The following is a 228,023-nucleotide window of genomic DNA, read 5'->3' as shown; positions in this document are numbered from 1 at the left end:
GCCTGGCCAAGGCTCTCGGCAAGCCGGTCGACGAGCTCGTCGTCTCGGTGCTGAACCGCCCCCGTCACGAGAAGCTCATCGCAGAGATCCGGGAGGCCGGAGCCGGCACCCGACTGATGAGCGACGGTGACGTCGCAGGCGGCATCAACGCCGCTCGTCACGACGCACGCACCGACATGTGCGTCGGCATCGGCGGCAGCCCCGAGGGCATCGTCACCGCGTGCGCGATCAAGGCACTGGGCGGTCACATCCAGGGCGTGCTGTGGCCCCGGGACGACGACGAGCGCCAGCGCGGCGTCGACGCAGGGCTCGAGTTCGACAAGGTGTACGAGGCCGACGACCTCGTGCAGGGCAACAACACGATCTTCGTCGCCACCGGCGTCACCGACGGTCAGCTGGTGCGGGGTGTGCGCCGCGAGGGCAACTACCTCTACACCGAGAGCGTGGTGCTGCGCGGAGCGTCCGGCACACTGCGCCGCATCGTGTCGGATCACCTCGTCTCGAAGTGGCTCTGAATCGAGCATCAGACCGCGCGTCCCGGCATTCCCAGCGGAGGCTGGCAGAATAAGGGGGCACGGTGTGATCAGCACGCCGGCATGGTCATGAAGAAGGAGTGCTCGGGATGCCGTTGAACGAGACGTCTGCGAGTCCCAGGCGCGCCGCGCACATCACCACCCCGACCGGTCGCATCCTTCGGGTCACCGAGGAGCAGATCATGGCCGCTCAGCAGGCGAAGGCCACCGTGCAGCCCGGGTTCGATCCCGCCCGCCGTGCCGACGTGCTCTTCCGCGTGCGCCGCGAAGAGGGGCACGAGCTGAGCTCGTGGTGGTTCATCGGGGCGTTCCTGGCAACGTCCGTCGTGGTCATCGCACTGCTGTCGTGGGTGCCGGGCGGCGCCTGAGCCCGCGGAGCCCTGCTGAGCCTTCTCAGTAGGAGTCGAGCACGGCGCGCATGTCGCCGAGGCCGAACTGGTCGGCGATCTGCTTAGCGCTGTGACCGCCGGCATCCTGATCGGCGCCGGCGTCGAGCAGCATCCGCAGCAGCGTCTCGTTGCGCCGGAACACGGCGCACGAGACCGCGGTCTGGCCGTTGGCATTCACGGCATCCAGGTCGGCGCTTCGCGCGATCAAGTCCGCGACGGTCTCGAGGTGCTCCGCGTATGCCGCGACGATCAGCAGCGTGTCCTGACGCGGATTGCGCACGTCGACCGGCACTCCGGCATCGATCATCTCGCCGAGGGGTGCGGTGCGGCCCTGCCGGGCCAGGTCGAAGGTGCCCTCGATCACCTCGAGGCTCAGTCCGCTCAGTCCGCTCTGTTCGCCTTGTCCGCTCGTCACCTGACCATTGTGTCCGATGTCGACAAGTCAGGCCACAGCGGGCTCGAGCTCGCAGACGAGCGGCGCCGACAGCGACACGCCCAGAGCGGCGCCGAGAGCAGGCACATCGTCTGCGGCGGCTCGTCGGGCCGCGTCGATCACGATCTGGGCGCATGCGCGGGCGTCGGCCAGCGCATCGTGGTGCGCGAACTCACCGAAGCCGGCCGCCGCGGCGGCCAGGGGAAGACGGTACGAGTCGAGTGTGTAGGTCTTCCGCGCCACAGCGAGCGAGCACAGCGAGCGGTACGGGGGAGCGACGAGGCCGGTGACCTCGCAGGCGCGGCGCAGAACGTTCAGATCGAACCCGGCGTTGTGCGCGACGAGCACGTCGTCTGCGGCGAAATCGCACAGGCGGTCGAGCTGCTCTGCCCAGGTCGCGGCGCCGATGACGTCGTGCGGGTGGATGCCGTGGATCCGGATGTTCCACTCGTTGAACTGGTCGTGGCCCATCGGCGGGCGGATCAGCCATCCCGTCTGTGCGACGACCTGGCCGTCTCGGACTCGTACGAGGCCGACCGAGCAGGCCGAGGCGGGGCTGGAGTTCGCCGTCTCGAAGTCGATCGCAGTGAAATCCAGGGGCACGGATCCACCATCCCGCGACATCCGGATGCCGGCCCGCAGACTCGCCGCAGCCCGCCGAACACCGGTGATTCGCGCACCTGAGCAGTGCACGCCGGCGGGAGGCGTCCCCGCCGGTAGACTCGTATCCCGTGGCTCTTACTATCGGAATCGTCGGCCTGCCCAACGTCGGCAAGTCCACCCTCTTCAACGCGCTGACCAAGAACGACGTGCTCGCAGCGAACTACCCGTTCGCGACGATCGAGCCGAACATCGGCGTGGTGAACCTGCCCGATCCGCGCCTGCAGGTGCTGGCCGGAATCTTCGGCAGCGAGCGCATCCTGCCCGCCACCGTGTCGTTCGTCGACATCGCCGGCATCGTGCGCGGAGCCAGCGAAGGGGAGGGGCTCGGCAACCAGTTCCTCGCCAACATCCGCGAGGCCGACGCGATCGCGCAGGTCGTGCGCGGCTTCGTCGACGATGACGTCGTGCATGTCGAGGGAACCGTCGACCCCAAGGGCGACATGGAGACCATCAACGCCGAGCTCATGCTCGCCGATCTGCAGACGATCGAGAAGGCGCTGCCGCGCTTCGAGAAGGAAGTGAAGCAGAAGAAGACTGACCCGTCGGTTCTGGATGCCGCGAACGCGGCGAAGGATGCGCTGGAGCGCGGTCAGCTGCTCTCGACGGCGGGCATCGACCTGTCGCCGATCAAGGAGCTCGGTCTGCTGACGGCGAAGCCGTACATCTACGTGTTCAACGTCGACGAATCGGTGCTCACCGACGAGGAGCGGAAGGCAGAGCTGCAGGCTCTTGTCGCGCCCGCGCAGGCCGTGTTCCTCGACGCGAAGATCGAGTCGGAGCTGATCGGGCTGGACCCGGAGGACGCGCAGGAGCTGCTGGAGGCCACCGGTCAGACCGAATCGGGTCTCGACCAGCTCGCCCGCATCGGCTTCGCGACGCTCGGTCTGCAGACCTATCTCACCGCCGGTCCCAAGGAGTCGCGCGCCTGGACCATCCCGCAGGGCGCGAAGGCGCCGCAGGCGGCGGGCGTGATCCACACCGACTTCGAGAAGGGCTTCATCAAGGCCGAGGTCATCTCGTTCGACGATCTCGTCGCGACCGGATCCGTCGCCGAGGCCCGCGCGAAGGGCAAGGCGCGGCTCGAGGGCAAGGACTACGTCATGCAGGACGGCGACGTGGTTGAATTCAGGTTCAATGTCTAAAACAGGCTTCTGACCAGGGATTTTATCTTCCCAGCCTCCGAACTGGCTCGTCAGTCAAGTTCCGATCCACCATTAGTTGCTCAGCTTTTGCCTCGCTGACCTGGAATTTTGGTCGGCCTCTGCGGAACTTCCGCAGGGGCCGATTCTGCTTTCTGCGGTGCAGGAGTGTCTCTGGGACGCAGCCTCGGCTGGCCAGTGCTGCGGAGGGTTCACCGCGTTCGACGCGCGATCTCTCGGCAGGTGCGCTGACTCAATAAGCAGTCTGACTCAAAAGTCGGTCGCCGCAACGACGCCGCGGTTCACTGGGGCAGGTCTCGTTCCGCCAGAGTGCGAGTGATCTCGTCCCACTGGGAGTTCGCCACCAGTTGGTTGTGCCGGCGCAAGGCGGTCTGCCATGACCCGAACTCTGCGGGGAGCTCGCGCCACGTGATGCCGGTGCGGGTCTTGTAGAGAGCGGCGTCGACGATCGTGCGTATGTCAGTGCGTGGCCGCCCGCGGCGAGGGTGATCTTCTGTGTGAACGATGTGCTTGATCCAGCTCCATTGCTCATCTGTGAGTCGTTGATAGTCGGGCAGGAGGCCCTCGGTGACGCTGCTGTCGTCGCCATCCGTCGCCTGGTCATCGATTCGCACTGCTTTGACCACGCCACGGATGACGGCGCATTCGGTGCATTGGACGGTCGGTTCCACGTAGCGAGGGGAATGCCCGGCCAAGGTCTCGACGTGCTGGCAGGTCAGTTCCACTTGCCAGGTGGTGCTGCGGTCGATGTGGAAGGAGGGTGGGTATAGGAGCTGCCGGAGCTCATCGCGCTGAGCTGGCGAAAGTGGCGGGAACGGGCAGCACAGGTGGCAGTGCTCCACCCGGTTGTTCTCGAGACGCCAAACGCCCATGTTGCATGACGTGTGCGCGGCTCGGAACTCGGCATTGTCGGCGTCGATCCGCGCAAGGCCCTCTTCGTCCGTGCCCGGGGCCGGCTCGCCGAGAAGGGCGCGCCCACAGGCGCGGCAGGGCTCGCCCGCTGCATAGGCTTCATAGGGAAGCTGGAGGTCATCGCCTGCCCGCTCCCTCCGCTTTGCCTCCTCTGCTTGAGCCCACGATTCCGAGAGCAGTGCCCTGCTGCGCGGTGTGTGCAGGACGCGGGGGAGAACTGTCGAGCTCCCGTCGGGGATCTGCTGCGAATCGGGCAAGGGCATGCTCTCCTTCGAGGTCTGATGCGGCCCAGTTCGAGTCGCGAGCGACCCTGCCGTGACCGTAACTGGAAGCGATAACTTCCTGGAAGTTATGACTACCAGACCTGAGGCTGGTTGTGTGACAGATCCGCTGAAAAAGGTGCTCGGAGCGCAGGTGCGCGATCTGCGCTTTGCGCGGCATCTGTCGCAGGAAGGTCTCGCCGAGGAGCTCGGTGTCTCGACTCGGTACCTTGCCGGCATCGAGCGTGGGGAGCGCAACCTCACCCTGGACTCGGTCGACGCCTTAGCGGAGCAACTCGGCGTCGAGGCGCACGCACTGATCGTTCGCCGGTGATGTCCGCTGCGTGTGCTGGTCCTGCATGGCGAACGGGGTGAGCATCGTGGATGCCTGACCGGGCAGGCAAGACTTCACGCGAGCTGAGAGAATGTCCGTGGTGCCGTCTACCTTCAGTGGTGGTTGGGCGGCGTCACTAGTACCAGTCTCGTCGCCCCGCCGCTTGGCAGGTTGTCTAGTCACAAGTGAAGGATCCCCGTGCCACACAGCTCCATCAACCACGCACGAATCGCGGCGCTCATCTGGAATATCGCTGATGATGTCCTCCGCGACCTCTACGTTCGAGGCAAGTATCGGGACGTGATCCTTCCCTTCACGGTCCTGCGTCGCCTGGACAGCGTCCTTGGCCCGACGCGTGATGCAGTGATGGCGATGAAGAAGATGCTGGACGAGGCGGGCGTCGCTGACCAGGACGCACCGCTGCGCGATGCGGCCAAGCAGGACTTCTACAACACGTCTGGTTTCTCGCTGCAGGATCTGCGGCACGTGTCGAACTCGACGCGCCTGCGGCAGAACTTCGAGGCCTACTTGGACGGGTTCTCGCCAAACGTGCAGGAGATCATCGACAACTTCGAGTTCCGTAACCAGCTACCTCGGCTTACGAAGGCTGACGCGCTCGGTGCGTTGATCGAGAAGTTCCTCGCTCCAGACCTTGATCTCTCCCCAGCGGGGCTGGACAACCACGGGATGGGCACCGTCTTCGAAGAGCTGGTGCGTCGCTTCAATGAGGAGAACAACGAAGAGGCCGGAGAGCACTGGACGCCGCGTGACGCTGTGCGCCTGATGACCCGGCTGATGTTCGAACCCATCGCAGACACGATCCCGTCGGGTACATACCGGCTCTACGACGGTGCGATGGGCACCGGTGGCATGCTGACCGTCGCCGAGGAGACCCTGAAGCATCTGACGGAGCTGTCCGGCAAGAAGGTCTCCACGCACCTCTACGGGCAGGAGATTAACGCCGAGACTTACGCGATCGCGAAGGCCGACCTGATCCTCAAGGGCGACGGCAAAGCGGCCGACAACATTGTCGGCGGACCGGAGTACTCCACCCTGTCGAACGACGCCTTCGCAGGGCAGGAGTTCGACTTCATGCTCTCCAACCCGCCGTATGGCAAGAGCTGGAAGACAGACCAGGATCGCCTCGGCGGCGCGAAGAAGATCATCGACCCAAGGTTTGTCGTCAACCATGACAATGACAGCGAGTTCTCGCTGGTGACGCGTAGCAGCGACGGCCAGCTTATGTTCCTCGCGAACCTGATCTCGAAGATGAAGCAGGGCACCGAGCTCGGCTCCCGGGTCGCATCGGTGCACAACGGCTCCTCGCTGTTCACCGGTGACGCTGGCCAGGGCGAGAGCAACATCCGACGATGGATCATCGAGAACGACTGGCTCGAAGCGATCGTCGCGCTGCCGCTGAAGATGTTCTACAACACCGGTATCGCCACGTACGTGTGGGTGCTCTCCAACCGCAAGGAAGATCGCCGCAAGGGCAAGGTCCAGCTCATCAACGCCACCGACTGGTTCACGCCGCTGCGCAAGAACCTGGGCGAGAAGAGCGTAGAGGTCAGCTCGACTGACGCCGACAAGGTCCTCGAGGCGTTCACGGCTTTTGACGAGTACGAAGACACCGATCACTCGAAGGTGTTCGACGGCGTGGACTTCGGGTACCACAAGATCACCGTCGAGCGGCCGTTGCGCATCGCCGGTGTCGACCCGCACCGTGTCTACACGGCGAAGGAGATCAAGCAGCTGAAGGAGGACGGCGTGCGCGACGAGAGCGCTCCGCCTCTCATCCGCAAGGCACTGCCGTACGCTGCAACGCCGGATCCGCTGCACGGGAGGTACGAAGCCGTCATCGACGGCCGTGCCCGCGTCGTCGAGTACGAGCCCGACATCGAGCTGCGCGACACCGAACAGGTACCGCTCAACGAGCCCGCGGGTGATTATGCTGACGGCGTCGAAGCATTCTTCCGTCGCGAAGTCGAGCGATACGCCCCTGATGCCTGGATCGACGACTCGAAGACGAAGATCGGCTACGAGATCTCCTTTACTCGTCATTTCTACAAGCCCGCGCCGATGCGCACCCTGGCTGAGATTCAGGCCGACATCCGTGTACTGGAGGCAGAGACTGAAGACCTGATCGCTGAGATCGCAGGTGAGGACTGATGGCAGTGTCAATGTTTTCTCCTCCGCGGGTGGATAGATCGGCGGATGCGTGGGAAACCCGATCTCTTCGATCGCTCCTGACTCCCCGCAGCGAAAGGGACAGGCCTGATCTTCCACTCCTGACCGTCGCCCGTGAACGCGGCGTATTCGTCCGTTCAGATGAAGATGCAAATCACAATGCGATTCCTGACGATCTTGGTAACTACAAGGTTGCACGGTCGGGAGACTTAGTCATAAACAAGATGAAGGCCTGGCAGGGCTCATTGGGACTCGCCCCGGTAGACGGTATAGTTAGTCCCGCTTACTTCGTGTTCGAAGCCGACTTCGATGTACCGCGTTTCGGCGAGTATCTTTTGCGAAGCAAGCCCTATGTGGCAAAATTCGGCGCAGCATCGGACGGCGTGCGGATCGGGCAGTGGGATCTCGACATTTCTCGCATGCGAAACATCGAAGTGTCGCTACCGCAGGCGGATGAACAGGCAGCGATCGCGAAGTACCTAGCCCACGCGAACGCCCGAATCAACAAGGCCATCGCCGCCAAACGCCGCCTCATCGCCCTGCTCGAAGAGCAGAAACGTGTCGAAGTGAGTACCCTGATTTCGAGCGGCGACGTCAACACGGGGGATCGATGGTTCCCGGTGGTGAGGAATGGGTGGAGCGTGGTTCCTCTTGGGCGGGTGCTTCACCGCGCAGTCGACGGTCCTCACTTCTCGCCCACGTATTCGGACTCAGGCGTTCCATTCTTGTCGGCCCGCAACATTCGACCGGGGGCGTGGTCGTTCGACGACTTGAAGTATGTCGATGAGGGGCTCGCGGCTGAGTTCGACAGACGAGTGCGTCCTGAGAAAGGTGATGTTCTATACACCAAGGGTGGGACAACAGGGGTGGCAAAGGCGGTCGATCTCGAAGAGCGGTTTCAGGTGTGGGTGCACATCGCCGTTCTGAAGCTCATCAGGGACTTAGTTTCCCCGGAGTTCCTCGAGATTGTATTGAACTCCCCAGCGTGTTATGAGCAGTCACAACTCGAGACTCGAGGTGCGACCAACCAGGACCTTGGTCTTGGCCGAATGAAGAGAATCAGTATCCCGCTGGCTCCGCCAGAGGCCCAAGCGTCTTTCGTGCGCCAAGCACGCATCGCCGCGCAGAAGATCAACAGTGTGACGCAGAAAACTCGGCGTGAGATTGAGTTACTTCAGGAGTTTCGCACACGCTTGGTGGCTGATGTCGTGACGGGCCAGGTCGACGTTCGTGCCATCGCAGTGACGTTGCCGGACGCACCCGAGTCGTTCGACAACACGGTCTCAGCGATCGATGATGTTCTTGAGGAAGCACTGAGCGAAGGCGAGGACTGAGCATGCGGCGTCTCAATGAAGAGAGCTTGGAGGCGCTCATCGTTGACCAGATGGTCGACGGTGGTTGGGCGGAGGGCGCGGCTGCCGAATACGTTGCGTCCTACGCGCTCGATCTTGGCCAATTCACTGAGTTCGTCGAGGCGACCCAGCCCGACCTCGTTGAGTCGCTTGGACTGACATCGGACACGCCCACAGGTCACAAGTTCCTTGCGCGGCTCCAGGGGGAGATCACGCGCCGTGGCGTCGTGCACATGCTGCGCAACGGCATCGACCACCTCGGTCTGCATGTAGATCTCTACTATCCAACGCCCGACGCCGCGAACCCCAAAGCAGCAGTTCTCTTCCACGCGAACCGGTTCGTGATAACTCGGCAGGTCCATCACAGTGTCAGCAACACTGGCGACGCTGTCGACCTCGTCGCGTTCGTCAACGGGCTGCCGGTGTTCACGTTCGAGCTGAAGAACAACATCACGAACCAGACGGTCGAGGACGCGGTTCAGCAATATCAACGCGACCGGGACCCCCGCGAGCCGCTGTTCGCGTTCGGCCGGACCATCGCTCACTTCGCCCTCGACGACCAGCGAGCCCGATTCTGCACCCAGCTCAAAGGTGCTTCCTCCTGGTTCCTACCCTTCGACCGGGGCTTCAAGGACGGGGCCGGCAACCCGCCGAACCCTGACGGCGTGATGACCGATTACCTCTGGCGGGAGGTGCTTGCTCCGCTCAGCCTCGCGGGGATCATCGAGAACTACGCACAGATCGTCGTCGAGAAGAACCAGAAGACCGGCAAGAAGGTCTCAAAGGCGATCTTTCCTCGTTACCACCAGCTCGACGTCGTCCGAAAGCTGCTCGCCGATGTCGAGGCGAACGGCGCGGGCCGCCGGTACCTGATCCAGCACTCTGCAGGTAGTGGCAAGTCGAACTCGATCGCCTGGTTGACCCATCAGCTGACCGAGACGACCTATGACGGTCGCATCGCTTTTGACTCGATCATCGTCGTCACGGACCGCATCATCCTCGACAACCAGCTCACACAGACCATCAAGTCGTTCCTCCAGGTGGGCTCGACTGTCGTGCACGCGGATCGGTCGGGGGACCTGCGCCGCGCGATTTCAGCCGGCAAGAAGATCATCGTCACGACAGTGCAGAAGTTCCCATACATCCTGGATGACATCGGAGCGGACCATCGGGACCGCACGTTCGCCATCGTGATCGACGAGGCGCACTCGTCGCAGGGGTCAAAGACGTCTGCAGCGGTCTCCCGAGCTCTCGCCGGTGTTGATGACATCGAAGACGACACCGTTGAGGACCAGATTAACCGGATCATCGAGGGTAAGAAGCTGCTGCCGAACGCGAGCTACTTCGCGTTCACGGCGACTCCAAAGAACAAGACGCTCGAGATGTTCGGCGAGCCCGTACCGAACGCCGAGGGTGGCACGGGATTCCGTCCCTTCCACTCGTACACGATGAAGCAGGCGATCCAGGAGGGCTTCATCGTCGATGTCCTCGCGAACTACACCCCCGTCGGCAGCTACTACAAGCTGATGAAGACCGTCGAGGACGACCCCGAGTTCGACGCGAAGCGTGCATCGAAGAAGCTCCGCGCGTACGTCGAGGGCAACGAGCACGCCATTGCGCAGAAGTCCGCCATCATGGTCGAGCACTTCCTCGCGCAGGTGGTGGCGAAGCGCAAGATCGCTGGGCAGGCCCGCGCCATGGTGGTGACATCGTCGATTGCACGATGCATCGAGTACTTCCACGCGATCCGTGAGGTACTCGCCGCTCGCAAGAGCCCGTATCGAGCAGTCGTCGCCTTCTCCGGCGAGCACGAGTACAAGGGCATGAAGGTGACCGAGGCCAGCCTTAACGGCTTCCCCTCCAACGCCATCGCTGAGCAGGTGAAGACCGATCCATACCGGATCTTGGTCGTCGCCAACAAGTTCCAGACGGGATACGACGAACCGCTGCTGCACACGATGTACGTCGACAAGGCACTTTCCGGAGTGCTGGCGGTGCAGACGCTGTCGCGCCTCAATCGTGCCCACCCTGCCAAGCACGATACGTTCGTGCTCGACTTCGCCAACGATGCCGACGAGATCCAGCGTGCGTTCGAGCCGTACTACCGGACGACTGTGCTGGCAGAGGAGACCGACGCCAACAAGCTTCATGACCTGGTCAACGATCTCGACGCCTTCGCCGTGTACACGCTCGAGCAGATCGACGAGTTCGTGAGTCGCTACCTGGCTGGCGAGAGCCGAGACCAGCTCGACCCGCTGCTCGACGTGAGTGTCGCGGAGTACATCGAGATGCCCGACGAGGACGATCAGGTGGCGTTCAAGGGCGGTGCGAAGGCGTTCTTGCGCACCTACAACTTTCTCTCGACTGTGCTGCCGTACGGGAGCAGCGAGTGGGAGAAGCATTCAATCTTCCTCGATCACCTGGTGCCTAAGCTGCCCGCGCCGAAGGAGGAGGACCTCTCGGCCGGCATCCTGGAGAATATCGATCTGGAGTCGTACCGGGCCGAGAAGCTCAGCGCCATGAAGATCGTCCTTGACGATGAGGATGGCACTCTCGATCCGGTGCCAGCCGCCGGTGGTGGGCACCGCTCAGACCCAGAGCTCGAGAGGCTCTCAGCGATTGTGCGGAGCTTCAACGATCACTTCGGCAACATCGAGTGGAACGATGCTGATCGTGTGCAACGGTTCATCACCGAAGAGATCCCGCGGCTGGTGTCCGAGGACGAGGCCTACAAGAACGCGCAGGCCAACGACGATCCAGTTAACGCCCGCGTCGAGAGCGACCGTGCACTCAACCAGGTCATGCTACGCCTCATCTCCGACGACACTCAGCTCTTCAAGGAGTTCCAGGACAACAGCAGCTTCAAGCAGTGGCTCGCGAGCGCGGTATTTAACGCGACTTACAGAAAGAGTGCTTGAGCACTTCTGTGCTGCAGGCCTTTCTCTCGGTACCACCGGGCAGCAAACGTGGCCTGTTAAAGCTTGGTCTCGACACTCGGACTACTCCGTTGCAAACCTGCAGCGGGCGGCTGCAGGCTTGCATAGCGGCTAGAAGGACCAGCCTTGCGCCTTGACGAATCCGAAGAACTTCATGGTCGCTACCCCGTGTTCCAATGCAACATTGGGGATCTTCTGGTTCCGGTCCGGGGTATTGGGTCCCTTTAGGTTCTCCTCGGTAACCACCACCCGTTGCTCTTGAAGTCCATGGGCAATGACCCAGGGGTCGGCATCATTCTGTGTCCCGCTCACCCACTCGGGGTGGGCCTGAGTGATGGCGGCCACTGTCAACACCTCATCTTGATGCGTTGCGCATAGGAACCCGTGAAGATTCTTTGCCCAGGTGTGGAGGTCGTCGTCACCTCGCTCCAACTCGCGGAGGACTGCTTCGCAGATGCAGGCCTCTCCTTGGCTCACGAGGCCTTCGATTGAAGCCCATAGGGTCGGGAAGATGTCGCGGGGGTAGAGCCGCTCCATGTTAATGAGAATGTTTGAATCGAGGGTGTAGCTCACTGGTTACTCCCCTCAGTCCGGTAATACTCCTCAAACATCTGTCTGACCATGGGAATGCGCGCGTTCAGGAGGTAACTGGCGTCCATCCAGTCAACTCGGGAGTCCTCCACGGCACGCGCCACGGTGCCGATATATGTGCTGCCAAGGTCTCGGTAACGCACGCGCCAGGGGGCAGGCCCGCCGGTCTTTGCCTTCTGGTCCGCTCGGCTCTTGGCCCAGACTGCGTCACTCTCCCGCCAGATGAATTCCAAATCGTCGTCGTCAATTACATTCAATGTCCGGAGGCGGATGCCGGCGGCCAGAAAGCTGACCTTGAAGCGCGCCGCTACCTTGGATGCTAGGTCGCTGGGCTCTCCATCCAAGGTCTGTACCAACGCCGTGACCTGCTTGTAGGGCATGAGGAAGTTCGCTGCGAACGCATTAGCGATGGCCTCTTCATTCACGTCCTCATCCAAATCGCACAGCCCGCTGGTTTTGTTGGCAAGGTGTGCCACCTCATGGAAGAGGGTGAACACCTTGCCGTTGTTGGAATCGGATCCGTTAAGGATGATAACGGGCAAGGAATCGTGCTGGATGGACAGGCCTCGGAATGTGCTGAGAGGCACCTTGGTCGTCTGGAACACTAGGTAGCCATGGTGCTCCAGCAGTCCTCGCCAAAAGTTCAGTACCTGGTTCTGGCCATTCTCGGGGGGGACGAACTCTTCGCGGAGACCGAGATGGGTACGGAGCTCGCTGGCACGCTTGCGGTACGTGTCCCAATTAATGGAACCCACTCGGGCTGTCTGCTCCGGCGCTCCCTGGAGGTCCAACACTGTGTCGCGGTGCTGCTCCGCGCGACGCATTTCGCGCGCCAGAAGGGGTGGGAGGGGTTCCGCTCCACGCCCACGAAAGTCTGGGGTCTGTGGAACGTCCGTGGACGTTGGCGGAGGAGCGAAGAAGAAGGCCATTGTCCGGTCCAACTTCTTAGCAATCTTCTCTAGCTGCTTCAGGGTCGGCTGCTCGTCGCCAGACTCAAACGCAAGTGTCCGTTCGAGGGTCGTGCCAGCGGCGCTGGCCACGTCCTGGGCATCCAGGTGCATGACGGAGCGCGCCCAAGTCAGTGTGGCCCCGTTGATGGGTGCGCGTGCCATGGCGTTGCTCCTCCCTGAGTGACGGCCGGCGGCGGCAGGCCGGGTGCGAGTAACCTTGTCCCAATCATATGTTTAGGCACTGACCCTCCAGCGCTATCAGTCCGGCGCTCCCGTCGTATCAGCGCTAGCGTTGCTGATCGCTGTCGTTGCGGAGCCTGGGGGCGCTCCTGCGCCGGCGGTTTCGGCGATGCGGCGTGGGATCATGGACCCATGGCTACTGATGACGCCGAGCGCGCGCCGAAGGTCATCCGCTGTGAGCACTGGTCCGAAGACGCTGGTCGATACTTCGGCTGGCACCACCATGAGGGTCCCCACGCGTGCGACTGGCGGAACCACGACGGAGAGTGCCCGTACCAGGCGAGCGTTGGCGGTAGGGCGAACCTGTAGTTCCAGCTTGCAGAGCTGCGTAGGCGTGCGTGACGGTCAGCCTGTACAACAGCCTGCGCCAGCCAGTTCTCCATCGGCCCGCCAGTCACCTCGGGTGCTATCGTGGTCGGCAGCCGTCGATGGAGTGCCTGCGAGGCGGCGACACCCCTGAACCCCCAGGTCAGAGGCTTAGAAGCCCGCTCCCCGGCAGCCATGGGGCAGCCTTAGCGCCAAAGGTTCCGCAATCACCGGAATGCGGTGGAGTTCCGCTTCAACAACTGAACGGCGCTTGGAAGTGGCCTGGGCTCAGGCCATCCGCGGGTAGTCGATAGTCAGCAGACTGTCGTCGCGGATGTCGCGGAGCACGTCCTCGGTGAGATCTGCTACTCGGACACCTCGATCGTGGGAGGGCACGACATCGTCGTCCTCAGGGCTCCACGCGCGGAGTACTGCGATGCGCGAGACGTTCGTGACGTGGTCCGGCATCTCGCGCAACCACCCGAGCCACGCGTCGGCGTCGATCTCACCGTGGACCGGCGCGTCGTTGCGACGCCCGATGAGACTGTCGCAGTCGCACATCCGGCGGGTCAGTGTGAATACCGCCGACGAGCCCCGCACTCGACCAGAGGCTATGCGCATGGTGGTTCGCAGGGGAGGCACGCCCAGCTTATCCTCGGTGAATCGTTGGAATTCCGAAGTGAAGGCTGCAGCGTTGATCGCCCACAGATTGGTGGCGCACATGCTCTCCATCTTTCCGCGTTCGACCGCCACCGTGCACACCGCTAACGGTGACGTAACCCGGTGGAGTTCGGCTTCAACGTCTGAGCCAACCCGGTCGTCGAGCGACACTTCGTCTCGCTTCGCTCGCTCAGTGCGGGTCTCCGCGAGACGAAACGCATCATCGTAGACTGGACTGCAGCCACGGCCCGGAGGTGAAGATTGCCGACGATCACAGACAATGCCGGATTGCGGATCGCGTGAGTGGTCATCTTGTCGTGATCTCTGGTCTTCCGGGGGTCGGAAAGACCAGCGTCGCTGAGATCGCTGCTGCACTCGGGGGCTCCATTCACCTGTCCATCGACGCGGTGGAGGAGTCGATGCTCTCTTGCGGACTGCCCGCGAGCTGGCAAGTCGGCGTAGCCGCGTACGAGGCGACTCGCGCGATGGCGGAATTGAATCTGCAACTCGGTCGCAGCGTCGTGGTCGATGCGGTGAACGATAGTGAAGAGGCTCGGCAGACCTGGCGGACTGCGGCATTGCGGACGGGCGCGCGGCTCGACTTCGTGCACCTCGTGATCACCGACGCAAGAACGCACGTGCAGCGGCTTCGCAACAGGGATCGTGGTCTCGCCCATGTCGGCGAGCCGACGTGGGCGGACGTTCAGCGGCGTCGTGCCGATTACGCGGTGTGGTCAGATGAGGTCTTGGAGTTAGATACGACAGCACGAACGGCGGATGAGGTCGCACGCGGGCTCGTGTCCCGCCTCAGCGCGAAGCAGTGAGCGCACGAGTCAGCCGGTGAAATGCCTACCACTAACGTGATGTGGTGGACTTCCGCTTCTACATCTGACAGCCGCTCCATTCCGCTCAGAACGTGATGTCGGTCGATGTCTCCGTCTTCGGGCGGCGACCGAACCGTGCCTCATATGCCAGGGTGAGGTCGTCTTCGGTGAGGTTCTCACCCGCGGCAAGTCGGGCCAGGTGCGGCACGAGCCATCGTGCCTCGCAGGCGTCGAACTCCTCGGCGAAGGTCTCGTTCAGCTCGCCGTCGTGGATCACGCGCGTGATCGGCACCTGTCCGCCGACATTCGCGATGTGCGGACCCATCGAGAAGTTGATCAGGGTCGTCTCGCCGCGCGGGTGCACGGTGATCGTCGCTGGATGCGGCCAACCGGTCGCACCATCAGGCGAGTGTCCCAGCATGAGGAAGTTCAGCCGCCTGCGCGTGTGCTCTGTCATCAAGCCATTGTCGTCGGACTCGAGTCAGACGCTCGATCGCTGCGAGATGTGGTGGATGGCGCAGGGACGTTCTGCGAGCATGCCGTGCGGAGGGTGTGGAACGGCACGTTGAGGCCCATGTTCTCGAACCAGACGACCATCGACGCCGTGCAGAAGGTCGTCGACGCCGGAGACCCGGACGCGCTGCGTCAGCTCTTCTCGTGAGCCGGCTCTCGCGCGCGAGCAGTCGCGACCCGGTCGTGGGGCAGTGCAGAGCTTCGACGGATGCACCGGCGGTGATTGCGTATCCGACCGCACGGCGCGAGCATGGGCTATGGGAACTCTGAGCTACGCCGCGACCATCTCGATCGACGGGTACGCGGCCGGCCCCGACGGCGACTTCCAATTCGGTGCGCCGAGCGAGCAGGTGTTCCGTTTCCACGTCGAGCGGATGGCCGCGATCTCCACCGAGATCCTCGGGCGGCGCACGTACGAGCTGATGCATTACTGGGAGGCGGAGCCCGAGGGGGAGGTCTGGGGCGACGACGAACGTGAGTTCGCGAGGCTGTGGCAGGGACTCGACGTCGTCGCGGCGTCATCGTCGCTGACCTCAGACGAGGTCACGCGCGAGAACCACAGGCTCGTCACGCAGCTCACGCTCGACGAGATCCGCCGTATCACGCAGCATGCGTCGGGGGAGGTGGAGATCTTCGGGCCGACGACGGCCGCGCCGGCCATCCGTGCAGGCCTCGTACGGGACTTCCGTTTCTTCATCGTCCCGGTGATCCTCGGTGGCGGACTGCGGGCGCTGCCCGAGGATGCGCGTCTGGATCTGCGTCTGATCGAGAGTCGCGTCTTCGAGAACGGTTTCACAATGCTGCACTACCAAGCCGCGCGGGTGGATCCTGCCGGTGCCGAATGAAGGAGAGACGATGTCCGAACCGATTCACGAGTCTCCCCTCGGAGACGACCGACACGAGCCAATCGTTCCCGAGATCGAGGCGGACGAGACCATCGCGCCGCGGCCGGAGGAGGAGATCGCCGACATCCTGCGAGCCGAGCCCGACGTCGCCGATCATTCCGCCCACCGCTCCGGCAGCTGACACCAGCCCTTCGCGGAGACTCGACGCCCCGTCGCGCAGCGCGGCCGTCTCGCTACGGCGCGGATGACGGTGCGCTCGCCGCCCACACCTTCCGCCACCATTCCCCGAGACTCTCGACCGTCTCGTGCGCGTTCGGCCCACTCGGGTTGGGTACCGCCCACAGCGGGATATCCTTCGGCCATCCGCTGAGCGCGCCCACCTCTTGCGCGCCCATGCGGGCTCGCGGCACGGAGAACGCGGTGCGGAACGCGGTGACGCCGACGACGGCGACAGAACGGGGGCGCAGCACGCCCACCCGCTCGAGCAGACGGCGCCCACCCAGGTGCAGCTCGTGCGCCTCGAGTTCGTCAGCGCGCGCCGTGGGGCGGGCGACGAGGTTCGTCATGCCGATGCCGTGCGCGGCCAGCATCCGCTCGTCCGCGGACGACAGGCCGCGCGAGGCGTCCACGACCTCGTCGGTGAGACCCGCGACGGCCAGCGACGACCAGAACCGGTTTCCCAGACGCGCGAACGGCGCGTTGACGGCGATCGTCCACGGCCTGGGATTGATGCCGACCATCAGCAGCCGCACGCGGCCGGCGGACTCGGCGTCGGTCGGATAGGGCAGCACGTCATCGCGCCGGAGCCACGCGGCAGCCGCGTGGGCGAGATCGACGGGGCTCGGGCGCCGTCCGTCGAGCGGCGACGGCGCACGCCAGGGCGACCAGTCGGCCGGGAGTGCGTCGGCCGCGGAGCCGGAAGCGCTCACGGGGCCAGCAGCTCCGTCGTCCAGCCAGACTCGCCGCGGCTGTAGACGAGTCGCTCGTGCAGGCGCGATCGACGTCCCTGCCAGAACTCCAGCCGCTCGGGCGCGATCCGGAACCCACCCCAGTGCGGCGGTGCGGGCACCTCGGCGTCAGCGAACCGCTCCGCCGCCCGCGCCACGGCGTCCTCCAGCTCCGCCCGATCGCTGATGGGGCGACTCTGCCGCGACGCCCAGGCACCCAGCTGCGACCCGCGCGGGCGGGTGGCGTGATACGCCTCCACCTCGGAGCGGCTGACGGGCGCCGCCACCCCCTCCACCCGGATTTGCCGCTCGAGCTCGGGCCAGTGGAACACCAGCGATGCGTACGGATGCGCGGCGAGCTCTCGGCCCTTATCGGAGTCGGTGTGCGTGAAGAACACGAAACCCCGCTCGTCCCAGTCCTTCAGCAGCACCATGCGCGAACGCGGCCGCCACTGGTCTTCGACCTGCGCGACAGTGGAGAGCGTCATCGCCGTGGCCGAGAACGGACGGTCGGATGCTTCGGCGCTGCGCGCCTCGGCGAACCACTCGTCGAAGAGCGGGAACGGGGTGGGCGGCAGCGCAGCAGAGGGCATGCACCCATGGTGCCCGATCCGCGTCAACTCGGTGACCATGACCGCCTCCCGGTACGCTGGGAGAGGCCATCGACGCGCCACCGACCGACCGGAAGCGAGCACACATCGTGACCCAGCCCCTCATCTTCGAGCCCGAAGGCCGCGCCGTCCCCTTCCTCGATGAGGGTGAAGGTCCCGTCACGCTCGTGCTGGTCACCAACCGCAGCCTCGAGGCCGACGGACTCGGCGTCATCTCGCACTACCTCGCCGAAGAGGCCGGATTCCGCGTCGTGCGCATCGGATCCCGGGCGGACGTCGAGGGCATCACCATCGCAGACCGCGCGGCCGACGCTGCGGCCGTGATCGAGGGTCTCGGCATCGACGACACCTGGATCGGCGGCCACGGTCACGGCAGCACCATCGCCCGCACCTTCGCGATCGACCACCCCGAGCGCGTCAACGGACTGCTCATGCTGGGCGTCGAAGACGAGCAGATCCCCCTCGCCCCCGGCATCCCGGTGCTCATCATCCAGGCGGAGAACGATGACGTCACGCCCGCCGCGAACGCCGAGGCGCTGCAGGCCACGGCTCCCGAGCGGGCAACCATCACCCGCATCCCCGAGGCCGACCACTACTTCGTCGCGACGCACCCGATCGAGACCGCCGTCGTGATCGAGGAGTACCTCGACTGGGACTGACCCTCCCGCTGAAGAGCCGACGATGAACAGGGTGCGCGAAGCGATCGCCGACCTGGCGCCCGGGTACTTCGCCGCCGTGATGGGCACCGGGATCGTCTCGATCGGACTGCACGACCTCGGCATCCACTCCTTCTCGGTCGTTCTGATGTGGCTCGCCGGCGCGCTGTACGTCGTGCTCTGGGCCCTGTACCTCTGGCGGGCGATCGCATTCGGGCAGAACGTCGTGGCAGACCTGCGCGACCCCGAGAAGGCCTTCGCCTTCTTCACCGTGGTCGCGGCCTCCGGTGTGCTCGGCGTGCGCTTCGCCCGGGAAGAGCTCATGGCGCTCGCCGTCCCGCTGTTCCTGCTCGCCGGCGTCATCTGGGTCGTGTTCGGGTACCTCCTTCCGTGGCAGGTGCTGATGACACGCGACGGCAGGCCGATCCTGGCACGCGCCAACGGCACCTGGTTCATCTGGGCCGTCGCCAGCCAGTCGCTCGCGATCAGCATGACCCAGCTGCACCCGCCGGCCGGCAGTGAGATGGCGATCTGGATCGGCGTGCTCGCCGTTCTCGCGTGGTCGGTGGGCGTGGTGCTGTACGCCGCGATCGCGATGCTCGTGCTGCTGCGGGTGGTGCACTACGGCGTCACGCCGCAGCAGTTCGATCCCGCCTACTGGGTGGCGATGGGAGCACTCGCGATCGCCGTGGTCGCCGGGGCGAGCATCGTCGGGATGCCGCAGACGCCGATCGTCGACGCGGTGCGCCCGCTGATCGCCGCGACGGTCGTGATCTTCTGGGTCTTCTGCCTCTGGCTGATCCCCCTGCTCGTGGGGGCGGGGGTGTGGCGTCACGGTGTGCACCGCGTGCCGCTGCGCTACGTGCCGACGCTGTGGTCAATGGTGTTCCCCATCGGGATGTTCGCCGTCGCATCCGAATCGCTCGCGCGGGCCGACCGGTTGCCTGCCGCGGGCGCGGTCGGCCGTGTGGGGCTGGTGATCGCCGTGATCGTGTGGGCGGTCGTCTTCGTCGCGATGCTGCACCACGCCGGCCGGACGGTCTGGCCGTCGCGGCGAGCACCCTCCCTCAGCCGCGCAGATCCTTCCGCATGAAGATCTGCTCGGTGCCGTCGCCCTGCGGCACGCGTTCGCTGACGCGGTAGCCGCACGTCTCGTACAGGCGGATGTTCGCTTCGCTCAGGCTGCCGGTGAACAGCTCCGCCTGTGCGGCGCCGCTCTCGCGCTCGGCCACATCCAGCAGTCCGCGGCCGATGCCCTCACCCTGCATGTCGGGAGCGATCGCGATCCTGCCGACCAGCAGCAGGTCGCCGTCGATGCGTCCGCGCAGCGCGCCGACGATTCTGGCGCCGACGCGCGCCGTCCAGCCGTAGCAGTCGGCGAGCTCGGCCTGAACCGCCTCGAGGGTCTGCGTGAGCGGGGGCATGTCGACGCTGCCGTAGATCTGGGCCTCCGACACGAAGGCCGCCCGCTGCAGGGTCAGCACCTCTCCGGCGTCGTCGGTCGAGATGGGGGCGTACGTCACGTCGAGAGCGGCCATGCCTCCATCATCCCTCTTCGCGCAGGCGCGGCTCGACGCGGTGCTCCGGGCGCAGACCCGCCTTGTCGGCGTAGAACGCCCGGATGCGATCCATGTCCGCCCGGGTGTCGCCGGTGAGCTCGATGGTCGGGCCGAGGCCGGATGTCATGGTCGTGCGGTCGACATAGCCGAGGGTCACCGGCATCCCGGTCTCACGTGCGATCCGGTAGAAGCCCGACTTCCAGTGCGTGTGGCCCCGGCGAGTGCCGTCAGGGGTGACCACGAGACCGAACACCTCGCCGCGTCGCGCCATCGCGACCACGTCGGCGACGACGCGGCCGGGATCGTCGCGATCGACGGGGATGCCACCCAGCGCGCGCATCAGCGGACCGCGCCAGCCGCGGAACAGGCTCTTCTTGCCCAGCCACCGCACGTCGATCCCCAGACGCCAGGAGATCGCGAGCATCAGCACGAAATCCCAGTTCGACGTGTGCGGAGCGCCGATGAGGATGCTCGGTCGCTGCGGTGCGGGCTCGGAGCGCAGAGTCCAGCGGCTGCACAGCCAGAAGATCCGTGCGGTCAGACGTCGAAGCATCCGTCCACGCTACGACAGCCGCCATGCGGACAGCGGTATGGCGCGTGAGACCGTGGCGTGTCGGCGCGGGGAAATCAACCCCCTCAGCGGGCCAGGCGGCCGATGTTAGCTTCGGGCGGAACACACAACCGACCGTGCGACGCCCAGCGCCGCGCAGAAGACAGAGGTGGTTTTCATGGCAGCCAAGAGCACCGCGACCCAGAAGTCGAAGAACTCCGGCACCAAGACGAAGGACTCGGCGAAGGCGAAGGATGCCGCCGAGACCACGCCGCTGGAGAACGCCGAGAAGGGGTTCCAGGCCTCACCCGAGCTGATCCGCGACCTGCAGGCCGTGCTGGTCGACCTCATCGAGCTGTCCGTGCAGGGCAAGCAGGCGCACTGGAACGTGGTCGGGCGCAACTTCCGCGACACGCATCTGCAGCTCGACGAGATCATCGACGCGGCGCGCGGCTTCGGCGACACCGTGGCCGAGCGCATGCGCGCGCTGCACGCAGCCCCGGACGGGCGCAGTGCGACCGTCGCCAAAGCGACCACGCTGCCGGAGTTCCCGACGGGCGAGGTCTCCACGACCGACACGATCGACCTGATCACGGTGCGGCTGGAGGCGACCGTGGCGACCATCCGCCGCGTGCACGACCAGGTCGACGACGAGGACCCCACCTCGGCGGACGTGCTGCACGCGATCATCGAGAAGCTCGAGCAGTACGCCTGGATGGTCAGCGCGGAGAACCGCACGCCCGCGTCGTGACCCTGAGACGTCGTGAGCCTGAGACGTCGTGACCCTGAGACAGAGTGAGGACCGTCACCCGATCGGGTGACGGTCCTCACTCTGTGCGGCACTCAGGCCGGTTGCGGCATGAGGCTGAAGGACACCGCGCCCTGCTCGTCGACCGAGGCGTCGAGCACCTTGTCGTCGAGGGCCTCTGCGGCGGCCTTCTCGAGGAACACGCGGATGTCCTCGTCGCCGATGATCGAGTCGCCCGGTTCGGGCGTGGAGGCGACCGTCACCGCGAAGCGGGGCTCGGTCTCGGTGCCCGACGAGTGGATGCGGAGTCCGGCATCCGACGTCGTGCTCTGCTGGGCGACGATGGTCGCCGCGATCGTGTTTGCGTTCTCGGTCAGGGTGAGCATGGCTCTCCTTCCGGTTGCGGACACCACACCGTACGGCGCGATGTGCGTGCCACGATTCCGCACCTGCGCACCCGGTTCAAGCTCAGCGCCCGACTCTGAGGGGTTTCACACCTGACGCCTGTGCGCGCTCAGCCCACGCGCTGTCACCGTCGGCGATGCAGCACCAGGGGCAGCCCGATCCACAGCAGCAGGATCGCGAGCAGTCCGATTCCGCCGGCGATCAGCGCCAGCACGTGGTCGAAGGTGAAGTCGATGATCAGCACGGTCACACCGACCGTCAGCACGCCGCCGACGAAGATGTTCGCCTTGACCAGCCGATGCGCCATGCGCACGAGCTCGGGCTTGCGGCCCTTGGCGAACAGCACCCGGTGCATCCCGACGGGCGCGAGCGAGAGAATGCTCGCGGTCGCCGCCAGTAGCACGAGCACGATGTAGAGGATGCGCTGCTGGTCGGTGAGCTCTCGGAACAGCGGCTGGAATGCGACGGCGAGAAGGAAGCCGGTGAGGATCTGCGTGCCTGTCTGCATGACGCGGAGCTCTTGCATGAGCTCCTCCCAGTTGCGGTCGGCGCGCTCAGCGGCGGTCTCGTCGCGGCCGTCGGTCTGGGCATCGGCGTGCGGGTCGTTCATGACATCGGACGCTACACGCCCGCTCGCGTGTGGGACGAGAGGCTTGCGCGGGCGCGATCCGGTCGTTTCGACCCCGCGGTTCGGCAGAGGCGTACCATCGAGGGATGCCAGAGAACCAGGCACCCGAGATCCCGTCGCGACCGCTCGCCGCGCCGCCGGGACTGCGAATGGTCGGCACGGATGCTGTCGGCGTGTGCGCCGACGGGCACTGCACGCTGCCGACCGCATCGACGAGCACCGACGAAGCGGCCGGCGCTCAGGACACCGTCGACGCCGTCGACGCCGAGGCATCCGGTTCTGACTCGGATTGATCCCGTCTACTGCGCCCGGCGTTCTGCTCGACGGCGGAGTGCAGCGGCGAGCTCCGGTGCGATCAGGGGATCGTCATCCAGCGGCACCGTGAGCGCCATCAGCGAGCGGCTGAAGTGGTTGCGCAGTCCGGCGGCGAGCGTGATGTCGACGATCTGCCGGTCGGTGAGGCCGTGTTCGCGCAGCGCCGCGGCATCGGCATCCGTCATGTCCTGCGGCGACGACGAGAGCCGCTCCGCGTAGCGGATCACCGCCCGCTCGGCATCGGTGAACGCCGAGTCGTCGTCGGCGGCGAAGGCGCGCAGGCCCGCCTCGTCGACGACGCCGGCCGTCATGCTCTTGCGTCCGTGCGCGATCAGGCAGTGCGCTGAGCCGATGGCTCGTGCGGCGCCGAGGGTGGCAGCCTCGTAGATGCGAACGCCGATCGAGGGCACCACGGCTCTGACCAGCGCGACGAACGCATCGTGCGCCTCGGGATTCACCGCCATCGCGGCGGTGTAGGCATGCACGAAGCCGTCGGCGGCGATGTCTTCCTCGTACATCTGCGCGACGGCGTCGCTGGCGCTCTCGGGTGCCGGGGTGGTGATGATCATGAAGCGGACGGTACTCCGCAGCCCGCACCGGCGGTAGGGGTGTCAGTGCGCGGCGTGCGGGGGTGCGCCCTCGTCGTCGTCCTCAGGCTTGCGGATGAGGAACGCGCCGATGATCGTCACCGTCGCGATGACCGCGCCGATCGTGACCGACGTGCGCGTACCCGCGGCCACGGCCTCGGGCACCTCGGTGCCGCCCCCGGCGTTCACGATCCCCGTGAAGACGGCCACCATCACGGCGATGCCCGCGGCGCCGGCGACCTGCTGGACTGTGCCGATCACCGCGCTGCCGTACGAGTAGAACTTCGGCTTCAGAGACGCGAGCGACGCGGTGAACAGCGGGGTGAACGACAGGGCGAGACCCACCGAGAGCAGCGTCTGCGCTGCGAGCACCAGCCAGATCGAGCTGTCGACCGTCACGGTCGTGAACAGCCACAGCATCGATGCGGCGAGGATCGACCCGGGGATGAGCAGGATGCGGGTGCCGTGGCTGTCGTAGATGCGACCGATCACCGGTCCGAGCAGCCCCATCGCGAGCGCACCGGGGAGCACGATCAGGCCCGCCTCCAGCGCCTTCAGCTCAAGGGCATCCTGCAGGAAGAGCGGGATCACCGTGATGCTGCCGAAGAACGCCAGCGACAGCAGGAACATCTGGATCATCGACAGCGAGAAATCCTTCGAGCCGAACACCCGCAGGTCGAGCAGCGCGGCGTCGCGCCGCTGCAGCAGCACCTGACGCCAGAGGAAGAGAACGAGCCCGACCACGCCGACGGCGAGCGCCACCATCATCGGCGCCCAACCGGCGCCGGTGCCCAGGCTGCCGATCTGGCTCAGGCCGAACACGAGCCCGCCGAAGCCGAAGGCCGACAGCACGACCGAGAGCACGTCGATCGGGGCGCGCATGGTCTCGCCGACGTTCGTCAGCCAGCGCCACCCGATGAACATCGCGATCAGGGCGATGGGCAGCACGACGACGAAGATGGCCCGCCACCCGAAGTGATCGAGCAGGAACCCCGACATGGTCGGCCCGATCGCCGGCGCGAGCGACATCACGATGCTCACCCGGCCCATCATCCGGCCACGCGACGACGCGGGCACGAGGTTCATGATGGTCGTCATCAGCAGCGGCATCATGACGGCCGTTCCGGACGCCTGCACGACGCGGCCGACCAGCAGCACGAGGAAACCCGGCGCGAGGGCGGCGACGAGGGTTCCCACGGAGAACAGCGTGATGGCACCGAGGAACATCTGCCTCGTCGTGAAGCGACGCAGCAGGAATCCGGTGATCGGGATGACGACCGCCATGGTCAGCATGAATGCGCTCGTGACCCACTGCGCAGCCAGGGGAGTGATCCCGAGATCGGTGATCAGATGGGGGATCGCGATGCCCATGGTCGTCTCGTTGAGGATGGCGACGAAGGCGGCCGCGAGCAGCACCCAGATCACGGCCATGTCCCTGGCGGGGATGAGGCCCGCGGAAGGACGAGCGACGGGAGTCGACCCGGTGCGAACGGCAGACATGGGTCTCCTCGAAGGTGGTGGTGAGTCAGAAGGCACCCGACGGAGCGGGCAGCGGCCGAGCGGCGAGTGTGAGCGGACGCAGCCGTCCATCCTAACCCGCGCCTCCGCTGCGGTATTCCCTCGTCTGCTGCGGACTAGCCTGAAGGGATGAGCATGGGTGGTGGAGGAGGACGCGGCGCCGTCTTCCGCGGCGTCGACGAGGCCGCGCAACGACGCATGAACGCCGCCGCCCCCAAAGTGCCGGGTCTCGGTCGACGCGTCGCCGCGCTGTTCACCCCCTACCGGGGTCGCCTCGCCCTGACCGCGATGCTGGTCGTCGTCGGGGCCGGCATCGCCGTCATACCGCCGCTGCTGGTGCAGCGCATCTTCGACGACGCGCTCTTCCCCCTCGACGGCGGCGGCCCGCGCATCCCGCTGCTCACGATGCTGGTGAGCATCACGATCGGGCTGTTCCTGCTGTCGGCCGTGCTGGGCGTGACGCAGACCTGGCTCACCTCCACCGTGGGCAACGAGGTGACCGGCGACCTGCGGGTGCGGCTGTTCGAACATCTGCAGGCGATGGAGCTGGGCTTCTTCACCCGCACGAAGACCGGAGTGATCCAGTCGCGGCTGCAGAACGACGTCGGCGGTGTGTCCGGCGTGCTCACCAACACCGTCACCAGCGTGCTGGGCAACACCGTGACGGTGATCGCGTCACTCGTCGCGATGCTGCTGATCGACTGGCGTCTGACGCTCATCGCGGTGATCCTCATGCCGATCCTGGTGCTCGTGCAGCGACGGGTGGGGCAGGTGCGCGCACGCATCGCCGGAGAGACCCAGGAGTCGCTGTCAGAGCTCAGCAGCATCACGCAGGAGACGCTGAGCGTGTCGGGCATCCTGCTGTCGAAGTCGTTCAACCGCCAGCGCACCGAGTCGGTGCGCTACCAGGCGGAGAACCGCAACCAGGTCCGACTGCAGGTGCGACGGGCGATGAGCGGTCAGGGGTTCTTCGCGGTCGTGCAGGTGATCATGGCCAGCGTGCCGGCGATCGTCTACCTGGTGGCCGGCTTCTTCCTCACCGGCGGCGCACCCGAGATCACCGCCGGGGCGATCGTCGCGTTCACCACCGTGCAGGCCAGGCTGCTCATGCCGCTGATGGGCCTGATGCGCGTGGCCCTCGATCTGCAGACCTCTGCGGCGCTGTTCGCGCGCATCTTCGAGTACCTCGACATGGTGCCGCAGATCCAGGACGCACCCGACGCGATCGACGTCGCCGACGCACCCGGACCGCGCGGCCGCATCGAGTTCAAGGATGTCGTGTTCCGCTACCCGGATGCCACGCCCGACGCGCGCCCCACTCTGGACGGCGTCTCGTTCGTCGCCGAGCCCGGCACGCACGTCGCATTCGTCGGGCCGTCCGGAGCCGGCAAGACCACGATCCTCTACCTCGCGCCGCGCCTGTACGAGGCCTCCGGCGGCACCGTCGAGTTCTCGGGCGCTGACGTGACGTCGCTCACGCAGGAGTCGATCATCGATCAGATCGGCATCGTCTCGCAGGAGACCTACCTGTTCCACGCGACGATCCGCGAGAACCTGCGCTACGCGAAGCCGGATGCCACAGACGAGCAGCTCGAGCGCGCGTGCCGCGCGGCGAACATCCATCACGTGATCATGTCGTTCGACCAGGGATACGACACCGTGGTCGGCGAGCGGGGCTACCGGCTGTCGGGAGGGGAGAAGCAGCGCATCGCCATCGCCCGCGTGCTGCTGAAGGATCCGCCCGTGCTGCTGCTCGACGAGGCCACCTCGGCTCTCGACACCGTCTCGGAGCGCGTCGTGCAGGAAGCGCTGGATGCCGCGGCCCGGGGCCGCACGACGCTGTCGATCGCGCACCGCCTGTCGACCGTGATCGACGCCGACGCCATCCACGTCGTCGAGGCCGGCCGCATCGTCGAGTCGGGCACCCACACGCAGCTGCTCAGCAGGGGAGGGCTCTACTCGACCCTGGCGGCCCAGCAGATGGCCTCGGCCCGCATGGACGCCAGCCCGACGGACTGAGAGCTCCGACCACGGTCACCACGCCAGCGCCGTGCTGAACTCCGCGTTCGGGCGGGCGGCGTCGTATTCGGGCAGGGCGCGCAGCGACGCCTCGAAGGCCTCGACGGCCGCTCGGTAGGCGGGATCCGGATGCTCGGCCGCGATCGTGCGCAGCGACGGCAGGTCCATCGCGAGGATCAGCGCGATGCGCGAACGCACCGCATCGCTCTGACCCGCCGCGGTGAGCACGTCGATGCCGCCGAGGAGCGCGGCGAGGTAGTCGTGCAGCACCGGCAGCTGGGCTTTGCCCTGGGTGATCGAGGTGCCGTCGGCGCGCACGCGCCAGTGCACGGCGACATCGGGCACGACGTCGAACGCCCGCGCCTCGGTGTACATCCGCTGCGCGACGACCTGATCCTCGTAGGCGACGTTCTCGGGGAAGCGCAGCCGCTCCCAGAGGGTCGCGCGGCTGAGCTTCGACCACGCGACGATGTTGGCCGAGGCGTCGGGATGCTCGGCGAGCGTCACGCCGAGGCGCCGGGGCGCGGTGGCGGCGGCGATCCACGGCTGCACGCGGCCGGGACGGTACGCGCCGTCGATGAGCCGGGAGCGCACGTACGCAGCGGCCACGAAGTCGCTGCCGGATTCATCCAGCGTGGCGAGCCAGGTCTCGATCGCGCGCGGCGTCAGCTCGTCGTCGGCGTCGAGGAATCCGACGAACGGCGTGTCGACGAGGTCGAGAGCGACGTTGCGGGCGGCGCCGAGCCCGCGGGACTCATCGTGCCTGAGCACCTGGAATCGAGCGTCGCGGGCTGCGGCAGCGGCGAACACGGCGGCGGTGTCGTCGTGCGAGCCGTCGTCGACGAGCAGCGCCTGCCAGCGGCTCTCGGTCTGCGCCTGCAGCGAGGCGAGGGCTGCGGGCGCGAAATCGGCGATGTCGCGTCCGGGCACGATCATCGTCACACGCGGGGTCACGACGCCGAGTCTACGGTTCGGTGCGCACCCTGGCGTCCGCCCGCGGATCAGGCCGAGACCGCCGCGACGGCGTCGGCGACGAGAGCCGCGAGCTGCTGCGCCGATCCCTGGGGCAGGGGCGTGCGGCCGAAGGTGAAGCGCACTGCGGTCTGCGCGACCTCCGCCGGGATGCCGATCGCCAGCAGCACGGGGGAGGGCTCGTCGCTGCCGGCGGCGCAGGCCGACCCGCTCGACGAGACGACGCCGCGCCGCTCCAGCTCCAGCAGCACGGCCTCGCCGCTGATGCCCGCGAACGTGAAGCTCGCGAGGTTCGGCAGCCTGTGCTCCGGCGACCCGGTGAGAGCAGCCCGGGGCACGGCATCCATGACCGCGGCGATGAAGGCCGAGGTCTGCGCCTGCACCGCCGCGACGCTCTGCGAACGCTCCGCCTCGACCAGCTCGAGGGCGGTCGCGAGGCCGACGGCGCCGGCGACGTTCTCGGTTCCGCTACGGCGTCCGCGCTCCTGGCCGCCGCCGTGCAGCAGCGGCTCCAGGGGCACCCGGGAGCGCACGCCGACGGCGCCGATGCCCTTGGGCGCGCCGAGCTTGTGCCCGGCGATGGAGACCGCGTCGGCGCCGAGCGCGCGCAGATCGAGCCATCCCGCCGACTGCACCGCGTCGATGTGGACGGGCACGCGGTGCTCACGCGCGATCGCGACGAGTCCCGCGATGTCCTGCACGGTGCCGATCTCGTTGTTGGCGTGCCCCACGCTCACCAGGGCGGCGTCGGCGGCGTCGACGGCACCGTCGGCATGCAGCGCGGCGCGCAGGCCGTCGACCGCCACCGCGCCGTGCCCGTCGACGGGCAGCATCCTCACCGCGACCCCGTGCAGGCGCTGCAGATACTCCGCGGAGCGCAGGATCGACTCATGCTCGATCGGGGTGGTGATCAGTCCGCGCCGCTGCGGGGCCTCCTGCCGCGCGCCGAGCACGATGCCCTTCACCGCGAGGTTGTTCGCCTCGGTTCCTCCGGAGGTGAAGATCACCTCCGACGACCGCATGCCCAGGGCCTCGGCGACCCGCGCTCGTGCCCATTCCAGGGCGTCGGACGCCGCCTCGCCGACCGTGTGGTGACTCGACGGGTTGCCGTACACACCGGTCAGGTAGGGGTGCATCGCCTCGAGAACCTCCGGCCGTGCCGGGGACGTGGCCGCGTGATCGAGATACAGCACGTCAGTCGATCCGCAGATCGAGCCCGAGGTCGACGGCCCGGGCCGAGTGCGTGAGCGCGCCCACGGAGATCACCTGCACACCCGTCTCGGCGATGGGGCGGACGGTCTCGGGGGTCACGCCGCCCGAGGCCTCGACCACGGCGCGGCCCGCGATGAGGGCGACGCCCGCGCGCAGATCGTCGAGCGAGAAGTTGTCGAGCAGAACCGTATCGGCGCCCCCGTCGAGCACGGCCGGGATCTGATCGAGCCGGTCGACCTCCACGACGACGTGCGTGGTGTGCGGCAGTCGGCTGAGCGCCTCGCGCAGCGCGGTGGCGAGATCCCGCCCGCTCTGGCGCAGCACGGCGAGGTGGTTGTCCTTCGCCATCACGGCGTCGGAGAGGGACCGCCGGTGATTGCTGCCGCCACCCGAGACCACCGCGTGTCGTTCGAATTCGCGCAGTCCCGGGGTGGTCTTGCGTGTGTCGGCGATCCGCACGCCTGTCCCGTCGACGGCGTCGACGAACGTCGCGGTGAGGGTCGCGATGCCGCTCATGCGCTGGGTGAAGTTCAGGGCCACGCGCTCGGCGGTCAGCAGGCTGCGCGCGCGGCCGCTGACCGATGCGAGCGCGTCGCCCGCCGCGAAGCGGTCCCCGTCGGCGACGTGCAGGTCGACCCGCACGTCGGCGTCGGTGAGGGTGAAGGCGGCTGCGAACACCTCGCCGCCGCTGAACACACCCGATTCGCGAGCGACGAGATCGGCGGTCGCGTGCGCCGACGCGGGCAGCAGCGCGGTGCTGGTCACATCCCCCCACGGTGCGTCCTCCTCGAGCGCGGCGGACACCGCGCGTCGCAGGGTGGCTGGTGTGATCATGCGGCTCCCATCAGGGCGGGCGAGAGGAGGGAATGGGCGCCGAGCGAGTCGGTGCGGGACAGGGCGGCGGATGCCAGGGCGCGTCCCACCGCGAGCAGATTCGCGTCCTCGTGAGCCGTCGGCGAGGTCGGTGACGGGGCCGTCCACGCGTGCAGCTGGGCGACGGCATCCCGCATCCCGTGATCGGTGCGGATCAGGCCCAGCTGGTTCCACATCAGCCGCTGCAGTGCCGAGCGCGAGAACGACGGATCGGTCGGCGCTGCCGACGTCGCGCCCGGACGGTCGCGACCCCCGTCCCGCCGATGCGGAGGCGACGCCTCGGGCCACCTGAACGACGGCGTGGCGGACGAGGTGAGCGACTCGGCCGCGCGAGCGCCGAACACGGCGCCCTCGAGCAGCGAGTTCGAAGCCAGCCGGTTCGCGCCGTGCACTCCGGTGCGCGCCGTCTCGCCGACCGCCCACAGCCCCGGCACCGAGGTGCGCCCGTCGATGTCGGTGGCGATGCCGCCCATCAGGTAGTGCGCGGCAGGCGTGACCGGCACGGGATGCCGGGACCAGTCGATTCCGCGGCGTCGCAGCTCCGCGTCGATGGTGGGGAAGCGATCGGCCAGCACCGTCGCACCGAGCCCGGTGGCATCCAGCGCAACGGGGGCGGCCTGTGCGGCGGCGCGACGGGCGACGGCTCTCGCGACGACATCGCGCGGGGCGAGTTCGGCGTCTGGATGCTCGTCGAGCATGAAGCGTCGCCCCGTGGCATCCCGCAGCACGGCGCCCGCCCCGCGGACAGCCTCCGAGATCAGGAAGGGCTTCGCGCCCGCCAGGACGGTCGGGTGGAACTGCACGAACTCGAGGTCCGCGATCGCCGCGCCCGCGCGCACGGCGATCGCGATGCCGTCGCCGGTGGTGCCGGCCGGGTTGGTCGTGTGGGTGTACAGCTGCCCCGCGCCGCCGGTGGCGAGCACCACGGCATCCGCCCGCACCTCCGCCCCGTCGATCGAGCGGATGCCGATCACCCGGTCTGCGCAGGTCAGCGCGTCGGCTACGAAGACGTGCTCCCGCACCCGCACCGTCGAGGTGCGCAGACGGGACAGGAGAGCGGTCGAGATCGCCGCGCCGGTGGCGTCGCCCCCGGCGTGCGCGATGCGCGGTCGGCTGTGCGCGGCCTCGAGTCCACGCGCGATGTCCCCGTCGGCGGTGCGATCGAACGCCACGCCCGCGTCGACGAGTGCCGCGATCGCGGCGTGCGCACCGTCGACGAGCGCGGTGATCGCGAGGGGGTCGCCGTGGCCGTCGCCGGCCTGCAGGGTGTCGAGGGCGTGCAGCGCGGGGGAGTCGCCGGGCCCGTACGCTCCGGCGACACCGCCCTGTGCGTGGGCGGTGCAGCCGTCACCCAGCGCGCCCTTGACGAGCAGAGTGACCCGGTGACCGAGGGCGTCGGCGCGCAGGGCGGCCGTGAGGCCGGCGATGCCCCCGCCGACGATGATCACGTTCATCGCGGTCGCGCCGCCAGCATCTGCTCGAGCGCGACCCTGGCGGGCAGCGCGACGTCGTCGGCGACGCGGATGCGGTTCTGCACCCTGCCGTCGACGAGCTCCTCCAGCACCCAGGCGAGGTAGCCGGGGTGGATGCGGTACATGGTCGAGCACGGGCAGACGACCGGGTCGAGGCAGAAGATCTCGTGCTGCGGATGCTGGGCCGCGAGGCGCCGCACGAGGTTGATCTCGGTGCCGATCGCGAAGGTGGTGGGCTCGGTCGCGGCGGCGATCGCCTTGCGGATGTAGTCGGTGGATCCCGCCTCGTCGGCCGCGTCGACGACCTCGACCGGGCATTCCGGATGCACGATGACGCGCACACCGGGATGCTCGGCGCGCGCCTGCGCGATCTGGTCGACGGTGAATCGGCGATGCACCGAGCAGAAGCCGTGCCAGAGAATCACCCCGGCGTCGCGCAGCTCGTCGGCACTCGATCCGCCCAGCGGCCGGCGCGGGTTCCACATCGGCATCCGCTCCAGCGGCACCCCCATCGCCTTCGCGGTGTTGCGACCGAGGTGCTGGTCGGGGAAGAAGAGCACCCGACGGCCGCGAGCGAACGCCCACTCCAGCACCGTCGCGGCGTTCGACGACGTGCACACGATGCCGCCGTGCCGGCCGACGAAGCCCTTGATGGCCGCCGACGAGTTCATGTACGTCACCGGCACGACGGGCAGCAGACCCTCGGCATCCGGCGTGTCGAGCGGGCCGAGCACGTCGGCGAGCTGCTCCCAGCAGTCCTCGACCTGATCGATGTCGGCCATGTCGGCCATCGAGCAGCCCGCCGCGAGGTTCGGCAGGATGACCGCCTGGTCAGGGCCGGAGAGCAGATCGGCGGTCTCCGCCATGAAGTGCACGCCGCAGAAGACGATCGCCTCCGCGTCGGGGTGCTCGAGCGCGGCGTTCGCGAGCTGGAACGAGTCGCCGACGTAGTCGGCGTGGCGGACGACCTCCTCGCGCTGGTAGAAGTGGCCGAGCACGACGGCGCGGTCGCCGAGGGCCTGCTTGGCGGCGCGGATGCGCGCGTCGAGCTCGTCCTCGTCCGCCTCGCGGTAGGCGGCCGGCAGCTCGCCCTGGCGTGGGGCGCCCACCGGGATGACGTCGCCCATCGACGACCCGGGGCCGTACCCGGGACGCACGTCGAAGTCCCAGGGCCCGGCCGCGAGGTCGGTGCTGCATGTCGGGTCGAGCGAGGCGCCGGCGACGATCGCCTGCAGGGCGTGATCGACGGAGGGATCGATGGTGCGGAGGAGGGTCAAGAGAGGACCGCCTTCTGGTCGCTATGACATTTACTGCCAGCGAACAGATTAGGTCGATATGACCAGAAGTGCAATCACGCGTGGGCCGCGCATCGACGGGCGCGCGTTCAGGCGTGCGCGACGTAGCGATACAGGCGCGCGGGGCGGTGCTTGCCGGTGCGGAACGACTCGGTGGGCACGAGTTCGTCCGAGCCCTCCAGCAGGCGACGGAAGTTCGACGGATCGAGGCGCTGCCCGAGCACGGCCTCGTAGACCTCGCGCAGCTCGGTGAGGGTGAACTCGTCCGGCAGCAGACCCGCAGCGATGCGGCTGTACGCGACCTTGTTGCGCAGGCGCCACAGCGCATACTCCGCGATGCGGTTGTGATCGAAGGCGAGCGGCGGCAGAGCGTCGACGTCGAACCACTCGACGTTCTCCGGCGCCCCCGCCTGCGCGCGCTGCGCGTCGACGAGATCGGAGCGCAGCAGCGCCCAGTAGACGATCGAGATGGTGCGGGAGGGGGAGCGGTCGACGTCGCCGAAAGTGTACAGCTGCTCGAGGTAGCTCGGCTGCAGGGCGGTCGTCTCGGCGAGGGTGCGGGATGCCGCGGCATCCAGGTCCTCCGCCGGATCGAGCCACCCGCCGGGCAGCGCCCACGATCCGAGGTGCGGGTCGCGGGTGCGGCGCACGAGCGGCAGCATGAGACGCTCGCCCTCGTCGGCGCTGCGCAGCGAGAAGATGACCGTCGACACCGCGACGCCGATCGCGTCCCTGTCGCCGGTCGTGCCTCTCACATCGACGAGCCTAGACGGTATGCTGAGAGGCCTAATCGAACACAGGCCGCATGATCCGTGCGGGAGAGCCCGATGAACACGGTCGGGCACCGAAGGAGCAAGCCTCCCCGCCAATCTCTCAGGTACCCCTACCGCCCCGGTCCGGCCGCTCTGAAAAGCGATGCTCACGCATCCGCCGACGGTGAAAGCCCTCGTTCATCAGCTCCTCGAGCCGGTGGCGATGGCGAAGCTCTCAGGCCCGATGACAGAGGGGGAGTTCCGAGGATGCCGACGACGTCGTCCTACCCGATCCTGACCGGGAGAACTCCGTGACCGAACCCCGCTATACCCCGCTGCGCGAACGCCATGAGGCGCTCGGTGCGTCCTTCACCGACTTCGGCGGCTGGCAGATGCCCGTCCGCTACACGTCCGATCTCGCCGAGCATCGCGCCGTCCGCGAGGCCGCCGGGGTCTTCGACATCTCGCACATGGCCGAGTTCCTGGTCGACGGTCCCGCGGCCGGCGACTACCTCGACTACTGCCTGGCCGGCCGGCTCTCGGCCATGACCATCGGCAAGGCGAAGTACTCGTTGCTGCTCGCCGAGGACGGCGGCATCATCGACGACGTCATCGTCTACCGGATGGGCGAGCAGCGCTTCCTCATCATCTCCAACGCCGGCAACCGGGATGTCGTGCGCGAGGCGCTCGCGGCACGCGTCGAGTCCGCCGCCGGAGCGCACGCTGTGACGGTGGAGGACGTCTCGGACGACTACGCGCTGATCGCCGTGCAGGGGCCGGCGTCCGAGCAGATCCTCACCGAGGTCGCCGGCATCGATGAGATCAGCGTCCCCTGGGCGGAGCAGAAGTACTACTCCTGGGCGAGTGCGACCTTCGCGGGCAAGCCGCTGCTGCTGGCCCGCACCGGGTACACCGGCGAGGACGGCTTCGAGCTGCTCGTCGCAGCCGCAGACGCCGCAGAACTCTGGGACGCCGTGCTCGCCGCCGGCGAATCGCACGGCCTGGTGCCGGCCGGTCTCGCCGCTCGGGACACGCTGCGCCTGGAGGCGGGCATGCCGCTGTACGGCCACGAGCTCTCCCGCGAGATCAGGCCCGCGCAGGCGGGCCTCGGCCGCGTCGTCGTCGCCGACAAGGAGAGCTTCGTCGGCAAGGACGCGGTGGCTGCGCCCGCCGACGCCCGCGTGCTCGTCGGACTCACCGCCGAAGGTCGTCGTGCGGGCCGGGCGGGCTATCCCGTTGTGCTCGAGGACGGCACGGTCGTCGGCGAGATCACCAGCGGCGCTCTCAGCCCCACGCTCGGCCACCCGATCGCGATGGCCTACGTCGACCCGGCGCACGCCGAAGACGGAGCCGAGCTGTTCCTCGACGTCCGGGGGACGAAGATCCCCGCCACCCGCACCACCCTGCCTTTCTACCGGAGGAAGAAATGACCGATCTCACCACCCTCAAGTACAGCGAAGAGCACGAGTGGGTCGCCCTCGACGGCGCCACCGCGACGATCGGCATCACCGACTTCGCCGCTGACGCGCTCGGCGACATCGTGTTCGTCGAGCTGCCCGAGGTCGGCGCCGAGCTGACCCGCGGCGACGTGTTCGGCGAGGCCGAGTCGACCAAGTCGGTCTCCGAGCTCTACGCCCCGGTCACCGGGACGGTCGTCGAGATCAACGACGCCGTCGTCGACGACCCCGCTCTGCTGAACTCCGCGCCCTTCGGCGACGCGTGGCTGATCAAGGTCGAGGTCGCCGACGGCGCCCTCGACGGACTGCTCGACCGCGACGCATACGTCGCGCACACGGAGGCGTGAGAGTGACCTCATTCGCTGATCGCCACATCGGCATCACCACCGAGGCGCGCGAGCGGATGCTCGCCGCCCTCGGGCTCTCCCCGGTCGGATCCGCGGAGGACCCGACCGCGGAGGAGCCCATCGAGGCGCTCATGCGCCAGGCGGTGCCGGCATCCATCTTCACCGGCCCTGCGACGAGCGCGGGAGCCCCGCAGAGCAGCATCCCGGCCGCAGCCAGCGAGGCCGAGGCGCTCGCCGAGCTGCGCGCCCTCGCGCACCGCAACACGGTCAACCGCCCGATGATCGGCCTGGGCTACTACGGCACGCTCACCCCCTCGGTCATCCAGCGCAACGTGCTCGAGAACCCTTCCTGGTACACCGCGTACACGCCCTACCAGCCCGAGATCTCGCAGGGGCGGCTCGAAGCGCTGATCAACTTCCAGACGATCGTCGCCGATCTGACCGGGCTCTCGACCGCGAACGCGTCGATGCTCGACGAGTCGACCGCCGTCGCCGAGGGCATGCTGCTGGCGCGGCGCGCGTCGAAGTCGAAGTCGAACGTCTTCGTCGTCGACGCCGACGCCCTTCCGCAGACGAAGGCGCTGCTGCGCACGCGGGCGGATGCCGTGGGCATCGAGCTCGTCGAACGCGATCTCGCCGGCGGCGAGCAGCTTCCCGACGAGCTCTTCGGTGTGCTCGTGCAGTACCCCGGCGCCTCGGGTCGCGTGTGGGACCCCCGCGCGGTGATCGACGCCGCGCACCTGGCCAAGGGCATCGTGGTCACCGCGGCCGATCTGCTGGCTCTCACGCTGCTGCGCTCGCCGGGGTCGCTCGGCGCAGACGTGAGCGTGGGCACTACGCAGCGCTTCGGCGTGCCGATGGGCTTCGGCGGCCCGCACGCCGGGTACATGGCCGTGCGCGCCGGTCTGGAGCGCCAGCTGCCCGGCCGTCTCGTCGGCGTCTCGGTCGACGCGGTCGGCTACCCGGCCTACCGCCTCTCCCTGCAGACGCGCGAGCAGCACATCCGCCGCGAGAAGGCCACCTCGAACATCTGCACCGCTCAGGTGCTGCTGGCCGTGATGGCCTCGATGTACGCGGTCTACCACGGCCCCGACGGCCTGCGGGCGATCGCGGCAGAGGTCGCGGGGAAGGCTGCCGTGCTGCGTGACTGGCTCGTCGAGGCCGGCGCCGAGGTCGTGCACGACGCGTTCTTCGACACGATCACCGTGCGGGTTCCCGGCGCTGCCGAGACCGTGGTGACGAACGCGCACGCCGACGGCATCCTGCTGCGGCTGGTGGATGCCGACACCGTCGGCATCTCGGTCGACGAGACCACGACGTTCACCGATCTGCACCGCGTCGCCGTGCTGTTCGGCGGCAAGCAGGAGCGGGTCTTCGGCTTCTTCGGATCCGGGTCGGCGGGCGCTCTGCCCGAGGCGCTGCTGCGCGAGGACGAGTACCTCACGCACCCGGTCTTCCACGCGCACCGCTCCGAGACGGCCATGATGCGCTACCTCAAGCAGCTCGCCGACCGCGACTACGCGCTGGACCGCGGCATGATCCCGCTCGGCTCGTGCACGATGAAGCTCAACGCGGCGACCGAGATGGCGGCCATCACCTGGCCGGAGTTCGCCCAGCTGCACCCCTTCGCCCCGGCCGAGGACGTCGAGGGGTCGCTCGCGATGATCGACCAGCTCGAGGCGTGGCTCGCCGAGGTCACCGGGTACGACGCGGTGTCGCTGCAGCCGAACGCCGGCTCGCAGGGTGAGCTCGCGGGCCTGCTGGCGATCCGCGGCTACCACCTCGCGAACGGCGACACGCACCGCGATGTGTGCCTCATCCCCAGCTCGGCGCACGGCACGAACGCCGCATCCGCCGTGCTCGCGGGCATGAAGGTCGTCGTCGTGGCGACCGACGAGCTCGGCAACGTCGACCTCGACGACCTGCGCGCGAAGATCGCCCAGCACTCCGACGCGCTGTCCGCGCTGATGATCACCTACCCGTCCACGCACGGCGTGTACGAGCAGCAGGTGGTCGACATCACCTCCGCGGTGCACGATGCGGGGGGCCAGGTGTACGTCGACGGCGCCAACCTGAATGCGCTGCTCGGCTACGCGCGCTTCGGCGACCTCGGCGGCGACGTGTCGCACCTCAACCTGCACAAGACCTTCGCGATCCCGCACGGCGGCGGCGGGCCCGGCATCGGCCCGGTGGCGGCCAAGGCGCACCTCGCCCCGTACCTGCCCGGCCACCCGCAGGCGCAGAAGAGCGAGCACGCCGGCGGTTACGTGTTCGACGGCGGTCCGGTCTCGGGTGCTCCGTACGGATCGGCCGGCGTCCTGCCGATCTCGTGGGCGTACGTGCGGATGATGGGTGCCGAGGGTCTGCGCAGCGCGACCGCAGCGGCCGTGCTGTCGGCGAACTACATCGCTCACCGGCTGCGCGATCACTACCCGGTGCTGTACACGGGCGAGAACGACCGGGTCGCGCACGAATGCATCCTCGACCTGCGACCGCTGAAGGAGGCGACCGGCATCACGGTCGACGACGTCGCGAAGCGCCTGATCGACTACGGCTTCCACGCGCCCACGATGTCGTTCCCCGTCGCCGGCACGCTGATGGTCGAGCCGACCGAGTCGGAGGACCTCGCCGAGGTCGATCGCTTCATCGACGCGATGATCCGGATCAAGGCCGAGGCGGATGCCGTGGCCGCGGGCACCTGGCCCGCCGACGACAACCCGCTGGTGAACGCTCCGCACACCGCCGCATCCCTCATCGCGGGGGAGTGGCAGCACGCATACTCGCGTGAGGTGGCCGCGTACCCGGTGCACGCGCTGGTCGCGGCGAAGTACTGGCCGCCGGTGCGGCGCATCGATCAGGCGTACGGCGACCGCAACCTCGTGTGCGCCTGCCCGCCGATCGAGGCATTCGCCTGAATCATCCGGGCATCCGGGCCACCCCTCGTCGCGACAGCGATGAGGGGTGGTTTCGGTTAAGGCTGGATAACAGTTGCCCGGGCGTGCTGGTGGCCTCGTCGGCGGGACCTAGGATCGGAGGTGAGCGCGTTCGAGGCCGAGCGCGCGCTTGTCCCGGTCCACAGGAGGACACTGTGAAGCACAACAAGATCACCCTCGCGGGCATTGCGCTGCTCGCGGCGAGTGCCATGGCACTCTCCGGCTGCGCAAGCAGCGGCGATTCGCCCGACGCAGACAAGGGCTCGTCGAGCGCTGATGCGTCCGCGATCATCAAGGTCAACGGCTCTGAACCTCAGAACCCGCTGATCCCGACCAACACCAACGAGACCGGTGGTGGCAAGATCCTCGACGCCATCTTCGCCGGACTCATCGGCTACGCGGCCGACGGCGCGGTGTTCAACGACGTCGCCGAGGAGATCACGGTCGACGACCCGCAGAACCTCACCGTGAAGATCCGCGAGGGTCTGAAGTTCACCGACGGTGAAGAGGTCACCGCCGACAACTTCATCAAGGCGTGGAACTACGGCGCGCTGGCGTCGAACGAGCAGCTCTCCAGCTACTTCTTCGAGGACATCGAGGGCTTCAGCTACGACGAGGACTCCGAGCTGACCGGTCTGAAGCAGGTCGACGACCACACCTTCACGATCAAGCTCAACAAGCCTGCGTCGGACTTCGCGCAGCGCCTCGGCTACTCGGCCTACTTCCCGCTCCCCGACGTCGCGTTCGAGGACATGGAGGCGTTCGGCGAGAACCCGATCGGCAACGGCCCGTACATGCTCGACGGTGAGGGAGCCTGGCAGCACGATGTGGGCATCGACCTCGTCGTCAACCCCGACTACGACGGCCCGCGCAAGGCGGCCAACGGCGGTCTGAACATCGTGTTCTACGCCTCGCAGGACAGCGCGTACGCCGATCTGCTGGGTGACCAGCTCGACGTGCTCGACGCGATCCCCGACTCGGCCTTCGGCAACTACGAGTCCGACCTGGGCGACCGTGCGGTCAACCAGCCGGCTGCCATCTTCCAGTCGTTCACCATCCCGGAGCGCCTCGAGCACTTCAGCGGCGAAGAGGGCAACCTGCGTCGCCAGGCCATCTCGATGGCGATCAACCGCAAGGAGATCACCGACGTGATCTTCCAGGGCACCCGCACCCCGGCCAGCGACTTCACCTCGCCGGTCATCGACGGCTGGACCGACTCGCTCGAGGGCTCCGAGGTCCTCGACTTCAACGAGGAGAAGGCCAAGGAGCTGTGGGCCGAGGCTGACAAGATCAGCCCGTGGAGCGGCACGTTCCAGATCGCGTACAACGCCGACGGCGGCCACCAGGCCTGGGTCGACGCGACCACCAACTCGATCAAGAACACGCTGGGCATCGACGCGTCGGGTGCTCCGTACCCCACGTTCGCAGAGCTGCGCGGCAAGGTCACCGACCGCACCATCGAGACCGCGTTCCGCACCGGATGGCAGGCCGACTACCCCGGTCTGTACAACTTCCTCGGACCGCTGTACGCCACCAACGCCGGATCCAACGACGGTGACTACTCGAGCGCCGAGTTCGACAAGCTGCTGTCCGAGGGCATCTCGGAGACCGACCCCAAGGCGGCGAACGAGCTGTACCAGCAGGCGCAGGAGGTCCTTCTGAAGGACCTGCCCGTCGTGCCCCTGTGGTACTCGAACGTCGTCGGCGGCTACGGCAAGAACGTCGACAACGTGAAGTTCGGCTGGAACTCCGTGCCGCTCTTCTCGGAAATCGAGAAGAAGGCGGAGTAACCCTTCGCGACGAGGCGGTGGTGCACCACACCACCGCCTCGTTCTCTTTGCCCTCGAGGCGCGTGATCCGCGCCTCGCACCCGAAGGGAGGTAGAGGATGGCCGTTTACATCCTCAAGCGGATCCTGCAGGCGATTCCGGTGTTCTTCGGAGCGACTCTGCTGATCTATTTCATGGTCTTCGCCATGCCGGGCGACCCGATCGCCGGTCTGTTCGGAGACAAGCAGCCGAACCCTGCTCTGCTCGAGCGTCTTCGCGCCGAGTACCACCTCGACGAGCCGTTCCTCGTGCAGTACGGCTACTACATCGCGGGGATCTTCCGGCTCGACTTCGGCACGAGCTTCTCCGGCCAGCCGGTCGCAGACGTCCTCGCCCGCACGTTCCCCGTCACGCTGCGTCTCGCCGTGATGGCCGTGGGCATCGCCTTCGTGCTGGCCATCATCATCGGCCTGTTCTCGGCGCTCGGCAAGGGCGGCATCTTCGACAACTCGATGCTCGTGCTCGCGCTGATCTTCATCGCCGTGCCGATCTTCGTGCTCTCGTTCCTGGCGCAGTACTTCCTCGCCATCCAACTCGGGTGGTTCAGACCCACCGTCGGAGCGAACAACGACTGGGGCGATCTCTGGCTGCCGGCCTGGGTGCTCGGCTTCAGCGTCTACGCGACCAGCATGCGGCTCACGCGCGCGTCCACGATCGACACGCTCGGCCAGGACTGGGTGCGCACGGCGTACAGCAAGGGACTGTCGCGAGGACGCGTCATCCCCGTGCACGTGCTGCGCAACTCGCTCATCCCGATGGTCACGGACCTCGGCACCGTGTTCGGTGTGCTGATGGTCGGTGCGACCGTCACGGAGGGCATCTTCAACGTCCCCGGCGTCGGCAACACCCTGTATCAGGCGATCATCCGAGGGGAGAACCCCACGGTCGTGTCGTTCGTGACGGTGTTCGTCGTCGTGTACGTGCTCATCAACCTCGTCGTGGATCTCATCTACGGCCTGCTCGACCCGAGGATCCGCTATGTCACGACCTGACCTCGACCGCGGCCACTTCGTCGCACCGGCCGACACCACGTCGGTGCCCGTCGACGTCGTGCGCATCGACGCCAAGCCCAGCAACCTGTGGCTGGACGCCTGGCGCGACCTGCGTCGGCGTCCGCTGTTCTGGATCTCCGCGGCGTTCGTCCTGCTGGTGATCATCGTCGCCCTCGCGCCGACCCTGTTCACCCAGGTCGCCCCGAACTCGGGATGCCAGCTCGCGGACAGCAACAAGGGCCCCGCCGACGGGCATCCGCTCGGCTTCACCCGTCAGGGATGCGACATCTACGCGCGCACGATCTGGGGAACCCGCACCTCGCTCATCGTCGGCGTGCTGGCCACCCTGATCAGCACCATCGTCGGCGTCGTCATGGGCGCGCTGGCCGGCTTCTACGGCGGCTGGCTGGACTCGGTGCTCTCGCGCATCGGCGACATCTTCTTCACGATCCCCTACATCATCGCGGGCATCGTCGTCATGTCGGTGCTGCCGGATCGCAACGAGCTCGTGCTGGCATTCGCGATCGGCGGTTTCGCCTGGGCATCGACCGCGCGCATCATGCGCGCCGAGGTGCTGCGCGTGAAGCAGGCCGACTTCGTGATGGGGGCCGAGTCGATCGGCATGTCGAGGTTCAAGACGCTGCTGGTGCACGTGCTGCCCAACGCGATGGCTCCCGTCATCGTCGTCGCCACGCTGTCGCTCGCCGGCGCGATCGTCGCCGAGGCCACCCTGTCGTTCCTGGGCGTCGGTCTGGGCAGCGGCACCATGTCGTGGGGTCTGGACATCAGCCAGGCTCAGACCAACATCCGCACGGCGCCGATGGCGCTGTTCTGGCCGTCGCTCGCCCTGACCCTCACCGTGCTGGCGTTCGTCACGCTCGGTGAGCTGCTGCGCGACGCCGTCGACCCGAAGGCGAGGGCTCAGCGATGACCGAACCTCTGCTCAGAGTGCGCGACCTGCGCGTCGCGTTCCGCAGCGGCAAGAAGACCCGCGAAGTGCTGCACGGTGTGAGCTTCGACATGATGGCCGGCGAGACGCTGGCGATCGTGGGGGAGTCCGGGTCGGGCAAGTCGACGACGGCATCCGCGATCATCGGCCTGCTGCCCGGCACCGGGCACGTCACCGCCGGCAGCATCACTCTCGACGGACGCGAGCTGACCACCGCGAAGCGGGCCGAGCTCGAGCACATCCGCGGACGTGACATCGGATATGTGCCGCAGGACCCGATGTCGAACCTCAACCCGGTGTGGTCGGTCGGCTTCCAGGTCAAGGAGGCCGTGCGCGCCAACGGGCTGGCGCAAGGACGCCAGGAGGTGCACGACCGCGCCGTCGAGGTGCTGCAGCAGGCGGGCCTCAGCGACGCCGCACGTCGGATGCACCAGTTCCCCCACCAGTTCTCGGGCGGGATGCGACAGCGCGCGCTGATCGGGATCGGCCTGGCGGCCGACCCGCAGCTGCTGATCGCCGACGAGCCGACCAGCGCGCTGGACGTGACGGTGCAGCGGGTGATCCTCGATCACCTGGCGAGCCTGACCAGCGAGCGCGGCACGTCGGTGCTGCTGATCACCCATGACCTCGGTCTGGCCGGTGAGCGCGCCGACCGCATCATCGTGATGAACCAGGGTGAGATCGTCGAGGCCGGCCCCAGCGTCGAGATCCTCTCGCGGCCGCAGCACCCGTACACGCAGCGGCTGGTGGCCGCCGCGCCCAGCCTCGCCTCGAAGCGGATCGGCGTGGTCACCACCCGCGAGGAGCCGAAGGCGCAGACGGCTCCGGCCGTGGTGGAGGTGCGCGACCTCGTCAAGCAGTACTCCATCCGCAGCGGCGGACTGCGCAGCGAGAAGTTCCTCGCCGTCGACGGCGTCTCGTTCTCGATCCCCCGGGGCAAGACGCTCGCGCTCGTGGGCGAGTCGGGGTCGGGCAAGTCGACGGTGGCGAAGATGCTGCTGCAGCTCGAGAAGCCCACCGACGGCGAGATCCTCATCGACGGCGAGGCGACCAGCGCCATGTCGCGCGCAGACGTGTTCAGACTGCGTCGGCGCATGCAGCCGGTGTTCCAGGATCCGTACGGATCCCTCGACCCGCTGCGCAGCATCGGCAGCCTCATCAGCGAGCCGCTGCACGTGCACGGCATCGGCACGCGCGACGAGCAGCACAAGCGCTCTCTCGAGCTGCTCGACCAGGTCTCGCTGCCCCGCGAGCTGGCGGAGCGGTACCCGAACGAGCTGTCCGGTGGTCAGCGTCAGCGCGTCGCGATCGCTCGCGCGCTGGCTCTCAAACCCGACATCGTCGTGCTCGACGAGGCCGTCTCGGCGCTCGACGTGCTCGTGCAGGACCAGATCCTGCACCTGCTCTCGGATCTGCAGAACGAGCTCGGTCTGACCTACCTGTTCATCACGCACGACCTCGCGGTCGTGCGGGTGGCAGCCGATCTCGTCTGCGTCATGGAGAAGGGCAGGATCGTCGAGCAGGGCACGGTGGACTCCATCTTCACCGACCCGCAGGAGGAGTACACGCGTCGTCTGCTCGACGCGATCCCCGGCGCCTCGCTGCCGCTCGGCGGCGGTCTGTGACGCCCGAGCAATCCGCGACACCAGCCGGCGCCGCCTCTCTCCGCAACAGGGGAGGGGTGGCGCTGCTGGTGATCTGCGCGGCGCTCTCGGCGGTGCTGCTCGTCGACGCCGCGGTCCGAGCCGACATCGGCACCGCGCTGCTGCTCGCCCCGTGGCCGCTGCTGGTGCTGTGGAGCATCTACGTCATCGGCGTCGCCTCGCGCGTGCGCCCACAGCGCGACGGCGTGTTCGTGCAGAACCTGCTGCGCACGATCTTCGTGCCCTGGGCGCGGGTGCAGCAGATCCGGATGCGCTGGCAGATCGAGATCGCCCTCGACGACGGCTCGCAGATCACCTGCTTCGGCGGTCCCGCCACGCGCCGACCGCAGCGGCTCGGACCCGGGCGCACCAAAGAGGATGCGAACGAGCGCGCCGATGACGCTGTCGCGGCGCTGCGCAAGGCGAAGGCGGGCGCGACGCCGGTCACCCCGGTGCCGCCCGTGCGGCGCGGCTGGGACATCCCGTCCCTCGCCGCGTTGCTCGTGATCGTCGCCTGGGCCGTGGCCGCTGTGCTGATCACCCGCGGCTGAGGCGCGGCCTGCGGAACGTCAGGCGGACAGTCCGAACAGAGCCGGCCAGGTCGAGGCGGCCCACGGGTAGCCGACGAAGACGATCGCGTCGATCGCGAAGTGCGCGACGAGGAACGGCACCAGACGTCGGGTGCGGGCGAACAGCCAGCCGAAGAGCAGGCCCATCGCGAGGTTGCCGATGAAGGCGCCGGGGCCCTGGTACAGGTGATAGCTCGCGCGCAGCACGCTGGTCGCGACGATGATCGGCCAGACGCCCCAGCCGAGCTGTCTGAGCCTGGCGAACAGGTAGCCGAGCACGACGACCTCCTCCTGGATGGATGCCCGGGCCGCCGACAGCAGCAGGATGGGCACCGTCCACCAGTGGGCGTCGAGCCCGGCAGGATCCACGGCGACGAACCAGCCCAGCGCACGGCCGGCGACGTAGAGCGCGATTCCCGGGATGCCGATGACGGCCACCAGAGCGAGGCCCCAGCCGATGTCGCGCGCGGGTCTCGTGCCGTCGATCCCGAGCATCCCGAGATGCGGGCGGCGTGATCGCCACAGCAGGAAGCAGACCAGCAGCACGGGCACGATCCCGAAGCCGATCGAGAGGAGCTGATAGATGAGGTCGAACACCTCGCGGTCGCTGCGCGACGGGTTCAGCGTCGCCGTCTGATCGGCCAGGGGAGTGGAGTCGGTGAGGCGATAGGCGAGCTGCACGATGGCGTACACCGCCGACTGGCCGAGCCCCAGAGCGAGGACGATCGCGATCTCCCACCACAGCCGCGTCCTGGTCGCCGTCACCCTCTCGATCGTAGATGGCGCCGTTCGGATAGCTCAATTGGCGGCATCCGGGCCCTGGACAGTGCCAGTTGAGCGATTCGAACGGGTCAGGCACTGTTCAGAGAGCGTGCGCTATTCTGGAACGTCGCTCTCGTTCATTCGGCACACGCGGCATCCCATCTCACACCAAAATCCGCATTGGACTTCTTGAATGGCGCACGCCCTCCGCTCTGACCTCCGAAACGTCGCAATCGTCGCACACGTCGACCACGGCAAGACCACTCTCGTCGATGCCATGCTTCGTCAGACCGGCTCGTTCGGCGAGCACGCGCACGTCGAAGAACGCGCGATGGACTCCAACGACCTCGAGCGTGAGAAGGGCATCACGATCCTCGCCAAGAACACGGCGATCACGTACTCGGGGAAGCACTCCGAGACGCCCGTGACGATCAACGTCGTCGACACCCCCGGTCACGCCGACTTCGGTGGCGAGGTCGAGCGCGCGCTGTCGATGGTCGACGGCGTCGTGCTGCTGGTCGACTCCTCCGAGGGTCCGCTGCCGCAGACCCGCTTCGTGCTGCGCAAGGCTCTCGAGGCGAAGCTGCCCGTCATCCTGCTGGTGAACAAGACCGACCGGGCGGATGCCCGCATCGCCGAGGTCGAAGAAGAGGCCCACGACCTGCTGCTCGGCCTCGCCAGCGACCTGCAGGACGACGTGCCCGACCTCGACGTCGACGCTCTGCTCGACGTGCCGGTGGTCTACGCCTCGGGACGCGCGGGAGCAGCGTCGCGCAACCGCCCCGCGAACGGCGAGCTGCCCGACAACGACGACCTCGAGCCCCTGTTCGAGGCGATCCTCGAGCACGTGCCCGCACCGTCGTACGACGACGAGGCGCCGCTGCAGGCGTGGGTCACCAACCTCGACTCCTCGGCGTTCCTCGGCCGCCTCGCGCTGCTGCGCGTCTTCAACGGCACGCTCAAGAAGGGTCAGACCGTCGCCTGGGTGCGCCAGGACGGCACCACCCAGAACGCGCGCATCACCGAGCTGCTGATGACCAAGGCGCTCGAGCGCTACCCGGCCGAGTCGGCCGGACCCGGCGACATCGCCGTTATCGCCGGCTTCGCGGACATCATGATCGGCGAGACCATCGCCGACCCGGTGGACGTGCGCCCGCTGCCGCAGATCAGCGTCGACGAGCCGTCGATCTCGATGACCATCGGCACGAACACCTCGCCGCTGGTCGGCAAGGTCAAGGGACACAAGCTCACCGCTCGCATGGTGAAGGACCGCCTCGACCGCGAGCTGATCGGAAACGTGTCGCTGCGCGTGAACGACATCGGCCGCCCCGACGTGTGGGAGGTGCAGGGCCGCGGTGAGCTGCAGCTCGCCATCCTGGTCGAGAACATGCGTCGCGAGGGCTTCGAGCTCACCGTCGGCAAGCCGCAGGTCGTCACCCGAAAGGGAGAGGACGGCAAGGTGCACGAGCCGTACGAGCACCTCACGATCGACGTGCCCGAGGAGCACCTGGGCGCGGTCACGCAGCTGATGGCCAACCGCCGCGGCCGCATGGAGAACATGGTCAACCACGGCACCGGCTGGATCCGCATGGAATTCATCGTGCCCTCGCGCGGCCTGATCGGCTTCCGCACCGAGTTCCTCTCGATCACCCGCGGCACCGGCATCGCCAACGCCATCTCGCACGGCTACGACGCGTGGGCAGGCTCGATCGTCGCCCGCCAGAACGGCTCGATCGTCGCCGACCGGGCCGGCGTCGTCACCCCGTTCGCCATGATCGCCCTGCAGGAGCGCATGTCGTTCTTCGTCAGGCCGACCGAAGAGGTCTACGAGGGCATGGTCGTGGGTGAGAACTCGCGTGCGGATGACATGGACGTGAACATCACCAAGGAGAAGAAGCTCACCAACATGCGCTCGGCCACGGCCGACAGCTTCGAGTCGATGACGCCGCCGCGCATCCTCTCCCTCGAGGAGTCGCTGGAGTTCGCCCGCGAGGATGAGTGCGTCGAGGTCACGCCGGAGGCCGTGCGCATCCGCAAGGTGATCCTCGACCAGACCATCCGCGGTCGTGAGACGTCGCGGCTGAAGCGTCAGGACGCCAACGCCCACGCCTGACCTTCCCGTTTTCCGCCGAGGCCTCCTCGCCGCATCCGCGCCCCTTCGGGCGAGGACGCCGCGAGGGGGCCTTCGGCACGAACGGACATCTCGAGCCGCCCGCGAGCGAACGGAAGGTAACGAACGCATAACATACTTTCCCGGACGCGCCGGCGGGTCATTCTCGGCAAGCGCGCACCTCGCGTCCAGATGAGAGCAGGGTTGCGTCCAGGTGCACGGGACAGTGTTGTCTCTCGTGCCCGGGAAACGGTGCTCCCATGAGCGCGCCCCGTGAGGGTCCGGGCCGTCGACAACCCGAAGGTCGAAACCTCACCCCATGATCGATACCCAGAACACGCGTGCGTCCCACCGGGTCGCACACCTGACGTCGGCCCACTCCCGTCTGCGCCGTCCGCTGCTCGCCGTGGCCGTCGGAGCCGTGCTGACCGCGACGGCCGCCGCCGGAGTGGTCTTCGCGCCGGCCGCGCTCGGCGCCATCCCCACCGAACACGCTCTGGAGCAGGCCGCCGACGCCGCGGAAGACGGCAAGATCGCACTGGTGAACGCCGAGTCGCTGAACAACGTGGTCGCCCAGGTCGACTTCCCCATGCAGACCGAGCAGACCCAGGTCGACCTGCACGCTCTCACCGCCGATGTGAAGCGGCTCACCCAGGCCGATGACCTCTCGTCGCAGGAAGTGCACGAGCTGACCGCCGAGGTCGTGCTCGGCACGGTCATCGTGCAGTCGAAGACCTCCGACCTGCAGGAATCCCTCACCGCCGCCAAGCAGGCGGAGGCCGAGCGCGTCGCAGCCGAGGCAGCGCGGGCGCAGGCGGAGGTCGAGCGGATTGCGGCGGAGAAGGCCGCCGAGGAGAAGCGTCGGGCAGAGGCGGCCCTCGCCGCCGCCAACACCCCCGAGGGCGCGAAGGCGACCGCTCGTGCGATGGCCGCCGAGCGGTACGGCTGGGGCGAGGGCGAGTTCTCGTGCCTCGTCAACCTGTGGACCAAGGAGTCCGGCTGGAACTACCAGGCGTACAACGCCGACGGCGGAGCCACGGGCATCCCGCAGTCGCTGCCCGGCAGCAAGATGGCGACCGCCGGCGCCGACTGGCGCACGAACGCGGCGACGCAGATCGCCTGGGGGCTCGGCTACATCGAGCGCGCCTACGGCTCACCGTGCGCCGCGTGGGGTCACTCCCAGGCCGTGAACTGGTACTGATTCCCGGCCCGACCGGCCCGGCCCGGCCGAGAGTCGAGCACCGCGGTGGGCGAAGCGATGCCTCAGCGCAGCTCCGACACCAGCACTGCACTGGTGCCGGGGCTGCGCGCCTCGAAGATGTGCGGCGCGTCACCGGCGTACGACAGGTAGTCGCCGGGGTGCAGCAGCTCGGGCGCGTCGTCCGGGCCGACCACAGCCTCGCCGCTGACCAGCACCATGTGCTCGGTCGTGCCCGAACGGTGCGGCAGTGAGCGCCTGGGCTCGCCCGGCTCGGCCTGGATGAGGTAGATGTCGCGTCGCGTGCCGGGGGCTGCGGCCGACAGCAGGGTGGCCAGATAGGGGGATGCCGCTGACGGGACGCCCGCGTGATCGCCGAGGCGGATGAGGCGTGCCGCCGGGGCGCGGTCATCGACGAGCGTCGAGAACGGCACCCCGAGTGCGTCGCCGATGGCCCAGAGCGTCTCGACGCTGGGATTGCCGGAGCCGCTCTCGAGCTGGGAGACCGTGGCCTTGGACACGCCCGCGCGGCGCGCCAGCTCGGAGACCGAGAGGCCGGCGCCCTCCCGCTCGCGGCGCAGGGCGAGGGCGAGGCGTGCGCGCAGATCCATCTGTTCAGTATGACAAACGTTCGTTCGATTTGACGAGATGCCCGGGCCTGTTCAGAATGATGGGCATGCGTTCAGCAGAGCGAACACAAGAGGCGGGCCACGCGGTCCGCGAGGTCTGGCGGGAGGGCCTCGGCGTCGCCATCGCGACCAGCGCGTACGGCATCTCGTTCGGCGCCCTGGCCGTGGCGTCCGGCCTCGACGTCTGGCAGACCTGCGTGCTGAGCCTGCTGATGTTCACCGGCGGCTCGCAGTTCGCCTTCATCGGCGTGTTCGGTGCCGGCGGCATCGCCGCTCTGCCGTCGGCGGTCGCCTCTGCTGCGCTGCTCGGAGTGCGCAACGTCGCGTACGGCATGCGGCTGTCGTCGATCATCGGCGGTGGATTCTGGCGACGGGCCGCGGCCGCGCAGGTGACCATCGACGAATCCACGGCGGTCGCCATCTCCCAGCAGACGCCGCGGCTGCGTCGGCTCGGGTTCTGGCTCACCGGCCTCGGAGTGTTCATCGGCTGGAACCTCACCACGCTGGCCGGCGCCCTGCTGGGCGACGTGCTCGGCGACCCGAAGGCTTGGGGGCTGGACGCGGCGGCTGCCGCCGCGTTCCTCGCCCTGCTCTGGCCGCGGCTGCGGGAGCGTCAGGCCATCGCCGTCGGCGTGGCCGCCGCCGTCGTCGCCGCCGGTCTCACGCCCCTTCTCATGCCGGGTCTGCCGGTGCTCGTCGCCGCGCTCGTGGCGATCGTGGTCGGCTGGTTCAACTGGTTCGGCCGCAGGAATGCGACAGTGGAGGCCTCACGATGACCGTCTGGAGTGCGGTGCTGCTCGCCGCCTGCATCTGCGTCGGGCTCAAGGCCGTCGGATACCTCGTGCCCGCCAGGCTGCTGGAAGCGCCGAAGCCTGCCCGCATCTCGGATCTGCTCACCGTGGCGCTGCTGGGCGCCCTCGTCGCCGTGCAGACCCTCGGCGCCGGTCAGGCGGTAATGGTCGATGCCAGGGTGCCCGCCGTGCTCGTCGCGGCCGGGCTGCTGTGGATGCGCCAGTCGTTCCTCGTGGTCGTGTTCGCCGCGGCCGCCGTCGCCGCGCTGCTGCGGATGGTGGGTCTCGCCGCGTGAGCGCACCTCAGGCGCCCGACAGCGGCGCCCAGTAGGCTGAGCCGGTGCGCAGAATGCTCTCCCGAGGTGTCTCGTGGCTGGCCGCGGCCCTGGTCGGGGCCGTCTACGGTGTCGCGGCGACCATCGCGCACAGCTTCACGATCGGTCCCGTCCCCGTCGGGATGATCCTCGGCGGCATCGCGTGCGCAGCCCTGCTCGTCGCGCTTCGCGCCCTCACCGGCGACCGGTGGGCGGCACTCGCCGCAGGACTCGGCATCATGGCGCTGCTGCTGGTGATCTCGCAGCGCGGACCGGGGGGATCGATCGTCGTCCCGAACACCGCCCTCGGCAACATCTGGATGTACGTCGCCGCGGGCATCGTCATGCTGATCGTGGCCTGGCCGGACACCCGGCGGCTGAGCGAACTGTCCGCACGCGCGGCCGCAACGCAGGGCGAGGGGCGCTGAGGCGTCGTAGACTGAGCACGTGACGTACGTGATCGCCCTTCCCTGCGTCGATGTCAAGGACCGCGCCTGCATCGATGAGTGCCCCGTGGACTGCATCTACGAAGGCGAGCGGATGCTGTACATCCACCCCGACGAGTGCGTGGACTGCGGCGCCTGCGAGCCGGTCTGCCCGGTCGAGGCGATCTACTACGAAGACGACCTGCCCGAGGAGTGGGCCGACTACTACAAGGCCAACGTCGAGTTCTTCAAGGAGATCGGCTCTCCCGGCGGCGCGTCGAAGGTCGGCGTCTACGACTTCGACCACCCGGTGGTCACCGCCCTGCCGCCGCAGGGGGACTGAGTGGGAGTCCGGGATCTCGCGGACTACCCCTGGGACGCGGTGATCCCCTACCGTGACCGCGCGGCCCAGCATCCCGACGGTCTCGTCGATCTGTCGATCGGCTCGCCGGTCGACCCCACCCCCGAGGTGATCCGTCGCGCTCTCGCCGAGGCGACCGACGCGCACGCCTACCCACAGACCGTGGGAACGAGCGACGTGCGCAAGGCCATCGTGGACTGGTACGCCCGCCGTCGCGGGGTGCCCGATCTCACCGACGCGAACGTCATGCCGACGATCGGCTCGAAGGAGCTGGTCGCGCTGCTGCCCCTTCTGCTCGGCCTCGGGCCGGGGGATGTCGTCGTGCACCCCCGCGTCGCCTACCCGACCTACGCGGTCGGTGCGGCGGTCGCCGGTGCGACCGCCGTCGCCGCCGACGATCCTGCGGAGTGGCCCGAGGGCGCGAAGCTCATCTGGATCAACAGCCCCGGAAACCCCGACGGTCGCACGTGGGACCTCGAGGCGCTCACGGCGGCCGTGCGACGGGCTCGCGAGCTCGGCGCCGTGCTGGCGAGCGACGAATGCTACGCCGAGCTCGGGTGGGAGGGTCCCTGGCAGAGCCAGATGATCCCGTCGGTTCTCGACCCCCGCGTCACCGGGGGCAGCCGGGCGGATCTGCTCAGCGTCTACTCGCTGAGCAAGCAGTCGAACCTCGCCGGATACCGGGCCGCGTTCATCGCCGGGTGCTCGACGCTGATCGGCGATGTCCTCGCTGCGCGCAAGCACCTCGGTCTGATGCCACCCGCTCCGGTGCAGCACGCGATGGCGGTGGCCCTGCGAGACGACGAGCACGTCGCCGCCCAGAAGCGGCTGTACCGGCAGCGCCGCGACGTGCTGCTGCCCGCGCTCGTCGAGGCGGGTTTCCGCATCGACGGATCGGAGGCGGGCCTGTACCTCTGGGCGACGGAGGGGCGAGACGCCTGGGAGTCGATGGATCGCCTCGCCTCACTCGGCATCCTGGCGGGCCCCGGCCATTTCTACGGCGACCACTCCGCGCAGCACGTACGTCTGTCGCTGACCGCGCCCCTCGAGCGGATCAGGCAGGCTGCGACGCGTCTGACCGGCGCCGATCGCTGATCTTTGTGCGCACCGCGCGGTGATGACGTTCATCTCTTGGCGGATGTCACAGTAGGCCGACGTCACGGCTAGGCTGTAGGGGCGATGGGGTCTGCCGGACCGGCGCTGCGTGCGTCTCTCATCGCCCACGACGACACGAACGCAGCAGGAGGTTGGCGTGAGCGCAGCTCAGCCCGAGAAGGCGACTCTTTCGATCGGCGACACCACGGCGGAGTTCCCCGTCGTCCGCGGAAGCAGCGGCACCGACAGCATCGACTTCTCGACGCTCACGCGTCAGACCGGGTACACGGGCCTCGACTACGGCTTCGTGAACACCGCGTCCACCAAGTCAGCCGTCACCTTCATCGACGGAGATCAGGGGATCCTCCGCTACCGGGGATACCCGATCGAGCAGATCGCGAAGAACTGCAGCTACCTCGAGGTGGCGTGGCTGCTGATCTACGGCGAGCTGCCGACGGCGACCGAGCTCGCCGAGTTCGACGAGAAGATCCGTCGGCACACGCTGCTGCACGAAGACCTCAAGCACTTCTTCTCGGCTCTGCCGCACACCGCGCACCCGATGTCGGTGCTGTCGTCGGCGGTCGCCGCGCTGTCGACCTACTACGAGGGCCAGACCGACCCGCACAATCCCGAGCACGTCGAGCTGAACATGGTGCGCATGCTCGCCAAGCTGCCGGTCATCGCCGCGTACGCGCACAAGAAGAGCATCGGACAGGCCTTCCTGTATCCGGACAACTCGCTGAGCTTCGTCGACAACTTCCTCAAGCTCAACTTCGGCGTGCACAGCGAGCCGTACGAGGTCAACCCGGTGATGTCGAAGGCGCTCGAGCTGTTGCTGATCCTGCACGAGGATCACGAGCAGAACGCATCCACGTCCACCGTGCGTCTGGTCGGCTCGACCGGAGCCAACCAGTTCGCATCGATCTCCGCTGGCATCCAGGCGCTCTCCGGCCCGCTGCACGGCGGGGCGAACGAAGCGGTGCTGACCATGCTCGGGCAGATCCGCGAGTCGGGACAGAGCGTGCAGCGCTTCGTCGAGAGCGTGAAGAACAAGGAAGCCGGCGTGAAGCTGATGGGCTTCGGGCATCGCGTGTACAAAAACTACGACCCGCGCGCGAAGCTGGTCAAGGAAGCCGCCGACGAGGTGCTCGCCGAGCTCGGCGTGACCGACCCGCTGCTTGATCTGGCCAAGGAGCTCGAGGAGATCGCCCTCGCCGACGACTACTTCAAGGAGCGTCGTCTCTACCCCAACGTCGACTTCTACACCGGCGTCATCTACAAGGCGATGGGCTTCCCGACGCGCATGTTCACGGTGCTGTTCGCGATCGGCCGCCTTCCCGGCTGGCTGGCGCAGTGGCGCGAGCTGAACCTCGATCCGCAGACCAAGATCGGTCGCCCGCAGCAGCTGTACGTCGGCTCGCCCGAGCGCTCCTTCCCGACGCGCTGAGCCGCAGGGGAGCGAACCGCTCCGCGCACCCGGCCGCGCTGTCATGACAGAACTGCCCGCCACGGATTCCCGTGGCGGGCAGTTCTGTCTGTGCGGTCAGCCAGTGCGGGGTCAGCGTCCCTGCGCGCGGCTGGCGCGGCGCGAGCCGGTGCGGGCGCGACCGGCGCTGTGCTGCTGACCGTTCGACGCGGGACGAGCCGCCCCGTGGTCGCTCTGGCGCTGCTGGCCCGCCGGTGAGCCGGTCTGCGTGGAGTAGCGCGGCTGGCTGCTCTGTGCGTGCGAGCGTGCGCGCTCGCGGCCGCCGTCCGTGCGCTGGGCGGTGTCGCCGGCGCGACCGGAGCGACGGCGGCCCGAGCCGGAGCGTCCGCCGCCCTGGCCGCCGGGCTGCGAGGCCGACTTCGCCTTGGGCTGGTTCTGCTGCGGCGCGACGGGAGCCGTCTTGACCTTCGGGGCGCGCTCGCCGACCAGCTCGTCGACGATGGCGGGCGTGACGTCCTCCATCGCGACCGTGATCTGCGCCTTGCGCAGGATGTCCTTCACGTCGCGACGCTGCTCGGGCAGCATGAGCGTGACGACGGTGCCCGCAGCACCGGCACGAGCGGTGCGACCCGAGCGGTGCAGGTACGCCTTGTGCTCGACGGGCGGGTCGACGTGCACGACCAGCTCGACGTCGTCGACGTGCACGCCGCGGGCGGCGACATCGGTCGCGACGAGCACGCGCACGCCGCCGTTCGCGGCGTCGGCGCCGAACGCGGCGAGGTTGCGCTCACGCGCGTTCTGGCCGAGGTTGCCGTGCAGGTCGACCGAGGGGATGCCCGCCGAGGTCAGCTGCTTGGCGAGCTTCTTGGCGTGGTGCTTGGTGCGGGTGAACAGGATGCGACGGCCGAGACCGGATGCCAGATCCTCGACGAGCCTCTTCTTGGCATCCGCATCCGATGCGACGAGCACGCGGTGGGTCATCTCTCCCACCGGCACGCTGGCCTCATCGACCTCGTGGCTGACCGGGCTGCGGAGGAACCGCTTGGCAAGCGCGTCGATGCCGCGGTCGAGGGTGGCGCTGAACAGCAGGCGCTGGCCGCCGGCGGGAGTGGCCGCGAGGATGCGGGTGACGCCGGGGAGGAAGCCGAGGTCGGCCATGTGGTCGGCCTCATCGAGCACCGCGACCTCGACGGCGCCGAGCGAGACGACGCCCTGCTTCATGAGGTCTTCGAGCCGGCCGGGGCAGGCCACGACGATGTCGACGCCGGCGCGCAGCGCCTGCTCCTGCGGCCGCTGCGAGACACCGCCGAAGACGGTCGTGACGCGCATGCCGACGGCCTCGGCGAGCGGCCGGATGGTGGCGGCGATCTGCGTGGCCAGCTCGCGGGTCGGCGCGAGCACGAGTCCACGGGGCCGGCCGGGCTGCCGGCGGGTGCCGGAGGCCGAGAGACGGGCGACCAGGGGCAGCGCGAACGCGATGGTCTTGCCGCTGCCGGTGCGGCCGCGGCCGAGCAGATCGCGGCCGGCGAGGGAGTCGGGGAGCGTGTCGCGCTGAATGGCGAACGCCTCGGTCTTGCCGTCGGCGGCCAGAACGTCGGCCAGCGCGGCGGGCACGCCGAGATCGAGGAAGGAAGGCATAGGAGTATCTCCAGGAAAGCGCAGCGTGGCTGCGGATGTGGGCGACGGCGCGGGATCGCGCATCGTTTCGCCGCTCGAGTGACCGCGACCGGATGCCGGTGCGGAAGGATTTCGACGACGCAGACGTCTCGCTTCGCGAGGGGCGTCGACTCAACCATACAGCAGCGGTGGCCGCCGGCCTGAGCGTGCGCCGTGATCAGGCGTGCAGCATCTCGTTCAGCGTCACCCCGTGGCCCGAGCGGCGCGAGACCTCGACCGCGCCGGTCAGCGAGTTGCGCCGGTAGAGCAGTCCGCTACGGCCCGACAGCTCGGCGGCCTTCACGGTCTGGCGCTCGCCGTCTGCGCCCGCCGGGGCGTCGGCGACGACGACCTTGGTGCCGGCGGTCAAGTAGAGCCCTGCTTCGACGATGCAGTCGTCGCCGAGCGAGATCCCGATGCCCGCGTTGGCCCCGAGCAGGGTGCGCGCTCCGATCGAGACGCGGTGCTGACCACCGCCCGAGAGGGTGCCCATGATCGACGCCCCGCCTCCGATGTCGCTGCCGTCGCCGACCACGACGCCCTGCGAGATGCGCCCCTCCACCATCGACGCACCCAGCGTGCCCGCGTTGAAGTTCACGAATCCCTCGTGCATCACCGTGGTTCCGGGGGAGAGGTGCGCGCCGAGGCGAACCCGCGACGCATCGGCGATGCGCACGCCGGCGGGCTGCACGTAGTCGGTGAGGCGCGGGAACTTGTCGAGCCCCTGCACCTGGATCCCGTGCCGCTGCAGCACCGGGCGCAGCGCTGCGGCGTCGGCGGGATGCATGGGGCCGGCGTTGGTCCACGCGACCGTGGGGAGGTGCCCGAAGATCCCGTCGAGGCTGAGCTCGTTGGGGCGCACGAGCAGGTGCGACAGCGCGTGCAGGCGCAGATAGGCGTCAGCCGTCGACGCGACCGGCGCATCGAGGTCGATGGTGAGCTGCACGAGCTCGACCGTCACGCCCCGGCGCTCGTCATCGTCGGCGAAAGCGCCCCAGGTGGATGCGGCGGCGGCCGCGTCATCCGCCTCCTGCGCCCCGAGCCCGAGCTCGGGGTACCAGGCGTCGAGGACGGTGCCGTCGGATGCGATCGTGCTCAGGCCGGTGCCCCAGACCGTGCGTGCAGTGCTCATCCTCCTACGGTACGTCGCCCCGCCGGTTCACGGCGGGATGTGTCGGCGTGGCTAGGCTGGGCGCATGGCGCTGGATCTGACTGCATCCTCTCTCGAGCTCACTCGCACGATCTGCGACATCCCCAGCGTGTCCGGGGCGGAGGCCCCGCTGGCGGACGCGATCGAGGCGGCGGTGCGGTCGTACCCGCATCTCGAGGTGGTGCGCCACGGCAACACGGTCGTCGCCCGCACACAGCTCGGCAGGGCGCAGCGCGTCGTCATCGCCGGTCACATCGACACCGTGCCGATCAACGACAACGTGCCCACCCGCGACATCGAGATCGACGGAGTCGAGTACCTGTGGGGGCGCGGCACGGTCGACATGAAGGCCGGGGTCGCGGTGCAGCTCAAGCTGGCCGCCGAGCTCACCGCGCCCGCGGTCGACATCACCTGGATGTGGTACGACAACGAGGAGGTCGACGCCTCGCTGAACGGCCTCCATCTGCTGGCCCAGACGCGTCCCGATCTGTTCGCCGCCGACTTCGCCATTCTGGGTGAGCCGTCGGACGGGCGCGTGGAGGGCGGATGCAACGGGACGCTGCGAGCGGTCGTCCGCGTGCGCGGCGTTCGCGCGCACAGTGCGCGCTCGTGGATCGGCGAGAACGCGATCCACGCGGCGGCCCCGATCCTCACCCGGCTGGCTGAGTACCGCGCCCGTGAGGTCACGGTCGAGGGGCTGGGCTACCGGGAGGGGCTCAACGCGGTCAGCATCCGCGGCGGTGTCGCCGGCAACGTCATCCCCGATCTGTGCGAGGTCGAGGTGAACTACCGCTTCGCGCCGAGCAAGAGCGTGGCTGACGCCGAGGCTCACGTGCGCGCGGCGTTCGCGGGGTTCGAGGTGGAGATCCTCGACGCGGCCGGAGGCGCGCGTCCGGGACTGGACGCGCCGATCGCGCAGCGGTTCCTCGCGGCCGTCGGGGGCGAGGCGAACGCCAAGTACGGCTGGACGGATGTCGCGCGCTTCTCGGCCATGGGCGTCCCGGCCGTGAACTACGGCCCTGGCGACCCGCACCTCGCGCACCACGACGAGGAGCGCGTCCCGATCGCGCAGATCGACGACGTCGAACGCGGACTGCGCGCGTGGCTCACCGCGTCCTGACCCGCACGCTGCGCGGCTGGGCGCGGACTCCGGTCACCGCTCGCATCGCGATCATCTACCTGCTGTCGCGGCTGGTGACGACCGGGTTCTTCGCGCTCGCCGCTGCCGGCTCGAACCTCGGCTCGCGTTTCGGAGCCGATCCGGCGCTGGGGGACTACGCCCTCGGCTGGGACGCCCAGTGGTACTGGACGGTCGCGGTGTTCGGATACCCGACCACCCTGCCGGTGAACGAGGCCGGGCAGGTGCTCGAGAACGCCTGGGCGTTCATGCCGGTGTACGCCCACCTCGCCCAGCTCGTGGGCCTCGGCGACTGGGCGGCGGGGGCGGTGCTCGTCTCGCTCGTCTCGGGGCTGCTCGCATGCCTCGTCCTGCACCGGCTGCTCCGCCCCCGGATCGGGGCCGCCGCGGCGCTCTGGGCCGTGGCGTTCTTCGCCAGCGGACCGCTCGCCGCGCTGTTCCAGGTGGGATACGCCGAGAGCCTGTTCGTGCTGCTGCTGCTCGTGGCGCTCGACCTCGTCTCCCGCCACCGGTACGGGTGGCTGTACCTGCTCATCCCGGTGATGGGATTCACCCGACCGGGCGTGCTGGCGTTCGCGCTGTTCCTCGGGCTGCACGGCATCTCGCGGTGGCTCGTGCGGGAGAGGCATCCGCTGCTGCCGAAAGACGTCGTGCACATCGTCGCGCTCGGCGCGCTGACGACGCTCGTCGGCTTCTCGTGGCAGGCGATCGCCGGCCTGGTCACGGGGGAGCCCGGAGCCTATCTTCAGACGGAGCTGTCCTGGCGGCGCAACTGGCTCAGCGACCCGTCTGCCGCGTTCATCCCGTTCGAGGGTTTCGTGCGCGGTGCCGAGTTCTGGGCCGGGCAGTGGGGGATGCCGTCCTGGGCGGGCTGGGTGATCCTGGCGCTGCTGGTCGCCGGCGCGGGGTACGCCCTGCTGCGCGCGCGCAGCGTGCGGCGTCTCGGTCTCGACATCCGGCTGTGGAGCGCGAGCTACCTGCTGTACCTGCTCGCGGTGTTCTTCCCGCAGTCGAGCACGTTCCGCCTGCTGATCCCTCTCACGCCGCTCGCCGGCGCTCTCGCGGTGCCACGTGCACGGGCGTACCGGTGGGGGGTGCTGCTGGTGTGCCTGCTGCTGCAGTGGGCGTGGATTCTCGTCATGTACGGCTCGGCGCAGACCTACTGGCAGGTCCCGTGACTCGGATGTGACGCGCGTAACACCGGAGGGTGAGGCTACCGATAAACTTGACTCATACCACCGAGGGAAAGGGTGCCACGATGGCAGCGATGAAGCCGAGGACCGGCGACGGACCGATGGAGGCCGTGAAGGAGGGGCGACTCATCATCGTGCGGGTTCCGCTCGAAGGCGGCGGCCGTCTGGTCGTCTCCGTGAACGACGCAGAGGCGAAGGAGCTTCACGACGTGCTGGGCGCCGTCGTGAGCGCCTGACATTCCGATGAGAGGGGCTGTGGATCTGCGGATCCACCGCCCCTCTGCTGTGTCCGGGGAGTTCCGCGGCCTACTCGGCGACGCGGGCGAGCTGCAGCAGTCCCTCGCCGACGGTGGAGAGCGCGGCGAGCACCGCCTGCGACTCCTGCGTCTCCTGCACCAGCGACCGGTACGAGCTGGTGACCGCGTCGCGCTGGACGGGGTCGGCGACCCGGCCGCCGTGCAGCACACGCGGCACGAGCACCAGACCGCCGGTGCGCACGAGACGCAGACCGTGCTCGACGTACTCGATGACGTTCTCGGCGTCGGCGTCGATGAAGACGATGTCGTAGGCGCCTTCGTTCATGCGCGGCAGCACGTCGGCGGCGCGTCCGGTGATGAAGCGGCCTCGGGTGGCGGGGATGCGCGCATCGGCGAAGGCCTGGCGTGCGGCCGCGAGGTGCTCGCGTTCGTTGTCGATCGTCGTCAGCACCGCCTGCGGCGCTCCGCGCAGCAGCCACAGGCCCGAGACGCCGGCCCCGGTGCCCACCTCGAGGATCGATCTGGCTGCGCCGGCGGCGGCGAGCAGGGCGCACTGCGCGCCCACCGCGGGGCTGATCGGGGCGGCTCCGAGTTCCAGGGCGTGGGCGCGCGCGCGGGCGATCGCGGCGGGCTCCACGATGGTCTCTCGCGCGAATCGGGCGTTCGCGTCGTGCTCGCTCATGGGGTCTCTCCTCGGAAAAGCTTGTGGTCACCAGCGTAAGCGGCGGCGGCGGATCACGCGGGGAGGCGCGGCGGGTAGCCTGGGGGGATGGAACTGGGGTTGACCTTCGACAAGCTGCTGCTGATCGGGCTTATCGCTGTCATCATCATCGGCCCCGAGCGTCTGCCGAAAGCCGCTGAGTCGTTCGCGAAGTTCGTGCGCCGTGCGGGGGAGTACCTCCGCGACACCAAGAGCAGGATGCGCGACGAGCTCGGTCCGGAGATCGACGAGGTGGACTGGCGCAAGCTCGACCCGCGTCAGTACGATCCGCGCCGCATCATCCGCGACGCGCTCTTCGAAGAGCCGGAGTTCGAGGCGAAGCCGGTGTCCACACCGACCGCCGTCGCCACCGACCCGGTCGTGCCGGTGCGGCCGCGCATGACGCGCACGTACTTCTCCCGCCAGACGCCGCCGCCGTTCGACGTCGAGGCCACCTGAGCGCGGCTCAGCCGAGCCGCAGGGGAAGAGCGCGACCGGAGAGCCCGCGACCGCGGTGGGCGATCCGCTCCGCGACGTCGACGATGGCGCGCGCGGCGATGTCGTCAGGCTCGCCGAGCACGACGGGAATGCCCTGATCGCCGCCGCGGCGCAGCGCCGGGCTGAGGGGGATGGATGCCAGCAGCGGCACCTCATCGCCGTCGGCGCTGAGTGCGCGAGCCACCGCCGCGCCGCCGCCCTCGCCGAACAGGTCGAGAAGGGTGCCGTCGGGCAGCGCGAACGCGGCCATGTTCTCGATCACGCCGATCACCCGCTGGCCGGTCTGCCTGGCGACCAGTCCGCTGCGTATCGCCACGTCGGCCGCTGCCGGCTGCGGCGTGGTCACCACGAGCACCTCGGCGTGCGGCAGGATCTGACCGATCGAGATCGCGATGTCTCCGGTGCCAGGGGGCATGTCGATGAGCAGCACGTCGAGGTCGCCGAAGAACACGTCGGTGAGGAACTGCTGCACGGTGCGGTGCAGCATCGGCCCGCGCCAGGCGACGACGGCCTCGCCGTCGCGCAGGAACATGCCGATCGAGACCGTCTTCACGTCGTGCGCGACCGGGGGCAGCATGAGATCGTCGATGCGCGTCGGCTGGGTGCCGGGTGCGATGCCGAGCAGTCCCGGGATCGAGAAACCGTGCACATCGGCATCCACCAGTCCGACCCGCAGCCCCTGACGGGCGAGGGCGACGGCGAGGTTCGCGGTGACGGTGGACTTGCCGACGCCGCCCTTGCCGCTCGAGACGAGGATGACGCGGGTCAGCGAGTCGGGGCCGAAAGGCATCTGACGGGCGGGGCGTCCCGCACGCAGCTTCTCGGTGAGCGCGCGGCGCTCGTCGGGGGTCATGACGCCCACGTCGACGGTGACGTCGGCGATGCCGGCGACGGATGCCGCGGCATCCCGGACGTCCTGCTCGATCCGCTGCGCGGCCGGGCATCCGACGATCGTGAGCACGATTCCGACCCGCGCCGTCGTGCCGTCGACGGTGATCTCGCGCACCATGTCGAGATCGCCGATCGGCCGGCGCAGTTCGGGGTCGGTGACGGCGGCGACAGCCGAGCGCACGCGGTCAGCGAGCGTCATGGCTGCTCTCGACGGTGCTCTCGTCGTCGTTGAGGTCGGCGAGCAGGGCCTTCAGCTCCTGGCGCAGCACGTCACGGGTGATCTGCTGGTTGGAGCGCTCCTCGAGGGCCATGCGCAGCGCGACGATCTCGCGGGCGAGGTACTCGGTGTCGGCGAGGTTGCGCTCGGCACGCTGGCGGTCCTGCTCGATCTGCACGCGGTCGCGGTCGTCCTGCCGGTTCTGCGCGAGCAGGATGAGGGGCGCGGCATACGAGGCCTGCAGTGACAGGATCAGCGTCAGCGCGGTGAATCCGAGGGCGGCCGAGTCGAAGCGCCACCAGCCGTTCTGCTCCGCCAGCATCGTGTAGCCGATCCAGAGCGCGCAGAAGAGTGTGAGGAGGGTGAGGAAGGTCGGGGTGCCCATCGCCCGGGCGACCCACTCGGTGAAACGTCCGAACCGATCCCGCGACGGGGCCTGCGTGCGCGTGACGCCCCGGGTGCCCGGGGTGTCCAGGCGTGCGGTGCGCGAGGGACGCGCCATCATCGGGTGCCCGCCGTCGACTCGTCGGCGTCGTGGGTGCGCCAGTCGTCGGGCAGCAGGTAGTCGAGCACGTCGTCGACGCTGATCGCGCCGACCAGGCGGTGCGCGCTGTCGATGACGGGAAGCGAGACGAGGTCGTAGCTGGCGAGCATGCGCGCGACCTCCGCCGCCGACGCGGTGACGGCGACCGGCTCGACGGACTCGTCGAGGATCGCGCCCAGCCGTTCGTGCGGGGGATAGCGGAGCATCTTCTGGAAGTGCACGACGCCGAGCAGACGCCCCGTCGGCGTCTCGAACGGCGGAAGCGTGACGAACACCGCCGCGGCGAGGGCGGGGTGCAGCTCGTGGCGACGGATGAGGGCCAGCGCTTCGGCGACCGTCGCGTCGGCCGACAGGATGATCGGCTCAGGCGTCATCAGGCCGCCGGCGGTGTCCGCGCCGTAGCGCAGCAGCATCCGGACGTCCTCGGCCTCCTCCGGATCCATCAGGGCGAGCAGGTGCTCGAGCCGCTCGGGAGACATCTGGGCGAGCAGGTCGGCCGCGTCGTCGGGCTCCATCTCGTCGAGCACGTCGGCGGCGCGCTCGTCGCCGAGACGATCGAGGATGCCGACCTGGTCGTCTTCGGGCATCTCCTCGAGCGCGTCGGCGAGCCGCTCGTCCGGCAGCTCTTCGGCCACCTCGATCCGCCGCTCCTGTGGGAGGTCGAGCAGGGTGGTGGCGAGGTCGGCCGCGTGCAGCTCGGAGTAGGTCGCGACGAGCTGCTCGGCGGACTGCGCCCGCCCCGGCTCACGCAGCTCGGCGACCTCGTTCCACGCGGCGAACGTCGTCGGCCCCTTCGCGAACGGCGACGCGCTGGTCTTCGCCTTGCGCAGGAACAGCTGGGTGATGCCCCATTCCCCGTGGCGGTCCTGCTCGATCGCGACGTCCTCGACGACCGCCGTGCCACCGCCGTCGGTGAGGCTGACCCGCCGGCCGAGGAACTCGGCGACGACGCGCACCTCGCCGGGTCGCGGCTGGAAGCGGCGCACGTTGATGAGGCCGGTGCTGATGACCTGACCCGCGCGGATCGAGGTCACGCGTCCGATCGAGAGGAATACGTGGCGGCGTCCGGGGATCTCGATGACGAGGCCGATCACACGCGGCGAGGCCGTCTTGCGGTACACGATGACGACATCTCGCACCTTGCCGAGGCGATCGCCCACGGGGTCGAAGACGGCGCATCCTGCCAGACGTGCGACGAAGACCCGTTGTGTGCTCACGGCTCAAGCGTAGTCCGCGAGTGCGCTGACGGCCCGGCGGGTGACGGCGCACAGGGGTCGATGGGACAATGGCCGGATGAGCATGCTGAATCGACCGGGAAAAGGCACCGACCTCGGCGAGGTGATCGCCTCGACGAAGGACTACGAGGCCGCCCAGAAGATCGTCTCGAAGCTGATCGCAGGAGAGGTGCCTGCGCGTGACATCGCCATCGTCGGTGAGGGCGTGCGCACGGTCGAGCGCGTGACCGGCAAGCTCGGATACGCAGCCGCCGCGCGGTCGGGCGCGACCAACGGCGTGCTGATCGGTCTGCTGCTGTCGGCCATCATGCTGTTCGGCACGCCGGATGCCCCGATCTCGCTCTTCCTCGGGTTCCTGCTCATCGGTGTCGCGCTCGGCATGATCATGAGTCTGGTGACGTACTCGATCGTGCGTCGCCGTCGTGATTTCGCGAGCATGATGCAGATGCTGGCCGATCACTACGAGGTGCGGGTGCAGCCCGCGTCGCTGACCAAGGCGCGGGGCGTCGTGGGTCCGGAGCGCGCGCAGAGCGTGCGTCCGCCGGTCGACCTCAGCGAGCCGCCGCGGTACGGCGAGCGCGTTCCGCCGGCAGGTCAGGGTGGCTCGGCGGGCCAGGGCGGTTCCGCTGGTCAGGGCGGTTCGGCCGGCCCGGCGGACGAGTCCGGTCCGTCGACGCCGGCCGGACCCGCCTCTCCGTCGCCGCAGCCCGTCGCCGATCCCGCTCCTGCTCCGGCTCCGGCTCCGGCCCCCGTCCCGGATCCCGCTCCCGCCCCGGACCCGGCTCCGGGAACGACCGGCGGTCCGGTCGTTCCGCCCAAGCCACCGCTTCCGGGTGCGGAGCCCGGCATCGAGGGGGCCGACCCCGGGTCCGCCCCGAAGCCCGCCGCGGGCAGCGACCTGTCGAATCCGACCGACCCGCGATGACGGGCTCGAGCGGCCGGGCGACGGGCGCTTCGGCGTGGGCGCTGGGTCTGCTCGTGCTGCTGCCGGTTCCGTTCCTCGGGCCCTTGGCCGCCGGCGGCGGCATGATCGCGGCCCATGACTCGCTGTCGCGGCAGGGCCCGGTGGCGAAGCAGAACGCCGCTCTCGCCCGCTCGTGGGGACGGCTGTTCCTGATCGTGTCGACCGCGCTGCTTCTTCTGCAGTTGATTGTCGGGCTGGTGCGGTTGACGCAGCCGAGTGCTCCGGCGACGGGTCTCCTTCCGCAGGGCATCCCGCTTCTGCTGTATGTGATGGTGTGCGTCGTGCATCTCGTGGTGGTGCTGGTCGCCCTGCGGCGCGCGCGTCGCGGTGAGATCGTGCGCCTTCCATTCGTGAGGAGCGCCTGATGGCGGTCGAGGTGCCGCTGCCGGCGGGATCGGTGACGGTGTCGACAGCGTGGGAGGAGCCGGATGGCGAGTCGCGCGGTGTCGTCGCGATCGCGCACGGCGCCGGCGCGGGCATGGATCATCCGTTCCTGCTCGGTTTCGCCGGTGCGCTGCGCGCCGAGGGATTCACGACGGTGCGCTTCAACTTCCCCTATGTCGAGGCGGGTCGGCGGATGCCAGGGCCGGCCGCGCACGCCGTGCTGACCTGGCGTGCAGTGGTGGCGATGATCCGCTCCGAGCGGCCCGAGGCTGCGATCTGGGCATGCGGCAAGTCGTACGGCGGCAGGATGGCGTCGATGGCTGTCGCGGACGGTCTCGACGTGAATGGGCTCGTGTACCTCGGGTACCCCCTGCACCCGCCCGGCAAGCCGGAGAAACCGAGGGTCGAGCATCTGCCCGCCGTGCGTGCGCCCCAGCTGTTCGTCGAAGGCACGAATGACCCGTTCGTGCAGCCGCTGGCGCAGCTGGAGGAAGCGGTGGCGTCGTGTCCGGATGCCAGGATCGCGTGGATCGACGGCGGTGGGCACTCGTTCGAGGTGAAGGGTGCCAAGCGGCCGGCTGACGTCATCGGCGCGGAACTGGCGCCGTTGGTGGTGGCGTTCATCGACGAGGTCGAGCGACGGCACGCGCAGAGGTGAGCATCGGGCTCCATCACATCGAGCTGTGGCTGGCAGATGGCCTGTCGGCGTCAGGTTCGCCGTGGCTGTCGACGCAACTCGGCTTCGTTCGGAAGCAGAGCGGGGAGGGTGGCGAGTCCTGGTCGGCCGGTGGTGCTCACCTGAGGCCCACCATGTCGCCGACGTCGCCGGCGGTGCAGCATCCCGCCCCGTCGCACAATCTCACGCGATCGCGGGTCGGAAGCGCCGGGGCGGAGGGTCGATTCCGGCCCAGGCTGCGACGAGTGCTGCGCGTGCACGCAGGGGGATGGCCGGTTCTCCGCCGGGCGGATGCAGCAGGAACTCGCCTTTCCCTTCTCGAGTGATGCGCCATCCGCCGTGGTGCAGCTGCATATGGTGATGTCTGCAGAGCAGGATGCCACGGTCGATATCGGTGCGACCCCGGTCGGCATGCCATTCGTCGATGTGATGGGCTTCACCGTACGACGCGGGGCGGTCACAGCCTCGCCAGCGGCATCCGCCGTCTCGGATGGCGAGCGCGATGCGCTGCGGGGGAGTGAAGAGTCGGTGTTCTCGGCCCGCGTCGAGCGGATTGCCGCGGGAATCGATGGTGACCTGCACGGTTCCGCTCTCGCACACGTGCTGCTGGATGCTGGCGAACGGAAACGGCATGCCGTAGTCCTCGGTGCGCGCGCTGGTCGGGGTGCCGTCGGCGGCCTGCACCTGCACGAGCCGCACTCCGGCCTGGCGTGCGCCGAAGACGTCTTTCGCGTCAGCGAGCGCGCCCGCACGAAGCAGATCGATGAGCAGGTCGTAGAACAGCTGATTGTTGGTCCGAGAGTCGGCGGCGAGATCTCGAGCATTGTTCGCCTCGTCGGAGTCGACGAACCGCGGGCCCCCGCGACGTGGGCGCAGAGCCGCGTCACGGATCGCTCTCATCCAGGCGGCGCCTTCGTCTTCGAACTCGATGTGCCCGCGCTCGCGTCCGTCGGCGTCGATCCAGGTGCGGAAGCTGCGCCGTTCGTACCGCTCTGCGAACCGGCGCGCAGCGCCCTCGGGGTCGAGGTGGTCCCGGATCGCCCGGGCTTGGATGCGAAGCTCTTCGACGGTGCGGCAGCCGGCGTCGGCGATGAGCTGCTCTGCCGCTGCCGTCCAGGCGGCGTGCGTGTCGTCGGAGTCATCGGTCGGCTGGCTGAGGCCGCGCTGGATCGCATCCTGCTGCGCCGGGGAGAGACGCCCCTGCAGCAGCGCCGCCGACAGTGGCGCATGCCAGGGCATCCGGGGAGGCGCCGTGTCAGAGAGCACAGGGACGGCGTCGTGGCCGCTCCACGACGTCTCATTCCCCTCCGCCGCAGTGGGGACGTCGCTGTCGAGGATGGACTGGCCCAGCCGTACCTGCCGCTGCGCATCGGCATGGCTGCTTCCGGTGAGCTCCTGCACGAGCGCTGCGGGAGAGCGGTGACCGCGGGACTGCGCCAGCCCGTCCTGCCCCGCCTCGCGCGTGGACCGGGCGGCGACGATGCCCGCGCCGACGATCCCGATCCGCTCCGCCGCGCGCACCAGCGCCGCCGCTGCGCCCAGCGCCTCGACCAGCTTCTCGCCCGGGAACGACGACATCCGCGCCGACAGATCCTGCACATCCGCATCTGCGCCGAGCAGGTCGCGCAGAACCGCGACCTGAGCGTCGATGTCGATGAAGAGGGCCATGACTCAATTGTGCGAGCGACCACCGACATTCGAACAAGAATTCGATCGATAATCGCGTCCGGAAGATCACGAAGAGATAACGAAGGAGGCTGTCGCGTTCTTCCGTCCGGTACGGCATCGACAGCAGGAACTGCTCGAAGATCACCTTTCGTGTGCGAGCAGTGCGTAGCCCCGGTCCTCAGTCCACCCACGTTCCGCGTGCCACTCATCCTCGATGCCGTGGCGCTCCGGCCGCATGCCGGCGCGGATGAGCGTCCGTGCCGGCGCGATATTCGCTGCGGCGCTGACCCAGCGGATGAACCGCGCTCAGCGGCTCAGCTCTTCCGCAGCCGCGCGATCCACGCCTCGACGTCCTCGACCGTGCGGGGGATGTCGGCCGACAGGTTCACGGGGCCGTCGGCGGTCATCAGGATGTCGTCCTCGATGCGCACGCCGATGCCGCGCAGCTCCTCCGGCACGGTCAGGTCGTCGATCTGGAAGTACAGACCCGGTTCGATGGTGAAGACCATGCCCTCTTCGAGCACCCCGTCGTAGTACATCTCGCGGCGCGCCTGCGCGCAGTCGTGCACATCGATGCCGAGGTGGTGCGAGGTGCCGTGCACCATGTAACGGCGGTGCTGGCCGCCGTTGTCGGCATCCAGAGCCTCCTCTGCGGAGACGGGCAGCAGGCCCCACTCCGCGGTGCGGCGCGCGATCACGTCCATCGCGGCTTCGTGCAGCGCGCGGAAGCGCACTCCGGGCTTCGCGACGGCGAACGCGGCGTCCGCGGCCTCGAGCACGACCTCGTACACGCGGCGCTGCACGTCTGAGAACGTGCCGTTCACCGGCAGGGTGCGGGTGATGTCGGCGGTGTACTGGCTGTCGACCTCGACACCGGCGTCGATCAGGATCAGATCGCCCGGTACGACGGCGCCGTCGTTGCGCGTCCAGTGCAGGTAGCAGGCGTGATGGCCCGACGCGGCGATCGTGTCGTAGCCCTCCCAGTGCCCGTCGCTGCGGGCGCGCTGGTGGAAGACTCCCTCGACGATGCGCTCGCCTCGGGGGTGCGCGATCGCGCGGTCGAAGTCGCGGATGATGTCGTCGAATCCGGATGCCGTGACCGCGACCGCATGCCGCATCTCGGCGATCTCGAACTCGTCCTTGACCAGGCGCAGCTCCGAGACGAAGCGGGTGAGCTCCTCGTCGACGTCGACGACGAGGTCGTCATCCCCGGCGACGAACGAATCCACGTGGGCGGTCGCGACGTCGAGGTCTGCGGCGACGCCTGCGAGCGAGGGGCGCGCCCCGATCCAGAACTCGCCGATCGTGGCATCCGAGTAGAACTCGCTGGTGGTGCGGTCGGCACGCTCGCGGAAGTACAGCGTGACCTCGTGTCCGTTCTCGGTCGGCTCGAAGACGAGCAGCGAGTCGGGCTCGGATTCGTTCGCCCACCCCGTGAGGTGGACGAAGGCGGAGTGTGCGCGGAACGGGTAGTCGGTGTCGTTGCTGCGCTGCTTGAACGATCCGGCCGGTACGACCAGGCGCTCTCCGGGGAAGGCAGCCGAGACCTTCGCGCGACGGGCCGCGGCGTACGCCGCCTGGGCGCGCGGTGCGGGCATGGACTCAGGGCGTTCGGCCCATCCGGTCGAGATCGTCTCGAGGAATCCACGGGGGAACGGCTGCTTGCGGGGGTTCTTCTCCGCTGCGACAGCCTCGGCGGGGGTCTCGACGGCGGCGTCGGTGTCTGCGCTGGTCATGCATCCATTGTGTCACTCGTCGCCGACAGGGCACCCTGCCGCAGCGCCCCGGCGGACGCGCGACGCATGCCGCGCGCCGCCCGGCTACCGACCCGCCGGCTCCAGCTGAGCGACGATCGCCCGATGGTCGCTGCCGCCCGCGTCCTCGAGCACGAGCGTTCCGGTCGCCTGCCATTCCGGGCTCGACATGATGTGGTCGATGGGTGCGCCGGCCAGATGCGGCAGGCTCGCCGGCCACGTGCCGACCATGCCGTTGCCGGTGCTCGCAGCGGCGTCGATGCAACGGCCCATGGTGCCGCCGTCGATGCCGAACGATGCCATGTGGTCGAGCGTCGCGTTGAAGTCCCCCGCGAGGATGAACTCGCCTTCCGGGCACTGGTCGGCGATCCACTCCAGGTCCGACCGCCACTGCGACATGTCGCCCTGGCGAGGCGCCACGGCATGCACGGCCACGATGGTGGGACCTGTGCCGTCGACGGGCATCGCCACGGCGCTCGGTACCGATCCGGTGTTGCTCGATCCGTCCAGCGACGAGTCGATCACCGAGTACTCACCGAGGTCGGCCGAGATCAGGATCGTCGTCTGCCAGGCCTGCGGCCCGTCCGGCACCTCGGGCTGGATGTTGACGTGGTGCACCCACATCGGGCGTCCGGCATCGCGCATCATGATCGCGATCTGCTCGCCGACCTCCTCCGCGGTCTCGGGCAGCGACACGACGTCGATCTGCTGGTCGGCGATGACACCGGCGATCGTGTCGGCTGACACGGCGGCGCCCGCGGTGTTCCATGTGAGCACGCGCACCGCCTCATCGGTCTTCTGCGGCAGGGCATCCGAGCCGTATCCGCGAGTGGCCCCGATCACGCCGATCGAGCCGGCTCCGACCAGCGCCACGACGAGGATCGAAGCCGCGAAGCCGCGTAGCGGCCTCGCCAGGAGCAGCAGGGCGGCGACCAGGGCGACCACCAGGAAGGCGACCGCGAGCGCGATGCGGGAGGCGATGATCTGAGTGATCGGGAAGGTGAGCTCGAGATGGAAGAACTGCGGCCACACGAGAACCGCCGTCGCGATGGCGAACAGCACCGTGAGGAGGATTCCGACGAGTCGTAGCATCGTCCGAAATCCTAGAGGAGACGTCTGCGTCATCGCTGGCGGTACCCTCGGAGGATGACGTCAGGCCCCTCCACCCGCCCTCCGGGACCGAGCGACCTGCATCTGCACTCCAATCACTCCGACGGCACCGAGCCGCCGGCCGAGGTGATGCGTCAAGCGCACGGCCACGGCATCCGCACCGCCGCCCTCACCGACCACGACCGCACGACCGGCTGGCAGGAGGCGGGGGATGCCGCGGTCTCGCTGGGCATGACGTTCCTGCCCGGCATGGAGCTCTCGGCCAAGCACGAGTGGCGCAGCGTCCACGTGCTCGGGTACCTCTTCGATCCCGACGACCCCGACCTCGTCGCCGAGACCGATCGCATCCGCAGCGACCGGGTCGGTCGCGCGGAGCGGATCGTGCGCAGCATCGGTCGCGACTACGACCTCGGCTGGGACGACGTGCTGGCGCAGACGACCCCGGATGCCACGGTGGGCCGTCCGCACATCGCCGACGCGCTCGTCGCGCGGGGCATCGTCCGGGACCGCACGGAGGCGTTCGAGGGCATCCTGCATCCGCGCGAGGGCTACTACGAGCCGCACTATGCACCCGACCCGCTGGCGGCGGTGCGTCTGATCACGCGCGCCGGGGGAGTGGCCGTGATCGCGCATCCCGTCACGGCAGGACGCGACCGGATGATGCCGCTGACGTACATCGAGCGGCTGATCGACGAGGGGCTCGCCGGCTTCGAGGTGGATCACCGCGAGAACACCGCCGAGGGCAAGCGCCGGCTGCGTCAGATCGCCGCGCGTCACGACCTCATCGTCACCGGATCCAGCGACTACCACGGCGCGGGCAAACCCAACCGCCCCGGGGAGAACACCACCTCAGACGAGATGGTCGCCCGCATCGTCGAGCGCGCGAGCGGCGCATCGCCCCGCACCCCCTGAGACGCGATCGAGGCCCCTCCCGCTGAGCAGGAGAGGCCTCGATGAGCGTGAGGGGTCAGGCGCCGCTGGGGGCCGCACCGCCGCTGCGCCGACGACGGCGACGACGCTGCGGCGCCGGCTTGCCGTCGCGGTGCTCGCCGGTCGCGTCGCCGTCGTGCGTGCCCGCCCCGTCCGCCTCGCGTTCTGCGGGCGACGAGGAGCCGGATGCCTGCTGCTCGGTGCTCTCCGCGCCCTCGGCGAAGGTGGAGCCGACCTTGTCGCCCTCCGAGCTGCGACGGCGGCGACGGCGCCGCTTGGTCGCACCCTCGTCGGTGCCCTCGGCGGCGGCTTCCGCTGCCTTCTGCGGCTGACGCTGACGACGCTCCGACGCCGGCTTCTCGGCCTTCGGTGCGGTCACCAAGCGTCCCTTGGTGCCCTCGGGGATGTTCAGGTCGCTGTACAGGTGCGGGCTCGACGAATAGGTCTCGACGGGCTCGGGCTGGCCGAACTCCAGCGCGCGGTTGATCAGGGCCCACTTGTGCAGGTCGTCCCAGTCGACGAAGGTGACGGCGATGCCCGTCTTGCCCGCGCGGCCGGTGCGGCCGGCGCGGTGCAGGTAGGTCTTGTCCTCGTCGGGGATGGTGTGGTTGATGACGTGCGTGACGTCGTCCACGTCGATGCCGCGGGCGGCGACGTCGGTGGCGACCAGCACGTCGCGCTTGCCGGCCTTGAACGCCGCCATCGAGCGCTCGCGCTGCTCCTGGCCCATGTCGCCGTGCACGCCGCCGACGTTGAAGCCCCGGTCGCCGAGCTCGTCGACGAGCTTCTGGGCGGCGCGCTTGGTGCGGGTGAAGATGACGGTCTTGCCCCGGCCTTCGGCCTGCAGGATGCGGGCGATGATCTCGTCCTTGTCGAGCGAGTGCGCCCGGTAGACGATGTGCTTGATGTTCGCCTGCGTCAGGCCCTCATCCGGATCGGTGGCGCGGATGTGGATCGGGTTCGACATGAACCGGCGCGCCAGCGCCACGATGGGACCGGGCATGGTCGCCGAGAACAGCTGGGTGTGCCGCACGGGCGGAACCTTCGAGAAGATCTTCTCGATGTCGGCGAGGAACCCGAGGTCGAGCATCTTGTCCGCCTCGTCGAGCACGACCTCGGTCGCGTTCGAGAGGTCGAGCAGCCGCTGGTTGGCCAGGTCGATGAGACGCCCTGGCGTGCCGACGACGATCTGCGCGCCGGCCTTCAGCTGGTCGATCTGGCCCTCGTATGCCTTGCCGCCGTAGATCGCGACCACACTGGTGGAGCGGTTCGACGTGAGCAGGTCCATGTCCTCGTAGACCTGCACGGCCAGCTCGCGGGTGGGCACCACGATGAGCGCCTTGACGCCGTGCTCGGGGTTCTGGCCGAGCCGCTGCACCACGGGGATGCCGAAGCCGAACGTCTTGCCCGTTCCGGTCTTGGCCTGGCCGATGATGTCCTGGCCGGGAAGGCCGAGCGGAATGGTCTGCTCCTGGATGGGGAACGCATCGACGATCCCCTTCGCGGCGAGCGCGTCGATGATGTCCTGATCGATTCCCAGATCAGCGAATGAAGTCACAGTGTTCTCTTGCCTGTCCGGCGCGAGCGCGGCGTATGCCACGGGGGCGCCTCGTAACGGATCCACGCCGTCTCAGTTCATGCCAGGCGCGGGGCCCTGCTCCGATGGCAGGACGGGACAAGCCTACCGGAGGACGGCCCCGCGCCCAGTAGTGTGGGCTCGTGGTCAACTGGTTCTGGAAGCGCGCGCCCCAGCGGCGCACGCTGAAGCTGCGCAGCCGCGGGGAGGCGAGCGGCACGACGCGCGTCGACTTCGCCGAGCTCGCCCCGGAGCTGAATCGGTTCCTCGGGCAGGCCGCGTACCTGCAGCTCGGCTATTTCGAGACGCTCAGCCGAGGCATCCGCGGCACTCAGGAGCTGGCCCGCAAGGAGGCGCTCTCGCGCGCCGCCGGAGCCGCGCTCGACAAGCACCGCGGCATCGTGCAGGTGATCGCCGAACGCGGCGACGATCCGACGCAGGTGATGCTGCCGTTCCGCGAGAACCTCGACGAGTTCCGCCGCAAGACCATCGGCGAGCGGCAGGAGGAGACACTGCTCGCGGTGTACCTCACCGCGGGGATGCTGGACGACTTCTACCTCGCGCTGGCAGGCAGCTACGGCGAGACCGGGGAGCGGGTCGCCGCCATCCTGCGCCAGGACGACCGGGGCGGGGAGATCGTCTCGATCATCCAGGAGACGATCGAGAGCGACGACGAATGGCGCTCGCTGCTGTCGATGTGGGGGCGTCGCCTGGTCGGCGACACCCTGCTGGTGTGCCGCGACGCACTGCGGCCGGGGCGACTGGTCGCCGACGATCAGCGGATCGAGCCGGTGTACACCGAGCTGATGGGCGCGCACGCCAGGCGGATGGATGCCATGGGGCTCGCCTCGTAGCATTCCGGGCCGCATGCGCATCCGGCGGCGATCGCGTCAGATGCCGAGCGACTGCTTCTCGAGCGTGTCGCGGCGCGTGCGCTGCGACGTCAGGACGAGGGTGGATGCCGCGGCCAGCGCGAGACCCGCGCCGATGCTCACGACCCAGAGCAGCACGTCGCCCTCGCCGACGCCCGTCCACTGCATGATCGTGTAGACGGCGGCGGTCGTGGCGGTCGCGATCGCCGGTGTCACCGCGACGCCGCGCAGCTGACGCTGCGGCAGCGCGAAATGCAGGGCGACGCCCAGGGAGCACGCCGCGATCAGGGCGAGCAGGATGTACATGTCAGGCGAAGAAGCCGACGCGGCGCGACTCCTCGGTGCCCAGCTCGATGTAGGCCAGGTTCGCGGTGGGCACGATGTACGAGCTGCCCTTCGCATCGGTGAGGCTGATGTGGCTGGCGTTCTGCTCGAGGGCGGAGACCACCTGGGAGCGCACCTCGTCAGCCGTGCTGGAGGTGTCGAAGCTCAGCTCACGACCGGTGTTGATGATGCCGATGCGGATTTCCACGCGATCTCCTCGGGTTGGACGAACACCGGCAACTCTACCGGCTGGTCCCGCGCCGGGTCCGCGGTCGCACACGATTTCGCCGTGGGCGCACAGTCGTGCCGCATCCGGCCGCTGCGCGCGGTGTCGGCGGGCCGCTATACCGTGGAAGCATGATCCCGGATGCCGCGCAGCTCGCCGTCGTGAACGGTGATGCCACCGCATCCGGAGTCATCATCGGCGCGCCCGGCACGGGGAAGACGACCGCCCTGATCGATCGTGTCGTGCACCTGCTCGCCGCCGGTGTGAGCGCCGACGAGGTGCTCGTGCTCACCCCGAGCCGTCAGGCCGCCACGGCGCTGCGCGACCGGATCGGCGTGCGGGTCGACCAGGCGACGCCCGGCCCGCTCGCGCGCTCGCTCGGGTCGTTCGCCTTCCAGCTCGTGCGCGGTGCGATGGTGCACGCCGGTCACGAGCCGCCCGCGCTGCTCACCGGCGCCGACCAGGATCGCATCCTCGCTGATCTGCTCGCCGGCGACGCGGAGGACGGGCTGCGTCGCTGGCCCGACGCGCTGAGCCCGGCGGTGCGCGCCTCGAAGGGATTCCGGTCGGAGCTGCGGGCCTTCCTCGCCGAGTGCACCGAGCTCGGTGTGCGCCCCGGTGAGCTCGCCGGCTCGGAGCGTGAGGTCTGGCGCGCCGCCGATGACTTCCTCACCGAGTACCGCGAGGTGATGGGCGGCATGCGCGTCGCGCATCGGGATGTGCCCGAACTCCTCGCCGAGGCCACCGCGATCCTGCACACGGCGGAGCCGGTCGCGCTCGGGCCGCTGGCCGGGCTGCGCGTGGTGCTGATCGATGACGCGCAGGAGCTCACCCGCGGGGGAGTGCGGCTGGTGAGCGCGCTGCGCTCGCGCGGCGTCGCGGTGCTGGCGTTCGGCGACCCCGACATCTCGTCCGGTGCCTTCCGCGGTGCGAGCCCGCAGCTGTTCGCCGAGCTCGCGCACGTGCTGGGCGACGTGCACGTGCTCGAGGTCGCGCATCGACAGAGCCCCGCGCTGACCGCCCTCACCCGCACCGTCACGCAGGCCATCGGCGTCGCCGGTCGCGTCGATCATCGGCGCGCGCCCGACCAGACCGACGGCACCGGGGTGCGCACGCTGATCGCGCCGTCACCGCACGAGGAGGTCGATCGCGTCGCAGCCGTGCTGCGCGACTGGCACCTCAGCGATGGCATCCCGTGGAGTCGCCTGGCCGTCATCGCCCACGACACGCGCCAGATCGTCATGCTCGAGGCGGAGCTCTCTGCCCGCGAGGTGCCGACCAGAGCCGCCGGCGTGCCGCGTCCGCTGGGCAGCGAGGGGATCGTGCGCGAGATCGTGGAGATCGTGCGGCTCGGGCTCACGCCGCCGGACGAGCGCGCCTCCGACCTGCTCGCCGAGACCCTCACCTCCCCGTTCGGAGGTCTCGACGCCGTCGGCCTGCGCCGGCTGCGCGCACGCCTGCGGCACGTGGAGCTCGAGCAGGGCGGATCGACACCGGCTCGGGAGCTGCTCAGAGAGGCGATGCAGTTCCCGCATCTCTTCGACCGGGTGGACGCGCCGGAGGCACGGATCGCGCAGCGATTCGCGGAGACCCTCCGGATGCTGCACGACCAGGGCGCGGCGGGCGGCACGATCCACGAGCTGCTGTGGACGGTGTGGGACCGCGCCCGCTCGGTCGGCGGCGGCTCGCTGCAGGTCGCATGGCGCGTCGCGGCCGACCAGCCCGGCGGTGCCGAGATCTCGCGCTCGCTCGACAGCCTGGTCGCGCTCTTCGACGCGGCGAAGCGGTTCGTGGAGCGCTCCCCGCAGGAGAAGCCCGCGCTGTTCATCCGCGACATCCTCGACAGCGAGGTGCCCGAAGACACCCTCTCGACGCCAGACCGACCCGGCCTCGTGACGCTGCTGACACCGGCGACCGCCCTCGGCACCGAGTTCGAGGCCGTCGTCGTCGCGGGTGTGCAGGACGGCATCTGGCCGAACGTCCGGCTGCGTGGCGGCATGCTCGAGACCTGGCGGCTGGGTGAGGCGATCTCCGCGGCGCGCTCCGGTGAGCCCGAGACCGTGCCGGGCGTGCTGGATCGGCGCAGGGCTGCGCTGCACGACGAGCTGCGGCTCTTCGTGCGCGCGATCTCGCGGGCGCGCACCAGGCTCGTCGTGTCGGCCGTGGACGACGACGACATGACGCCGAGCCCGTTCTTCTCGTTCCTGCCGGCGCCGCCGCCGGTCGAGGAGGACGAGGTGCGCTTCGCGCACCCGCTGACGCTGCGCGGTCTCGTCGCGCGCCACCGTCGCACGCTGACGACCTCGCCCGATCAGGCGGAGCGCGCATTCGCGGCCGGACAGCTGCGGATCCTCGCCGAAGAGGGTGTGCCCGGCGCGCACGTCGACGACTGGTACGGCGTCACCCAGCGCTCCAGCACGGCGCCGCTACGCGATCTGCAGGCCGCGCCGGTGCGGGTGTCGCCCTCGCGGCTCGAGGCCTTCGAGGAGTGCGGGCTGAACTGGGTCGTCGCCTCGCTCGGCGGTGACACCGTCATGCCGCCGTCGGCAGGTATCGGCACGATCGTGCACGAGGTGCTGGAGAAGGTGCCGGACGGCGACCCCGACGCGATGCGGGCCGTCATCGACGAGCACTGGCCTGAGCTCGACTTCGAGACCGCGTGGATCGGTCGGAAGGAGCGCCGCCGCGCCGACCTGTACCTCGAGCGGCTGCGCGCGTACCTGGGGGAGGTGTCGAGAGACGGCGGGCGGGTGGTCGGCGCGGAGGCGCCGTTCCGTTTCACGGTCGATCTGGAGAGCGGCGCCGTGCTCGCCGCCGAGGATGCCGACGCGCTGCACTCCCGCGGCGAGGACGCGGGCAGCGGCCCGACGCCGGATGCGAGCCCGAGGGCCCTGGTCAGCGGTGTCATCGACCGTGTCGAGGTGTACCCCGCCGGTGCCGGGGAGCACGACGCGGCCCGAGGGCAGAAGTGGGAGCGGATGAGCGCAGCGGGCGAGCGGGTGGTGGTGGTGGATCTGAAGACCGGGAAGTACGAGCCCGACACCGAGGCCAACGTGCGTGAGCACGCACAGCTCGCCGCGTACCAGATCGCGGTGCAGGAGGGACTGCTGGAGGGTGCGCCCGCCGACGCGCTCGCGGGCGCCCGACTGGTCATCGTCTCGAAGACGGTCGGCAAGGCGCAGTACCGTGTCGCCCATCAGCACACCCTCGGCGACGAGGCGCGAGCGGCATTCCTGCAGCGGGTGACCGCCGCCGGCCGTGGCATGGCGGCCAGCAGCTTCACGGCACAGGTCGAGGCGCACTGCGCCGACACCCAGGTGCGGGTCTCGCCCTGCCACATCCACACGGTTCCGGCGGTGAGCTCATGACGGGCGGCACGCTCACCGGCGTGGCCACGATCTCGGCCGAGACCATCGCCCTCGCGCTCGGCCTCCCGGTTCCCACCGCGGCTCAGCAGCGGGTGATCGAGGCGCCGCCGAGCCCGGCGCTCGTCGTGGCCGGGGCAGGCAGCGGCAAGACGGAGACGATGTCCGGTCGCGTCGTCTGGCTCGTCGCGAACGGCAGGGTGCGTCCCGACGAGGTGCTCGGTCTGACGTTCACGCGCAAGGCCGCCGGCGAACTGGCCGAGCGCATCGGCATCCGGCTCGAGATGATCGACCACTTCGCGCGGCGCGGGCTTCTGCCGCACCTCGCCGAGATCGTCGCCGACGACGCGCTGCGACGCGTGCACGCCGCCGTCGCCGGCCCGCAGCGCGACGCGGTGCGCGTGCAGGTGCTCGACGAGCTCGCCGAGCGCTACGGCACGGGGTGGGACCCGCGTACGCCGCGCTCGGCGGAGGATCTGCTGGTCCGCCCGAGAGTGTCCACCTACAACGCGTTCGCCGACAGCATCGTGCGCGAGCATGCCGCTCGCATCGGACGCGACCCCGAGGCGGCCATGCTCAGTCAGTCCGCCTCGTGGCTCATCGCGCGCGCCGTGGTGCTGCGAGCCGACATCCCCGACCTCGAAGAGATCGACCGGTCGCTCGGCGGCGTCATCGACGCGGTGCAGAAGCTCGCCGCCGAGGTGCTCGACCACCGTGCCGACCTCGCGGACGTCGAGCGGATCGCAGCAGAACAGGCCGCCGCGTTCGAGCCGTACCGCACCAATCGAGACGTCGACACCGCGGCGCTGAATCTGCGCAGCATCCCCGTGCTCGCGCGTCTCGTGCGCGACTACATGGCCGAGAAGCAGCGCCGCGGCGTGCTCGACTTCGCCGACCAGGTCGGCGGGGCGTTCGACATCGTCGAGAGCGCCCCCGATGTGCGCGCCGATCTGCGCGAACAGCATCGTGTCGTGCTGCTCGACGAGTATCAGGACACGTCGGTCATCCAGACGCGATTCCTCGCCGCCCTGTTCCGCGACAGCGCGGTGATGGCTGTCGGCGACCCGCACCAGTCGATCTACGGCTGGCGAGGGGCCAGCGCCGACAACCTCTACGCGTTCAGTCGTGCGTTCGCCCACGATCAGCCCGCCACCACGTACAGCCTGATGACGAGCTGGCGCAACGACACGCGCATCCTCGATGTCGCCAATCGCGTGCTGGAGCCGCTCGCGCGCGCCGGTCTGGACGTGCCGGCGCTCGAGCCGCGTCCCGGCGCAGGGCGGGGCAGGGTCGAGGTGCGCTTCCCGCACACCGTCGATGATGAGGCCGAACAGGTTGCCGCGTGGTTCGCGGCTCGGCGGCGCGAGCACGAGCAGTCGAATCCCGACCGCGCGCACACGGGAGCGATCCTGTTCCGGTCCAAACGTCACATGCAGACCTTCGCCGCCGCGCTGGCGCGGCAGGGCATCCCGCACCGGATCCTCGGTCTGGGCGGGCTGCTGTCGACGCCGGAGGTGGTCGACGTCGTCTCCATGCTGCGGGTGATCCACGACCCCACGGCGGGTTCGGCCCTCATCCGTCTTCTCGTCGGCCCTCGGTTCGCGATCGGCGTCGCCGACATGGCCGCGCTCTACGACCTCGCGACCGCGCTCGCCGGACGCGACGCCGACCTGTCTCGGCTCTCCGACGAGGTGCGGCAGCGGCTGCGTGCCTCGCGCGGGGCGGACGAGGCCGTGTCGATCGTCGACGCCGTCGACTTCCTGCGCGCGGCTCCCGACGACTACCGGCTGATCTCGGCGATCAGCCCCGAGGGGCGTCGACGGATGCGCGCGGCGGGGGAGATCCTCGAACGGCTGAGAAGGGCGGCGGGCCTGCCCATCCCCGAGCTGATCCGGATGATCGAGCTCGAGCTGCGGCTCGATATCGAGCTCGCCGCGAACGAGTCGCGCGGTCCCGCGCGGATCGCCGCCACTCAGCTGCGCGCATTCGCCGATGAGGTGCGCGCGTTCCTCAGCGCCGACGACCGCGGCACGATCGGCAGTCTGCTCGCCTGGCTCGACAAGGCCGAGAGCACCGACGAGCTCATGCCGCGGCCCGAACCCCCCGAGCCCGGCGTGGTGCAGCTGCTCACGATCCACGGCTCGAAGGGACTCGAGTGGGACGCGGTCGCCGTCGTGCGGCTCGTCGACGGCGAGCTGCCGGGGCGCCCGCAGGACACCGCCGGATGGTTCGGATTCGGCGTGGTCCCCTTCGCGCTGCGCGGCGACCGCGATGCGCTGCCCGTCTTCCGGTGGGATCCGCAGGCCGAGATGGATGCCGCCGGCGACGTTCCCGCCAAGCGCCACAAGGCCGCGCTCGACGCGCTCGCCGCGGGGGTGACGAAGGCCTACCCGAACGGCGGCGCGCTGCGCCGGTTCAAGAACGAGTACCGCGACTACCAGCAGCAGGAGGAGCGGCGACTCGCGTACGTGGCGTTCACCCGTGCGCGCAGCGATCTGCTGCTCTCCGGCGCGCACTGGGCGGGCCAGGTGAAGCCGCGCCAGGCCAGCGCGTACCTGCTGGACGCGATCGATGTGCTCGGCCTCGATCCGATCGACGGGGTCGACCCCGAAGACAACCCGTACGACGGACCCGGCATGACCCGCTCGTGGCCGATGGACCCCCTGGGCGACCGCCGACCGCGCGTCGCCGCTGCCGAGCAGGAGGCGCGCGCGGCGCTGGACCGCCCGGAGCGGCCCGCGCCCACCGAGCAGCTGGCGCGACTGCTCGTCGAGCGCGCGGAGCGGCAGCAGGGCGCACCGGCCGAGGTGCCGACGCGCGTCCCGGCGTCGCGGTTCAAGGACTGGGTCACCGACTATCGCGGCACGCTGCGCGATCTCGGACGGCCGATGCCCGAGCGGCCGTACACGCAGACCCGCATCGGCACCCTGTTCCACGCGTGGGTCGAGCACCGCTCAGGACTGGTCGGTGCGAGCTCCACCGTCGAGAGCGCTCTCTGGGAGCTCGACGACGACGGTGCGGACGCGGCGCCGCCGACCCATCTCGGCAGCGACGACGAACGCTCCCTCGCCGAGCTGCGGGCAGTGTTCGAGCGCAGCGAATGGGCGCCGCTGCAGCCGATAGCGGTCGAGATCGAGATCGACTTCGCGTTCGGCGAAGGCGACGATGCGGCGGTGGGCGGGGGCCACATCGTCATCTGCAAGCTCGACGCGGTCTACCGCCGCGAGGACCGCGGCGGACGCATCGAGATCGTCGACTGGAAGACCGGCCGGGCACCACGCACGCCCGCCGAGCGAGAGGAGCGCATGCTGCAGCTGGCGCTCTACCGGCTGGCCTACCACCGCCGGTTCGGCGTGCCGCTGGAGGAGATCGATGTGGCGCTGTTCTACGTCGCTGACGACCTCGTCATCCGCGACGACCGCGTCTATTCGGAGTCGGACCTCGTCCAGCGTTGGAGTGCAGCACGAGCCGCCCGCTGAGCTTCGTCCGAGTCCGGGTCGGGGGACGCTGAGCGATCGGCGGCCGCCGCGGCCCCGGCATCCGTCGCCGCGGCGCTGCCGTCGTCGACACGGGTCGACCCGCGGACACCGGCGACGTCGGAGAGATCCTGCGTGGGCTGCTCCCACGACGCGTGCGCCGCGTCGCCCTGCTCCTGCGTCCGACTCGCCTCGCCGTCTGCGCGCGGAGCACCGGCGGACGACACGGGCCGGGCAGGTCCGCGACCGTCGCCCTGGTCTTCCTGGTCGCCTTGGTCTTCCTGGTTCTGCTGGTCGCCCTGGTGCTGCTGGTCGCCCTGGTCCTGCTGGTCTTCCTGGTCGTCCGGCTCGGCCTCGTGCCACAGATCCTCGGGGCGATACGCGTCCGTCTGCATCGACGTGTCGATGTCGTTGGAGGCGGTCGCGGGCACGCGGTCGAGCACATCGAGCGCCGAGTCGACACCGCCGGTGTACGTGGCGGTCACCCGCAGGTCGTCACCGCGCAGACCCGAGCTGAGCGACTCCAGCAGGGCGGCGGCGTCGTCGACGATGTCGGGCCGGCGCAGCTCGTCGCCGTGCACGAGCCAGCGGGCGAACTCGAGCTCGGCGTGCAGGCGGGCGCGCGCCTGCAGCGCGTCGTCGGTCGCACGCTGCGACGCGGCCGTGTACGCGGCGAGCACGTCGGGTGCGGCCTCCGGAGCACCGGACAGCCAGCCGAGGTCCTCCGCCGGATCGCCGACCGCGAGTCCGCGCCAGCCGAGCACCGCGACCACCTGCGGGCCGTCGTGCGGATCGTCCTCGAACAGGAAGGAGAGTGCCTGTATGCCGCCGAGCGTCACGGCGCTCTCGAAGCGCCACAGGTCGTCGTCGGCGACGGCGCTGCGCCAGCGCGCGCTGAGCCGTACCGGCACCCGCCCCGTCGCGGATGCCCGATCCACCAGCTGCTCTGTCTCCGCACGCACCGCGGCGGCGTCGCGCACGCTCAACCCGGCCGCGCGAACGACCGACGGCGGCAGGGTGTGCACGGCGGCGATCGACCGCCCGATCGAGACGGCGGCACCGCGCCCGGGGGGAACGTGCGCGGCTTCGATCTGGAAGCCGGGCATGAGATCGGTGACGAGCGCACGCGCGTCGCCGACCCGGGTCTCTCCCATCGCGGTGGGCACCCGGAAGGGCAGGATCTCCCTCGCGCCGGCGGTCAGAGCGCGCAGCGCGAGCGCCTCCTCGGCGAGTTCGACGGCTGCCGAGTCGTCGGCGGCGACGCGGATCACGAGCTCGCTGCCGTCGGCGAGTGTGGCGATGGCGGAGTCGAACCTCCCGTCGCCATCCGCGGTCAGGGCGCGAGCGCCCGTGACCTCCGCCCCGGGCACAGCGGCCGTGACCGCCGCCACTAGAGTGAAAGGAGAGCGAGCCATGCTCCCCAGCGTAGGTCTGCCCTCGCACAGTTGGCGTCCACGCCACGCGAGTGCCGCGGCATACGTCGCGTTCCGGGACGGCCGCACGAGAGCAGGAGGACGCATGAGCACCAGGTCCGACACCCTCGACAGGGCGGCCGAGCTGCGCGCACAGCCCGGAGCGATCGACACGCTGCGAGCGGCCGAGGGCACCAGGGTCGTCGTCGTCCGCGATCGTCGACTTCGCATCGCCGACCGGGCTGTCGTGCGGGCCAGGGTCGCCGAGGTCGGCGACGCGGAGTGGGCTCTGCTGGGGCGCGATGCCGACGGTGCGGCGCTGCTTCTCGCATCCGTCCCGCCCGAGCACGAGAGCATCGACGCGGCGCCGGAGGAGACCTGGCTGGGGCTGCGCGAGGTCGGCGGCATGCTCGATCCGCTCGAGGCCGAGATCTTCGTCACGGCGGTCGCCCTCGCCGCGTGGCTGGTCGATGTGCGCCACTGCAGCCGGTGCGGCACCCTGCTCGAGCTGCGCAACGCCGGATGGTCTCGGCACTGCGACGGGTGTGACGCGCAGCACTTCCCGCGCACCGACCCCGCCGTGATCGTCGCGGTCGAGAGCCCCGACGGCGAACGGCTGCTGCTCGGCGCCAACGCCGCCTGGCGCGGCACCATGTACTCGTGCTTCGCCGGGTTCGTGGAGGCGGGGGAGTCGATGGAGTCGACCGTGCACCGCGAACTCGCGGAGGAGGCCGGCGTGCGGCTGCGCGAGCTGCACTACGTCTCGTCGCAGCCCTGGCCGTACCCGCGCTCGCTGATGGTCGGGTTCCGCGCGGTCGCCGCCGACGAGGACGTGGCGGCAGACGGCGAGGAGATCATCGACGTGCGCTGGCTGACCCGCGACGAGATCGGACGTGCACTCGCCGGCGAGGGCCCGGTCGGCCTGCCGAGCCGATCGTCGATCGCCCGCCGGCTGATCGAGGACTGGCATCGGGGCGAGCTGAAGCGCGGTGTGCTGAGCGAGCGCAGCGAGCCGAAGTGAGCGCCCTGGATGCCCTCGACGAGCGTCAGCGCGAGGCCGCCTCGATGCTGCGCGGCCCGGTCGCCGTTCTCGCCGGTGCCGGTACGGGCAAGACGCGGGTCATCACGCACCGCATCGCGCACGGCGTCGACACCGGCGCATACTCGCCGCAGCGCGTGATGGCGGTGACGTTCACGGCGAAGGCCGCCGGGGAGCTGCGCGGGCGCCTGCGCGCGCTCGGCGTCGGCGGGGTCGCCGCGCGCACCTTCCACGCCGCTGCGCTCAAGCAGCTGAACTTCTTCTGGCCGACCGTCGCGGGTGACTCCGCTCCGTCGCTCATCGACAACAAGGTGAGGATGCTCGGACAGGCCGCCGACGCCATGCGTCTGCGGCCGAGCACCGCCACCCTGCGCGACGTCGCCGCGGAGATCGAGTGGCGCAAGGTCTCGATGATGTCGATCGAGCAGTACGCCGAACTGCAGCGGCCGGTCAGCGGCATCCGCCCTGAGCAGCTGATCGAGCTGCAGACGGCATACGAGGCGCTCAAGGACGAGCGTCGCCAGCTCGACTTCGAGGACGTGCTGCTCGCCTGCGCGGGGATGCTCGAGGCGGAGCCGCGCGTCGCCGCCGCCGTGCACGAGCAGTACCGCCATTTCACGGTCGACGAGTTCCAGGACGTGTCGCCCCTGCAGAATCGGCTGCTCGAGCTGTGGCTCGGCGATCGGCGCGACATCTGCGTGGTGGGCGACGCGAGCCAGACCATCTACTCGTTCGCCGGTGCGCAGCAGCGGTACCTGCTCGAGTTCGAGCGCCGGTACGTCGACGCGACGGTCGTGCGGCTCGAGACGAACTACCGCTCGCAGGCGTCGATCCTGACGGCCGCGAACGCGCTGATGAAGGGGCGGCCCGGTGCGCTCGCACTGACGCCCGCCGGCGCGCCGGCGGAGGACGACGAGGCGCCGACCGTCACGGCGTACGACAGCGAGTCGGACGAGGCCGCCGGCATCGCCGACACCATCGTGCGCCGCATCGCCGGCGGTGCTGCCGCCTCCGACATCGCCGTGCTCTACCGCGCACATGCGCAGTCGGCGGTGCTGCAGCAGGCTCTCGCCGCGCGCGGCATCGCGACGAGTGTTCTCGGCGGCACGCGCTTCTTCGACATGCCCGAGGTGCGCCAGGCGGTGCTCGCGCTGCGCGGCGCTGCCGTCGCGCCCAACGACGCGGGTTTCCTGCCCACCGTGCGCGATGTGCTGCGCGGCCTGGGTCTCACCGACGAGCCCCCGCAGGCCGGCGGCGCGCAGCGGGACGGGTGGGAGGCGCGCCGCGCGATCCTGCGACTGGCCGAGGAGGCACCGCCGAGCACGACGCTGCGCGTCTTCGCCGACGATCTGATGGCGCGAGCGAAGGATCAGCACGAGCCGACTCTGCAGACCGTCACCCTGTCGACGCTGCACGCGGCGAAGGGCCTCGAGTGGCCGCATGTGCTGCTCGCGGGCTGGGCGGAGGGCTCGCTGCCGATCTCATACGCGACGTCGTTCGAGAACATCGACGAGGAGCGGCGCCTCGCCTACGTCGGGATCACGCGGGCCGCGCGAACGCTGGCCGTGTCGTGGGCGCGTTCAGCGGGGCGGGGGGAGAGGTCTCCGTCGCGCTTTCTGGCGGAGATCGGAACGACAGCTCGCGGCACGGGCATTCTGCGTGATGTCGCACCGACCGCCAGGCGTGCCGCCCGTCAGGGCTGACTCGCACCATCAGCCCTGCGGACGGCGTCGGGGTGCGCACGATGCGCGCCGCGAGCGCCGCCGCGTGCGCGATGCGAGCCGCGGTCACCCGCGTCGTCGTGCCGACGAGCTGCGCGTGCAGGCGCGGCCATGCCTCGTCGCGGTCGCGCTCGTGCGCATCGCGGCAGGACAGGCAGGGCGTGCGGCCCGGTACGACGAGAGGACCCACGACAGCGGCGTCCTGTTCGAAGCCGATCGGGAGGTGCGGCAGGTCGTCGCGCAGATAGGGCGCGAGCTGCAGTGCGGCGGCGGCACCGCCGACCATGACGACGGCCACAGCGCCCGCAGAGCGCGGATCGGCCTCGTCGAGACCCTCGTCGATCAGAGACTGGCGCAGCCGCTCCTGCCCCCGCCCGTCTGCGAGGTTGATGCCGTCGGCCCAGAACGGCGGTGCCGGCACCGCGTCGTCCACCAGCAGCGGGCGCAGGGTGGCCAGCAGCCGCCGTGCCTCGCCGCGCGGTGCGCCCACGCCGTGCGCCACCACGTCGAACGAGCTGAGCCGGATGCCCGTGCGCAGCCGGTTCAGCAGCGGCTCGACCCAGGCTCCGGCGACATCCAGACGCACGACGCTCTCGAGGCCGAACTGCACCGTGTCCTCATCGCGCCAGAGCAGCGGGTAACGCGGATCCAGACGGGTCAACGTCGTCGGCGTCATCGGGCTCATGACCCGATTGTGTCCTGATGCGAGCGGTCTGCGGGGCCGGAGGAGACGATCTGTGGACGGATCGGGCTCCTCTGCGGCTGTGCAGGACGAGTTATCGCGTGCCCCGGACCACCCTCAACCCAGGCTCAGGCTCAGGCTCAGGCTCAGGGGCACGCTCAGGCTCAGACCGGACGATCGCCTTCGGGACGGTCGTCGCCGGGTTCGTCCTCGCCGCCGGGCGCGGCCGTGTCGTCCGTGTCTGCTGCGCCGCCGTCTGCTGCGTCGGTGTCTGCTGCGCCGAAGTCCTCGCCGTCGAGCAGGCGCGCGAGTGCTTCGTCGAGCTCATCCGCCTCCGGCGTCTCTCCGCGCTGCAGGGCCTCCAGACGCGCGATGAGCGCGGACGGGTCGTCGATGTCCGATGCGAGCGGCATGATGTCGGGGTAGTCCCACAGAGCATCCCGTGCGGCGATGCCGACGGCATCCGTCACCGCCCGCCACATCGCCGACGCCTCGCGAAGGCGCCGGGGACGCAGCTTCAGGCCGACGAGCGCCCCCAGGGCGTCCTCGGCAGGACCGCCCACCGCGCGACGCCGGCGGGCCGCTTCAGCCAGCCGCGCGCCGTCGGGCAGTCGCGAGGTGGCCTCTTCGGTCACCACGTCGACCCAGCCGTCGATCGTCGCGATCAGATTCTCGAGGCGGGCGAGCGCCTCGCGCTGCGCCTCGGTCTGGGCCGGAAGCAGCGCTCCGCCCTCGATCGCCGCCCGCAGCTCCTCAGGGTTCGTCGGATCGAGGCGGGATGCCAGATCGTCGAGCACCTCGACGTCGACCGTGACTCCGCGGGCGAAGTCGGTGATCTGGGAGAGCACGTGCAGGTGCAGCCACTTCGCGTGGCGGTACAGCCGGGCGTAGGCGAGCTCGCGCACGGCCAGGTACAGTGCGATCTGATCTTCCGGGATCTCCAGGCCCGCACCGAAGTCGGCGATGTTCTGCGGGATCACGGCGGCCGTTCCCGCCGGGAGCACGGGGATGCCGACGTCGCCGCCGGAGACGACCTCGAGCGAGAGCCGGCCCAGCACCTGACCGAACTGGGCGGCGAACAGCGAACCGCCCAGGCCGCGCATCAGCTGGCCGGCACCCTGCACCATGCTCTGCATCTCGGGCGGGACCTGCGTCTCGAGCGCGCCGGTGAGGGCATCCGCGATCGACGTCGACACCGGGTCGGCGATCTCCTTCCACACCGGCAGGGTCTTCTCGACCCACTCGCCGCGGGTCATCGCCTGGGGTGCCGAGGCGAGCTCCGAGATCGTGGTCGCCTCACCGAGCCAGAGGTTCGCGAGGGCGAAGGCATCCGCGAGTGACGCGCGCGAGCCGTCGGCGATGCCGAGGCCGTCGCGGTTGGCGATGTGCAGCGCGCGCTGCTGGGCGCCCTGCCAGGGGTCGCCGCCGAACATGCCCTGCAGCTGCGACATGAACCCGGACATCTGGGCTGCGTCGATCGGCATCCCGCCCATGCCGGACAGCGCATCCCGGAGCGCCTCCGGGTCGACCTGCCCACCCGACATCATGCGCCGGAGCATCTCCTCGAAGTCGGACGGATCCCGATCGTCATCTGCCATGCGATTGCCCTCTCAGCATGCCCGTAGCGTGTGCGCTCTACGCTAGTCACACGATCCTGTGCTCGACCCCGATGCGCGCGGATCGCTGTACGCCGCTCGCGAACGCCCCGGAGGTTCCGTGTCATCACGCCGCAGCAACGGGACGGTCACCGGCATCGTCGCGCTGAGCGTCGCGCTGGTCGCCCTGGTCGCGCTCACCTTCGTGCCCACGCCGTACGTCATCCAGCGACCCGGCCCGGTGTACGACACGCTCGGCACCGCGCGCAGCGCGGACGGGGCCGAGGTGCCGCTGATCGAGATCGACGGGGCCGAGACGTACCCCACGGGCGGCACGCTCGATCTCACGACCGTGCAGGTGATCGGCAACCGCGAGCGAACCCCCACCTGGTTCGAGCTCGCGATGGCATGGACCGACCCGACCCGCGCCGTCGTGCCCATCGACACGGTCTTCCCGCAGGGCGTCAGCTCCGACGAGCGCGACGAGCGCAACGCCGCTCTGATGGTCGATTCGCAGCACGAGGCCACCGCCGCGGCGCTCACCGAGCTCGGCTACGACGTCGGCGCGACGGTGCGGGTCGTCGAGACCGTGGCCGACAGCCCCGCGGACGGTCTGCTGCGAGCCGACGATCTGGTGCGGGCGATCGGCGGCGAGGAGATCGACTCGGCCACCGCGCTGCGGGATGCCATCCAGCAGGCGGACGGTGCCGAGGTCACCCTCACGATCGAGCGCGACGGCGACGAGAAGGCCGTTGCGGTCACGCCCGAGAAGTCCACGGACGCCGCAGGCGAGGAGGTGTGGCTGATCGGAATCGCCCTCACCACCGACTACGACTTCCCCATCGATGTGCGGCTGCAGCTCGACAACGTGGGTGGCCCCAGCGCGGGCATGATGTTCGCGCTCGGGATCATCGACGAGCTCACCCCCGGCGAGCTCAACGGCGGTGCGGACGTCGCCGGCACCGGCACCATCGACGCCGCGGGCGACGTCGGGCCCATCGGCGGCATCCGGCAGAAGCTGTACGGGGCCCGCGACGCGGGGGCGACCGTCTTCCTCGCTCCGGAGCAGAACTGCGACGAGGTCGTGGGCCACGTTCCGGACGGCCTGCAGGTGTACCGGACCGGCACGCTGAAGGAGTCGCTCGACATCCTCGAGAAGGTCGCCGCGGGCGGCGACACGTCAGCGCTTCCGGTCTGCACCGCGACGGGCTGATCCGCCAGCGGCGAACCGTTCGCCCATCCGGGGCCGCGTCATAGGTCGCCTGCCTAGGATGGAACGGTGACCTCGACCTCAGCGCCGCAGCCGGCCACGCCCAGCACATCACGACGGATCCTCGCGATCTCGGTGGCGATCATCGCCGCCCTCATCGCCGCGTTCTTCGTGTTCTCCTCGCTCTACACCGAGTTCCTCTGGTTCGACCAGCTCGACTTCGCCTCGGTGCTCACCACCCAGTGGATCGCCACCGCCACGATGTTCGTCGTGGGATTCATCGGCATGGCGCTGCCGATCTTCCTGTGCATCCAGCTGGCGTACCGGCTGCGACCCGTCTACGTGCGGCTGAGCTCGCAGCTCGATCGCTATCAGGAGGTCATCGAGCCGCTGCGCCGCCTCGCGATGTGGGGGATGCCGGTCTTCTTCGGCGTGTTCGCCGGATTCGCCGCCGCGGGCAACTGGAAGACGGTGTGGCTGTGGGCGAACGGTGTGACCACCGACACCCTCGACCCGCAGTTCGGTGCGGACACCGGCTTCTACCTGTTCGCGATGCCGTTCTACTCGGCTCTGCTGGCCTTCGCGTCGGCCGTGCTGCTGCTCTGCCTGGTGATCACCGCGCTCGTGTCGTACCTGTACGGTTCGGTGCGCATCGGGCAGCGCGAGCTGCGCATCTCGAAGCCCGCGCGCATCCAGCTCGCCGTGCTCGCCGGCCTCTACCTCGCCGTGCAGGCCGTGAGCCTGTGGCTCGACCGCTACCTCACCCTCGTGCAGCCTGAGGGCCGCATCACGGGTGCCGCCTACACCGGAGTCAACGCCACCATCCCTGGCCTCGCGATCCTGTCGATCATCGCCGCGGTCGTCGCGGTGCTGTTCCTCGTGACCGCCGTGATCGGCCGCTGGCGGTTCCCGCTCGCAGCCACCGCGCTGTTCGTGGTCGCCTCGCTCGTGGTCGGCATGGGCTATCCGTGGGTCGTCACCACGTTCCAGGTGAAGCCGAACGAGAACGCCTATCAGGCCGAGTTCTACGATCGCAGCATCCAGAGCACGAAGGAGGCGTACGGCGTCGCCGACATGGAGGTCACCCCGTTCGCGGCGACGACCGACACCGAGCCGGGTCAGCTGCGCGAGGACGCCGACACCACGGCATCCGTGCGCATCATGGACCCGGCGATCATCAGCCCGACGGTGCGCCAGCTGCAGCAGTACCGCTCGTACTACCAGTTCGCCCCTGAGCTCGACGTGGACCGCTACGAGATCGACGGCAAGTCGCAGGACACCGTCGTCTCGGTGCGCGACCTCGATCTGACCAAGCTCGGCGGCGGCGACAGCTGGAACAACCGCGCGGCCGTGTACACCCACGGCTACGGTCTCGTCGCGCTCGCCGGCAACCAGCGCACCAGCGACGGCGAGCCCGTCTTCCTCGAGCAGGGCATCCCGACCTCGGGCTTCCTCACCGACACCGAGAAGTTCGAGCCGCGCGTGTACTTCGGCGAGTCCTCGCCGGAGTACTCGATCGTGGGGGCCCCGGAGGGCACCGACCCCGTCGAGATCGACTACCCGCGCGGTGAAGACGGAGCCAGCGACACCAAGACGACGTTCGACGGCGACGGCGGGCCGCGCATCGGCAACACGTTCGTGAAGCTGCTCTACGCGATGAAGTTCCAGTCCGAGCAGATCCTGTTCTCCAACCTGGTCAACTCCGAGTCGCAGATCCTCTACGACCGCGACCCGAAGAAGCGCGTCGAGAAGGTCGCGCCCTACCTGACCCTCGACAACGACCCGTACCCGAGCGTCGTCGACGGCCGCATCGTCTGGATCGTCGACGGCTTCACCACGAGCGCGAGCTACCCGTACTCGAAGACGGTCAGTCTCCGAGACGCCATCGCCGACTCCCGCACCCCGGCATCCGTGGTGTCGTTCGACAACATCAACTACATCCGCAACTCGGTCAAGGCCACCGTCGACGCGTACGACGGGTCGGTCAAGCTGTACGCCTGGGACGACGAGGACCCGATCCTCCAGGCCTGGCAGAAGGTCTACCCGGCGACCGTCGAGCCGATCAGCGAGATGTCAGCCGACCTGATGAGCCACGTGCGCTACCCGACCGACCTGTTCAAGGTGCAGCGCGACGTGCTCGGCGTCTACCACATCGACGACGCCCGCTCGTTCGCGCAGGAGGACAACCGCTGGCAGACGCCGGACGACCCGCGCGCCAAGGATCGTCTGCAGCCGCCGTACTACCTGTCCATGAAGATGCCGGGTCAGGACGAGCCGCGCTTCTCGATGTTCTCCACCTTCATCCCGGCGTCCGCGCAGGGTGACACGCGAGAGGTGCTGATGGGCTACCTCGCCGTGGATTCGGATGCCGGGAACAAGAAGGGCGAGAAGGCCGAGGGCTACGGCAAGATGCGCCTGCTGGAGATCGACACGAACTCCACGGTGCCGGGCCCGGGTCAGGTGCAGAACACCTTCGACTCGGACACCGAGATCGCCAACAAGCTGAACGTGCTGACGCTCGGCAAGTCGGACGTGAAGTACGGCAACCTGCTGACCCTTCCCGTCGGCGGCGGACTGCTGTACGTGCAGCCGGTCTTCGTGCAGTCCTCCGAGGGCACCAAGCTGCCGAACCTGCGAAAGGTGCTCGTCGCCTTCGGTGACCGCGTGGCCTTCGAGGACACGCTCACCGAAGCCCTCGACGTGCTCTTCGGCGGCGACGCCGGCGCATCGGGCGGCGATGACGACGTGGAGCCCACCGATCCCGGGACCCCGGCCGATCCGGACGCCCCCGCCGACCCCGACCAGGGCGGCACCCCACCGACCGGCGAGACGCTGACCGCGCTCGAGGAGGCACGCGCCGCTCTCGAGGCCCGCGAGGTCGCGCTGAAGTCCGGTGACCTCGAACGGTTCGCCGCCGAGGACAAGAAGCTCACCGCCGCCATCGAGAAGCTGCTCGCTCTCGAAGACCAGACAGCGGCCGAGTAGGGAGGTGCCGGCAGGCGCGACACGCCCGTGCGCGTCTGCCGGCCGCCTCGATTCGCCCTCCCTCAGAACCCGTGTTAGGCTATAAAACGTGCCGCGGGGTGGAGCAGTTCGGTAGCTCGCCGGGCTCATAACCCGGAGGTCGCAGGTTCAAATCCTGTCCCCGCAACAAGAGAGGCCCCGAGATCATCACGATCTCGGGGCCTCGTCCTTTGCGTCGAGCACCCCTCCGCTGACCCGGTCGCCGAACCGGCATCCGCCGGGCCCCTCGCAGACGCGCGCACGTTCCGCTGAACCTGTGAGCCGTACAGCTGAGGGGCGTAACGTCGGGTCATGGAGACACAGACACGAACGAGCGGTGCAGACACCGCGACGCTGGGCCTGGGATCGGTGCTGGTGGGTTCGCTGCCTGCTGCGCTGATGACCGATGAGGCCCCGGATCGCTACACGGTGGAGGCGGTCTTCACACGCCGACCCCGACCGGACGAGATCGCGGCGATCCTGAGCGGGCGGACCAGGGACACGCTGGCCGAGGCGGGCTACCCGACCGTCGAGCTGGCGATCTCGGATCGCCGACTGGAGATCGCGAACACGAACCTGGAAGAGTTGCGTGACGGTCTCGGCGGGGTGCTCGCCGACCGGCTCTCGGAGATCAGCGCCGACGTCCGCGCCAGAGAGGAGGCGGCGTCGGTGCGCTTCCAGGAGGCCGCGGTCGGCGAGCAGCACAGGGCCGCTGCGGTCGCCGCTCTCGCGGAGTCGGTGTCCTTCCGGCCCGCTGCGACCCCGAGGCCCGTCTCGGGCTCGGCGCCCGGTGTGCGATCGGATGCGCTCGACGACCGTGCGCGGATCGACGACTGGACCGACGAAGGCGGTCACGCGCGCTGATCTCGGCTGCCCCCTCCGAGTGCGAGGCGACCATGAACGAGGCCCACTCGCCGGCGCCGCATGCCGCCGTCGTCTACCACCCCCTGAAGGTGCCGGTTCGGCGACTGCGCGCCGTGGTCGCCGAGCACGAGGCCGCGAACGGGTGGGCACGCACGCGCTGGCACGAGACCGCCGGCGACGACTCCGGGCGGGCTGCCGCCGAGAGCGCTCTCGCACACCGACCTGCGGTCGTGCTCGTCGCGGGCGGGGACGGGACGGTGCGAGCCGTCGCCGAGGTGATGCAGGCCACGGGCATCCCGATCGCGCTGATCCCGCTGGGCACCGGCAATCTGCTCGCCCGTGACATCGGCGCGCCGCTCAACGACCTCGCCGCCTGCGTCCGCGCGGCGTTCTCGGGCGTGGATCGGGCGGTGGATGTCGGGATGGCGGAGCTCGACGACGAGGGCGGCTCTCGTCGCACGACGGCCTTCATGGTGATGGCGGGGATCGGGCTGGATGCCGAGATGGCGGAGAGCACGAGCGCGAACGCGAAGAAGCGTCTCGGCTGGTTCGCGTACGTCGCACCGATCGCCCGCTCGGTCATCGCCAACAGGCTCTTCCACCTCGACTACCGCATCGACGGAGGTCGGACGAGGTCGACGAGGGCGCACACGGTGATCGTCGGCAACTGCGGCACCCTCACCGGCAACATGCTCCTGATCCCCGCGGCGATCATCGACGACGGGCTGCTGGACGTCGTGATGATGCGCCCCGCGGGACGCTTCGGATGGGCGCGGATCGGCACCCGTCTCACCCTGCAGGGGCTCGCCCGTCGGTCCCCGCTCGGCCGCAGACTGCTGCAGCAGACGCCCGATCTCCACTCGCTCGCGTACCTGCGGGGCCGCCGATTCGAAGCGCGGTTCGACGCTCCTCATCTCGTCGAACTCGACGGCGACGGCTTCGGTCACGTCACCCGGGTCCGGATCACCGTGCGCCCTGGTGCCCTGGTCGTGCGAACGCCCGCGCATCGAGGCGCGCCGAGCGCGGGCGCGGCTCCCGGGGGCCGAGCGCGCGCACCGCGGGAGTGAGGGAGGATGGCAGCATGACCGCAGCCGCTCCTCTCGTCGCCGTGTGCCAGTTCTCCCCGGATGCCTCGCCGGAGCGCAATCGGGAGCGGATCGCCGTGCTCGTCGCCGCGGCCGCACAGCGCGGTGCCGACGTCGCCGTGCTGCCGGAGTACTCGAACTACTTCACGCCGGAGATGGACGACGCCCTCGCGCAGAACGCGGAGGGCCTCGACGGCGGGTTCGTCTCCGCGCTGCGCGCGCTCGCCGCCGAGCACGACCTGGTCGTCGTCGCCGGGATGGTCGAGACCGCCGACGCCGGTCGCGTGCACAACACCGTCGTCGCCGTGTCGGATGCCGGTGTGCAGGCGGTCTACCGCAAGCAGCACCTGTACGACGCGTTCGGCCATCGGGAGTCGGACTGGATCGAGCCCGGCGACCTCGGCGACGCGGCCGTGTTCGAGGCGCGCAGCCTGCGGTTCGGGCTGATGACCTGCTACGACCTGAGGTTCCCCGAGGTGGCGAGAACCCTGGTCGACGCCGGCGCGGATGCCCTGATCGTCCCTGCGGAATGGGTGCGCGGCCCGCTCAAGGAGCACCACTGGAACACCCTGCTCACCGCGCGCGCCATCGAGAACACCGCGTACGTGATCGCTGCCGACCACCCGGCTCCGGTCGGCGTCGGGTACTCGCAGGTGATCGACCCGCAGGGCGTGGTGGTCGCCGGCGTCAGCGCAGGGGAGGGGGTGGCCGTGGCATCCCTCGACCTTGATCTGATCGCCCGCACGCGCGAGTCGAATCCGTCGCTGCGGCTGCGCCGGTACCGCGTCGTCCCCCGCTGAGCCCCGCCCCCGCCGTCCCCGCCGCCGTCCCGCCGCGCCCGCGCGCGTACGAATCGGGGGCCGACACTCCAGATGTCGGAGCGATCCGCGTGAAGTGTCCGACATCTGGAGTGTCGGCCCCCGGAATGCATCGGCCCACGGCGGTCGGAGGCAGTGCACGCGGCCCCCGGAATGCCGGGCGGGGCGGGCGGCGGGGCGTCAGCGCAGTCCGGACAGCCGGCGACCGGCCTCCTCGAGCACCTCGACGCGCTTGCAGGCGGCTAAGCGCACCAGGCCGGCGTACGGCTGCTGATTCTCGGGCGTGACGAACGCGCTGATCGGGATCGCCGCGACCCCCACGCGCTCCGGCAGCGCACGGCAGAACGCGGCCGCGTCCGCACCACCCAGCGCCGTGGCATCCGCGACGGTGAAGTACCCGCCCTGCGGGGCGAACACGTCGAAGCCCGCAGCCCGCAGGGCGTCGCCGAGCAGGCGGTGCTTGTGCTGCATCGTTGCGGCCGCGTCATGGAAGTACGCGTCGGGCAGACGCAGCCCGACGGCGATCGCGGGCTGGAACGCCGAGCCGTTGACGTAGGTGAGGAACTGCTTGACGGTGAGGACCGCCGTGATCAGGGCCGCCGGTCCGTGCACCCAGCCGATCTTCCAACCCGTCGTCGAGAACGTCTTGCCCGCCGATGAGATCGTGAGGGTGCGCTCGGCAGCGCCGGGCAGAGTCGCGATCGGCACGTGGGGCGAATGGAAGGAGAGATGCTCGTACACCTCGTCGGTGACGATCACCGCGTCGTGCAGGGTGGCCAGACGCACGAGCTCCGCCTGCACCTCGGGAGTGAACACCGCGCCGGTGGGATTGTGCGGATCGTTGACGAGGATCAGCCGCGTGCGCTCGCCGACGACCGCGGCCAGTTCATCGAGATCGGGTTGGAAGTCGGGCCTGCGCAGCGGAACAGTGCGCAGCCGGGCACCCGCCAGCGCGACCGCGGCCGCGTACGAGTCGTAGTACGGCTCGAAGACGACGACCTCGTCGTCGGGGCCGTCGATGAGCGCGAGCAGAGTGGCGGTCAGCGCCTCGGTCGCGCCGGCCGTCACCAGGATCTCGGTGTCGGGATCGACATCGAGTCCGTAGAAGCGGCGCTGATGCTCGCTGATCGCGGCGAGCAGATCCGGGATGCCGCGGCCGGGCGGATACTGGTTCGCGCCCTGCGCGATGGCATCCCGCGCCGCCTCCAGCACCGCGGCCGGACCGTCTTCGTCGGGGAAGCCCTGGCCGAGATTCACCGACTCGGTTCGCGCCGCGGCGGCCGACATCTCCGCGAAGATGGTGGGGGCGACCCTGCCGTCCGGGGAGAGCAGACCGGCTCCGGCGGCGGTGCGGCGCCACGCTCCTGGTAAGACATCCATGCAGAACAGGCTAAGACCATAGGCGAATGTCATCGGCGGCATACGAAACGCACAGACTCGGTTGTCACTCTGATAGGGCATTGAGAAGGAGCAGAAGATGAACGACAACAGCACCCCCGACCAGCCCTCGAACCCCGAGGCCTCGGCTCCCACCCCGCCGTCGTCGACGCCCGGGCAGCATGTGCCTTCGCGCTTCGGCTCCGAGCAGGAGCGTTGGCAGGCCCCCGCGTCGCCGCAGCAGGGCTCGCCGTACGGCACACCGCCCCAGCCCGGCGCGACCTTCGGGGCCGCCGCCCAGCCGCAGTCGACAAGCACCCCGCCGAGCGGCATCCCGTACGGCGCTTCGCAGCACGGGATGTCCCGGCCGCCGTACGCCACAGGGGCACCCGCGCCGTCCGAGCAGCCCACGCTCAGCCTCGACCCGACCCTCGTCGCGGACCCGGCCGGATCCGCCGCACAGGGCGGCGCCCACAGCACCGAGCAGCGCAAGAGCGGGGGACCGGTGAAGGTCGCCGGACTCATCCTCGCCGCAGCCCTCGTGGGCGGCGTCGCCGGGTTCGGCGGCAGCGCCATCGGCACGGCGGTGTTCGACCGGCCCGCCTCGCAGTCGGCGACGGGCCCGCAGAGCGTCACCGTCAACAACCCCGGGTCGGTCAACGAGACCACGGCCATCGCCAGCGAGGTGCTGCCCTCGGTGGTCACGATCGAGGTCGCCGGCTCCAGCGAGTCCGGCAGCGGGTCGGGGGTCATCCTCGACAAGGAGGGCCACGTGCTGACCAACACGCACGTCGTCACCCTCGGCGGTGCCGTGGCCGACCCGGCCATCCGCGTCACCACCTCCGACGGTCGTATCTTCCAGGCGAGCGTCGTCGGCACCGACCCCGTCTACGACCTCGCCGTCATCAAGCTGGAGGGGGCGGAGGATCTCACGCCGATCGAGATGGCCGATTCGAGCAAGCTCAACGTCGGCGACACCGCCGTCGCGGTGGGTGCACCGCTCGGGCTGTCGAACTCGGTCACCACGGGAATCGTCAGTGCCCTGAACCGCAGCATCGAGGTCGCCTCGTCGGCGCTTCCCGACAGCTCGGCGCAGCCCGACAGCGAGGGCGAGGAGGGCGGCAGCGGAAACCCGTTCCAGTTCGACATCCCCGGCATGGGCCAGCAGCAGGCGAAGCAGTCCATCTCGATCGCCGTCATCCAGACCGACGCGGCCATCAACCCCGGCAACTCCGGTGGCGCACTCGTCGACAGCAAGGGAAGCCTGATCGGCATCAACGTCGCGATCGCGACCGCGGGCGGATCGTCGGCGTCGAGCGAGGCCGGATCCATCGGTCTCGGCTTCGCGATCCCCTCGAACATCGCGCAGCGCGTCGCCGACGAGATCATCGCCGACGGCGCGGCCACCCACGGGCTGCTCGGCGCCACGGTGCGCGACGCGTCGAGCGTGCAGGGCGCGTCCGTCGCGGGAGCCGTGATCGACACCCCGACCCCCGGCGGCGCGGCGGACGAGGCCGGTCTGCAGCGCGGCGACGTCGTCACCCAGTTCAACGGCGTGCCGATCACCGGCGCCAGCGACCTCACCGCCCAGGTGCGCGCGGCAGCCGCCGGCAGTGACGCGACGCTGAGCTACGTCCGCTCCGGAAAGACCTACGAGGCGAAGGTGACGCTGGGCGAGCTCAAGCTCTGAGCTCTGCCAGCCGACTCCCCGAGAAGGACGCCACCCCGCGATAGGCTCGCGAGGTGGCGTCCTTCTCATTCGGCTCCGGCAACGCGGCGAAGCTGCTCCGGATGCCGCTGTATGCCGCAGGGCGCATCGCGGCGCTGCTGATCCCGCGCGGCGACACGTGGGTGTTCGGCTGCGGAGCCGGCGTCGGCGACGGTGCCCTCGCGCTGTACCGCGTGGCGGCAGAGGCCGGGCACCCGGTGCTGTGGCTCGCGCGCTCGCCGCGGGATGCCGAAGACGCCAGAGCCCTGGGCATCCGCACCGTCCCCCGCGACGGCATCCGCGGCTGGTGGGCGACGATCCGCGCCGGCGTGGTCGTCGTCACGCACGGGCTCGGCGACGTGAACAGGTACGGCAGCAGCGGTGCCTTCGTCGTGCAGCTGTGGCACGGCATCCCGCTCAAGCGCATCGGGCTGGACTCTCCGATCACCGCCCAGGTGCCGCCGGGGATTCCCGGTGCAGCCCTGCTGCGGCGCCTGCTGACGGCGATGTACCGCGGTGCGGCGCAGCGCATCCAGGTGCTGCCGGCCGCATCCCACCGCTCGCGTGGCCGATTGGAGTCGGCGTTCGGTCTCGGCGATGACCGGGTCGTCGTGACCGGCGAACCGCGCGTCGACGTGCTCTCCCTCGGCTCCGCCGCCCAGCGACGCGCGACGGCGACGACCCTGCTCACCCGCACCGGTCCGGTGCTCACGGGGCAGCGGGTGCTGCTGTACGCCCCCACCTGGCGCGACGGCGCTCCCGACCCGGCGGTGCCGACCGCCGCGCAGTGGGTCGAGATCGTCCGACTGCTCGAGACGCACGATGCCATTCTGTTCATCCGGTCGCATCCGCTGGGCGCGGGCGCGTACGCGCCGCCGTGGTCGAGCGGGCGGGTGCGGATGCTGAACTCCGACCTGCTGGCCGATGTCACACCGGCGCTGCCGCGCGTAGATGTGCTCATCACCGACTATTCGTCGATGGCCTACGACGTGGGCCTGCTGGCGACGCCGGTCGTGTACCTCGCGCCGGATGCCGAGCAGTACGCCCGCGAGCGCGGCTTCTACGGGCGGTATTCCGACGTCGCGGGCGACGATCACGCGACCGACTGGCCGGCGGCTCTCGCTCAGCTCGACGCCGTGCTCTCGGACGACGCGGTCAGGGCTGAGCGCTCCGCGCGCTCGGCTGAGCTCAGCGCGCACATGCACGCGCATCGCGACGGGCAGAACGCCCGCCGCGTGTACCAGGCCATCCGCGCGCGCGGCATCCCCGCGCCGAAGGGAGCACGATGACCACGGCTCGCATCGATGAGCAGAACCAGACGCTGATCGTCTCAGGCGCCGGCGCTCGACCGGCATCCGCCGCCCTGGTGGGGCCGCGTGCCCGCGTCGCCGGCCGGCTCACCGGGGGCGGGAAGACGTGGAAGGCGACCCTGCCGCTGCAGGCGTCGCGCTGGGGAGGGGCGGCGCTCCCGCTGCCCGCCGGCGCGTACCGGCTGACGGTGGACGGCGTCGATCTCGACGGGGTCGAGATCGAGCCCACCCTGCTGCCGGGGCTGCGCATCGAGGTGCGCGGCGCGGATGCCGTGATCGCGGCGCCCGTCGCCCCCATCTACGAGACCCCGGAGGGGCAGCGCACGCTCGAGCAGCGGTATGCGTCGCAGATCGGGGCGGGGGAGAACGCGGTCTTCTTCGAGAGCTTCTACGGACAGACCGCCGGGTGCAATCCGCGGGCCATCGACCGGGTGCTCGCCGAGCGTGCGCCGGCGGTGATCAGGTACTGGAGCGTCACCGACCTGTCGGTGGAGGTGCCGGAGGGCGCGATCCCCGTCGTCGAAGGCGGACCGGAGTGGTGGCGCGCCCGCGCGGAGTCCCGCATCCTCGTGGTCAACGACTGGCTGCGACGGAGATTCGTGCGCAAGCCCGGGCAGATCGTGCTGCAGACGTGGCACGGCACGCCCCTCAAGCGCCTCGCGCTGCACCGGCGCGGGTTCGACCCGCGCCGGATGGCGGCGGTCTTCAAGGAGTCCCGCCGCTGGGACGTGCTGCTGGCGCAGAACCCGTATGCCGCGCGCATCCTGAAGAAGGCGTACGCGTTCTTCGGCAAGCCGATCTGGGTCGAGGGGTACCCCCGCAACGACGTGCTCGTGAACGGAGACCCGGCGCCGGTGCGCGAGGCACTGGGCATCGGCGCCGACGAGCGGGTCATCCTGTACGCCCCCACCTGGCGCGACGACCGCTCCGAGATGGTCGACTTCGTCGACCCGCAGCTGCTGGCCGAGCAGACCGACTCGGTCGTGCTGGTGCGCGGTCACTCGCGAACCATCCGGCCGGGGCGCGACCACGCCGGCGCGAGGGTCATCGACGTCACCGGGTACCCGGAGACGGCTCGGCTGCTGCTCATCGCCGATGTGCTCGTCACCGACTACTCGTCGGTGATGTTCGATTTCAGCGTCACCGGCCGGCCGATGTTCTTCCTCGTGCCCGATCTGCAGCACTACCGCGGCGAGCTGCGCGGGTTCTACTTCGATCTCGCCGAGCGTGCCCCTGGACCGCTCGTGCACAGTCAGGACGAGCTCGTGCAGGCGCTCGACGAGCCGGAGGTGCCCGAGGCCTACCGCGAGCGCTACACCGCGTGGCGCGCGCAGTTCAACCGTCGCGACGACGGCCAGGCCGCGGATCGCGTCGTGTCGCGCATCCTCGACCAGGGCTGGCTCACGGTCTAGCCGGCCGCTACGGCAGCGGGGTGTTGCGCGACCCGAGCCGCGACGCGTCGACCGTGTCGCGCGCACCGCGCAGGGCGCCGCCGATGAACCCCAGACCCCACGAGAGGTGCATGGTCGGCAGCACGGCCATCGTCCACAGTCGTCGGCGCACGCCCCCCGGGCTCATCAGACCGACGCCGATGACCAGCAGGGCGTAGGCGAGCAGCGGCAGGTAGATCACCGATGCGATGACGGTGGCGACGCCGCGCAGCACTCCGATCAGCTGCAGGATGCCGACGAGCAGCGCCGTCGCGCTGACGAGCACCAGGACCGGGGGAGCGAAGAAGCGCAGTCCGTTGCGCCGCCCGAAGCGGCGCACCAGCTCGCCGCGCCACGCGCCCGTGGCGCGGAACTGCCGGGCCAGACGCGACCAGCTCTCGCGCGGCCAGTACGTGACCGACAGGGCCGGATCGAACCACACGAGATGGCCGGCCTGCCGGATCCGGAGGTTCAGCTCCCAGTCCTCACCACGGCGGATGGTCTCGTCGAACAGGCCCACCTGCTCGATCACGTCACGGCGCATCACCCCGAGGTACGCCGACTCGGCCTCGCCCTCGTGCTCGCTGCCGTGGTACGCACCGCCGCCCAGACCCACGGGGGAGTTGTACAGCCGCGCCACGGCGCTCTGGAACGGGGTGCGGCCGTCGGCGCGCATGATCCCCCCGACGTTCGCCGCCCCGGTGCGCCGGAGTGTCTCGAGCGCTCGGCGTGCGTACCCGGGGGAGAGCTCGGAATGCGCGTCGACGCGGATGATCGTGGGATGCCGACTGGCCCGGATGGCGGCGTTCAGACCCACGGGGATGTGCGCGGCGGGGTTGTCGACCAGGATGATCCTTGGGTCGTCATCGGCGAGGCGCCTGGCCAGCTCCGTCGTGCCGTCGCTGGACGGTCCGAGCGCCAGCACGAGCTCGGCGGGACCGTCGATGTCCTGCTCGAGAACCGAGCGCACCGCGTGCTCGAGGTAGTCGCGCTCGTTCAGAACCGGCATCACGAACGAGACGCCGGCGGAGGTGATCCTGTCGTCATCCTGCACGTGTCGATCATGTCATGCGCGTTCGTCCCGCCGGCGCGGACGATTCGCAGGTCGGCTCCCGCATCCGGAACGGGCGGCAGCCCGCATCCCTCCGCCTGAGGGCGCTCGCGACCGCCCGGTATCCTGGACGGATGGGTGTGGTCTCAGACGGCAAGAAGGCGTATCGACTGCTGCAGAAGGCACTGACCTCGCGCTCGGCCGTGCAGCGTGTGCGACGGCGTCTCGCCGCCCAGGGCCCGCACCCGGCCGGTCGCTACCGCATCGCGGTGTACTTCGCCGACGGCGCGGTCAACATGTATCAGATGCGCCAGTGGTACCGCCCCCTCGCCGAGCTCGCGAAGCGCTGGCCCGTCGTCGTGCTCTCGCGCAGTGCCACCGGAGCCGAGCGGCTGATCGAGGAGGACGCGCTTCCGGTCGCCTTCCTGCCCACGGTGCGCGACCTCGAGCGGTTCATCGCCGAGCAGGACATCCGCATCGTGCTGTACGTGAACCAGAACACCCGCAACTTCCAGATGTTCCGCTACGGCCGACGCTGGCACGTGTTCATCAACCACGGCGAGTCCGACAAGATGTACATGACCACCAATCAGTACAAGGCGTACGACTACGCCCTGATCGCGGGTCAGGCCGCCCGCGACCGGCTCAGCCGCACCCTGTGGGACTACGACCTCGACACGCGCACGATCGAGATCGGTCGGCCGCAGGCCGACCACTACTCCGGAACCCTGCCGTACACCCCCGACGAGCGCATGGTCGTGCTGTACGCGCCGACGTGGGAGGGGGATCGTCCCTCGGCGCACTACGGCTCGATCGCGTCGCACGGCGAGACCCTGGTCGCCGGGCTGCTCGCCACGGGCCGGCATCGGGTGATCTACCGTCCGCATCCGCGCAGCGGCGTCGTGGACCACGACTACGGCGCGGCGCACCGCCGCATCCTCGCCGCGATCGACCAGGCCAACACCGCCGACCCGCGCGCCCAGCACGTGTACGACGACGGTCCCGAGCTCGGCTGGCAGCTGGCCGCGGCAGACGTCGCCGTCGTCGACATCTCCGCCATGGTCTACGACCGGCTCGCCGCGGGCAAGCCGCTGCTGATTACGCGCCCGGCCGACGAGCGTGCCTCCATCGACACCACGGGGTACCTGTCGGCGTGCGAATGGCTCACCGTCGACGGCGCCGCGCGCATCGTCGAGGAGGTCGAGCGCGTCGCCGCTGACGACGAGGCCGTCGCCCGTCTGCGCACCTGGGTGCAGCACTACTTCGGTGACACCGCGCCGGGAGCCGCGACCGCGAAGTTCCACGGCGCGATCGAGCACCTCATGCGTACGTGGGACGAGTGGCATGCCAGGGATGCCGGTGGGACGGCATCCGACGCGGACGGCGGCGACGGCGCCGACGAGGACGACGACTGATGCAGCTTCCGCGCACGCGAGCGCTCGCCGACCCGCTCATCGTGCTCGACTCGTGCGGCTCCACCAACGTCGAGATGCGCGAGCGCCTCACCCGCGAGCGACTCGGCCATCTCGCCGCCCTGGTGACCGACGCGCAGACCGCGGGTCGGGGACGTCTGGATCGCACGTGGACGACGCCGCCGGGCTCCGCGCTCGCCGTCTCGGTGCTACTGCGCGATCTGCCCGCCGACGCCGACGCGTGGGGCTGGCTCGCGCTGGCCGCGGGCGTTGCGATGACGGATGCCGTGGCAGCCCAGCTGCCGGCACACGATGTCGGCTTCAAGTGGCCCAATGATGTCCTCGTCGACGGGCGCAAGATCTGCGGCATCCTCGCCGAGGTCACCCCGGACGGTGTGATCGTGGGCAGTGGGGTGAACACCGTGATGACGACCGCCGAGCTGCCGGTGCCGACCGCCACGTCGTTCGCGGCGCTCGGCGCGGCTGCCGACATCGACCTGCTGCTCTCCGGCTACCTGGAAGCCCTGCGCGGCCTGGTCGCCGGGCTGGCCCGCGACGGGGCACGGGCATCCGGACTCCACGACGAGGCGGAGAGACGCTGCCTCAGCCTCGGCCGCGACGTCGAGGTGACGATGCCCCACGGCGAGACGCTGCGCGGTCGCGCCGTGCGTCTGCAGGACGACGGGTGCCTCGTGGTCGACGCCGCCGGCGTCGAGCGGGCGGTGGCGTCGGGCGATGTCGTGCACGCCCGACTCGCCTGAGCCGACGCGCCCGGCGGCCTGCCGCGTACCCGGGGCGACGCGGGCACAATGGAGGGGTGACACAGCCCGTGACCCTCGGCGGCCGGCCGAACATGCCGCCGCCGGGCGCGCCCGCCGAAGAACTGCTCGTGGCGCGTCTGCGCAGCCATGCGCGGCGGCTCTTCTGGCCTGCGGCGCTGCTCGTCGCCACCGTCGGCGTCACCGCCTACCTCTACGACAACCTGCCTGAGGGGTACGAGAACTGGATGCTGCTCGCCGGAGCGGGCATCATCGTGCTGCTGCTCGTGGTGATGCCGTTCCTGTTCTGGATCTCGCGCACGTTCACCATCACCACCCGCCGGGTCATCGTGCGCGAGGGGCTCGGCTCACGCCGTCGCCGCGAGGTGTCGCACATGCGCGGCTACTCGATCAGCATCCGCCGTGGTCCGCTGCAGCGGGTGTGGGGCGCGGGGACGATCACGCTCAGCGACGGCGCCGACGAGCCGGTGCGGCTGGTGAACGTGCCCATGGCGAGCCTCGTGCACGAGGTGCTCGCCGATCAGATCGAGGTGAATCAGATCCTCGCCCATCGTGACGCGCAGTCCGCGAGCCGGGGGTACTGAGCGCCGATCGTCTTCCGCTCGCGACGGAGTGCGCGAGAATGGAGACGACGAAAGGGGCGCTGCATGACCGTGCGCGTGGGTGTGATCGGCGGAGGACAGCTGGCTCGGATGATGATCGCTCCGGCGGTCGAGATCGGGCTCGACATCCGGGTGCTCGCCGAGGACGAGGGGATGTCGGCGCAGCTGGCGGCGACCGCCGTCGGCGACTACCGCGACCTCGAGACGGTGCGCGCCTTCGCGCGCGACGTCGACGTCATCACCTTCGATCACGAGCACGTCCCGCAGGATGTGCTCCGCGCGCTCGTCGCGGACGGCATCCAGGTGCATCCCGGGCCTGATGCGCTGCAGTACGCGCAGGACAAGCTGGTCATGCGCGCGCGTCTCGCCGAACTCGACGTGCCCCAGCCCGAGTGGGCTCCGGTGCGCGACGCGGGCGAGCTGCAGCGGTTCATCGACGAGCACGGCGGGGGAGCGGTCGTGAAGACGCCACGCGGAGGCTACGACGGGAAGGGCGTGCGCGTCGTGCGCTCGGGGTCGGACGCCGCCGACTGGTTCGCGTCCGCCGGCGGCGAGGCGCTGCTCGCCGAGGAGCTGGTGTCGTTCCGCCGCGAGCTGGCACAGCAGATCGCTCGACGGCCCAGCGGCGAGATGGTCGCCTACCCGGTCGTCGAGACCGTGCAGCGCGACGGCGTGTGCGCCGAGGTCATCGCACCGGCGCCGGGCACCACCGCGCGTGTGGTCGAGCTCGCCGAGCAGATCGGACGCCGTGTCGCCGAGGGCATCGGAGTGACGGGCATGCTCGCCGTCGAGCTGTTCGAGACCGACGACGACCGCATCCTCGTGAACGAACTCGCGATGCGCCCGCACAACAGCGGGCACTGGAGCCAGGACGGCGCGGTGACCGGGCAGTTCGAGCAGCACCTGCGGGCGGTCGCCGACCTGCCGCTGGGCCGCACTGATCCGCGGCAGCCGTGGACCGTGATGATCAACATCCTCGGCGGACCCGCCGAGGGTTCGCTCGCCGACCGCTTCGCGCCCGCGATGCAGGAGTATCGCGACGCGAAGATCCACACCTACGGCAAGGCCCCGCGTCCCGGCCGCAAGGTCGGTCACGTGAACGTCTCGGGCGACGACCTCGAGGACGTCGTCTACACCGCCCGTGCAGCAGCAGCCCTGTTCGTCTGAGCGCGCGCGTGCCGCTGCGACCTTCTCCCCGCACCGCCCCGTAGCCTGTCATGGTGACTGAGCCACTGCACTCCTCGAGCACGCCCCTCGTCGGCGTCGTCATGGGTTCCGACTCCGACTGGCGCGTGATGAGCGACGCCTCCCAGGCGCTCACCGACTTCGGCATCCCGCACGAGGTCGAGGTCGTCTCGGCGCACCGCACGCCCGACAAGCTGATGAGCTACGGCCGCGAGGCGCGCAGCCGCGGCATCAGGGCGATCATCGCCGGGGCAGGGGGAGCGGCGCACCTTCCCGGCATGCTCGCGTCGGTCACCGCCGTGCCGGTCATCGGCGTGCCCGTGCCGCTCGCCTACCTCGACGGCATGGACTCGCTGCTGTCGATCGTGCAGATGCCCGCCGGCATCCCCGTCGCGACCGTGTCGATCGGCGGTGCGCGCAACGCCGGCATCCTCGCGGCGCGCATCCTCGGCACGTCCGACGCCGCGCTCGCCGACCGCGTCGAGGCCTACGCGCGCGATCTCGAGCAGCAGGTCGAGCAGAAGAACCAGCGGCTGAAGGACTCGCTGTGACGCTGGCCGCCCCGCACGCCCCGGCGCGAGGCGGGCGGCCTCTCATCGAGACCAGGCCCCTGCGATACCCGGATGTGTCGGACGGGGCGGTCATGGGCCGTCGCGGGTGGTGGCTCGTGGTGCTCAACGCCCTCCTCCCCGGCTCGGCGCAGGTGCTCGCCGGCAATCGCCGTCTGGGGCGCTTCGGGCTGGGAGCCACCCTGCTGGGTTGGCTGCTGCTCATCGTCGGCGCGGGAATGGGGCTGTTCGCGCAGGACGCGCTGGTGTGGTTCGTCACCGGGCCGCTGTCCTGGTTCGTGCTGACGTTCGTGCAGGTGCTGCTGATCGGGTACACGATCCTGTGGGTGGTGCTGACCATCGACACCCTGCGGCTGGTGCGTCTGGTGCGGGTGCCGGGCTTCTCGCGGTGGACGATGGCGGTGGCATCCGTGCTGGTGCTCGCGCTCGCCGCGTCGTCGGCGGTCTACGCCTCCACCGCCGTGGCCTCGAGCCGGGGTGCGCTGACGACGATCTTCGGCAGCAGCGGGCCGAGTCTGCCGCCGAGCGAGGGGTACTACAACATCCTGCTGCTCGGCGCCGACAGCGGCGACGGGCGCGACTCGATGCGGTTTGACAGCATCTCGGTGGTCTCGGTGAACGCCGACTCGGGAGCCGTGACGATCACCGGCATCCCCCGTGACATGAGGGAGTTCCCGTTCGCGGAGGACAGCCCGATGCGCGACCCAGAGCTGGTCGGCTACGACTACCGCAACTACTTCGAGGGCCACGACGACCTCCAGTGCGGCTGGGGTGCGGGTGTCAACCAGCTCACCAATGCGGTCGAGGAATGCCGTAAGGACGGCGGGAAGTCGATCTATCCCGACGCCGCCGCGCACGATTCGACGCCGGCGATCGAGGCGACGAAGGATGCCGCAGAGGGGATCCTCGGCATCGAGATCCCGTACTACGTCTTCGTCGACATGGATGCCTTCGCCGCGCTCATCGATGCGCTCGGCGGGGTGGACATCACGGTCGCGGAGCGTCTGCCCAAGGGTGGCGGGCCGGCGTACCCCGGCCAGCCGGCCGCGGATTGGGCGATCGGCTGGATCGAGCCGGGGCCGCAGCACATGGACGGTGACACGGCGCAGTGGTACGCCCGGTCGCGGTACACGACGAGCGATTTCGACCGGATGAAGCGGCAGCGCGAGCTGCAGGTGGCGATCCTGCAGCAGTTCACCCCGCAGACCGTCCTGACCCGTTTCAACGAGATCGCCGCGGCGGGGACAGAGCTCGTGCAGACCGATCTGCCCACGAGCAAGCTGCCCGAGTTCTTCGATCTCGTCAAGAAGGCCAAGGGACAGCCGGTCGCCCAGATCGAGCTCACGCCAGACAACGGCATCGTGGAGGCCGAGCCCGACTACGCGCTCGTCCGCCAGATGGTCGACGCCGCGCTGCACCCGCCGACTCCCACGCCGACGCCCAGCCCCTGAGCCCCTTCTTGGGTCGCTGAGCCTGTCGAACGGCCCTGAGCCGGCTTCCTTCTTGTTCCCTGAGCCTGTCGAAGGGCCCTGAGCCTGCTTCCTTCTGGGTCCCTGAGCCTGTCGAAGGGCCTAGGCCGTGCCGCCTCCCCACGCAACCCCGTGGCGGGATCGACGATGCCGCGATGCGATGGGGTGTGATCACAGACGACATCGACCGCGTCGCCCGCGAGTCCTTCGGCATCGACCAGCTCAAGCCCGCGCAGCGGGATGCGATCGAGGCGGCCATCGACGGACGCGACGTGCTCGGCGTGCTCGCGACCGGGTACGGCAAGTCGGTGATGTACCAGATCGCCGCGACGCTGCGCGAGGGCGTGACGGTCGTCGTGTCGCCGCTGATCGCCCTGCAGGAGGATCAGCTGGTCGGGATCGAGAACGCACCCGACGCGCCTGCGGCCGTGGCGCTGAACTCGGCCGGGGGTGCGCGCCGCACGCGCGAGGCGTGGCGGATGCTGCGCTCGGGCCAGGCCGAGTTCGTGCTGCTCGCACCCGAGCAGCTGGCGAAGGAGGAGGTGATGGCCGCCCTCGCCGAGCTGGAGGTCTCGCTGCTCGTCGTCGACGAGGCGCACTGCATCGCCTCCTGGGGGCACGACTTCCGCCCGGACTACCTGATGCTCGGTGCCGCGGCGGAGCGCCTCGGGCGCCCGCCGATCATGGCGCTGACGGCGACGGCGTCCACGCCCGTGCGGGCGGAGATCTCGCGGCGGCTCGGCCTGCGCGATCCGTTCGAGAGCATCGGCGAGTTGGACCGGCCCGAGATCGCGCTCGCGGTGCGACGGCACACCCACGATGGCGACAAGCGAGCGGCGGTGGAGGATGAGGTGGTCGCGCTGCCCCAGCCCGGCCTGGTGTACACCGCGACACGACGCGACACCGAGCGGTACGCCGAGCGGCTGCAGGAGCGCGGGCTGCGCGCGGCCGCCTACCATGCGGGCATGTCGGGAACGGCGCGGGGCCAGGTGCACGAGGATCTGCTCGGCGACCGGCTCGACGTCGTGGTCGCGACCTCCGCCTTCGGGATGGGCATCGACAAGCCCAACGTGCGCTTCGTGGTGCACGCCGACGCCCCGGAATCGGTCGACGCGTACTACCAGGAGGTCGGACGCGCCGGACGTGACGGCGAAGCCGCTCAGGCCACCCTGCACTTCCGCCCCGAAGACTTGGCCCTGCGGAAGTACTTCGCGGGGCGCAAGCCCGCCGGCGGCGAGATCCGCCGGCTGCTGCGCGCGCTCGACGGCGGCCCCCGCAAGCGTGCGGAACTGGCAGAGGCATCCGGTCTCTCGGCCCGACGCGTGACCGCACTGCTTGCCCTGCTCTCCGACACCGGGCACGTGCGGATCGGCCGCAGCGGCGTCACGCTGCTCGCGCGCGGCGGCATCGGAGTGGCGGTCGCCGATGCGCTCGAGCGGGTCGAGGAGCGCGAGCGCATCGATCAGTCCCGGATCGAGATGATGCGCTCGTACGCCGAGACGCGCCGCTGCCGCAGGCAGGTTCTGCTCGGGTACTTCGGCGACGAGCTGGAGGGGCCGTGCGGCAACTGCGACACCTGCGCGGCGGGGGTGGCGGACGGTGGCGGGGACGAGATCGAGGGTGGGGCGGATGCCGGTTTCGAGGTCGACGACGCCGTTCGGCACCGGGAATGGGGCCCCGGCACCGTGATGTCGGTGGAGGATGATCGGATGACGGTGTTCTTCGACGCCGAGGGATACCGGGTGCTGTCGCTGGAGCTGATCGAAGAGAAGGATCTGCTCGAGCGCGTGGGCTCGGCTGAGGGCTGAGGGCTGAGGGCTGAGGTGCACGTCGGTTCTGCCGACCGGTCGCCTTCTAGGCTGCTTGTGCCGGAGCTGGGAGAACGCACAGCGCGCGGGTGCACGTCGGGGAGGCTTCCGACCGCGGCGGGCGTCGCGGCTACGCTGAAATCATGACTGTGCAGCTGCGTGTCGTCATCGACCAGGTCGGTGTCGACGCCGATCTGGCGCGCGCTGCGCTCGGTCTGACCGAGGGACTGGTCAACACGGCGCCTCGCGGCTGCGTCGTTTCGGGGATCGTGCCGAGCGGCACCGAGGTGCCTGTGGCTGGGCTGCACGACGTGCGCACCCTGCCGCTCGCGCGGCGTGAGCTGGCCGCCGCCTGGCAGATGGGCATCGCTGCCGGGGTCGGGGGCGGGCTGATCCACTCGCCCACCCTGCTCGCACCCCTGGTGCGTCACGATCGGGTGCACGATAACGCTCAGACGACTGTCACGCTCTGGGATCTGTGCGCGTGGGAGAACCCGGATGCTCTGCCGAAGACGAGCGCCGCATGGCAGCGCGCCATGCTGAAGAGAGCGGTCAGACACGCGGATGCCGTGGTCGTGCCGTCGCACGCGATGGCAGAGCGGCTGGCCGAGATCACTTCTCTCGGCGATCGGATCCGGGTGATCGCCGGTGCCGCGCCGAACGGATTCGGCGCGCCAGTGGATGCAGCGCGGTTGCGCGCGGATCTGCTGTTGCCGCAGCGCTATGTGGTGGTCACGGGCATGGGCGAGTCGTTTGCGGACGGGTTCCGCGCAGCCTCGCACGCGGACATGGATGCAGTCGTGCTGGATGAGCGGGACGGTACCGGTGCTGCGCTGATCCAACTCGCCTCGTCGGCGGGGCTGCCTGAAGCGCGGATGCATCTGCTTGACCGACTCGATGACTCCTCGCGGGCCGCAGTGCTCGCGGCGGCCGGCGCCGTGGTGGCGACCTCGGCCGCCATGGCCTGGCCGTGGAGGCTCATCGAAGCGATGGAGCTGGGCGTGCCGGTCGTCGCTGCGGACTCGGGAGTGCACAGTGACGTGATCGCTGACGGGGGCGCAGTCGTCGCCTCGGATCAGCTCGACGAGGCGCTCGTCGATGCCCTTGGTGTCGGGCGCCAGAGACTGCAGGTGCTCGGCGCCGATCGAGCGCGCGCCTTCTCATGGGCGAGCTCAGCCGAACGCGTGTGGGCTCTGCACGCGGAACTCTGAGAGTCGGTCTCAAGCTGATCCTCATCAGGCTCGGCTGGCGACGATCCGATCCGCAGCGATCTCTGCGCGAATGACCTCGGGGATGCGCCCTGCAGCCCCGGCTCTCCGAAGAGACGTTCGCGGCCTGACGTTCGGCGAGCGGATCGCCGCCGTAAGCTTCGATACCTTGAGCTCTTCAACTCGGACAGCCACGCTTCATTCAGCCGACGAGATGGGCCCGCCTCGCGCTCAATGGGGTGATGGAAAATGCTGACGACCACCGACGGCGCGTTGAACAGCAGTCAACGGATTGAGATTCGGGAGGTCTCGCATTATGGCTTCTGGGGGCGCGGAACGCGGTAGTTGAGGCTCATGCCCGCATGACCTCCACCGCCTCCTTGCTGGGGCCGTCGAAGCGCACCTTGCCGTCGCGGAGCAGTATCCCACGTTCGCACAGCCTCGACACCATGTCGAGGTCATGGCTGACGACGACGAGAGTCTTGCCTTTGGCGTGCAACTCTCGGATCCGAGCCAAGCACTTCTTCTGGAACGGCTCATCACCCACCGAGAGGATCTCGTCGATCAGGAGGATGTCGACCTCGGTGTGAATCGCGACCGAGAAGGCAAGTCGAAGGAACATACCAGAGGAGTAGTGCTTCACCTCTGTGTCGATGAACTTCTCGATCTCGCTGAACGCGACGATCTCATCGAACCGAGCCTCGGTCTCCTTCTTGCCCATCCCGAGAATGGCGGCATTCAGGAAGATGTTCTCCCGCCCTGACAGATCGGGGTGGAAGCCCGCTCCGACCTCGATCAAGCCGGCGATCCGACCGCGTGTCAGCACGCGCCCGGTGTCGGGAGAGAGAACTCCGGAGATGAGTTTCAACATGGTCGATTTGCCCGACCCGTTGAAGCCCAGCAGCGCGACAGACTCTCCCTCACCGATCTCGAACGACACTCCGTCGAGCGCGCGGAACTCGGTGCTGAGCGGTCGTCTTCGCACGGCCGCCAGAGCGGTCTCCTTGATCGAGTGCGTGTGGCGAAGCCGGAACTGCTTCCGCACGTCATCCACGACGATGCGCGGGGCGGATTGTTCAGAGGTCCTGGGCAAAGCGACCCTCCAGTCGACGGAAGACGAGCTGCCCGATGACGAGGAGCACGATAGAGATGAGAAGAGCGAATCCGCTGTAGAGCCACATGTCGGGGGGAAGCGTTGCATTCGACGGACCGAGCGGATACCAGATTCCGTAGTGGAACAGCTCCACCGCTGCGGTCACGGGGTTGAGTCGGTACAGCGTGAGCATCCAGTCGGGCGCGACGTTCGCGACGGCCGTCCACTCGTACATCACAGGTGACGCCCACACCGCGATCATGAGGATGATCTCCACGAAGCTCTGGGCATCGCGGAATGTCACGTTGATCGAGCCGAACAGCAGACCAAGCCCACTCGCGAGCACGGCGACGATCAGGAGCGCGAGCACGATCGCTGCGACCGCGAGAGCGCTTGGAGTCCACCCGAAGAAGAGCGCGATCACCATGACGACCAGGATCTGGGGCAGGGTGTTGACTGCCGCGATCAGCATGCTGGCGATGGGGAACATCTCGCGAGGTAGGTAGATCTTCTTGATCAGTGCCGCGTTGTCGACGAGTGACCGCGTGCCGTTCGAGAACGCCTCATTGAAGAAGGTCACCACGGTGATGCCGGCGAGCAGGTAGATCGGGAAGAACTCGACTCGTCCGTTCATCCCGAGGAAGACGCCGATGGCGAAGTAGAACACGATGAACTGAACGAGCGGCTTCACATACGACCACAGCCAGCCGAACACAGACCCGCGGTACCGGATCTGCACTTCTTTACGGACTATCAGGGAAAGCAGATAGCGGTGGCGAAAGACCTCGCCCAGACCACGGCGTGAGCCGGGCGGGGCCAGCCTGCTTTCATCATTCGTGCGGGTGTCGAGCACCGCTGGAGACCTCCGTCTGCTCGCACGGGCTGCGAGCACCGTTGACCATCTTAGAAGCCCACGCAGCGGGCTAACTGAGGAGGTTCAGGGTCATCAAGAGAGTCACGGCTAGACTCGGTGAGTCGTGCGCGGCAGCTACTCCCATCGCGCCTCATCCAATCTGTACGCACGGCCCCAGATCCAGAAAGCCATCAAGAGATGAAACTCAACCAGGTGCAGGGCCTCCCCACGGTGTTCGAACTTGACCAGAGCGAGTTGGAGCAGCTTTCGGAGCGGGAACGCCGACTTCTGGTCGGGGCGCTGAATTTCCACGCGCTCATGGCACCGGAGCGCGAGCTCGACGTCCATCTCTACGAGGGCGATGAACAGACGCACCCGCGAACTACCGACGACACCACGTTCTCGGGCCTGTCCAGAGAGAACCGAAAGCGTTTGCGCACTCTTCGCATGACGAGCCTGGTCCCGCACGAAGACCGAGAAGCTCTGAGCATCGAGCGTGAAGCTGAAGAGCTCATCGCTCACCGCGCTCGGCACCTGCACATCTCAAGTGACATCGTGCTCGATCACGATCCGGTTCGTGGTGTACGCACTGACCTCGTGGGCCGGGTTGCACGGCGAGTCAAGGCGGCTGCGCCGCTGCTGTACGACGAAGCACGCGACCTCGCCCTGCTGCGTCACTCGCGTGCCCTCACTCGCATGGTCCCTCGGCAGGACTACCTGGGGCACCTTCGCGAAGAAGTCGGATTGGACCGGCCGGTGCAGGCTCCCCTCGCTCCAGACGGCGCCGTGCGTGCCGTGATCGTCGGCATGCACTGGTTCGAACTCGGGGGCGCGGAACGATGGGCGTTCGAGACGGTGCGCATCGTCCAGGAAGCCGGCTTCCTGCCGATCGTCCTGACGAACAGAGCATCTCATCAACCCTGGATCACGCGGTCGGAGCTCGACGGCGCGATGGTCATCCCTTTCTCGGAGCCGACTGCGCGCTCTCAAACGCTCGGTGTCGAGCCGCTGCTGCGAGCGCTCCTGCGCACCTTCGATGTGCGCGGCGTCGTTGTGCACCACAACCAATGGCTCTATGACCGCCTCGCGTGGATCGCCGATTCGCGGCCAGGCATTCCGATCGTGGACTCCACGCACATCGTGGAGTATCGGGGTGGGGGGTATCCGCTGAGCAGCGCGCTTGTCTCCGACAGCATCGGCAAGCACCACGTGATCTCGCCGAGCCTTGCGCGGTGGATGACCGACGTGCAGCGGATCCCCTCCGAGAAGGTCGTGATGGCTCCGCTCGGCGGCCTGACGGTCAGTCTCAAGGATGCTCGCTTCCGACCTCGGCAGCCCGACGAGCGATTCACTGTAACGTTCGTCGGCCGTATGGCCAGGCAGAAGGCGCCCGAGGTGTTCGTGGACATGGCACGTCGACTGCATTCGCGAGGAATTCAGATGCGGTTCGTCATGCACGGCGACGGCGAGCTCGCGAGCTGGGTCGACGATGTCGCCAGATCGATGGGTATGACAGATCACATCGAGCGGCGGTCGTCGACTCACCCGGTTCCCGAGACCTTGGACGAGTCGCACCTGCTGGTCGTCTCGTCGCACAACGAAGGACTCACACTCACCACACTTGAGGCGATCGCACACGGCGTGCCGGTGATCTCGACGGACGTGGGCGCGCAAGCCGACATAATCCCCGAATCGGCGCTCGCCCCGCGCGATGTGCACAGGGCATCCCGTGCGCTGGCGGCGAAGGTCGCCGAGCTGGTCGCTGACGAGCAGGCGCGGGAAGCTCTCTGGCGGGCGGAACGAAAGGCTGAGAAGAGATTGCTGGGAAGCAAGAATGCGACGGAGTGGTTCGTGGAAGAGGTAAGCGGATGGTGACGGTCGCCGGAGTCGTCGTGACGTTCAACCGACTCGAGAAGCTGAAGACCGTGATTGCCTCCATCGAGGCGCAAACGCATTCCGTTGAGACGTTGTTCGTCATCGACAATGCGTCCACTGACGGCACGCACGAATACCTCGCCGACCTGAAGACCTCGGTTCCTCTCCATGTCGTCACGATGACGACGAACTCGGGCGGTGCTGGAGGGTTCGCGGAGGGCATGCGGCGGGGTTACGCTTCCGGCGCCGATCACGTCTGGATCATGGACGACGACTGCTATCCGCAGCCCGATGCCCTTGCCGCTCTCGTATCCGGCTTCGAGAGTGCGGTCGATGAACTCGGCGGGGATGTGCCCTTCGCGTGTTCGGTCGTGAAATTTACGGACGGCAATATCTGCGAGATGAACAACCCCGTGCCGACGTGGGACTGGGGTCGGCTGCTCGTCAAGGGGCAGAAGAGCGTCATGGTCACCGCCTGCTCCTTCGTGTCGGTGCTCATCCCTCGGTGGGCGATCGCCGAATACGGGCTGCCGTACTCGGAGTATTTCATCTGGTTCGATGACCGGGAGTACACGCTCCGACTCAGCAAGCGCTGCCCGGGCGTTCAGGTGCTCGATAGTGTGGTCATCCACGACATGGGCGACAACCGCGGCGTGAACTTTGCCATGGTCGACGGCAAGAGCCTATGGAAGTTCGCCTACGGCGTGCGCAACGAGGCGTCGTGGCAGCTGCATCACCGCGGATTGCTGTACTTCCTCGAGTTCGGGGCTCGCCTCTTCGTCAGCCTGCACCGAGGACGCGTCCCGCTGAGGCTGCGCGCAATCCTTCTGGGCAAGTGGTTGAACGGCATTACGTTCAACCCTGCTGTTACGCACGTCAAGACCAAGGCCTGAGGGGCCGGGTGGTGGCGAACCTCGACGCCTGGGTGGCGTTCATCCCGACACTCCTGGTCACCGTCGCGGTACTGGCCGTGCCCGGCCTAGCGCTCGGCTTCGCCCTGCGTCTTCGCGGGTGGTGGCTGGCGGCGGGCGCGGCACCGCTCTCCGTATCGCTGATAGCGGTCGCGTCGATTCTGGCGGACTGGGTTTCCGTGCAGTGGAGCGTCGCCCCTGTAGCGGCGCTCACAGCGGTGGCGGTCGTCGCCGCATGGGCGTGGCAGCGTTGGGTGGGCGTAAGGATGCCTGCTGCAACGCGCAGGCCGATGAACGGCAAACGCGTTGTTGCTGACGTCATCGCAATCGCGCTTCCGCTGTTGATCATCGGATTGATCGTGGCGAAGGGCATCGGCGAACCCACGCTGATCGCACAGCGCTACGACAACTTCTTCCACTTGAATGCCATCCAGTACGTTCTGGACACCGGCAGCGCGTCACCCTTCTGGGTGGGGTCCATGACGGCCCCGGGCAATCTGCTGTTCTATCCGTCCGGCTGGCACGCCGTGGGTTCGCTGATCGCGCAGGTCGCCCAGTCCGGTGTCCCTGCGGCGAGCAATGCTCTGGTGCTGGTCGTCGCTGCCGCCATCTGGCCGTTGAGCATCGTCGCCCTCGCGCGCACGCTCTTCGGCTCGAGCCGACTCATTACCGTGGCTGCCGGCGTGCTGGCTGCTGCAACTCCAGCGTTCCCATACCTGCCGCTCCACTACGGGACGCTCTATCCGCTTTTTCTAGGTCTGGCACTGGCCCCGGTGGGCATCGCAACCGTCGTCGAAGCCATGCGTCCACACGGGGGCACCCGCCGACAAGATCGCGTACTCCTCGTGATCCTGCTGGCTCCGGGCATCGCAGTGGCGCATCCGGGCGCGCTCCTCGCCGTCATGGCTCTCAGCGTGCCTGCGCTCGTCGCGCTCATCTGGTGGCTGTGGCGGCGATTCCGGACGCCGCGGCACCGCTCCACGATCGCGGCCGGAAGTGTGCTTCTCGCCGGCGCCGGCGTGCTGGTGCTTCACTTCGTGCGTCCACCAGGCTCCGAGATCTACTGGCCGGCGACGGGAAGCCTCGCCACGGCAATCGGCGAGGTGCTGACTGCAGCGGTCTTCGGCTACCCGGTAGCGCTGGCGTTCGCAGTGCTGATCGTGCTCGGCATCGTTCGCGCCGCCCGCCGCCCCACGTACATGGGCTCCATCGCTGTTGGCATGGCCGTGGTCGGATCCATCCTTTACGTGGTCGTCGCCGGATCAGCCAATCAGACGCTGCGCACCTGGTTGACCGGGCCCTGGTACAACAATCCGCCGCGTCTTGCGAGCATCTGGGCACTGGCAGCGGTGCCGCTCGCCGCCCTAGGAGCGATGGCACTCGCACGATGGATTAAGCGCCGCATCCATCGTGCAGCCGGGCGCAGCCTCGAAGTCGGTCACGGTATCCCCGCCCTCCTCGTGTTCGCGCTCGTCCTCATCGCCGCCACTCAGACGAACGCGGCGATCAAGCAAGCCGCTGCGGACATCCATTACGTCTACGGGGACGGCAGAGATGCAGGCGGTCCGATCCTCTCACCAGGGGAGTACCACCTCCTCGAAGAGCTCGACGAGTACGTTCCGGCGGATGCCGTCATCGCCGGTGATCCGTGGACGGGTACGTCGTTCGCGTATGGCATGGCCGGACGCAAGGTCCTCATGCCCCACCTCCTGATGGACGAGTCTCGTTGGGCGGACATCATCAACTCGGATTTCGCCGCTGACGGGGACAGCCCGGAGATGTGCAAGGCATTGAAGCAGACCGGGGTCGAGTACATCCTCGACTTCGACGGCGGCCCTTTCATGGAAAACGAAGGCGGTTTCGAAGGGGTCGAGAACCTACGGAGATCGTCCTACGTCGCACTGGTGGCCGAGGAACCAGGGGCCCGACTCTACAAAGTGACGTCCTGCGGAGGTAAGAGATGACGCACGAGATCTTCGTTCCTTTCTGGGGCGAGCCGGAGCTGCTGTACAAGACGGTCGAGTCCGTGCTCGCCCAGTCAGATCCCGACTGGCGCATGATCATCATCGACGACTGCTACCCGGATGAGACTGTGGGGCAGTACTTCGCCGAGCTGGCCGATCCGCGGGTCGAGTACACGCGCAACGAGGCGAACCTGGGAATCACTGAGAACTACCGCGAAGCGATCCGGCGTGCGTCGAGTCCGTTCATTACCATCCTCGGCTGCGACGATCTCATGCATCCCGAGTATCTGCGGGTCGTGAAGGCAGCGGCAGCCCGCGCTCCTCAGGCGGACGTCATTCAGCCAGGCGTCGTCGTGATCGACGAGAACGGGGCCGAGGGCCTGCCGCTCGTCGATCGGGTCAAGCAGCAGATGCTCGCCCCGAGACCAGTGGATGGCATCGCGGTTCTCACCGGTCAGGAGATGGCGACGAGCCTGATTCGCGGGGACTGGCTTTACTGGCCCTCGCTCACTTTCCGGACGCAAACGCTCAAGGAGATCGACTTCCGCGACGGGCTGCCCATCATCCAGGATCTCGCGCTCCTCATGGACATCGCGTTCGCAGGGGGGACGCTCGTCTTCGTTCCGGAGGTGGTGTTCTCGTATCGGCGACATGGGTCGAGCGCATCGCAGAAGACTCTCCTCGACGGACGACGATTCCGTGATGAGCGTGCGTACTATCGACAAGCGGTTGGTCTCGCGCGTGGCAAGGGGTGGGGTAAGACCGCACGAACCGCGCAGGTACGTCTGATGTCACGGCTTCACGCCATCACCGAGCTTCCGGGGGTCATCAGGTACGGCAACCGCACTGGACTACAATCGACTCTGGCGCACATCTTCGCAATCTGAGCGGTGCGCGCGGCGCGAACGTCGTGCCGAAGAAGGATCTCTGGAGGCGTTCGCATGGTCGAACACGTGCTGATCACCGGCGGAGCCGGATTCATCGGGTCGCGTCTAGCTGCCCGCTTCGTCGAAGCGGGGCACACGGTGACGGTCCTGGACTCGCTCATCTCCCAGGTGCATGGAGATGATCCGTCGACGACTTCTCCGCTGCTCCGATCGCTCGACGGCGTTGCTGAGGTGATCGAGGGCACGGTGACCTCAAAGGACGACCTGCGCCGCGCGATCAACGGAGCGACGATCGTTGTGCATCTCGCCGCTGAGACCGGCACGGGCCAGTCGATGTACGAGATCGACCGATATGTCGACGCCAACGTCGGGGGCACCGCCAAGCTACTCGACATCCTCGCCAACGAGGAAAACTCCGTCCGTCGCGTGGTGATCGCGTCGTCCCGTTCGATCTACGGAGAGGGCGCCTATCGCACCGAGGACGGTCGCACGGTCTACCCGTCGCACCGCGCGGATGCCGATATGGCGGCGGGCGACTTCGACGTCCACGTCGACGGTGAGGGGCCCCTGACACTCATCCCGACCGACGAGCAGTCGAAGCTGCACCCGTCGAGTGTGTACGGGATCACCAAGCAGATGCAGGAGTCGCTGGTGATGACCGTGATGCCGACGCTGGGGAAGGAGGCGGTCTCGGTGCGCTACCAGAACGTATACGGACCCGGGCAGTCGCTGAAGAACCCGTACACCGGTATCCTCTCGATCTTCTCGACCCTCATCCGCCAGGGCAAGGCGATCAACGTGTTCGAAGACGGACTCGAGAGCAGGGATTTCGTCTACATCGACGACATCGTGGAGGCAACGTTCCTCGCCTCCACCGTTCCCGCGGCGGCAGGGGAGATCTTCAACGTCGGGGCGGGCACTGCGACCACCGTCTTGGATGTCGTCGCCGCGCTCCAGAAGGCGTACGGCGTCGAGGTCCCGGTCACGGTTTCCGGGCAGTACCGCCTCGGAGACATCCGCCACAACATCGCCGACACGACGAAGCTGCGGGAGCTTCTCGGCTTCACGCCGCACGTCACATTCGACGAGGGCGTCAAGAAGTTCGCGGATTGGGTGCTCACCGAGCCCATCGAGGGCGACTCTTACGACAAGTCCCTGAGAGAGATGGCGGAGCGGAAGCTGCTCAAGTGAGCCCTCGCGCGGTGCTGCGTGGAACGCCGTTCCCTTACCGTTCGAACAGTCTGAATCTCTTCCGGCTGATTCTCGCGGCGACAGTGCTCGTCGCCCACTCGTTCTACACCACGGGCAACGGCGTGGGACCGCACATCCGCGGCGAGAACCTCGGAGGCTGGGCTGTCGCGGGCTTCTTCGTCCTCAGCGGATTCCTCATCACGCGCTCGCGGTTGCGCACGTCCGCCGGCGACTATCTCCTGCATCGCATCGTCAGGATCTTCCCGGCGTTCGTCGTCTGCCTGATCGTCACGGCGCTCGTCTTCGGCCCCGTCGCGGCGCTCGTGCAGTACGGATCGCTCGAGGGCTACCTGCAGACGCCGGTGACGCCGCTGCAGTTCGTGTGGAGCAACATCACCCTCTACATGAATGAGTACACGATCGGCTCGACACTGAGCGATGTTCCATACCCCGGTGTGTGGAACGGATCACTCTGGACGCTCTTCTACGAGTTCCTCTGCTACGTCATGGTCTGGCTTCTGGGTGCGCTGGTATGGTTCAGGCGGAGCCCCATCCTGGCCGTCCTCGCGTTCGGGCTCGTCACTGCCGCACACGCTTTGAACCCCCTGGTCGCAGCGGCGGGACTCGATGGGAGCTTCCTTCTGTTCCTGAAGCTCGCGCCGTTCTTCCTCGGGGGAGCCCTGGTCTACTTCGTCATCGAGCGCGCGGGCATCAACGCGTTGATCGGGGTGATCTGCCTGCTCATCGCCGGAGGCCTCATCCTCCTCATTCCGGGCTGGGGTGGCCAGATGTCCTCTCCGTTCCTCGCGTACGGTCTTCTCTGGCTCTCCAGTGTCGTCCCCCAGCCGAGGTGGGTCGCGGCCAACGACGTCAGCTACGGGTTCTACATCTATGCGTGGCCCATCCAGCAGCTACTCGCACTCGCGGGGGCCGGTTTCGACGGAGGCGTTCTCGCTTTCGTCGTCTACAACGTGCTCGCCGTCGTCCTAACCTTTGCATGCGCGTGGATCAGCTGGATGACTGTCGAACGGCCCGCGATGACCAGGATCCGGCGTCGGCAGACCGCCGTCCGCGTGGCCTGAGTGCCTCAGCCCTGCAGGGGTGGTGTACTACGCTGGTTCGGTGCCTCGTGTCTTCGTCGATCTTCTGTCCTACACCGGAACCAAGGGCGGAATGGAGACCTACACGCGCGAGCTGTATCGCGCTCTCGGGCAGCTTCCCGGTGAGTGGGATTACATCGGCTACGTATCGAGAGAAGGCGCAAAGCGCGATCTGGCCTGGTTCCCCGGCGAGATCGTCAGATCCGGCATCAGCGGCGAGAACCGATTCGTCTGGGCGTGGGGCGAGCTGACCCGCGTCGCGCGCGCCGCGCGACGCGCTGGCGCCGACCTCGTGCACGCGCCAGCGACGCTCGGCCCGCGCCGCACGCAGATGCCGACGGTCGTCACGATGCACGACATGCTCTATTGGAGCCATCCCGAGCTGATGAGCACACCTCTCTACACGGCTCCGGTGAAGTGGATGGAGAGGCAGGCCGCTGGGAACGCTGCGCGGATCATCACCATCAGTCCGACATCGCAGCGGGAGATCAGCAAGTACCTGCGAGTGCCGGCGGAGCGCATCGATGTCATTCCACTGGCGGGAGCAGCACCTTCCGGCGTCGACCGCAATCTCGCGGGGTCTGAAGGTCCGCTGATCCTCGCCATGGGGAATCGGCGGCCCCATAAGAACTGGGCGGCGATCATTCGCGCTGTGGCGCTGCTGCGTCCGGAGGATCGCCCCCACATCGTCATCACGGGTGGACGAGGTGAGGATCCGCTCGCGCCGCTCGTTGAATCGCTCGGTGTGGCTGATTCCGTCGACCTCCGAGGGTGGGTCGATGATGACGAGGTCACCCGACTGTACTCGATAGCGACCGCACTGGCTATCCCGTCCTTCGCCGAGGGTTTCTCACTGCCCACGCTCGAATCGATGGGTGCGGGGCTTCCGGCGCTGCTCAGCGATATCGAGGTGCACCGCTACGTCGGGGGAGAAGCGGCGCGGTACTTCGATCCCGAGGATGATCGCTCGCTGGCATCGCTGCTTCTCGCAGTCGCCACCAACCCCGATCTGGTCGCCGACATGACGGCGGCCGGACATGTCAGGGCGGCTGAGTTCACATGGGCGCGAACAGCGCTGGAAACGCGCGAGGTATTCGAACGCGCGCTCGTGTCCGACCCGCGCTGATCCGGCTCCCGCAGTTCATTTCCCTCGACGCGGCGCTCGACGCACGGCGATGATGTGCACTGCGGAGCCGATGACCGGACCGGCGAGCAGCGCGGTGAGAATTCGTGAGTGCGCGTCGAACGGGAGCATAAGGATCACGAGAGTTGCGAGCGCACTCACTGCCCACCCGGCGGTGTACCAAGCGTGTCGGTTGCCGGCGAGGACGGCGGGACCCGTGATGCACATCACGCCGGTCAGTCCGGCGCTCACCACGATGAGCGCGAGGTCTGCGGCGGGAAGGCTCGAGAAGGACGGAAACGCTACGGAGAGCAGCGCAGGGCCGATCAGGGCTGCGAGCAATGCGAGCACGACCACCAGGGCGAGCACCAAGATCACCCAGCGAACGATCATGGATGCGATGCGATCGGCGCGGTCGCGGAATGAGACCACGAGGTAGCCCTGAAGTGCCAGCAACGGGACGACCAGCGGCGCACGCGTGAGGGTGATGGCGAGGATCAGGACGGCGAGCAGCTCCGAGCCGGCATCCGAAGCGAAGGAGTTGATGAGCAGCGGCAGCCCGCTGATCAATGCTCCCGTGGCCAACGACGCGAGAACCGTCGCGACCGAGTTCCGAGCCAGCCGTCCGATCCGGACGTCCAGGCCCAGCCGGGTCTTCACACGTGGACCAGTCCAGAGCCAAATTCCGGCGACTGCGACGGCAAACGGCACAGCGATCGCCCAGCCGAGCATCGTCGCCCCGGCTCCGGCAAGAAGCGCCCCGGCTATCGTCAGCAGTCGGACCACGGAATCCGACACGGTCATGCCGGCGACAGCCGGCCAGGCGCCCAGACCGTAGAGCGCGCCGCTGAGAGCGGCGACGAGCGCGTAACCGCCACTCGCGAGAGCGAGGATCAGGACGAACGCAACGGTGTCGGACGGGAACACCCGGGGGCCGATGAGGGCGAAGATCGCCGACACGCCGACAGCCACCACGACGGCGGCCGAGATCGTGAATGTGAGCCAGGTGGGGTAGCCAGCGCCTGAGGGATCGGGCCGGGCGGCGCGCGTGATCTCCTGCTGGATACCGGACACACACGTGACCACCAGATAGATCGCCGACCATGTGGTCGCGAAAGTCAGGTAAGAATTCGGTGCGAAAATCGGGACGGCGATCTGGATCAGGTAGCCGATCGCTCCGGCGATGACCGTAGCGAGCAGAATGTAGCGAAGCGCCCCCTCGGTAGCCCGCTGATCGGTGCGGTCAGCCATCGAGTTCGTCGCGACGATCGATGCTCTGCCGATCAGATGCGCGCGGGTGCTCGAGGCGGTCGATGCGTTCCAGAAGGTCGTCGTGATCTGCGCGAAGGATCGCCAGCTCCTCGGCGGCCCTTCGGATCTCGTCTTCCGCCTGGGACTGCTCCCAAGATAAGTGCAGCGAGACCCCGAGCAGTAGAAGGATCGCCATCGCGAAAAGCAGGTTCGCGGGCAGAACCACGCCGACGAGTGCCGTCAGACCGAGCAAGAGCTGGGGGAAGAGGCCCAGGATCAACATCGCGACTGCGATCACGATCCACAGCGCCGCGTACTTCTCTCGCAGTCGTCGGGTGAGCAGCATCGCCAGAACGGCGGCGAGCATCACGATGGCGAGGATGACGCCGGTGATCGCGATGGTCATGCTGTCTCCTCCGAGCGGCTGGCGTGACGGGGTCGACGCAGAACGGCCAGGCCCAGGGCCATCACGGATCGAGCGAGGTAGATCGTGGACCCGACCGGTCCCTGACTGGGATTGCCGTGGGCGCGAGGGCGCATCGCAACGGGTACCTGTGTGACGCTGAGCCCCGCGTGGCATGCGACGACGAGCGAGTCGAGGGTGTCGCCGAGGTATTCGGCTGGATAGTAGGAGACGTACTGCGCGATCGCCTTCTCGTTCGCGGCGCGGAACCCGCTCGTGACATCCGTCAGCGAGGTCTTAGCGACGCGGGACACGATCCGCGCGAGGACGACCATCGCCCAGCGGCGGGGGCCTTTCACCTTGTAATCGCCGACATCGCTGAAGCGGGCTCCGATGGAGATGTCGGCGGTCTCGAGGCCGGCGAGGACGCGATCGATGTCGGCGGGGTTGTGCTGACCGTCCGCGTCCACCTGGATCACACGCCGATATCCCTTGCGCTGCGCGTAGGTGAAGCCCGTGCGCATGGCTCCGCCGACTCCGAGATTGAACGGGAGGCGCAGCACCGTCGCACCCGCCGCTCTTGCTACGTCGCCGGTGTCGTCCACCGAGCCATCATCGATGACGGCGACGTGGTAGGCGGCGCTCGACGAGATGATCTCCCTGACCGTGTTCCCTACATTCCGGGACTCGTTCCAGGCTGGCACGATCACCAGCACGGCATCAGGCTCGTGCGTCATAGTGACCTCAGTCTAATCGGCTGCTGCGCGGGTTCCGAATGGCGCCCACCCTCAGCGAACGACGACGCGGCCGTCGGCGTAGAGGTAGATCGTTCCGTTCTGGAACTTCTGCTGCCAGACGCCGTTGCCGCTCGTCTCGTTGAGCAGCGGCCATCCCAGTGCGCCCTCTGGGCCGCCACGGTTCCAGTACTCCCGCTGGAGAACGCCGCGAGTGACCGCCAGCGCATACGGCGAGACGTACGTCGTGCCTCCGACGAACGGCTGGATGTAGCCGTTGCCCACCTTCGCCTCGCTCTCGATCGGATAGGAGAGCGGACCGGTGTACCCACCACTGCTCTGGAAGACGCGCCACGTCGTCCCTCGCACCGCAGCCGTGCCCCACCCGCTCGTCGCGATGGATCCCAGCTGGAACGGCTGAGCCTTCCCGACACCCACGGGGGCCGCCGGGCCGGTTGCGAATCCGAATCCAGGCAGTCCACCGCCCCGCTCGTACTCTTTGAAGGTGTCGAGAGCGACCGCGGACGCGGAGCCAGAGTATGGCACGAAGACGACCCCGCGCTCGAAACGCTGGGAGTATCCTGCGGCGGATTTCTGCTCCGGCTCCAGTGGAGCCCCGAGAACCGGCACCCCGCCGGCGATCCGGAATGCGTTCAGCGTCGCACCGACGATGGCGTGCGCGCCACCCGTCTTCGGCGACACGAGGAGGCCGCCCTGGAAAGCCTGTTCGGTGACTCCATCCGTCACCACCGACGACCCCACAGGCCAGCCGAGCCGGCCGGCCTGCCCTCCAAGGCTGTCCCACGCAGTAGTCATGCTGCGGGGCAGGGCGACGAGTGCGGTCGGAGCGCAGATGATCCGCCCGCCGTCGAACTCCTGAACGAAGCCGTCTGCGAGAGCGCGCTCCGCGGCGGTCGCCGCCCCCAGGAAGCTCGACGCGCCGCCCGTTCCGTCGTACGCCGTCTTGATCGCACCGCGAACGCTTCGTGCGCCCGCCGCCCCCTTGGTGAAGGTTAAGGCGGAGAACCGCTGTGAGGATGCGGTTTTGGAAGCGACGACGGGACCGGTCGGGAAACCGGTCTTCTCGACGCCGCCTGCTGCGGCCACGGCCGACGCGAATCCGGTCACCGCAAATGTGCCGGCAGATGAGGAGTAGATCTGACCCGAGGTGAACTGCTGCGAAGAGCCTCCCGGGATTTCGGAGGCAGAGCTAGTCGGCCGACCGAGTGCTCCCGATTCGTACCCCTGCTCGGCGTACACGCTCACGAAGGGTGTCTTGACGACGGTCACGGCACCGGCTTTGCGGAAGGCCGCAGCCTTGCTGAGGAGCACCCGCTGCGTCTGATCACCGGCATCCGTGATCCCCGACGTCGGTATCCCGTAGGCGCCACCCGTGCCTCCGGCGGAGTTCAACCACGTGGTCCATGGAGCGTCGAGGAGGAAGACTCCAGAGGCCGATTCGTACGCGGCGCCGCGATCGAAAGTCTGGGTGGAGCCGCCCGGCACCGCGTACGCACGGCTCGTCGGCCATCCGTACGCCCCGAAGACATTGCCAACGGATTCGTGGAGTCGGAACATCGGCGCTGCGATGGCGAAGGCGCGGCCATCCGACCGTTCATACACCCGTCCGTTCTCGAAGTCTTGATAGGCGCCGCCTGTGATCGCAATTCTGTCGCCGGTGGGCCACCCGAGACCGCTCGTGGCCTCACCTACGAGGCGATACTCGGTGCGGATAGGGCCAGTTACCGTGCGCCCCGGCTGCCCCGCCTTCACAAAAATGTCGGCGTTGACGAACTGCTGAGACCATCCGGCGCCAGCGGGCCAGCTGCGCATATTGCGCACGGGCGTGCCGATCCAGCCGGTGCCAGCGCCGTGCGCGGTCCAGACGTCAGCAATCGCACCTGAAACGGTCAGCCCATTGCGGGGGTCGCCGAACCAATCGCTGAACAGCTGGAAAAAGTTCCTGTTGCCGTAGCTCGAGCACGCATCCCCTGTGCCGTATCCGGCATTCAGGGCTGCCCGGTTCGGCTGATAGGGCGTGTAGTAGTACAGGGCCGCCGTGGCGGTGTTCTCGACGCGCACGGGGGAAGAGCCGCATGACGTGTTCGGGTGATAACGAATGTTCCAGGTCTTACCAGGGGCGTAGTAGGTGAACCACCGGCCTTCGGCATAGATCTGCATCTGACGAGCGGCGCCGTAGATCTGATAGAAGAATCCGGAGTACGCAGGATCGCACGGCGCGGTATCGGGACAACCCTGCCCGAGCGCCATGTCGTAGCGCCAGGAGCTTGGCCACGTGTGCGTCACGAGGCTCTGCTCTTTCTCGAGCATCACTATCAGCACCCGCGGGTTGATACCGCACGAGAGCGACACGCGGTAAATGATCGTCGCCGCCGATTCGTTCGCAGCTCCCGAGTATCCGTTGCAATAGCGGTCGGCCGGCCGGTTTGGCGTGTTCTGTCGATAGTCCTTAAGGCACACATACCCCGACTGGCACGACTTGACCTTGGACTTGAAGAACGCGTCCATCTGCGTTGCGTTCATAGCCGAACTGTTGAAGAACACGCTGTCGGCGATGATGTTGCCAGGGGTGAACGTCGACAGGTTCGCGCTCTTCGCGGTCCCAGCTGCCACCTGAGGGGCGGCCGCAAGTGCCGCCTCGGGGGCACTGACAAGGGAACCGATCGCAAGGCAAGCCGTGACGAGAATCGTGGCCAACCGGCGGGAGACGGAGATTTTCGGGTGCACGACACGATTCTCCCAGGTATCAGCCGAAATGCAGGAATTCCGGTGGAACCGGCACCCCGCAGTCAGGATGGGACACATGCGGTGTGACACGATGGATGAGTGAAGGGCATCATTCTCGCGGGCGGCTCAGGCACCCGACTGCACCCGATTACCATCGGCACTTCGAAGCAGCTCATCCCTGTGTACGACAAGCCGATGGTCTACTACCCGCTGTCGACGCTCATGCTCGCGGGCATCAGAGACATCCTCGTGATCACCACGCCGCACGACGCTGAGCAGTTCGAGAGACTTCTCGGCGACGGGTCGCAGTTCGGCGTGAATCTCACCTTCGCTCAGCAGCCGTCCCCGGATGGTCTCGCGCAGGCGTTCGTGATCGGAGCGGACTTCATCGGAGATGACAAAGTCGCGCTCGTGCTGGGCGACAACCTGCTCTATGGGCCAGGCCTCGGCACGCAGCTCAAACGCTACACCGACGTGCACGGCGGAGCGGTGTTCGCGTACTGGGTAGCTGAGCCCAGCGCGTATGGCGTCGTCGAGTTCGACGCGGACGGAAAGGCGGTCTCGCTGGAGGAGAAGCCTGAGCGTCCTCGAAGCAGCTTCGCCGTCCCAGGGCTGTACTTCTACGATAACGACGTCGTCGAGATCGCCCGCGGACTACAGCCGAGCGCGCGGGGGGAGTACGAGATCACGGACATCAACCGCGCTTATCTCGAGCGCGGGTCACTGCAAGTCGAGGTTCTTCCGCGGGGCACGGCGTGGCTCGATACCGGGACCTTCGATCAGATGTCGGATGCTGGAGACTACGTCCGCACGATGGAGAGGCGTACGGGCCTACGCATCGGTGTTCCAGAGGAGGTCGCATGGCGGCAGGGCTTCCTGTCGGACGATGAGCTGCGCGAGCGCGCGCAGCGTCTAATCAAGTCGGGGTACGGCACCTACCTTCTCGAGATCCTTGAAAGGGGTCGTTGATGTCCCACATCCTCGTCACCGGTGGCGCCGGATTCATCGGGTCGAACTTCGTGCACTACGCCGCGCGCGAGACCGATCACCACATCACCGTGCTCGACTCGCTCACCTATGCGGGCAACCGCGCCTCGCTCGACGGCGTGCCCGAGGATCGACTGACGTTCGTGCACGGCGACATCACCGACGCAGAGCTGGTGGAGACGCTGGTGGGTGAGGCAGACGCCGTCGTGCATTACGCGGCCGAGTCGCACAACGACAACTCGCTGCACAGCCCGCGACCTTTCCTCGACACCAACATCATCGGTACCTACACGCTGATCGAAGCAGCGCGACGGCACGGCAAGAGGTTCCATCACATCTCCACGGACGAGGTGTACGGCGACCTCGAGCTCGACGACCTCGAGCGCTTCACTGAAGAGACCCCTTACAACCCGTCTTCGCCCTATTCGTCCACCAAGGCGGGCAGCGATCTCCTCGTACGAGCCTGGGTGCGCTCCTTCGGCCTGAAGGCGACGATCTCCAACTGCTCGAACAACTACGGCCCGTTCCAGCATGTTGAGAAGTTCATCCCTCGACAGATCACGAACGTCATCCGAGGCATCCGACCGAAGCTGTACGGAGCGGGGGAGAACGTCCGCGACTGGATCCACGCTGATGACCACTCCTCAGCGGTCCTCACGATCCTCGAGAAGGGGCGGATCGGAGAGACATATCTGATCGGTGCCGACGGCGAACGCAACAACAAGGACGTCGTCGAGCTCATCCTGCAGGAGATGGGGCAGGACCGTAACGCGTACGACCACGTGACGGACAGAGCTGGACACGACCTGCGCTACGCGATCGATTCGACCAAGCTGCGAACGGAGCTCGGCTGGTCGCCGCAGTTCGCCGATTTCGAGTCCGGTCTCGCGGCCACCATCCGTTGGTATCAGGAGAATGAGGCATGGTGGGCGCCGTCCAAGGACGAGACGGAAGCGTTCTACGCGTCGAAGGGCCAGTGACTCCAGTGACTGATATCGAGTTCGGCAAGCCCCTTGCTGTAACGATGACGCCCATCCCCGGGCTCGTCGTGTTCGACCTGCCCGTGCACGGCGACTCTCGTGGTTGGTTCAAAGAGAACTGGCAGCGGGAGAAGATGACAGCAGCCGGGCTGCCCGACTTCGGTCCGGTGCAGAACAACGTCTCGTTCAATGACGCCGTCGGCACCACTCGCGGCATCCACGCGGAGCCGTGGGACAAGTGGGTCTCAGTTGCGACGGGCCGGATCTTCGGGGCGTGGGTGGATCTGCGAGAGGGCCCGACTTTCGGCGCGGTCTTCACCACCGAGATCGATCCGTCGAAGGCGATCTTCGTCCCGCGCGGAGTCGGGAACTCCTACCAGACCCTCGAGCCCGACACCGCGTACACGTACCTCGTCAACGACCACTGGTCGCCGGAGGCGACGTACTCGTTCCTAAATCTCGCCGACGAGACTGCTGCCATCGACTGGCCCATCCCGCTCGCCGAGGCCGAGATGTCGGCGAAGGATCTCGCTCATCCGCGTCTTGCCGATGTGACGCCGATCGCCCCACGTCGCACGCTCGTAGTGGGTTCGAACGGTCAGCTCGGAGCGGCGCTGCGCAAGGAGTTCGACGGGGTCGACGGGATCGAGTGGACCACGAGGAACGAGTTCGATCTCGCCGATCCGGACATCGCGTCTGCGCGGCGCTGGCGGGACTACGACACCATCATCAACGCGGGTGCGTACACGGCGGTCGACGCGGCCGAGACGCCGGAGGGGCGTCGCGACGCCTGGGCGGCGAACGCAGCCGGTCCCGCGGCGCTGGCGCGGATAGCGTCGGAGTTCGGCATCACTCTCGTGCACGTCTCCAGCGACTACGTCTTCGACGGCACCGCCCAGCGCGCATACCGCGAGGATGACGCCGTGTGCCCGCTCGGCGTCTACGGACAGTCGAAGGCGGCCGGCGACGCGGCCGTCACGACCGCTCCCCGGCACTATGTCATCCGCACATCATGGGTGATCGGGGAGGGCAAGAACTTCGTTCGCACGATGGCTGCCTTGGCGGACAAGGGCGTCGACCCCGCCGTGGTCGATGATCAGCGCGGACGGCTGACCTTCGCATCCGAGATCGCGCGACTGATCCGTCACCTGCTGGTGGAGGACGCTCCGTCTGGCATTTACAACCTCAGCTCCGAAGGTGACGCGCAGACGTGGGCCGACATCGCCCGCCGCGTCTACGCGCTCACCGGGCACAACCCGTCTCGCGTCTCAGGCGTCAGTACCGAGCAGTACTTCGCCGCTTCCCAGTCACCCGTCGCCCCTCGACCGCGCAACAGCGAGCTGGACCTGAAGCGGGTTCGCGCCGCCGGTTTCATCCCCGGTGACGGTGATCAGCTGCTTCGGGACTATCTGGCATCGTGACAGTCGGCGAACGCGCGCCTGAGCGCCTCGTGGAACGAGCTCAGGCGAAGGTCTTCCGGACCGACATCCAGGCGCTCAGGGCTCTGGCCATCGGTCTGGTCGTGCTCAACCACCTGTGGCCCGTGCGCCTCACCGGAGGGTACGTCGGGGTCGACGTATTCTTCGTCATCTCAGGCTTCCTGATCACCGGGCATCTGCTCGGCGAGATGACGCGCACGGGACGCGTGCGCCTCGGCGCCTTCTACGCCCGCCGAGTGCGCAGGCTGCTGCCCGCGGCGTTCCTGGTGCTCACCGCTTCACTCCTTCTGCTGGTCGTGTTCATCCCGTATCCCCGGTGGGACCGGAATGCATGGGAGATCGCAGCGAGCGCCGGCTACGTCGAGAACTGGCTGCTGGCGGCCATGTCCGTCGACTACTCGGCGCTCAATGATGCGGCGAGCCTCGTGCAGCACTACTGGTCTCTCTCCGTCGAGGAGCAGTTCTACATCGTCTGGCCGCTGCTGCTGCTCGCCGCGGTCGCGCTCGCCGGACACCGGACGGTGGACAGCGGCTCTCCCGACCGCGGCGCGAGAGTGACGACAGCCCTCGTCATCGTCGTGGTCGGAATCGGTTTGCTGTCGTTCGCGGCGAGCGTCCTGTACACGATCGCCGCGCCCTCCCAGGCGTATTTCGCGACCTTTACGCGCGGCTGGGAGTTCGCCGTCGGAGGCGTCATCGCGCTGCTCGGATCGAGAATCCGGCTCTCCAGGCTGGGCGCGAACCTGTTCAGCCTGGCGGGATTCGCGTCGATCGCCTATTCGGCGCTCAGCTACGACCACGCGACCTCGTTCCCTGGCTACGCGGCCGTGTTTCCGGTGCTCGGCACGGCGGCCGTGATCCTCGCCGGAACCAGTCACGAAGCGCTGTGGCATTCTCGTGCGACGGCGCTGCGCCCGGTTCAGTGGGTCGGAGGCATCTCGTACTCGCTCTATCTATGGCATTGGCCTCTGATCGTCACAGCTCCCTTCGCGCTGGGTTCCGAGGCGAGCACGCTCAGCAAGATCGGCGTTCTCGTCCTGGCCCTGGTGCTCGCCGAGCTGACCAAGCGCTTCGTGGAGGACACCGGTCAGAGATGGACGTTCTGGCGTGCGTCCACCCGGCGTGCGATGCTCCTCATGATCACCGGCATGATCGTCATCGGAGCGATGGTCGCCGGAGTGCTCGTGTGGCACGGCGCGCGAACGGAAGCGGATCGTCCCCCCGCCCAAGTGATCGCTAGCCCGTGTGAGGGCCCCGCGGCGCTGATGCCCCACGCGAGTTGTAAGGATGCCTTCGACACCGTCGATTACACGGTGATGACCCAGAAAAACGAGTACTTCCATGCGCCAGCGGAGTGCGGTGACTTCCTTCCGATCCTCTCCTACGGCGAGAAGCGGACGACGATCGAGTGCGACTTCTCGGAGGGACGCCCGGGCGCGCGCAGAATCTGGCTGGTCGGCGACTCCCATGCGCAGCAGTGGCAAGGAGCACTGTTCGACCTGGCCAGAGACCGCGGGTGGGTAGTGACGACCAGCTACTTCGGTGGTTGCCCGGCCGCAGACATCACGTTTCGTGGATTCCGCGGCGAGTGGGCCCCGTCGGACGCTGAACTATGTATGCGCTGGTCACGCGAGCTCGCCGATCGGGTGGCTGAGGAACGCCCGGATCTCGTGCTCACCGCCATGGCGTCACGACTGCAGTTTGCGGATGACGGCAGCGGCACCTCGAGCTTCGATCAGATGACCCGCGGCCTGGTCAACTATTGGACACGATGGGCCGACCGTGGCATCCCGGTTCTCGCCCTCGCTGATCCGCCTTTCAACAGCGAGGTGCGCAGCCCTGACTGCGTGCTGTTGAACGTGGATGACCCGAGGGAGTGCGCTCGGCCGCGCGCGGAGGCACAGCCGGCTGATCCTGTGATTGCAGCCGCAGGGGCGGCGCAGACGGAACGGATCAAGGCGCTGGATCTGACCGATCGATTCTGCGACGCCGAGCTGTGCTATGCGGCAGTGGGTGGGGTTCCCGTGTACTACGACGCGGACCACCTGAACCTCGAGTACGCGCGCATGCTCCGCCCTGAACTCGAGGCCGCGGTCGACGAGCTTCTCAAGCGCTCGGAGTCGGGATAAGTCTCCGCTCGGGCGCTTGCCTCGCAGGTCGACGACGGGCGCATGCGCTGCTCGGCGTGGAGCGCTAGGGTGGGAGCTTGGCTCAGCCGCACTGAATGACCGCGGCGGTCCCTTACACGTAACGATCACCTGCCATGAACCTCAATGCCCTGCGAGGTCGCGACAACGCGCCTGACGCGACCACCGCCCCCGGCTACCGTGCCGACATCGATGGACTTCGCGCTCTCGCGATCCTCCTCGTCGTGGTATACCACGTCTGGCTCGGTCGCGTTTCCGGCGGCGTCGACGTTTTCCTGATGGTGTCGGCGTTCTTCCTCACAGCCTCGTTTGTGCGGCGCGTGAGATCCGACCGGCCGCTCGAGCTCGGAACGTTCTGGCTCCGGCGCTCTCGAAGGCTGCTCCCCGCAGCCGCCGTCACGATCGTGGGTGTGCTGGCGGTCGCGTTCCTGAGCTATCCGCAGACGGAATGGCCCCGCGTGTGGTCGGAGGGGTGGTCCAGCCTCTTCTACGTAGAGAACTGGACTCTCGCGTTCTCTGAGGTCGACTACTACGCGCGAGATGCGGTCAGGCCGAGCCCGTTCCAGCACTTCTGGTCGTTGTCGGTTCAGGGGCAAGTGTTCATTCTCTGGCCATCGATCATCGCTGCCGTCTGGCTGCTGCTTCGAAACCGTCGGCATGTCATCGTCCCGACGCTAGCGCTGGTGTTCGGCGCCATCTTCATTGGCTCTTTGACGTTCTCGATCATCGAGACCGCTCACGCCCAGTCCTTCGCCTACTTTGACACCCGCGCACGATTGTGGGAGTTCGCCGCGGGCTCGCTCGTCGCGCTCGCACTCCCATTACTGCGCATCCCACGGTGGAGCGCGGTCGTCCTGGGATGGGTAGGGCTCGTCGGGATCGTCCTGTGCGGTGTCGTCCTCGACGTGCGAGGCGGGTTCCCTGGCTATCTGGCGCTGTGGCCGGTCGGTTGCACGGCGCTGGTCATCATCGCGGGAGCCGACCGCGCCCCGGGTGGGCCGTCGGTGCTCCTCGAGTCCGCTGCCCTCCGTTACGTCTCCCGCGACGCTTACGCCCTCTATCTCGTGCATTGGCCTGTGCTGGTTACATGGATGGTGCTGAGCGGGCGCTCGCAACCGGGGTGGCTCGCAGGCCTGGGGATCGTGGGGCTGTCGTTCATACTGGCACGCCTCGTGTCGGCACTCGTCGAGCACCCCATCCGTGTTGCCACAGCGTTCGACCGGCTGCCCCGGCTGGGAGCTGTGGTGCTCGTGGCTTCGGTCGCCGTCGTCGCGATCCCTCTAGGGACGTGGCAGTTCGCGATCAAGCAGAAGGAAGCGGCCCTGATGGGCAGTGAATCGGGCGGCTACCCGGGCGCGGCGCAGGTCGAGGGCGCCGTAGACCTTGCGGGCGTCGACCTGCCGTTGAGGCCGCTCCCCACCGCTCTTGACGACGAATGGGTACACCTCGGGGTCGCGTGCGCCGGACCGCTGGAGCCCACGAATTCCGCGCTGAGAGGTAGCTGCGTACAGACGACGGGGGCCCAGGACCCCGGAGCGACTCGCGTGCTCGTGATGGGAGACTCCCATGCGCAGCAGCTCATGTCCCCGCTCGTCACGCTAGCTGACGAGCAGGAATGGGAACTGATCTCTCTCCTAAAAGGGGGGTGCTCGATCGGCATCGGCGCCCCCTCGTGGTCGGGCAGCGGCCCTCCCTGCGACGAGTGGAGAGTAGCCGCCGTCGACTATGCACTGCGAATCCAACCGGACGCCGTCTATCTCGTCGCGACACGCGCGACGCCGGCCTCCCTGGAGGTGCTGGTGGAGGGCATCGACGTGGTGGTCGACGCGCTGACGGCCCAGGGCATCGAAGTGATAGCGGTCAGAGACAACCCACGCTTCGACTTCAACATGTATGAGTGCGCGCTCGCGGAATCGGAGGCTGCGCCAGGCGAGCATACAGAGCCTTGCAGCGTCCCCGAGGTCGCCCTGAAGAGCGGGGACACGCTCGATGCGATCGTGGAGAACCCCGGCGTGACTCTGGTGGATTTCCGCCCTTGGCTCTGCCCCGACGGGGTCTGCCGCGGCGTCATAGGGAACATCGCGGTCTATATAGACGACAACCACCTGTCCAGTACGTATGGTCACACGCTTGCGCCGATGCTGAAGCGAATGCTCGAAGCAGGAGAGCGACTGGATCTGAACTCCGCCTGACAGGTGACACACCGCACGCCCCGGGTAGAGTTGTCTGCTGTGTGCAGCGGCGAACCGCGCATCATTGGGCCTCATCGGGCAGAAAGCAGGAACATGGATCTCCTCGTCGTCGGGTCGGGTTTCTTCGGCCTCACCGTGGCTGAGCGCGCAGCAGAAGCCGGACGCAAGGTGATGGTCATCGATCGGCGGTCGCACATCGGCGGAAACGCGTACAGTGAGGCCGAGCCTGAGACGGGGATCGAGGTGCACCGTTACGGTGCGCACCTTTTTCACACCTCGAATGCGACTGTGTGGGAGTACGTGAACCGGTTCACGACCTTCACGAACTATGTGCATCGCGTCTACACGAACCACAACAGCGTCGTGTATCCGATGCCGGTGAACCTCGGCACGATCAACCAGTTCTTCAGCGCTGCGTATTCGCCCGACGAGGCGCGGGCGCTGGTCAAGGAGCAAGCGGGGGAGTTCGACGTGAAGTCTGCGCAGAACTTCGAGGAGAAGGGCATCGCGCTCGTCGGCCGACCGCTGTTCGAGGCGTTCTTCCGCGACTACACGGCGAAGCAGTGGCAGACGGATCCGCAGAAGCTCTCTGGCGACATCATCAGCCGGCTCCCCGTTCGGTACACCTATGACAACCGGTACTTCAACGACACCTGGGAGGGCCTGCCCACCGACGGCTACACCGCCTGGCTGGAGCGGATGGCCGATCATCCCAATATCGAGGTCAAGCTGGATGTCGACTACTTCGATGAAACTCAGCCGCTGAACAAGCGCGACACCGTCGGTCAGCTGCCGATCGTCTACACCGGTCCCGTTGACCGCTACTTCGACTATGCCGAAGGTGAGCTGGGCTGGCGCACGCTGGACTTCGAGCAAGAAGTTCTGAACGTGGGCGATTTCCAGGGAACGAGCGTCATGAACTACCCCGACCTGGATGTGCCGTTCACCCGCATCCACGAGTTCAAGCACTTCCACCCGGAGCGCAAGGAAATCTTCGAGTCCGACAAGACGGTCATCATGCGCGAGTTCTCGCGATTCGCGAACCGAGCGGATGAGCCGTACTACCCGGTCAACACGCCCGCGGACCGCGACGGCCTGCTGGCGTACCGCGAGCTCGCCAAGGGAGAGCAGGGCGTGCACTTCGGCGGTCGACTCGGCACCTACCAGTACCTCGACATGCACATGGCGATCGGCTCGGCGCTGTCGATGTGGCGGAACGAGCTCTCCGGCGAGAGCGACTGACGTGGCGCGGACGGTGGGAGCGCCGGGGACTCCCCAGCGCTACTTCCATTCGCTGTGGCTTCTGTCGGCGCGGGATCTGAAGGTCCGGTACTCCACGAGCGCGCTGGGTTATCTGTGGTCGGTCCTCGACCCGCTGGTGATGAGCGCGATCTACTGGTTCGTCTTCACCCGGGTGTTCGAGCGCACCGTCGGCGAGCAGCCGTACATCATCTTCCTGATCAGCGCTCTGCTGCCGTGGGTGTGGTTCAATGCCTCGGTCGGCGACTTCACTCGCGCGTTCAAGAAGGACGCGCGACTGGTGCGCTCGACTGCGATTCCGCGTTCGATCTGGGTGAACCGCATCGTGCTGAGCAAGGGAACCGAGTTCCTCTTCTCGTTGCCCGTGCTCGCGATCTTCGTCGTGGTGAGCCTCCTCGTCGAGAGCGACCCCGCGAAGACCGCGCATCTCGGCTGGGGCGTCCTTCTGTTCCCCGTGGCGGTGCTGCTGCAGACGGTGCTGCTCGTCGGTCTCGGCCTACTGGTGGCGCCGCTGTGCGCCCTGTACACAGATCTCGAGCGCACCACCGCGCTCATCCTCCGGGCGCTCTTCTACGCGACTCCGATCATCTACAGCGTGAACGATCTGCCCGGAGTGTTCCAGACACTCGGGATGTTCAACCCGCTCGCCGGGATCTTCTCGCTGTACCGGATGGCGTTCTTCCCCGATCAGTGGCACCCGGAGCTGGTCGCGACCAGCACGGTGATGAGCTTCGTGATCCTCGCCCTCGGGATCTGGGTGTTCCGAACCCTCGAACGTCCCGTGCTGAAGGAGCTCTGATGGGACCCGCGATCGAAGTCGCCGACCTCGGCGTTCGTTTCCGACGCAATCGTCGCGGCCGTCGCACCCTCAAGGACCTCTTCTCGGGCGCGAGTCGGCGGTCGCGTCCGGGTGAGTTCTGGGCCCTGCGGGGCGTGTCATTCCGCGTCGAGCCCGGCGAGTCCATCGGGGTGGTTGGCCGCAACGGCCAAGGAAAGTCGACTCTGTTGCGTCTGGTGGCGAGTGTGCTGCTGCCGGACGAGGGCACGGTGCACGTCAACGGTGGCGTGGCCCCGCTCATCGAGCTCACCGGCGGATTCGTCGGCGACCTCACAGTCCGGGAGAACGTGCGTCTCACCGCAGGTTTGCACGGCATGTCGAAGTCGGAGGTCGCTTCGCGCTACGAGGAGATGATCGCCTTCGCGGAGCTGGAGGACTTCCAGGACACGCCCTATAAGCACCTCTCCAACGGGATGAAGGTGCGCCTCGCGTTCTCTGTGGTCTCACAGCTCGATGAGCCGATCCTGCTCGTCGATGAGGTCCTCGCAGTGGGCGACAAGGCGTTCCGCGACAAGTGCTATCAGCGGATCGACGAGCTTCTCGCCGAAGGGCGCACTTTGTTCTTCGTCAGCCACAACGAACGCGACCTTCGGAGATTTTGTAAGCGGGGTCTGTACCTCGACAAGGGCTCGCTGGTGCTCGATGGAACGATCGGCGACGTGCTCGATCGGTACAACGCCGATCACGGGCGACCCTGACCGGAGTCAGTCTTGGAGCTTCTTCTGCTGGACATGCGAGTTGAGCGCCCCGAGTGCCGGATTGGTCTCCAGAACCCGGATGATCTGCTCGCAGGTGAGCAGATGAGCGTCGTGTCGCGTGATCAGCTGTCGCAGAAGCCGTAGGTCGTCGTGCGTGTCGAGAGTGACTCGGAAGCGCGACGCATCCGCCGTGCGCGCAATCTGGTCGACGGCAGTGCGACCCGTCCGGTTCTGGTGAAGGTAGGGAGTCACGTGCTCTCTGTCAGCGGGATACGTCGCCATCCGATCGGCCTCGTACAGGGCGTCGGCGCTGAAGACCTCGAAGTCGAACCCCCGCGGATAGGTTCGCGTGACCGTGTTCGAGACGTACGCGTGCCGATCGCCCAGTTGGAGGTATCGCTCCACGCCCTGCGCTATCAGCTCGCCGTCGAGCAGCGGACAGTCCGACGTGACGCGGACGACGGCATCGAGCTCTGCGGTGCGGCAGGCCCCCGCGAACCTGCCGAGCACATCCGATTCGCTGCCGCGGAAGGTGGTCACCTCCCGCGCGTCGGCGGCCGCGACGATCGGATCGTCGGTGGCGTTGCTGGTGGTGGCCACCACCACCGGAAGCGCGGTGGTGAGGAGCCGGTCGATGTGGTGGTCGAGCATGGTGCGCCCGCCTGCGTCGAGCAGCACCTTGCCCGGCAACCGGGTGCTCGTCATCCGGGCCTGGGTGATGATGCCGACACGGGTCATGTCAGCGCGGTGACCAGCCGGTCGACCACCTCGTCCACCTCGTGGTCGGTGAGGTCGGGGAAAATGGGCAGGGACAGCTCCTCGGCGTAGAACGCCTCAGCGTTCGGGCACATGCCTCGTCGGTAGCCCTGGTCCTGATACACCGGATGCCAGTAGACCGGCATGTAGTTGACCTGCACTCCGATCCCACCGGCCCGCATCCGCTCGAAGACCTCCCGACGTCGCCCCTCGAGGATGCGAACTGGGTAGAGGTGGCGGACAGGGTCGACATCAGCTCGCTGCACGGGAATGCGCACGCCCTCCACCTCAGCGAGTGCGGCGTCGTACCGCGCCGTGATCTCAGCGCGGCGCCGCGCGAAGGCATCCAGACGTCGCAGCTGGGCGAGCCCCAGAGCGCTGGCGATGTCGGTGAGACGGTAGTTGAACCCGAAGTCATGAACCTCCTGATGCCACGGCCCTTCGTCTGTGATCCGGAACCGCGAGGGATCTCGGACGAGGCCGATGAAATGGAACTCATGAGCCCGCTGCGCCATCGCCGGGGTGCGCGCTACGAGGGCGCCGCCCTCTCCTGTCGTCAGGTTCTTGGTCGGGAAGAACGAGAAGGTCGTGAGGTCGGCGAGGTCGCCGACCGGGCGCCCGCGATAAGTGCCGCCGATCGAGTGCGCGGCGTCGTCCAGTGTGAGAGCGCCGACGCGGTCGGCCGTGCGCTGCAGCGCGTCGTAGTCGGCGGGATGACCTGCGTAGTCGACGGCGGCGATGACCTTCGTCCGATCCGTCGCGATCGCGTCGACGACGGCCGGATTGATCAGCGCGGTGTCCTCCTCCACGTCGGCGAACACGATCTCTGCGCCGAGGATCGAAGCGGTCGAGGCCGTGGCGACGAAGGTCATCGGCGTCGTGATCACCTGGTCGCCTCGACCGACGCCGGCAGCCGCGTAGGCCATGTGCAGCGCCGCCGTGCCGGACGTGGCGCTCACGGCGCGATGCCCGCCGGCGATGGCTCCCACGGCCTTCTCGAACCGGTCGACGGCCGGTCCGGTGGTCAGCCAGTCTCCCTGCAGGACCTCGACGACAGCTGAGATGTCGTCAGCGGAGATGGACTGGCGGCCGTATGGAAGCATGCTCACAGACCGCCCTCGATGATCTCGGCGATATCCTGCTGCGTGTACCAGAGATCGTTGCTGTCGGAGCGGTAGGCGAAACCAGCGGGCATTTCGACTGCTCCTTCGGGTGGAGCGTAGCCCCAGGATGCGATGTCCGGCTGAATGATGAAGTAGCGGCCGTCCTGAATGCTCACCGCACGGCGGCCCTCCTCGGGGCTGATCATCTCCTCGTGCAGCTTCTCACCGGGACGGAGCCCGACATCCACCAACTCGGCACCGGGGACCACCGCGTGAGCTAGATCGGTCACCTTCATCGAAGGGATGCGCGGGACGAGCAGTTCACCGCCCTGCATGATGTCGAACGCGTCGACGACCATCTGCACGGACTGGGGCAGCGTGATGAAGAACCGGGTGCAGCGGAGATCGGTGATCGGGAGCGGCCGCCCCTCGCTGCCGAGTTTCGCGAAGAACGGGATGACCGATCCGCGCGAACCCATGACATTGCCGTATCGGACCACGGCGAAGCGCGTCTCGTAGGAGGCGGCATAGTGGTTCCCCGAGATGAACAGCTTGTCGGCTGTGAGCTTCGTCGCCCCGTAGAGGTTGATTGGGCTGGATGCCTTGTCGGTCGAGAGGGCGACGACCTTCTTCACGCCGGCGTCGATCGACGCCTCGATGACGTTCTGGCTGCCCAGGACGTTCGTCTGCACGAACTCGAACGGGTTGTACTCTGCGGTGTCCACCTGCTTCAGCGCGGCGGCGTGCACGACATAGTCGATGCCGTTGAGAGCGCGCTTCAGGCGCCGCTCGTCCCGAATGTCGCCGATGAACCATCGCAGCCGCGGGTCGTCTCCGAACAGCTGGCGAACCTCGTACTGCTTCAGCTCGTCGCGCGAGAATATAATGAGACGGCGGGGGTCGAGATTGTCGAGCGCGTATCGGATGAATGCCTTACCGAAGGATCCCGTACCGCCGGTGACCAGGATGCTCGAGCCTGCGAGAACTGACACGGCTGTCTCCCTCAACGTGATCGATGGCTGCGGGATGACACGTCCATCGCGCTCGGCCTATCCTATCGCGAGGGCTTGCTTGCGCCCGGTGACGGAAGGCTCTCGATGACTGCTCGGCAGGTGTTGTTCCACTGCAACTCGGGCGGGCGGCACGGGATGGGGCACCTCATGCGCACAGCCGCTGTCGCAGCCGTGGCGCGGGAACGGGGCTGGGTGTCTGCCGTCGTCGGTGACATCGACGATGTGGGTTCCCGGCTGCTCCGGCGCGCGCTCGGTGACGTGCGGCTACACAGATGCGACGCCGCGGCTCTCGCCGATGTGCTCCGCAGCCGCGCGTCGGAGGGCTTCGACGTCGTGCACGTGGACAGCTATGAGAGCGTGCCGTCGGCAGCTGCCGGTGTGCTGCTGAGCAATATGCAGGACGGGCCGTTCGGAGTGCGCCGGGCTGATCTGGCCATCGATGCGAGTCTCGGCGCGGAGCACCACTTCGCCGAGCCGTCGCTCAGCCGTCGGCACATCGCAGGCATCGACGGAGCGGTGATCCGGGAGCAGGTCCTGCATCAGCGGGGTCGGCTCAAGCGCTCGGATGCCACGGCACACGTCCTCGTGGTGATGGGCGGCACAGATCCGCGTTCGATCACGTCGCGAGTGATCCGGGCTCTGGACGAGATTTCGCTCGCACTGCGCGTGACTGTGGTCGATCCGCGGGGGAGTGCCGCGGTCGCCGCTGCTGCCGAGTCGTCGCGTCATGAGATGAAGGTGCTCGGGTTCGTCGACGACCTCCCAGCACTCGCCGCCCAGCAGGATCTCGCCATCACCGCCGCAGGCACGTCCATGTGGGACTTCGCCTGCATCGGGCTGCCGATGGCTGCGGTGTGCGCAGTGCAGAACCAGCGCGACGGGTATCGCGAGATGATCGAGCGCGAGCTCGCCCTCGGACTGGGCGACGGCTCGTTCGCGGAGCTGGCCGAGAAGATCCATCTGGTCGAGCAGCTGTTGCGATCGCCCGAGGCGCGGCGTGCGGTGGGCGAGCGCTTGATGTCGCTCGTGGACGGGCGTGGGGCATGGCGGATCGTCTCGTCATGGGAGCAGCTGATCACACAGACGGCCGCGTCGACTGACGAACCTGTTTCTCTCGCAGCGCGTGCTGCCTCTATGGAGGATGCCACACGACTGTTCTCCTGGCGCGATGATCCGGCCACACGGAGTGCATCGCGTTCGCAGGCGCCGCTCGACCAAGAGGCTCACCGCTCGTGGCTGGCCCGCACCATCGCCGACTCGGATAGGCGGCTGTTGATCATCTCATCCGGGGAGGAGCCTGTCGCCACGGTGCGATGGGACCGGGACGGCACGCGGAGTGGGACATGGGAGGTCTCGCTGACGATCGCGCCTGCCCGCCGGGGCTCGGGCCTCGGCGGCTCAGTGCTCGCGGCGGCTGAGCGGGCGCTCGATGCGGAGGAGCCGAGGCGTCTGCTGGCGACCGTCCACGCGGACAACACGCTATCGCTGCGCCTGTTCCAGAGAGCCGGATATCTGCCGTACCTGCCTGCGGATGAGCGGGGGTTCCGCGTCTTCGCGAAGTGGCGAGTAGAGGCCTCAGATCAGATCATGTCCCACGCGAGCGGAGTGCCGCGCGCGACGTCGCGCGTGAACGTCCGGCCCTGAACCCGGGCGAAGTCGTCCGGACTCAGACCTCCCGCGGGCCGGACTGATCGCACGTTCGCGGTGGTCAGAGGATCGCCGGCCCGGACATCCTCCACCACGAAGAGTGAGCGGCGCAGCGCTACGACCGCCTGCTCCTGCTCGGTGGGGCCGAACGCGCTCCCGCTGCCGATGGCGATCCGCGCCTGCTCGGCGGCTGCGACCAGCGCCGCGAACTCGTCGGGGACGAGAGAGAAGTCGGCGTCGACCCCGCCCTGATCACGGTCCAGGGTCACGTGCTTCTCCACAGCGACCGCACCCAGCGCCGCGGCCGCCACCGCGACGCCGATGCCCAGCGTGTGATCTGACAGGCCGACGGGCACGTCGAAGGCTTCCCTGAGGACGGCGATATTACCCAAGCGGGCCTCTTCCGGAACAGCGGGGTATGCGGCCGTGCAGGCCAGCAGGACCAGGCGCGAGCATCCTGCATCGCGGATCGCCGTCACGGCGGCATCGATCTCGGAAAGGGTCGCCATGCCCGTGGAGACGATCATCGGCTTGCCGGTGCGGGCGATTTCCCGCATCAGCGGAAGATCGACGATCTCCGCTGACGCTGTCTTGTACAGCTCGACGCCGCATCCTTCAAGGAACTCCACGGCGGTCGGGTCAAACGGCGTCGAGAACGGGATCATCCCGTGGGAACGCGCGCGGGAGAAGATCTCCTTGTGCCAATCCCATGGCGTGTGCGCCTCTTGATAGAGGGCGTAGAGGTTGCGCCCACCCCACAGCGAGTGGTCGCCCGCGACCTGAAAGGCCGGGCGATCGGAGTCGATCGTCAGCGTATCGGCGGTGTACGTCTGGATCTTCAGCGCGTGGGCTCCCGTCGAGGCGACAGCGTCGACGATGTCCAGCGCTCGTTCGAGATCGCCGTTGTGATTCCCGGACATCTCGGCGATGGTGAAGACCGGGGCCCCCTTGCCGATCACTGCGGACGAGAGCTCGATGGTCTGGTCAGAAGTCACGACCCCAACTCTAGACGCGGCTGCGCCTGGCGCGGTGCAGCGCGATCCGTGCGTGATCCGTCCCCTAAGCTGAAGAGCTATGAGGCGTGTGAAGGAGCCCGTCGTCAGCGAGCGGGCGACGGCTGCGGAAGAGGCGTATTACCAGCGGCTGCGGCCGCTGGTGAAGTCGTACGCCCGTGCCTCCAAGGTACGACGCGTCGCCGTCGTCGGCAACCAGCCGCTCGAACCCTCCGCTGACCGCGCCGCCATGATCGATGCCGCAGATCTCGTCTTCCGCGTGAACGGGTTCCGCCTAGACGACGTCGACGCGCAGAGCACTGTCGGGCGGCGCACGGACGTCGTCGTGTTCAACCGCGGTGTGCGCCCCACCCCGTGGTTCTTCGAGGCTTACTCTGACAGGCTGTATCTGATGGTCGAGCCGGGTCGCCTGCTGTGGGAAAACCCGAAGCTCCCCGCCTTCTGGCCGCAGGACCTCGGGATCGTCACACTGCCGAACCGCGAGGTCATTCTGCCGCTGGGCGAGGCGCTGGGCGCCGATCCGCGCACCGGCGGGCAGTGGGCGACAACCGGCACAGTGATGTTGTGGATCGCCAAGCGGCTGTTTCCCGACGTCGTGATCGACGCGACGGGCTTCTCGTTCGTGGACGCGCCCGCGCAGTCGGCGTGGAACCACGCCTACGGCGAGCCGTCGCCCGTAGGAGCGGAGCACCGGATCGATCTCGAGTCGACGCTCATGCACCGCTGGATCGACTCAGGGCTCATCGCCTTCCACCACTGATCGCTCGAAATGCGATCCCGAATTCCCCGACGAATGGGAGCATCATGTTGAACCGCCTCCGACGACGACTGGACCTACTGGTCGAGCGGCGCGTCGACGCTCTTCTCAGCCCTCGCCTGGTTGTCCTGTCCGAGGAGTTCCAGGCGATGCAGCGCGACTACGATGCGCGCCTCGGAGGCACGCAGGCCGACTTCTCATTCATGCGGTCGGAGTTCGACCGCATCGCCCCGCAGCTGGCCGCGCTGGAGCAGCGTTTCGAATGGCTTCGAGTGCGTCTCGCCGACGACCAGCTGCATGCTGACGACGCCGCATCACGGGCGATGGCGGAGCACGAGCGTGCCCGGATCCGGCTCGAGCTGGCGTCCCACTACGAGGAGCGCCTGCGGCGCCTGGAGGCCGAACAGGGCTGAGCCTCGCGCGCGTGCGGTGTCACCCCAGGCCGACAAGGCCGCGAAGGCTCTCAGCAGGTGCGTCTCGCATTCTCCGTCTTATTTCAGCTCGATGAGCCCATCCTGCTCGCAGCGGACGCTGATCACTTCGAGTGGGGAGCGCTCCGCCGCTGCGTACCTAGCTGCTGCGGGATGCCTATCAGAGTCCGACCAGCTCCCGCAGGCGCTGAGCGGAAACGCGTGCGGCATCGACTGAAACGTCCGATCCCGACGAGACCGCTTTCCTGAGCTCGGTCAGGCGTCCGCTGTAGTCCGACACCGCCTTGTTCCAGTCGGAGCTGATCGAAGACGGCGCGGGTACCTCCGCGAGACGCTGAGCGTCGTCCCTGAGGTTGTCGACGACCGGCACTGCGTCCGACCCCTTGCTGTCCGCGACGATGTCGAGTCCGGTCAGCGCATCATTGAGCCAGCCGCCGACCTGTCCACGGAACGCACCCATGCTCGGGTCCACGGGAGGGGGAGGTGTGGTCACCGGCGTCATCGACGGCTCGGGCGCCTCGGACGGCGCCGCAGAAGGAGTCGCAGACTCCGTTGCCGAAGCAGACGCCGAGGGCGAAACGCTCGCCGACGGCGTCGCACTCGCCGTCGGCGTGGCACTCGCAAGCGGCGCCCCGGGCCGCAGGAACAGCCAGAACACCAGCGCCGCGATCACGACCGCAGCCACCGCCAGGCCGACGATCAGCCACGTGCGCCCGCGCTTGGGCTTCTCATCCGAGTATGCCCAGACGTATTCGGGCTGCTGCTCGGTCATCGTGCCTCCAGTGCCGGCATGGGCTGCCAGGTGCGGTCGCGGCCGATCCGGCCGCCGTCGCGCAGACCGCGGAACAGGTTGCTCGTCCCGCGGACCGTGCGCTCGACGAAGAGCAGCCGGATCAGCTCCTTGGCGAACGTCGCTGAGGTGCCGAGGCCGAACAGCACCGGGTTGTACACCCCGTGCACCCGGTAGTAGTTCTTGATGAATGCGCGGTTGCGCATGATGTAGTACCGGTACGCATTGCTCGACGCGTTCATGTGCCGGATGCCCATGTCCCACTGCTTGATCTCGCGCGTGCGGCGCAGCACGAACTCGTCGACGATCACGGCGGTGGTCAGGCGTGATGCCAGCCAGCCGTACATCTGGTCATCCCAGTAGATGAAGAAGCGCGGGTCGGGCAGGCCGATCTGCGCCACGATCGAACGATGGATGAACATGCCCTCGAAGCATCCGCTGTTCATCTCCTTGAACCCCGACGAGTCGAACTTCGACGGCGCGAACGGAATCGGGATGCCCATCCGGTCGGCGATCCGGTACTGCCAGTAGAACTCGCTGCCGTCGTAGTCGTAGCGCCGACCCTGGATGCTCTTGAAGCGGCGCGACCAGCGGCCCATCTTCGCGAGGCCGTCCGGCAGCACCTCGACGTCGTCGTCCATCATCCAGATCCACTCGGACCCCAGCTCGTACGCCGTGCGCATGCCTTCGCTGAAGCCACCGGAGCCGCCGGTGTTGGTCTCGAGCCGGCGGTAGACGATCTCGGTGCCGATGCCGGGGCGGAACGAGTCGACGACCTCGGTCGTGTCGTCCGACGACGCGTTGTCGATGATCACGACACGGCCGGGTTTCGGGTCCATCGTGCGGATGCTGGTCAGCAGCCCGCTCAGCAGATGCGAGCGGTTGTAGGTGACGATGACGATCGACGCGGTGGACGGATCGAACGCGCTGCCGGTCATGCCCAGCTCTCCGAGCGGGTGCGGACGGGCAGGGATTCTGTCACGGGGGTCACGGGATCACAGTCTATCTTCATGATCCCGTGGCGCCCGGGAGCGGCCCGCGATCGGGCCCCCCACCCTCAGGCCCCAGCGTCGGGATCGCGTCGGTGTGCGCCGCGTCGATGCTCTCCCGCCACGACCTGGTCTGTCCTGCCCGCAGGGCGCAGAGCACGAGCAGCAGCCAGCCGGTTCCGGTGAGCGCGAAGCTCTCGAACATCGACTCCACGCCGAGCGTGATGAGCACGAGCGGCGCCCACGCGTACACGACCGAGCGCCGCACGCTCGCCACCAGCCACGAGCGCACGAGGGCGACGCTGCCGAGCACGACGAAGAGCGCCAGGCCCGCCCAGCCCAGCTGCAGCAGCGTGTCGAAGTAGGCGTTGAGCGCCGACTGGTGGTGATCCGACAGCAGGAAGTTGATGTAGGTGAACGGATACTCACCGCGCGGCCACGGGCCGAACCACCCGTAGCCGGTGATCGGCCGCTGAGCGATGAAGTCGAGCATCATGTTCCACAGATCGGCGCGGGTCGAGAAGTCGGAGCCGGCGTCGAGGACGCGGATGATCTGATGCCGGAGCGCGAAGGCGACGACGAGCCCCACGACCACCAGGGCGCCCAGCGCCGCCTGCACGGCGCTGCGCAGGTGCGCGGGCGTGTGCCGCACGATCATGAGTGCGACCGTCGCCACTCCGACGCCCGTCGCGAGCACCACGACCGTCGGCGATGCCGAGAACAGCGCGAGTGAGCCGCCGAGCGCGACGGACAGCACACCCGCGACCCGCCCGATCGACCGCGTGCGCCACTCGACCACGAAGGTGATCAGCGCGATTACCGCGATGAAGCCGAGCATGTTGCGGGTGCCGAAGATGCCCTGGATCGGGCCCCCGACGGCGAGCGTGCCCTCGATGCCCAGCAGCCGGAACGGGGTGTCGAGCAGGATGCCGAACACGATCTCCAGTGCGAGCGACAGGGTCAGCAGCCAGCGCAGGGTGTCGCCGATGGCGCGCACCGTCTGCAGCGTGTCGCGCACGTGCCCGATCGTGATCGCGATCACGGCGTACCCGAGCAGGGTGAACCAGCCGGCGAGCGTGCCCCCACGATCCGCCGACCAGAGCACACTCAGCAGCGCGAGCAGCAGGAACCCGAGCAGCGACGTCGGGGCGAACCGCAGCAGGGACAGCTCGTCCCGGCGGACGGTCAGCACGGCGACGCCGATGACCGCGAGCACGCCGATGATCGTCGCCAGGCTCACCGGCGACATCATCCGCTCGATGACGAACGACGAGAACGCCGCGGTGAGCGCGGTCAGCGTGTAGGCGCGGGCGAACGGCGCCGAACCGAGCAGCGAGACGACGAGGCGCCGCGGCGTCATGGCACCTGCCGCGGCTGCGGGCCGTGCGAGATGACGGGGGTGCGCTCGCCGACTCCGACGCCGATGAGCGGCACAGCCTTCATCTTGAACGAGAGCAGGATCAGCAGCAGCCAGCCCCACAGCATGATCGGAGCCGACTCGGCGAGGCCCTCCACCAGCAGCACTGCGGTGAACAGCACGGGCAGCAGCGCCAGGGGGGAGTAAGAGCGGCGGGCGTCGAGGTCCCACCGCGGACGATCCACGGCGAAGAACCACGCGCGCCACGCGAGCGCCAGCCAGGCGACCGCCATCAGAGCGACGCCCACGGCCCCGAGCTGCAGGAACACATCGAGCCACATGTCGTGAGCGTGGAAGACGCTGAGCCCGTGGTTCAGGATCCAGCCGTCGAACGCCGGATCCCAGGGCACCCAGGGGGAGGAGAAGCCGTTGCCGAACACCGGCCGGGTGATCGCGCGCTCCCACACCGCCTGCCAGATCTCGATGCGCCCGGTGAGGTCGGATCCCTTGCCGAGCGCGGACAGGAGCTGGTCGCGCAGCAGCACGGCACCCCCGATCCCGACGACGGCCACTGCGGCGAAGAGCAGGTACAGCCGCGCGCGTCGTCGCGGTGACGCCGCGCGCATCAGGAGCACGGCGATCAGCACCGCCACGACGACGGCGATGCTCAGATACACCGTGGCCGATGCCGCCTTGACGAGCAGTACGGCGGCGATCGCGGACCAGAAGATCAGCATGGTGCGCCGGCGCACCTGCGTGGCGTACAGCACCGCGAACACGATCAGCGCGAACAGGCACATCATCGCGAGCGAGTGCGCGTTGCCCACCACACCCTGGATGCGCCCGTCGTCGAACAGGTTTCCGCGCACCCAGTACAGGTGCGGATCGATCTTGCCCTCGGGAAGATCGACGAAGTTCGGCAGCAGCGGTCGGCGCAGCACGAGCGCGACCCACAGTTCGATCGCGAGGGAGAGGCCCAGGATGATCTTGAGGGCGCTCGAGATCGCCCGCGCGATCTCGTTCCAGGTGAGGGTGGTCGCGATGAGCACCGCGGTCACGGTGATGGCGGCCAGCAGCGACCAGGTGAGCAGGGTGGCCGCGGGCCAGCGCGACCACAGGGTGGATGCCAGGGCGAGGGCGGCGTAGCCGAGGGCCGCCCACGGCAGTCGGCGCCACGGGAAGCGGGTGGGACGCTGGGCGACGACCTCGGGCACCCAGATGGCGAGGGCGCCGGCGGTGAGGACGGCGAGCACGATGCCCGACCCGAGCGCGCCGAAGGTGTTGTACACCGCGGTGTGCGCGAACAGGCAGAACAGGGCCAGCACGCTGTACGCGCGCACCATCAGATGCCCGGTCGTCTCACGCGGCGGGGCCGCGGGGCGAGGGGCCACGGGATGCTTGCTGTACACGGCCATCGGGTTCAGGCTATCGCGCCGAGCACTGCCCGCACCCGTCTTCCCCGACGCTCGCGCAGACCGGTGCGACACGCCGATGGACGTTCAATGAACCTTAAACGCACCATTGAGGGTTTACGATCCGCGACTTGACCGCGACGAATGACACGGGTGTAATTAGTGGTGCACGGCCCGGAGGGGGCACAAGCAGGGTTGGGAGATCGAGATGACGGGTTACCGGTCGGACGTTCCCGAGAATTGGTTCGTCGATCCAGTCAACCTCGGCGTACCCGGAGTACGTCGAGTCGACGCTGAAGATGATGGCGCGCTCGCCTGGCAGGTCGACGCGCTCTGCGCGCAGACCGACCCCGAGGCGTTCTTCCCGGAGAAGGGCGGCTCGACGAGAGACGCCAAGCGCATCTGCACATCGTGCGACGTGCGGGGCGAGTGCCTCGAGTACGCCCTCAGCAATGACGAGCGCTTCGGCATCTGGGGCGGTCTGAGCGAGCGCGAGCGTCGCAAGCTCAAGCGCCGCGCGAGCTGACGGCTTCGCGGGCACGCCGAGTCCGATGACCGGCGCCCCGCGGATGCCTGTCTAGGCTGACTCTGTCATGCCATCCCGAGTACACGCCATCGTCGTCGCACGAACGGGCGACGCCGCAGCAGCACAGCTCAGCGAGACCCTCGACGACCTCCGCGATCAGACGACTCCGCCCGACGCCGTCACCGTGGTGGTTCTCGGAAGCGGCGCGCAGGTGCGCGCCATCGACGGCATCGGACGCAGCGTCGAGGCGATCATCGAAGCGCGCGCGACCACGACGTTCGCCGAGGCCGTCGCCCTGGCTCAGCCTCGCGTGGCGAGCGGCAGCTCGGTGTGGATGCTCACCCACGACTCCCGGCCGCGCCGCAGGGCTCTGCAGCTTCTCGCCGGCTCACTGGAGCGCTCCCCGTCGGCCGCACTCGCCGCCCCCAAGCTCGTCCGGCACGACGACGACCGCGAGATCGTGTCGCTGGGGGTGAGCATGAGCCGATTCGGCCGCGCCGTCGAGCTGGCAGCCGATGAACTCGATCAGGGCCAGCACGACGCCACCGAGGACGCTCTCGGCGCGGACGTGCGCGGCATGCTCATCCGCGGAGCCGCACCCACGGTGCTGCGTCCGGACCCCGGACTCGGCGGCGCCGACGAAGGACTCGACCTCGGTGTCCGCGCCAGGTTGGGCGGCGCACGCATCGTGCTCGTGCCGAAGGCGCGGATCGGTGTGCGGCCCGACGGCGTCGCGACAGCCCCGCAGAGGGAGGCGGCCCGAGCGTGGGTGAGCCGTCGCGCCCAGCTGCATCGACGCCTCGCGTACGCGCCCGCCTTCGCGGTGCCGCTGCACTGGCTGAGCCTGCTGCCGCTGGCGCTGTGGCGCTCGATCGTCCACCTCATCGGCAAGCGCCCGGCGGCCGTCGTCCCCGAGTGGGGCGCGGCCCTGGCAGCCATGCTCGCCGTGCGCGCCGTCGCGCGCTCGCGACGCGCCATCCGCTCTTTCCGCACGGCGTCGTGGGCCAGCATCGCGCCGCTGCGGGTGTCGCGCACGCAGCTGCGGCACCGCCTGGACGACGGGCACGGCAGCGAACGGGGCGCCGTCAGCGAGCTGCACTTCTTCAGCGGCGGGGGAGCATGGGCGGTGCTCGCCGCCCTCGTCGTCAGCATCGCGGCCTTCTTCCCCCTGCTCGCCTGGCCCAGCGTCGGAGGCGGCGAGCTGCTGCCGATGCAGCCGGAGCTCGCCGCCCTCTGGAACGACGCCGGATGGGGTCTGCGCGACCTCGGCCCCGGCATCGTCGGCCCCGCCGACCCGTTCGCGGCCGTGCTCGCGGTGCTGGGCACTCTCTGGCCGGGGTCTCCCTCCTTCGCGGTCGTGCTGCTCTGGCTGGGCGCCCTGCCGCTGGCGGTGCTCGGCGGCTGGTTCGCCGCGACCCGGGTCACCGACAGAGCCGGCCTTCGGATCCTCGGCGGCGTGCTGTGGGCGCTGGCTCCCACGTTCCTCACCGCTCTCGTGCAGGGCAGACCGGCCGCCGTGCTGCTGCACCTGCTGCTGCCGTGGCTGTTCCATTCCGCGGTGGTCGCGCACCGCTCCTGGGGCGCCGCGGGAGCGGCATCCCTGCTCGCCGCGGCATCCCTCGCCTGCGCGCCGTCGCTCGCACCCGCCTTCGTGGCGCTCTGGGGGCTGACGGTCATGGCGATGCTCGCCGCCGGTCGTGTGCGCGGTGCGGTGCGCGTCTTCTGGCTGCTCATCCCCGCGGCTGCGCTGTTCGCGCCGCTGGTCTACTGGCAGCTTCGCCACGGCGATCCCTGGGCGCTGCTGGCCGATCCGGGTGCTGTCGCGACCCTCGCGCAGGCGACCGCTGACGCCGCAGGGCGCCTGCTCATCGCGCAGGGCTTCCCGGCCCCGGATCGCGCCGGCTGGGAGTGGCTGCTCGACGGCAGCGTCGCCCCGTTCGCCGCCGTGCTGCTCGTACCCCTGGTCGTCCTCGCGCTGACCTCGGCGCTCTCGCCGAGGTGGCGAGCCGGCTTCGCCCTGCTGGCGACCACGGTGATCGGGCTGATCACGTCGATGATCGCGGTCGGCATCCAGGTGTCGTTCGTGCAGGGCGAGCCGGTCGGGATCTGGCCCGGCACCGGACTGAGCTTTGCATGGCTGGGCGTCGTCGGCGCCGCTCTGGTCACGCTCGACACGGTCGTGGCGATGCCGGCGCTGCGGTCGGCGGCCGCGCTCGTCACCGGCGCCGGCGTGCTCGTCTGCGCCGTGCCAGGGCTGCTGGCGGTGAACGTCGGTGAGGCGCAGATCCACAACGGCGCCACCAGCACGCTGCCCGCTCTGGTCGCCGCGCACGCGTCGGACGCCGCCGACAGCGGAACCCTCGTCATGACACCGCTGGACGACGGGTCGCTCGCGACCCAGCTGGTGTGGGGCCCGAGCGCCACGCTGAGCGCGCAGACGACCATGCTCACCACGGCGACGCGCGTGCACGACGAGGGCCTAGCCGCAGACGCCGTCGACCTGCTCTCGGCTCGCGACTTCGATGCGGCTGCCGCACTCGCCGAGCGCGGTGTCGGCTTCGTGCTGCTCACGTCCCTCCCCGGCCAGAGCGAGCAGGCCCGCAGCATGACCGACGGCGCGATCACGGCGATCGACCAGCGCCCGGGGTTCGTGAAGGCGGGTGAGACCCCAAACGGGATGCTGTGGCAGCTGGCCACCCCGCCCGCCGAGCGCGCTCAGCCGTCGCACGCGCAGCGCGCCCTCGGCAACCTCATCGGGCTGGGCCAGCTCATCGTGGTGCTCGCCGCCGTGCTGCTGTCGATCCCGACCCGGGCATCGCGCCGGGCAGCCCGCGGCCGCTCCCGAGTGGTGGGTCGTTCCCTCGACGAGCCGATCGCGTCTCGGCGGACGCACGAGGATGCCGACCTGCACACCGGGGACGTCACCGTGCCGCCCGCCGGGGCCGACGAACCCCGACCAGCGGAGGACGCGCCGCCCTCCGCTGAGCCCGCGTCACCGCATCCCGCCGTCGAGGAGAACAGCCGATGAAGCAGCGCACCATCCGCCTCGCGGCGACCGGGGCCCGACTGGCGACCGGAGCCGCCGTCGCCACGGCCTGCGTGCTGGGGGTCGGGGCGGCCGTCGCCGCTCCCTGGCCGAGCGTGCAGAACGAGCCCGCCACCGCGACCGTGACGCCGGTGCCGGGAGATGCGACGATCGTCTGCAACGGAGCCTTTCGGGCTCTGGGACGCGACTCGAGTCAGGCGGATCTGCTCGTCTCTGCGGCCGCCCCGGACCTGCGGGTCGACGACCGCGACCACGAGATCAGCACCACAGACCTCGCCATGCCCGGTGTGCTCGGCGGAGAGGGCGCGAAGAGCATCACGGCTGCGGTCGCCGACCGCACGGCGCCGCTGATCTCCGCAGCGGAGTCGGTGAGTCTCGACGAAGAGGATCTGCGCGGATACGCCGCCGCCCCCTGCCGTGAGGCCGGGATGCGCTCGTGGCTCGTCGGCGGCGACGGATCGACGGGATCGTCCGATGTGATCCTGCTGTCGAACCCCGCCGACGTCGCCTCGACCGTGGAGCTCAACGTCTACGGCGCCCAGCGGAGGACGACGACCAAGATCGTGCCGCCGAAGACCCAGATCACGCTCACCCTGGCATCCGTCGCCGGGGCCGAGTTCCGTCCGGTCATCGAGGTCGTCGCCGCCGGGGCCCCGGTTCGCGCGGCGCTCCAGTCGGCGCACGTGCGCACGCTCGACGCGGTCGGCATCGACGTGCAGGACGGCGTCGGCGGCGCGCAGCGGAGCCTTCGTCTGCTGGGTGCGCACTCGCAGCCCATCTCCGACGGCGACGACTCCACCGGCATCCTGCTGCGCCTCCTCGCACCCGACGAGGACGCCACCGCGACCGTGCGCGTCCGCGGCGCCGACGGCACCGCGGGCTCCGACGAGTACGTGGTCGAGCTCACCGCGGCCACGCCCACCGAGGTCTCCCTGACCGGGATGGGCGCGGGCGCGCACGACATCGAGATCGACGCGACCGCCCCGGTCGTGGCGGGCGCCCGCCAGACCGCACGTGCGGAGGGTCGCGAGGACTTCGCCTGGATGCTGCCCGCCCCGCAGCTGACCGGCACCGTGCCGTTCACCGTTCCCCGTGGCGCGTCGGCGACACTGTACCTGAGCAGCGCCGAGGAGAGCACCACCACGGTGACGCTCGCGGGGATCGACGAGCGGATCGTGGAGCTGCCCGCCGGCGGTGCGGAGCAGATCCCGCTGCAGCCCGGCGAGCACGTGCTCAGCTCCGACGGAGCGGTGCACGCCGCGGTCGGCCTGCTCGGCGATGCGGCCATCGCGGGCTGGCCGCTGTGGGCGCCGCCGGCGACGCAGCAGCCGATCGTCGTGCGCCCCTGACGCGCGCCGCCCGCCCCGTGCCGTCAGAGGGTGGGCGCTGGGTGGTTCAGTGGTCGCGACCGTCCGGACCGAGCTCCCACGGCTCGCGTCCGACATACTCGGCCGCGGCGTGGAACACCGCGCTCTCGACGGCCATGCGGCGATGGGCCGCGTCGTCATGCCCCTTCGGCAGCAGGCGCTCGATGGGAACCCGGTACAGCGTCACGCGCTGCGCGGCCGGATCCGCGCGCCAGAGCGGGATGCCGTCGGCGCGATCGTGCGCGGGCATCGCGGCGATCTCGAAGCGGACGTCGCGCAGCTCCTCCCAGGTGCCGCGGAGGTACTCGACAGCGCTGCCGACCGTGATCTCGAACCGGTCGAGTCGCCCGTCGAGTGGTGGCAGGGGCGGCCGGACGACCTCGCTGCGCCCGAGTCGACCATGGCGGCCGTGACGTGCGCCGCGCCGGGGCGCGGGGGAGGAGCGGCGGGCGGGCATGCCGAAAGTCTATGCGCTGCCGCGCGGCTGCACCTCTCACACGCGACCCGGTCATAGTGTGGAGGCGATGGACGACAGACTCCGCCTCGACCAGAGACCGCGCTTCGATGAAGGACCGCGCCTCGACGCGCACCTGGCCGTCGACGAACGGCTCTGCTCGAAGGTCGCCTGCGCGCGCGAGGCGGTCGCCACGGTCACCTTCGACTACGCCGATCAGATGGCCGCGCTCGGTCCGCTCGGCCCTGGCAGCGACCCGCACGCGCACGATCTCTGCGCGCAGCATGCGGAACGGCTCTCGGTGCCCGCCGGCTGGCTGGTGATCCGCCACGAGGCGATGCGCTCGTGACGCATCCCGTGACGAGGTGCGCGCGGGCGTGACCATGCGCGGGTGACCGAGGCGAACCTCAGAGCCCGATGCGTCGTCCGCTCAGGCGCTCGGCGCGCTCGTCCGCGAGCGCCAGCGCTCGTCGCTCCCGCTCCCGGCGCAGCACCGTGATCCCGAGCAGAAGCTCCTCCGGCGTCACCGCGGGCAGCGGCGAGATGTACGACTGTGCCTCGCGGGCGAGCTCGTGCGCGACGCTGGCGCGCGCCGACGGCGACAGACGCTGCGCGTTGGCGAGGAACTGGGAGATGCGACGGGCGAGCCGGTCGGGCATCCGCGCGACGTCGGCCACCGTCGCCCAGCCCTGCAGCGACGGCGGCAGATGCGGCTGGTGCGAGGGCAGAGCGGGTGTGCGCACGCGCTGCGAGTAGGTGCCGGCGACCAGGTCGCCCAGCCGCTGGGAGCGCGCGGTGAGCGCCCCGGTGATCACCGCCGCGCCACCGAAGGTCATGTAGACCTCGAGCACGCCCACCAGGGCGCGGATGAAGCTGTGGCGGAAGGTGATCGCCCCACCGTCGACCCGCACGATGCGGCCGCCGACCGCGAGCTTGCCGACGCTGCGGCCGCGCATCGCGACCTCGACGGTGACCGGCAGCACGAGGAAGCTCAGCACCGCCGCGCAGATCATGAGGATGCGGAAGGTGTGCTCGCTCAGCAGTCCCTCGGTCATCAGCCACACCTGCACGAAGGTGACAGCGAGGAAGACGGCGAACCCGATGGCCATGTCGATCAGCGCGCCGGCGGCGCGCAGCACGAAGCCGACCGGCTGCACATCGATCGCGACGGCTTCGCCGGACAGGATCTCCTGTTCATCGGTGATCGTGGCGGACATGAGTACAGTAAATCAGGTGGATGCCGACGCCCTCGCCGATGCTCGCCGCCCGGAATGGGAACGGCTCGATGCGCTGAGCCGCAGACGGCGGCTGAACGGCGCCGAGGTCGACGAGCTGATCGTCCGCTACCGCGCGGCATCGGCCGATCTCGCCGAGCTGAAGACCTCGGTGGGCGACTCCCCGCAGGGCGCGTATCTCTCGACGATCCTCGCCGCCGCACGACTGAGGTTCACCGGAGCGGGTGACAACGTGCTCGCGCAGGCGGCGCGGTTCTTCGCGCTGCAGCTGCCCGCGGCGCTCTACCGGATCCGCTGGACCACCGGGGTCATCGCGATCGCCTTCCTGCTCGTGGTCTCGATCACCGGAGCATGGATCGCCTCCGACCCGGCGCTGATCGCGACGCTCGGGCCGCCCGACGTGCTCAGACAGTACGCCGAAGAGGACTTCGTCGACTACTACGGTCCGACGGCGTCGTTCGCCGGAATGGTGTGGCTCAACAACGCCTGGATTGCCATGCAGTGCGTGCTGTTCGGGGTGACGGGCGTCTGGCCGGTCTGGATGCTGATCCAGAACGCGTTCGGGCTCGGAACCTCGGCGGCGGTGATGTCGGCCTACGGGCACCTCGACACGATGGTGCTGCACATCCTGCCCCACGGGCTGCTCGAGCTGACCGCGATCTTCGTCGCGGCCGCCGCCGGCCTGCACATCTTCTGGGCGTGGGCGGTCCCGGGCCGACGCACCAGGGCCGAGTCGCTCGCCGCAGGGGGCCGTTCCCTCGCCACGGTCGCGATCGGCCTGGTCTTCGCCCTGTTCCTCTCGGGCCTCGTCGAGGGCTTCGTGACCGGCTCCGATCTGCCGTGGCCGGTCAAGATCGGGATCGGAGCGGTGGCTCTGGGCGCGTTCCTCTTCTACATGCTCGTCGTCGGGCGGCGCGCGGCACGCCGGGGCGAGAGCGGTGACCTCGTCGAATACGAGGCGGGCACGCCGACGCTCACGGCCGGCTGAGCGGCACCTCGCCGCCGTCCGACTCGTCACCGTCGGGCTGCACACCCTCGGAGTCCACTGTGCCGTCGAACAGCGCACGGTACGCGACCCCGACGGCCGCGGCCGCGAGGGCGGGGAAGACGAGGAACACCCAGAGCTGCGCGAGGGGATCGATCCCGCCGTAGATCGCCGTCGCGATCGAACGGGCGGGGTTCCCGGCGCCCCCGGCGACCGGGATGGCGACGAACTGGACGGCGGCGAAGGTGAGACCGATCGCCACACCGGCCGCTGCGCTGCGGCGCACGGGGTGCGTCACGCTGAGGAAGACCAGCACGAGCAGGACCGTGAGGATCACCTCGATGACGATCACCGCCGGCATCCCGAATCCGCCCGGCGAGAGCGTGCCCCATCCGGTGCTCGCGAACCCGGCGTCCTGAACCCGCTCCAGCCAGCGCTCGGGTCCGAACAGGCCCACGACGATGAGTGCCGTCGACGCGATCACGGCGCCGACGACCTGGGCGAGCACGTACGGCAGCACGTCGCGCCACGCCAGGCGGCCGGCAGCGGCGGCGCCGATGGTGATAGCGGGGGAGAAGTGCCCGCCGGAGATCCCCGAGAACGAGCTGAAGGCGGCGAGCAGGGCGATGCCGAACGCCAGGGCGACCGTGAGGTTGACCGCGGACCCCGCCCCCGGATCGACGAACAGCATGGTGGTGAACAGCGACGCCCCGATGCCGAGGAACACGATCAGGAACGAGCCGAAGCCCTCGGCGGTGAGTCTGGCGCCGCGCGAGGCGGCCGCCGCTGCGTCGGACGTGCGGGGTTCGGTCATGCCGGTTCTCCTCATCCTGCCGGCGTCGCGCCGGATCGTCCTTCGATGATCCCGCATGGCGATGCGAGCTGGGCCGGCACACGCCGAGGCCCCTTCATCGCGGGGATGAAGGGGCCTCGGGTTCGCGGGGCTGGGACTACTCGCCGATCCCGATCGGCTCGGGCTCGCCGATCGGTGCGCCGGCGAGCGCACGCAGCTGAGTCTCGAGGTCCTGATCGACCTGGCCCCAGTACCAGAAGAAGCGCTCCTGGATGGCGGGCACGGTCAGTCCGTTGTACTGACCGACGAGGGTCTGCACGAACCGCTCGCGCGCCTCGTCGTCGAAGACCTCGCGGTACAGGATGCTGGCCTGCACGAAGTCTCCGTCGTCCTCGCGCAGCGTCGCCGCCGAGCGCACCAGCTCGCCGTCCGACTCCCAGCTCGCCTCGACACCGAGCAGCGGGTCGGCCTCAGGGCCGCCGGCCGCGCCGTACGAGTTCGGGGTGTACACCCGGTGCTCGGCGGGCGCGTAGTGGTACTGCATCTGACCCTCGTGCATGTAGTTGCGCACCTGGGCCGCGTGCGGCTGGTTGACCGGCAGCTGGTTGAAGTTCGCGCCGATGCGGTAGCGCTGCGCGTCGCTGTACGAGAACACGCGGGCCATCAGCATCTTGTCGGGCGAGATGCCGGTGCCGGGAACCTGGTTGCCGGGCGAGAAGGCGGCCTGCTCGATCTCGGCGAAGAAGTTCTGCGGGTTGCGGTTCAGCGTGAACGTGCCCACCTTGATGCGCGGGTAGTCCTTCTTCGACCAGGTCTTGGTGAGGTCGAAGGGGTTGAAGCGGTAGGTCTTGGCCTCTTCGTACGGCATGATCTGCACGTAGACGTCCCACTTGGGGAAGTCGCCGCGCTCGATCGCCTCGTAGAGGTCGCGACGGTAGTAGTCGGCGTCCTCGCCCGCGATGCGCTCGGCCTCGCCGGCCGACATGCGCTCCACGCCCTGGTGGGAGAGGAAGTGGTACTTCACCCAGAAGCGCTCGCCCTGTGCGTTGACCCACTGGTAGGTGTGCGAGCCGTAGCCGTTCAGGTGACGCCACGAGCGCGACAGGCCGCGGTCGCCCATGACATAGGTGACCTGGTGCGCGGACTCGGGGGAGAGGGTCCAGAAGTCCCACTGCATGTCGGCGTCGCGCAGGCCCGACGCGCCGAGACGCTTCTGCGAGTGGATGAAGTCGGGGAACTTCATCGCGTCGCGCAGGAAGAAGGTGGGGGTGTTGTTGCCGACGATGTCGAGGTTGCCCTCGGTGGTGTAGAAGCGCAGGGAGAAACCGCGCACGTCGCGCCAGGTGTCGGGCGAGCCCTGCTCGCCGGCGACGGAGGAGAAGCGCAGCAGCGTCTCGCTCTTGGCGCCCGGCTGGAAGACGGCCGCGCGGGTGTACGCCGAGACGTCCTCGGTGACCTCGAACTCGCCGAATGCTCCGCCGCCCTTGGCGTGCGGGTTGCGCTCGGGCACGCGCTCGCGGTTGAACGAGGCGAGCTTCTCGACCAGGTAGCGGTCGTGCAGCGCGGTGACGCCGTCGGCGCCGACGGTCAGCGAGTGCGCGTCGCTCGCGACGGGCGTTCCTGTCTGTGTGGTGGTTGCGGGCTTGTCAGCCATTGCCGTTCCTTTCGCATTCATGACAGAGGGCTCGGTACGTGACCGCGGCTTCGAGAATCCTCATGCCGTGGTCGTGGGAGGGGTGCAGGCAGGGGGCGGCGCCGACCGCGCAGGCGACGTCTTCGACGCGGCCGCAGCTGACGCACTGCAGGTGGTGGTGGTTGTCGTCGCTGCGCAGCTCGTACAGCGCGCTGCCGACGTCGGGCAGGTTCACGCGCTGCACGACGGCGGCGTCGGTGAGATCGTTCAGGATGCCGTGGACCGTCGCCAGCGCGATGCCGGGAAGCGTGTCGCGGATGCCGGTGAAGACGAGGTCCGCCGAGGCGTGCGGTCTTTCGGCGAGAGCCTCGAGCACCCTGGTCCGCTGCACGGTTACGCGCAGTCCGGCGTCGCGCAGGCGCTGCTGCGCAGCGGTGTCGGAGAGGGCCATGCCCCCACCTTATTCTGAATTACTCAGAAAAGCGAATGATTCGCGTCAGCGTGTCAGAGGCGTCCTGCGGCCTTCAGCTCGAGGTATCGGTCGGCGATGCGCGGCGGCAGCTGCTCCGGATCCGCGGCGATCGCCTCGCCGCCGGCGCGGCGGATCGCGTCGGCGACGACCTGCGCATCCGCCATCGTCTGCTCGGCCGCGGCGGCGAGGTAGACGTCCGCCCTGGACTCACGGCGGCGGGCGAGCTCGCCGATGGCGTCGTCGGTCACCGAGCCGACCAGCACGGTCGTCGCGCGCGACGCGATCGGGAACGCGCCGAGGAACCCTCGGGCGGTCTCCGCCGCATCCTGCGCAGTGAGGACGACGATCAGCGACGGTCGGGTGGTGAGCGTGCGGATCGCGGCGAACGCGCCTGCCCAGTCGGTGTCGACCAGGCGGGCGTGCACCGGGGCCATCGCATCGGTCAGCGCGGGCAGCAGCGCCGCGCCTTCGACTCCGCTGACGCGCGCGCGGGCCACCCGGTCGTACATGAGCAGGTTGATGTGATCGCCCGCACGGGCGGCCAGGGCCGAGAGCAGCAGGGCGGCCTCGAGCGAGGCGTCCAGCCGAGTGCTGTCGCCGACCCGGGCGGCGGCGGTGCGGCCCGTGTCGATCAGGATGATGACCTGACGGTCGCGCTCCGGGCGCCAGGTGCGCAGCATGGTGGTGCCGGCACGTGCGGTCGCGCGCCAGTCGATCGAGCGGATGTCGTCCCCGCGCACGTACTCGCGCAGTGAATCGAACTCGGTGCCCTGCCCTCGCACCTGGATCGACGTGTTCCCGTCGAGCTCACGCAGCCGCGCGAGACGCGAAGGCAGGTGCTTGCGCGAGCTGAACGCCGGCAGCACCCGCAGCGCCCCCCGCACGTCGTGTCGGGCCTGTCGCCCGGCGAGCCCCAGCGGTCCGCGGGAGCGCACCATGACGAACTCGGCAGCCAGCTCGCCTCTGCGACGCGGCAGCAGCGGCACCTCGACCCGGCGCCGCTCACCCGCGGGGATGCTGAGCTGCGCGCGCTCCTCAGGGGCGCCGGCCGTGGGCTGCCACGCGTCGCGCAGCTGCCCGCGGAGCGCGCGGGAGCCGATGTTCTGCACGGCGACGGTGGTTTGCACCGGCTCGCCCAGCCGCGCGCGTGCGGGGATCGACCGGGTGACGATCAGCGAGCGCGGGCTCGCCGCCGTCGTGACGTCGATGGTCACGAGCAGCCCGCACAGCAGCAGCCAGCCTCCGAACACCGCCCACGGCGACGCACCGGCGGCGCCGAGCAGCGCCGTCGGCACGACCCCCAGCGCGATCAGCGGGGCGAGAAGAGCGGTGACGAACATGTCAGATCGGCACCCGGGTCTGCTGCACCACCGACTGCAGCACGGCGTCGGCGGAGACGCCCTCCATCTGGGCATCCGGTCGCAGCTGCAGTCGGTGCCGCCACACGGGCATGAGCATGGTCTGCACGTGATCGGGGGTCACGGCCGTGGAGGCGTTCAGCCAGGCCCACGCTTTGGCTGCCGCGAGCAGCGCGGTCGAGGCGCGCGGGCTGGCACCCAGCTCGACCGACGGCGACTGCCGCGTGGCGCGGGCGAGGTCGACGACGTACCCCAGCACGTCGTCGTTGACCTGGACGCGAGCGGCCGCGTCCTGCGCGGCGCGGATCTCGTCGGCGGTCACGGCCGCCTCGATGCCCGTCAGCAGGCGCGGGGAGAATCCGCCGGCGTGCAGCCGCAGCACCGAGACCTCGGCGTCGCGCTCTGGCATCCCGACGACGAGCTTCATCAGGAACCGGTCGAGCTGGGCCTCGGGCAGGGTGTACGTGCCCTCGTGCTCGACGGGGTTCTGCGTGGCGGCGACGAGGAACGGTTCGGGAAGCGGGCGGCTCAGGCCGTCAGCCGACACCTGTCGCTCCTCCATCGCCTCGAGCAGCGCGGCCTGCGTCTTCGGCGGGGTGCGGTTGATCTCGTCGGCGAGCAGGATGTTCGTGAACACCGGTCCGGCACGGAACTCGAACTCGCCGGTGCGGGCGTCGTACACGAGCGAGCCCGTGACATCACCGGGCATGAGGTCGGGGGTGAACTGCACCCGCTTGGTGTCGAGTCCGACCGCGCGGGCGAAGCTGCGCACCACGAGGGTCTTCGCGACCCCGGGCACACCCTCCAGCAGCACGTGACCGCGCGCCAGCAGCGCCACGAGCAGACCGGTGACCGTGCCGGCCTGCCCGACCACGGCCTTGTCGACCTCGGTGCGGACGCGGTGCATCGCCTGACGAAGCGCGTCGTCGTCCAGTGCCGCGGTGGGGGTGATGCTCTCGTCGCTCACGGGTGATTCCTTTCGGTTTGGGCGGCCCAGACCGCCGTCTCGAGTTCGGCGAGTCGTCTGGCGAGCTCGACGAGCTCGCGATCGTCGGCCGGCGCGGGGCCGCCGAGCAGGTCGTGCAGGGATCCGCGCGGCACGCCGAGGCGGTCGGATGCCGCATCCGCGACCTCCTCGGCCGTCGCCCGCGGGCTGAGGGCGAGACGCGTCGCAAGCCTGGCCCTCGTGCCCGCTCGGATCGCGGCGGCGGCATGCGGAGCGTCCGCCGCCTTCGCCGTGAGGCGCGCGCGGCCGTGCATGGTCTCGGATGCCCGGACCGTCACGGGCAGCGACTCGGCGACCAGGGGGCCGAATCGTCCTCCGCGCCACCAGATCGCGGCGATTCCGGCGAGGAGCAGCAGCAGGATGGCGGGTGTGAGCCAGGCGGGGGTCAGCTCGCCGAGGGTCGCGGGGGTGTCTGCCGTACGGTCGCCGTCCTCGAGCGACCCGACGTACCAGACCACGTGATCGGTCTGTGCGAGCAGGGCGAGCCCGAGCGCGGCGTTGCCGTCTTCGGCGAGATGGCGGTTGGAGAGCATGCGGGTCGCCTCGATGAACGAGATCCGTGCTCCCTCGCGTTCGGCGACGAGCAGGGCGGCTGCGCCGTCCGCGTCGCGGAAGCAGCCGTCGACGTCGTCGGCCGGCTCGAACATCCGCTCGGCCTGGACACCGCCCGTCTCGGCGAACTCGGGTCGATCGCAGCTCGCCTCGACCGCATCGAGGCCGCCGGCACCGGTGCTGGCTGCTCCGGTGCCGAGATCGAGGAGCTCGAGCATGCGGGCGCTCGTGCTGAGCAGCACGACGCGGTCGGCCTCGTCGAGCAGATCGAGCACCGCGTCGTCGGTGAGCGCCACCGGGTCGGTCAGCACCAGCGTGCTGCCGGGATCGAGCGCGGCGCCGGCAGCGGTGCGGCTGCGCACCACCTCGACCTCGGTGCCCTGCTGTCGCACCAGTTCGGCCACGGCCTTCGCACCGCCGGGCGCCGGCGACTCCGGGTTGAGGACGCCCTCGAGCGAGGGTGCCGTGGTGACCAGGCGCAGCGAGAGCAGTGCGATGCCGATCAGCAGGGCGACGACGAGCACCCATCCCCGCACGTTGCCGCGGCGGCCCTGGGGTCGCGGAGCGGCGGTGCTGTCGGGGACGCCGGGTGCCGAGACTGCGGGGCTCATGCGCGCACCGCCTGCGTGTCGGCGCCGAGCCGCGGGGCGGTCGCCTGGATGCGCTCGTCGGCTGCGGCGAGCTCGCGGTAGTCGGTCTCGCTCGCAGTCGTGCCCAGGTAGCGCACCCGATCGAAGAGGGTGGCGGCCTCATGCAGCGACTCGGTGAGCTGGGGGAGAGCGGGCGCCGCCTCGCGCGCGATGCCCTGTGCTGTGGCGCCGGGAGCCGGATCGATCAGATCTCGCTCGAGCAGCCCCCTGGCGAGCGCCCGGAAGCGCAGCACCACGGCGCCGTTCCAGTCGCCGTCGCGCGCTCGGCGCTCGGCATCGGCGCGCAGCTGGGTGGCGGAGCGATCGTTCTTCTCCCCGAGCAGATCCGAGCCGCCGCGCGCCGTCCGTGACGCGCGGGGTCGACCCCACACGAGGAGGGCGACGACCACCGCGGCGACCACGACGATCGTGATCAGCGTGAGCGCCAGGGGTGCGACGGCGCCTGTGCCGTCGCCGGCGAACAGGCCGAAGAACCACTCGGCCACGTCGGCGGCGAGCTGGTCGAACCAGTTGGGCTTCGCCGCCTGGTACTCCGCCTTCGACAGCTCCTCCTGCGCACGCCGGCGCGCCTCGTCACCGTCGGGGACGAACACGTCTGCGGCGGTGAGCAGTGCGATCATCCGGCTCCGCCCGGCGCTGCCCAGTCATCCGAGGGCGGTGCGGCGGTCGGGGCGGCCGCCGCGGGCGGTGCGGCTGCCCCCGCCGCGGCGGAGGGCGACGTCGGCTGCGGCTGAGCGGCGTAGGGCGGCAGCGCCTGAGGGGCCTGCGGCGGTGCCGGATACGCCTGCGGCGGTGCCTGATAGGGCTGCCCGGGATATGCCTGCGCAGGGTACGACTGACCGGCGTACGGCTGTCCGGGGTATGCCTGCGGTGGGTAAGGCTGTCCGGGGTAGGCCTGCGGTGGGTACGGCTGCCCCGCGTATCCGGCGACCGGCCGCCTGGGCGGGGGAGTCTTCGACACCGCGCGTGCCGGATCGACCGCGTACGGGTCGCCGAGCTCGGTGTCGGGCGCACCGTGCGCGCTGCGCTCGACGAAGGCGATGAGCGTCTGGTCGAGACCCTCGTACCGCATGCGGCTGTCGAGGTAGATGAGAGTCGCGCCGGTGCCCTGCACGACGAGCGTGATCGCCTGCACGGCGAGGACGAGGATCTGCGGGAGGATCGTCAGCGCCAGGAAGCCGATCACCTCGCTCTCATCCGGCGACCCGGACGGCGCCATCACGCCTCCGAGCACGCCCGAGATGATCGACCCCGGCACGCTCACCACCTGCGCGGCCAGCCCCATGATCGCGCTGATCAGGAACATCACTCCGAGCGCGGGCCAGAACCGGCCCCGGATGAGCCGCCAGGAGCGCACGAGCGCCGCGCCGAGCGTCGCCTTCTCGAGCACCAGCGCAGCGGGCACCACCAGCAGCTTCGTGCTCAGCCACACGACGAGCGGGATGCTGGCGAGCACGAGCAGCACGATGAGCCCGACCGCGAGACCGATCGAGCTGTTCGAGAAGTCGCTGCCGGCCATGATCGCGACGGCGGCGCCGCCGACGGCGAGCATCCAGAGCAGCACGGCGAGACCCTGCAGCAGGGCGTAGCCGAACAGACGCCAGAACGCCGGGCGCACGCGCGACCACAGGGAGCGCAGCGGGGCCTTCCGGCCGAGCGCGGCGAAGGACACATCGGCGGCGACGAGACCCTGCACGATCGAGGTGAAGGCGACACTCGCCAGCGTCAGCACGACGCCCACCACGATGCCCAGCGCGACGGTGCCGGCGATGATCGGACCCTGGTCCGGCGAGCCGGCCGGCACGCTCGCGATCCGCGCCGCCGAGAAGCCGGCGACGAGCACGATCACCACGACGGCGATCGCGGTGATGCCGAACTGCACGGCCACGGCGAATCCGAACAGCACCTTGGGGTTGTGCCGCAGGGCGCTGAACGACCGCCCCAGGATCATCCCGAACGTCATCGGATGCAACGGGATCGCACTCTTCTTCGGTGCGGGGGTCCAGACCTGACCGCTCATTCGCACTCCCTCCCTGCGCCCTCCCATCGTGGCACACCGCCCGGTGGGCACGTGCGCCCGCCTCCGCGCGGGCGAAGCATTCTCAAGTAGGCTGATCCGAGTCGCCTCACAGGGCGCTGCCGGTGCCGCACAGGGAAGAAAGCTGAGGCTGAGCGGAACATGACCTCTCGTATCCTCGTGGTCGACGACGACACGGCGCTCGCCGAGATGATCGGCATCGTGCTGCGCACCGAGGGCTTCGAGGCGCTGTTCTGCGCCGACGGCGCGCAGGCGGTCGACGAGTGGCGCTCGAGCCGTCCCGACCTCGTGCTCCTGGACCTGATGCTGCCGGGGATGGACGGCATCGAGATCTGCACCCGCATCCGTGCCGAGTCCGGTGTGCCCGTCATCATGCTCACCGCCCGCAGCGACACGGCGGACGTCGTGCGCGGTCTCGAGGTCGGCGCCGACGACTACATCGTCAAGCCGTTCAACCCGAAGGAGCTGGTGGCGCGCATCCGCACCCGGCTGCGGCCCGCGCCCCAGACCGAGACCGAGGTTCTGCGGGTCGGCGACCTGACGATCGACGTCGACGCGCACGAGGTGCGCCGGGGAACGGCACCCATCGCGCTGACGCCGCTCGAGTTCCAGCTTCTGGTCGCCCTGGCATCCAAGCCGCAGCAGGTCTTCTCCCGCGAGATGCTGCTCGAGCAGGTGTGGGGCTACCACTACAAGGCCGACACGCGCCTCGTGAACGTGCACGTGCAGCGGCTGCGTGCGAAGGTCGAGCTCGACCCCGACAACCCCCGCATCGTCACGACGGTTCGCGGCGTGGGCTACCGCGCCGGCAGCGTCGGCTAGGTCCGATCGTGGCCGTGAACCCTCCGACGCGCGTCACCGCCGCGCTCTGGGGCGGGCCTCGCCGGTGGCCGGAGGTCGTGTCGGCGCTGTGGCGCACCTCGATGCGCTTCCGTGCGACGGCGACCACGCTGCTGCTCACGTCGCTCGCGATCTTCATCATCTGCGTGGTGATCGCTCTGGTGATCCGCGGCGACCTCTTCGAGTCGCGCAAGGACGAGGCGCTGCACAACGCCAGAGCAGCGGTGTCCGCCGCGCAGAAGCAGCTCGACTCGGGGCAGACCGGCGACGACCGCGCCACCATCGCCGCGGTGTGGGGCGAGGCGCAGCGTGTGCTGGGCCGCACGGCCTCGTCGAGCCGCATCGTGGGCTTCATCTCCTCGGCCCAGGGCGACGGCTACACGCCGACCGGCTTCCGCAGTCTGGAGTACTCATCGGGGCAGATGGCGCTGAGCGACGAGCTGCGCACGCGGGTGCAGCAGGTGACGACGCGCCAGGCGTGGCAGTCGATCGCCCTGCCGCAGCCTGACGGCACCGTTGCCGCGGGGATCGTCGTCGGCCAGCTGCTCGAGTTCCGCGGGGTCGGCACCTACGAGGTCTACATCGCCTACGACCTGGTCGACGCCGACGAGACCCTGCTCTTCGTGCAGCGCACGCTCTGGTTCGCCGGGATCACGCTCGTCGCGCTCATCACCGGCATCCTGTGGCTGGTGCTGCGCTCGGTGTCCGCGCCGATCATCGAGGCGGCCGAGACCAGTGAGCGTCTCGCCGCGGGCGACCTCGAGGTGCGCCTGCCGGTGTACGGCGAGGACGAGCTCGCCAGCCTCGGACGCTCGTTCAACGCCATGGCCGACAGCATCCAGAGTCAGATCAAGGAGCTCGCCGAGCTCTCGCTCGTGCAGCAGCGCTTCGTATCGGACGTCTCGCACGAGCTGCGCACGCCGCTGACGACGATCCGCCTGGCCGCCGAGATGATCAACGACACCAGAGACGAGTTCGACCCGGTCACCGCGCGCACCGCAGAGCTGCTGCACACGCAGGTGCAGCGCTTCGAGACGCTGCTGGCTGACCTGCTCGAGATCAGCCGGTACGACGCCGGATCCGTGCAGCTCGAGGTCGAAGCAACCAGTCTCGCCCAGCTCGCGGAGGAGATGGTCGATGAGATGCGGCCGCTCGCCGCGACACACGGGACTGAGCTGCGGCTGGTGGCGCCTGGCGGCTATTCGCCGGTCGACATGGATCCGCGCCGCGTGCGCCGGGTGCTGCGCAACCTCATCGGCAACGCGATCGAGCACGGCGAAGGCGAGCCCATCGTGATCACCGTCGACAGCGACCAGCGCGCCGTGGCGATCGGCGTGCGGGATTTCGGACTCGGGATGCGCCCGGAGGACGCCGAGCACGTGTTCGACAGGTTCTGGCGGGCCGATCCGTCGCGCAAGCGCACGATCGGCGGGACGGGGCTGGGACTGTCGATCGCGCTCGGCGACGCCAGACTGCACCGCGGCACGCTGGAGGTGTGGTCGGAGCTCGGGGCGGGCACGAACTTCGTGCTGACGATTCCCCGAGGCCCGGACGTCGAGGTCGGCCGCGGGCCGGTGCCGCTGGAGCCGACGGAGGTCGTCGTCGACCTCGTCGACGTCACCGAGCCGATCACGCTGCGCGGTGTGCGGGACATCCCTGACGGCAGCAGCCGGGGAGCGGATGCCGGAGACGATCGGCGCCGCGATGCCGGCGACCCGGCGGAGAAGGGACGGCAGTCATCATGAGCTCGCGCACCGGCATCCGTCTCCTGTCGGCGATCGCCACCGCCCTTGCCACCGCCCTCCTGCTGGCCGGCTGCACCGGTCTGCCCACGACGGGCCCGCCCAACGCCGGACTCGCTGTGGGGGAGGAGATCGAGGAGCCTCCGTTCTCGTTCATCGCCGAGGGGCCGGAGCCGGGGGCGGGGCCGGCACGCATCGTCGAGGGCTTCCTCGACGCATCCATGTCACCGGCGGATTCGTGGGGCATCGCGCGGAAGTTCCTCACCGACGACTTCCAGAGCGCCTGGAAGCCCGACGCCGGCGTCACGATCGACAGGTCGGTCGAGAACCGCGACTACGACTCGACGGTCGAGCCGGATGACGAGGATGCGACGTCGGCGGAGGTCAGCGTCTCACTCGCGCAGGTCGCGAGCGTCGACGGCACCGGCGCCTACACCGCCGACACCGGCACGGCGACCGCCACCTACCGGCTCGTGCGGGAGGAGGGCGGCGAGTGGCGGATCTCCGAGGCCCTCGACGGCATCACCCTCGACATCGACACGTTCGGGCAGGTGTACGAAAAGTTCTCGCTGCAGTACTTCGACCCCACCTGGAGCCACCTCGTGCCCGACGTGCGCTGGTTCCCGCGACGGGCGGCCATGGCGACGACAGTGGTGCGAGCGCTGATCTCCGGCAAGCCGAGCGAATGGCTCGCCCCGGCTGTGCGGCCGTTCTCGTCCGACGTCGAGATGGTCGGCGACGCGGTCACGGTCGACACGTCCCAGGTGGCCTCGGTGCCGCTGAACCGCGCCGCGCTCTCCGCGTCGCCCACCGACCTGGCCCGGATGCGCACCCAGCTCGAGGCGAGTCTCGAGGGGTCAGGGGTGACCGAGGTGCGTCTGCTGGTCGACGGAGTGCCGCTCGACGCGGGCCGCATCACCGTCGAGGACCCGATCATCGACCCCGGCGTGCTGGTGCTCGGCGACGAGATGTTCGGCATCGCCACCTCCGGCGGCGAGATCGCCCCGGTCAGCGGCCTCACGGCGCAGATCGCGAAGATCGCCGACCCGATCGCCGCCGTCGACGTCTCGGCCGACGCGCAGCTCGCCGCGGTGCAGCTGCGCGACGGGCGCGTGTTCGCGGTCAGCGAGGGTCACACGAACCAGGTCGACGGTCGCGGCGGGCTGGTCGCGCCGTCGCTGGATCCGTTCGGCCTGATCTGGACGGCGCCGGCATCGAACCCTGCCGCGGTGCAGGTCTCGACCGCGCAGGCGGATCCGTCGACGGTGTCCGATGCCTGGCCGTCGGCGGACGCCATCAGCCAGCTGCGCGTCTCGGCAGACGGCGCGCGGGTCGCGGCGGTCGTCACCTCCGGCGGTGAGCGCCGGCTGGTCGTCGCATCGGTGATCCGCGATGAGGAGCAGCGTCCGATCAGCCTCGGCACGCCCTACTACGAGGTGGCGCAGCTCTCGGGCGCGGTGCAGGGGCTGTCGTGGGTCGGCGCCGACGCGGTGGCGGTGCTCAGCGCCACCCCCGACCCGACGCTGACCACGCACATGATCGGCGGGCCCTCGGCCGTGTCGTCGGCGCCGGCTGGGGCGACAGCCCTGGCGGGCGCGAAGACGGTCACGGGGGTGCGCGTGCTGTCGACCGACCAGTCGGTGTACGCGCAGCGCGGCTCGTTCTGGCAGGAGGCCATCTCAGACGTGCGGGTGCTCGGCACCAGAGCGGGCTACTGACTCGTCCTGCACCGGATGCCCGTGCGGCCGGGCTCTCCCCGATGCCGCGCAGCGCGGGATCGGGCCGACGACCGATCCGACACAGTCGAGTCATGGATGCGGATCCCTGGCGCCGGATCGGCGGCGACGCGCTCGCGCTGCTGCTCGCGGCGACCTGCCCCGGATGCGAGCGTCCCGGCACGCTCCTGTGCGATGCGTGCCGGATGCTGCTGCGTGCCGAGCCGCACGAGGTGCGCACCCCGACCGGCATGCCCGTGCACGCCGCCCTGCGATACGAGGGCGTGCCCGCGCGCGCGATCAGACGCCTGAAGGAGGACGGCGCCACCATGCTCGCCCGCCCGCTGGCAGCCTCGCTGGCCGGCATCCTGCGCACCAGGGCGGCCGGTGCGCTCATCGTGCCGGTGCCGACGAGTCGTGCCGCGTTCCGGCGGCGGGGCTACCGGGTGCCCGAGCTGCTGGTGCGGCGCGCCGGTGCCACGGCGCACCGGCTGCTGGTGTCCGCACGGCGCACGGGAGACCAGCGCGGGCTCGATCGCGAGGCACGCGCTCGCAACGTCGCGGCGAGCATGCGCGCCGCTCGGCGCGGGCACGGGCGGGTCGTCATCGTCGATGACGTGGTGACGACGGGCGCGACGCTCGACGAGGCGGCACGGGCGCTGCGCGCCGCCGGGTTCACCCCGGTGTGCGCGATCGCGCTCGCCGCGACGCCGCGCCTGCGCGACACGGCGATCTCATCGTGAACGGATAGTGACATGGGGGTGCACGACGACTAGCGTAGGTGGACACAAGGCGACCGCGGTCCGCCCTTGGCCGGGCGGACCGGGACAAGGAGACAGTGATGGAAACGAGCATCGTCGGCGTCGGAGTGAGCATCTCCGACCGATTCCGCACCGTTGTCGAAGAGAAGACAGCCCGTATCCAGACGCTCGCCCCGCGAGCGCAGCGACTCGAGATCAAGGTCACCCATCGTGCCTATCGCAACGGGCGGATACCCGATGAGACGGTCGAGCTCACCCTGCTCAGCAAAGGGCCGGTGATCAGGGCGGAGGCCGTCGACCCCGACAAGTTCGCGGCGTTCGACATGGCGCTCGACAAGCTCGCCGAGCAGCTGCGTCGCGCCAAGGAGAGGCGCATCGACGGCCGCAACCACCCCCGCGGTGCTCACTTCGAGAAGGAGAGCGGCTCCCTCGCCGGAATCGACGTGCAGCCGGCTTCGGTCGACGTGCTGCGCGCCGTGGCGACCGGAGCGATCCCGGTGCAGGCGGACGAGGAAGAGGAGTACTCGCCCGTCGTCATCCGCACGAAGAGCTTCGACGCCGAGTGGATGACCGTCGAGGAGGCCGTCGACCGCATGGAGCTGGTCGGGCACGACTTCTTCCTGTTCGTCGACGCGCGCACCGACCACCCGAGCGTCGTCTACCGCCGCAAGGGCTGGGACTACGGCGTCATCTCGCTGACCACGGCGGCCCCGCCCGAAGAGGCGATCGCCTCCTGAGACCGCACGAGGCGCCTTCCCACGGGAAGGCGCCTCGTGTCTGCGGTGCCGGCCTCAGTCGAAGATGCCGTCCAGGAGGCTGCCGATCACCAGGCCGCCGAGGACGCCGCCCATGATGTCGCCCCCGCCCATCCCGCTGCGGCGGCCTCCGCCGCCGTTCCAGCCGTCGCCGCCCCAGCCCTGGTTCTGCGGGCGGGACGAGTCGATGTCGCGCTGAGCGAGCTGCAGAGCCTCGGATGCCAGCAGCGCCACGCGCCGGGCGGCCGCCAGGGCCTGCTCGCGGGTGTCCTCGGCGGGGAGCATCGCGGGGACATCCATCCGCAGCCGCTCGGCCTCGGCCAGTCGCGTTCGCGCGTCGGCGCCGATCCACCCGCGGTGCCCGGCGATGAGCCCGCGCGCGACACCCAGCTGACGGTCGGCATCGTCGAGAGCGTGCTGCACGTGATCGAGCGAGGGGAGCGGGTTCTGAGCGCGGTACTGCGCCTTGGCGATCGCCTCGTCGAGGGCGGTGTTGGCTGCGCGCAGCTGCGTGAGCTCCGCGAACGGATCGTTGCGCGTGCCGGCCGGGGCGAGCGCGAGCAGCGCCGTCTCGAGCTCGCCGGTGGCCTTCGCGACCTCCGGCGTCTGCGGTGCGTTGCGGGCGGCGGCGATGTCACCGCGGGAGTCGGCCACCACGTCCGCGAGGGTGGACTCGGCGCGCAGCGCCTGGATCTCGAAATCCTCGACGGCATCCAGCAGAGCGCCGGCGCGGCGCACCGCCTCCGTGGCGGTCTCGAGTGCGAGGTTCGCCTCCTCGTTCTGACGTGCCGCGCGACGGCGCTCAGAGACGTCCGCGCCGTGCGTGGCGAAGGCGAGCAGCTGCTCCGCCTCGTCGCCGGAGGAGGCGATGCGGCGCATCGCGGTCTCCGCGTAGCGCGACGAGAGACGCTCGATCGTCGCGCGCGCCTGGGGGATCCTCGACGCGAGGGTCTCGCCATCCCGCCGCACCTGCGCGATGATCTCGGGGGCACGGCGCACCTTCGCGACCGTCTCGGCGAGCTCGCCGGTCTTCTCGTCGAGGAGGTTCTCCGCCCACTCGCACAGCTGGACGATGCGGGCGTTGCGGGTGCGCAGCTCTTCGACCGTGTCGGGGATCTCGTCGTGGTTCAGCTGGTGCAGCTGGAACGCCTCGCGCAGGTGCGTGCGCACCGAGGTGAGCGCATTGCCGAGGTCGGCTGTCAGCGACTCGCCGAGCTCTGCCTGGGCGAAGGCGAGCTCATCGGAGGTGGTGCGGATGCGCTCGTCCGCCGCGACCAGCGACTGCTCGGCGCGGCGTGCGAGATCCGCGTCCTGCGCTGCGAGCGCCTCATCTTCACGTCTGCGTCTGCCCCAGAATCCGGCCATGTCACGATCCTACGGTCGCCGGACGATGCGCGCGCTGTGCATCCGATGCGCCGTTCGCGAACACCGCCCTCTCCGAGCGGATGCCGCGGGCGCAGGCTCAGGCGAGCGCCTTCGCCGGACGCCCGCGCTTGGGGCGCTCGGTCGACAGCTCCAGCTGCAGCGCGTGCTGCGGATGCTCGCTGAGACGCTGCTCGATGTGATCGAGCCAGCGCAGCTCGGCCTCGGCGGCGAAGATCACCGAGTCGGCCACCAGGGAGCGCGAGAGCTGCTCGGGGCCGTCGGCGCTCTGCCTGGCGTCGTTCAGCCGCGTCAGCCGGGCGAGCGACGCCGTGCGCTGGTGCCGGATGACGCGCGCGACGTCGACGCCGGGCAGCGTGACCGCCACGGCCAGCTTGACCGCGAGCTCGTCGCGCGTGCCGTGCCCGCGCTCGACCGGGCGATCCAGCCAGGTGCGCACCTCCGCCCGCCCCGCGGGCGTGATCTCCCAGTAGACGTGACCGTGCTCATCGACTGCGCCCCTGGCGACGAGCCCGTCGCGCTCGAGTCGCTCGAGGGTGTTGTAGATCTGGCCCACGTTCAGCGGCCAGGTGGAACCCGTGCGCCGGTCGAACTCGGAGCGCAGCTGATAGCCGTAGCACGGTCCTTGATCGAGGATGGCGAGCAGGCTCTGGCGGACGGACATGGCGACTCCTCGACCGGCCACGCCGGTATTGCGTTTCTCGGTATATGCATATCCGGAAACATCGAGTCCCGGCGGGAGCTCGCGCGGCGTGTCCGTTCGCCGTGAGCGTGCGCCGACCCGCGGGTGCACAGCGTGCGCAGGTCACGCGCCGGTAACATGGCAAAGCATGTCCGGTGCAGACCGTTGCTCCGGGACGTATATCCAAGGGAGACATCCGTGGCGAATCCTCTCGAGAAGCTGCTGCGCGCGGGCGAGGGACGCATCCTCCGTCGGCTCAAGCAGATCGCGAAGGCCGTGAACGCGCTCGAAGACGACTTCGAGAAGCTCAGCGACGACGAGCTGCGGAACGAGACAGCCGAGCTGCGCGCGCGATTCGACAAGGGGGAGACCCTCGACCAGCTGATGCCGGAGGCGTTCGCCGCCGTGCGCGAGGCCGCCCGCCGCACCCTGGGGATGCGCGCGTACGACGTGCAGATCATGGGCGGTGCCGCGCTGCACTTCGGCAACATCGCCGAGATGAAGACCGGTGAGGGAAAGACGCTCGTCGCCGCCTTCCCCTCGTACCTCAACGCCATCGCCGGCAAGGGGGTGCACGTCATCACGGTGAACGACTTCCTCGCCTCGTACCAGTCCGAGCTGATGGGGCGCGTGCACCGCGCCCTGGGCATGACCACGGGAACCATCGTCTCGGGCCAGACCCCGGAGGTGCGCCGCCAGCAGTACGCGGCCGACATCACCTACGGCACGAACAACGAGTTCGGCTTCGACTACCTGCGCGACAACATGGCGTGGCGCAAGGAGGACCTCGTCCAGCGCGAGCACTTCTTCGCGATCGTCGACGAGGTCGACTCGATCCTCATCGACGAGGCACGCACACCCCTGATCATCTCCGGCCCCTCCTCCGGCGAGGCGAACCGCTGGTTCACCGAATTCGCGAAGATCGCGCGCACGCTCGAGGTGGGCGTCGACTACGAGGTCGACGAGAAGAAGCGCACCATCGGCGTCCTCGAGCCCGGCATCGAGAAGGTCGAGGACTACCTCGGCATCGACAACCTCTACGAGTCGGCCAACACCCCGCTGATCTCGTTCCTGAACAACTCGATCAAGGCCATCGCGCTGTTCAAGCGCGACACCGACTACGTCGTGATGAACGACGAGGTCATGATCGTCGACGAGCACACCGGCCGCATCCTCGTCGGGCGACGCTACAACGAGGGCATCCACCAGGCCATCGAGGCCAAGGAGGGCGTCCCGGTCAAGGCGGAGAACCAGACGCTGGCCACCGTCACGCTGCAGAACTACTTCCGGCTGTACGGGAAGCTCGCCGGCATGACCGGAACCGCCGAGACCGAGGCGGCCGAGTTCATGTCGACCTACAAGCTCGGCGTCGTCCCCATCCCGACCAACCGCCCGATGATCCGCAAGGACCAGCCGGACCTCGTGTACAAGAACGAGCAGGCGAAGTTCGCGCAGGTCGTCGAGGACATCGCCGAGCGCCACAAGGCCGGTCAGCCGGTGCTCGTCGGCACGGTGAGCGTCGAGAAGAGCGAGTACCTGTCGCGGCTGCTCGCGAAGAAGGGCGTCAAGCACGAGGTGCTCAACGCGAAGAACCACGCACGCGAGGCGGAGATCGTCGCGCTCGCCGGGAAGCTCGGGGCGGTGACCGTCGCCACGAACATGGCCGGTCGAGGCACCGACATCATGCTCGGCGGAAACGCCGAGTTCCTCGCCGTGCAGGAGCTCAAGGCCAAGGGTCTCGACCCGGAGGAGACGCCCGAGGAGTACGAAGCCGCGTGGGACGACACCTACGAGGCGATGAAGAAGCAGGTCGCAGAAGACGGCGTCAAGGTCGCCGAGGCGGGCGGCCTCTACGTGCTCGGCACCGAGCGCCACGAGTCGCGGCGCATCGACAACCAGCTGCGCGGGCGCTCGGGCCGTCAGGGAGACCCCGGCGAGAGCCGCTTCTACCTCAGCCTCACCGACGACCTGATGCGTCTGTTCCAGTCGGGCGCCGCCGAAGCGATCCTGGCGCGCACGAACTTCCCCGACGACGTGCCCATCGAGTCGGGGCTGGTCAGCCGCGCCATCCGCAGCGCCCAGTCGCAGGTCGAGGCGCGCAACGCCGAGATGCGCAAGAACGTGCTCAAGTACGACGACGTGCTGAACCGTCAGCGCGAGGCGATCTACGCCGACCGTCGTCAGATCCTGCACGGCGACGACATCGCCGACCGCGTGCAGCACTTCATCGAGGACGCGATCGGCGGCATCGTCGACGACCACACGAGCACCGGCCACACCGAGAGCTGGGACTTCGACGCGCTGTGGGCCGAGCTCAAGACGCTCTACCCGATGGACGTGACGATCGACGAGGTCGTGGCCGAGGCCGGAGACCGCAAGGGCGCCATCACCGCCGAGGGTCTCAAGCGCGAGCTGCTCTCCGACGCGCGGATCGCGTACGAGAAGCGCGAGGAGGCGCTCGGAGAGGCCGCGACGCGTGAGCTCGAGCGCCGCGTCGTGCTGCAGGTGCTCGACCGGCGCTGGCGCGACCACCTCTACGAGATGGACTACCTCAAGGACGGCATCGGACTGCGCGCCATGGCGCAGCGCGACCCGCTGATCGAGTATCAGCGCGAGGGGTACGCGATGTTCCAGGCGATGATGGGTCAGATCAAGGAGGAGTCGGTCGGCTACCTCTTCAACCTCGAGGTCGAGGTGCGTCGCGCCGGCGACGACCACACCGAGGTCGAGGCCAAGGGTCTGGTCGACGAGCAGCCCGTGCAGAAGCTGGAGTACTCGGCTCCGAACGACGCCGGCGACGTCGAGGTGCGCAACGAGAGCGGTCAGGTGCAGAAGGCCGCCACCGCCCGCGCCTCTGCGCGCGGTGCGTTCGGCCAGTCGGTGGATGCCGATGAGCAGCCCGCCGGCAACCGCGAGCAGCGCCGGGCGCAGAGCAAGAAGAAGAAGTAGCAGCCGGTACGGCAGAAGGGCCGGTTCCTGACGGAACCGGCCCTTCGTGCATCCGGATCAGGAGGTGAGCGCGCGGAACTCCGTCCAGATCGATGCGCAGTCCTCACGACCGGACTCGAGGTGGACCATGTCGAGCGTCGAGGTGTCGCTGCCGTCGAGGTAACGGCGCAGGTGCACGTCGCTGAAGCCGTTCTCGCCCGCATCCACGTGCGTGGAGGCGTAGTAGCAGGTGGTGATCCCCGCCCACATCATCACGCCCACGCACATCGGGCAGGGCTCGCACGTCGCGTACATGACGTGGCCGGACAGGTCCAGCGTGTTCAGCTTGCGGCAGGCCTCGCGGACGGCGACCATCTCGGCATGGCCGGAGATGTCGGTGTCCTTGATCACGGTGTTCCCGACCGCCACCACGATCTCGCCGTCCGGACCGACCAGGGTGGCGCCGAAGGGCCCGCCGGTGCCAGCGCGCAGCCCTTCCAGGGTCGCGGCCACGGCGGGCGCGAAGTAGGCGTCCAGCGTCTCGGGGGAGGGGGTGTGCTCTGTCATCTCTGTCTCCTTCTCTTGTCTTGTCTTCGTCGTGACTCATCCGCGCTCAGGCGGCGGTCGATCGGCCGCCACCGCGACGGGCGATGAGCATCAGGGCGGTGTACCCGGCGAAGCCGATGATCAGGCCCGAGAAGAACGCGAGGTTGTTCGCCTGGACGAAGAACTCCACCGACGCGATGCCGGGCAGGCGACCGGCCATGGTGATCGCGAAGCTGGCGATGAGCACGCCGAGTGCGCGCCAGTTGTAGGCGGGCAGCGAGCCCTTCTCTCCGCCGCGGTAGTCGGCGTAGATGCCCTCGATGTCGAGGGTGCGCCGCCGCTCGAGGAAGTACGAGGCGAGCATGATGCCCACGATGGGACCGAACATCGACCCGATCAGCGAGTAGAACAGGAAGAGCGCGTCGGTGTTCTCGACGAACTTCCACGGCACGATCAGCGTGCCGATGACCGCGGCCAGGATCGCGCCGCGACGCAGCGTGAACACCTTCGGCAGCTGTGCGGTCAGCTGCAGCCCGGCCGGGAGCATGTTGCCGAACACCACGAACGCGATGGCGCCGACGTTCATCGCGAGGATCAGCAGCACCACCACGAACGGATTGCCGACGCCCTCGTTGATGGCCTGGATGAAGACTCCGGGGCGGTTGATGTCGACGTCGCCGCCGGAGACGACCTGCAGCGCCGCGACGAACGAGACCGTGACCAGGGCGAACAGCAGATACGACCCGATCACTCCGATCGGGAATCCGATCGCCGGTGCCTTCATCGAGGTGGCGTTGCGGGTGTAGTCGCCGGTGTTGACGATGGGACCCGCCCAGTTCGACACCAGGATCGACACGCAGGTGATGAAGATGAGCGGGGTGACGGGGGCGTCGACCACACGAGTGGAGAACACCGCGCCGAGGCCACCGGCGTTGACGATCGCGAGGACGACGGCGATGACCACGAGGATGTACACGGCCGGGTTGGCCCAGTTGCTGAACCTGCCGAGGAAGGCCTGCCCGCCCAGGAACAGCCCGACGGTGATGATCCAGGTGACCACGTACGAGATCGCCGTCGGGATGGGCAGCCCCAGGATGTCGGCGCCGCCGCCGATCTGCGAGAAGCCGGGCCAGATGGTCTCGAAGACCACGTCGAAGGCCTGCGCGGAGGAGACGCTGGTGATGCCGAAGAACATGAATCCGGCGATGATGCCGCGCACCCAGGTGGGGATCAGTGCGCCCTTGTGGCCGAAGGCCTCACGCAGCTGCATCGCGAAGGGCACCCCGTACTTCGCCGCGGCCTGTCCGTTGAGGACGTACCCGATCGAGACGATGACTGCGGCGGTCATGATCGCCGCGACCACCTGCCACGCGTTGAGCCCGAGGGCGAAGAAGGTCATCACCGTGAAGTACGACAGGATGTTGTGGATCGGCCCCATCCAGACGGTGATGAACTGCGGGGTCTTCCAGGAGCGATCCTTCGGACGGATCGGCAGGACGTCGTCGGCGTAGCCGCGCGCCGCGTAGGCGGCGATCCGGTCGGCACCGGGATCGACCAGCGCGGAATCGATGGGGGGGGAGGACAGGGCCAGCCGTGCGCGGGGCCACCGATTCGGCGGTAGCCGGCGGGGCCGGGCGCGGGGCGCGCCCGGACCCGCCTTCGTGTCAGCCCCTGGTGGACTGGATCAGCGACGGCGAGACGGCGCTGCTGAGCGTGATCTCGTCGGTATCGCTGAAGGTGACGGTCGTGCCGGTGGTGCGATCCTGGATCCACTTGGCCACGAACAGCGCCGCGACCATGAGGTAGGCCACGAGGAACATCACATGCGAGTCGCTGAGATCCCAGGCCTGCGGGAGGCTGGGCACGGCGGCGTGGATGACCCCGAAGAAGGCGAGGATGCCGGCCAGCCCGCTGACGATCGCACCGAGCATCGGCTTGTTGCGGATCGCGAAGATCGCGATCATGCCCCAGAGCAGCGATGACAGCGGTGCGCCGTTGCCGAGCGTGGAGATGCCCGAGAAGTAGGTGCCCGCGGAGTTGAGTGCGTCCGCACCCACCTCGGCGGCGTTCGTGCCCACCGACTTCAGGGTGTTGCCCACGAGGCTGTTGGCCCAGTTCGCGATCCAGGGGAACAGTGCGACGAAGATCACCGGCAGCTCCACCTTCGGCGTCTCACGCACCGACTGCGCGGCGGTGACGATCCCGATGTAGATCAGGATCGGCGCGATCGCCGCCATCGGGACCACCGACAGCAGCAGGGCGCTCATGCCGAACAGGCCCACGGCGAACATCGTGATGCCGTTCAGCATCGTGTAGCCGATGCCGGCGCCCATCTCCTTGTACGCCGTGTGGCCGATGTACACCGTCACCGGGTACGGGTTGCCCATCAGAGCGCCGATCATCGTCGCTCCGCCGTTGACCAGCATCACCGGGCGCGCCCGGTAGTGATCGCCCGCGGCCTCGGCGGCCTCGATGTTCTCCAGGTCGAACACGTAGTTCGCCAGCGCCAGCGGCACGGCCGACGCGAGGTACGGTGCGGAGTGCGCGACACCCTCGACGAAGCTGCCGATGGCCACCTGCGGCGGGTGCCAGCCGGCGTACACGAGCGCGGACTGCACGGCCTCGGGCGTCTGCAGCCCGAATGCCCAGGCAGCGGCCGTACCCACGATCAGCAGCAGCAGCCCGGTGGGGACCCTGCCGAGGAACGGCGCGCGGCCGAACCAGTTCATGAACACGATGACGAGCACGACGAAGGCGACCACCGGGAACTGGAAGGTCTGCAGCATCGGGTTCATCGCCAGCAGCAGCAGCCCGAGGCCCGCCAGGCACGCGAGCAGCACCGAGCGGGGCACGGCGCGGCGCAGCAGGTCGCCGAAGAACGATCCCACGAAGAGGATCAGTCCCTCGAGGAAGCCCCACACCAGGCCGATGCCCACCGCCAGCTCCGCATCCTGCGTGGTGGAGTACACCGGCAGGATGACGAGGAAGGTCACGGTGAAGATCGACGGCGCGCTCGGGCCCGAGGGCAGGGCGACGACGTCGCCCCGACCCTCCTTGGCCGCCAGCCGCCGAGCGAACCAGACGTACATCGACGAGGTGATCAGGATCGCCAGTCCGAACGCGGGAGCGATCCTGCCCACGACCATGCTCACCGGCAGGCCGGCCATGGTGAGCAGGGCCGTGAAGGTGATGATGTTCGTCAGGTTGTTGGTGAACAGCGCGAAGAACGCCGCGATGTCACCCTTCTTCCACCACTTCAGCTCGGATCCCACAACGGCGGGCGCGAGCGCGGTCATGGCTTCACCGTGTCGACGAGGGCGCGCAGCGCCTTCTGGAAGGCCTCGACCGGCGGGTGCGTGATACCCGCGCCGATCATGCCGATGCCCGGGTCCTTGTGCGCGATGGCGGTGTTGATGATCGGCAGGATGCCGGTCTCCATCACCTTGCGCACGTCGATGCCGGAGGGCACGCCCATGAAGTCGAGCGCAGGGATCGTGATGTTCGGGTTGTTGCCCGTGGTGATCGCGTTCATGGTGCGCGAGTAGCCCATCGCCTCCTCGACGGTGCCGCCGACCAGGGCGACGATCGCCGGGGCTGCGGCCATCGCGAAGCCGCCGATCCCGAAGGTCTCGGTGATGGCCGAGTCGCCCATGTCGAGCCCGGAGTCCTCGCGGGTGTAGCCGGCGAACATCGGTCCGATGACCTCCTGCGCGGGGCCGGTGAACCACTGACCGCCCGTGCCGGCGACCCGGATGCCGAACTCGACCCCGTTGCGCGCCATGGTGGTCACGATCGTCGAGTTCTCGACGCCCTGCGCGGCATCCATCGACGCCTTCGCCGCGACCATCCAGGTCGGTCCGGAGAAGTAGTCGGAGGAGGCGACGAAGTCGAACACCTCGCGCTTCTCCTTCGTGGTGAAGTCGGTCTCGAGGATGTACGGCGCCAGTGCCTGGATCAGCAGGGTGGTGCCGGCGACGTTGCGGTTGTGCGCTTCGTCACCCATGTGCAGCGCCTGCGAGAGCATCAGGCGCAGATCGAGACCGTCCTCGTTCAGCGCCATGGCGCCGGCGAGCACCGGTCCGAACACGTCGCGCATCCAGTTCAGCCGATCGATGACCGACTGGTCGTTGGCGCCGAAGCGGAGGATCTTCGACAGCTGCTCGGACAGGTTGGTGTACGCGGTGTTCCCGTGTGTGCGGTTGGTGACCTTGTGCACCCACATGCTGGCGCTGGTGACACCGGCCATCGAGCCGACCGACTGGTGCTCGTGGCACGGCGAGAAGGTGATCTCGCCGGAGGCGGCGAGCTCGAACGCCTCGTCGACGTCCTTCGCCAGGCCCTCGAACACGAGTGCACCGGTGACGGCGCCCTTCATCGGGCCGGACATGCGGGTGAACTCGATGGGCGGACCCGCGTGCAGGATCGTCTTCGCGGTCATGCCCGGCACGGTGTCGATCGCCTGGCCGAAGCCCTCCAGGAAGGGCTGCGCCGACAGGATGCGATCGAGCGCCACCTGGTTGGCCGCGTCGATCTTCTCGGCGATCGCGGGATCCTCGAGCCGGCCCAGCGCGGCGACGACGTCGGGGTCGCCGCCACCCGGCGGGGTCCAGTCCATGAGCACGGGCTCGACGCCCTGTGCCCTGAGATCATCGGCGAACATGTCGAGACCCAGGTTCACCGGCCTCAGTGTGGAGGAGAACAGATCGTTGACGCTCATCAGTTGTCACCCTTCGCGACGAATTCACGGGCCAGCAGCCCGAGGTTGGTGGAGGAGGAGGCGATGGTCACGCCGGCGGCCTCGAGCTGGGCGACCTGGTCGGCGAGAGCCGGGGTGTCGAGGTCGGTGCCCAGCACGTAGCCGAGGATCTCCAGGTGGTGTCCGCGCTCGGCGGCGATGGCCTTGGCCTCGGTGATCGCGGGGATCGTCACGCCCACCGGGTCGGCGTGCGAGCCGAAACCGAGCACGAAGTCCATCGCGATGACGCCGACCGAGGGGTCCTTGGCCTCTTCGACGATCCGCTGCAGGCGCAGCGAGGGGTCGATCATCGGGTGCGGGCGCCCGTTGGTGAAGTCGTCGTCGCCCATGTCGAGGAAGGTGTGCTCGCGCGAGGGGTCGGTCGCGCCGATGCGGCGAGCCGGGTCCTTCTGGATGTTCGAGTACACGTTGTCGTACTTCGCGAGCGTCGCGAACATCGACTCGTCGCACAGCGTGCCGCCGCAGAACAGGCCGCGCACGTACTTCTGCTCGGGGGCGAGCTTGGCGCGCACCTCCTCGACCAGCGGGATGTTCAGCGGGTGCTTGTCGAGCGTCGACTCGTCGATGCCCGAGGCGACGACGGCGGCGATGGCCAGCGGCTTGGTGCCGGCGGTGACCATGGTCACGTTGTCGTAGCCGGACTCGGTGCGATCCGACCCCAGGAAGGTGACGAACACCGGCTTGGACGCCTCGCCGGCGACGGCGAGCACCTTCTCGGCGACGTCCTCGGCCGGGGGCTTGGAGACGATCACGATCACGCTCGTCTCGGGGTCGGCGTCGAGCGCGCGGATGCCGTCGATCATCGAGATGCCGCCGATCTCGGTGGACAGGTCGCGGCCGCCGGTGCCGATGAGCTGGGAGACGCCGCCGCCGAAGTCGTGGATGCGCACCGAGACCTCCTGGCTGCCGGTGCCCGAGGCTCCGACGATGCCGATGCTCCCGCGGCGCACGGCGTTGGCGAACGCGAGGCCGGTGCCGTTGATGATGGCGGTTCCGCAGTCGGGCCCCATCACGATCAGGGCCTTCTCGTGCGCGAGCCGCTTGAGCGAGAGCTCGTCCTCGACGGGGACGTTGTCCGAGAAGATCATCACGCTCTTCCCGGCGTTCAGCGCCTTGCGCGCCTCCCGAGCGGCGAATGCGCCGTTGACCGAGATCAGCACGAGGTTCGTGTCGGGTGCCTCCGAGAACGCGCCGTCCAGAGTGCGGTAGCGCACCTCGTGCGCTGCGGCGGCGCCTTTGTCCTTGCGGGCGAGGATGTCGTTCACAGCCTCGATCGCCGCCTCGATCGTGTCGTCACTCGCGTCGATCACGATCATCAGGTCGCTGGGACGCGCGTCGTCCACGGCGGGGTCATCGACGCCGACGTTGGCGAGCACCTCCTTGTTCATCGGCGTGGCCATGCCCAGCAGGGCCTGGGTCACGCCCTCGACGGCGTTGGCCTTGGTGCTCATCGACATGAGCGAGACCGAGTCGAGGTACGTGTTCTTCCTGATTTCGATGTGTCTGGTCATCGTCTTCCCTTCCGGAATGTCGTTCAGGCCTGGTGGTTCTCGAGGATCGCCACGATCTCGTCGAAGCCGCGCTCGCGCGCCAGCTCGACGGGGGGCACGCCCCACGGATCGGGCATGCCGGGCTTCGCGCCGTGGGCGAGCAGGAGCTCGACGATCTGCTGGCGGACCGGGCCGCCGTCGCCGAGGATGATGGTCTCGATCAGCGCGGTCCAGCCGAGGTTGTTGGTGAGGTTGACGTTGATGCGGGTGTTCTCGAGCAGGTAGCGCACGACCTCGAGATGACCCTTCTCGGCGGCCGGGGTCAGGCCGTTGCCGCCCATGCGCGTGAGGCGCTTGAGGTCGGCGCCGGCGTCGACCATCGTCTTCACCAGCTCCAGATCGTCGTTGATGCAGCCGTACAGGAACGGGTTCGAGCAGGTCTGATCCTGGGCGTCGATGTCCACGCCCTCGGCGATCAGCGCGCGCACCACCTCGAGGTGGCCGCCGCGGGCCGCACGCAGGATCGCGGAGGCCTCTTCGCGGTCCACCGCGTTCCGGTCGGCGCCGTCGGCGAGGGCGGCGCGGACGCCGTCCAGGTCTCCGGCGGCGGCGCTGTCGAGATAGCGCTCCTCGATCGTGGTCGCAGTGCTCATCGGTGATCTCCTTCGGTGAATGGTGAGGGTCGGGGGATGTCGAGGGCGAGGACGACGCCGAGGCGGATGCCGGTCAGCAGGTCGTACCCGGATGTGTGGCCGATCTCGGCCGTGTGCGCGGCGGCGCGGTGCATCGCCCGCTCGTCGCCGGCGATGATCGCGCCGACGAGATCGTGCAGGCGCGCCCGCGCGCGACCCTCGAGGGCGGCGCGCAGGGTGACGGCGCTGAGCAGCGTGGTGCGCTGCTCAGCGGATTCGGCGACGAGACGCAGCGGATGCCGCAGCGCGGTGAGCCCGAAGCCGGGGTGCGCGGCGACGAAGGCGAGTCCGGACAGCACGTCATCACCCGACGGGGTGAGGCCCTCGCCGAGGCCGAGCAGACGAAGCGCGGCCGCCGTCGTCGCCTCCGCCGCGTCCGGTTCGCCGTCGAGCAGGGCGCGCGCGGTGCGTGTCAGGCGACGGATGCCCGCGCTCAGGGCATCCGCCGCGAGTGCTCCGAACGGCGTGCTGGCGGCCGGCGAGGGCACCCCGTCCAGTACGGCCAGCGCGGCGGGGAGGCCGACGGGGACGCCGGCGTCGGGCGTGAGCGACCGGGCGCCATCCGGCGCGAGCAGAACCCGAACCAGCGCTCCGCCGGACAATGACAGCGCGTTCCTCGTGATCCGCACGTCGTCTCCGACTCGCGCCCCGCTCAGCGCCGACCAGTCCGCGGCGTGCAGACGCACCGTCCACGGCGCGTCGTCGAGCGACTCGTGCGCCAACGCGATCAGACCGTCGCCGACGCGGAGGTTGACGACCCGGCCGTGCACCGAGTGCACCGCTCCGCGCGTGCCGGCCGCGACGGCGACAGGGCCGGTGCTGTGCGGCTGGGCACGGCTGCCGCCTGAGAGCGTCTCCTCAAGCGCGGCATCCCAGCTGCTCGCGCTCAGCGCGACAGGGGTGGCGACGGGGGTCATCGTCTTCTCTCCGAGGCGTCCGCTTCGTTCGGGATGTCGAGGAAGGGGCGCTGTGAATGTCTTGGTTATAGGTATACCATTTGTCTGGATGGAATACCATCCTCGACTCTGGGATACCAAGTCGGCTCAACAAGGGAGACAGAATGCGTATCGTGGTGGCTCTGGGCGGCAACGCTCTCGCGCGGCGTGGCGAGCCGATGACCGCCGAGTATCTGCGGGCCAACGTCCGTTCCACGTGTGAGGCGCTCGCCTCGCTCGCGAGCGAGAACGAGATGGTCATCACGCACGGCAACGGGCCCCAGGTGGGCCTGCTCGCGCTGCAGAACCTCGCCTACCAGGACGTCGCCGCCTATCCGCTCGACATCCTCGGTGCCGAGACCCAGGGCATGATCGGCTACGTCGTCCAGCAGGAGCTGTCGAACGCGCTCAACGGTGCGCGCGAGGTGGCCGGCATCATCACCACCACGATCGTCGACGAGTCGGACCCCGCGTTCGAACGCCCCACCAAGCTCATCGGACCGCAGTACTCCGCGCACGACGCCGCGGAGGCGGCGGCGGAGTACCGATGGACGATCGCCAAGGACGGCAAGGCATTCCGCCGCGTCGTGCCCTCGCCCAACCCCCTCGCGATCGTGCAGGCCCCGCTGATCCGCCGGCTGCTCGAGGCCGGCAGCCTCGCGGTGTGCGTCGGCGGAGGAGGGGTGCCGGTTCGCGTGGACTCGAAGGGCCGTCACGTGGGCGTGCAGGCCGTCGTCGACAAGGACCTCGCATCCGCAGCGCTCGCCGCCGACATCGGCGCCGACACGCTGATCATGCTCACCGACGGCGACTACGTCAGCGAGAACTGGGGGACACCGGAGCAGCGCGACATCCACACCGCCTCCGCTGACGCCGTGGCCGCGATGACATTCGCCGAGGGCTCGATGCAGCCCAAGATCGACGCCGCCATCCGCGTGGCGCGCGCGGGTGGACGCACGCTGATCGGCCCGCTCGACCGGCTCGACGATCTGCTCGCCCGCCGGATCGGCACCGAGATCGTGCCGACGCTGAAGGAGGGCATCCGCTGGGTCGAGAAGACGCCGGCCAAGACCGCCTGACCGGCTTCTCTCCCGTCGGGATGCGAGGATGAGTGCGTGGGAAGAGCAGACGACCGGGAGCTGGAGTCCAGCAGGGTCGCGTCGTGGTTGCGCGACGCGATCCTCGACGGCGACCGGGAACCGGGCAGCAAGCTGATCGAACGCGACCTCGCGAGCGAGTTCGGCGTGAGCCGCGTGCCGGTGCGCGACGCCCTGAAGATGCTCGAGGCCGAGGGGCTCGTCGAGTTGCGGCCGCGCACCTGGGCCATCGTCCGCGAGTTCACGGCCGCCGACCTCGCCGATCTCGATGAGGTCCGCCAGGTGCTCGAGCCGATGGCGTTCCGCCTCGCCGCGGAGCGCCATCGCCGTGACGGACTGGATCGCCTGCAGCTCGCCCTGCAGGAGGAGCAGGACAGTGCCGCTCACGACGACCGGCTCATCTCGCGCCGCGCTGCCGCCGACTTCCACGAGATCGTCGTGGAGCTCGCCGACAATCGGCTGCTGGCGGGCCTCATGCAGAGCATCCGCAGCCGCCTGCGCTGGTCGCTCGTGCAGCACGACGACCTCGTGCACATCGCCGACGAGCATGTCGCGCTGTTCGAGGCGATCCGCGACCGCGACGGCGACAGGGCCAGCAGGCTCGCGCACGCCCACGTCGACAGCAGCCGCCGCGAGCGGCTGTCGCACGCGGCATCGCTGCGTCTGCCCCCGGTATCCTTGCGGAATGACACGCCGCACTCTTGACCAGTCGTCGAAGCTGAGGAACGTTCTCTACGAGATCCGCGGCAAGGCACTGATCGAGGCGGCGCGGCTCGAGTCCGAGGGGCATCAGATCCTCAAGCTGAACACCGGCAACCCGGCGACCTTCGGCTTCGAGGCCCCGCACCAGATCGTGCGCGACATGCTCGCCGCCCTGCCGACCGCGCACGGCTACAGCGAGAGCAAGGGCGTGATCACGGCCCGACGCGCGGTCGTCAGCCGCTACGAGGAGATCGACGGCTTCCCGCGCTTCGACCCCGACGACGTGTTCCTGGGCAACGGCGTCTCCGAGCTGATCACGATGGTCATGCAGGCGCTGCTCGACGAGGGCGACGAGGTGCTCATCCCCGCCCCGGACTATCCGCTGTGGACGGCGATGACATCGCTCGCCGGCGGCACCCCGGTGCACTACCTCTGCGACGAGCAGAACGGCTGGCAGCCCGACCTCGAGGACATCCGATCGAAGGTGACGCCGCGCACCAAGGCGATCGTCGTCATCAACCCCAACAACCCCACCGGCGCGGTGTACTCCAGGGAGGTTCTCGAGGGCATCGTGCAGATCGCGCGGGAGAACGATCTGCTGCTGCTCTCCGACGAGATCTACGATCGCATCCTCTTCGACGAGGCGACCCACATCCCTACCGCCACCCTCGCCCCCGATCTGCTGTGTCTCACCTTCAACGGGCTGTCCAAGACCTACCGTGTGGCCGGCTACCGGTCGGGGTGGGTCGTCATCACGGGGCCGACCTCGCACGCACGCGGGTTCCTCGAGGGGATCACCCTGCTGGCATCCACTCGGCTGTGCCCGAACGTGCCGGCGCAGTACGCGGTGCAGGCTGCGCTCGGAGGGGTGCAGTCGATCGACTCACTGAGCGCGCCGACCGGCCGACTGCACGAGCAGCGCGACATCGCATGGCGAGGACTCGAGGCCATCCCCGGCGTCAGCTGCGTGAAACCGGCGGGAGCGCTGTACGCATTCCCCCGGCTGGACCCCGAGGTGCACGAGATCCGCGACGACGAGAAGCTCGTCTACGACCTGCTCGTGTCGGAGAAGATCCTGCTGGTGCAGGGCACCGGGTTCAACTGGGCCACCCCCGACCACCTGCGCGTCGTCACGCTGCCGGAGGCGCGCGTGCTCAGCGAAGCCGTCGAGCGCCTCGGAAACTTCCTCGCGAGCTACCGCCAGTGACCTCCGCTCGGGCGCCGAGACCGGCGGCGACGCGTCGCACGGCGCTCACGAGCTGAGAGCGCGGCGAGACGTCCGCGATCGCTCTGGCGTGCAGCGCCGCGGCATCGGCCGCCCGCTGGTCGTGCGGAACGAAGGCGACGTCGTCGATTCCGGCGAAGCGGCTCAGCGTGCGACGGATCTGTCCTCTGGCGTCGATGCCGAGCGGACCGGGGCGTGCGCGGTTGGCCACGACCGTGACGGGGGTATCGCCCACGAGGTGACGCAGCTCGGTGTACCCGCGCAGGAACCGGCTGACGCCGAGCGGGTCGGCGCCGAGCACGGCGACCACGGCGTCGGCCTCGAGCAGCACGGCGGCGGTCGCGGCGTGCCGCTGCGGCGCATCGGGTCCGAGCTGATCGTCATCCTCGTCGAACGCGGCCGCGACGTCGACGACGATCTCGTCCTGCCAGTCACGGGCGACCGCGAGCGTGGCGCGCAGCCGCGCGGCGGCGAGCTCGGGCCATCGACGGGGGCGATTCAGCCCGCCGAGCACATCCAGCACGCCCGCCGATGTCTCCAGCGGCACGGCGAGGCGGGACAGCTCTGCGACGTCCAGACTGCCGAGCTGGGCGCGCCGGCACGCGGCCGCGAGACCGGGGGATTCATCGCCCAGCCCCAGCTGCAGCGCCACCGACGGAGCCACGCTGTCAGCGTCGACCAGCGCCGTGCGGCGCCCGGCCCGGGTCAGCTCCACGGCGAGCTGGATGGCCATCGTGGTGCGCCCGGGGGCGCCGTGCGGCCCCCACACCGCGAGAACACGAGGCGGCCGGGCGGGACCGGAGGACCCGTCCGCGGTGGCGCCGGCGGTGATCGTGGCGAGGACCCGCGCTCCCGGTGTGTCGAACGGCAGCGGTGCGGGCAGGCCGAAGCGCGATGCGATCCGTGAGTCTGCCGCGCCGACCGGCACCACCCGCACGCCGGCGCGATCGCAGGCGCTGACCAGGTCGGATGTCAGCAGGGACCGGATCGGCGGGACGAGCAGCGCGTCGATGCCGCTCAGCTGCAGCGCGGGCACGGCGTCGCGTGGCACGACCGTGACCTGTGCCCCCTCGAGCTCGAGATCGGTCGCGAGCAGCGCCGCATCGGCGCCGTCGTCGACGATGATCAGGTTCATCGCGACCCCGCCCCCGTCGGGACGATCGAGATGGCGTCCCCGCCGGTGATCGCGGCCAGCACGTCGGCGACGTCGTCCCGGTCGACGACGACCTCGACGTCTGTGCGCGCTCCGGCGAGCATGCCGTCCTCCTCGGCGACGCGCGCGATGACCGCGTCCGCGACGAGGATCCGCGGCGCCTCGAATGCGCGTCCGTCCTCGAGCGGGGGAGCATGCCACAGCTCGACCACGGCCCCGCCCGTCACGTCGGCCGGCACGGCGGTGCTTCGGATCACCACGGATGTGGTGCGCAGGTCGTCCGGGTCGCCCACGGCGGCGAGCGGCACCAGCTCGCCGGCGGTGAGCGTGCGCACCGCGACAGCGCCCGGCTCGAGGCTCTGCGGAGCGAGGTACGAGTCGCCGAGCGCGCCGAGCCCCACCTCGACGACCTGGAGCTCCGCGGAGCTGATCGTCTCACCGGGAAGCACCGTTCTCGTCGCCTGCAGGACCGGGGTGGTCTGACGCGAGGTCGACACCAGCAGCCAGACGCCGGCGACCGACGCGACCACGAGCACGACGCCGATCAGGAATCGCAGATCGCCGAAGAACGCACGCGGGGAACGGGAGCGGATCATGCAGACATCGTCACAGAAGTCGGAGAGCGCCGCCGAAGTTATCCACAGCGGCCGGTCGATGACGGCTTTCATGCCACGTCGGGGGAGAATGAATGCATGTCCCAGGCACCCAGAGACACTCCGCGCTTCCTCGCGCCCGCGCAGGTGGCGGAGCTTCTCAGCATCGAGGTCGACGAAGTCATCGACCTCGTGCACGAGGGGCGTCTGCGGGGCTCGCAGGTCGGATCGCCGCCCCGCTGGCGGGTGGAGCACGCCAGCCTCGCCGATTACCTCGACGCGCAGTCCGAGGAGGCGCGCCGGATGGCGCTCTGGCGGCAGTCCAATGAGGCCAGCTTCCCCGAGGTCTGGGGAACCGCGCCGCTGCGCAGGGACTGACCTCGCTCGCTCGCCGCCGTCCGCTCAGACGACGCCCGAGACGTCTTCCACGCGCACCCAGCTGAGCGAGACGAACGGGATGCTGCGGAATCCGCGCACCGAGCGCACGCGCCGCGGCTCGTGCGGATCGTGCAGCGCGAGATCGAGATGATCCGCGCCCGCGCGGTCGATCGTGCCGTGCTGAGGATCCCCGGAGCGCCTGCCGACCGTGACCGGCACGCGCCGCCGCGCGAGATCGCGCAGCACGAACCCGAGCGTCATCCGCCCGCGCAGGCCGCTGTCCGGTGCACCGGGGGAGAGGCTGGCGAGCAGGGTCCCGTGGTCGACCGCGAGCGACTCGATCGCATCCAACGGGGCGATCCGCATCCGCGAGTCCCCGCCAGCGCTCACGCCGACCCAGTCGGCGCCGACGACGCGCAGCACGGCATCCCACCGCTCACCGCCCGCCAGTTCGAGCATCATCCTGCCCTCGGTCGCGCTCATCGCCCGCAGGCGGTCATGCAGTGTCAGCTTCGAGATGCGCAGCCGCTCGGACTCGGCATCCAGCGCCGCGCGCTCGGCCTCCCACTCGGCCGCGAGCTGGCCCTCGAGGTCATCGAAGAGATGCTCCCATTCCACGCTGTCGACAGTAGAGGAGAACACATCCGGACGATGCGGGTTATCCACAGCCGGGTGCGAACACCCTCGGCACAGCAGACGCCCTGTGTTATTTTCGTGGGGTTCGCTACGAAGATGAGCAGCACCACGCGCCGGGGGGTATCGCGCAATGACGACGACGTTGAACGAGTACTTCGCTCCGCAGCCGACCTCGGCGGCCGAGCTGCCCGATCCGGTGCCGCTGCTGCGCAGCCTGACGCAGGGGGCTCTGGAGGTCCTCGCCGGTGTGCGCGAGGTCGATCAGCTCGCACGATGGTTCAGCGAAGACGCGTTCCGCGCCCTGGTCACCCGAGCGAACCTGTCGGCCCGCGCGCGCAGCGCCCGCAACCAGGCTCCCACGCGACCCAGCTTCCAGATCCTCTCGATTCGCGAGAGCGCCCCGGTCGACAACGTCATCGAGGCGGTCGTGGTGGTGGCGGGGCCCGGACGCACGCGAGCGGTGGCGATCCGGCTGGAGGGCTTCGACGGGCGCTGGCGGGCCAGCTCCCTCGCCATCCTCTGAACGCGTCTCCGCGCGCCAGTAGGCTGAATCCGTGTCAACACTCAGCGACCTCGTCCACGCCCAGGGTCTCCTCACGGATGCCGATGTCGAATGGCTGCACCGCCTGGCCGGCGACGGCCAGCTGCTGGCCGACCTCGCCTCCGCCGACATGGTGATCTGGATCAAGACCTCCGACGGCTCGTTCATCGCGGTCACCCACTCGCGCCCCAGCGGCGCCGCCACGCTGTTCTACCGTGATCTCGTCGGCGAGAAGGTCCGCCCGCAGTGGCGCACCCAGGTGCAGGCGGCCTCCGAATCCGGGACGATCGTCGACTCGTCCTCACCGGACTGGTTCGAGGAGACCCCCACCCGGGTCCGCGCCGTGCCGATCCGCCGCCGCGAGGGCAACGACGAGGGCGAGATCATCGGGGTCCTGACCCGGCACACCAACCTCGGCGAGGTGCGAATGCCGTCGCGCCAGCAGATCAGCTTCGACGAGTGCGCGAACGACCTGTTCCACATGATCGCCTCCGGAGAGTTCCCCGATCTGTCCGCTCCCACCGCGCCGCGCCGCGGTGCGCCGCGCGCCTCCGACGGACTGATCCGGCTCGACGTCGACGGCATCACGACGTTCGCGAGCCCCAACGCGCTGTCCGCGTTCAATCGGATGGGCTTCGACGACGAGCTCGAGGGGGAGTCGCTGGCCGAGGTCACCACGCGGCTCGTCCCCCCGTCGCGTCAGGTCGACGAGTCGCTGCCCGTGGTGGTGACCGGCCGGGCTCCGTGGCGCACCGACATGGAGGCGCGTGGCGTCACCGTGTCGCTTCGAGCCATCCCGCTCAAGGATCGCGGCACCCGCATCGGCGCCATCGTGCTGTGCCGCGACGTGTCGGAGCTGCGTCACCAGGAGCAGGAGCTGATCACCAAGGATGCGACGATCCGCGAGATCCACCATCGAGTGAAGAACAACCTGCAGACGGTCGCCTCGCTGCTGCGCATCCAGGCGCGGCGCACGCACTCGGACGAGGCGCGTGAGGCGCTCACCCAGGCGATGCGAAGGGTCGAGTCGATCGCCGTCGTGCACGACACGCTGGCCAGTGGGCTCGCTCAGACCGTGGACTTCGACGAGGTCTTCGACCGCGTGCTCAAGCTCGTCGCAGAGGTCGCCGCCGCGCCCAACACGCGCGCACGCACGCAGCTCGAGGGGCGCTTCGGCGTGCTGCCGAGCGAATACGCGACACCGCTGGCGCTCGCGCTCACCGAGGTGGTGACCAACGCCGTCGAGCACGGGCTCGCGGGCCAGGAGGGCATCGTGCGCATCGAGGCGACCCGCACCTCGGAGCTGCTGCGCGTGACCGTGGCGGACACCGGGCACGGTCTGCCCGAGGGACGGGTGGGTCAGGGGCTCGGCACGCAGATCGTGCGCACGCTGATCCAGGGCGAGCTCAGCGGCAGCATCGAGTGGAAGGGTGCGGAGGGAGAGGGCACCGAGGTGATCATCGAGATCCCGATGCGCTGGATCTCCGTCTGACCCTCGTCCCGCCGCGAGCCGCCGGCACACGGATGAGCGCCGGTCATCCCGCAGGATGACCGGCGCTGATCCGATCGTGTGCGCTCGGAGCCCCGAGCGGAGCGGCTGCGTCAGCCGGCGCGGCGTGCGCGGGCCGCGCGGCGCTTGAGCGCGCGGCGCTCGTCTTCGGACAGACCGCCCCACACGCCCGAGTCCTGGCCGGACTCGAGGGCGTACTGCAGGCAGATCTCCGTGACGGTGCAGGTGGCGCAGACGGCCTTGGCCTTCTCGATCTGATCGACAGCGGGGCCGGTGTTCCCGACGGGGAAGAACAGCTCGGGGTCGACGGTCAGGCAGGCTGCTTTATCGCGCCAGTCCATACGGGGGCTCCTCAGAGATAGGTGTTTCGGTGCGGGGCGCCGTTCTCGCGGCGCGCAGATCGGGTGAGCGGATCGGGGTCGGCTACCCTGGTGATGCGGGCGATCGCCCGCCCCACTCCGATGTGGGAGCACATGGCTTGTTCCATTGTGTTACAGAAACCATCTGAAATCAAGGGTTTTTCCACAGCTCTTGAGAGGAGTCCCCGTGCGCACTTCCGGCCCGACCATCGCCGCAGCCATCGTGCTCGCCCTCGAGGCAGTCGCCCTCGGGGTGGTCTGCATCATCGAGCTGCTGGCGCTGGGGGCGGGTGAGGCATCGTCGACCATCGGCGGCATCGCGCTCATCGTGCTCACACTGATCGCCGCCGGCGCCCTCGGGGCCTTCGCGTGGGGCACGCTGCGTCGTGCGTCGTGGGCGCGGTCGGGGGGAGTGGTGTTCCAGGTCCTCGGTGTCGCCCTGGGGCTGGCATCCCTCAGCCTGGAGCCGAAGGTGTGGCTGTTCACGCTCGGCGTCGGCGGGACGGCACTGATCGGTCTGGTGCTGCTGATCACCGCGACGCGGCGCGACGGGGAGTCGGACCCGCGGCTGCACCGCGGCGGGGAACCGAGCGCTCGGGACTGAGCCCGAGCCGGAGGGCCGAGCGAGACACCGAGCCCTGACCTCAGGCGTCGATGCCGAGGATCTTGCGCAGTCGGGCGACGTGACCGGTCGCCTTCACGTTGTACTGGGCCGCGCTGATCGTGCCCTGCTCGTCGATGACGAAGGTGGAGCGGATGACGCCTTCGACGACCTTGCCGTAGTTCATCTTCTCGCCCCACACGCCGTACGCCAGGTGCACCGCGTGGTCGGGGTCGCTGAGCAGCGTGAAGGTGAGCCCGTCGCGCTCGCGGAACGCGCGCAGCTTCTCGGGCTCGTCACGGGAGACGCCGACCACGGTGTACCCGGCAGCCTGCAGCGATGAGATGCTGTCGCGGAAGTCGCACGCCTGCGTCGTGCAGCCCGGAGTCATCGCCGCCGGGTAGAAGTACAGGATGACCTTCTGGCCGCGCAGATCGGCGAGCGAGACGGCCCTGCCGTCCTGATCGAGAAGCGAGAAGTCGGGGGCGGGGGTACCGGGTTCCAGGCGAGTCGTCACCCGGCCAGCCTATCCGGCGAAGGTGGCCAGCAGCCGCTGCAGAGACTCCAGGCGAGCCTGTCCCGTCTCGCTCAGCTCGCCGTCGGCCGCGGCTTCGTTCAGCGCGCAGTCCTCCGCGTCGGCCAGGTGCGTGCATCCGCGCGGGCAGTCCGCGGCGATCTGCGCGAGCTCGGTGTACGCGGTGAGGATGTTGGCGGGATCGACGTGTCCGAGCCCGAACGAGCGGACACCGGGGGTGTCGATCACCCACCCGCTGCCCGCGGCGCCGACGTAGCGCAGCGACACGGTCGACGACGACGTGTGCCGGCCGCGTCCGGTGACCTCGTTGACGTGTCCGGTCGCGCGGTGCGCGTCGGGGACCAGCGCGTTCACCAGCGTCGACTTGCCCACCCCGGAGTGACCGACGAACACCGTGGAGTGGCCCACGAGGGCCTCGCCGATCTCGTCGACCGGCATCTGCCCTCGCGCGCTGGTGAACACCGTCAGATCCAGGCCATCGAAGTGGGAGAGGAAGTCGGCGGGGTCGGCGAGATCGGTCTTCGTCACGACGAGCAGCGGGCGGATGCCGGCATCCAGCGCCGCGACGAGGTATCTGTCCACCAGGCGCGCTCGCGGCTCGGGATCCGCCGCCGCCACGACCACGAGCATCTGATCGGCGTTCGCGACGATGACCCGCTCGACCTGGTCGGTGTCGTCGGCGCTGCGGCGCAGCAGCGAGGTGCGCTCGACGATGCTCACGATGCGGCCGAGGGTGCCCTCGTCGCCCGACAGGTCGCCGACCACGCGGGCGCGGTCCCCGGTCACGATCGGCGTGCGTCGCAGCTCGCGGGCCCTCGCCGCGGTGATCATGCGCTCGTCGGCGGTGTCCTCGTCGAGCAGCACGCTGTACCGGCCGCGATCGACTCCGAGGATGCGTCCGATGACCGCATCGTCGTGGGCGGGGCGGCGTTTGGTGCGCGGCCGATTCGCCTTCGGGTTGGGGCGGGTGCGGATGCGGCTCTCGTCGAAGTCCTCGACATCGTCGAGGTCGTCGTCGCCGAGCCAGCTCACGCGATGGCGCCCGTCAGCATGCGCTCCCACAGCTGGGTGAACTCGGGCAGCGTCTTCGCGGTCGTGCCGATGTCGTCGATCTCGACCTCCGGGACACGCAGGCCGATGAGCGCGCCGGTGGTCGCCATGCGGTGATCGTGGTGCGCCGGCCAGACACCGCCGCGCAGCGGCCGCGGGATGATGCGCAGGCCGTCGGGCAGCTCCTCCGCCTCCCCGCCGAGGGCGCGGAGGTTGTTCACGAGCGCCGCGATCCGGTCGGTCTCGTGCGTGCGGATGTGCGCGACGCCGCGGATGGTGGTGGGGCCGTCGGCGAAGGCGGCGAGACCGACGATGGTCGGGGTCAGCTCGCTCGCCGCCGACAGGTCGATGTCCAGGCCCCGGATGCCGTCGCCGGCGCGCACCGTGAGCGCACCGCCGTGCCGGCTGGTGTGGGCGCCGAGGGCATGCAGGATGTCGGGCAGCAGGGCCCCCGGCTGGGTGGAGTGCAGCGGCCAGCCGGTCACCGTGACCTCTCCGCCGGTCACCAGCGCTGCGGCGAGGAACGGCGCGGCATTGGACAGGTCGGGTTCGATCGCGATGTCCTTCGCCCTCGGCACGCCCGCCTCGACGAGCCACTCGCCCGCGGCGGGACGCTCGATGCGGATGCCCCGTCGGCTGAGCGACTCGATCGTCATGTCGATGTGGGGCAGGCTCGGCAGGTGCTCGCCGGTGTGCACGAGGTGCAGTCCGACGTCGAAGCGTGGCGCGGCGAGCAGCAGCCCCGAGACGAACTGGCTGGACCCGGAGGCGTCGATCTCGACCCTGCCCCCGCGGATGCGCCCGTGCCCGCGCACCGTGAACGGCAGCGACCAGGTGCCCTCGTCGTCGATGTCGACGCCCAGATCGCGCAGCCCGGTGATCAGCGCGCCCATCGGACGGTGCAGGGCGCTCTCATGTGCGGTCAGGTGCACCTCGTCGTCGGCGAGCCCGGCGAGCGGAGCGACGAAGCGCATCACGGTTCCGGCCTGGCCGCAGTCGACCGTCACCCCGCCACGCAGACGGCCGGGCGTGATGAGGAGGTCGGGGCCGAAGTCGCCGTCGGACGGCTCCTCCTCGATACCCACTCCGAGCTGGCGTAGCGCCTCGATCATGCGTCGGGAGTCGTCCGAGTGCAGCGGACGGATCAGCCGGCCCGGTCCGTCGGCGATCGCGGCGATCACCAGTTCGCGGTTGGTGAGCGACTTCGAGCCGGGGACGGTGACGGACGCGCGCACGGCGTGCTCGGCGACCGGGGCGACGTACCGGCCTCGAGCGGGTGCAGGGGAATACCGTTCAGTGCTCATCGGTTCTAAGCCTAGTGAAGCCTGCGACAGACGGAGAGGAGAAGACACATGACGGCGAGTGCCCTGCGCGACCGCACCGACGATGTCTCTGCTGACGACGTGCTCTCCCGCCTAGACTGGCCGGTGATGGACGAGACAGCTTCCCGCGATCCTCGACGCGACTTCGAGGAGCAGGCGATCCCCTTCATGGATCAGCTCTACGCGGCAGCCATGCGCATGACGCGCAACCCGGCCGACGCTGCCGATCTCGTGCAGGAGACCTTCGTGAAGGCCTACGGCGCGTGGTCGACGTTCACGCAGGGGACGAACCTGAAGGCGTGGCTGTACCGCATCCTCACCAACACGTACATCAACCTCTACCGCAAGCGTCAGCGCGAGCCGTTCCAGAGCGCGATCGACGACCTGGAGGACTGGCAGCTCGGCGGCGCCGAGTCGACGACGGCATCGCACAGCCGCTCGGCCGAGGCGGAGGCGATCGACCACATGCCGGCGTCGGTCGTGAAGGATGCCCTGCAGGAGGTGCCCGAGGACTTCCGCCTCGCGGTCTACCTCGCCGACGTCGAGGGATTCTCCTACCAGGAGATCGCCGACATCATGAAGACCCCCATCGGCACCGTGATGAGCCGTCTGCATCGTGGCAGGCGCATGCTCCGCGAGCTGCTGGCCGACTACGCCGCTGAACGGGGAATCCGCGCGGCCGAACCGAGGAGCAGAAAATGAGCGACTGCGGCTGCGAGAAGGCGCGCCGGGATCTGGAGGAGTACCTCCGCAACGAGGTCTGCCGTACCGCGCACACCGAGATCCGCGAGCATCTCGAGAACTGCGAGGCGTGCAAGGACGAGGCGCTGGTGGCGAAGACCCTCACCGATGTCGTGGCACGCGCCTGCAAGGAGACCGCGCCCGAAGAGCTGCGCGATCAGGTGCTCGCCCGTCTGCGGGCCGCGCAGGCGACGCACTGAGGGCGAGATCGCGTCCCTCTAGGCTGGGTGGATGACCGCACCGGAAGAGACCATCATCTCCGTCGACCCGGATTCGCAGCGCCGCCTGCGCGAGAGGGGCCTGGACTATCGCATCGCCGACATGGCGGTGGACGCCGACGCGGAGGGCTTCCTCCGCGCCGACTCGCGTGGCTTCCTCGATGAGGATCCCACCGACGCCGAGCTGGCGCAGGCGCGGGAGACGATGCGCGCACGGCGCAACATCGGCGTCTACGATCCGGCGGCCGGAACCTGGCCGATCGCGACGGTCAACAGCTGGGTGACACCGCTCACCCTCCCCGGTGGGGAGGTCGACATGTGGGCGATCAGCTCGGTGACCGTGGCGGGCACCCATCGTCGACGAGGCATCGCGCGAGACCTGCTCGAGGGCGAGCTGCGAGCGGCCGCGCGGGCCGGTGCGCCGGTCGCCGGGCTCACCGCATCCGAGGCGACGATCTACGGCCGATACGGGTTCGGCCCCGCGGTGCCCGTGATGCGGTTCACCCTCGACACGGCACGCGCCGGCTGGGCCGGCGGGGAGGCATCGGCGGGGCGCCTCGTCTACGCCGACAAGCAGACCCTCGCCGACGATCTCGAGCGGCTGCACGAGGCATCGCGCTCGCACCGCTCCGGGCAGATCGCGGGGTGGCGCGGGAGGTGGCAGCGCATGGCGGGCCTCGCTGCGGGGGACAAGGAGGCCGCCGCCGTGCGCGGTGTGCGGTTCATCGATGCGGACGGCGCCGTGCAGGGCGCCATGGCGTACACCCTCGCCGAGCTTCCGGGCGGGTTCCGCTCGGAGATGCGGATCCGCTCGATCATCACGGCCTCCGACGAGGCGCTGCGCGCGATCTGGCGCTTCGTCGTGCAGCACGATCTGGTCACCACGGCCCGCGTCGACCTGCGTCCCCTCGACGACCCGCTGCCGTGGCTGGTGGCGGACCAGAGGGCGGTCACCGCCGAGGTGCACGACCACGGGTGGCTGCGGGTGCTCGACATCGAGGCCGCGCTCGGCGCACGCACCTACAGCGCGCCGCTCGACATCGTGCTGCGCGTCGAGGACCCGCTCGGGTTCGCTGCCGGCGACTGGCGGATCAGGATCGACGAGAGCGGCCGGTGCCGGATCGCCGCGACGTCGGCCTCGCCGGACGTCACGCTCGGCGTCGTCGAGCTCTCGACGATCTACGCCGGGGGAGTGTCCGCGTCACAGCTCGCCGCAGCCGGCCGGGTGCACGGCGACGGCGACGCGCTGAGCGCGCTCTCGCGTGCGTTCCTGACCGCCCCGGCGGTCCTGCTCGGCATCTGGTACTGACCGGCAGCAAAAGACGGGAAAGGCCGCAGCCCTCCGAGGAGAGCTGCGGCCTTCCGCATCCGCTCGCGCGTCAGCCGACCGTCAGCGCCGTCTTCAGCAGGGCGACCTGCTCGGTGGCGTGCACCTTCGACGAGCCGGTGGCCGGCGACGCCGCAGCCGGACGCGTCACCGCGTGGAACGGGCGGGGGCCGGGCACCTCGGCGAACTGCAGCGCCAGGAACGGCCAGGCACCCTGGTTCTCGGGCTCGTCCTGAACCCAGACCAGCTCGGCGTTCGGGTACGAGTCGGTGATCGCCTTCAGCTCGTCGATCGGCGTCGGGTACAGCTGCTCCAGCCGCACCAGCGCGATCTCGGGGTTCGGGTTCTTCTCGAGCTCGCTGCGCAGATCCCAGTGGATCTTGCCGGAGTGCACGAGCACGCGCGTGACGGCGCTGCGGTCGAGACCGCGGTCGTCGTCGATCACCGGCTCGAAGCGGCCGGCGGTGAAGTCCTCGACCTCGCTGGTCGCGCCGCGAAGACGCAGCATCGCCTTCGGGGTGAAGACGATCAGCGGCTTGCGCGGACGGGCGTACGCCTGGCGGCGCAGCAGGTGGAAGTACGACGCGGGCGTCGACGGGCGCGCGACGTACATGTTCTCCTGCGCGCACAGCTGCAGGAAGCGCTCCATCCGTGCGGAGGAGTGGTCGGGGCCCTGACCCTCGTACCCGTGCGGCAGCAGCATGACCACGCTGGACTGCTGGCCCCACTTCTGCTCGGCGGCCGAGATGTACTCGTCGATGACCGACTGGGCGCCGTTCGCGAAGTCGCCGAACTGCGCCTCCCACAGCACGAGTGCGTCGGGGTTCTCGACCGAGTAGCCGTACTCGAACCCGAGCGCGGCGTACTCGCTGAGCAGCGAGTCGTAGACGAAGAAGCGGCCCTGGCTGTCGGACAGGTTGGCCAGTGGCAGCCACTCCTGTCCGTTGCGCCGGTCGTGCAGCACCGCGTGCCGCTGCACGAACGTGCCACGGCGGGAATCCTGTCCGGCGAGACGCACGGGCGTTCCCTCGACCAGCAGCGATCCGAAGGCCAGCAGCTCGCCGAAGCCCCAGTCGATGCCGCCCTCACGGCTCATCGTCACACGCTTGTCGAGCTGCTGCTGCAGCTTGGAGTGGACGGTGAAGCCGTCCGGCTTGTTCGCGTGCGCGTCTCCGATCAGGTGCACCACCTCGAGCGGCACGCCGGTGACATCGGGAGCGCCCACCTGCGCATCGACCGGCGGCAGGTCGGGAGCGATCGGCGTCGCTCCGGTCTCGGCGGCGTGCGTCTCGGCGAAGGCGATCTCGAGGCGGTTCTGGAAGTCCGCCTTGGCCTGGTCGTACTCCTCCTCGGTGATGTCGCCACGGCCGACGAGGCCGTCGGTGTACAGCTTGCGCACCGACCGCTTGGCCTGGATGAGGTCGGTCATCAGCGGCTGCGTCATCGACGGGTCGTCGCCCTCGTTGTGACCGCGGCGGCGGTAGCAGACCAGGTCGATGACGACGTCGCGGTGGAAGCGCTCGCGGTACTCGAACGCCAGCCGCGCGACGTGGATGACCGACTCGGGGTCGTCGCCGTTCACGTGGAACACCGGAGCCTGGATGGTCTTCGCCACGTCGGTGGCGTACACCGACGTGCGCGAGTCCGTCGGCAGGGTGGTGAAGCCGACCTGGTTGTTGACCACGATGTGCACGGTGCCGCCCGTGCGGTAGCCGCGCAGCTGCGACATCTGCAGGGTCTCGACCACCACGCCCTGACCGGCGAAGGCCGCGTCGCCGTGCACGAGGATCGGCAGCCAGGCGAAGGTGCCGATCGGCTTGCGGTCCTGCTTCGCACGCACGATGCCCTCGAGCACGCCGTCGACGGTCTCGAGGTGCGACGGGTTGGCGGCGAGGTAGACGGGCAGCTCGGCACCGTCCTCGGCGACGAACGTGCCCTCGGTGCCGAGGTGGTACTTGACATCGCCCGAGCCGCGCTGGTTGCCGGGCGTCAGCGATCCCTCGAACTCGCGGAAGACCTGGCCGTACGTCTTGCCGGCGATGTTGGTGAGCACGTTGAGGCGGCCGCGGTGCGCCATGCCGATGGCCGCGCCGTCGAGGCCGGCGTTCGCCGCACCCTGCAGGATCTCGTCGAGCAGCGGGATCAGCGACTCGCCGCCCTCGAGCGAGAAGCGCTTCTGCCCGACGAACTTCGTCTGCAGGAACGTCTCGAAGGCCTCGGCCTCGTTGAGCTTGCGCAGCACGCGCAGCTGCTCGTCGTGGTTCGGCTTGACGTACTTGACCTCGAGCTTCTCCTGGAACCACCGGCGCTGCTCGGGATCCTGGATGTGCATGTACTCGATGCCGAGGGTGCGGCAGTACGAGTCGCGCAGCACGCCGAGGATGTCACGCAGCTTCATCACGCGCCGGCCGCCGAAGCCGCCGGTCACGAACTCGCGGTCCAGGTCCCAGAAGGTGAGCCCGTGGCTCTCGATCTCGAGGTCGGGGTGCGAGCGCTGCACGTACTCGAGCGGGTCGATGTCGGCCATCAGGTGACCGCGCACCCGGTAGGAGTTGATCAGCTCCTGCACGCGCGACTGCTTGTCGACGCGCTCCGCCAGGTCGACGGCGATGTCGGCGTTCCAGCGGATCGGCTGGTAGGGGATGCGCAGCGACGCGAAGATGTCCTCGTAGAAGCTGCGCTCGCCGATCAGCAGCTCGTGCACCTTCTTGAGGAACTCGCCGGAGCCGGCACCCTGGATGACGCGGTGGTCGTAGGTGCTGGTGAGCGTGATGGTCTTGCCGATGCCCAGCTCGGTGAGCGTGCGCTGGCTCGAGCCCTGGAACTCGGCCGGGTAGTCGAGGGCGCCGGCGCCGATGATGCAGCCCTGGCCCTTCATCAGACGGGGCACGGAGTGCACCGTGCCGATGCCGCCCGGGTTGGTCAGCGAAACCGTGGTGCCGGCGAAGTCGGCGGCGGTCAGCTTGTTACTGCGGGCGCGGGCGATGAGATCCTCGTAGGCCGACAGGTACTCGCCGAAGGTCATGGTGTCGGCGCGCTTGATGCTCGGCACGAGCAGGGCGCGGGTGCCGTCGGGCTTGGGGATGTCGACGGCGATGCCGAGGTTGACGTGCGCGGGCGCCACGACCGACGGCTTGCCGTCGACCTCGGCGTAGAACACGTTCTGGCTCGGGAACTCCTTGAGCGTGCGGATCAGCGCCCATCCGATGAGGTGGGTGAAGCTGACCTTGCCGCCGCGGGTGCGTGCCATGTGGTTGTTGATGACGATGCGGTTGTCGATCATCAGCTTCGCGGGGATCGTGCGCACGCTCGTCGCCGTCGGCACCGACAGCGACTGGTCCATGTTGGCTGCGAGGGTCTTCGGCATGCCGCGCAGCGGCGTGACGCGCTCCTCCTCGGCGGGCGCCTCGTCCTTCGCCTCGCGCTTGGGCGCCTGAGCGGGGATCGGCGCCTGCTTGGCGGGCTTCGCCGTCGTCCGCGCGACCGGCTGAGCGCCGATCACGGGGATGGGAGCGGTGACGGGGTGCACGGGTTCCGCCGGCGCATCGCCGGCAGGCTGAGCCGCGGCATCCGGCGTGTACTGCTCGAGGATCGGCCACCACTCCTTGTCGACCGAGTTGCGGTCCTTCTGGAACTGCTCGTAGAGCTCATCCACGAGCCAGGAGTTGGCTCCGAACCCCCCGTCGCCACCGACGCCGGTCACCTGGTTCGACACGCTCTATCGCCCTCTTTCGTCGCTGAAGCTCTCGTGCCACCCGTCGCCGAATGCAGCGCCAGGGTCGCACTTGCGTAACAGTCATCAAGCCTAACGCCAAACGGATTCCGAATCGCCCGCGCCGCTGACCGTTTCGCCCCATCCGGCACAGCCGCATTCTGTAAGATCGGGCGAACTATGGACGACCCTCCTTCTTGCAGTACACCGCCCCACTGCCCGCTCCTCGAGGGACACAGCTGATGGAATTCCTGCTGTTGGGCGTGGGGCTGCTGCTCATCGTGGGGACGGGCCTCTTCGTCGCCAGCGAGTTCGCTCTGGTCAACCTCGACCGGGCGGAGCTCGAAGCACGTCAGGCGAGGGGTGAATCCCGCCTCAGCCTGACGATCCGCGCACTGAAGATCACGTCGACCCATCTGTCGTCAGCGCAGCTGGGCATCACGCTGACCACCCTCCTGACCGGATACACGATGGAGCCCGCCATCTCGAAGCTGCTCGCGCCGCTTCTCGACGCGTGGGGCATCCCGGATGCCGTGGCGACGCCCGTTTCGGTGACGGTGGCGATGCTCATCGCGACCTTCCTCTCGATGATCCTGGGCGAGCTCGTGCCGAAGAACTTCGCGCTCGCGCTGCCGCTGGCCACGGCGAAGCTGGTGATCCCGTTCCAGACGGCGTTCACGGCCGTCTTCAAGCCCGCCATCGTGCTGCTCAACGGCAGCGCGAACGGGGTGCTGCGCAGCATCGGCATCGAGCCGAAGGAGGAGCTCTCGGGATCACGGAGCGCCGAGGAGCTCTCCTCGCTGGTGCGCCGCTCCGCGAGCCAGGGGGTGCTCGAGAAGGACACCGCGACGCTGCTCGATCGGAGCCTGAACTTCGCCCGCCTCACCGCCGACGACATCATGACGCCGCGGCCGAGCATGCACGCCATCTCGGTGGGCGACTCGGCTGACGACGTGATCCGCCTCGCCAGGCGCACGGGCCACAGCCGCTTCCCGGTGTACGACGACGACCTCGACGACATCACCGGTGTCGTGCACGTGAAGGCCGCGGTGTCGGTGCCGCGCGAGAAGCGCGCCGAGGTCCCCGTGGGCGCGCTGAGCACCGAGCCGCTGCGGGTGCCCGAGACCGTGCACCTGGACGTGCTGGTCGCCGAGCTGCGCACCAAGGGGTACCAGATGGCCGTCGTGGTCGACGAGTACGGCGGCACCGCCGGGATCGTCACGCTCGAGGACCTCATCGAGGAGATCGTCGGCGAGGTGTCCGACGAGCACGACCGTTCCCGCGCGGGCATCGTGCGCCGCGTCGACTCGATCACGTTCCCCGGTGAGCTGCGTCCGGACGAGCTGCGCTCGCGCACGGGGATCGAGGTCCCCGAGGGCGAGGTCTACGACACCGTCGCCGGCTACATGATGAGCCTGCTCGAGAGGCTCCCGGTGATCGATGACGAGGTGCGGATCGACACCGGCGTGCTGCGCGTCGTGCGGATGGACGGCCGGCGCATCGACCGCGTCCGCTACACCGCCGACCCGGCCGCGGACGCGATGGAGGAGGAGCGATGAGCGACTGGGCAGGACTGGTATGGCTCGTCGTGCTGCTCGCGGCGAACGCCTTCTTCGTCGGCGGCGAGTTCGCCGTCATTTCCGCGCGCCGCTCGCAGATCGAGCCGCTCGCCGAACGCGGGTCCAGGGCGGCGAAGACCGCGCTGTACGCGATGGAGCATGCCACGCTCATGCTCGCCACCTCGCAGCTGGGCATCACGATCTGCTCGCTGCTGATCCTGAACGTGTCGGAGCCGGCGATCCATCACCTCCTCGAGGTGCCGATGCACGCCCTCGGCTGGGATCCGGCGGTGATCTCCGTGAGCGCCTTCGTGATCACGCTCGCGCTCGTGTCGTTCCTGCACGTCGTGTTCGGCGAGATGGTGCCGAAGAACCTCGCCTTCTCGATCCCCGACCGCGCCGTGCTCATGCTCGCGCCCCCGCTGGTCTGGGTGTCGCGCGTGTTCCGCCACATCATCTGGGCGCTGAACGGCATCGCGAACGGCGTGCTGCGCCTGTTCGGCGTCGAGCCGAAGAACGAGGCGGCCTCGACGTTCACGCTCGAGGAGGTCGCGACGATCGTCGACCGCTCGCGGCGCGAGGGCGTGCTCACCGACTCGTCGGGCGCCGTCGCCGCGGCCGTGGAGTTCACCGACAAGAAGGCACGCGACATCGCCGTGCCGCTCGCCGACCTCATCACGCTGCCCGAGACGGCCACCCCGGAGGACGTCGAGCGGGCGGTCGCGCGCTACGGCTTCTCGCGCTACGTGATCGTCGACGACGAGCAGACGCCGATCGGCTACGTGCACCTGAAGGACGTGCTTCGCGCGGCGGAGGGGCCCGAGCCAGACGAGAAGATCTCCCAGCCGCTGCCGGCCAAGCGCATCCACCACATGCTGCCGGTGCAGGAGGAGACCGACCTCGAGGACGCCCTCGCCTCGATGCGCCGAGCCGGGCGTCACCTCGCCAAGGTGCGCGACCGCTCGGGCGCGACCACCGCGGTGCTCTTCCTCGAGGACATCCTAGAGGAGCTCGTCGGCGAGGTGCAGGACGCGACTCGCCGCGGTCACGGACGCTGATCCGAGCCTGACACGCGCCGGCCCCGGCAGGTCATCCCTGCCGGGGCCGGCGTGCGACGTTCAGCGCCAGTGCGCTCGCCGGTACTGCGGCGGCCAGGGCACCTCGGCGCCCAGCTCGTGGGCGGCGCGCAGCCCGAAGTGCGGATCGCGCAGCCACTCCCGGCCCGCGAAGATCGCATCGGCGGCGCCCGAGGCAAGGACCTGCTCGGCCTGCTCGCCGCTGGTGATCAGCCCGACGGCGGCGGTGGGCACGCGGCCTCCCGCGCGCACGGTCTCCGCGAACGGCACCTGGAAGCCGGGGCGGTAGTCGATCCGCGGTCGCGCGACGATGCCGCCGCTCGACACGTCGACGAGGTCGGCACCGGCGTCCATCGCCCAGACGGCCACCTGCGCGGCCTGCTCGGGAGTGAACCCGCCCTCGGCGTAGTCGGTGGCCGAGAGTCGCACGAAGACCGGTGTCGCGGCGCCGGCGACCGTGCGCACCCGCTCGACGATGCGCAGCAGCAGGCGGGCGCGGTTCTCGAGCGGGCCGCCGTACTCGTCGTCGCGCACGTTCGACAGCGGCGAGAGGAACTCGTGCAGCAGGTAGCCGTGCGCGCCGTGCACCTCGAGCGCGTCGAATCCGGCATCCAGGGCGCGTCCGGCGGCGTCCGCGAACGCGTCGACGATCCGGTCGATGCCGGCCGCGTCCAGAGCCGCCGGAGGGGCGTACCCGTCGAACGCGATGGCGGAGGGGGCGACCGTGGGCCAGCCGCCGTCGGCGACCGGCACGGTGCCGTGCTGGTCGGCCCACGGCCACCAGGTCGAGGCCATCCGCCCGGCGTGGGCGAGCTGGATGCCGATCAGACCGCCGCGCTCGTGGACATCGTCGACGACGAGGGCCCAGGCGTCGCGCTGCTCGTCGTTCCAGATGCCGGTGTCGCGCGGCGAGATGCGTCCTTCGGGAACCACGCCGGTCGCCTCTGCGACGATCAGCCCGGCGCCGCCGGACGCGAACTGCGCCAGGTGCGTGCGATGCCAGTCCTGCGGCACGCCGTCGACGGCGCTGTACATGCACATCGGCGACACCCACAGCCGGTTGGGCAGGGTGAGGGAGCGGATGGTCAGGGGCGTGAAGAGCAGGGGAGTGGGAAGTGTGGTCACACCACGACGCTAACGCCAGGACGCGGGGGCAGGGCGCGCTACCGTGGTGTTCATGCTGCGGGAGTGGACCAGAGCCGACACCAGCGAGCTGCTGCGCGTGCCGACCGCTGACGACGACAAGTACTCGCGCGGTGTGGTGGGCCTGCGCACCGGCTCCGCGTCGTACCCCGGCGCCGCCGTGCTCGGGGTCGAGGCGGCCTGGCGGGCCGGGGCGGGGTACGTGCTGTACACCGGCGGCGCGCGCGATGCCGTGCTGGCCCGGCGGCCCGAGACCGTCGCCAGGGATGAGGCCGGACGGACGCGGGTGGGCGCATGGGTGATCGGCTCCGGGACGGACGCCGAGCACCGCGACGAGCGCGAGCGCACGGCGCTGGAGGAGATCCTGCGCGGTGATGTCGCGGTGGTCGTCGACGCGGGCGCGCTGGATCTGGCTGCACACGCGACCGCCCCGATGGTGCTCACACCGCACGCCGGCGAGTTCCGGCGGCTGCGCGCCGGGCTCGGACTCGAGGACGTCGACCTCGCCACCGAGGACGCCCGCGTCGCGGGGGTGGTCGAGACGGCATCGCGGCTCGGTGCGACCGTGCTGCTCAAGGGCTCCCGGACCGTGATCGCCGGTCCCGACGGCGAGCCGATCGTCATCGGCGACGCCCCGGCGTGGCTCTCCACCGCCGGTTCCGGCGATGTGCTGGGCGGTGTCATCGGCGCGCTCATCGCCGCCGATCCCGCCCGCACCCTGGCGGTGTCGGCGGCGGCTGCCGTCTGGCTGCACGGGCGCGCGGCGGCACGGGCATCCGGAGTCGCGGGCGGATCATCGGCAGGGGGTCGGGCGGCCGGGCATCCGATCGTCGCGCTCGACGTCGCCGAAGCGCTGCCCGGCGCCATCGGCGAGCTGCTGTCATGACACCGGGGCCGCAGAGGTGACGTCGCGACCCTGGGCGGTGTGGGCGGCGTTCCTCCTCGTGCACGCGGGGGTCGCGGCGGCCGGATGGCTGCTGCCGAGCCAGCCCATGGGAGATGTGGTGCTCGTCTACCAGCCGTGGTCGCAGGCCGCGCTCGACGGCGACGCGATCGTGGGCATCACCGAGAGCTGGGTGTACCCGCAGCTGGCGCTGCTGCCGATGCTGGCCGCCCATCTGCCCGCGCTGCCGTTCATCCCGCTGCTGGGGGCGCCGGGGGCGTATCTGGTGGGCTGGGCGCTGCTGGTGACCGCGTGCGACGCGCTCGGTCTCGTCGTGCTGCTTCGCGGCGGAGGTTCCGGCCGTCGCTCGGCCGCGTGGTTCTGGGTCGCTGCGATGCTGCTGCTCGGCCCGATCGCGATGTACCGGATCGATGCGATCACCGTGCCGCTCGCCCTGGCGGGGGGACTGTGGCTGGTCTCGCACCCGCGTCTGGGTGCGGCCGCCCTCGCCGTCGGCGCGTGGATCAAGATCTGGCCTGGTGCGCTGCTGGTCGCGGCGATCGCCGCCGGCCGGCGCGGTCTGCAGCTCGCGGTCACCGCGGTCGCGGTCTCCGCCGCCATCGCCGCGGCACTGCTGACCCTGGGGGCCGGCGAGCGGCTGCTCGGATTCATCACCGCCCAGACCGGCCGGGGGCTGCAGATCGAGGCGGTCGCCGCGACGCCCTTCCTCTGGGCGGCGGTCGCCGGCGAGGCGCGCATCGAGTACAGCTTCGACATCCTCACGTTCCAGATCGAGGCGACGGGGGCGGCCGCCGTCGCCGCCGCGACGACGCCGGCGATGGTGGTCGCCGTGATCGGCATCCTGGCGCTCGGGGCTCTTCGCGCGCGTCGAGGTGCCGCGTGGCCGCGCCTGCTTCCCCCGCTCGCGCTCGCCCTCATCGCCGCACTGATCGTCACCAACAGGGTGGGCTCGCCGCAGTTCACCACCTGGCTCATCGCTCCCGCGATGCTGTGGATCGTCTTCGACCGCCAGCGCGCGCACACGGCGACCGCCCTCGTGCTGCTGCTGTGCGCCCTGACGTTCTGCATCTACCCGCTCACCTACGACGGCCTGCTCGCCGCGCACCCCGTGCCGGTGCTGCTGCTGAGCGTTCGCAATGCCATGCTCGTGGTGACGCTCATCGTGGCCGTGCGTGCGGTGCTGCAGACGCCTACCGCGCGTCGCTGACGTGTTCGACCACGCAACAACAGGAGGAACCATGCTCGTCGCATTCTCCGTCGCCCCTTCCGGCGACGCCCGATCGGGTGACTCGGTGCACGACGCCGTCGCGGCCGCGGTGCAGGTGGTGCGCGAGTCCGGTCTCGCGCACCGCACCACCAGCATGTTCACGGAGATCGAAGGACCCGACTGGGACTCGGTGATGGACGTGGTCAAGAGGGCCACCGAGGCCGTGATGCCGTTCGGATCCCGCGTCTCGCTCGTGCTCAAAGCCGACATCCGTCCCGGCTACAGCGGCGAGCTGGATGCCAAGATCGAGCGCCTCGAGAGGGCCATCGACGCATCGGCCGACCCTGAGGCGACCGGCCGGTAACATGGGCGGGTGACTCCCTCGAATCTCTCGAGGGGGGCGGCGATGAGGGCGCTCCTCTCCCTCGCCGTCGGCAGCTTCGGCATCGGCATGACCGAATTCGTCATGATGGGCCTGCTGCCCGAGATCGCCGAAGACCTGCTGCCCGACCTCTGGGCGGTGAGCAGCGAGCAGGCGATCGGTCAGAGCGGTGTGCTCATCTCGCTGTACGCGCTCGGCGTCGTGATCGGCGCGCCCACCATCGCCGGAGCCGTGGCGCGCTTCCCGCGGCACCGGGTGATGCTGGTGCTCGCGATCGCGCTGACCCTCGGCAACGCGCTCACCGTGGTGCTGCCGGGCTTCGGACTGGTCGGCGCCTCGAGACTGCTCGCCGGGCTGCCGCACGGGGCGTACTTCGGCATCGGCGCGCTCGTCGCGGCCGACGTGCTCGGCCCCGGCAAGCGCGCCCAGGGCGTCGCGTTCATCCTCACCGGGCTGACCGTCGCGAATGTCGTCGGCGTGCCGGTGGGCACCTATCTGGGGCAGCAGTGGGGCTGGCGCACCGCGTTCCTCGTGGTGACCGGCGTGTTCGCCCTCGCGGCGGTGTGCATCGCGCTGTTCGTGCCCCCGCACCCGGGAGACCCCGGCCGGACGCTGCGCTCGGAGCTGAGCGTGTTCCGGGTGCCGCAGGTCTGGCTGACACTCGGGATGGGGGCGATCGGCTTCGGCGGATTCTTCGCCGTGTACAGCTACATCTCCCCGCTGGTGACCGAGGTCGCCGGCGCTCCGCAGTGGGTCGTTCCGGTGACCCTGGTGCTGGTCGGGGTGGGGATGACCGTCGGCAACCTGGCGGGCGGGCGCCTGGCCGACCGCGACCTGCGTCGCACCCTGGTCTGGGGCCTCGCCGCGCTCGCCGCGGTGCTCGTGCTGCTCGCCCTGCTGGCGTTCTCGGTGGTCGCGCTGATCATCACCGCCACGCTCGTCGGCGCGATCGCGGCGGTGCTGAGTCCGGCGATCCAGACCCGCCTGATGGATGTCGCCGGCGACAACCAGTCGATCGCGGCGGCGCTGAACCACTCCGCGTTGAACATCGGAAACAGCCTGGGGGCGTTCCTGGGCGGTGCGGCGATCTCGCTCGGCTTCGGCTTCACCGCACCGGAGTGGGTGGGGGCGGTGCTCGCCGCGCTCGGGCTCGGGATCGTGCTGCTCGCCTACCGGGCGCAGTCGTCCGCACCGGTGGCGGTGGCGGCGGGGCGCGAGCACTAGAGTTTCCGGCATGGATGCCACGATGCGCGTCGCCGGCACGGCCGTCGTCCTGCGCGACGGTGCGGACGGTCTGGAGGTGCTGCTGCTGCGCCGCCCCGCCACCGGGTCGTTCCCCGGCGCCTGGGTCTTCCCCGGCGGGCGCGTCGACCCCGATGACGAGCGGGAGGGCGGCGGCGAGGAGGGTGCGGCGCTGCGCGCGGCCGTGCGCGAGACCCGCGAGGAGGCCGGCATCGGCATCCGCGATCTGGTGACCCTCTCCCGCTGGGTGCCGCCGGCCGAGACGCCGGTGCGGTTCCGCACCTGGTTCTTCCTCGCTCGAGAGAGCGGGGAGCGGCTGCGACCGAACCCGGGCGAGATCGAGGAGGCGGTCTGGATGACGCCCGCTCGCGCGTTCGAGCGGCACGCGACGGGGGAGCTCACGCTCTTCCCGCCGACATGGGTCACGCTGCATGCGCTGCGGGAGCACCCCACCGTGAACGACGCCTGGGCTGCGGTCAGCGCTGTCGCGCGCTACGAGACGCGGATGCAGCGGCTCGAGCGCGGGATGCGTGCTCTGTGGGCGGGGGATGAGGAGCATCCGGACGAGCCGGGTGCTCCGGGGGCGCGGCACCGGCTGACCATGAGCGACCTGCCCTGGGTCTACGAACGCGACTGACCGGCGTTCCGGGTCGGGTCACGACGCGAGCAGACGCTCCAGGTGCGCGCCGACCGGATCCGTCTCGATGAGGAAGCCGTCGTGTCCGAAGTCGCTGGTGAGCACGACGGCCTCGTCGTCGATGAGGTTCGGGATGCTGCGCGCGATGCGCTGCTGTCCGTCGACGGGGAACAGGCGGTCGGTGTCGATGCCCAGCACGAGGGTGCGCGCGGTGACCGTGTGCAGCGCCTGCTCGACCCCACCGCGGTCGCGGCCGATGTCATGCGAGTTCATCGCCTCGACGACGGTGATGTAGCTGTTCGCGTCGAAGCGGCGGGTGAACTTGTTGCCGTGGAAGTCCAGGTACGACTCGACCGCGAAGCGTCCGCCGCGTCCGAGAGGCGACACATCCGACTGCCAGGAGCGCTGGAACCGCTGGTTCAGCTCGATGGGGCTGCGGTAGTTCAGCAGCGCCATCCGCCGCGCCAGCGCGAGGCCGCGGTGCGGGCCCTCACCGAGGGCGGCGTCGTAATACTCGCCGCCGGCGAAACGCGGATCCATCCGCACGGTCTCCAGCTGCACGAAGTTCAGGGCCAGCTGGTCTGCGGTGGTCACCGGGGGAGAGGAGAGCACCGCCAGGCGCTCGACGCGCTCGGGCTGCATCACCGCCCACTCCAGCGCATGCATGCCGCCCATCGAGCCGCCGATCACGGCCGCCCAGCGTTCGATGCCGAGGGTGTCGGCGAGGCCGATCTGCGCCGAGACCTGGTCGCGGATGGTGAGATACGGGAAGCGGGATGCCCATTCCCGACCGTCCGGGGCGATGCTCGCCGGTCCCGTCGAGCCCTGGCATCCGCCCAGCATGTTCGGGGCGACGACGAACCACCGGTCGGTGTCGATCGCCGACCCGGGGCCCACGATGTCCTCCCACCATCCGGCGGTGGGGTGACCGGCGCCGGCCGGGCCGCGCGCGTGGCTGTCGCCGGTGAGTGCGTGCAGGATCAGGACGGCGTTGTCGCCCGCCTCGTTCAGCTCGCCCCAGCTCTCCCACGCCAGGCGGGTGGCAGGCAGCAGCTGACCGTTCTCGGTGCGGAAGTCGCCGAGGAACGTGAACCGTCGCCCGCCCGCGGGGTCGCCGTCGCGCCAGGCGCCGGTCGCCGGGGGTCGGGCGCGGAGCAGACGCACATCGGCCTCGGTCACCGGAGCTGACGGCACCGTGTCCTCTGAGGTCGTCTGCCAGTCCATGCGTCCATTCTCACCTGTGCGCCTGTCGGCCCGCGGCAGGTTACGGGTGGGCGGTTCGCTGCCACGCACGGATGCCCCGGACCGAACGGTCCGGGGCATCCGGGTGCGCAGCGGAGAGACTCAGGCGCGAGCGGCCTCCGCGACGCGACGCGCGGCGCTCAGCGCGCTGTCGAGGTCGGCCTTGAGGTCGTCGATGTTCTCGATGCCCACCGAGAGGCGCACCAGGCCGGGGGTGACGCCGGCCGAGAGCTGCTGCTCGGGCGACAGCTGCGAGTGCGTGGTCGACGCGGGGTGGATGACGAGCGAGCGCACGTCGCCGATGTTGGCGAGGTGGCTGAACAGGCTCAGGCTGTTCACGAACTCGCGACCGGCCTCGACACCGCCCTTCAGCTCGAACGACAGCACCGCGCCGACGCCCTTGGGGGCGTACTCGTTGGCCTTCGCGTACCAGGGCGAGGAGGGCAGACCCGAGTAGTTCACCGAGGCGACGTCGTCGTGGTTCTCGAGCCACTCGGCGATCTCCTGGGCGTTCTGCACGTGGCGCTCGATGCGCAGCGACAGGGTCTCGATGCCCTGGATGAGGTTCCACGCGCTCTGCGGCGAGATCGCCGATCCGAGGTCGCGCAGCAGCTGCACGCGGGCCTTGATGACGTACGCGAGCCCGTCGCCGACCGCGGTCGTGTACGAGGCGCCGTGGTACGAGGGGTCGGGCTCGGTGAGGCCGGGGAACTTGTCGACGTGCTGCGACCACGCGAAGGTGCCGCCGTCGATGATCGCTCCGCCGATGGTGGTGCCGTGGCCGCCGAGGAACTTGGTGACCGAGTGCGTCACGATGTCGGCGCCGTGCTCGAACGGGCGGATGAGGTACGGGGTGGCGATCGTGTTGTCGACGATCAGCGGCACGTCGTGCTCGTGGGCGACGTCGGCGACGCCGCGGATGTCGAGCACGTTGATCTTCGGGTTGCCGATCGTCTCGGCGAAGAACAGCTTGGTGTTCGGACGCACGGCGGCGCGCCACTCGTCGAGGTCGTCCTGGTTCTCGACGAAGGTGACCTCGACGCCCAGCTTGGCGAGGGTGTACTTGAAGAGGTTGTACGTGCCGCCGTAGATGGCGCTGGATGCCACGAAGTGGTCGCCGGCCTCCGCGATGTTCAGGATCGCGAACGTCGATGCCGCCTGGCCGCTCGAGAGCACGAGGGCTCCGGTGCCGCCCTCGAGCGCCGCGAGGCGCTGCTCGAGCACATCCTGCGTCGGGTTCTGGATGCGGGTGTAGATGTTGCCGAACTCGGCCAGCGCGAACAGGTTCGCGGCGTGGTCGGCGTTGTCGAACACGTACGAGGTGGTCTGGTAGATCGGCGTCGCACGCGCTTTGGTGACCGGGTCGGGCGCGGCGCCCGAGTGGATCTGCTTGGTCTCGAAGCGCCAGTTCTCGGCTGCGGTCATGACGTGCTCCCAGGGTTCGGGTCGTGGGGTCGTTCGGCTGGATGCCTGGAAGCGACACTACGAAGCCGCGCGCCGGCCGACAACCGACGGGAAATGTTACGTAACACAGCGCGATGACGGGATATGGCCGTGGTTGCGCATACGGTGGAGGACATGGTGATCAGACGTGCCGTGGTGACCGGAGCCAGCTCGGGTATCGGAGAGGCGACCGTGCGCGTGCTGCGCGCGCAGGGGTGGGAGGTCGTGGGCGTCGCGCGGCGGCCGAAGCGCCTTGCGCGGCTGGCAGCCGAGACCGGCGCATCGACCATCGCGTGCGATCTGACCGATCCGGATGCCGTCGCCGCGCTCGTCGCCGAGCTCGAGCGCACCGGTCCCGTGCACGCGCTCGTGCAGGTGGCCGGCGGCGCTCGAGGCACCGACAGCGTCGAGCAGGGTTCCATCGACGACTGGCAGTGGATGTACGACGCCAACGTGCTCACGACGCAGCGGCTCGTGGCGGGCCTGCTTCCGCTGCTGCGCCGGGCCGCGGCTGCCGACGGCCACGCCGACACGGTGTTCGTGACCTCGACGGCCGCGCAGAGCGCGTACCCGGGCGGCGGTGGGTACAACGCAGCCAAGGCGGCGGAGTCGATGCTCGTGAAGGTGCTGCGCCAGGAGCTGCACGGCGAGCCGATCCGGGTGGTCGAGGTCGCGCCGGGCATGGTGCACACCGAGGAGTTCGCGCTCAACCGCCTGGGCGGAGACGTCGCTGCAGCAGAATCGGTCTACGACGGGGTCGCCGAGCCGCTGATCGCGGATGACGTCGCCGAGCTCATCGCCTACGCGCTGAACGCGCCGCGGCGGGTGAACCTCGATCTGGTCACGATGCGTCCGCTGGCACAGGCCGCGCAGCATCTGCTGGCACGCGGCACGCTGCACGTGCGCACCGACGACTGATGCGCCGCACGCTCGCCGAGCTCGCCGAGGACGGCTCGATCGACCCCGGCTGGGCACAGGCTCTCGAGCCCGTGCAGCCGCTCATCGCCGAGCTGGGCGACCGGTTGCGAGCCGAGCAGGCAGCGGGACGCGGCTATCTGCCGTCAGGGGACGACGTGCTGCGCGCCTTCCAGCGCCCGCTGGCCGATGTGCGGGTGCTGATCACCGGACAGGACCCGTATCCGACCCCCGGTCACCCGATCGGCCTGTCGTTCGCCGTCGACCGCGACGTGCGCCCGCTGCCGCGCAGCCTCGCCAACATCTACCGGGAGCGCGCCGACGACCTCGGCCTGACTCCGCCGCCGCACGGAGACCTCACGGCGTGGAGCGACCAGGGCGTGCTGCTGCTGAACCGCGTGCTCACCGTGCGCCCCGGCGCACCGGCATCCCACCGCGGGTGGGGATGGGAGAAGGTGACAGAGCACGCGATCCGCGCGCTCGTCGCCCGCGAGCAGCCCCTGGTCGCGGTGCTGTGGGGGAAGGATGCCGCGGCGCTGAAGCCGCTGCTCGGACAGACGCCCACGGTCGAGTCCGCGCATCCGTCGCCGCTGTCGGCGCGCCGGGGCTTCTTCGGCTCCCGACCGTTCTCCCGAGCGAACGCGCTGCTGGAATCCCTGGGCGCCCGACCCGTCGACTGGCGTGTGACGGGGGAGGCGTGAGCGAGCTGCGGGTGCGTCCGGTCGCGGATGCCGATCTGCCGGCGATCCGCGACATCTACAACCACTACGTGCGCTCGTCGACGGTGACCTTCGATGAGGTCGAGTCGACTGTCGCGGACTGGGAGGGCAAGGCCGCTCGGATCGCCGACGCGGGCATCCCGTTCCTCGTCGCCGAGACGGCGGAGGGGGAGCTGCTCGGGTACGCGCTCGGAGTTCCCTGGTCGGCGAAGTCCGCCTACCGCTTCACGATCGAGAATTCCATCTATCTCGCGCCCTCGGCGGCCGGCCGGGGAGTGGGCTGGGCGCTGCTGGCCGTCTTCCTCGACCGATGCCGGGATGCCGGGCTGCGCCAGGTCATCGCCGTGATCGCCGACCGCGGAGCCGAGGCGTCGACCGCACTGCACCGCAAGGCGGGCTTCGTCGACGCAGGGCGCCTCACGGAGGTGGGGGAGAAGTTCGGGGAGCGGCTGGGCGTGCTCTTCCTGCAGAAGGCGCTGTAGACGACGCGTGCACTCGCCGCCGGACCTCCCGGACGGGGCGGGCCGCCGGGAAGGGCCCGGTCACACCGACGGGATGACCGGCACGGCCGCGAGCAGGCGCTTCGTGTACTCCTGCGCCGGGTGCTGCAGCACCGCGGACACCGTCCCGCGTTCCACGATGCGGCCGTCCTTCATGACCGCGACGGTGTCGCTCAGGTGCTGCACGAGTCCGATGTCGTGCGAGACCGTGATCATCGTCAGGCCCTCCTCGACGCGCAGCCGGGAGAGCAGGGCGAGGATCTGCGCGCGCACAGTGACATCGAGCGCCGACATCGGCTCGTCGCCGACGAGGATCCGCGGTCGGTGCACGATCGCCCGTGCCAGGGCGATGCGCTGGCGCTGCCCGCCGGAGAACTCGTGCGGATGCCGGTCTGCCATGTCGGCGTCGAGCCCGACCTGCACGAGAACGTCCCGAACCCGCGCACGATGGTCGCCGGCGATGTCGAGTGCCCAGAGCGGCTCTCCGATGATCCGCCCGACGCTCATGCGCGGATCCAGCGATGCGTACGGGTCCTGGAACACCAGCCCCGTGTCCCGGCGCAGCCAGTGCAGCGACCTGGCGCTCGCCGAGGCGTCGACGTCGCGTCCGGCGACCCGCACCCGACCGGTCGACGGACGGTCGAGAGCGAGCAGCAGGCGCACGAGAGTCGACTTGCCGGAGCCGGATTCGCCGATGAGTCCGAGCGATTCGCCCTCGGCGACCTCGAGATCGGTCGGGTGCAGGGCGATGCTCGTACGCGGCCGGTCGAACATCGTGCGCCGTCGCACCCGAAAGCTGCGGCTGAGACCCTCGGCGACGATGAGTCCGCGGTCGGCGTGCGCGGGCGAGCTCATGATCCCGGCTCCTCGTCGCGGGCATCCGCTCGCCACAGCGTCGCCGTCGCGTCGCGCAGCAGCGCCTGGGTCACCGGCGACGCCGGCGAGCGGAGCAGCGTCGAGATGGGCGCCTGCTCGACGACCCGACCGTGCTCGAGCACGACGGCGTCGGTCGCGACCTGGGAGAGCACGGCGAGGTCGTGGGTGATGAACACGAGCGACATGCCCTGGTCGGTGACGAGGCCGAGCAGCAGCTTGAGCACCTCGGCCTGGATGGTCACGTCCAGGGCCGTGGTGGGCTCGTCGGCGATGAGCAGCCGCGGGCGGCAGGCCAGCGCCATCGCGATGGCCACCCGCTGCCGCTGACCGCCGGACAGCTGATGGGGGTACCGGTCGACGATCGACGCCGGGTCGGGCAGCTGCACCCGGGCCGCTTCGGCGACGGCACGCTCGCGCGCCTCACGTCGGCCGATCCTCTCGTGGATGCGCACGGACTCGGCGATCTGCCTGCCCACCGTGCGGATCGGGTTGAGGGCGGTGCGCGGCTCCTGGAAGACCATGCCGATCTCGTCGCCGCGCAGGCGGGCGAGATCGCGGTCGGGCATCCCGACCAGCTCGACGCCGTCCCAGCGGATGCTGCCGCTGACCCGCGCATCCTCGGGCAGCAGCCCGAGGATCGCCAGCGCGGTCACCGACTTGCCCGAGCCGGACTCGCCGATCAGTCCGAGCCGCCGGCCGTCGGCGACCGTGAACGAGACGCCGTCGACCACGCGTCTGCCGTCGAGCTCGACGACCAGCGATTCGACCTCGAGAGTCATGCCACCACCTCCGGGACGTGCAGCTGCGCCGAGCGGCGTGAGAGCGTCGGGTCGGTCGCCTCGCGCAGCGCGTCGCCGAGCAGGTTCAGACCCAGCACGGTGAGGGTGATGGCCAGGCCCGGCCAGACGACGGTGAGCGGATGCACGCCGATGTAGCGCTGCAGATCGGCCAGCAGCGTGCCCCAGGACGCCTCGGTGAGCGACGCGCCGAATCCGAGGTACGACAGTCCCGCCTCGGCGAGCACGGCGACCGCCATCGACCACGACAGCTGCACGATGAACACCGGGGCGATGTTCGGCAGCAGGTGGTGCAGCAGATTCTGGCCGGCGCTGAGTCCGGATGCCCGGCCCGCGAGCACGAAATCGCTCTGCTGCACGCGCCGCAGCTCGGGGCGGGTGACGCGGGCGATGCTCACGCCGAACCCGATCCCCACCGCGAAGACGACAACCCACAGCGACCCGCCCCAGACGGCCGAGATCATCATCGCGATCATCAGCACGGGGAAGGCGATGAGGATGTCGACCAGCACCGCGATGCTCTCGCGCAGCCACCTCGCCGTCAGCGCCCCGAGGGCGGCCAGCGACACGCCGACGAGGGTGGCGACGATCCCTGCCCCGACGGCGACGAAGGCCGTCGTGCGGGCGCCCGCCATGATCAGGCTGAGGATGTCCCGGCCGGTGCCGTCGGTGCCGAGCAGGTGCGGCCAGCCGGGCGGCGCCCAGCGCCCGCGCACGTCGGAGAGCATCGGGTCGAACGGCGTCCAGAACACCGAGACGGCCGCGGTCAGCGCGATCGCGCTCACGACGAGCACGGCGAACCTGCCCGTCCACGACGACAGCAGCGTACGCAGCCAGCGGGGCATCAGCTCTCCTCCGCTCTCTGTCTCGGATCGACCGCACGGTGCACGAGATCGACGACGAACCCGATGATCAGCACGAACCCGGTGAGCACCAGCAGCTCGCTCTGCACCTTGACCAGGTCGCGGGTGCCGACGTCGGCTACGAGCATCCGGCCGATGCCGGGCAGCGTGAACAGCTGCTCGATGACGACCGAGCCCACCACGATCCCGGCGACCTGCACCCCGAGCACGGTGACGATCGACAGGCCAACGGCGGGCAGGCCGTGGCGGATGAGCGCCTGACGGCGGGTGAGCCCCTTCGCCGCCGCGGTGCGCACGAAGTCCTGTCCGGCAGCCTGCAGGGTGGCGCTGCGCACGAAGCGCATGAGCATCGCGCCCTCGACGATGCCGATCGTGAGCGCGGGAAGCAGCAGCGACTGGAAGGCCTGGGCGGGCGTGGCCCATCCGGAGCGGGGGAAGCCCTGCGCGGGCAGCCAGTCGAGCCCGTGTGCGAAGACGACGACCAGCATCATCCCGGCCCAGATCACGGGAACGGCGGCGAGCGCCTGTGCCGCGAAGCTGAGGGCGGTTCCGCCCGCCCGCCCGCGCAGCAGGGCGGATGCCACGCCGAACGGCACCGCGATGAGCAGGGCGATCGACAGGGCCATCAGGCCGAGGGGGATGGTCACGCGCGACTTCTCGACGAGCTCGGCCCCGACCGAGGCGCCGCTGAGCTGCGAGACGCCGAGATCGCCGCGCAGGATGCCCGCGATCCAGTCGCTGTACTGCGCGAGCAGCGGCTTGTTCAGGCCGAGGGATTCGCGCAGCGCCTCGACGGTCTGCGGGTCGGCCTGAGTGCCCGCGATGAGCTGCGCGACATCCCCGGGGAACACCCGCAGGGTGAGGAAGATGATCGCGCTCGACACGAGGAGCCCTGCGATCAGCAGGACCCCCCGAGTGAGCGCGTAGCGGATCACTCCGCGGACTTCGTCACGCCGGCGAGGTCGATGCGCGAGTTGATCGAGTCGGTCGGGAAGCCCGACACGGCGGCGGTGTGCGCGGTGAGCGTGGCGCCGTTGTACAGCCAGTCGGCCGCGTGGTCCTCCGAGACGATGCGCGCAGCCTTCTTCAGCAGCTCCGCGGACTTCTTCGGGTCGGTCTCCGTCTGCGACTGCGCGTACAGCTTCTGCACCTCGGCGTCGTCGTATCCGAAGTAGTAGTCGGGATTGGCGAAGTTCACGAAGTCACGCGGCTCCACGTGCAGCACGAAGCTGAGCTCGTAGTCGTGGTTCGTGTACACGTCCTCGAGCCACGTCGGGAATTCGACGCGCTTCACCTCGAGCGACACGCCCACCTTCGCGTAGTCGGACACGAGCACCTGAGCAGCCGTCGTGCCGTAGAACGACGGGATGGTGAGGGTGAGGTCGAGCTTCTCGTGACCCGCCTCCTTCAGAAGCGTCTTCGCCCGCGCGGGATCGTAGGGTGCCACGTCGCTGAGGTCCTCGTACCCCGGGTCGAGCTCGGGGATCGGCCCGTAGAGCGTCTGACCGGCGCCGATCGCCTCGACCAGCGCCTCGTGGTCGACGGCGAGGCGCAGCGCCTCGCGCACCCTCACGTCATCGAGGGGGGCCTTGCGGTTGTTGAAGGCGAGGGTCGCCTTGTCGGTGGTGCGACCGGTCGTGATCGTGAAGTCGCCGGTGTCCTCGAGCTGCGAGACGAGGTTCGGGTCGACGGCGGTGAGCACGTCGAGCGTGCCGTCCAGTGCCGCATTGACCCCGGCGGTGAAGTCCGGGATGTACTCGAACACGACTTCGCCGATCGTCGCCTTGTCTCCCCAGTACTCGTCGTACCTGTCGAAGGTGATGGCGCTGCCCTTGGCCCAGCGATCGAGCACGAACGGCCCCGTGCCGTTCTCGTCGTTCTTCAGATCGGTCGTGTCGCCGTTCTTGAACACGAGACCGGCGGGGCCGGTGAGGGTGAAGAGGAAGTTCTGGTCGGGCTGCGTGAGGGTGATCCTCACCGTCTGCGCGTCGGGAGCCTCGATCGAGGCGACGCCGGCGAACTCGGCGTTGCCCTGCACACTGGCATCCGTCCTGGTCGTCTCGTACGAGGCGACCACGTCGGCCGAGGTGAGCGGGGTGCCGTCGTGGAAGGTGACGCCCTCGTTGAGGGTGAAATCGTAGGTCAGCCCGTCGGCCGACACCTCGTACGCGCTCGCCAGGCGCTCCTCGATGTCGTTCTCCTGCGTGCGGGTGACGAGCCCCTCGTAGATGTTGTCCACGAGCACCTGCTCGAGGGCGGCGCCGCTGGTGTGCCGGATGTCGAGGTTGGTCGGCTCGAGCACGAGTCCGACGGTGAGGGTCGCGTCGGGGTCGGCCGGAGCGGAGGCCGTCGGCGTCGGCTCCGCGGCCGGCGTGCAGGCGCTGAGCGCGAAGACGCCGGCGGCGAGGAGGCCGAGCGCGGCCGATCCGGCGGTGCGCCTGGTGGGGGAAGCAGACAAGGGTCGTCCTCTCGAAGTGGTGCGGGGCGCGGTCAGCGCGTCTCGCTGGTCAGAGCGCCGGTCACGATGGCGGCGAGTGAATCGGGGGCCGTCTCCTGGACGTTGTGTCCGGCGTCCACGGTGATGACGGCGGCTGCGGGAAGGTGCTTCCGGAAGGCGGCGACATCGGCGTCGCCCAGGAAGCCGCGCTCACCGCGCACGAGGGTGACGGGGGCGGCGACGGCGGCGAGCTGCGTCCACCGCGCGCCACCGGATGCCGCCTGCTCATTCTTCAGCGAGTTGAACGCCGATGCGATGATCCGCGAGAAGTGATGCTTCCACTCCACGCGACCGTCATCGCGCACACGCGTGTTGAAGAAGACCCCGCGTTCGGTGTCGGCTCGGCTGCCGCCGAAGCCGAACGCCTGAGCGCGGTCGACCGCCTCGTCGCGCGAGGCGAAGTCGGTGACCGCGTAGAAGTCGCGCAGCACCGCCGGCGCCGCATCGGTGTCGAGGCCGGGCACGATGTCGACCAGCACCAGCTCGCGCACCCGCTCCGGATGCTGGGCTGCCACCACCTGGGCGGTGAGCCCGCCCAGCGAGTGGCCGACGAGGATCTGCGGGCGCGGTGCCCAGTGAGCGAGAGCGTGAGCCACGTCGTCGGCGAGCACGGCGGGGGAGTAGTCGAGGTCGTCGCGCCACGACGAGTCGCCGTGACCGGCGAGATCGATCGCGATCGCCGGGCGGCCGAGCAGCAGCGCGACCGCGTCCCAGGTGTGCGCGTTCAGGCCGGCGCCGTGCAGCAGCGTCACCTCGGGGTCGCCGAGGCCGAATCGCAGAGCGCTGAGAACCCGTCCGTCGGGAAGGGTGATCGCGATACGCTCGGCGTGGGGCACGTCGGTGCCGAGGGTCTGCGCCTGGGCGGGCAGATAGCGGAACTCGCTGGTGTCTTGGACCACGGCCATATTCTGCTCTTGCGGCGCCGCCTCGGAGAAATGCCGGATCATTGTGCATGACTTAGGTCTTCATCAGACTGCTGATTGCTCAGTCTGAGCGAATTTAACTGGGCGGATTGCATTCGGGCGGTTTCCGTCGCCCGTGCGCGCCGCGCGTAGGCTGGAGGGATGAGAATGCCCCTGACCGGAGTGCGCACATGAGTGCGCTCGAGGTGGGCGGCGTGGCGAACCTCCGCGACGTCGGCGGCATCGTCGCCGGCTCCTCGCGGGTGCGCTCCGGAATGCTTCTGCGCTCCGGCCACCTCGCACACCTCACGGCCGACGGTCGGGAGGTGCTCGCGCAGCGTGTGCGACATGTCGTGGATCTCAGGGACGACGCCGAGGTCGAGCGCGAGCCGTCTGCGCTCGCCGGGGTGCCTGTCACCCGCATCCCGCTGTTCCTCGGATCGGTCGGATCGTTCTTCGCGCTGAACATGGACCTCGCCGCGATGTACCGTCACCTGATCGACGAGTCCGCGCCCCGGCTCGTCGACGCGGTACGCGTCATCGCCGCCGGCGAGCCGACGCTCGTGCACTGCACCGTCGGCAAGGATCGCACCGGCGTGACCGTCGCCCTGGCGCTCAGCGCGGTCGGTGCAGATCGGGATGCCGTGATCGCCGACTACGCGCTCACGGCCTCCCTGCTGCCTCGCGAGCGGAACCGGGCGGTCGTGCAGTACCTGCGGGCGCACCTGCCGGACGCGACGAATGCCGTGCAGCTCGCGACCGAGTCGCCCGCTCCCGTGATGGCGGCGCTGCTTAACGAGATCGACGAGCGCTACGGATCTGCGGCCGCCTATCTCCGCGATGCGGGTATGAGCGACGACGAGCTGCACGCGCTCGCGAATGCTCTTCTCGAGTGACCGTTCGTGGACTGAGGTTAGGCAACCCTACATCGGTGGTAAAGTGAATCCATCATGGGCACCACGCAGACGCACGCAGGCAGCCGCGCCGCACGCCGGGCATCCCGTCGACCGCAGGTCCAGCACCTGATCACGGCCGATGAGTACTCGCTCGCCGACCTCGAGCTCGCCCTTGCCACGCTGCCGATGTGCGCGGTCGGACGCGTCTTCATCGAGGTGCCCGAGGCCTCTGACATCGGTGTGATCACGGCGCCGCCGCGGATGACCGTGACCTGGCTCGCGCGCACCCGCAGAGGTGCCCGGCCGCGCGCGACAGGGGAGGCCCTCCGTCGCGCCGCGATCGCGTGGGCGGACGAGATGCTCTGCGACGAATCCGGTGCCGGCCTGCGCACCGAGGTCATCCTGCTCGGCGGCTGGCTGAGCACCGTCGACATCGTCGACCACCTGACGAATGTCCGCGACGTGCCCGCGGAGGCGATCCACGCCCCGTCGCGCTACGGTCTCTTCTCCGACTGACCTGTCCCGCGCGCACGCGGAACGTAGCCGCCGTCCTCGAGGCCCGCTTCGATCTCGAACCTGTTGCGAAGCGGGTTGCGCCCTGCGAGCAGGTAGAGCACGGGCATCAGGAACCCGTATCGGCGCCACTGGCGCTTGTGCACGGCCTCGTGCCTGAGCACCGCGTCCGACGGGTCGCGGTCGCCGGTGAGGAAGCATCCGCCCACGCAGACGCCGCCTCGCGCGAAGGCCCAGGCCGGCAGGCCGCGGAACACCCAGAGCCCCTCCCGGCGCTGCACCCGTCCCGTGCTCCACAGCGAACCCCACACCCACCCGACGGCGGTGCCCCAGGCGTAGCCGAGACCGCTGATCGGCGAGTCCAGCAGCAGGCTCGGCAGCAGCCGGTCGATGCGACGCCCGCGCTCGAGTGCCCGATCCGCGTCGGCGCGCCACGAGGTCGTCATGCCACCGCGCCGATCAGACGAAGGATCGCACCGAGATCGAGCACGGCGTCGGCCGGACTGCGCGGTGCGAAACCGGCGATGGTCGCGCCGGCGATGGGCACCTCCTCGCGCAGCCGCCGCAGCGCGGCGGCCAGATCGGCGGCAGTCACGCCGAACGGTGCGGCTTCGGATACGCCTTCGAACTCCGCGGGGTCGAGCACGTCGACGTCGATGTGCACCCACACCCGCCGCGCACCCGTCGCGCGCACCGCCGCGGAGACGGCGCTCGGATCCCCCAGGCTTCCGGGGTCGAGCAGGGTGACCCGGTCGAGGGCATCCCGCTCGGTGTCGTCGATGGAGCGAGCGCCGAGCAGGATGATGCGCTCGGCGGGGATGCCAGGCGACAGGGCGAGCTGCGGCTCGCCCTCGCCCATCACCGCCCGCAGCGCCATGCCGGCGAATGCGCCGGACGGCGACGTCGGCGCATCGTTCAGGTCGGGGTGCGCGTCGCACCACAGCACCGCGAGATCCGAGGTGTCGATCGCCGACAGGGCGAAGGCGCTCACGCTGCAGTCACCGCCGACCACCACGGTGTGCTCGTCGGTGGCGGCCAGCTGCTCTGCGACGAGCTCGCGGGTGCGCAGCAGAGCGCTGAGGCGACGGATGCCGGTGCCGAGCGAGTCGCCGGCCTCGAGCGGCACGTCCAGCGTGGTCGTGTCGCGACGCGGCAGGTCGCCGGCGATCGCGGCGGCGCCGTCGATGAGCAGCATGGCGCGGGTCGACGGCGAGCCCTGCCACTGCGGGACGATCAGGAAACGGGTCATGGTCTCTCCGAGGGGAGAAGGCAGGGTGGATGCCGGTGTGCGGCATCCACCCCGGTGATCACTCTGCTTCGAGGGCGGCACGTGGGGGGCCGCCGGACTTGAGCTCGGCCAGACGGGCCTCGACCTCGGTCAGCTCGCCGAGGTCTTCGAGGCTCTCGAACTGCGCGTCGAGCGAGGAGGCCGCGATCTCGGCCTTGCCCTGTGCGAGGGCCTCCTGGCGGCGGATCTTGTCTTCGAAGCGGCCGAGCTCGCTGGTGGGGTCGAGCACGTTGATCGAGCCGATGGCATCCTGCACCTTCGTCTGCGCTTCGGCGACCTTCGCGCGGGCAAGCAGCTCGCTGCGCTTCGTCTTGAGCTGCCCGAGCTTGTCCTTCATGCCGTTCAGCCCGCTCTTGAGCTTCTCGACGATCTCGGTCTGGGCGGCGATCTGCGGCTCGGCGGCCTGCGCGTCGCGCTCCTCGCCGATCTGGCGCTGCAGTGCGATCTTGGCGAGGCTGTCGAACTTGTCCGCGTCGGTGGTGTTGCCCGCGGCACGCAGCTCGTCGGCCTTGCGGCTGGCGGCGAGGGCCTTGTTGCCCCACTCGCGCGCCGCACGCACATCCTCTTCGTGGTCGCGTTCCAGCAGTCGCAGGTTGCCGATCGTCTCGGCGATCGCGGACTCGGCGTCGGCGATGTTGTTGCTGTAGTCCCGCACCAGCTGGTCGATCATCTTCTGCGGATCCTCGGCCTGGTCGAGGAGCGAGTTGATGTTCGCGCGGAGGAGGGTCGAGATGCGTCCGAAGATGGATTCCTTTGCCATGTTCATTCCTTTGCTTTCTCAGGTTGTCGTGGTCGTTGGTCGTAGAAGGAGGTGGACTCGGGAAGTCGTCAGAACGCCCCGCCGCCGCCGCTGCTGCCGGAGCTGCCGCCGAAGCCGCCGACCGAGAAGCCGCCGCCTCCGCCGCCGCCGCCGAAGAATCCGCCGCCGCCGCTGCCGCCCGAGCTCCAGCCGCCGCCTCCGGAGCCCCAGCCGCCGCCGTGGTGACCGCCGGTGGCCTGGCCGATGAGGATGCCGCCGAGGAGCGCGCCGAGCGTGTCGCCGCCTCGACCGCCGCCGCCGGTGAACCCCGAGTAGTCGCTCTGCGCGATCCGGATGGCCTCCGATGCCAGGGCATCCGCCCGCTGCCCGAGTGCGAGCGCGCCGACCGGATCGACTCGAGCGACCGATCTCGCCTGGTCGAGCGTCGCCTGTGCTTCGGCGAGCCGGGTGCGGGCGGTCGACGAGATCGATCCGCGACGATTGAGGATGAAGCTCTCCGCGGTGGAGATCTGCACCTCCGCCCGCCGGACCGCGTCGCCGAGCATGCTCACCGCCCGGGCGATCCTGGCCTGCTCGTCGCGGCCGTGCTGGATCACCGCGTCGATCGACGTGTTCGCCGCCTCCAGCACCCGCAGCGCGTCGAGAGGATCGCGTCCGGAGGGCGCCAGCATCGCCTGAGCCTGCTGGATGCCCTGGAGCGTCGCCGCGACGGCCTGAGCGATGCCGCCCTGGGGGTCGGGGAGGGAACGAGCGGTCTGCACGTCGGCGTTCAGCTCCGACACCAGCGCCCCGGCACGTTCGTCCGCCGCCTGCAGGTCGCTCTGCAGCTTCTCGATCGCGTCCTCGAGCTGGGTGGCCTGCTGCACGGCGCCTTCTGCCGCGCGCACGGCGACCGCGGCGTCGCCGGTCTCGCCCGCAGCGATCAGCGCGTCGGCCTCCCGGATGCGCTCGTCGGTGAAAGCCATCCGCGAGCGGGCCTCTGCTGTGTTGCCGACGACGGGTGAGATCGCGGAGGGCGCGTAGACCGCGGCGAGGTCGGCGAGGATGCGGTCGGCGCGTTCGATCTCCGCACCGGCGGCCGCGCGCAGACGGCGCACGTTCTCGAGAGCGGCAGGAGCGTTCTGCTCGAGCTCACGCAGCTCGTCGAACTCGGTCTTGCGCTCCTCCAGCACCTGCGTCGAATCCGAGCACAGCTGCAGGATGCGCTGGTTCCATTCGATGCGCTGCTCGTCGGAGTCGGGGATCTCGTCGTCCAGCTTCTGCTGCAGCGAGAACGCCTCGTCGAGGTTGGTGCGCGACGTCCGCAGAGCGAGCAGGAAGGGCCCGATCACCTCGTCACCGAACTGCGCCCTGGCGTACTCCATCTCCTGCTCGCTGGTGCGCACGAGGTCGTCGGTGCGCACCAGCGCGATGTTCGCCTGCCTGCCGAGCTCGGCCAGCTGCGCCTGCTTCGCCGCCCTGTCCGCGGCGCGCTTGCGGGCACGGCGCACGAGCAGCAGGGCGACGACGATCACGACGATGATCACCACGACGATCCCGACGACGACCGCTGCGCGTGCGGCGGTCTCGGCGGCGCGCTGCTGCTGCTCGGCCGCGCGCCGGGGCTCGAGCACATAGATGTCGTAGGCCTTGTCGGCGCCGGCGACCACGGCGCCGCTGAAGTCGCTGTTCGACAGATCCGGTCGCATCGCGGCGAGGATCTCATCGCGCTGCTCGACGCTCATCTGCCCTGCGTCCGGGCGGTACATCGTGTAGTTGCGCCCCTCGGTCGACACCGAGATGAGGTACTGGGTGTCGCTGAAGCCGTTGCCCTTCGCCGTTCGGGTGGTCCACTCGGCAGGATCCGCGGGCGAGGTGTACTGCGGGACCATCACGAAGAAGAGGTCGATGCCGGCCTCGTCGCGAAGCCTGTCGAGGGTGGCCTCGGCATCCGCTCGATCAGAGGTGGAGATGACGCCGCTGCGATCGGTGATCTGCCCGTCGAGCTCGCCCGGGTCGGTCGCGGAGGCCGTGCTCAGCGTCAGCGCCCCCAGCAGAACACCGAGCAGGACCGCGGCCGCGGTCCGCCACCGATTCGTCATAGAGTTCCCTCCGGCCGGCAGGCGTGCACCATGGCACGAGTCTATGCACTGGGCACGACAGGCGACAGCATCCACGGCGGGTTCGCCGTTCGCCCTCAGCGCAGACGCATACGCTGGGAGGCATGGACGACATGTACGGTTCCGACGTGCTCGCCGGCGGGTGGCCCCAGCGCGGTTTCGCCAAGACGACCGAGGTCGCGGCAGAGAGGGATCTCGTCGTCGAGGTCGCACAGGACGGCTACTGCGGCGCGGTCACCCGGGTCGAGGCCGGCATGGTCGAGCTCGAGGACTGGAAGGGACGTCGGCGCAGCTTCCCGCTGGGCGGCGGGTTCATGATCGACGGCAAGCCGGTGAAGCTCGTCGTTCCGAAGGTGAAGCAGTCGGGGCCTCGGCGAACGGCATCCGGATCCTTCGCCGTCGCCGACGATCGGGCCAGGGTGGCGCTGCCCAGCCGCATCCTCGTCGAGGGGCGTCACGACGCGGAGCTCGTCGAGAAGGTCTGGGGAGCGGATCTGCGAGTGGAGGGCGTCGTCGTCGAATACCTGAGGGGCCTCGACCTGCTGGACGAGCTGCTCGCGGACTCGCCGCCGTCCGCCACCCGGCGCTACGGCGTGCTGGTCGATCATCTGGTGCCCGGTTCGAAGGAGACGCGCATCGTCGAGCAGATCATGCGCGGCCCGCACGGTCGGCACCTGAAGATCGTGGGCCACCCGTACATCGATGTGTGGCAGTGCGTGACCCCGGCGGCCATGGGCATCCGCTCCTGGCCCGAGGTCCCGCGCGGCACCGACTGGAAGACGGGCATCTGCCGTGCCTTCGGCTGGCCGGCAGACGACCAGACGGACATCGCGCACGCCTGGAAGCGGATCCTCGGGCGCGTCACCACCTACCGAGACCTCGAGCCGGCACTGCTCGGCCGGGTCGAGGAGCTCATCGACTTCGTGACGGCGCCCGCGCCGTGAGCGGCCGGTCGAGGGGTGTCCCGGTGGGGGAGGGCACGGGTCCCCGGTATCCTCGAGGGATGCCTGAGCCCCGGACCTTCCGCGATGAGCCCGTCTCGTTCGTGCGGCGCAGCGGCCGCATGTCGGAGGCGCAGGAGCGGGCATTCGAGGAGCACGCGCCGTTCTATCTGCTCGATGTCCCCCGCGATGTCGCCTTCACCTCGGTGCATCCCGAGGCGCGGCTCGATGTCGCGGCCGAGTACGGTCGCGAAGCGCCGCTCATCGTCGAGATCGGCTCCGGCCAGGGTCATGCCATCGTCGCCGCCGCGTCTGCCACGCCGCACACCGACTTCCTCGCCGTCGAGGTCTTCCGGGCCGGCCTGGCACGCACCATGCTCGACGCCGCAGCCGTCGACGTGCGCAACCTGCGCCTGATCGAGGCGAACGCTCCCGAGGTGCTCTCGACATATCTGCCCGAGGGGTCGGCCTCCGAGGTGTGGATCTTCTTCTCCGACCCCTGGCACAAGAAGCGCCACACCAAGCGACGTCTGATCCGCCCCGGTTTCCCGGCGACCGCCGGGCGTGCGATCGCGGACGGGGGTCTGCTGCGCCTGGCCACCGACTGGGAGGACTACGCCCTGCAGATGCGCGAGGTGCTCGACGATGCGCCCGAGTTCGAGCGCGCGTTCGACGGCGACTGGGCCGAGCGCTTCGAGGGCCGCGTCATGACAGCCTTCGAGCGCAAGGGCATCGCCAAGGGGCGCGAGATCCGCGACCTGACCTATCGTCGGGTGTCGCGGGTGTGACGACGACCGGCTGGCGCAGCATCCCTCCGGCCGCTCTGGTCTGCGCGGCCGCTCCGGCGTTCTTCGTGCTCGGCTGGACGTGGGTCGGATGGCTGCTGCTGGCCGCAGGTGTCGGCACAGCGGCTCTGCTCGAGCGCGGCGCCGTCCTCGTACGGCATCATCGCGACCGGGATGCAGGCGAGCAGGGTGCGCCGTCGCTGACCAGGGACCTGGCGCTGATCGGCATCGGCATGCTCATCGTGCACGCCATCTCACTCGAGGCGAAGCTCGACAATCTCGCGATGCTGCGATTCACGCTCGCGCTCGGCGGAGCCGTGCTCGTGCCGTATCTGCTGTCGCGGTTCGCGTTCGGCGACCGCGCGATCTCGTTCCCGTGGCGCACGGGCAGGCGCTGGGCGCTGTGGCAGTGGGCGTGGCTGGTCGCGGTGCTCGTGCTCGGCTGGCTGATCCTGCCGTACTACTTCATCACCAGCGGCGTCTATCAGAACTGGCCGGTGGTCGACTCGCCCGACCTGATCGCTCGGCTGTTCGTCGGGGTCGGCGCGGTCGGCATCTGGGACGAGCTGTTCTTCATCTGCACCGTCTTCGCGCTGCTGCGCCGGCACATGTCGGCGCTGAGCGCGAACGTGCTGCAGATGATCGTGTTCGTGTCGTTCCTGTGGGAGCTGGGGTACCGGGCCTGGGGGCCGGTGCTCACCATCCCGTTCGCGCTGCTGCAGGGCTGGATCTTCCTGCGCACGCACTCGCTCGCGTACGTCGTCACCGTGCACCTGCTCTTCGACGCCGTCGTGTTCGCGGTGCTCGTGCACGCGCACAACCCGGGTCTGCTGCCGTTCTTCCTCGTGTGAGCATTCCCGGGGGGCCGGGTGCCGCGCGGTGCCGGCGCCGCCGGTCGCGGGTGCGTGCATTCCGCTCATCCCGCAGCTGGTAGGCTCGTCCGGTACGCCTCCGTAGCTCAGCGGATAGAGCGCCGGTTTCCGGTACCGTAGGTCGCAGGTTCGATTCCTGTCGGGGGCACGTATCAGAAGAAGACCGTCCACCGGGCGGTCTTCTCTCGTCTCCGGCTGCGGAATCGCGAGAGGAGCGCTGCGATGACGAGACGGTACAGGGTCGGGGACCACGTCAGCTGGAACTCCGAGGCGGGGCGGGTGCGCGGGCGCATCACCACGGTGCACACCGCGGACTTCGAGTTCAAGGGCCGCACGCGACGCGCCAGCGACGACGAGCCGCAGTACGAGATCAAGAGCGACAGGACCGACCACATCGCGGCGCACAAGGGCAGCGCGCTGACCCTGCTCGACGACTGAGCGATGATCCTCACCGTCGGCCACTCCACCCACCCTCTCGAGGAGTTCACCGGTCTGCTGCGCGCGGCCGATGTGGGTGCGGTGATCGACGTGCGCCGCCTGCCCGGCTCGAACCGGTACCCGTGGTTCAACGCCGATGCCCTCGCCGCCTCGCTGCCCGAGCAGGACATCCGGTATCTGCGCATCGAGCAGCTGGGTGGACGCCGGAACCTGCAGCGCGATGTCCCCGACGAGGTCAACGGGATGTGGCGCAACCGCAGCTTCCACAACTACGCCGACTACGCGCTGAGCGGCGAGTTCGCCGAGGGCGTCGATGAGCTGCTGGCCGTCGCGGAGGACGTCGCCGGGGCAGCGGCGGTGATGTGCTC

General features: G+C 69.2%; 210 protein-coding genes, 2 tRNA genes and 2 riboswitches (2 of these 214 running past the window's edge). Of the genes, 118 read left to right on the top strand and 94 right to left on the bottom strand.

Annotation, left to right across the window (positions count from 1 at the left end; translation table 11 throughout):
• A protein-coding gene (gene glpX, locus H9633_RS02155; RefSeq protein ID WP_071644602.1) for a class II fructose-bisphosphatase crosses the window boundary here: on the top strand, positions 1-515 show its 3' portion. It extends 472 nt beyond the left edge of the window; 515 of the gene's 987 nt are visible here — the last part of the coding sequence; its start codon lies beyond the left edge, outside the window; its stop codon occupies positions 513-515.
• A gap of 107 nt (positions 516-622) precedes the next feature.
• Positions 623-901: a hypothetical protein gene (locus tag H9633_RS02150; RefSeq protein ID WP_071644603.1), complete on the top strand. Its 279-nt coding sequence runs from the start codon at positions 623-625 to the stop codon at positions 899-901.
• Positions 902-926: 25 nt separating this feature from the next.
• Here the strand turns inward: H9633_RS02150 and H9633_RS02145 are convergent, their stop codons facing one another.
• Positions 927-1,337, bottom strand: a complete 411-nt coding sequence (locus H9633_RS02145; protein WP_318247171.1) for an ankyrin repeat domain-containing protein — start codon at positions 1,335-1,337, stop codon at positions 927-929.
• A 27-nt stretch (positions 1,338-1,364) separates the two neighbouring features.
• Positions 1,365-1,958: a 3'-5' exonuclease gene (locus H9633_RS02140; protein ID WP_071644604.1), complete on the bottom strand. Its 594-nt coding sequence runs from the start codon at positions 1,956-1,958 to the stop codon at positions 1,365-1,367.
• Between the two features lie 128 nt (positions 1,959-2,086).
• On the opposite strand from H9633_RS02140, the gene ychF reads away from it, so the two are divergent.
• The gene (gene ychF / locus H9633_RS02135) at positions 2,087-3,160 is read left to right on the top strand and encodes a redox-regulated ATPase YchF (RefSeq protein ID WP_191711923.1); all 1,074 of its coding nucleotides are present in this window, start codon (positions 2,087-2,089) and stop codon (positions 3,158-3,160) included.
• 299 nt (positions 3,161-3,459) lie between these two features.
• Here ychF and H9633_RS12920 read toward each other — a convergent pair whose 3' ends face one another.
• Positions 3,460-4,353 (bottom strand): transposase, encoded by an 894-nt coding sequence (locus H9633_RS12920; RefSeq protein ID WP_225211029.1) that lies wholly within the window; start codon positions 4,351-4,353, stop codon positions 3,460-3,462.
• A 115-nt stretch (positions 4,354-4,468) separates the two neighbouring features.
• On the opposite strand from H9633_RS12920, the gene H9633_RS02125 reads away from it, so the two are divergent.
• From H9633_RS02125 to H9633_RS02110, 4 genes are all read left to right on the top strand, one after another.
• Complete coding sequence (locus H9633_RS02125) at positions 4,469-4,684, top strand: helix-turn-helix domain-containing protein (RefSeq protein WP_110919384.1); 216 nt, start codon at positions 4,469-4,471, stop codon at positions 4,682-4,684.
• A 198-nt stretch (positions 4,685-4,882) separates the two neighbouring features.
• Positions 4,883-6,853, top strand: coding sequence for a type I restriction-modification system subunit M (locus tag H9633_RS02120; protein WP_191711922.1), 1,971 nt, complete (start codon positions 4,883-4,885; stop codon positions 6,851-6,853).
• Between the two features lie 308 nt (positions 6,854-7,161).
• Positions 7,162-8,205 (top strand): restriction endonuclease subunit S domain-containing protein, encoded by a 1,044-nt coding sequence (locus H9633_RS02115; protein WP_191711921.1) that lies wholly within the window; start codon positions 7,162-7,164, stop codon positions 8,203-8,205.
• A 2-nt stretch (positions 8,206-8,207) separates the two neighbouring features.
• Positions 8,208-11,141: a type I restriction endonuclease subunit R gene (locus H9633_RS02110; protein ID WP_191711920.1), complete on the top strand. Its 2,934-nt coding sequence runs from the start codon at positions 8,208-8,210 to the stop codon at positions 11,139-11,141.
• Between the two features lie 129 nt (positions 11,142-11,270).
• Here the strand turns inward: H9633_RS02110 and H9633_RS02105 are convergent, their stop codons facing one another.
• From H9633_RS02105 to H9633_RS02095, 3 genes are all read right to left on the bottom strand, one after another.
• Positions 11,271-11,732 carry a DUF4411 family protein gene (locus tag H9633_RS02105; protein ID WP_110919380.1) on the bottom strand — a complete coding sequence of 154 codons (462 nt, stop codon included), beginning with the start codon at positions 11,730-11,732 and terminating at the stop codon, positions 11,271-11,273.
• Complete coding sequence (locus H9633_RS02100) at positions 11,729-12,862, bottom strand: XRE family transcriptional regulator (protein ID WP_191711919.1); 1,134 nt, start codon at positions 12,860-12,862, stop codon at positions 11,729-11,731. The genes H9633_RS02105 and H9633_RS02100 overlap by 4 nt, the downstream gene beginning before the upstream one ends.
• 672 nt (positions 12,863-13,534) lie before the next feature.
• Positions 13,535-14,077: a hypothetical protein gene (locus tag H9633_RS02095; RefSeq protein WP_318247170.1), complete on the bottom strand. Its 543-nt coding sequence runs from the start codon at positions 14,075-14,077 to the stop codon at positions 13,535-13,537.
• 83 nt (positions 14,078-14,160) lie between these two features.
• Between H9633_RS02095 and H9633_RS02090 the strand changes: the two genes are divergently transcribed.
• Complete coding sequence (locus H9633_RS02090; RefSeq protein ID WP_191711918.1) at positions 14,161-14,730, top strand: AAA family ATPase; 570 nt, start codon at positions 14,161-14,163, stop codon at positions 14,728-14,730.
• Positions 14,731-14,815: 85 nt separating this feature from the next.
• Here H9633_RS02090 and H9633_RS02085 read toward each other — a convergent pair whose 3' ends face one another.
• Complete coding sequence (locus H9633_RS02085; RefSeq protein WP_191711917.1) at positions 14,816-15,187, bottom strand: hypothetical protein; 372 nt, start codon at positions 15,185-15,187, stop codon at positions 14,816-14,818.
• A 313-nt stretch (positions 15,188-15,500) separates the two neighbouring features.
• Here H9633_RS02085 and H9633_RS02080 point away from each other — a divergent pair, with 313 nt between their 5' ends.
• Positions 15,501-16,088, top strand: coding sequence for a dihydrofolate reductase family protein (locus tag H9633_RS02080; RefSeq protein WP_191711916.1), 588 nt, complete (start codon positions 15,501-15,503; stop codon positions 16,086-16,088).
• 10 nt (positions 16,089-16,098) lie between these two features.
• Positions 16,099-16,269, top strand: coding sequence for a hypothetical protein (locus tag H9633_RS02075; RefSeq protein WP_191711915.1), 171 nt, complete (start codon positions 16,099-16,101; stop codon positions 16,267-16,269).
• Positions 16,270-16,321: 52 nt separating this feature from the next.
• Here H9633_RS02075 and H9633_RS02070 read toward each other — a convergent pair whose 3' ends face one another.
• Positions 16,322-17,017: a mismatch-specific DNA-glycosylase gene (locus H9633_RS02070; RefSeq protein WP_191711914.1), complete on the bottom strand. Its 696-nt coding sequence runs from the start codon at positions 17,015-17,017 to the stop codon at positions 16,322-16,324.
• Positions 17,014-17,628, bottom strand: coding sequence for a pyridoxamine 5'-phosphate oxidase (gene pdxH, locus H9633_RS02065; protein ID WP_191711913.1), 615 nt, complete (start codon positions 17,626-17,628; stop codon positions 17,014-17,016). Before pdxH ends, H9633_RS02070 begins: the two co-directional genes overlap by 4 nt.
• A 107-nt stretch (positions 17,629-17,735) precedes the next feature.
• On the opposite strand from pdxH, the gene H9633_RS02060 reads away from it, so the two are divergent.
• Together H9633_RS02060 and H9633_RS02055 are read left to right on the top strand one after the other, a co-directional pair.
• Positions 17,736-18,305, top strand: a complete 570-nt coding sequence (locus H9633_RS02060; RefSeq protein ID WP_071644610.1) for an alpha/beta fold hydrolase — start codon at positions 17,736-17,738, stop codon at positions 18,303-18,305.
• Between the two features lie 22 nt (positions 18,306-18,327).
• Positions 18,328-19,395 (top strand): tellurite resistance/C4-dicarboxylate transporter family protein, encoded by a 1,068-nt coding sequence (locus tag H9633_RS02055; protein ID WP_071644611.1) that lies wholly within the window; start codon positions 18,328-18,330, stop codon positions 19,393-19,395.
• Here the strand turns inward: H9633_RS02055 and H9633_RS02050 are convergent.
• Together H9633_RS02050 and H9633_RS02045 are read right to left on the bottom strand one after the other, a co-directional pair.
• Positions 19,370-19,840, bottom strand: a complete 471-nt coding sequence (locus H9633_RS02050; RefSeq protein ID WP_071644612.1) for a GNAT family N-acetyltransferase — start codon at positions 19,838-19,840, stop codon at positions 19,370-19,372. The genes H9633_RS02055 and H9633_RS02050 overlap by 26 nt on opposite strands.
• Positions 19,841-19,847: 7 nt before the next feature.
• Complete coding sequence (locus tag H9633_RS02045) at positions 19,848-20,414, bottom strand: 1-acyl-sn-glycerol-3-phosphate acyltransferase (protein WP_071644613.1); 567 nt, start codon at positions 20,412-20,414, stop codon at positions 19,848-19,850.
• Positions 20,415-20,589: 175 nt separating this feature from the next.
• Between H9633_RS02045 and H9633_RS02040 the strand changes: the two genes are divergently transcribed.
• A complete protein-coding gene (locus H9633_RS02040) occupies positions 20,590-21,162 on the top strand; it encodes a Dps family protein (protein WP_071644627.1) in 573 nt (190 codons plus the stop codon).
• A 92-nt stretch (positions 21,163-21,254) separates the two neighbouring features.
• Here H9633_RS02040 and H9633_RS02035 read toward each other — a convergent pair whose 3' ends face one another.
• A complete protein-coding gene (locus H9633_RS02035; RefSeq protein WP_191711912.1) occupies positions 21,255-21,545 on the bottom strand; it encodes a Fe-S cluster assembly protein HesB in 291 nt (96 codons plus the stop codon).
• A gap of 143 nt (positions 21,546-21,688) precedes the next feature.
• Positions 21,689-22,174 (bottom strand): DUF6328 family protein, encoded by a 486-nt coding sequence (locus H9633_RS02030; RefSeq protein ID WP_071644615.1) that lies wholly within the window; start codon positions 22,172-22,174, stop codon positions 21,689-21,691.
• A 104-nt stretch (positions 22,175-22,278) separates the two neighbouring features.
• On the opposite strand from H9633_RS02030, the gene H9633_RS02025 reads away from it, so the two are divergent.
• Positions 22,279-22,485 (top strand): hypothetical protein, encoded by a 207-nt coding sequence (locus tag H9633_RS02025; RefSeq protein ID WP_191711911.1) that lies wholly within the window; start codon positions 22,279-22,281, stop codon positions 22,483-22,485.
• A 6-nt stretch (positions 22,486-22,491) separates the two neighbouring features.
• Here the strand turns inward: H9633_RS02025 and H9633_RS02020 are convergent, their stop codons facing one another.
• Positions 22,492-23,076 (bottom strand): carboxymuconolactone decarboxylase family protein, encoded by a 585-nt coding sequence (locus H9633_RS02020; protein WP_191711910.1) that lies wholly within the window; start codon positions 23,074-23,076, stop codon positions 22,492-22,494.
• 42 nt (positions 23,077-23,118) lie between these two features.
• On the bottom strand, positions 23,119-24,594 hold the full coding sequence (locus tag H9633_RS02015; RefSeq protein ID WP_071644618.1) for an MDR family MFS transporter: 1,476 nt from the start codon (positions 24,592-24,594) through the stop codon (positions 23,119-23,121).
• A 147-nt stretch (positions 24,595-24,741) separates the two neighbouring features.
• On the opposite strand from H9633_RS02015, the gene H9633_RS02010 reads away from it, so the two are divergent.
• On the top strand, positions 24,742-26,631 hold the full coding sequence (locus H9633_RS02010) for an ABC transporter ATP-binding protein (protein ID WP_177243864.1): 1,890 nt from the start codon (positions 24,742-24,744) through the stop codon (positions 26,629-26,631).
• A gap of 15 nt (positions 26,632-26,646) precedes the next feature.
• Here H9633_RS02010 and H9633_RS02005 read toward each other — a convergent pair whose 3' ends face one another.
• From H9633_RS02005 to H9633_RS01980, 6 genes are all read right to left on the bottom strand, one after another.
• Positions 26,647-27,585, bottom strand: coding sequence for a glycosyltransferase family 2 protein (locus tag H9633_RS02005; protein WP_318247169.1), 939 nt, complete (start codon positions 27,583-27,585; stop codon positions 26,647-26,649).
• 47 nt (positions 27,586-27,632) lie between these two features.
• Entirely contained in the window at positions 27,633-28,796 is a 1,164-nt protein-coding gene (locus H9633_RS02000) for a cysteine desulfurase family protein (protein ID WP_191711909.1), read from the bottom strand.
• Between the two features lies 1 nt (position 28,797).
• Positions 28,798-29,649: a carboxylating nicotinate-nucleotide diphosphorylase gene (gene nadC / locus H9633_RS01995; RefSeq protein ID WP_191711908.1), complete on the bottom strand. Its 852-nt coding sequence runs from the start codon at positions 29,647-29,649 to the stop codon at positions 28,798-28,800.
• Positions 29,646-31,142, bottom strand: coding sequence for an L-aspartate oxidase (nadB, locus tag H9633_RS01990; RefSeq protein ID WP_191711907.1), 1,497 nt, complete (start codon positions 31,140-31,142; stop codon positions 29,646-29,648). Before nadB ends, nadC begins: the two co-directional genes overlap by 4 nt.
• A complete protein-coding gene (gene nadA, locus H9633_RS01985) occupies positions 31,139-32,437 on the bottom strand; it encodes a quinolinate synthase NadA (RefSeq protein WP_191711906.1) in 1,299 nt (432 codons plus the stop codon). The genes nadB and nadA overlap by 4 nt, the downstream gene beginning before the upstream one ends.
• 107 nt (positions 32,438-32,544) lie before the next feature.
• Positions 32,545-33,210 (bottom strand): NUDIX hydrolase, encoded by a 666-nt coding sequence (locus tag H9633_RS01980; RefSeq protein ID WP_371261043.1) that lies wholly within the window; start codon positions 33,208-33,210, stop codon positions 32,545-32,547.
• A 50-nt stretch (positions 33,211-33,260) separates the two neighbouring features.
• Positions 33,261-33,354: riboswitch (glycine riboswitch) on the top strand.
• Position 33,355: 1 nt separating this feature from the next.
• A riboswitch (glycine riboswitch) is annotated at positions 33,356-33,465 on the top strand.
• A gap of 53 nt (positions 33,466-33,518) precedes the next feature.
• Between H9633_RS01980 and gcvT the strand changes: the two genes are divergently transcribed.
• From gcvT to H9633_RS01940, 8 genes are all read left to right on the top strand, one after another.
• Positions 33,519-34,637 (top strand): glycine cleavage system aminomethyltransferase GcvT, encoded by a 1,119-nt coding sequence (gene gcvT, locus H9633_RS01975; protein ID WP_191711905.1) that lies wholly within the window; start codon positions 33,519-33,521, stop codon positions 34,635-34,637.
• Positions 34,634-35,011, top strand: coding sequence for a glycine cleavage system protein GcvH (gcvH, locus tag H9633_RS01970; protein ID WP_191711904.1), 378 nt, complete (start codon positions 34,634-34,636; stop codon positions 35,009-35,011). The genes gcvT and gcvH overlap by 4 nt, the downstream gene beginning before the upstream one ends.
• Before the next feature lie 56 nt (positions 35,012-35,067).
• Positions 35,068-37,926, top strand: a complete 2,859-nt coding sequence (gene gcvP / locus H9633_RS01965; protein ID WP_225211119.1) for an aminomethyl-transferring glycine dehydrogenase — start codon at positions 35,068-35,070, stop codon at positions 37,924-37,926.
• A 173-nt stretch (positions 37,927-38,099) separates the two neighbouring features.
• Positions 38,100-39,734 carry a peptide ABC transporter substrate-binding protein gene (locus H9633_RS01960; RefSeq protein WP_191711902.1) on the top strand — a complete coding sequence of 545 codons (1,635 nt, stop codon included), beginning with the start codon at positions 38,100-38,102 and terminating at the stop codon, positions 39,732-39,734.
• Positions 39,735-39,831: 97 nt separating this feature from the next.
• The gene (locus H9633_RS01955) at positions 39,832-40,764 is read left to right on the top strand and encodes an ABC transporter permease (RefSeq protein ID WP_071644989.1); all 933 of its coding nucleotides are present in this window, start codon (positions 39,832-39,834) and stop codon (positions 40,762-40,764) included.
• Positions 40,751-41,695, top strand: coding sequence for an ABC transporter permease (locus tag H9633_RS01950; RefSeq protein ID WP_191711901.1), 945 nt, complete (start codon positions 40,751-40,753; stop codon positions 41,693-41,695). Before H9633_RS01955 ends, H9633_RS01950 begins: the two co-directional genes overlap by 14 nt.
• The gene (locus tag H9633_RS01945; protein ID WP_071644987.1) at positions 41,692-43,338 is read left to right on the top strand and encodes a dipeptide ABC transporter ATP-binding protein; all 1,647 of its coding nucleotides are present in this window, start codon (positions 41,692-41,694) and stop codon (positions 43,336-43,338) included. The genes H9633_RS01950 and H9633_RS01945 overlap by 4 nt, the downstream gene beginning before the upstream one ends.
• Before the next feature lie 56 nt (positions 43,339-43,394).
• Complete coding sequence (locus tag H9633_RS01940) at positions 43,395-43,907, top strand: PH domain-containing protein (protein WP_191711900.1); 513 nt, start codon at positions 43,395-43,397, stop codon at positions 43,905-43,907.
• Positions 43,908-43,925: 18 nt separating this feature from the next.
• Here the strand turns inward: H9633_RS01940 and H9633_RS01935 are convergent, their stop codons facing one another.
• The gene (locus tag H9633_RS01935; RefSeq protein WP_256221172.1) at positions 43,926-44,690 is read right to left on the bottom strand and encodes a CPBP family intramembrane glutamic endopeptidase; all 765 of its coding nucleotides are present in this window, start codon (positions 44,688-44,690) and stop codon (positions 43,926-43,928) included.
• A gap of 190 nt (positions 44,691-44,880) precedes the next feature.
• Between H9633_RS01935 and typA the strand changes: the two genes are divergently transcribed.
• Complete coding sequence (gene typA, locus H9633_RS01930) at positions 44,881-46,800, top strand: translational GTPase TypA (protein ID WP_071644984.1); 1,920 nt, start codon at positions 44,881-44,883, stop codon at positions 46,798-46,800.
• Between the two features lie 316 nt (positions 46,801-47,116).
• Positions 47,117-47,998, top strand: coding sequence for an aggregation-promoting factor C-terminal-like domain-containing protein (locus H9633_RS01925; RefSeq protein WP_191711899.1), 882 nt, complete (start codon positions 47,117-47,119; stop codon positions 47,996-47,998).
• A 62-nt stretch (positions 47,999-48,060) separates the two neighbouring features.
• Here H9633_RS01925 and H9633_RS01920 read toward each other — a convergent pair whose 3' ends face one another.
• Complete coding sequence (locus H9633_RS01920; RefSeq protein WP_191711898.1) at positions 48,061-48,606, bottom strand: helix-turn-helix domain-containing protein; 546 nt, start codon at positions 48,604-48,606, stop codon at positions 48,061-48,063.
• A gap of 65 nt (positions 48,607-48,671) precedes the next feature.
• Here H9633_RS01920 and H9633_RS01915 point away from each other — a divergent pair, with 65 nt between their 5' ends.
• From H9633_RS01915 to H9633_RS01890, 6 genes are all read left to right on the top strand, one after another.
• Positions 48,672-49,400, top strand: a complete 729-nt coding sequence (locus H9633_RS01915; protein WP_191711897.1) for an AzlC family ABC transporter permease — start codon at positions 48,672-48,674, stop codon at positions 49,398-49,400.
• Positions 49,397-49,711: an AzlD domain-containing protein gene (locus H9633_RS01910; protein ID WP_071644981.1), complete on the top strand. Its 315-nt coding sequence runs from the start codon at positions 49,397-49,399 to the stop codon at positions 49,709-49,711. The genes H9633_RS01915 and H9633_RS01910 overlap by 4 nt, the downstream gene beginning before the upstream one ends.
• A 53-nt stretch (positions 49,712-49,764) precedes the next feature.
• Entirely contained in the window at positions 49,765-50,157 is a 393-nt protein-coding gene (locus tag H9633_RS01905) for a histidinol dehydrogenase (protein WP_191712901.1), read from the top strand.
• Positions 50,158-50,176: 19 nt separating this feature from the next.
• Positions 50,177-50,497 carry a ferredoxin gene (gene fdxA / locus H9633_RS01900; RefSeq protein WP_071644979.1) on the top strand — a complete coding sequence of 107 codons (321 nt, stop codon included), beginning with the start codon at positions 50,177-50,179 and terminating at the stop codon, positions 50,495-50,497.
• Complete coding sequence (dapC, locus tag H9633_RS01895) at positions 50,498-51,610, top strand: succinyldiaminopimelate transaminase (protein WP_191711896.1); 1,113 nt, start codon at positions 50,498-50,500, stop codon at positions 51,608-51,610.
• Positions 51,611-51,767: 157 nt separating this feature from the next.
• Complete coding sequence (locus H9633_RS01890) at positions 51,768-53,057, top strand: citrate synthase (RefSeq protein WP_071644977.1); 1,290 nt, start codon at positions 51,768-51,770, stop codon at positions 53,055-53,057.
• Positions 53,058-53,168: 111 nt separating this feature from the next.
• Here the strand turns inward: H9633_RS01890 and H9633_RS01885 are convergent, their stop codons facing one another.
• Both H9633_RS01885 and dapD read right to left on the bottom strand, forming a co-directional pair.
• Positions 53,169-54,674: a DEAD/DEAH box helicase gene (locus H9633_RS01885; protein WP_191711895.1), complete on the bottom strand. Its 1,506-nt coding sequence runs from the start codon at positions 54,672-54,674 to the stop codon at positions 53,169-53,171.
• Between the two features lie 196 nt (positions 54,675-54,870).
• Positions 54,871-55,824, bottom strand: a complete 954-nt coding sequence (dapD, locus tag H9633_RS01880) for a 2,3,4,5-tetrahydropyridine-2,6-dicarboxylate N-succinyltransferase (RefSeq protein ID WP_191711894.1) — start codon at positions 55,822-55,824, stop codon at positions 54,871-54,873.
• A gap of 64 nt (positions 55,825-55,888) precedes the next feature.
• Here dapD and dapE point away from each other — a divergent pair, with 64 nt between their 5' ends.
• The 3 genes from dapE (at position 55,889) to H9633_RS01865 (ending at position 58,409) form a co-directional block, all read left to right on the top strand.
• Complete coding sequence (gene dapE, locus H9633_RS01875) at positions 55,889-56,962, top strand: succinyl-diaminopimelate desuccinylase (RefSeq protein WP_191711893.1); 1,074 nt, start codon at positions 55,889-55,891, stop codon at positions 56,960-56,962.
• Complete coding sequence (locus H9633_RS01870; RefSeq protein ID WP_191711892.1) at positions 56,944-58,158, top strand: hypothetical protein; 1,215 nt, start codon at positions 56,944-56,946, stop codon at positions 58,156-58,158. Before dapE ends, H9633_RS01870 begins: the two co-directional genes overlap by 19 nt.
• Positions 58,159-58,238: 80 nt before the next feature.
• Positions 58,239-58,409, top strand: coding sequence for a DUF3117 domain-containing protein (locus tag H9633_RS01865; RefSeq protein ID WP_071644972.1), 171 nt, complete (start codon positions 58,239-58,241; stop codon positions 58,407-58,409).
• A 70-nt stretch (positions 58,410-58,479) separates the two neighbouring features.
• Here the strand turns inward: H9633_RS01865 and H9633_RS01860 are convergent, their stop codons facing one another.
• On the bottom strand, positions 58,480-59,112 hold the full coding sequence (locus H9633_RS01860) for an O-methyltransferase (RefSeq protein ID WP_191711891.1): 633 nt from the start codon (positions 59,110-59,112) through the stop codon (positions 58,480-58,482).
• Positions 59,113-59,199: 87 nt separating this feature from the next.
• Here H9633_RS01860 and H9633_RS01855 point away from each other — a divergent pair, with 87 nt between their 5' ends.
• Positions 59,200-59,589 (top strand): Sec-independent protein translocase family protein, encoded by a 390-nt coding sequence (locus H9633_RS01855; protein ID WP_071642698.1) that lies wholly within the window; start codon positions 59,200-59,202, stop codon positions 59,587-59,589.
• Positions 59,590-59,596: 7 nt separating this feature from the next.
• On the opposite strand, the gene H9633_RS01850 is transcribed toward H9633_RS01855, so the two are convergent.
• The 3 genes from H9633_RS01850 to H9633_RS01840 are packed head-to-tail and all read right to left on the bottom strand — an operon-like array spanning position 59,597 to position 62,497.
• A complete protein-coding gene (locus tag H9633_RS01850) occupies positions 59,597-60,718 on the bottom strand; it encodes an Mrp/NBP35 family ATP-binding protein (protein WP_191711890.1) in 1,122 nt (373 codons plus the stop codon).
• Positions 60,705-61,238, bottom strand: coding sequence for a DUF1003 domain-containing protein (locus H9633_RS01845; protein ID WP_071642702.1), 534 nt, complete (start codon positions 61,236-61,238; stop codon positions 60,705-60,707). Before H9633_RS01845 ends, H9633_RS01850 begins: the two co-directional genes overlap by 14 nt.
• Positions 61,238-62,497, bottom strand: coding sequence for a magnesium transporter (locus H9633_RS01840; protein WP_191711889.1), 1,260 nt, complete (start codon positions 62,495-62,497; stop codon positions 61,238-61,240). Before H9633_RS01840 ends, H9633_RS01845 begins: the two co-directional genes overlap by 1 nt.
• Positions 62,498-62,573: 76 nt before the next feature.
• Between H9633_RS01840 and H9633_RS12910 the strand changes: the two genes are divergently transcribed.
• Genes H9633_RS12910 through H9633_RS01825 form a run of 3 tightly spaced genes read left to right on the top strand, consistent with a single transcriptional unit; the run spans position 62,574 to position 64,521 of the window.
• Complete coding sequence (locus tag H9633_RS12910; protein WP_225211028.1) at positions 62,574-63,440, top strand: general stress protein; 867 nt, start codon at positions 62,574-62,576, stop codon at positions 63,438-63,440.
• Positions 63,437-63,844, top strand: coding sequence for a hypothetical protein (locus tag H9633_RS01830; protein WP_191711888.1), 408 nt, complete (start codon positions 63,437-63,439; stop codon positions 63,842-63,844). The genes H9633_RS12910 and H9633_RS01830 overlap by 4 nt, the downstream gene beginning before the upstream one ends.
• Positions 63,844-64,521 carry an alpha/beta hydrolase family protein gene (locus H9633_RS01825; protein ID WP_191711887.1) on the top strand — a complete coding sequence of 226 codons (678 nt, stop codon included), beginning with the start codon at positions 63,844-63,846 and terminating at the stop codon, positions 64,519-64,521. Before H9633_RS01830 ends, H9633_RS01825 begins: the two co-directional genes overlap by 1 nt.
• Positions 64,522-64,722: 201 nt before the next feature.
• On the opposite strand, the gene H9633_RS01820 is transcribed toward H9633_RS01825, so the two are convergent.
• The 3 genes from H9633_RS01820 to H9633_RS01810 all read right to left on the bottom strand — a co-directional run bounded on the left by H9633_RS01820 (position 64,723) and on the right by H9633_RS01810 (position 69,053).
• On the bottom strand, positions 64,723-66,207 hold the full coding sequence (locus H9633_RS01820) for an HNH endonuclease signature motif containing protein (protein ID WP_191711886.1): 1,485 nt from the start codon (positions 66,205-66,207) through the stop codon (positions 64,723-64,725).
• Between the two features lie 314 nt (positions 66,208-66,521).
• Entirely contained in the window at positions 66,522-67,943 is a 1,422-nt protein-coding gene (locus H9633_RS01815; RefSeq protein WP_191711885.1) for an aminopeptidase P family protein, read from the bottom strand.
• Positions 67,944-68,027: 84 nt separating this feature from the next.
• Entirely contained in the window at positions 68,028-69,053 is a 1,026-nt protein-coding gene (locus tag H9633_RS01810) for an endonuclease/exonuclease/phosphatase family protein (protein ID WP_191711884.1), read from the bottom strand.
• A gap of 54 nt (positions 69,054-69,107) precedes the next feature.
• On the opposite strand from H9633_RS01810, the gene H9633_RS01805 reads away from it, so the two are divergent.
• The gene (locus tag H9633_RS01805) at positions 69,108-69,983 is read left to right on the top strand and encodes a PHP domain-containing protein (RefSeq protein ID WP_191711883.1); all 876 of its coding nucleotides are present in this window, start codon (positions 69,108-69,110) and stop codon (positions 69,981-69,983) included.
• A gap of 55 nt (positions 69,984-70,038) precedes the next feature.
• On the opposite strand, the gene H9633_RS01800 is transcribed toward H9633_RS01805, so the two are convergent.
• Positions 70,039-71,559, bottom strand: a complete 1,521-nt coding sequence (locus tag H9633_RS01800; RefSeq protein WP_071642749.1) for a DEAD/DEAH box helicase — start codon at positions 71,557-71,559, stop codon at positions 70,039-70,041.
• 161 nt (positions 71,560-71,720) lie between these two features.
• Between H9633_RS01800 and H9633_RS01795 the strand changes: the two genes are divergently transcribed.
• Entirely contained in the window at positions 71,721-72,431 is a 711-nt protein-coding gene (locus H9633_RS01795; protein ID WP_071642720.1) for a ferritin-like fold-containing protein, read from the top strand.
• A gap of 36 nt (positions 72,432-72,467) precedes the next feature.
• On the opposite strand, the gene H9633_RS01790 is transcribed toward H9633_RS01795, so the two are convergent.
• Together H9633_RS01790 and H9633_RS01785 are read right to left on the bottom strand one after the other, a co-directional pair.
• A complete protein-coding gene (locus H9633_RS01790; RefSeq protein WP_071642723.1) occupies positions 72,468-72,755 on the bottom strand; it encodes a hypothetical protein in 288 nt (95 codons plus the stop codon).
• Between the two features lies 1 nt (position 72,756).
• Positions 72,757-72,981 carry a DUF3107 domain-containing protein gene (locus H9633_RS01785; protein WP_071642725.1) on the bottom strand — a complete coding sequence of 75 codons (225 nt, stop codon included), beginning with the start codon at positions 72,979-72,981 and terminating at the stop codon, positions 72,757-72,759.
• A gap of 149 nt (positions 72,982-73,130) precedes the next feature.
• Here H9633_RS01785 and H9633_RS01780 point away from each other — a divergent pair, with 149 nt between their 5' ends.
• Together H9633_RS01780 and H9633_RS01775 are read left to right on the top strand one after the other, a co-directional pair.
• Positions 73,131-76,367 carry an ATP-dependent helicase gene (locus H9633_RS01780; RefSeq protein ID WP_191711882.1) on the top strand — a complete coding sequence of 1,079 codons (3,237 nt, stop codon included), beginning with the start codon at positions 73,131-73,133 and terminating at the stop codon, positions 76,365-76,367.
• The gene (locus H9633_RS01775; protein ID WP_191711881.1) at positions 76,364-79,843 is read left to right on the top strand and encodes an ATP-dependent DNA helicase; all 3,480 of its coding nucleotides are present in this window, start codon (positions 76,364-76,366) and stop codon (positions 79,841-79,843) included. Before H9633_RS01780 ends, H9633_RS01775 begins: the two co-directional genes overlap by 4 nt.
• On the opposite strand, the gene H9633_RS01770 is transcribed toward H9633_RS01775, so the two are convergent.
• The gene (locus H9633_RS01770; RefSeq protein WP_191711880.1) at positions 79,789-81,255 is read right to left on the bottom strand and encodes a protein kinase family protein; all 1,467 of its coding nucleotides are present in this window, start codon (positions 81,253-81,255) and stop codon (positions 79,789-79,791) included. The two genes, H9633_RS01775 and H9633_RS01770, sit on opposite strands and share 55 nt — an antisense overlap.
• Before the next feature lie 103 nt (positions 81,256-81,358).
• Here H9633_RS01770 and nudC point away from each other — a divergent pair, with 103 nt between their 5' ends.
• Both nudC and H9633_RS01760 read left to right on the top strand, forming a co-directional pair.
• Positions 81,359-82,273 carry an NAD(+) diphosphatase gene (nudC, locus tag H9633_RS01765; protein ID WP_191711879.1) on the top strand — a complete coding sequence of 305 codons (915 nt, stop codon included), beginning with the start codon at positions 81,359-81,361 and terminating at the stop codon, positions 82,271-82,273.
• Positions 82,270-83,994 (top strand): ATP-dependent helicase, encoded by a 1,725-nt coding sequence (locus H9633_RS01760; RefSeq protein ID WP_191711878.1) that lies wholly within the window; start codon positions 82,270-82,272, stop codon positions 83,992-83,994. The genes nudC and H9633_RS01760 overlap by 4 nt, the downstream gene beginning before the upstream one ends.
• Before the next feature lie 864 nt (positions 83,995-84,858).
• On the opposite strand, the gene H9633_RS01755 is transcribed toward H9633_RS01760, so the two are convergent.
• Entirely contained in the window at positions 84,859-86,292 is a 1,434-nt protein-coding gene (locus H9633_RS01755; RefSeq protein ID WP_191711877.1) for a zinc-dependent metalloprotease, read from the bottom strand.
• A gap of 118 nt (positions 86,293-86,410) precedes the next feature.
• Between H9633_RS01755 and H9633_RS01750 the strand changes: the two genes are divergently transcribed.
• From H9633_RS01750 to H9633_RS01725, 6 genes are all read left to right on the top strand, one after another.
• Entirely contained in the window at positions 86,411-87,502 is a 1,092-nt protein-coding gene (locus H9633_RS01750; RefSeq protein ID WP_318247168.1) for a YlbL family protein, read from the top strand.
• Positions 87,503-87,568: 66 nt separating this feature from the next.
• Positions 87,569-90,484: a UPF0182 family membrane protein gene (locus tag H9633_RS01745; protein ID WP_191711876.1), complete on the top strand. Its 2,916-nt coding sequence runs from the start codon at positions 87,569-87,571 to the stop codon at positions 90,482-90,484.
• A 92-nt stretch (positions 90,485-90,576) separates the two neighbouring features.
• A tRNA-Met gene (locus H9633_RS01740) sits at positions 90,577-90,650 on the top strand.
• Between the two features lie 164 nt (positions 90,651-90,814).
• Complete coding sequence (locus tag H9633_RS01735) at positions 90,815-91,366, top strand: hypothetical protein (protein WP_191711875.1); 552 nt, start codon at positions 90,815-90,817, stop codon at positions 91,364-91,366.
• 32 nt (positions 91,367-91,398) lie between these two features.
• Complete coding sequence (locus tag H9633_RS01730) at positions 91,399-92,433, top strand: diacylglycerol/lipid kinase family protein (RefSeq protein ID WP_191711874.1); 1,035 nt, start codon at positions 91,399-91,401, stop codon at positions 92,431-92,433.
• 14 nt (positions 92,434-92,447) lie between these two features.
• Positions 92,448-93,251 (top strand): carbon-nitrogen hydrolase family protein, encoded by an 804-nt coding sequence (locus tag H9633_RS01725; protein ID WP_191711873.1) that lies wholly within the window; start codon positions 92,448-92,450, stop codon positions 93,249-93,251.
• Between the two features lie 198 nt (positions 93,252-93,449).
• Here the strand turns inward: H9633_RS01725 and H9633_RS01720 are convergent, their stop codons facing one another.
• Complete coding sequence (locus H9633_RS01720) at positions 93,450-94,649, bottom strand: aminotransferase class I/II-fold pyridoxal phosphate-dependent enzyme (protein WP_191711872.1); 1,200 nt, start codon at positions 94,647-94,649, stop codon at positions 93,450-93,452.
• 97 nt (positions 94,650-94,746) lie between these two features.
• On the opposite strand from H9633_RS01720, the gene H9633_RS01715 reads away from it, so the two are divergent.
• The 3 genes from H9633_RS01715 to H9633_RS01705 are packed head-to-tail and all read left to right on the top strand — an operon-like array spanning position 94,747 to position 99,076.
• Positions 94,747-96,336, top strand: coding sequence for a S1C family serine protease (locus H9633_RS01715; protein ID WP_191711871.1), 1,590 nt, complete (start codon positions 94,747-94,749; stop codon positions 96,334-96,336).
• A gap of 53 nt (positions 96,337-96,389) precedes the next feature.
• Positions 96,390-97,643 carry a CDP-glycerol glycerophosphotransferase family protein gene (locus H9633_RS01710; RefSeq protein WP_191711870.1) on the top strand — a complete coding sequence of 418 codons (1,254 nt, stop codon included), beginning with the start codon at positions 96,390-96,392 and terminating at the stop codon, positions 97,641-97,643.
• Positions 97,640-99,076 carry a CDP-glycerol glycerophosphotransferase family protein gene (locus H9633_RS01705; RefSeq protein ID WP_191711869.1) on the top strand — a complete coding sequence of 479 codons (1,437 nt, stop codon included), beginning with the start codon at positions 97,640-97,642 and terminating at the stop codon, positions 99,074-99,076. The genes H9633_RS01710 and H9633_RS01705 overlap by 4 nt, the downstream gene beginning before the upstream one ends.
• A gap of 7 nt (positions 99,077-99,083) precedes the next feature.
• Here the strand turns inward: H9633_RS01705 and H9633_RS01700 are convergent, their stop codons facing one another.
• Positions 99,084-100,103 (bottom strand): glycosyltransferase family 2 protein, encoded by a 1,020-nt coding sequence (locus H9633_RS01700; protein ID WP_191712899.1) that lies wholly within the window; start codon positions 100,101-100,103, stop codon positions 99,084-99,086.
• A gap of 176 nt (positions 100,104-100,279) precedes the next feature.
• Here H9633_RS01700 and H9633_RS01695 point away from each other — a divergent pair, with 176 nt between their 5' ends.
• From H9633_RS01695 to H9633_RS01660, 8 genes are all read left to right on the top strand, one after another.
• Positions 100,280-101,560: a CDP-glycerol glycerophosphotransferase family protein gene (locus tag H9633_RS01695; RefSeq protein WP_071643994.1), complete on the top strand. Its 1,281-nt coding sequence runs from the start codon at positions 100,280-100,282 to the stop codon at positions 101,558-101,560.
• Positions 101,560-102,318 (top strand): biotin--[acetyl-CoA-carboxylase] ligase, encoded by a 759-nt coding sequence (locus H9633_RS01690; protein WP_191711868.1) that lies wholly within the window; start codon positions 101,560-101,562, stop codon positions 102,316-102,318. Before H9633_RS01695 ends, H9633_RS01690 begins: the two co-directional genes overlap by 1 nt.
• Before the next feature lie 56 nt (positions 102,319-102,374).
• Complete coding sequence (locus H9633_RS01685; protein ID WP_071643990.1) at positions 102,375-102,920, top strand: PH domain-containing protein; 546 nt, start codon at positions 102,375-102,377, stop codon at positions 102,918-102,920.
• Between the two features lie 63 nt (positions 102,921-102,983).
• Complete coding sequence (locus tag H9633_RS01680; RefSeq protein ID WP_191711867.1) at positions 102,984-104,105, top strand: 5-(carboxyamino)imidazole ribonucleotide synthase; 1,122 nt, start codon at positions 102,984-102,986, stop codon at positions 104,103-104,105.
• 101 nt (positions 104,106-104,206) lie between these two features.
• On the top strand, positions 104,207-104,674 hold the full coding sequence (gene purE, locus H9633_RS01675) for a 5-(carboxyamino)imidazole ribonucleotide mutase (protein WP_071644002.1): 468 nt from the start codon (positions 104,207-104,209) through the stop codon (positions 104,672-104,674).
• Positions 104,671-106,143 carry an LCP family protein gene (locus H9633_RS01670; RefSeq protein ID WP_404802954.1) on the top strand — a complete coding sequence of 491 codons (1,473 nt, stop codon included), beginning with the start codon at positions 104,671-104,673 and terminating at the stop codon, positions 106,141-106,143. Before purE ends, H9633_RS01670 begins: the two co-directional genes overlap by 4 nt.
• Positions 106,144-106,316: 173 nt before the next feature.
• Positions 106,317-107,969 carry a RecQ family ATP-dependent DNA helicase gene (locus H9633_RS01665; RefSeq protein ID WP_191711866.1) on the top strand — a complete coding sequence of 551 codons (1,653 nt, stop codon included), beginning with the start codon at positions 106,317-106,319 and terminating at the stop codon, positions 107,967-107,969.
• A gap of 143 nt (positions 107,970-108,112) precedes the next feature.
• On the top strand, positions 108,113-109,180 hold the full coding sequence (locus H9633_RS01660) for a glycosyltransferase (protein WP_191711865.1): 1,068 nt from the start codon (positions 108,113-108,115) through the stop codon (positions 109,178-109,180).
• Between the two features lie 349 nt (positions 109,181-109,529).
• Here H9633_RS01660 and H9633_RS01655 read toward each other — a convergent pair whose 3' ends face one another.
• Positions 109,530-110,270, bottom strand: a complete 741-nt coding sequence (locus H9633_RS01655) for an ABC transporter ATP-binding protein (protein WP_225211027.1) — start codon at positions 110,268-110,270, stop codon at positions 109,530-109,532.
• Positions 110,254-111,123: an ABC transporter permease gene (locus tag H9633_RS12905; protein ID WP_318247167.1), complete on the bottom strand. Its 870-nt coding sequence runs from the start codon at positions 111,121-111,123 to the stop codon at positions 110,254-110,256. The genes H9633_RS01655 and H9633_RS12905 overlap by 17 nt, the downstream gene beginning before the upstream one ends.
• Positions 111,124-111,321: 198 nt before the next feature.
• On the opposite strand from H9633_RS12905, the gene H9633_RS01650 reads away from it, so the two are divergent.
• Genes H9633_RS01650 through H9633_RS01620 form a run of 7 tightly spaced genes read left to right on the top strand, consistent with a single transcriptional unit; the run spans position 111,322 to position 120,177 of the window.
• Positions 111,322-112,998: a glycosyltransferase gene (locus H9633_RS01650; protein WP_191711863.1), complete on the top strand. Its 1,677-nt coding sequence runs from the start codon at positions 111,322-111,324 to the stop codon at positions 112,996-112,998.
• On the top strand, positions 112,992-113,891 hold the full coding sequence (locus H9633_RS01645) for a glycosyltransferase family 2 protein (RefSeq protein ID WP_191711862.1): 900 nt from the start codon (positions 112,992-112,994) through the stop codon (positions 113,889-113,891). The genes H9633_RS01650 and H9633_RS01645 overlap by 7 nt, the downstream gene beginning before the upstream one ends.
• Positions 113,892-113,902: 11 nt before the next feature.
• Complete coding sequence (locus H9633_RS01640) at positions 113,903-115,873, top strand: DUF6541 family protein (RefSeq protein ID WP_191711861.1); 1,971 nt, start codon at positions 113,903-113,905, stop codon at positions 115,871-115,873.
• Positions 115,870-116,760 (top strand): glycosyltransferase family 2 protein, encoded by an 891-nt coding sequence (locus H9633_RS01635; RefSeq protein WP_191711860.1) that lies wholly within the window; start codon positions 115,870-115,872, stop codon positions 116,758-116,760. The genes H9633_RS01640 and H9633_RS01635 overlap by 4 nt, the downstream gene beginning before the upstream one ends.
• A gap of 54 nt (positions 116,761-116,814) precedes the next feature.
• Positions 116,815-117,951 carry an NAD-dependent epimerase/dehydratase family protein gene (locus tag H9633_RS01630; protein ID WP_191711859.1) on the top strand — a complete coding sequence of 379 codons (1,137 nt, stop codon included), beginning with the start codon at positions 116,815-116,817 and terminating at the stop codon, positions 117,949-117,951.
• A complete protein-coding gene (locus H9633_RS01625; protein WP_191711858.1) occupies positions 117,948-119,033 on the top strand; it encodes an acyltransferase family protein in 1,086 nt (361 codons plus the stop codon). Before H9633_RS01630 ends, H9633_RS01625 begins: the two co-directional genes overlap by 4 nt.
• A gap of 40 nt (positions 119,034-119,073) precedes the next feature.
• Positions 119,074-120,177, top strand: coding sequence for a glycosyltransferase family 4 protein (locus H9633_RS01620; RefSeq protein WP_318247166.1), 1,104 nt, complete (start codon positions 119,074-119,076; stop codon positions 120,175-120,177).
• 15 nt (positions 120,178-120,192) lie between these two features.
• Here H9633_RS01620 and H9633_RS01615 read toward each other — a convergent pair whose 3' ends face one another.
• The 4 genes from H9633_RS01615 to H9633_RS01600 are packed head-to-tail and all read right to left on the bottom strand — an operon-like array spanning position 120,193 to position 125,310.
• Positions 120,193-121,425 (bottom strand): hypothetical protein, encoded by a 1,233-nt coding sequence (locus tag H9633_RS01615; protein WP_191711856.1) that lies wholly within the window; start codon positions 121,423-121,425, stop codon positions 120,193-120,195.
• Positions 121,418-121,831 (bottom strand): DUF2304 domain-containing protein, encoded by a 414-nt coding sequence (locus tag H9633_RS01610; RefSeq protein WP_191711855.1) that lies wholly within the window; start codon positions 121,829-121,831, stop codon positions 121,418-121,420. Before H9633_RS01610 ends, H9633_RS01615 begins: the two co-directional genes overlap by 8 nt.
• A complete protein-coding gene (locus tag H9633_RS01605) occupies positions 121,828-122,565 on the bottom strand; it encodes a glycosyltransferase family 2 protein (RefSeq protein ID WP_191711854.1) in 738 nt (245 codons plus the stop codon). The genes H9633_RS01610 and H9633_RS01605 overlap by 4 nt, the downstream gene beginning before the upstream one ends.
• Positions 122,566-122,616: 51 nt before the next feature.
• Positions 122,617-125,310, bottom strand: coding sequence for an LGFP repeat-containing protein (locus H9633_RS01600; RefSeq protein ID WP_191711853.1), 2,694 nt, complete (start codon positions 125,308-125,310; stop codon positions 122,617-122,619).
• 99 nt (positions 125,311-125,409) lie between these two features.
• On the opposite strand from H9633_RS01600, the gene rfbA reads away from it, so the two are divergent.
• The 8 genes from rfbA to H9633_RS01560 all read left to right on the top strand — a co-directional run bounded on the left by rfbA (position 125,410) and on the right by H9633_RS01560 (position 135,851).
• Entirely contained in the window at positions 125,410-126,279 is an 870-nt protein-coding gene (rfbA, locus tag H9633_RS01595; protein ID WP_191711852.1) for a glucose-1-phosphate thymidylyltransferase RfbA, read from the top strand.
• Positions 126,279-127,277 (top strand): dTDP-glucose 4,6-dehydratase, encoded by a 999-nt coding sequence (gene rfbB / locus H9633_RS01590; RefSeq protein ID WP_191711851.1) that lies wholly within the window; start codon positions 126,279-126,281, stop codon positions 127,275-127,277. Before rfbA ends, rfbB begins: the two co-directional genes overlap by 1 nt.
• A 44-nt stretch (positions 127,278-127,321) precedes the next feature.
• Positions 127,322-128,698 (top strand): sugar nucleotide-binding protein, encoded by a 1,377-nt coding sequence (locus H9633_RS01585; protein WP_225211103.1) that lies wholly within the window; start codon positions 127,322-127,324, stop codon positions 128,696-128,698.
• A complete protein-coding gene (locus H9633_RS13195) occupies positions 128,695-130,845 on the top strand; it encodes an acyltransferase family protein (RefSeq protein ID WP_318247165.1) in 2,151 nt (716 codons plus the stop codon). The genes H9633_RS01585 and H9633_RS13195 overlap by 4 nt, the downstream gene beginning before the upstream one ends.
• A 134-nt stretch (positions 130,846-130,979) precedes the next feature.
• Complete coding sequence (locus H9633_RS01575) at positions 130,980-133,055, top strand: acyltransferase family protein (protein ID WP_191711849.1); 2,076 nt, start codon at positions 130,980-130,982, stop codon at positions 133,053-133,055.
• A 93-nt stretch (positions 133,056-133,148) separates the two neighbouring features.
• Positions 133,149-134,297, top strand: coding sequence for a UDP-galactopyranose mutase (glf, locus tag H9633_RS01570; RefSeq protein WP_191711848.1), 1,149 nt, complete (start codon positions 133,149-133,151; stop codon positions 134,295-134,297).
• Positions 134,298-134,310: 13 nt separating this feature from the next.
• Positions 134,311-135,114 (top strand): ABC transporter permease, encoded by an 804-nt coding sequence (locus H9633_RS01565; RefSeq protein WP_318247164.1) that lies wholly within the window; start codon positions 134,311-134,313, stop codon positions 135,112-135,114.
• Positions 135,114-135,851 carry an ABC transporter ATP-binding protein gene (locus H9633_RS01560; RefSeq protein WP_191711846.1) on the top strand — a complete coding sequence of 246 codons (738 nt, stop codon included), beginning with the start codon at positions 135,114-135,116 and terminating at the stop codon, positions 135,849-135,851. Before H9633_RS01565 ends, H9633_RS01560 begins: the two co-directional genes overlap by 1 nt.
• 6 nt (positions 135,852-135,857) lie before the next feature.
• Here H9633_RS01560 and H9633_RS01555 read toward each other — a convergent pair whose 3' ends face one another.
• Genes H9633_RS01555 through pseB form a run of 3 tightly spaced genes read right to left on the bottom strand, consistent with a single transcriptional unit; the run spans position 135,858 to position 138,702 of the window.
• Positions 135,858-136,589 carry a cytidylyltransferase domain-containing protein gene (locus tag H9633_RS01555; RefSeq protein ID WP_191711845.1) on the bottom strand — a complete coding sequence of 244 codons (732 nt, stop codon included), beginning with the start codon at positions 136,587-136,589 and terminating at the stop codon, positions 135,858-135,860.
• On the bottom strand, positions 136,586-137,710 hold the full coding sequence (locus H9633_RS01550; RefSeq protein ID WP_191712896.1) for a DegT/DnrJ/EryC1/StrS family aminotransferase: 1,125 nt from the start codon (positions 137,708-137,710) through the stop codon (positions 136,586-136,588). Before H9633_RS01550 ends, H9633_RS01555 begins: the two co-directional genes overlap by 4 nt.
• Positions 137,711-137,712: 2 nt before the next feature.
• Positions 137,713-138,702: a UDP-N-acetylglucosamine 4,6-dehydratase (inverting) gene (gene pseB / locus H9633_RS01545; RefSeq protein WP_191711844.1), complete on the bottom strand. Its 990-nt coding sequence runs from the start codon at positions 138,700-138,702 to the stop codon at positions 137,713-137,715.
• 105 nt (positions 138,703-138,807) lie between these two features.
• On the opposite strand from pseB, the gene H9633_RS01540 reads away from it, so the two are divergent.
• Complete coding sequence (locus H9633_RS01540; RefSeq protein WP_191711843.1) at positions 138,808-140,367, top strand: bifunctional UDP-2,4-diacetamido-2,4,6-trideoxy-beta-L-altropyranose hydrolase/GNAT family N-acetyltransferase; 1,560 nt, start codon at positions 138,808-138,810, stop codon at positions 140,365-140,367.
• Here H9633_RS01540 and pseI read toward each other — a convergent pair.
• Positions 140,304-141,329 carry a pseudaminic acid synthase gene (gene pseI / locus H9633_RS01535; RefSeq protein ID WP_318247163.1) on the bottom strand — a complete coding sequence of 342 codons (1,026 nt, stop codon included), beginning with the start codon at positions 141,327-141,329 and terminating at the stop codon, positions 140,304-140,306. The genes H9633_RS01540 and pseI overlap by 64 nt on opposite strands.
• A gap of 115 nt (positions 141,330-141,444) precedes the next feature.
• On the opposite strand from pseI, the gene H9633_RS01530 reads away from it, so the two are divergent.
• On the top strand, positions 141,445-142,143 hold the full coding sequence (locus H9633_RS01530; protein WP_225211024.1) for a glycosyltransferase family 29 protein: 699 nt from the start codon (positions 141,445-141,447) through the stop codon (positions 142,141-142,143).
• A 44-nt stretch (positions 142,144-142,187) separates the two neighbouring features.
• Positions 142,188-142,553 carry a hypothetical protein gene (locus H9633_RS01525; protein WP_191711842.1) on the top strand — a complete coding sequence of 122 codons (366 nt, stop codon included), beginning with the start codon at positions 142,188-142,190 and terminating at the stop codon, positions 142,551-142,553.
• Between the two features lie 178 nt (positions 142,554-142,731).
• Here H9633_RS01525 and H9633_RS01520 read toward each other — a convergent pair whose 3' ends face one another.
• The 4 genes from H9633_RS01520 to H9633_RS01505 form a co-directional block, all read right to left on the bottom strand.
• The gene (locus H9633_RS01520) at positions 142,732-143,343 is read right to left on the bottom strand and encodes a hypothetical protein (protein WP_191711841.1); all 612 of its coding nucleotides are present in this window, start codon (positions 143,341-143,343) and stop codon (positions 142,732-142,734) included.
• Complete coding sequence (locus H9633_RS01515) at positions 143,340-144,299, bottom strand: glycosyltransferase family 2 protein (protein WP_191711840.1); 960 nt, start codon at positions 144,297-144,299, stop codon at positions 143,340-143,342. The genes H9633_RS01520 and H9633_RS01515 overlap by 4 nt, the downstream gene beginning before the upstream one ends.
• Positions 144,300-144,369: 70 nt before the next feature.
• Positions 144,370-145,710 (bottom strand): O-antigen ligase family protein, encoded by a 1,341-nt coding sequence (locus H9633_RS01510; RefSeq protein ID WP_191711839.1) that lies wholly within the window; start codon positions 145,708-145,710, stop codon positions 144,370-144,372.
• Positions 145,707-147,122, bottom strand: coding sequence for an O-antigen ligase family protein (locus H9633_RS01505; RefSeq protein ID WP_191711838.1), 1,416 nt, complete (start codon positions 147,120-147,122; stop codon positions 145,707-145,709). The genes H9633_RS01510 and H9633_RS01505 overlap by 4 nt, the downstream gene beginning before the upstream one ends.
• A gap of 205 nt (positions 147,123-147,327) precedes the next feature.
• Between H9633_RS01505 and H9633_RS01500 the strand changes: the two genes are divergently transcribed.
• From H9633_RS01500 to H9633_RS01490, 3 genes are all read left to right on the top strand, one after another.
• Entirely contained in the window at positions 147,328-147,645 is a 318-nt protein-coding gene (locus tag H9633_RS01500) for a WhiB family transcriptional regulator (RefSeq protein WP_191711837.1), read from the top strand.
• 67 nt (positions 147,646-147,712) lie between these two features.
• Positions 147,713-150,673, top strand: coding sequence for a glycosyltransferase family 2 protein (locus H9633_RS01495; protein ID WP_191711836.1), 2,961 nt, complete (start codon positions 147,713-147,715; stop codon positions 150,671-150,673).
• Positions 150,670-152,040, top strand: a complete 1,371-nt coding sequence (locus H9633_RS01490; protein WP_191711835.1) for a DUF5719 family protein — start codon at positions 150,670-150,672, stop codon at positions 152,038-152,040. The genes H9633_RS01495 and H9633_RS01490 overlap by 4 nt, the downstream gene beginning before the upstream one ends.
• A 46-nt stretch (positions 152,041-152,086) precedes the next feature.
• On the opposite strand, the gene H9633_RS01485 is transcribed toward H9633_RS01490, so the two are convergent.
• On the bottom strand, positions 152,087-152,515 hold the full coding sequence (locus H9633_RS01485; RefSeq protein WP_191711834.1) for a hypothetical protein: 429 nt from the start codon (positions 152,513-152,515) through the stop codon (positions 152,087-152,089).
• A 133-nt stretch (positions 152,516-152,648) separates the two neighbouring features.
• Between H9633_RS01485 and H9633_RS01480 the strand changes: the two genes are divergently transcribed.
• Entirely contained in the window at positions 152,649-152,861 is a 213-nt protein-coding gene (locus H9633_RS01480; protein ID WP_071641540.1) for a DUF3499 family protein, read from the top strand.
• 58 nt (positions 152,862-152,919) lie between these two features.
• Here H9633_RS01480 and H9633_RS01475 read toward each other — a convergent pair whose 3' ends face one another.
• Positions 152,920-153,729 (bottom strand): RDD family protein, encoded by an 810-nt coding sequence (locus tag H9633_RS01475; RefSeq protein WP_071641514.1) that lies wholly within the window; start codon positions 153,727-153,729, stop codon positions 152,920-152,922.
• Between the two features lie 16 nt (positions 153,730-153,745).
• On the opposite strand from H9633_RS01475, the gene H9633_RS01470 reads away from it, so the two are divergent.
• Positions 153,746-154,735: a stage II sporulation protein M gene (locus H9633_RS01470; RefSeq protein ID WP_191712893.1), complete on the top strand. Its 990-nt coding sequence runs from the start codon at positions 153,746-153,748 to the stop codon at positions 154,733-154,735.
• Here H9633_RS01470 and H9633_RS01465 read toward each other — a convergent pair.
• The 8 genes from H9633_RS01465 to H9633_RS01430 form a co-directional block, all read right to left on the bottom strand.
• Positions 154,722-155,546 (bottom strand): aquaporin, encoded by an 825-nt coding sequence (locus tag H9633_RS01465; protein ID WP_191711833.1) that lies wholly within the window; start codon positions 155,544-155,546, stop codon positions 154,722-154,724. The two genes, H9633_RS01470 and H9633_RS01465, sit on opposite strands and share 14 nt — an antisense overlap.
• A gap of 136 nt (positions 155,547-155,682) precedes the next feature.
• The gene (locus H9633_RS01460; protein ID WP_071641508.1) at positions 155,683-157,179 is read right to left on the bottom strand and encodes a catalase; all 1,497 of its coding nucleotides are present in this window, start codon (positions 157,177-157,179) and stop codon (positions 155,683-155,685) included.
• Entirely contained in the window at positions 157,172-157,609 is a 438-nt protein-coding gene (locus H9633_RS01455) for a Fur family transcriptional regulator (RefSeq protein ID WP_191711832.1), read from the bottom strand. Before H9633_RS01455 ends, H9633_RS01460 begins: the two co-directional genes overlap by 8 nt.
• Before the next feature lie 53 nt (positions 157,610-157,662).
• Positions 157,663-158,970 (bottom strand): DUF58 domain-containing protein, encoded by a 1,308-nt coding sequence (locus H9633_RS01450; protein ID WP_191711831.1) that lies wholly within the window; start codon positions 158,968-158,970, stop codon positions 157,663-157,665.
• Position 158,971: 1 nt separating this feature from the next.
• Complete coding sequence (locus tag H9633_RS01445; protein ID WP_083428620.1) at positions 158,972-159,895, bottom strand: AAA family ATPase; 924 nt, start codon at positions 159,893-159,895, stop codon at positions 158,972-158,974.
• A gap of 56 nt (positions 159,896-159,951) precedes the next feature.
• Positions 159,952-161,157 (bottom strand): DUF4350 domain-containing protein, encoded by a 1,206-nt coding sequence (locus H9633_RS01440; RefSeq protein ID WP_191711830.1) that lies wholly within the window; start codon positions 161,155-161,157, stop codon positions 159,952-159,954.
• Entirely contained in the window at positions 161,154-161,816 is a 663-nt protein-coding gene (locus tag H9633_RS01435) for a DUF4129 domain-containing protein (RefSeq protein ID WP_191711829.1), read from the bottom strand. The genes H9633_RS01440 and H9633_RS01435 overlap by 4 nt, the downstream gene beginning before the upstream one ends.
• Positions 161,813-163,216: a hypothetical protein gene (locus H9633_RS01430; RefSeq protein WP_191711828.1), complete on the bottom strand. Its 1,404-nt coding sequence runs from the start codon at positions 163,214-163,216 to the stop codon at positions 161,813-161,815. The genes H9633_RS01435 and H9633_RS01430 overlap by 4 nt, the downstream gene beginning before the upstream one ends.
• Positions 163,217-163,375: 159 nt before the next feature.
• Here H9633_RS01430 and mtrA point away from each other — a divergent pair, with 159 nt between their 5' ends.
• The 5 genes from mtrA (at position 163,376) to hpf (ending at position 169,029) form a co-directional block, all read left to right on the top strand.
• A complete protein-coding gene (gene mtrA / locus H9633_RS01425; RefSeq protein WP_071641497.1) occupies positions 163,376-164,056 on the top strand; it encodes an MtrAB system response regulator MtrA in 681 nt (226 codons plus the stop codon).
• 14 nt (positions 164,057-164,070) lie between these two features.
• On the top strand, positions 164,071-165,819 hold the full coding sequence (mtrB, locus tag H9633_RS01420; RefSeq protein WP_313477852.1) for an MtrAB system histidine kinase MtrB: 1,749 nt from the start codon (positions 164,071-164,073) through the stop codon (positions 165,817-165,819).
• Positions 165,816-167,534 carry an LpqB family beta-propeller domain-containing protein gene (locus H9633_RS01415; RefSeq protein ID WP_191711827.1) on the top strand — a complete coding sequence of 573 codons (1,719 nt, stop codon included), beginning with the start codon at positions 165,816-165,818 and terminating at the stop codon, positions 167,532-167,534. The genes mtrB and H9633_RS01415 overlap by 4 nt, the downstream gene beginning before the upstream one ends.
• A gap of 92 nt (positions 167,535-167,626) precedes the next feature.
• Complete coding sequence (locus tag H9633_RS01410; RefSeq protein ID WP_071641491.1) at positions 167,627-168,274, top strand: ComF family protein; 648 nt, start codon at positions 167,627-167,629, stop codon at positions 168,272-168,274.
• Positions 168,275-168,372: 98 nt separating this feature from the next.
• Complete coding sequence (hpf, locus tag H9633_RS01405) at positions 168,373-169,029, top strand: ribosome hibernation-promoting factor, HPF/YfiA family (protein ID WP_071641489.1); 657 nt, start codon at positions 168,373-168,375, stop codon at positions 169,027-169,029.
• A 54-nt stretch (positions 169,030-169,083) separates the two neighbouring features.
• Here the strand turns inward: hpf and H9633_RS01400 are convergent, their stop codons facing one another.
• Both H9633_RS01400 and H9633_RS01395 read right to left on the bottom strand, forming a co-directional pair.
• Entirely contained in the window at positions 169,084-170,412 is a 1,329-nt protein-coding gene (locus H9633_RS01400) for a coiled-coil domain-containing protein (RefSeq protein ID WP_191711826.1), read from the bottom strand.
• Between the two features lie 97 nt (positions 170,413-170,509).
• Positions 170,510-171,094 carry a PadR family transcriptional regulator gene (locus H9633_RS01395; RefSeq protein ID WP_191711825.1) on the bottom strand — a complete coding sequence of 195 codons (585 nt, stop codon included), beginning with the start codon at positions 171,092-171,094 and terminating at the stop codon, positions 170,510-170,512.
• 216 nt (positions 171,095-171,310) lie between these two features.
• Here H9633_RS01395 and secA point away from each other — a divergent pair, with 216 nt between their 5' ends.
• Positions 171,311-174,061: a preprotein translocase subunit SecA gene (gene secA, locus H9633_RS01390; protein ID WP_191711824.1), complete on the top strand. Its 2,751-nt coding sequence runs from the start codon at positions 171,311-171,313 to the stop codon at positions 174,059-174,061.
• Positions 174,062-174,118: 57 nt separating this feature from the next.
• Here secA and H9633_RS01385 read toward each other — a convergent pair whose 3' ends face one another.
• From H9633_RS01385 to H9633_RS01355, 7 genes are all read right to left on the bottom strand, one after another.
• Positions 174,119-174,607, bottom strand: coding sequence for a nucleoside deaminase (locus tag H9633_RS01385; protein ID WP_083428614.1), 489 nt, complete (start codon positions 174,605-174,607; stop codon positions 174,119-174,121).
• 46 nt (positions 174,608-174,653) lie between these two features.
• Positions 174,654-176,075, bottom strand: a complete 1,422-nt coding sequence (locus H9633_RS01380) for a cytosine permease (protein ID WP_318247244.1) — start codon at positions 176,073-176,075, stop codon at positions 174,654-174,656.
• Between the two features lie 175 nt (positions 176,076-176,250).
• The gene (locus tag H9633_RS01375; RefSeq protein ID WP_191711823.1) at positions 176,251-177,882 is read right to left on the bottom strand and encodes a xanthine permease; all 1,632 of its coding nucleotides are present in this window, start codon (positions 177,880-177,882) and stop codon (positions 176,251-176,253) included.
• Entirely contained in the window at positions 177,879-179,303 is a 1,425-nt protein-coding gene (locus H9633_RS01370) for a YlbE family protein (protein ID WP_191711822.1), read from the bottom strand. Before H9633_RS01370 ends, H9633_RS01375 begins: the two co-directional genes overlap by 4 nt.
• Complete coding sequence (gene fdrA / locus H9633_RS01365; protein WP_191711821.1) at positions 179,303-180,853, bottom strand: acyl-CoA synthetase FdrA; 1,551 nt, start codon at positions 180,851-180,853, stop codon at positions 179,303-179,305. The genes H9633_RS01370 and fdrA overlap by 1 nt, the downstream gene beginning before the upstream one ends.
• 23 nt (positions 180,854-180,876) lie before the next feature.
• Complete coding sequence (locus tag H9633_RS01360) at positions 180,877-181,485, bottom strand: ankyrin repeat domain-containing protein (RefSeq protein ID WP_191711820.1); 609 nt, start codon at positions 181,483-181,485, stop codon at positions 180,877-180,879.
• Positions 181,482-182,441: an oxamate carbamoyltransferase subunit AllH family protein gene (locus H9633_RS01355; protein ID WP_071641473.1), complete on the bottom strand. Its 960-nt coding sequence runs from the start codon at positions 182,439-182,441 to the stop codon at positions 181,482-181,484. The genes H9633_RS01360 and H9633_RS01355 overlap by 4 nt, the downstream gene beginning before the upstream one ends.
• Positions 182,442-182,584: 143 nt before the next feature.
• Here H9633_RS01355 and H9633_RS01350 point away from each other — a divergent pair, with 143 nt between their 5' ends.
• The 3 genes from H9633_RS01350 to H9633_RS01340 are packed head-to-tail and all read left to right on the top strand — an operon-like array spanning position 182,585 to position 185,465.
• Positions 182,585-183,538: a carbamate kinase gene (locus H9633_RS01350; protein ID WP_071641471.1), complete on the top strand. Its 954-nt coding sequence runs from the start codon at positions 182,585-182,587 to the stop codon at positions 183,536-183,538.
• Between the two features lie 36 nt (positions 183,539-183,574).
• On the top strand, positions 183,575-184,261 hold the full coding sequence (locus H9633_RS01345) for a GntR family transcriptional regulator (RefSeq protein WP_071641470.1): 687 nt from the start codon (positions 183,575-183,577) through the stop codon (positions 184,259-184,261).
• Positions 184,242-185,465 (top strand): pyridoxal phosphate-dependent aminotransferase, encoded by a 1,224-nt coding sequence (locus H9633_RS01340; protein ID WP_191711819.1) that lies wholly within the window; start codon positions 184,242-184,244, stop codon positions 185,463-185,465. The genes H9633_RS01345 and H9633_RS01340 overlap by 20 nt, the downstream gene beginning before the upstream one ends.
• Here the strand turns inward: H9633_RS01340 and H9633_RS01335 are convergent.
• Together H9633_RS01335 and H9633_RS01330 are read right to left on the bottom strand one after the other, a co-directional pair.
• Complete coding sequence (locus H9633_RS01335; protein ID WP_191711818.1) at positions 185,413-186,618, bottom strand: AAA family ATPase; 1,206 nt, start codon at positions 186,616-186,618, stop codon at positions 185,413-185,415. The genes H9633_RS01340 and H9633_RS01335 overlap by 53 nt on opposite strands.
• A complete protein-coding gene (locus tag H9633_RS01330; protein WP_191711817.1) occupies positions 186,615-187,232 on the bottom strand; it encodes an SAF domain-containing protein in 618 nt (205 codons plus the stop codon). The genes H9633_RS01335 and H9633_RS01330 overlap by 4 nt, the downstream gene beginning before the upstream one ends.
• A gap of 96 nt (positions 187,233-187,328) precedes the next feature.
• Between H9633_RS01330 and H9633_RS01325 the strand changes: the two genes are divergently transcribed.
• On the top strand, positions 187,329-187,607 hold the full coding sequence (locus tag H9633_RS01325) for a helix-turn-helix domain-containing protein (RefSeq protein ID WP_191711816.1): 279 nt from the start codon (positions 187,329-187,331) through the stop codon (positions 187,605-187,607).
• 24 nt (positions 187,608-187,631) lie between these two features.
• Here H9633_RS01325 and H9633_RS01320 read toward each other — a convergent pair whose 3' ends face one another.
• Complete coding sequence (locus tag H9633_RS01320) at positions 187,632-188,225, bottom strand: hypothetical protein (RefSeq protein WP_191711815.1); 594 nt, start codon at positions 188,223-188,225, stop codon at positions 187,632-187,634.
• A 148-nt stretch (positions 188,226-188,373) separates the two neighbouring features.
• On the opposite strand from H9633_RS01320, the gene H9633_RS01315 reads away from it, so the two are divergent.
• Both H9633_RS01315 and H9633_RS01310 read left to right on the top strand, forming a co-directional pair.
• Positions 188,374-188,766: an Rv3235 family protein gene (locus H9633_RS01315; RefSeq protein ID WP_071641457.1), complete on the top strand. Its 393-nt coding sequence runs from the start codon at positions 188,374-188,376 to the stop codon at positions 188,764-188,766.
• A 31-nt stretch (positions 188,767-188,797) separates the two neighbouring features.
• On the top strand, positions 188,798-190,276 hold the full coding sequence (locus tag H9633_RS01310) for a sensor histidine kinase (protein ID WP_071641455.1): 1,479 nt from the start codon (positions 188,798-188,800) through the stop codon (positions 190,274-190,276).
• 110 nt (positions 190,277-190,386) lie between these two features.
• On the opposite strand, the gene H9633_RS01305 is transcribed toward H9633_RS01310, so the two are convergent.
• On the bottom strand, positions 190,387-190,635 hold the full coding sequence (locus tag H9633_RS01305) for a WhiB family transcriptional regulator (RefSeq protein ID WP_071641453.1): 249 nt from the start codon (positions 190,633-190,635) through the stop codon (positions 190,387-190,389).
• 11 nt (positions 190,636-190,646) lie between these two features.
• On the bottom strand, positions 190,647-190,769 hold the full coding sequence (locus H9633_RS13095) for a hypothetical protein (protein WP_256221010.1): 123 nt from the start codon (positions 190,767-190,769) through the stop codon (positions 190,647-190,649).
• 71 nt (positions 190,770-190,840) lie between these two features.
• Here H9633_RS13095 and H9633_RS01300 point away from each other — a divergent pair, with 71 nt between their 5' ends.
• Positions 190,841-191,257, top strand: a complete 417-nt coding sequence (locus H9633_RS01300) for a hypothetical protein (RefSeq protein WP_191711814.1) — start codon at positions 190,841-190,843, stop codon at positions 191,255-191,257.
• Between the two features lie 40 nt (positions 191,258-191,297).
• On the opposite strand, the gene bcp is transcribed toward H9633_RS01300, so the two are convergent.
• Genes bcp through aroA form a run of 3 tightly spaced genes read right to left on the bottom strand, consistent with a single transcriptional unit; the run spans position 191,298 to position 194,143 of the window.
• Positions 191,298-191,771, bottom strand: a complete 474-nt coding sequence (gene bcp, locus H9633_RS01295; protein WP_071641449.1) for a thioredoxin-dependent thiol peroxidase — start codon at positions 191,769-191,771, stop codon at positions 191,298-191,300.
• A 9-nt stretch (positions 191,772-191,780) separates the two neighbouring features.
• Complete coding sequence (rsgA, locus tag H9633_RS01290) at positions 191,781-192,821, bottom strand: ribosome small subunit-dependent GTPase A (RefSeq protein WP_071641447.1); 1,041 nt, start codon at positions 192,819-192,821, stop codon at positions 191,781-191,783.
• Positions 192,818-194,143: a 3-phosphoshikimate 1-carboxyvinyltransferase gene (gene aroA, locus H9633_RS01285; RefSeq protein ID WP_071641444.1), complete on the bottom strand. Its 1,326-nt coding sequence runs from the start codon at positions 194,141-194,143 to the stop codon at positions 192,818-192,820. Before aroA ends, rsgA begins: the two co-directional genes overlap by 4 nt.
• Before the next feature lie 48 nt (positions 194,144-194,191).
• Here aroA and H9633_RS01280 point away from each other — a divergent pair, with 48 nt between their 5' ends.
• Genes H9633_RS01280 through H9633_RS01270 form a run of 3 tightly spaced genes read left to right on the top strand, consistent with a single transcriptional unit; the run spans position 194,192 to position 196,429 of the window.
• Positions 194,192-194,863 carry a sigma-70 family RNA polymerase sigma factor gene (locus H9633_RS01280; RefSeq protein ID WP_071641442.1) on the top strand — a complete coding sequence of 224 codons (672 nt, stop codon included), beginning with the start codon at positions 194,192-194,194 and terminating at the stop codon, positions 194,861-194,863.
• On the top strand, positions 194,860-195,102 hold the full coding sequence (locus tag H9633_RS01275) for a zf-HC2 domain-containing protein (protein WP_191711813.1): 243 nt from the start codon (positions 194,860-194,862) through the stop codon (positions 195,100-195,102). The genes H9633_RS01280 and H9633_RS01275 overlap by 4 nt, the downstream gene beginning before the upstream one ends.
• A gap of 31 nt (positions 195,103-195,133) precedes the next feature.
• Positions 195,134-196,429: a GNAT family N-acetyltransferase gene (locus H9633_RS01270; RefSeq protein ID WP_191711812.1), complete on the top strand. Its 1,296-nt coding sequence runs from the start codon at positions 195,134-195,136 to the stop codon at positions 196,427-196,429.
• Positions 196,430-196,499: 70 nt separating this feature from the next.
• Here H9633_RS01270 and H9633_RS01265 read toward each other — a convergent pair whose 3' ends face one another.
• Positions 196,500-200,162: a multifunctional oxoglutarate decarboxylase/oxoglutarate dehydrogenase thiamine pyrophosphate-binding subunit/dihydrolipoyllysine-residue succinyltransferase subunit gene (locus tag H9633_RS01265; protein WP_191711811.1), complete on the bottom strand. Its 3,663-nt coding sequence runs from the start codon at positions 200,160-200,162 to the stop codon at positions 196,500-196,502.
• A gap of 239 nt (positions 200,163-200,401) precedes the next feature.
• Between H9633_RS01265 and H9633_RS01260 the strand changes: the two genes are divergently transcribed.
• Both H9633_RS01260 and H9633_RS01255 read left to right on the top strand, forming a co-directional pair.
• Positions 200,402-201,718, top strand: coding sequence for a hemolysin family protein (locus tag H9633_RS01260; RefSeq protein WP_071641434.1), 1,317 nt, complete (start codon positions 200,402-200,404; stop codon positions 201,716-201,718).
• Positions 201,715-202,776 carry a hemolysin family protein gene (locus tag H9633_RS01255; protein WP_191711810.1) on the top strand — a complete coding sequence of 354 codons (1,062 nt, stop codon included), beginning with the start codon at positions 201,715-201,717 and terminating at the stop codon, positions 202,774-202,776. Before H9633_RS01260 ends, H9633_RS01255 begins: the two co-directional genes overlap by 4 nt.
• 60 nt (positions 202,777-202,836) lie before the next feature.
• Here the strand turns inward: H9633_RS01255 and H9633_RS01250 are convergent, their stop codons facing one another.
• Positions 202,837-203,919 (bottom strand): NADH:flavin oxidoreductase/NADH oxidase, encoded by a 1,083-nt coding sequence (locus H9633_RS01250; protein ID WP_191711809.1) that lies wholly within the window; start codon positions 203,917-203,919, stop codon positions 202,837-202,839.
• Between the two features lie 52 nt (positions 203,920-203,971).
• Here H9633_RS01250 and H9633_RS01245 point away from each other — a divergent pair, with 52 nt between their 5' ends.
• Genes H9633_RS01245 through H9633_RS01225 form a run of 5 tightly spaced genes read left to right on the top strand, consistent with a single transcriptional unit; the run spans position 203,972 to position 208,309 of the window.
• Complete coding sequence (locus H9633_RS01245) at positions 203,972-204,823, top strand: ADP-dependent NAD(P)H-hydrate dehydratase (protein WP_191711808.1); 852 nt, start codon at positions 203,972-203,974, stop codon at positions 204,821-204,823.
• A 16-nt stretch (positions 204,824-204,839) separates the two neighbouring features.
• Positions 204,840-206,048 (top strand): hypothetical protein, encoded by a 1,209-nt coding sequence (locus H9633_RS01240; RefSeq protein WP_191711807.1) that lies wholly within the window; start codon positions 204,840-204,842, stop codon positions 206,046-206,048.
• Positions 206,049-206,079: 31 nt separating this feature from the next.
• On the top strand, positions 206,080-206,412 hold the full coding sequence (locus H9633_RS01235; RefSeq protein WP_191711806.1) for a thiamine-binding protein: 333 nt from the start codon (positions 206,080-206,082) through the stop codon (positions 206,410-206,412).
• Positions 206,413-206,454: 42 nt separating this feature from the next.
• The gene (locus H9633_RS01230) at positions 206,455-207,654 is read left to right on the top strand and encodes an MFS transporter (protein WP_191711805.1); all 1,200 of its coding nucleotides are present in this window, start codon (positions 206,455-206,457) and stop codon (positions 207,652-207,654) included.
• 10 nt (positions 207,655-207,664) lie between these two features.
• Positions 207,665-208,309 carry an NUDIX hydrolase gene (locus H9633_RS01225; RefSeq protein WP_071641424.1) on the top strand — a complete coding sequence of 215 codons (645 nt, stop codon included), beginning with the start codon at positions 207,665-207,667 and terminating at the stop codon, positions 208,307-208,309.
• 18 nt (positions 208,310-208,327) lie between these two features.
• On the opposite strand, the gene metX is transcribed toward H9633_RS01225, so the two are convergent.
• Both metX and H9633_RS01215 read right to left on the bottom strand, forming a co-directional pair.
• On the bottom strand, positions 208,328-209,533 hold the full coding sequence (metX, locus tag H9633_RS01220) for a homoserine O-acetyltransferase MetX (protein ID WP_191711804.1): 1,206 nt from the start codon (positions 209,531-209,533) through the stop codon (positions 208,328-208,330).
• A gap of 120 nt (positions 209,534-209,653) precedes the next feature.
• A complete protein-coding gene (locus tag H9633_RS01215) occupies positions 209,654-210,976 on the bottom strand; it encodes a bifunctional o-acetylhomoserine/o-acetylserine sulfhydrylase (protein WP_191711803.1) in 1,323 nt (440 codons plus the stop codon).
• Between the two features lie 153 nt (positions 210,977-211,129).
• Between H9633_RS01215 and H9633_RS01210 the strand changes: the two genes are divergently transcribed.
• Genes H9633_RS01210 through H9633_RS01200 form a run of 3 tightly spaced genes read left to right on the top strand, consistent with a single transcriptional unit; the run spans position 211,130 to position 213,110 of the window.
• Complete coding sequence (locus H9633_RS01210) at positions 211,130-211,912, top strand: SDR family oxidoreductase (protein ID WP_191711802.1); 783 nt, start codon at positions 211,130-211,132, stop codon at positions 211,910-211,912.
• Positions 211,912-212,610: a uracil-DNA glycosylase gene (locus H9633_RS01205; protein WP_191711801.1), complete on the top strand. Its 699-nt coding sequence runs from the start codon at positions 211,912-211,914 to the stop codon at positions 212,608-212,610. The genes H9633_RS01210 and H9633_RS01205 overlap by 1 nt, the downstream gene beginning before the upstream one ends.
• Positions 212,607-213,110, top strand: coding sequence for a GNAT family N-acetyltransferase (locus tag H9633_RS01200; RefSeq protein WP_071641414.1), 504 nt, complete (start codon positions 212,607-212,609; stop codon positions 213,108-213,110). Before H9633_RS01205 ends, H9633_RS01200 begins: the two co-directional genes overlap by 4 nt.
• A 60-nt stretch (positions 213,111-213,170) precedes the next feature.
• Here the strand turns inward: H9633_RS01200 and H9633_RS01195 are convergent, their stop codons facing one another.
• From H9633_RS01195 to H9633_RS01170, 6 genes are read right to left on the bottom strand one after another with little or no spacing between them, the layout of a single operon-like run.
• Positions 213,171-213,983 (bottom strand): ABC transporter ATP-binding protein, encoded by an 813-nt coding sequence (locus H9633_RS01195; RefSeq protein WP_191711800.1) that lies wholly within the window; start codon positions 213,981-213,983, stop codon positions 213,171-213,173.
• Positions 213,980-214,783 (bottom strand): ABC transporter ATP-binding protein, encoded by an 804-nt coding sequence (locus H9633_RS01190; RefSeq protein WP_071641412.1) that lies wholly within the window; start codon positions 214,781-214,783, stop codon positions 213,980-213,982. Before H9633_RS01190 ends, H9633_RS01195 begins: the two co-directional genes overlap by 4 nt.
• On the bottom strand, positions 214,780-215,646 hold the full coding sequence (locus tag H9633_RS01185) for an ABC transporter permease (protein WP_191711799.1): 867 nt from the start codon (positions 215,644-215,646) through the stop codon (positions 214,780-214,782). Before H9633_RS01185 ends, H9633_RS01190 begins: the two co-directional genes overlap by 4 nt.
• Positions 215,646-216,599, bottom strand: a complete 954-nt coding sequence (locus H9633_RS01180; protein ID WP_071641408.1) for an ABC transporter permease — start codon at positions 216,597-216,599, stop codon at positions 215,646-215,648. Before H9633_RS01180 ends, H9633_RS01185 begins: the two co-directional genes overlap by 1 nt.
• The gene (locus H9633_RS01175; protein WP_191711798.1) at positions 216,596-218,122 is read right to left on the bottom strand and encodes an ABC transporter substrate-binding protein; all 1,527 of its coding nucleotides are present in this window, start codon (positions 218,120-218,122) and stop codon (positions 216,596-216,598) included. Before H9633_RS01175 ends, H9633_RS01180 begins: the two co-directional genes overlap by 4 nt.
• Before the next feature lie 32 nt (positions 218,123-218,154).
• Positions 218,155-219,066 carry an alpha/beta fold hydrolase gene (locus tag H9633_RS01170; RefSeq protein ID WP_191711797.1) on the bottom strand — a complete coding sequence of 304 codons (912 nt, stop codon included), beginning with the start codon at positions 219,064-219,066 and terminating at the stop codon, positions 218,155-218,157.
• Positions 219,067-219,254: 188 nt separating this feature from the next.
• Between H9633_RS01170 and H9633_RS01165 the strand changes: the two genes are divergently transcribed.
• Positions 219,255-219,959: a tyrosine-protein phosphatase gene (locus H9633_RS01165; RefSeq protein WP_191711796.1), complete on the top strand. Its 705-nt coding sequence runs from the start codon at positions 219,255-219,257 to the stop codon at positions 219,957-219,959.
• 54 nt (positions 219,960-220,013) lie between these two features.
• Complete coding sequence (locus H9633_RS01160; RefSeq protein WP_071641401.1) at positions 220,014-220,475, top strand: SIP domain-containing protein; 462 nt, start codon at positions 220,014-220,016, stop codon at positions 220,473-220,475.
• On the opposite strand, the gene H9633_RS01155 is transcribed toward H9633_RS01160, so the two are convergent.
• The 4 genes from H9633_RS01155 to H9633_RS01140 all read right to left on the bottom strand — a co-directional run bounded on the left by H9633_RS01155 (position 220,454) and on the right by H9633_RS01140 (position 224,601).
• Complete coding sequence (locus H9633_RS01155) at positions 220,454-220,918, bottom strand: Fe-S oxidoreductase (protein WP_071641399.1); 465 nt, start codon at positions 220,916-220,918, stop codon at positions 220,454-220,456. The genes H9633_RS01160 and H9633_RS01155 overlap by 22 nt on opposite strands.
• Positions 220,915-221,721, bottom strand: a complete 807-nt coding sequence (locus H9633_RS01150) for an arginase family protein (protein WP_191711795.1) — start codon at positions 221,719-221,721, stop codon at positions 220,915-220,917. The genes H9633_RS01155 and H9633_RS01150 overlap by 4 nt, the downstream gene beginning before the upstream one ends.
• A 58-nt stretch (positions 221,722-221,779) precedes the next feature.
• On the bottom strand, positions 221,780-222,520 hold the full coding sequence (locus H9633_RS01145) for a PspA/IM30 family protein (protein ID WP_191711794.1): 741 nt from the start codon (positions 222,518-222,520) through the stop codon (positions 221,780-221,782).
• A gap of 68 nt (positions 222,521-222,588) precedes the next feature.
• Entirely contained in the window at positions 222,589-224,601 is a 2,013-nt protein-coding gene (locus H9633_RS01140; protein ID WP_191711793.1) for a TPM domain-containing protein, read from the bottom strand.
• A gap of 122 nt (positions 224,602-224,723) precedes the next feature.
• Here H9633_RS01140 and H9633_RS01135 point away from each other — a divergent pair, with 122 nt between their 5' ends.
• The 6 genes from H9633_RS01135 to H9633_RS01110 form a co-directional block, all read left to right on the top strand.
• Entirely contained in the window at positions 224,724-225,563 is an 840-nt protein-coding gene (locus H9633_RS01135) for a DUF3097 domain-containing protein (protein WP_191711792.1), read from the top strand.
• A 59-nt stretch (positions 225,564-225,622) separates the two neighbouring features.
• Positions 225,623-226,348 (top strand): tRNA (guanosine(46)-N7)-methyltransferase TrmB, encoded by a 726-nt coding sequence (gene trmB, locus H9633_RS01130; protein ID WP_191711791.1) that lies wholly within the window; start codon positions 225,623-225,625, stop codon positions 226,346-226,348.
• A complete protein-coding gene (locus H9633_RS01125) occupies positions 226,345-227,196 on the top strand; it encodes a CPBP family intramembrane glutamic endopeptidase (protein ID WP_191711790.1) in 852 nt (283 codons plus the stop codon). Before trmB ends, H9633_RS01125 begins: the two co-directional genes overlap by 4 nt.
• Before the next feature lie 96 nt (positions 227,197-227,292).
• Positions 227,293-227,365, top strand: a tRNA-Arg gene (locus H9633_RS01120).
• 74 nt (positions 227,366-227,439) lie between these two features.
• On the top strand, positions 227,440-227,655 hold the full coding sequence (locus tag H9633_RS01115) for a hypervirulence associated TUDOR domain-containing protein (protein WP_071641387.1): 216 nt from the start codon (positions 227,440-227,442) through the stop codon (positions 227,653-227,655).
• 3 nt (positions 227,656-227,658) lie between these two features.
• Positions 227,659-228,023 carry the 5' portion of a DUF488 domain-containing protein gene (locus H9633_RS01110; RefSeq protein WP_071641385.1) on the top strand. Its footprint extends 166 nt past the window's final position, so 365 of the gene's 531 nt are visible here — the first part of the coding sequence; the start codon lies at positions 227,659-227,661; its stop codon lies off the right edge, out of view.

Origin of the sequence: Microbacterium commune (assembly GCF_014836945.1) — a bacterium.
GTDB lineage: Bacteria > Actinomycetota > Actinomycetes > Actinomycetales > Microbacteriaceae > Microbacterium > Microbacterium commune.
Note: the sequence above shows the minus strand (reverse complement) of the source record. Positions and strands in the feature narration are given on the sequence as shown.

Bases quoted from the DNA above. Each gene is read 5' to 3' on its own strand.
- H9633_RS02150 (WP_071644603.1), top strand. From the start codon at position 623: ATGCCGTTGAACGAGACGTCTGCGAGTCCCAGGCGCGCCGCGCACATC.
- H9633_RS12920 (WP_225211029.1), bottom strand. From the start codon at position 4,353: ATGCCCTTGCCCGATTCGCAGCAGATCCCCGACGGGAGCTCGACAGTT.
- H9633_RS02110 (WP_191711920.1), top strand. From the start codon at position 8,208: ATGCGGCGTCTCAATGAAGAGAGCTTGGAGGCGCTCATCGTTGACCAG.
- H9633_RS02100 (WP_191711919.1), bottom strand. From the start codon at position 12,862: ATGGCACGCGCACCCATCAACGGGGCCACACTGACTTGGGCGCGCTCC.
- H9633_RS02085 (WP_191711917.1), bottom strand. From the start codon at position 15,187: ATGACAGAGCACACGCGCAGGCGGCTGAACTTCCTCATGCTGGGACAC.
- H9633_RS02080 (WP_191711916.1), top strand. From the start codon at position 15,501: ATGGGAACTCTGAGCTACGCCGCGACCATCTCGATCGACGGGTACGCG.
- H9633_RS02075 (WP_191711915.1), top strand. From the start codon at position 16,099: ATGTCCGAACCGATTCACGAGTCTCCCCTCGGAGACGACCGACACGAG.
- pdxH (WP_191711913.1), bottom strand. From the start codon at position 17,628: ATGCCCTCTGCTGCGCTGCCGCCCACCCCGTTCCCGCTCTTCGACGAG.
- H9633_RS02055 (WP_071644611.1), top strand. From the start codon at position 18,328: ATGAACAGGGTGCGCGAAGCGATCGCCGACCTGGCGCCCGGGTACTTC.
- H9633_RS02050 (WP_071644612.1), bottom strand. From the start codon at position 19,840: ATGGCCGCTCTCGACGTGACGTACGCCCCCATCTCGACCGACGACGCC.
- H9633_RS02045 (WP_071644613.1), bottom strand. From the start codon at position 20,414: ATGCTTCGACGTCTGACCGCACGGATCTTCTGGCTGTGCAGCCGCTGG.
- H9633_RS02040 (WP_071644627.1), top strand. From the start codon at position 20,590: ATGGCAGCCAAGAGCACCGCGACCCAGAAGTCGAAGAACTCCGGCACC.
- H9633_RS02035 (WP_191711912.1), bottom strand. From the start codon at position 21,545: ATGCTCACCCTGACCGAGAACGCAAACACGATCGCGGCGACCATCGTC.
- H9633_RS02030 (WP_071644615.1), bottom strand. From the start codon at position 22,174: ATGAACGACCCGCACGCCGATGCCCAGACCGACGGCCGCGACGAGACC.
- H9633_RS02025 (WP_191711911.1), top strand. From the start codon at position 22,279: ATGCCAGAGAACCAGGCACCCGAGATCCCGTCGCGACCGCTCGCCGCG.
- H9633_RS02020 (WP_191711910.1), bottom strand. From the start codon at position 23,076: ATGATCATCACCACCCCGGCACCCGAGAGCGCCAGCGACGCCGTCGCG.
- H9633_RS02015 (WP_071644618.1), bottom strand. From the start codon at position 24,594: ATGTCTGCCGTTCGCACCGGGTCGACTCCCGTCGCTCGTCCTTCCGCG.
- H9633_RS02010 (WP_177243864.1), top strand. From the start codon at position 24,742: ATGAGCATGGGTGGTGGAGGAGGACGCGGCGCCGTCTTCCGCGGCGTC.
- nadC (WP_191711908.1), bottom strand. From the start codon at position 29,649: ATGATCACACCAGCCACCCTGCGACGCGCGGTGTCCGCCGCGCTCGAG.
- nadB (WP_191711907.1), bottom strand. From the start codon at position 31,142: ATGAACGTGATCATCGTCGGCGGGGGCATCGCCGGCCTCACGGCCGCC.
- gcvH (WP_191711904.1), top strand. From the start codon at position 34,634: ATGACCGATCTCACCACCCTCAAGTACAGCGAAGAGCACGAGTGGGTC.
- gcvP (WP_225211119.1), top strand. From the start codon at position 35,068: ATGCTCGCCGCCCTCGGGCTCTCCCCGGTCGGATCCGCGGAGGACCCG.
- H9633_RS01955 (WP_071644989.1), top strand. From the start codon at position 39,832: ATGGCCGTTTACATCCTCAAGCGGATCCTGCAGGCGATTCCGGTGTTC.
- H9633_RS01950 (WP_191711901.1), top strand. From the start codon at position 40,751: ATGTCACGACCTGACCTCGACCGCGGCCACTTCGTCGCACCGGCCGAC.
- H9633_RS01945 (WP_071644987.1), top strand. From the start codon at position 41,692: ATGACCGAACCTCTGCTCAGAGTGCGCGACCTGCGCGTCGCGTTCCGC.
- typA (WP_071644984.1), top strand. From the start codon at position 44,881: ATGGCGCACGCCCTCCGCTCTGACCTCCGAAACGTCGCAATCGTCGCA.
- H9633_RS01925 (WP_191711899.1), top strand. From the start codon at position 47,117: ATGATCGATACCCAGAACACGCGTGCGTCCCACCGGGTCGCACACCTG.
- H9633_RS01920 (WP_191711898.1), bottom strand. From the start codon at position 48,606: ATGGATCTGCGCGCACGCCTCGCCCTCGCCCTGCGCCGCGAGCGGGAG.
- H9633_RS01915 (WP_191711897.1), top strand. From the start codon at position 48,672: ATGCGTTCAGCAGAGCGAACACAAGAGGCGGGCCACGCGGTCCGCGAG.
- H9633_RS01910 (WP_071644981.1), top strand. From the start codon at position 49,397: ATGACCGTCTGGAGTGCGGTGCTGCTCGCCGCCTGCATCTGCGTCGGG.
- H9633_RS01905 (WP_191712901.1), top strand. From the start codon at position 49,765: ATGCTCTCCCGAGGTGTCTCGTGGCTGGCCGCGGCCCTGGTCGGGGCC.
- H9633_RS01885 (WP_191711895.1), bottom strand. From the start codon at position 54,674: ATGCCTTCCTTCCTCGATCTCGGCGTGCCCGCCGCGCTGGCCGACGTT.
- dapD (WP_191711894.1), bottom strand. From the start codon at position 55,824: ATGAGCACTGCACGCACGGTCTGGGGCACCGGCCTGAGCACGATCGCA.
- dapE (WP_191711893.1), top strand. From the start codon at position 55,889: ATGGCGCTGGATCTGACTGCATCCTCTCTCGAGCTCACTCGCACGATC.
- H9633_RS01865 (WP_071644972.1), top strand. From the start codon at position 58,239: ATGGCAGCGATGAAGCCGAGGACCGGCGACGGACCGATGGAGGCCGTG.
- H9633_RS01860 (WP_191711891.1), bottom strand. From the start codon at position 59,112: ATGAGCGAGCACGACGCGAACGCCCGATTCGCGCGAGAGACCATCGTG.
- H9633_RS01855 (WP_071642698.1), top strand. From the start codon at position 59,200: ATGGAACTGGGGTTGACCTTCGACAAGCTGCTGCTGATCGGGCTTATC.
- H9633_RS01850 (WP_191711890.1), bottom strand. From the start codon at position 60,718: ATGACGCTCGCTGACCGCGTGCGCTCGGCTGTCGCCGCCGTCACCGAC.
- H9633_RS01845 (WP_071642702.1), bottom strand. From the start codon at position 61,238: ATGGCGCGTCCCTCGCGCACCGCACGCCTGGACACCCCGGGCACCCGG.
- H9633_RS12910 (WP_225211028.1), top strand. From the start codon at position 62,574: ATGAGCATGCTGAATCGACCGGGAAAAGGCACCGACCTCGGCGAGGTG.
- H9633_RS01830 (WP_191711888.1), top strand. From the start codon at position 63,437: ATGACGGGCTCGAGCGGCCGGGCGACGGGCGCTTCGGCGTGGGCGCTG.
- H9633_RS01825 (WP_191711887.1), top strand. From the start codon at position 63,844: ATGGCGGTCGAGGTGCCGCTGCCGGCGGGATCGGTGACGGTGTCGACA.
- H9633_RS01820 (WP_191711886.1), bottom strand. From the start codon at position 66,207: ATGGCCCTCTTCATCGACATCGACGCTCAGGTCGCGGTTCTGCGCGAC.
- H9633_RS01815 (WP_191711885.1), bottom strand. From the start codon at position 67,943: ATGACCAGCGCAGACACCGACGCCGCCGTCGAGACCCCCGCCGAGGCT.
- H9633_RS01810 (WP_191711884.1), bottom strand. From the start codon at position 69,053: ATGCTACGACTCGTCGGAATCCTCCTCACGGTGCTGTTCGCCATCGCG.
- H9633_RS01805 (WP_191711883.1), top strand. From the start codon at position 69,108: ATGACGTCAGGCCCCTCCACCCGCCCTCCGGGACCGAGCGACCTGCAT.
- H9633_RS01790 (WP_071642723.1), bottom strand. From the start codon at position 72,755: ATGTACATCCTGCTCGCCCTGATCGCGGCGTGCTCCCTGGGCGTCGCC.
- H9633_RS01780 (WP_191711882.1), top strand. From the start codon at position 73,131: ATGATCCCGGATGCCGCGCAGCTCGCCGTCGTGAACGGTGATGCCACC.
- H9633_RS01775 (WP_191711881.1), top strand. From the start codon at position 76,364: ATGACGGGCGGCACGCTCACCGGCGTGGCCACGATCTCGGCCGAGACC.
- H9633_RS01770 (WP_191711880.1), bottom strand. From the start codon at position 81,255: ATGGCTCGCTCTCCTTTCACTCTAGTGGCGGCGGTCACGGCCGCTGTG.
- nudC (WP_191711879.1), top strand. From the start codon at position 81,359: ATGAGCACCAGGTCCGACACCCTCGACAGGGCGGCCGAGCTGCGCGCA.
- H9633_RS01755 (WP_191711877.1), bottom strand. From the start codon at position 86,292: ATGGCAGATGACGATCGGGATCCGTCCGACTTCGAGGAGATGCTCCGG.
- H9633_RS01735 (WP_191711875.1), top strand. From the start codon at position 90,815: ATGGAGACACAGACACGAACGAGCGGTGCAGACACCGCGACGCTGGGC.
- H9633_RS01730 (WP_191711874.1), top strand. From the start codon at position 91,399: ATGAACGAGGCCCACTCGCCGGCGCCGCATGCCGCCGTCGTCTACCAC.
- H9633_RS01725 (WP_191711873.1), top strand. From the start codon at position 92,448: ATGACCGCAGCCGCTCCTCTCGTCGCCGTGTGCCAGTTCTCCCCGGAT.
- H9633_RS01720 (WP_191711872.1), bottom strand. From the start codon at position 94,649: ATGGATGTCTTACCAGGAGCGTGGCGCCGCACCGCCGCCGGAGCCGGT.
- H9633_RS01715 (WP_191711871.1), top strand. From the start codon at position 94,747: ATGAACGACAACAGCACCCCCGACCAGCCCTCGAACCCCGAGGCCTCG.
- H9633_RS01705 (WP_191711869.1), top strand. From the start codon at position 97,640: ATGACCACGGCTCGCATCGATGAGCAGAACCAGACGCTGATCGTCTCA.
- H9633_RS01700 (WP_191712899.1), bottom strand. From the start codon at position 100,103: ATGCCGGTTCTGAACGAGCGCGACTACCTCGAGCACGCGGTGCGCTCG.
- H9633_RS01695 (WP_071643994.1), top strand. From the start codon at position 100,280: ATGGGTGTGGTCTCAGACGGCAAGAAGGCGTATCGACTGCTGCAGAAG.
- H9633_RS01690 (WP_191711868.1), top strand. From the start codon at position 101,560: ATGCAGCTTCCGCGCACGCGAGCGCTCGCCGACCCGCTCATCGTGCTC.
- H9633_RS01680 (WP_191711867.1), top strand. From the start codon at position 102,984: ATGACCGTGCGCGTGGGTGTGATCGGCGGAGGACAGCTGGCTCGGATG.
- purE (WP_071644002.1), top strand. From the start codon at position 104,207: ATGGGTTCCGACTCCGACTGGCGCGTGATGAGCGACGCCTCCCAGGCG.
- H9633_RS01665 (WP_191711866.1), top strand. From the start codon at position 106,317: ATGCGATGGGGTGTGATCACAGACGACATCGACCGCGTCGCCCGCGAG.
- H9633_RS01660 (WP_191711865.1), top strand. From the start codon at position 108,113: ATGACTGTGCAGCTGCGTGTCGTCATCGACCAGGTCGGTGTCGACGCC.
- H9633_RS01650 (WP_191711863.1), top strand. From the start codon at position 111,322: ATGAAACTCAACCAGGTGCAGGGCCTCCCCACGGTGTTCGAACTTGAC.
- H9633_RS01645 (WP_191711862.1), top strand. From the start codon at position 112,992: ATGGTGACGGTCGCCGGAGTCGTCGTGACGTTCAACCGACTCGAGAAG.
- H9633_RS01635 (WP_191711860.1), top strand. From the start codon at position 115,870: ATGACGCACGAGATCTTCGTTCCTTTCTGGGGCGAGCCGGAGCTGCTG.
- H9633_RS01630 (WP_191711859.1), top strand. From the start codon at position 116,815: ATGGTCGAACACGTGCTGATCACCGGCGGAGCCGGATTCATCGGGTCG.
- H9633_RS01615 (WP_191711856.1), bottom strand. From the start codon at position 121,425: ATGGCTGACCGCACCGATCAGCGGGCTACCGAGGGGGCGCTTCGCTAC.
- H9633_RS01610 (WP_191711855.1), bottom strand. From the start codon at position 121,831: ATGACCATCGCGATCACCGGCGTCATCCTCGCCATCGTGATGCTCGCC.
- H9633_RS01605 (WP_191711854.1), bottom strand. From the start codon at position 122,565: ATGACGCACGAGCCTGATGCCGTGCTGGTGATCGTGCCAGCCTGGAAC.
- rfbB (WP_191711851.1), top strand. From the start codon at position 126,279: ATGTCCCACATCCTCGTCACCGGTGGCGCCGGATTCATCGGGTCGAAC.
- H9633_RS01585 (WP_225211103.1), top strand. From the start codon at position 127,322: ATGACGCCCATCCCCGGGCTCGTCGTGTTCGACCTGCCCGTGCACGGC.
- H9633_RS01575 (WP_191711849.1), top strand. From the start codon at position 130,980: ATGAACCTCAATGCCCTGCGAGGTCGCGACAACGCGCCTGACGCGACC.
- glf (WP_191711848.1), top strand. From the start codon at position 133,149: ATGGATCTCCTCGTCGTCGGGTCGGGTTTCTTCGGCCTCACCGTGGCT.
- H9633_RS01560 (WP_191711846.1), top strand. From the start codon at position 135,114: ATGGGACCCGCGATCGAAGTCGCCGACCTCGGCGTTCGTTTCCGACGC.
- H9633_RS01555 (WP_191711845.1), bottom strand. From the start codon at position 136,589: ATGACCCGTGTCGGCATCATCACCCAGGCCCGGATGACGAGCACCCGG.
- H9633_RS01550 (WP_191712896.1), bottom strand. From the start codon at position 137,710: ATGCTTCCATACGGCCGCCAGTCCATCTCCGCTGACGACATCTCAGCT.
- H9633_RS01540 (WP_191711843.1), top strand. From the start codon at position 138,808: ATGACTGCTCGGCAGGTGTTGTTCCACTGCAACTCGGGCGGGCGGCAC.
- H9633_RS01530 (WP_225211024.1), top strand. From the start codon at position 141,445: ATGAGGCGTGTGAAGGAGCCCGTCGTCAGCGAGCGGGCGACGGCTGCG.
- H9633_RS01525 (WP_191711842.1), top strand. From the start codon at position 142,188: ATGTTGAACCGCCTCCGACGACGACTGGACCTACTGGTCGAGCGGCGC.
- H9633_RS01520 (WP_191711841.1), bottom strand. From the start codon at position 143,343: ATGACCGAGCAGCAGCCCGAATACGTCTGGGCATACTCGGATGAGAAG.
- H9633_RS01515 (WP_191711840.1), bottom strand. From the start codon at position 144,299: ATGACCGGCAGCGCGTTCGATCCGTCCACCGCGTCGATCGTCATCGTC.
- H9633_RS01510 (WP_191711839.1), bottom strand. From the start codon at position 145,710: ATGACGCCGCGGCGCCTCGTCGTCTCGCTGCTCGGTTCGGCGCCGTTC.
- H9633_RS01505 (WP_191711838.1), bottom strand. From the start codon at position 147,122: ATGGCCGTGTACAGCAAGCATCCCGTGGCCCCTCGCCCCGCGGCCCCG.
- H9633_RS01500 (WP_191711837.1), top strand. From the start codon at position 147,328: ATGACGGGTTACCGGTCGGACGTTCCCGAGAATTGGTTCGTCGATCCA.
- H9633_RS01495 (WP_191711836.1), top strand. From the start codon at position 147,713: ATGCCATCCCGAGTACACGCCATCGTCGTCGCACGAACGGGCGACGCC.
- H9633_RS01490 (WP_191711835.1), top strand. From the start codon at position 150,670: ATGAAGCAGCGCACCATCCGCCTCGCGGCGACCGGGGCCCGACTGGCG.
- H9633_RS01485 (WP_191711834.1), bottom strand. From the start codon at position 152,515: ATGCCCGCCCGCCGCTCCTCCCCCGCGCCCCGGCGCGGCGCACGTCAC.
- H9633_RS01475 (WP_071641514.1), bottom strand. From the start codon at position 153,729: ATGTCCGCCACGATCACCGATGAACAGGAGATCCTGTCCGGCGAAGCC.
- H9633_RS01465 (WP_191711833.1), bottom strand. From the start codon at position 155,546: ATGACCGAACCCCGCACGTCCGACGCAGCGGCGGCCGCCTCGCGCGGC.
- H9633_RS01460 (WP_071641508.1), bottom strand. From the start codon at position 157,179: ATGGCTGACAAGCCCGCAACCACCACACAGACAGGAACGCCCGTCGCG.
- H9633_RS01455 (WP_191711832.1), bottom strand. From the start codon at position 157,609: ATGGCCCTCTCCGACACCGCTGCGCAGCAGCGCCTGCGCGACGCCGGA.
- H9633_RS01450 (WP_191711831.1), bottom strand. From the start codon at position 158,970: ATGTTCGTCACCGCTCTTCTCGCCCCGCTGATCGCGCTGGGGGTCGTG.
- H9633_RS01445 (WP_083428620.1), bottom strand. From the start codon at position 159,895: ATGCACCGCGTCCGCACCGAGGTCGACAAGGCCGTGGTCGGGCAGGCC.
- H9633_RS01440 (WP_191711830.1), bottom strand. From the start codon at position 161,157: ATGAGCCCCGCAGTCTCGGCACCCGGCGTCCCCGACAGCACCGCCGCT.
- H9633_RS01435 (WP_191711829.1), bottom strand. From the start codon at position 161,816: ATGATCGCACTGCTCACCGCCGCAGACGTGTTCGTCCCCGACGGTGAC.
- H9633_RS01430 (WP_191711828.1), bottom strand. From the start codon at position 163,216: ATGAGCGGTCAGGTCTGGACCCCCGCACCGAAGAAGAGTGCGATCCCG.
- mtrA (WP_071641497.1), top strand. From the start codon at position 163,376: ATGACCTCTCGTATCCTCGTGGTCGACGACGACACGGCGCTCGCCGAG.
- H9633_RS01415 (WP_191711827.1), top strand. From the start codon at position 165,816: ATGAGCTCGCGCACCGGCATCCGTCTCCTGTCGGCGATCGCCACCGCC.
- H9633_RS01410 (WP_071641491.1), top strand. From the start codon at position 167,627: ATGGATGCGGATCCCTGGCGCCGGATCGGCGGCGACGCGCTCGCGCTG.
- hpf (WP_071641489.1), top strand. From the start codon at position 168,373: ATGGAAACGAGCATCGTCGGCGTCGGAGTGAGCATCTCCGACCGATTC.
- H9633_RS01400 (WP_191711826.1), bottom strand. From the start codon at position 170,412: ATGGCCGGATTCTGGGGCAGACGCAGACGTGAAGATGAGGCGCTCGCA.
- H9633_RS01395 (WP_191711825.1), bottom strand. From the start codon at position 171,094: ATGTCCGTCCGCCAGAGCCTGCTCGCCATCCTCGATCAAGGACCGTGC.
- H9633_RS01385 (WP_083428614.1), bottom strand. From the start codon at position 174,607: ATGACAGAGCACACCCCCTCCCCCGAGACGCTGGACGCCTACTTCGCG.
- H9633_RS01375 (WP_191711823.1), bottom strand. From the start codon at position 177,882: ATGACCGCGCTCGCGCCCGCCGTTGTGGGATCCGAGCTGAAGTGGTGG.
- H9633_RS01370 (WP_191711822.1), bottom strand. From the start codon at position 179,303: ATGAGCGTCAACGATCTGTTCTCCTCCACACTGAGGCCGGTGAACCTG.
- fdrA (WP_191711821.1), bottom strand. From the start codon at position 180,853: ATGACCAGACACATCGAAATCAGGAAGAACACGTACCTCGACTCGGTC.
- H9633_RS01360 (WP_191711820.1), bottom strand. From the start codon at position 181,485: ATGAGCACTGCGACCACGATCGAGGAGCGCTATCTCGACAGCGCCGCC.
- H9633_RS01355 (WP_071641473.1), bottom strand. From the start codon at position 182,441: ATGACCCCCGTCGCCACCCCTGTCGCGCTGAGCGCGAGCAGCTGGGAT.
- H9633_RS01350 (WP_071641471.1), top strand. From the start codon at position 182,585: ATGCGTATCGTGGTGGCTCTGGGCGGCAACGCTCTCGCGCGGCGTGGC.
- H9633_RS01340 (WP_191711819.1), top strand. From the start codon at position 184,242: ATGACACGCCGCACTCTTGACCAGTCGTCGAAGCTGAGGAACGTTCTC.
- H9633_RS01335 (WP_191711818.1), bottom strand. From the start codon at position 186,618: ATGAACCTGATCATCGTCGACGACGGCGCCGATGCGGCGCTGCTCGCG.
- H9633_RS01330 (WP_191711817.1), bottom strand. From the start codon at position 187,232: ATGATCCGCTCCCGTTCCCCGCGTGCGTTCTTCGGCGATCTGCGATTC.
- H9633_RS01325 (WP_191711816.1), top strand. From the start codon at position 187,329: ATGTCCCAGGCACCCAGAGACACTCCGCGCTTCCTCGCGCCCGCGCAG.
- H9633_RS01315 (WP_071641457.1), top strand. From the start codon at position 188,374: ATGACGACGACGTTGAACGAGTACTTCGCTCCGCAGCCGACCTCGGCG.
- H9633_RS01305 (WP_071641453.1), bottom strand. From the start codon at position 190,635: ATGGACTGGCGCGATAAAGCAGCCTGCCTGACCGTCGACCCCGAGCTG.
- H9633_RS13095 (WP_256221010.1), bottom strand. From the start codon at position 190,769: ATGTGCTCCCACATCGGAGTGGGGCGGGCGATCGCCCGCATCACCAGG.
- aroA (WP_071641444.1), bottom strand. From the start codon at position 194,143: ATGAGCACTGAACGGTATTCCCCTGCACCCGCTCGAGGCCGGTACGTC.
- H9633_RS01280 (WP_071641442.1), top strand. From the start codon at position 194,192: ATGACGGCGAGTGCCCTGCGCGACCGCACCGACGATGTCTCTGCTGAC.
- H9633_RS01275 (WP_191711813.1), top strand. From the start codon at position 194,860: ATGAGCGACTGCGGCTGCGAGAAGGCGCGCCGGGATCTGGAGGAGTAC.
- H9633_RS01270 (WP_191711812.1), top strand. From the start codon at position 195,134: ATGACCGCACCGGAAGAGACCATCATCTCCGTCGACCCGGATTCGCAG.
- H9633_RS01260 (WP_071641434.1), top strand. From the start codon at position 200,402: ATGGAATTCCTGCTGTTGGGCGTGGGGCTGCTGCTCATCGTGGGGACG.
- H9633_RS01255 (WP_191711810.1), top strand. From the start codon at position 201,715: ATGAGCGACTGGGCAGGACTGGTATGGCTCGTCGTGCTGCTCGCGGCG.
- H9633_RS01245 (WP_191711808.1), top strand. From the start codon at position 203,972: ATGCTGCGGGAGTGGACCAGAGCCGACACCAGCGAGCTGCTGCGCGTG.
- H9633_RS01235 (WP_191711806.1), top strand. From the start codon at position 206,080: ATGCTCGTCGCATTCTCCGTCGCCCCTTCCGGCGACGCCCGATCGGGT.
- H9633_RS01230 (WP_191711805.1), top strand. From the start codon at position 206,455: ATGAGGGCGCTCCTCTCCCTCGCCGTCGGCAGCTTCGGCATCGGCATG.
- H9633_RS01225 (WP_071641424.1), top strand. From the start codon at position 207,665: ATGGATGCCACGATGCGCGTCGCCGGCACGGCCGTCGTCCTGCGCGAC.
- metX (WP_191711804.1), bottom strand. From the start codon at position 209,533: ATGGACTGGCAGACGACCTCAGAGGACACGGTGCCGTCAGCTCCGGTG.
- H9633_RS01215 (WP_191711803.1), bottom strand. From the start codon at position 210,976: ATGACCGCAGCCGAGAACTGGCGCTTCGAGACCAAGCAGATCCACTCG.
- H9633_RS01210 (WP_191711802.1), top strand. From the start codon at position 211,130: ATGGTGATCAGACGTGCCGTGGTGACCGGAGCCAGCTCGGGTATCGGA.
- H9633_RS01205 (WP_191711801.1), top strand. From the start codon at position 211,912: ATGCGCCGCACGCTCGCCGAGCTCGCCGAGGACGGCTCGATCGACCCC.
- H9633_RS01195 (WP_191711800.1), bottom strand. From the start codon at position 213,983: ATGAGCTCGCCCGCGCACGCCGACCGCGGACTCATCGTCGCCGAGGGT.
- H9633_RS01190 (WP_071641412.1), bottom strand. From the start codon at position 214,783: ATGACTCTCGAGGTCGAATCGCTGGTCGTCGAGCTCGACGGCAGACGC.
- H9633_RS01185 (WP_191711799.1), bottom strand. From the start codon at position 215,646: ATGCCCCGCTGGCTGCGTACGCTGCTGTCGTCGTGGACGGGCAGGTTC.
- H9633_RS01170 (WP_191711797.1), bottom strand. From the start codon at position 219,066: ATGGCCGTGGTCCAAGACACCAGCGAGTTCCGCTATCTGCCCGCCCAG.
- H9633_RS01165 (WP_191711796.1), top strand. From the start codon at position 219,255: ATGAGTGCGCTCGAGGTGGGCGGCGTGGCGAACCTCCGCGACGTCGGC.
- H9633_RS01160 (WP_071641401.1), top strand. From the start codon at position 220,014: ATGGGCACCACGCAGACGCACGCAGGCAGCCGCGCCGCACGCCGGGCA.
- H9633_RS01155 (WP_071641399.1), bottom strand. From the start codon at position 220,918: ATGACGACCTCGTGGCGCGCCGACGCGGATCGGGCACTCGAGCGCGGG.
- H9633_RS01150 (WP_191711795.1), bottom strand. From the start codon at position 221,721: ATGACCCGTTTCCTGATCGTCCCGCAGTGGCAGGGCTCGCCGTCGACC.
- H9633_RS01145 (WP_191711794.1), bottom strand. From the start codon at position 222,520: ATGGCAAAGGAATCCATCTTCGGACGCATCTCGACCCTCCTCCGCGCG.
- H9633_RS01140 (WP_191711793.1), bottom strand. From the start codon at position 224,601: ATGACGAATCGGTGGCGGACCGCGGCCGCGGTCCTGCTCGGTGTTCTG.
- H9633_RS01135 (WP_191711792.1), top strand. From the start codon at position 224,724: ATGGACGACATGTACGGTTCCGACGTGCTCGCCGGCGGGTGGCCCCAG.
- trmB (WP_191711791.1), top strand. From the start codon at position 225,623: ATGCCTGAGCCCCGGACCTTCCGCGATGAGCCCGTCTCGTTCGTGCGG.
- H9633_RS01115 (WP_071641387.1), top strand. From the start codon at position 227,440: ATGACGAGACGGTACAGGGTCGGGGACCACGTCAGCTGGAACTCCGAG.